The organism is Citrobacter sp. CK191 (assembly GCF_030333435.1).
Taxonomy (GTDB): domain Bacteria; phylum Pseudomonadota; class Gammaproteobacteria; order Enterobacterales; family Enterobacteriaceae; genus Citrobacter_B; species Citrobacter_B koseri.
Genome location: NZ_JAOWFX010000034.1, coordinates 232,020 through 462,705 on the forward strand (window position 1 = coordinate 232,020; position 230,686 = coordinate 462,705).

At 53.1% G+C, this 230,686-nt stretch carries 215 protein-coding genes, 7 tRNA genes, 3 pseudogenes and 1 other annotated feature (2 of these 226 only partly in view); of the genes and pseudogenes, 111 read left to right on the top strand and 114 right to left on the bottom strand.

All coding sequences use genetic code 11. The features are described 5' to 3' along the window. On the top strand, nt 1–1,346 hold the 3' portion of the coding sequence (locus tag OGV82_RS20810; protein ID WP_047459448.1) for an isovaleryl-CoA dehydrogenase. 277 nt of this gene lie to the left of the window's left edge; only the last 1,346 of its 1,623 coding nucleotides appear in the window; the start codon falls outside the window, past its left edge; the stop codon is at nt 1,344–1,346. Between the two features lie 85 nt (nt 1,347–1,431). Here the strand turns inward: OGV82_RS20810 and yjfN are convergent, their stop codons facing one another. Then, a complete protein-coding gene (gene yjfN, locus OGV82_RS20815; RefSeq protein WP_012134425.1) occupies nt 1,432–1,707 on the bottom strand; it encodes a DUF1471 family protease activator YjfN in 276 nt (91 codons plus the stop codon). A 130-nt stretch (nt 1,708–1,837) separates the two neighbouring features. Beyond that, nucleotides 1,838–2,167, bottom strand: a complete 330-nt coding sequence (bsmA, locus tag OGV82_RS20820) for a biofilm peroxide resistance protein BsmA (protein ID WP_012134424.1) — start codon at nt 2,165–2,167, stop codon at nt 1,838–1,840. Between the two features lie 178 nt (nt 2,168–2,345). Between bsmA and yjfP the strand changes: the two genes are divergently transcribed. Beyond that, the gene (yjfP, locus tag OGV82_RS20825) at nt 2,346–3,095 is read left to right on the top strand and encodes an esterase (RefSeq protein WP_047459445.1); all 750 of its coding nucleotides are present in this window, start codon (nt 2,346–2,348) and stop codon (nt 3,093–3,095) included. Here the strand turns inward: yjfP and ulaR are convergent. Then, nucleotides 3,092–3,847, bottom strand: a complete 756-nt coding sequence (gene ulaR / locus OGV82_RS20830; protein ID WP_012134422.1) for an HTH-type transcriptional regulator UlaR — start codon at nt 3,845–3,847, stop codon at nt 3,092–3,094. The two genes, yjfP and ulaR, sit on opposite strands and share 4 nt — an antisense overlap. Nucleotides 3,848–3,953: 106 nt before the next feature. Then, the gene (gene ulaG, locus OGV82_RS20835) at nt 3,954–5,018 is read right to left on the bottom strand and encodes an L-ascorbate 6-phosphate lactonase (RefSeq protein WP_047459442.1); all 1,065 of its coding nucleotides are present in this window, start codon (nt 5,016–5,018) and stop codon (nt 3,954–3,956) included. Nucleotides 5,019–5,381: 363 nt separating this feature from the next. Here ulaG and ulaA point away from each other — a divergent pair, with 363 nt between their 5' ends. Genes ulaA through OGV82_RS20865 form a run of 6 tightly spaced genes read left to right on the top strand, consistent with a single transcriptional unit; the run spans nt 5,382 to nt 9,791 of the window. Then, a complete protein-coding gene (ulaA, locus tag OGV82_RS20840; protein WP_012134419.1) occupies nt 5,382–6,779 on the top strand; it encodes a PTS ascorbate transporter subunit IIC in 1,398 nt (465 codons plus the stop codon). Nucleotides 6,780–6,794: 15 nt separating this feature from the next. After that, complete coding sequence (gene ulaB / locus OGV82_RS20845; RefSeq protein ID WP_024130790.1) at nt 6,795–7,100, top strand: PTS ascorbate transporter subunit IIB; 306 nt, start codon at nt 6,795–6,797, stop codon at nt 7,098–7,100. A 9-nt stretch (nt 7,101–7,109) separates the two neighbouring features. Then, nucleotides 7,110–7,577, top strand: coding sequence for a PTS ascorbate transporter subunit IIA (gene ulaC / locus OGV82_RS20850; RefSeq protein WP_012134416.1), 468 nt, complete (start codon nt 7,110–7,112; stop codon nt 7,575–7,577). 13 nt (nt 7,578–7,590) lie between these two features. After that, nucleotides 7,591–8,241, top strand: a complete 651-nt coding sequence (gene ulaD / locus OGV82_RS20855) for a 3-keto-L-gulonate-6-phosphate decarboxylase UlaD (RefSeq protein ID WP_024130789.1) — start codon at nt 7,591–7,593, stop codon at nt 8,239–8,241. A gap of 9 nt (nt 8,242–8,250) precedes the next feature. Next, nucleotides 8,251–9,105, top strand: coding sequence for an L-ribulose-5-phosphate 3-epimerase (locus OGV82_RS20860; RefSeq protein ID WP_012134413.1), 855 nt, complete (start codon nt 8,251–8,253; stop codon nt 9,103–9,105). Continuing rightward, nucleotides 9,105–9,791: an L-ribulose-5-phosphate 4-epimerase gene (locus OGV82_RS20865; RefSeq protein WP_012134412.1), complete on the top strand. Its 687-nt coding sequence runs from the start codon at nt 9,105–9,107 to the stop codon at nt 9,789–9,791. Before OGV82_RS20860 ends, OGV82_RS20865 begins: the two co-directional genes overlap by 1 nt. A gap of 135 nt (nt 9,792–9,926) precedes the next feature. On the opposite strand, the gene yjfY is transcribed toward OGV82_RS20865, so the two are convergent. Continuing rightward, nucleotides 9,927–10,202 (bottom strand): DUF1471 family protein YjfY, encoded by a 276-nt coding sequence (gene yjfY, locus OGV82_RS20870; RefSeq protein ID WP_024130788.1) that lies wholly within the window; start codon nt 10,200–10,202, stop codon nt 9,927–9,929. A 333-nt stretch (nt 10,203–10,535) separates the two neighbouring features. Here yjfY and rpsF point away from each other — a divergent pair, with 333 nt between their 5' ends. From rpsF to OGV82_RS20895, 5 genes are all read left to right on the top strand, one after another. Continuing rightward, nucleotides 10,536–10,931 carry a 30S ribosomal protein S6 gene (rpsF, locus tag OGV82_RS20875; RefSeq protein WP_012134408.1) on the top strand — a complete coding sequence of 132 codons (396 nt, stop codon included), beginning with the start codon at nt 10,536–10,538 and terminating at the stop codon, nt 10,929–10,931. A gap of 6 nt (nt 10,932–10,937) precedes the next feature. Beyond that, complete coding sequence (gene priB / locus OGV82_RS20880) at nt 10,938–11,252, top strand: primosomal replication protein N (RefSeq protein ID WP_012134407.1); 315 nt, start codon at nt 10,938–10,940, stop codon at nt 11,250–11,252. Nucleotides 11,253–11,256: 4 nt separating this feature from the next. Further along, nucleotides 11,257–11,484: a 30S ribosomal protein S18 gene (rpsR, locus tag OGV82_RS20885; RefSeq protein WP_000135199.1), complete on the top strand. Its 228-nt coding sequence runs from the start codon at nt 11,257–11,259 to the stop codon at nt 11,482–11,484. 41 nt (nt 11,485–11,525) lie between these two features. Then, a complete protein-coding gene (rplI, locus tag OGV82_RS20890) occupies nt 11,526–11,975 on the top strand; it encodes a 50S ribosomal protein L9 (RefSeq protein WP_012134405.1) in 450 nt (149 codons plus the stop codon). Nucleotides 11,976–12,113: 138 nt separating this feature from the next. Continuing rightward, nucleotides 12,114–13,043, top strand: coding sequence for a DMT family transporter (locus tag OGV82_RS20895; protein ID WP_012134404.1), 930 nt, complete (start codon nt 12,114–12,116; stop codon nt 13,041–13,043). An 88-nt stretch (nt 13,044–13,131) separates the two neighbouring features. Here the strand turns inward: OGV82_RS20895 and OGV82_RS20900 are convergent, their stop codons facing one another. Next, nucleotides 13,132–13,782, bottom strand: a complete 651-nt coding sequence (locus OGV82_RS20900; RefSeq protein ID WP_012134403.1) for an OapA family protein — start codon at nt 13,780–13,782, stop codon at nt 13,132–13,134. Nucleotides 13,783–14,001: 219 nt separating this feature from the next. Between OGV82_RS20900 and bamJ the strand changes: the two genes are divergently transcribed. Further along, complete coding sequence (gene bamJ / locus OGV82_RS20905) at nt 14,002–14,622, top strand: BamJ family beta-barrel-assembly machinery protein (protein ID WP_024130787.1); 621 nt, start codon at nt 14,002–14,004, stop codon at nt 14,620–14,622. A 309-nt stretch (nt 14,623–14,931) separates the two neighbouring features. Continuing rightward, entirely contained in the window at nt 14,932–16,341 is a 1,410-nt protein-coding gene (gene cycA, locus OGV82_RS20910; protein ID WP_012134401.1) for a D-serine/D-alanine/glycine transporter, read from the top strand. 79 nt (nt 16,342–16,420) lie between these two features. Here the strand turns inward: cycA and ytfE are convergent, their stop codons facing one another. Next, complete coding sequence (ytfE, locus tag OGV82_RS20915) at nt 16,421–17,083, bottom strand: iron-sulfur cluster repair protein YtfE (protein WP_012134400.1); 663 nt, start codon at nt 17,081–17,083, stop codon at nt 16,421–16,423. Nucleotides 17,084–17,327: 244 nt separating this feature from the next. Here ytfE and OGV82_RS20920 point away from each other — a divergent pair, with 244 nt between their 5' ends. After that, nucleotides 17,328–18,881, top strand: coding sequence for a methyl-accepting chemotaxis protein (locus OGV82_RS20920; RefSeq protein ID WP_012134399.1), 1,554 nt, complete (start codon nt 17,328–17,330; stop codon nt 18,879–18,881). 63 nt (nt 18,882–18,944) lie between these two features. Here OGV82_RS20920 and OGV82_RS20925 read toward each other — a convergent pair whose 3' ends face one another. The 3 genes from OGV82_RS20925 to OGV82_RS20935 all read right to left on the bottom strand — a co-directional run bounded on the left by OGV82_RS20925 (nt 18,945) and on the right by OGV82_RS20935 (nt 21,741). Beyond that, nucleotides 18,945–19,910, bottom strand: coding sequence for a DMT family transporter (locus OGV82_RS20925; RefSeq protein WP_047459435.1), 966 nt, complete (start codon nt 19,908–19,910; stop codon nt 18,945–18,947). 76 nt (nt 19,911–19,986) lie between these two features. Then, nucleotides 19,987–20,811: an AraC family transcriptional regulator gene (locus OGV82_RS20930; protein ID WP_047459432.1), complete on the bottom strand. Its 825-nt coding sequence runs from the start codon at nt 20,809–20,811 to the stop codon at nt 19,987–19,989. An 81-nt stretch (nt 20,812–20,892) separates the two neighbouring features. Continuing rightward, nucleotides 20,893–21,741 carry an SDR family oxidoreductase gene (locus tag OGV82_RS20935; protein WP_047459429.1) on the bottom strand — a complete coding sequence of 283 codons (849 nt, stop codon included), beginning with the start codon at nt 21,739–21,741 and terminating at the stop codon, nt 20,893–20,895. A gap of 89 nt (nt 21,742–21,830) precedes the next feature. Here OGV82_RS20935 and OGV82_RS20940 point away from each other — a divergent pair, with 89 nt between their 5' ends. Next, a complete protein-coding gene (locus tag OGV82_RS20940) occupies nt 21,831–22,211 on the top strand; it encodes a winged helix-turn-helix transcriptional regulator (RefSeq protein WP_012134394.1) in 381 nt (126 codons plus the stop codon). An 88-nt stretch (nt 22,212–22,299) separates the two neighbouring features. On the opposite strand, the gene OGV82_RS20945 is transcribed toward OGV82_RS20940, so the two are convergent. After that, complete coding sequence (locus tag OGV82_RS20945) at nt 22,300–24,243, bottom strand: bifunctional 2',3'-cyclic-nucleotide 2'-phosphodiesterase/3'-nucleotidase (RefSeq protein ID WP_286462834.1); 1,944 nt, start codon at nt 24,241–24,243, stop codon at nt 22,300–22,302. 190 nt (nt 24,244–24,433) lie between these two features. Between OGV82_RS20945 and cysQ the strand changes: the two genes are divergently transcribed. Next, complete coding sequence (gene cysQ / locus OGV82_RS20950; protein ID WP_047459424.1) at nt 24,434–25,174, top strand: 3'(2'),5'-bisphosphate nucleotidase CysQ; 741 nt, start codon at nt 24,434–24,436, stop codon at nt 25,172–25,174. Here the strand turns inward: cysQ and OGV82_RS20955 are convergent. Next, entirely contained in the window at nt 25,171–25,728 is a 558-nt protein-coding gene (locus OGV82_RS20955; protein WP_024130783.1) for a YtfJ family protein, read from the bottom strand. The genes cysQ and OGV82_RS20955 overlap by 4 nt on opposite strands. Nucleotides 25,729–26,053: 325 nt before the next feature. On the opposite strand from OGV82_RS20955, the gene OGV82_RS20960 reads away from it, so the two are divergent. Beyond that, complete coding sequence (locus OGV82_RS20960) at nt 26,054–26,260, top strand: DUF1107 domain-containing protein (RefSeq protein WP_004857160.1); 207 nt, start codon at nt 26,054–26,056, stop codon at nt 26,258–26,260. 81 nt (nt 26,261–26,341) lie between these two features. On the opposite strand, the gene paeA is transcribed toward OGV82_RS20960, so the two are convergent. Both paeA and msrA read right to left on the bottom strand, forming a co-directional pair. Then, entirely contained in the window at nt 26,342–27,685 is a 1,344-nt protein-coding gene (paeA, locus tag OGV82_RS20965) for a polyamine export protein PaeA (protein ID WP_012134390.1), read from the bottom strand. Nucleotides 27,686–27,836: 151 nt separating this feature from the next. Next, a complete protein-coding gene (gene msrA, locus OGV82_RS20970) occupies nt 27,837–28,475 on the bottom strand; it encodes a peptide-methionine (S)-S-oxide reductase MsrA (protein WP_024130782.1) in 639 nt (212 codons plus the stop codon). 213 nt (nt 28,476–28,688) lie between these two features. On the opposite strand from msrA, the gene tamA reads away from it, so the two are divergent. The 5 genes from tamA (at nt 28,689) to OGV82_RS20995 (ending at nt 36,161) form a co-directional block, all read left to right on the top strand. Then, nucleotides 28,689–30,422: an autotransporter assembly complex protein TamA gene (gene tamA, locus OGV82_RS20975; protein ID WP_012134388.1), complete on the top strand. Its 1,734-nt coding sequence runs from the start codon at nt 28,689–28,691 to the stop codon at nt 30,420–30,422. Next, entirely contained in the window at nt 30,419–34,198 is a 3,780-nt protein-coding gene (gene tamB, locus OGV82_RS20980) for an autotransporter assembly complex protein TamB (RefSeq protein ID WP_101744261.1), read from the top strand. The genes tamA and tamB overlap by 4 nt, the downstream gene beginning before the upstream one ends. Before the next feature lie 2 nt (nt 34,199–34,200). Further along, nucleotides 34,201–34,545: a gamma-glutamylcyclotransferase family protein gene (locus tag OGV82_RS20985; protein WP_012134386.1), complete on the top strand. Its 345-nt coding sequence runs from the start codon at nt 34,201–34,203 to the stop codon at nt 34,543–34,545. A 256-nt stretch (nt 34,546–34,801) separates the two neighbouring features. Then, complete coding sequence (tssD, locus tag OGV82_RS20990) at nt 34,802–35,878, top strand: type VI secretion system tube protein TssD (protein ID WP_080750337.1); 1,077 nt, start codon at nt 34,802–34,804, stop codon at nt 35,876–35,878. 10 nt (nt 35,879–35,888) lie between these two features. Then, nucleotides 35,889–36,161 (top strand): colicin immunity domain-containing protein, encoded by a 273-nt coding sequence (locus tag OGV82_RS20995; protein WP_047459410.1) that lies wholly within the window; start codon nt 35,889–35,891, stop codon nt 36,159–36,161. Between the two features lie 209 nt (nt 36,162–36,370). Here the strand turns inward: OGV82_RS20995 and ppa are convergent, their stop codons facing one another. Beyond that, nucleotides 36,371–36,901, bottom strand: coding sequence for an inorganic diphosphatase (gene ppa / locus OGV82_RS21000; protein WP_012134382.1), 531 nt, complete (start codon nt 36,899–36,901; stop codon nt 36,371–36,373). A 310-nt stretch (nt 36,902–37,211) separates the two neighbouring features. Here ppa and ytfQ point away from each other — a divergent pair, with 310 nt between their 5' ends. The 5 genes from ytfQ (at nt 37,212) to OGV82_RS21025 (ending at nt 43,011) form a co-directional block, all read left to right on the top strand. Continuing rightward, nucleotides 37,212–38,168 carry a galactofuranose ABC transporter substrate-binding protein YtfQ gene (gene ytfQ / locus OGV82_RS21005; RefSeq protein ID WP_012134381.1) on the top strand — a complete coding sequence of 319 codons (957 nt, stop codon included), beginning with the start codon at nt 37,212–37,214 and terminating at the stop codon, nt 38,166–38,168. A gap of 122 nt (nt 38,169–38,290) precedes the next feature. Beyond that, the gene (gene ytfR, locus OGV82_RS21010) at nt 38,291–39,793 is read left to right on the top strand and encodes a galactofuranose ABC transporter, ATP-binding protein YtfR (RefSeq protein WP_047459408.1); all 1,503 of its coding nucleotides are present in this window, start codon (nt 38,291–38,293) and stop codon (nt 39,791–39,793) included. A gap of 13 nt (nt 39,794–39,806) precedes the next feature. Then, entirely contained in the window at nt 39,807–40,829 is a 1,023-nt protein-coding gene (gene ytfT / locus OGV82_RS21015; RefSeq protein ID WP_024130780.1) for a galactofuranose ABC transporter, ATP-binding protein YtfT, read from the top strand. Then, nucleotides 40,816–41,817 (top strand): galactofuranose ABC transporter, permease protein YjfF, encoded by a 1,002-nt coding sequence (gene yjfF, locus OGV82_RS21020; RefSeq protein ID WP_024130779.1) that lies wholly within the window; start codon nt 40,816–40,818, stop codon nt 41,815–41,817. Before ytfT ends, yjfF begins: the two co-directional genes overlap by 14 nt. 81 nt (nt 41,818–41,898) lie before the next feature. Next, nucleotides 41,899–43,011, top strand: a complete 1,113-nt coding sequence (locus OGV82_RS21025) for a methyl-accepting chemotaxis protein (protein ID WP_080750335.1) — start codon at nt 41,899–41,901, stop codon at nt 43,009–43,011. A gap of 102 nt (nt 43,012–43,113) precedes the next feature. Here the strand turns inward: OGV82_RS21025 and fbp are convergent, their stop codons facing one another. Continuing rightward, nucleotides 43,114–44,112 (bottom strand): class 1 fructose-bisphosphatase, encoded by a 999-nt coding sequence (gene fbp, locus OGV82_RS21030; RefSeq protein WP_024130778.1) that lies wholly within the window; start codon nt 44,110–44,112, stop codon nt 43,114–43,116. A gap of 175 nt (nt 44,113–44,287) precedes the next feature. Between fbp and mpl the strand changes: the two genes are divergently transcribed. Next, nucleotides 44,288–45,661, top strand: a complete 1,374-nt coding sequence (gene mpl, locus OGV82_RS21035) for a UDP-N-acetylmuramate:L-alanyl-gamma-D-glutamyl-meso-diaminopimelate ligase (RefSeq protein WP_024130777.1) — start codon at nt 44,288–44,290, stop codon at nt 45,659–45,661. A gap of 32 nt (nt 45,662–45,693) precedes the next feature. On the opposite strand, the gene OGV82_RS21040 is transcribed toward mpl, so the two are convergent. Next, entirely contained in the window at nt 45,694–45,957 is a 264-nt protein-coding gene (locus tag OGV82_RS21040) for a hypothetical protein (protein ID WP_127891248.1), read from the bottom strand. Between the two features lie 25 nt (nt 45,958–45,982). Next, nucleotides 45,983–46,534, bottom strand: a complete 552-nt coding sequence (yjgA, locus tag OGV82_RS21045; RefSeq protein ID WP_012134373.1) for a ribosome biogenesis factor YjgA — start codon at nt 46,532–46,534, stop codon at nt 45,983–45,985. 95 nt (nt 46,535–46,629) lie between these two features. Here yjgA and pmbA point away from each other — a divergent pair, with 95 nt between their 5' ends. The 11 genes from pmbA to OGV82_RS21100 all read left to right on the top strand — a co-directional run bounded on the left by pmbA (nt 46,630) and on the right by OGV82_RS21100 (nt 56,161). Beyond that, nucleotides 46,630–47,982, top strand: a complete 1,353-nt coding sequence (gene pmbA, locus OGV82_RS21050) for a metalloprotease PmbA (RefSeq protein ID WP_047459405.1) — start codon at nt 46,630–46,632, stop codon at nt 47,980–47,982. A gap of 44 nt (nt 47,983–48,026) precedes the next feature. Further along, a complete protein-coding gene (gene cybC, locus OGV82_RS21055; RefSeq protein WP_047459403.1) occupies nt 48,027–48,413 on the top strand; it encodes a cytochrome b562 in 387 nt (128 codons plus the stop codon). A 312-nt stretch (nt 48,414–48,725) separates the two neighbouring features. Further along, nucleotides 48,726–49,064: a glycine dehydrogenase gene (locus tag OGV82_RS21060; protein WP_180961904.1), complete on the top strand. Its 339-nt coding sequence runs from the start codon at nt 48,726–48,728 to the stop codon at nt 49,062–49,064. 10 nt (nt 49,065–49,074) lie between these two features. Next, nucleotides 49,075–49,437, top strand: coding sequence for an SFCGS family glycine-rich protein (locus OGV82_RS21065; RefSeq protein ID WP_012134368.1), 363 nt, complete (start codon nt 49,075–49,077; stop codon nt 49,435–49,437). A gap of 2 nt (nt 49,438–49,439) precedes the next feature. Beyond that, nucleotides 49,440–49,739 carry a DUF4312 family protein gene (locus OGV82_RS21070; RefSeq protein WP_012134367.1) on the top strand — a complete coding sequence of 100 codons (300 nt, stop codon included), beginning with the start codon at nt 49,440–49,442 and terminating at the stop codon, nt 49,737–49,739. A gap of 22 nt (nt 49,740–49,761) precedes the next feature. Beyond that, entirely contained in the window at nt 49,762–50,538 is a 777-nt protein-coding gene (locus tag OGV82_RS21075) for a DUF4311 domain-containing protein (RefSeq protein ID WP_012134366.1), read from the top strand. A gap of 14 nt (nt 50,539–50,552) precedes the next feature. Beyond that, a complete protein-coding gene (locus OGV82_RS21080) occupies nt 50,553–51,197 on the top strand; it encodes a DUF4310 family protein (RefSeq protein WP_012134365.1) in 645 nt (214 codons plus the stop codon). 58 nt (nt 51,198–51,255) lie between these two features. Continuing rightward, a complete protein-coding gene (locus OGV82_RS21085; protein ID WP_047459397.1) occupies nt 51,256–52,389 on the top strand; it encodes an amidohydrolase/deacetylase family metallohydrolase in 1,134 nt (377 codons plus the stop codon). Further along, nucleotides 52,373–53,491, top strand: a complete 1,119-nt coding sequence (locus tag OGV82_RS21090) for a DgaE family pyridoxal phosphate-dependent ammonia lyase (protein ID WP_047463804.1) — start codon at nt 52,373–52,375, stop codon at nt 53,489–53,491. Before OGV82_RS21085 ends, OGV82_RS21090 begins: the two co-directional genes overlap by 17 nt. Beyond that, nucleotides 53,488–54,228 carry a 2-dehydro-3-deoxy-phosphogluconate aldolase gene (dagF, locus tag OGV82_RS21095; RefSeq protein WP_047459393.1) on the top strand — a complete coding sequence of 247 codons (741 nt, stop codon included), beginning with the start codon at nt 53,488–53,490 and terminating at the stop codon, nt 54,226–54,228. Before OGV82_RS21090 ends, dagF begins: the two co-directional genes overlap by 4 nt. A gap of 22 nt (nt 54,229–54,250) precedes the next feature. Further along, nucleotides 54,251–56,161: a BglG family transcription antiterminator gene (locus OGV82_RS21100; protein WP_047459390.1), complete on the top strand. Its 1,911-nt coding sequence runs from the start codon at nt 54,251–54,253 to the stop codon at nt 56,159–56,161. Nucleotides 56,162–56,258: 97 nt separating this feature from the next. Here the strand turns inward: OGV82_RS21100 and nrdG are convergent, their stop codons facing one another. From nrdG to OGV82_RS21130, 6 genes are all read right to left on the bottom strand, one after another. Further along, the gene (gene nrdG, locus OGV82_RS21105; RefSeq protein ID WP_047459387.1) at nt 56,259–56,723 is read right to left on the bottom strand and encodes an anaerobic ribonucleoside-triphosphate reductase-activating protein; all 465 of its coding nucleotides are present in this window, start codon (nt 56,721–56,723) and stop codon (nt 56,259–56,261) included. A gap of 217 nt (nt 56,724–56,940) precedes the next feature. Then, nucleotides 56,941–59,079 (bottom strand): anaerobic ribonucleoside-triphosphate reductase, encoded by a 2,139-nt coding sequence (gene nrdD / locus OGV82_RS21110; protein ID WP_047459384.1) that lies wholly within the window; start codon nt 59,077–59,079, stop codon nt 56,941–56,943. Nucleotides 59,080–59,483: 404 nt separating this feature from the next. After that, nucleotides 59,484–60,068 (bottom strand): fructose PTS transporter subunit IIA, encoded by a 585-nt coding sequence (locus OGV82_RS21115; RefSeq protein WP_047459382.1) that lies wholly within the window; start codon nt 60,066–60,068, stop codon nt 59,484–59,486. Between the two features lies 1 nt (nt 60,069). Next, on the bottom strand, nt 60,070–61,779 hold the full coding sequence (locus tag OGV82_RS21120; RefSeq protein WP_047459381.1) for a sugar phosphorylase: 1,710 nt from the start codon (nt 61,777–61,779) through the stop codon (nt 60,070–60,072). Further along, entirely contained in the window at nt 61,776–64,394 is a 2,619-nt protein-coding gene (locus OGV82_RS21125) for a glycoside hydrolase family 38 N-terminal domain-containing protein (RefSeq protein ID WP_101744260.1), read from the bottom strand. The genes OGV82_RS21120 and OGV82_RS21125 overlap by 4 nt, the downstream gene beginning before the upstream one ends. A gap of 14 nt (nt 64,395–64,408) precedes the next feature. Continuing rightward, entirely contained in the window at nt 64,409–65,806 is a 1,398-nt protein-coding gene (locus OGV82_RS21130) for a PTS fructose transporter subunit IIC (RefSeq protein WP_072025297.1), read from the bottom strand. A gap of 180 nt (nt 65,807–65,986) precedes the next feature. Between OGV82_RS21130 and OGV82_RS21135 the strand changes: the two genes are divergently transcribed. Continuing rightward, a complete protein-coding gene (locus tag OGV82_RS21135; protein WP_047459370.1) occupies nt 65,987–66,646 on the top strand; it encodes a MurR/RpiR family transcriptional regulator in 660 nt (219 codons plus the stop codon). A 4-nt stretch (nt 66,647–66,650) separates the two neighbouring features. Here OGV82_RS21135 and OGV82_RS21140 read toward each other — a convergent pair whose 3' ends face one another. The 4 genes from OGV82_RS21140 to treR form a co-directional block, all read right to left on the bottom strand. Continuing rightward, complete coding sequence (locus OGV82_RS21140; protein WP_047459367.1) at nt 66,651–67,397, bottom strand: oligogalacturonate-specific porin KdgM family protein; 747 nt, start codon at nt 67,395–67,397, stop codon at nt 66,651–66,653. 197 nt (nt 67,398–67,594) lie between these two features. Next, on the bottom strand, nt 67,595–69,250 hold the full coding sequence (treC, locus tag OGV82_RS21145; RefSeq protein ID WP_012134350.1) for an alpha,alpha-phosphotrehalase: 1,656 nt from the start codon (nt 69,248–69,250) through the stop codon (nt 67,595–67,597). Between the two features lie 49 nt (nt 69,251–69,299). After that, a complete protein-coding gene (gene treB / locus OGV82_RS21150) occupies nt 69,300–70,718 on the bottom strand; it encodes a PTS trehalose transporter subunit IIBC (RefSeq protein ID WP_024130770.1) in 1,419 nt (472 codons plus the stop codon). A 176-nt stretch (nt 70,719–70,894) separates the two neighbouring features. Beyond that, nucleotides 70,895–71,842: a trehalose operon repressor TreR gene (gene treR / locus OGV82_RS21155; protein ID WP_012134348.1), complete on the bottom strand. Its 948-nt coding sequence runs from the start codon at nt 71,840–71,842 to the stop codon at nt 70,895–70,897. Between the two features lie 226 nt (nt 71,843–72,068). Between treR and mgtL the strand changes: the two genes are divergently transcribed. From mgtL to OGV82_RS21170, 4 genes are all read left to right on the top strand, one after another. Further along, complete coding sequence (gene mgtL / locus OGV82_RS22915) at nt 72,069–72,122, top strand: mgtA regulatory leader peptide MgtL (protein ID WP_223849130.1); 54 nt, start codon at nt 72,069–72,071, stop codon at nt 72,120–72,122. A 143-nt stretch (nt 72,123–72,265) separates the two neighbouring features. Next, entirely contained in the window at nt 72,266–74,974 is a 2,709-nt protein-coding gene (mgtA, locus tag OGV82_RS21160) for a magnesium-translocating P-type ATPase (protein ID WP_047463800.1), read from the top strand. A 473-nt stretch (nt 74,975–75,447) separates the two neighbouring features. Beyond that, nucleotides 75,448–75,957 carry a TRAP transporter small permease gene (locus OGV82_RS21165; protein ID WP_012134344.1) on the top strand — a complete coding sequence of 170 codons (510 nt, stop codon included), beginning with the start codon at nt 75,448–75,450 and terminating at the stop codon, nt 75,955–75,957. 30 nt (nt 75,958–75,987) lie between these two features. After that, on the top strand, nt 75,988–77,274 hold the full coding sequence (locus OGV82_RS21170; protein WP_047459361.1) for a TRAP transporter large permease: 1,287 nt from the start codon (nt 75,988–75,990) through the stop codon (nt 77,272–77,274). Nucleotides 77,275–77,378: 104 nt separating this feature from the next. Here OGV82_RS21170 and ridA read toward each other — a convergent pair whose 3' ends face one another. The 4 genes from ridA to pyrL all read right to left on the bottom strand — a co-directional run bounded on the left by ridA (nt 77,379) and on the right by pyrL (nt 79,385). Next, nucleotides 77,379–77,765, bottom strand: coding sequence for a 2-iminobutanoate/2-iminopropanoate deaminase (gene ridA, locus OGV82_RS21175; RefSeq protein ID WP_012134342.1), 387 nt, complete (start codon nt 77,763–77,765; stop codon nt 77,379–77,381). 74 nt (nt 77,766–77,839) lie between these two features. Beyond that, on the bottom strand, nt 77,840–78,301 hold the full coding sequence (pyrI, locus tag OGV82_RS21180; RefSeq protein WP_012134341.1) for an aspartate carbamoyltransferase regulatory subunit: 462 nt from the start codon (nt 78,299–78,301) through the stop codon (nt 77,840–77,842). Nucleotides 78,302–78,312: 11 nt separating this feature from the next. Beyond that, nucleotides 78,313–79,248: an aspartate carbamoyltransferase gene (gene pyrB / locus OGV82_RS21185; protein WP_012134340.1), complete on the bottom strand. Its 936-nt coding sequence runs from the start codon at nt 79,246–79,248 to the stop codon at nt 78,313–78,315. Between the two features lie 2 nt (nt 79,249–79,250). Continuing rightward, on the bottom strand, nt 79,251–79,385 hold the full coding sequence (gene pyrL / locus OGV82_RS21190) for a pyr operon leader peptide (RefSeq protein ID WP_024130768.1): 135 nt from the start codon (nt 79,383–79,385) through the stop codon (nt 79,251–79,253). Here pyrL and OGV82_RS21195 point away from each other — a divergent pair. Next, nucleotides 79,365–79,484 (top strand): hypothetical protein, encoded by a 120-nt coding sequence (locus tag OGV82_RS21195; RefSeq protein ID WP_077956855.1) that lies wholly within the window; start codon nt 79,365–79,367, stop codon nt 79,482–79,484. The two genes, pyrL and OGV82_RS21195, sit on opposite strands and share 21 nt — an antisense overlap. Here the strand turns inward: OGV82_RS21195 and OGV82_RS21200 are convergent. The 5 genes from OGV82_RS21200 to arcA (OGV82_RS21220) form a co-directional block, all read right to left on the bottom strand. After that, the gene (locus OGV82_RS21200; protein WP_024130767.1) at nt 79,475–79,963 is read right to left on the bottom strand and encodes an arginine repressor; all 489 of its coding nucleotides are present in this window, start codon (nt 79,961–79,963) and stop codon (nt 79,475–79,477) included. The two genes, OGV82_RS21195 and OGV82_RS21200, sit on opposite strands and share 10 nt — an antisense overlap. 288 nt (nt 79,964–80,251) lie before the next feature. After that, complete coding sequence (locus tag OGV82_RS21205; protein ID WP_024130766.1) at nt 80,252–81,655, bottom strand: YfcC family protein; 1,404 nt, start codon at nt 81,653–81,655, stop codon at nt 80,252–80,254. Between the two features lie 57 nt (nt 81,656–81,712). After that, nucleotides 81,713–82,717 (bottom strand): ornithine carbamoyltransferase, encoded by a 1,005-nt coding sequence (gene argF, locus OGV82_RS21210; RefSeq protein WP_047459350.1) that lies wholly within the window; start codon nt 82,715–82,717, stop codon nt 81,713–81,715. Nucleotides 82,718–82,829: 112 nt separating this feature from the next. After that, the gene (gene arcC / locus OGV82_RS21215; RefSeq protein ID WP_047459348.1) at nt 82,830–83,762 is read right to left on the bottom strand and encodes a carbamate kinase; all 933 of its coding nucleotides are present in this window, start codon (nt 83,760–83,762) and stop codon (nt 82,830–82,832) included. Nucleotides 83,763–83,772: 10 nt separating this feature from the next. After that, nucleotides 83,773–84,993, bottom strand: a complete 1,221-nt coding sequence (gene arcA, locus OGV82_RS21220; protein ID WP_012134333.1) for an arginine deiminase — start codon at nt 84,991–84,993, stop codon at nt 83,773–83,775. A gap of 676 nt (nt 84,994–85,669) precedes the next feature. On the opposite strand from arcA (OGV82_RS21220), the gene OGV82_RS21225 reads away from it, so the two are divergent. Beyond that, complete coding sequence (locus OGV82_RS21225) at nt 85,670–86,122, top strand: YhcH/YjgK/YiaL family protein (protein WP_047459346.1); 453 nt, start codon at nt 85,670–85,672, stop codon at nt 86,120–86,122. Between the two features lie 80 nt (nt 86,123–86,202). On the opposite strand, the gene argF (OGV82_RS21230) is transcribed toward OGV82_RS21225, so the two are convergent. Further along, entirely contained in the window at nt 86,203–87,207 is a 1,005-nt protein-coding gene (gene argF / locus OGV82_RS21230; RefSeq protein WP_012134329.1) for an ornithine carbamoyltransferase, read from the bottom strand. Then, nucleotides 87,177–87,284: a putative translational regulatory protein ArgL gene (argL, locus tag OGV82_RS23035; RefSeq protein WP_407056785.1), complete on the bottom strand. Its 108-nt coding sequence runs from the start codon at nt 87,282–87,284 to the stop codon at nt 87,177–87,179. The genes argF (OGV82_RS21230) and argL overlap by 31 nt, the downstream gene beginning before the upstream one ends. 87 nt (nt 87,285–87,371) lie before the next feature. Between argL and rraB the strand changes: the two genes are divergently transcribed. Further along, nucleotides 87,372–87,797 carry a ribonuclease E inhibitor RraB gene (gene rraB / locus OGV82_RS21235; protein WP_047459344.1) on the top strand — a complete coding sequence of 142 codons (426 nt, stop codon included), beginning with the start codon at nt 87,372–87,374 and terminating at the stop codon, nt 87,795–87,797. A 65-nt stretch (nt 87,798–87,862) separates the two neighbouring features. On the opposite strand, the gene OGV82_RS21240 is transcribed toward rraB, so the two are convergent. Continuing rightward, entirely contained in the window at nt 87,863–88,363 is a 501-nt protein-coding gene (locus OGV82_RS21240; protein WP_012134327.1) for a GNAT family N-acetyltransferase, read from the bottom strand. 207 nt (nt 88,364–88,570) lie between these two features. Between OGV82_RS21240 and OGV82_RS21245 the strand changes: the two genes are divergently transcribed. The 4 genes from OGV82_RS21245 to OGV82_RS21260 all read left to right on the top strand — a co-directional run bounded on the left by OGV82_RS21245 (nt 88,571) and on the right by OGV82_RS21260 (nt 91,585). Continuing rightward, nucleotides 88,571–89,425: a DUF3289 family protein gene (locus OGV82_RS21245; protein WP_047459341.1), complete on the top strand. Its 855-nt coding sequence runs from the start codon at nt 88,571–88,573 to the stop codon at nt 89,423–89,425. Continuing rightward, entirely contained in the window at nt 89,422–89,946 is a 525-nt protein-coding gene (locus OGV82_RS21250) for a DUF943 family protein (protein WP_047459340.1), read from the top strand. Before OGV82_RS21245 ends, OGV82_RS21250 begins: the two co-directional genes overlap by 4 nt. A gap of 263 nt (nt 89,947–90,209) precedes the next feature. Then, complete coding sequence (locus OGV82_RS21255) at nt 90,210–91,061, top strand: DUF3289 family protein (RefSeq protein WP_012134323.1); 852 nt, start codon at nt 90,210–90,212, stop codon at nt 91,059–91,061. After that, nucleotides 91,058–91,585, top strand: a complete 528-nt coding sequence (locus tag OGV82_RS21260; protein WP_012134322.1) for a DUF943 family protein — start codon at nt 91,058–91,060, stop codon at nt 91,583–91,585. Before OGV82_RS21255 ends, OGV82_RS21260 begins: the two co-directional genes overlap by 4 nt. 39 nt (nt 91,586–91,624) lie before the next feature. On the opposite strand, the gene OGV82_RS21265 is transcribed toward OGV82_RS21260, so the two are convergent. From OGV82_RS21265 to pepA, 3 genes are all read right to left on the bottom strand, one after another. Further along, on the bottom strand, nt 91,625–94,480 hold the full coding sequence (locus tag OGV82_RS21265; RefSeq protein WP_047459339.1) for a valine--tRNA ligase: 2,856 nt from the start codon (nt 94,478–94,480) through the stop codon (nt 91,625–91,627). Then, nucleotides 94,480–94,923: a DNA polymerase III subunit chi gene (holC, locus tag OGV82_RS21270; protein WP_012134319.1), complete on the bottom strand. Its 444-nt coding sequence runs from the start codon at nt 94,921–94,923 to the stop codon at nt 94,480–94,482. Before holC ends, OGV82_RS21265 begins: the two co-directional genes overlap by 1 nt. A gap of 128 nt (nt 94,924–95,051) precedes the next feature. Beyond that, entirely contained in the window at nt 95,052–96,563 is a 1,512-nt protein-coding gene (gene pepA / locus OGV82_RS21275) for a leucyl aminopeptidase (RefSeq protein ID WP_047459338.1), read from the bottom strand. 153 nt (nt 96,564–96,716) lie between these two features. Here pepA and ytgA point away from each other — a divergent pair, with 153 nt between their 5' ends. The 3 genes from ytgA (at nt 96,717) to lptG (ending at nt 99,012) form a co-directional block, all read left to right on the top strand. Then, on the top strand, nt 96,717–96,767 hold the full coding sequence (gene ytgA / locus OGV82_RS21280; RefSeq protein WP_211180521.1) for a protein YtgA: 51 nt from the start codon (nt 96,717–96,719) through the stop codon (nt 96,765–96,767). 62 nt (nt 96,768–96,829) lie between these two features. Then, entirely contained in the window at nt 96,830–97,930 is a 1,101-nt protein-coding gene (lptF, locus tag OGV82_RS21285) for an LPS export ABC transporter permease LptF (RefSeq protein WP_012134315.1), read from the top strand. Beyond that, a complete protein-coding gene (gene lptG, locus OGV82_RS21290; RefSeq protein ID WP_012134314.1) occupies nt 97,930–99,012 on the top strand; it encodes an LPS export ABC transporter permease LptG in 1,083 nt (360 codons plus the stop codon). The genes lptF and lptG overlap by 1 nt, the downstream gene beginning before the upstream one ends. A gap of 78 nt (nt 99,013–99,090) precedes the next feature. Here lptG and OGV82_RS21295 read toward each other — a convergent pair whose 3' ends face one another. Then, complete coding sequence (locus OGV82_RS21295) at nt 99,091–100,593, bottom strand: helicase HerA-like C-terminal domain-containing protein (RefSeq protein WP_024130764.1); 1,503 nt, start codon at nt 100,591–100,593, stop codon at nt 99,091–99,093. A gap of 135 nt (nt 100,594–100,728) precedes the next feature. Then, nucleotides 100,729–101,748 (bottom strand): NADPH-dependent aldehyde reductase Ahr, encoded by a 1,020-nt coding sequence (gene ahr, locus OGV82_RS21300; RefSeq protein ID WP_047459336.1) that lies wholly within the window; start codon nt 101,746–101,748, stop codon nt 100,729–100,731. 201 nt (nt 101,749–101,949) lie between these two features. On the opposite strand from ahr, the gene OGV82_RS21305 reads away from it, so the two are divergent. The 5 genes and pseudogenes from OGV82_RS21305 (at nt 101,950) to OGV82_RS21325 (ending at nt 106,074) form a co-directional block, all read left to right on the top strand. Beyond that, nucleotides 101,950–102,034: transfer RNA gene (locus OGV82_RS21305), tRNA-Leu, on the top strand. Nucleotides 102,035–102,256: 222 nt separating this feature from the next. Then, nucleotides 102,257–103,504, top strand: a pseudogene (locus tag OGV82_RS21310) (tyrosine-type recombinase/integrase); the annotation flags it as partial. 730 nt (nt 103,505–104,234) lie between these two features. Continuing rightward, entirely contained in the window at nt 104,235–105,131 is an 897-nt protein-coding gene (locus OGV82_RS21315) for a hypothetical protein (RefSeq protein ID WP_047459334.1), read from the top strand. Next, nucleotides 105,106–105,567 (top strand): hypothetical protein, encoded by a 462-nt coding sequence (locus OGV82_RS21320; protein WP_047459333.1) that lies wholly within the window; start codon nt 105,106–105,108, stop codon nt 105,565–105,567. The genes OGV82_RS21315 and OGV82_RS21320 overlap by 26 nt, the downstream gene beginning before the upstream one ends. Nucleotides 105,568–105,918: 351 nt before the next feature. Then, nucleotides 105,919–106,074 (top strand): helix-turn-helix domain-containing protein, encoded by a 156-nt coding sequence (locus OGV82_RS21325; RefSeq protein WP_502873748.1) that lies wholly within the window; start codon nt 105,919–105,921, stop codon nt 106,072–106,074. A 19-nt stretch (nt 106,075–106,093) separates the two neighbouring features. On the opposite strand, the gene fic is transcribed toward OGV82_RS21325, so the two are convergent. Next, entirely contained in the window at nt 106,094–107,170 is a 1,077-nt protein-coding gene (gene fic, locus OGV82_RS21330; protein ID WP_047459331.1) for a protein adenylyltransferase Fic, read from the bottom strand. A 337-nt stretch (nt 107,171–107,507) separates the two neighbouring features. Here fic and OGV82_RS21335 point away from each other — a divergent pair, with 337 nt between their 5' ends. Then, nucleotides 107,508–107,774 (top strand): hypothetical protein, encoded by a 267-nt coding sequence (locus OGV82_RS21335; RefSeq protein ID WP_047459329.1) that lies wholly within the window; start codon nt 107,508–107,510, stop codon nt 107,772–107,774. A 111-nt stretch (nt 107,775–107,885) separates the two neighbouring features. Beyond that, nucleotides 107,886–108,539, top strand: coding sequence for an HNH endonuclease (locus OGV82_RS21340; protein WP_047459327.1), 654 nt, complete (start codon nt 107,886–107,888; stop codon nt 108,537–108,539). Between the two features lie 55 nt (nt 108,540–108,594). Here the strand turns inward: OGV82_RS21340 and mobH are convergent, their stop codons facing one another. From mobH to OGV82_RS21365, 5 genes are all read right to left on the bottom strand, one after another. Then, entirely contained in the window at nt 108,595–110,184 is a 1,590-nt protein-coding gene (mobH, locus tag OGV82_RS21345) for a MobH family relaxase (protein WP_047459325.1), read from the bottom strand. A gap of 226 nt (nt 110,185–110,410) precedes the next feature. After that, nucleotides 110,411–111,148 carry a hypothetical protein gene (locus OGV82_RS21350; protein ID WP_052194424.1) on the bottom strand — a complete coding sequence of 246 codons (738 nt, stop codon included), beginning with the start codon at nt 111,146–111,148 and terminating at the stop codon, nt 110,411–110,413. Between the two features lie 339 nt (nt 111,149–111,487). Continuing rightward, complete coding sequence (locus OGV82_RS21355) at nt 111,488–111,859, bottom strand: hypothetical protein (protein ID WP_047459323.1); 372 nt, start codon at nt 111,857–111,859, stop codon at nt 111,488–111,490. Nucleotides 111,860–111,923: 64 nt separating this feature from the next. Continuing rightward, nucleotides 111,924–112,829, bottom strand: coding sequence for an ArdC family protein (locus OGV82_RS21360; RefSeq protein ID WP_047459321.1), 906 nt, complete (start codon nt 112,827–112,829; stop codon nt 111,924–111,926). 64 nt (nt 112,830–112,893) lie between these two features. After that, entirely contained in the window at nt 112,894–113,184 is a 291-nt protein-coding gene (locus OGV82_RS21365) for a hypothetical protein (RefSeq protein WP_047459319.1), read from the bottom strand. Nucleotides 113,185–113,518: 334 nt separating this feature from the next. Here OGV82_RS21365 and glgS point away from each other — a divergent pair, with 334 nt between their 5' ends. Beyond that, nucleotides 113,519–113,719, top strand: a complete 201-nt coding sequence (gene glgS / locus OGV82_RS21370) for a cell surface composition regulator GlgS (protein ID WP_020845974.1) — start codon at nt 113,519–113,521, stop codon at nt 113,717–113,719. Between the two features lie 38 nt (nt 113,720–113,757). On the opposite strand, the gene OGV82_RS21375 is transcribed toward glgS, so the two are convergent. After that, nucleotides 113,758–114,630 (bottom strand): phosphorothioated DNA-binding restriction endonuclease, encoded by an 873-nt coding sequence (locus tag OGV82_RS21375; RefSeq protein WP_047459318.1) that lies wholly within the window; start codon nt 114,628–114,630, stop codon nt 113,758–113,760. Nucleotides 114,631–114,841: 211 nt separating this feature from the next. Here OGV82_RS21375 and OGV82_RS21380 point away from each other — a divergent pair, with 211 nt between their 5' ends. Next, on the top strand, nt 114,842–115,762 hold the full coding sequence (locus OGV82_RS21380; protein ID WP_047459316.1) for a COG2958 family protein: 921 nt from the start codon (nt 114,842–114,844) through the stop codon (nt 115,760–115,762). 16 nt (nt 115,763–115,778) lie between these two features. On the opposite strand, the gene OGV82_RS21385 is transcribed toward OGV82_RS21380, so the two are convergent. The 13 genes from OGV82_RS21385 to OGV82_RS21445 all read right to left on the bottom strand — a co-directional run bounded on the left by OGV82_RS21385 (nt 115,779) and on the right by OGV82_RS21445 (nt 128,354). Next, a complete protein-coding gene (locus OGV82_RS21385) occupies nt 115,779–116,495 on the bottom strand; it encodes a M48 family metallopeptidase (RefSeq protein WP_047459314.1) in 717 nt (238 codons plus the stop codon). Further along, nucleotides 116,495–119,590, bottom strand: a complete 3,096-nt coding sequence (locus OGV82_RS21390) for a type I restriction endonuclease subunit R (RefSeq protein ID WP_047459312.1) — start codon at nt 119,588–119,590, stop codon at nt 116,495–116,497. Before OGV82_RS21390 ends, OGV82_RS21385 begins: the two co-directional genes overlap by 1 nt. A gap of 20 nt (nt 119,591–119,610) precedes the next feature. Continuing rightward, a complete protein-coding gene (darG, locus tag OGV82_RS21395) occupies nt 119,611–120,678 on the bottom strand; it encodes a type II toxin-antitoxin system antitoxin DNA ADP-ribosyl glycohydrolase DarG (protein ID WP_047459310.1) in 1,068 nt (355 codons plus the stop codon). Then, nucleotides 120,675–121,331, bottom strand: coding sequence for a type II toxin-antitoxin system toxin DNA ADP-ribosyl transferase DarT (darT, locus tag OGV82_RS21400; RefSeq protein WP_047459308.1), 657 nt, complete (start codon nt 121,329–121,331; stop codon nt 120,675–120,677). Before darT ends, darG begins: the two co-directional genes overlap by 4 nt. 2 nt (nt 121,332–121,333) lie before the next feature. Beyond that, entirely contained in the window at nt 121,334–121,909 is a 576-nt protein-coding gene (locus OGV82_RS21405) for a DarT ssDNA thymidine ADP-ribosyltransferase family protein (protein ID WP_047459305.1), read from the bottom strand. Nucleotides 121,910–121,913: 4 nt separating this feature from the next. Next, on the bottom strand, nt 121,914–123,194 hold the full coding sequence (locus tag OGV82_RS21410; RefSeq protein ID WP_047459303.1) for a restriction endonuclease subunit S: 1,281 nt from the start codon (nt 123,192–123,194) through the stop codon (nt 121,914–121,916). Further along, nucleotides 123,194–123,913 (bottom strand): hypothetical protein, encoded by a 720-nt coding sequence (locus OGV82_RS21415; protein WP_233606765.1) that lies wholly within the window; start codon nt 123,911–123,913, stop codon nt 123,194–123,196. The genes OGV82_RS21410 and OGV82_RS21415 overlap by 1 nt, the downstream gene beginning before the upstream one ends. Beyond that, nucleotides 123,801–124,268, bottom strand: coding sequence for an AcaB family transcriptional regulator (locus tag OGV82_RS21420; protein WP_233606764.1), 468 nt, complete (start codon nt 124,266–124,268; stop codon nt 123,801–123,803). The genes OGV82_RS21415 and OGV82_RS21420 overlap by 113 nt, the downstream gene beginning before the upstream one ends. Before the next feature lie 159 nt (nt 124,269–124,427). Beyond that, nucleotides 124,428–125,300: an STY4528 family pathogenicity island replication protein gene (locus OGV82_RS21425; RefSeq protein ID WP_047459241.1), complete on the bottom strand. Its 873-nt coding sequence runs from the start codon at nt 125,298–125,300 to the stop codon at nt 124,428–124,430. Beyond that, entirely contained in the window at nt 125,290–125,847 is a 558-nt protein-coding gene (locus tag OGV82_RS21430) for a DUF2857 domain-containing protein (RefSeq protein WP_047459238.1), read from the bottom strand. Before OGV82_RS21430 ends, OGV82_RS21425 begins: the two co-directional genes overlap by 11 nt. Further along, on the bottom strand, nt 125,831–127,114 hold the full coding sequence (locus OGV82_RS21435) for a ParB family protein (protein ID WP_047459235.1): 1,284 nt from the start codon (nt 127,112–127,114) through the stop codon (nt 125,831–125,833). Before OGV82_RS21435 ends, OGV82_RS21430 begins: the two co-directional genes overlap by 17 nt. 16 nt (nt 127,115–127,130) lie before the next feature. Beyond that, nucleotides 127,131–127,325, bottom strand: a complete 195-nt coding sequence (locus tag OGV82_RS21440) for a helix-turn-helix transcriptional regulator (protein ID WP_001561320.1) — start codon at nt 127,323–127,325, stop codon at nt 127,131–127,133. A 138-nt stretch (nt 127,326–127,463) separates the two neighbouring features. Then, a complete protein-coding gene (locus OGV82_RS21445; protein ID WP_286462836.1) occupies nt 127,464–128,354 on the bottom strand; it encodes a hypothetical protein in 891 nt (296 codons plus the stop codon). Between the two features lie 160 nt (nt 128,355–128,514). Between OGV82_RS21445 and OGV82_RS21450 the strand changes: the two genes are divergently transcribed. The 3 genes and pseudogenes from OGV82_RS21450 (at nt 128,515) to OGV82_RS21460 (ending at nt 134,255) form a co-directional block, all read left to right on the top strand. Then, on the top strand, nt 128,515–129,294 hold the full coding sequence (locus OGV82_RS21450) for an HNH endonuclease (protein ID WP_047459216.1): 780 nt from the start codon (nt 128,515–128,517) through the stop codon (nt 129,292–129,294). A 316-nt stretch (nt 129,295–129,610) separates the two neighbouring features. Then, nucleotides 129,611–133,126 (top strand): annotated as a pseudogene (locus tag OGV82_RS21455) (AAA domain-containing protein). A 139-nt stretch (nt 133,127–133,265) separates the two neighbouring features. Next, on the top strand, nt 133,266–134,255 hold the full coding sequence (locus OGV82_RS21460) for a restriction endonuclease (RefSeq protein ID WP_080750375.1): 990 nt from the start codon (nt 133,266–133,268) through the stop codon (nt 134,253–134,255). Between the two features lie 208 nt (nt 134,256–134,463). Here the strand turns inward: OGV82_RS21460 and OGV82_RS21465 are convergent, their stop codons facing one another. The 6 genes from OGV82_RS21465 to OGV82_RS21490 form a co-directional block, all read right to left on the bottom strand. Beyond that, complete coding sequence (locus tag OGV82_RS21465) at nt 134,464–137,187, bottom strand: phospholipase D-like domain-containing anti-phage protein (RefSeq protein ID WP_047459207.1); 2,724 nt, start codon at nt 137,185–137,187, stop codon at nt 134,464–134,466. 3 nt (nt 137,188–137,190) lie between these two features. Next, nucleotides 137,191–140,028, bottom strand: a complete 2,838-nt coding sequence (locus OGV82_RS21470) for an anti-phage-associated DUF1156 domain-containing protein (RefSeq protein ID WP_047459204.1) — start codon at nt 140,026–140,028, stop codon at nt 137,191–137,193. Next, the gene (locus tag OGV82_RS21475; protein WP_047459203.1) at nt 140,028–140,615 is read right to left on the bottom strand and encodes an anti-phage-associated DUF3780 domain-containing protein; all 588 of its coding nucleotides are present in this window, start codon (nt 140,613–140,615) and stop codon (nt 140,028–140,030) included. The genes OGV82_RS21470 and OGV82_RS21475 overlap by 1 nt, the downstream gene beginning before the upstream one ends. Further along, the gene (locus tag OGV82_RS21480) at nt 140,612–143,680 is read right to left on the bottom strand and encodes an anti-phage-associated DUF499 domain-containing protein (RefSeq protein WP_000860009.1); all 3,069 of its coding nucleotides are present in this window, start codon (nt 143,678–143,680) and stop codon (nt 140,612–140,614) included. The genes OGV82_RS21475 and OGV82_RS21480 overlap by 4 nt, the downstream gene beginning before the upstream one ends. A gap of 24 nt (nt 143,681–143,704) precedes the next feature. Beyond that, on the bottom strand, nt 143,705–143,821 hold the full coding sequence (locus tag OGV82_RS23040; RefSeq protein WP_371417121.1) for an excisionase family DNA-binding protein: 117 nt from the start codon (nt 143,819–143,821) through the stop codon (nt 143,705–143,707). Between the two features lie 453 nt (nt 143,822–144,274). Beyond that, a complete protein-coding gene (locus OGV82_RS21490; protein ID WP_072025293.1) occupies nt 144,275–145,558 on the bottom strand; it encodes an ISL3 family transposase in 1,284 nt (427 codons plus the stop codon). Between the two features lie 453 nt (nt 145,559–146,011). On the opposite strand from OGV82_RS21490, the gene OGV82_RS21495 reads away from it, so the two are divergent. The 3 genes from OGV82_RS21495 to OGV82_RS21505 all read left to right on the top strand — a co-directional run bounded on the left by OGV82_RS21495 (nt 146,012) and on the right by OGV82_RS21505 (nt 150,173). Then, a complete protein-coding gene (locus OGV82_RS21495; RefSeq protein WP_000941933.1) occupies nt 146,012–146,434 on the top strand; it encodes a fosfomycin resistance glutathione transferase FosA7.5 in 423 nt (140 codons plus the stop codon). A 999-nt stretch (nt 146,435–147,433) separates the two neighbouring features. Continuing rightward, a complete protein-coding gene (locus tag OGV82_RS21500; protein WP_047459198.1) occupies nt 147,434–148,804 on the top strand; it encodes a tyrosine phenol-lyase in 1,371 nt (456 codons plus the stop codon). Nucleotides 148,805–148,910: 106 nt separating this feature from the next. Beyond that, a complete protein-coding gene (locus tag OGV82_RS21505; RefSeq protein WP_012134247.1) occupies nt 148,911–150,173 on the top strand; it encodes an aromatic amino acid transporter in 1,263 nt (420 codons plus the stop codon). Between the two features lie 407 nt (nt 150,174–150,580). Here OGV82_RS21505 and trpS read toward each other — a convergent pair whose 3' ends face one another. The 7 genes from trpS to OGV82_RS21540 form a co-directional block, all read right to left on the bottom strand. Next, a complete protein-coding gene (trpS, locus tag OGV82_RS21510) occupies nt 150,581–151,588 on the bottom strand; it encodes a tryptophan--tRNA ligase (RefSeq protein ID WP_047459166.1) in 1,008 nt (335 codons plus the stop codon). 253 nt (nt 151,589–151,841) lie between these two features. Continuing rightward, complete coding sequence (locus OGV82_RS21515) at nt 151,842–153,032, bottom strand: MFS transporter (RefSeq protein WP_047459163.1); 1,191 nt, start codon at nt 153,030–153,032, stop codon at nt 151,842–151,844. A gap of 116 nt (nt 153,033–153,148) precedes the next feature. Then, complete coding sequence (locus tag OGV82_RS21520; protein ID WP_047459160.1) at nt 153,149–153,400, bottom strand: putative Se/S carrier protein; 252 nt, start codon at nt 153,398–153,400, stop codon at nt 153,149–153,151. Next, on the bottom strand, nt 153,397–154,164 hold the full coding sequence (gene yjiL / locus OGV82_RS21525) for a putative 2-hydroxyacyl-CoA dehydratase activator YjiL (protein WP_047459158.1): 768 nt from the start codon (nt 154,162–154,164) through the stop codon (nt 153,397–153,399). The genes OGV82_RS21520 and yjiL overlap by 4 nt, the downstream gene beginning before the upstream one ends. Nucleotides 154,165–154,173: 9 nt before the next feature. Continuing rightward, a complete protein-coding gene (locus tag OGV82_RS21530) occupies nt 154,174–155,325 on the bottom strand; it encodes a double-cubane-cluster-containing anaerobic reductase (RefSeq protein ID WP_047459155.1) in 1,152 nt (383 codons plus the stop codon). Nucleotides 155,326–155,407: 82 nt separating this feature from the next. Continuing rightward, nucleotides 155,408–156,688 (bottom strand): DUF445 domain-containing protein, encoded by a 1,281-nt coding sequence (locus OGV82_RS21535; RefSeq protein ID WP_024130745.1) that lies wholly within the window; start codon nt 156,686–156,688, stop codon nt 155,408–155,410. A 41-nt stretch (nt 156,689–156,729) separates the two neighbouring features. Beyond that, nucleotides 156,730–157,656 carry a LysR family transcriptional regulator gene (locus tag OGV82_RS21540; RefSeq protein WP_012134237.1) on the bottom strand — a complete coding sequence of 309 codons (927 nt, stop codon included), beginning with the start codon at nt 157,654–157,656 and terminating at the stop codon, nt 156,730–156,732. Nucleotides 157,657–157,882: 226 nt separating this feature from the next. Here OGV82_RS21540 and OGV82_RS21545 point away from each other — a divergent pair, with 226 nt between their 5' ends. Then, nucleotides 157,883–159,133: a dicarboxylate/amino acid:cation symporter gene (locus OGV82_RS21545; protein WP_047459152.1), complete on the top strand. Its 1,251-nt coding sequence runs from the start codon at nt 157,883–157,885 to the stop codon at nt 159,131–159,133. Nucleotides 159,134–159,152: 19 nt separating this feature from the next. After that, the gene (metC, locus tag OGV82_RS21550) at nt 159,153–160,343 is read left to right on the top strand and encodes a cystathionine beta-lyase (RefSeq protein ID WP_012134235.1); all 1,191 of its coding nucleotides are present in this window, start codon (nt 159,153–159,155) and stop codon (nt 160,341–160,343) included. Nucleotides 160,344–160,410: 67 nt separating this feature from the next. Here metC and mdtM read toward each other — a convergent pair whose 3' ends face one another. Beyond that, entirely contained in the window at nt 160,411–161,652 is a 1,242-nt protein-coding gene (gene mdtM, locus OGV82_RS21555) for a multidrug efflux MFS transporter MdtM (protein ID WP_024130744.1), read from the bottom strand. Between the two features lie 166 nt (nt 161,653–161,818). On the opposite strand from mdtM, the pseudogene OGV82_RS21560 reads away from it, so the two are divergent. Beyond that, a pseudogene (locus OGV82_RS21560) lies at nt 161,819–162,253 on the top strand (Rpn family recombination-promoting nuclease/putative transposase); the annotation flags it as partial. Nucleotides 162,254–162,308: 55 nt separating this feature from the next. On the opposite strand, the gene OGV82_RS21565 reads toward OGV82_RS21560, so the two are convergent. Then, on the bottom strand, nt 162,309–163,721 hold the full coding sequence (locus tag OGV82_RS21565) for an aminotransferase-like domain-containing protein (protein WP_047459146.1): 1,413 nt from the start codon (nt 163,719–163,721) through the stop codon (nt 162,309–162,311). Nucleotides 163,722–163,898: 177 nt separating this feature from the next. On the opposite strand from OGV82_RS21565, the gene OGV82_RS21570 reads away from it, so the two are divergent. From OGV82_RS21570 to OGV82_RS21585, 4 genes are all read left to right on the top strand, one after another. Beyond that, entirely contained in the window at nt 163,899–164,063 is a 165-nt protein-coding gene (locus OGV82_RS21570) for a DUF1127 domain-containing protein (protein WP_071818873.1), read from the top strand. Between the two features lie 149 nt (nt 164,064–164,212). Then, complete coding sequence (locus tag OGV82_RS21575; RefSeq protein WP_012134229.1) at nt 164,213–164,671, top strand: MarR family winged helix-turn-helix transcriptional regulator; 459 nt, start codon at nt 164,213–164,215, stop codon at nt 164,669–164,671. Between the two features lie 12 nt (nt 164,672–164,683). Further along, nucleotides 164,684–165,751: an HlyD family secretion protein gene (locus OGV82_RS21580; protein ID WP_047459142.1), complete on the top strand. Its 1,068-nt coding sequence runs from the start codon at nt 164,684–164,686 to the stop codon at nt 165,749–165,751. After that, nucleotides 165,741–166,805 carry a DUF2955 domain-containing protein gene (locus OGV82_RS21585; protein ID WP_012134227.1) on the top strand — a complete coding sequence of 355 codons (1,065 nt, stop codon included), beginning with the start codon at nt 165,741–165,743 and terminating at the stop codon, nt 166,803–166,805. The genes OGV82_RS21580 and OGV82_RS21585 overlap by 11 nt, the downstream gene beginning before the upstream one ends. Before the next feature lie 109 nt (nt 166,806–166,914). On the opposite strand, the gene yjiA is transcribed toward OGV82_RS21585, so the two are convergent. From yjiA to btsT, 3 genes are all read right to left on the bottom strand, one after another. After that, the gene (gene yjiA, locus OGV82_RS21590) at nt 166,915–167,871 is read right to left on the bottom strand and encodes a GTPase (RefSeq protein WP_047463784.1); all 957 of its coding nucleotides are present in this window, start codon (nt 167,869–167,871) and stop codon (nt 166,915–166,917) included. Between the two features lie 11 nt (nt 167,872–167,882). Next, entirely contained in the window at nt 167,883–168,086 is a 204-nt protein-coding gene (locus tag OGV82_RS21595) for a YbdD/YjiX family protein (RefSeq protein WP_024130742.1), read from the bottom strand. Nucleotides 168,087–168,217: 131 nt separating this feature from the next. Then, on the bottom strand, nt 168,218–170,368 hold the full coding sequence (gene btsT, locus OGV82_RS21600) for a pyruvate/proton symporter BtsT (RefSeq protein ID WP_047459136.1): 2,151 nt from the start codon (nt 170,366–170,368) through the stop codon (nt 168,218–168,220). A 366-nt stretch (nt 170,369–170,734) separates the two neighbouring features. Here btsT and tsr point away from each other — a divergent pair, with 366 nt between their 5' ends. Continuing rightward, nucleotides 170,735–172,399, top strand: coding sequence for a methyl-accepting chemotaxis protein (gene tsr / locus OGV82_RS21605; RefSeq protein ID WP_012134223.1), 1,665 nt, complete (start codon nt 170,735–170,737; stop codon nt 172,397–172,399). Between the two features lie 236 nt (nt 172,400–172,635). Here tsr and OGV82_RS21610 read toward each other — a convergent pair whose 3' ends face one another. From OGV82_RS21610 to OGV82_RS21640, 7 genes are all read right to left on the bottom strand, one after another. After that, nucleotides 172,636–173,151, bottom strand: coding sequence for a GNAT family N-acetyltransferase (locus OGV82_RS21610; protein ID WP_101744255.1), 516 nt, complete (start codon nt 173,149–173,151; stop codon nt 172,636–172,638). 66 nt (nt 173,152–173,217) lie between these two features. Continuing rightward, nucleotides 173,218–175,509, bottom strand: coding sequence for a phosphatidylglycerol--membrane-oligosaccharide glycerophosphotransferase (opgB, locus tag OGV82_RS21615; protein WP_047459128.1), 2,292 nt, complete (start codon nt 175,507–175,509; stop codon nt 173,218–173,220). A gap of 240 nt (nt 175,510–175,749) precedes the next feature. Next, entirely contained in the window at nt 175,750–176,241 is a 492-nt protein-coding gene (locus OGV82_RS21620) for a YjjA family protein (RefSeq protein ID WP_058668533.1), read from the bottom strand. 63 nt (nt 176,242–176,304) lie between these two features. Then, on the bottom strand, nt 176,305–177,042 hold the full coding sequence (gene dnaC / locus OGV82_RS21625) for a replicative helicase loader DnaC (protein ID WP_047459122.1): 738 nt from the start codon (nt 177,040–177,042) through the stop codon (nt 176,305–176,307). Between the two features lie 2 nt (nt 177,043–177,044). Next, on the bottom strand, nt 177,045–177,584 hold the full coding sequence (gene dnaT / locus OGV82_RS21630) for a primosomal protein DnaT (RefSeq protein WP_047459119.1): 540 nt from the start codon (nt 177,582–177,584) through the stop codon (nt 177,045–177,047). A 124-nt stretch (nt 177,585–177,708) separates the two neighbouring features. After that, nucleotides 177,709–178,182 (bottom strand): threonine/serine exporter, encoded by a 474-nt coding sequence (locus OGV82_RS21635; protein WP_012134217.1) that lies wholly within the window; start codon nt 178,180–178,182, stop codon nt 177,709–177,711. Beyond that, a complete protein-coding gene (locus OGV82_RS21640; protein WP_047459113.1) occupies nt 178,173–178,949 on the bottom strand; it encodes a threonine/serine exporter family protein in 777 nt (258 codons plus the stop codon). Before OGV82_RS21640 ends, OGV82_RS21635 begins: the two co-directional genes overlap by 10 nt. Before the next feature lie 569 nt (nt 178,950–179,518). On the opposite strand from OGV82_RS21640, the gene OGV82_RS21645 reads away from it, so the two are divergent. Together OGV82_RS21645 and bglJ are read left to right on the top strand one after the other, a co-directional pair. After that, nucleotides 179,519–180,241, top strand: a complete 723-nt coding sequence (locus tag OGV82_RS21645) for a LuxR C-terminal-related transcriptional regulator (RefSeq protein ID WP_047459110.1) — start codon at nt 179,519–179,521, stop codon at nt 180,239–180,241. Next, nucleotides 180,202–180,870, top strand: coding sequence for a DNA-binding transcriptional activator BglJ (gene bglJ / locus OGV82_RS21650; RefSeq protein WP_052194420.1), 669 nt, complete (start codon nt 180,202–180,204; stop codon nt 180,868–180,870). Before OGV82_RS21645 ends, bglJ begins: the two co-directional genes overlap by 40 nt. A 64-nt stretch (nt 180,871–180,934) precedes the next feature. On the opposite strand, the gene OGV82_RS21655 is transcribed toward bglJ, so the two are convergent. Further along, a complete protein-coding gene (locus OGV82_RS21655) occupies nt 180,935–181,393 on the bottom strand; it encodes a YbaK/EbsC family protein (protein WP_012134213.1) in 459 nt (152 codons plus the stop codon). 363 nt (nt 181,394–181,756) lie between these two features. Here OGV82_RS21655 and OGV82_RS21660 point away from each other — a divergent pair, with 363 nt between their 5' ends. Then, on the top strand, nt 181,757–183,100 hold the full coding sequence (locus OGV82_RS21660) for a PTS sugar transporter subunit IIC (protein ID WP_024130738.1): 1,344 nt from the start codon (nt 181,757–181,759) through the stop codon (nt 183,098–183,100). A 30-nt stretch (nt 183,101–183,130) separates the two neighbouring features. On the opposite strand, the gene fhuF is transcribed toward OGV82_RS21660, so the two are convergent. Together fhuF and OGV82_RS21670 are read right to left on the bottom strand one after the other, a co-directional pair. Next, nucleotides 183,131–183,919 (bottom strand): siderophore-iron reductase FhuF, encoded by a 789-nt coding sequence (gene fhuF / locus OGV82_RS21665; protein WP_047459104.1) that lies wholly within the window; start codon nt 183,917–183,919, stop codon nt 183,131–183,133. 122 nt (nt 183,920–184,041) lie between these two features. Continuing rightward, complete coding sequence (locus OGV82_RS21670) at nt 184,042–185,109, bottom strand: GGDEF domain-containing protein (RefSeq protein WP_012134209.1); 1,068 nt, start codon at nt 185,107–185,109, stop codon at nt 184,042–184,044. 252 nt (nt 185,110–185,361) lie between these two features. On the opposite strand from OGV82_RS21670, the gene OGV82_RS21675 reads away from it, so the two are divergent. Continuing rightward, complete coding sequence (locus OGV82_RS21675) at nt 185,362–185,598, top strand: DUF1435 domain-containing protein (protein ID WP_080516675.1); 237 nt, start codon at nt 185,362–185,364, stop codon at nt 185,596–185,598. Between the two features lie 39 nt (nt 185,599–185,637). Here OGV82_RS21675 and OGV82_RS21680 read toward each other — a convergent pair. The 7 genes from OGV82_RS21680 to rsmC all read right to left on the bottom strand — a co-directional run bounded on the left by OGV82_RS21680 (nt 185,638) and on the right by rsmC (nt 187,534). Continuing rightward, a tRNA-Leu gene (locus OGV82_RS21680) sits at nt 185,638–185,724 on the bottom strand. Between the two features lie 32 nt (nt 185,725–185,756). Beyond that, a tRNA-Leu gene (locus tag OGV82_RS21685) sits at nt 185,757–185,843 on the bottom strand. A 27-nt stretch (nt 185,844–185,870) separates the two neighbouring features. Further along, nucleotides 185,871–185,957, bottom strand: a tRNA-Leu gene (locus OGV82_RS21690). 27 nt (nt 185,958–185,984) lie between these two features. After that, nucleotides 185,985–186,071 (bottom strand) — tRNA-Leu (locus OGV82_RS21695). A gap of 27 nt (nt 186,072–186,098) precedes the next feature. Beyond that, nucleotides 186,099–186,185 (bottom strand) — tRNA-Leu (locus OGV82_RS21700). Nucleotides 186,186–186,212: 27 nt separating this feature from the next. Further along, nucleotides 186,213–186,299 (bottom strand) — tRNA-Leu (locus OGV82_RS21705). 206 nt (nt 186,300–186,505) lie between these two features. Continuing rightward, the gene (rsmC, locus tag OGV82_RS21710; RefSeq protein WP_047459087.1) at nt 186,506–187,534 is read right to left on the bottom strand and encodes a 16S rRNA (guanine(1207)-N(2))-methyltransferase RsmC; all 1,029 of its coding nucleotides are present in this window, start codon (nt 187,532–187,534) and stop codon (nt 186,506–186,508) included. 103 nt (nt 187,535–187,637) lie between these two features. Here rsmC and OGV82_RS21715 point away from each other — a divergent pair, with 103 nt between their 5' ends. The 8 genes from OGV82_RS21715 (at nt 187,638) to OGV82_RS21750 (ending at nt 194,047) form a co-directional block, all read left to right on the top strand. Further along, nucleotides 187,638–188,051, top strand: a complete 414-nt coding sequence (locus tag OGV82_RS21715; protein WP_024130737.1) for a DNA polymerase III subunit psi — start codon at nt 187,638–187,640, stop codon at nt 188,049–188,051. Continuing rightward, a complete protein-coding gene (gene rimI, locus OGV82_RS21720; RefSeq protein WP_012134203.1) occupies nt 188,020–188,466 on the top strand; it encodes a ribosomal protein S18-alanine N-acetyltransferase in 447 nt (148 codons plus the stop codon). The genes OGV82_RS21715 and rimI overlap by 32 nt, the downstream gene beginning before the upstream one ends. 14 nt (nt 188,467–188,480) lie before the next feature. Beyond that, nucleotides 188,481–189,158 (top strand): pyrimidine 5'-nucleotidase, encoded by a 678-nt coding sequence (gene yjjG / locus OGV82_RS21725; protein WP_024130736.1) that lies wholly within the window; start codon nt 188,481–188,483, stop codon nt 189,156–189,158. Between the two features lie 92 nt (nt 189,159–189,250). Then, on the top strand, nt 189,251–190,840 hold the full coding sequence (gene prfC / locus OGV82_RS21730; RefSeq protein WP_012134201.1) for a peptide chain release factor 3: 1,590 nt from the start codon (nt 189,251–189,253) through the stop codon (nt 190,838–190,840). Nucleotides 190,841–191,169: 329 nt separating this feature from the next. Then, nucleotides 191,170–191,787: a molecular chaperone OsmY gene (gene osmY / locus OGV82_RS21735; protein ID WP_047459081.1), complete on the top strand. Its 618-nt coding sequence runs from the start codon at nt 191,170–191,172 to the stop codon at nt 191,785–191,787. 128 nt (nt 191,788–191,915) lie between these two features. Beyond that, on the top strand, nt 191,916–192,077 hold the full coding sequence (locus OGV82_RS21740; protein ID WP_047459078.1) for a DUF1328 domain-containing protein: 162 nt from the start codon (nt 191,916–191,918) through the stop codon (nt 192,075–192,077). A gap of 123 nt (nt 192,078–192,200) precedes the next feature. Beyond that, nucleotides 192,201–193,274, top strand: a complete 1,074-nt coding sequence (locus tag OGV82_RS21745; protein ID WP_047459075.1) for a patatin-like phospholipase family protein — start codon at nt 192,201–192,203, stop codon at nt 193,272–193,274. Continuing rightward, nucleotides 193,271–194,047 (top strand): metal-dependent hydrolase, encoded by a 777-nt coding sequence (locus OGV82_RS21750; RefSeq protein ID WP_047459072.1) that lies wholly within the window; start codon nt 193,271–193,273, stop codon nt 194,045–194,047. Before OGV82_RS21745 ends, OGV82_RS21750 begins: the two co-directional genes overlap by 4 nt. Nucleotides 194,048–194,173: 126 nt before the next feature. Here OGV82_RS21750 and OGV82_RS21755 read toward each other — a convergent pair whose 3' ends face one another. Both OGV82_RS21755 and OGV82_RS21760 read right to left on the bottom strand, forming a co-directional pair. Beyond that, nucleotides 194,174–195,028 (bottom strand): YjjW family glycine radical enzyme activase, encoded by an 855-nt coding sequence (locus tag OGV82_RS21755; RefSeq protein WP_047459070.1) that lies wholly within the window; start codon nt 195,026–195,028, stop codon nt 194,174–194,176. A gap of 70 nt (nt 195,029–195,098) precedes the next feature. Continuing rightward, nucleotides 195,099–196,685 carry a YjjI family glycine radical enzyme gene (locus OGV82_RS21760; RefSeq protein ID WP_024130734.1) on the bottom strand — a complete coding sequence of 529 codons (1,587 nt, stop codon included), beginning with the start codon at nt 196,683–196,685 and terminating at the stop codon, nt 195,099–195,101. A gap of 262 nt (nt 196,686–196,947) precedes the next feature. On the opposite strand from OGV82_RS21760, the gene deoC reads away from it, so the two are divergent. From deoC to deoD, 4 genes are all read left to right on the top strand, one after another. Beyond that, nucleotides 196,948–197,727: a deoxyribose-phosphate aldolase gene (deoC, locus tag OGV82_RS21765; RefSeq protein WP_024130733.1), complete on the top strand. Its 780-nt coding sequence runs from the start codon at nt 196,948–196,950 to the stop codon at nt 197,725–197,727. A gap of 135 nt (nt 197,728–197,862) precedes the next feature. Further along, nucleotides 197,863–199,185: a thymidine phosphorylase gene (gene deoA / locus OGV82_RS21770; protein ID WP_047459067.1), complete on the top strand. Its 1,323-nt coding sequence runs from the start codon at nt 197,863–197,865 to the stop codon at nt 199,183–199,185. A 52-nt stretch (nt 199,186–199,237) separates the two neighbouring features. Continuing rightward, entirely contained in the window at nt 199,238–200,461 is a 1,224-nt protein-coding gene (deoB, locus tag OGV82_RS21775; protein WP_024130731.1) for a phosphopentomutase, read from the top strand. 99 nt (nt 200,462–200,560) lie between these two features. Next, on the top strand, nt 200,561–201,280 hold the full coding sequence (gene deoD, locus OGV82_RS21780; RefSeq protein ID WP_012134191.1) for a purine-nucleoside phosphorylase: 720 nt from the start codon (nt 200,561–200,563) through the stop codon (nt 201,278–201,280). 193 nt (nt 201,281–201,473) lie between these two features. Here deoD and OGV82_RS21785 read toward each other — a convergent pair whose 3' ends face one another. The 6 genes from OGV82_RS21785 to OGV82_RS21810 form a co-directional block, all read right to left on the bottom strand. Then, the gene (locus OGV82_RS21785) at nt 201,474–202,040 is read right to left on the bottom strand and encodes a DUF1120 domain-containing protein (protein ID WP_047459063.1); all 567 of its coding nucleotides are present in this window, start codon (nt 202,038–202,040) and stop codon (nt 201,474–201,476) included. Continuing rightward, a complete protein-coding gene (locus OGV82_RS21790) occupies nt 202,037–204,457 on the bottom strand; it encodes a fimbrial biogenesis outer membrane usher protein (RefSeq protein WP_101744254.1) in 2,421 nt (806 codons plus the stop codon). The genes OGV82_RS21785 and OGV82_RS21790 overlap by 4 nt, the downstream gene beginning before the upstream one ends. 31 nt (nt 204,458–204,488) lie before the next feature. Beyond that, nucleotides 204,489–205,199 carry a fimbria/pilus chaperone family protein gene (locus OGV82_RS21795; protein WP_047459060.1) on the bottom strand — a complete coding sequence of 237 codons (711 nt, stop codon included), beginning with the start codon at nt 205,197–205,199 and terminating at the stop codon, nt 204,489–204,491. An 82-nt stretch (nt 205,200–205,281) separates the two neighbouring features. Further along, nucleotides 205,282–205,980: a DUF1120 domain-containing protein gene (locus tag OGV82_RS21800; RefSeq protein WP_047459057.1), complete on the bottom strand. Its 699-nt coding sequence runs from the start codon at nt 205,978–205,980 to the stop codon at nt 205,282–205,284. 398 nt (nt 205,981–206,378) lie between these two features. Continuing rightward, nucleotides 206,379–207,395: a lipoate--protein ligase gene (gene lplA / locus OGV82_RS21805; protein WP_047459054.1), complete on the bottom strand. Its 1,017-nt coding sequence runs from the start codon at nt 207,393–207,395 to the stop codon at nt 206,379–206,381. A gap of 54 nt (nt 207,396–207,449) precedes the next feature. Beyond that, nucleotides 207,450–208,097: a YtjB family periplasmic protein gene (locus OGV82_RS21810; RefSeq protein WP_012134185.1), complete on the bottom strand. Its 648-nt coding sequence runs from the start codon at nt 208,095–208,097 to the stop codon at nt 207,450–207,452. 117 nt (nt 208,098–208,214) lie between these two features. On the opposite strand from OGV82_RS21810, the gene serB reads away from it, so the two are divergent. The 3 genes from serB to nadR all read left to right on the top strand — a co-directional run bounded on the left by serB (nt 208,215) and on the right by nadR (nt 212,034). Further along, nucleotides 208,215–209,183 carry a phosphoserine phosphatase gene (gene serB, locus OGV82_RS21815; RefSeq protein WP_047459052.1) on the top strand — a complete coding sequence of 323 codons (969 nt, stop codon included), beginning with the start codon at nt 208,215–208,217 and terminating at the stop codon, nt 209,181–209,183. 97 nt (nt 209,184–209,280) lie between these two features. Further along, nucleotides 209,281–210,663, top strand: coding sequence for a DNA repair protein RadA (radA, locus tag OGV82_RS21820; RefSeq protein ID WP_024130728.1), 1,383 nt, complete (start codon nt 209,281–209,283; stop codon nt 210,661–210,663). A 138-nt stretch (nt 210,664–210,801) separates the two neighbouring features. Further along, the gene (gene nadR, locus OGV82_RS21825) at nt 210,802–212,034 is read left to right on the top strand and encodes a multifunctional transcriptional regulator/nicotinamide-nucleotide adenylyltransferase/ribosylnicotinamide kinase NadR (protein ID WP_012134180.1); all 1,233 of its coding nucleotides are present in this window, start codon (nt 210,802–210,804) and stop codon (nt 212,032–212,034) included. Between the two features lie 45 nt (nt 212,035–212,079). Here the strand turns inward: nadR and ettA are convergent, their stop codons facing one another. Beyond that, a complete protein-coding gene (ettA, locus tag OGV82_RS21830; RefSeq protein WP_024130727.1) occupies nt 212,080–213,747 on the bottom strand; it encodes an energy-dependent translational throttle protein EttA in 1,668 nt (555 codons plus the stop codon). Between the two features lie 214 nt (nt 213,748–213,961). Between ettA and sltY the strand changes: the two genes are divergently transcribed. Beyond that, nucleotides 213,962–215,899 (top strand): murein transglycosylase, encoded by a 1,938-nt coding sequence (sltY, locus tag OGV82_RS21835; protein ID WP_047459049.1) that lies wholly within the window; start codon nt 213,962–213,964, stop codon nt 215,897–215,899. Between the two features lie 90 nt (nt 215,900–215,989). Then, a complete protein-coding gene (gene trpR, locus OGV82_RS21840) occupies nt 215,990–216,319 on the top strand; it encodes a trp operon repressor (RefSeq protein WP_024130726.1) in 330 nt (109 codons plus the stop codon). Between the two features lie 93 nt (nt 216,320–216,412). Here the strand turns inward: trpR and yjjX are convergent, their stop codons facing one another. Continuing rightward, the gene (yjjX, locus tag OGV82_RS21845; RefSeq protein ID WP_012134176.1) at nt 216,413–216,928 is read right to left on the bottom strand and encodes an inosine/xanthosine triphosphatase; all 516 of its coding nucleotides are present in this window, start codon (nt 216,926–216,928) and stop codon (nt 216,413–216,415) included. Between the two features lie 51 nt (nt 216,929–216,979). Between yjjX and gpmB the strand changes: the two genes are divergently transcribed. After that, the gene (gene gpmB / locus OGV82_RS21850; RefSeq protein ID WP_012134175.1) at nt 216,980–217,627 is read left to right on the top strand and encodes a 2,3-diphosphoglycerate-dependent phosphoglycerate mutase GpmB; all 648 of its coding nucleotides are present in this window, start codon (nt 216,980–216,982) and stop codon (nt 217,625–217,627) included. On the opposite strand, the gene robA is transcribed toward gpmB, so the two are convergent. Continuing rightward, the gene (robA, locus tag OGV82_RS21855; protein WP_012134174.1) at nt 217,624–218,493 is read right to left on the bottom strand and encodes an MDR efflux pump AcrAB transcriptional activator RobA; all 870 of its coding nucleotides are present in this window, start codon (nt 218,491–218,493) and stop codon (nt 217,624–217,626) included. The two genes, gpmB and robA, sit on opposite strands and share 4 nt — an antisense overlap. 211 nt (nt 218,494–218,704) lie before the next feature. Between robA and creA the strand changes: the two genes are divergently transcribed. Then, a complete protein-coding gene (gene creA / locus OGV82_RS21860) occupies nt 218,705–219,175 on the top strand; it encodes a protein CreA (protein ID WP_024130725.1) in 471 nt (156 codons plus the stop codon). Nucleotides 219,176–219,284: 109 nt separating this feature from the next. Here creA and arcA (OGV82_RS21865) read toward each other — a convergent pair whose 3' ends face one another. After that, complete coding sequence (gene arcA / locus OGV82_RS21865; protein WP_001194359.1) at nt 219,285–220,001, bottom strand: two-component system response regulator ArcA; 717 nt, start codon at nt 219,999–220,001, stop codon at nt 219,285–219,287. Nucleotides 220,002–220,096: 95 nt separating this feature from the next. On the opposite strand from arcA (OGV82_RS21865), the gene yjjY reads away from it, so the two are divergent. From yjjY to OGV82_RS21900, 7 genes are all read left to right on the top strand, one after another. Further along, the gene (yjjY, locus tag OGV82_RS21870; protein WP_001541509.1) at nt 220,097–220,237 is read left to right on the top strand and encodes a YjjY family protein; all 141 of its coding nucleotides are present in this window, start codon (nt 220,097–220,099) and stop codon (nt 220,235–220,237) included. Between the two features lie 398 nt (nt 220,238–220,635). Then, nucleotides 220,636–221,322: a tRNA/rRNA methyltransferase gene (locus tag OGV82_RS21875; protein ID WP_047459045.1), complete on the top strand. Its 687-nt coding sequence runs from the start codon at nt 220,636–220,638 to the stop codon at nt 221,320–221,322. Nucleotides 221,323–221,534: 212 nt separating this feature from the next. Next, entirely contained in the window at nt 221,535–221,600 is a 66-nt protein-coding gene (thrL, locus tag OGV82_RS21880; RefSeq protein WP_060815970.1) for a thr operon leader peptide, read from the top strand. Next, nucleotides 221,536–221,656 (top strand) — a sequence feature (Thr leader region). Its footprint overlaps the gene before it by 65 nt. 25 nt (nt 221,657–221,681) lie before the next feature. Then, nucleotides 221,682–224,144, top strand: coding sequence for a bifunctional aspartate kinase/homoserine dehydrogenase I (thrA, locus tag OGV82_RS21885; protein WP_047459040.1), 2,463 nt, complete (start codon nt 221,682–221,684; stop codon nt 224,142–224,144). A gap of 1 nt (nt 224,145) precedes the next feature. Beyond that, nucleotides 224,146–225,075: a homoserine kinase gene (gene thrB / locus OGV82_RS21890; RefSeq protein ID WP_012134169.1), complete on the top strand. Its 930-nt coding sequence runs from the start codon at nt 224,146–224,148 to the stop codon at nt 225,073–225,075. A 3-nt stretch (nt 225,076–225,078) separates the two neighbouring features. Next, nucleotides 225,079–226,365 carry a threonine synthase gene (thrC, locus tag OGV82_RS21895; protein ID WP_049010528.1) on the top strand — a complete coding sequence of 429 codons (1,287 nt, stop codon included), beginning with the start codon at nt 225,079–225,081 and terminating at the stop codon, nt 226,363–226,365. A 237-nt stretch (nt 226,366–226,602) separates the two neighbouring features. Further along, nucleotides 226,603–226,893: a DUF2502 domain-containing protein gene (locus OGV82_RS21900; protein ID WP_012134167.1), complete on the top strand. Its 291-nt coding sequence runs from the start codon at nt 226,603–226,605 to the stop codon at nt 226,891–226,893. 98 nt (nt 226,894–226,991) lie between these two features. On the opposite strand, the gene yaaA is transcribed toward OGV82_RS21900, so the two are convergent. Further along, nucleotides 226,992–227,768, bottom strand: coding sequence for a peroxide stress protein YaaA (yaaA, locus tag OGV82_RS21905; RefSeq protein WP_047459033.1), 777 nt, complete (start codon nt 227,766–227,768; stop codon nt 226,992–226,994). 77 nt (nt 227,769–227,845) lie between these two features. Further along, complete coding sequence (locus OGV82_RS21910) at nt 227,846–229,276, bottom strand: alanine/glycine:cation symporter family protein (RefSeq protein ID WP_024130724.1); 1,431 nt, start codon at nt 229,274–229,276, stop codon at nt 227,846–227,848. A gap of 285 nt (nt 229,277–229,561) precedes the next feature. Between OGV82_RS21910 and tal the strand changes: the two genes are divergently transcribed. Both tal and mog read left to right on the top strand, forming a co-directional pair. Further along, a complete protein-coding gene (tal, locus tag OGV82_RS21915) occupies nt 229,562–230,515 on the top strand; it encodes a transaldolase (RefSeq protein ID WP_012134163.1) in 954 nt (317 codons plus the stop codon). 113 nt (nt 230,516–230,628) lie between these two features. Continuing rightward, nucleotides 230,629–230,686, top strand: partial view of a molybdopterin adenylyltransferase gene (gene mog / locus OGV82_RS21920; RefSeq protein WP_012134162.1) — the 5' end (the start) only. Its footprint extends 530 nt past the window's final position; only the first 58 of its 588 coding nucleotides appear in the window; it begins with the start codon at nt 230,629–230,631; its stop codon lies off the right edge, out of view.

The following is a 230,686-nucleotide window of genomic DNA, read 5'->3' on the forward strand; positions in this document are numbered from 1 at the left end:
AGGGCCTGTGCGCTAACCGTGTGCATAATCTGGCCTGGGAAGAGAATGCCAGACAGGGGGCCTTTGTCGCGCGGGCTGCGCGTTTTATGCTGCATGCGCAGGTGGAAGCGGGCACGTTGTGTCCAGTCACGATGACTTTTGCCGCTACGCCGCTGCTGCTACAGATGCTGCCGCCCCCCTTCCACGACTGGTTAACGCCGCTACGCAGCGATCGCTATGATTCACACCTCCTGCCCGGTGGGCAAAAACGCGGCCTGCTGATTGGCATGGGCATGACGGAAAAGCAGGGCGGCTCCGATGTGCTGAGTAACACCACCCGGGCAGAGCGACTGGACGACGGCACCTGGCGCCTGGTGGGGCACAAATGGTTTTTCTCCGTGCCGCAAAGCGACGCGCACCTGGTGCTGGCGCAGACGAAAGGCGGGTTATCCTGCTTTTTTGTCCCGCGTTTTTTGCCTGACGGGCAGCGAAACGGCGTTCGCCTTGAGCGACTGAAAGACAAACTGGGCAACCGCTCTAATGCCAGTTGTGAGGTTGAGTTTCAGGATGCGGTGGGCTGGCTACTGGGTGAGGAAGGCGAGGGGATTCGTCACATACTGAAGATGGGAGGGATGACCCGCTTTGATTGCGCGCTGGGCAGTCATAGTATGATGCGCCGGGCGTTTTCGGTGGCGATTTACCATGCGCATCAGCGGCAGGTGTTCGGCAAATCTTTGATTGATCAGCCCATGATGCGGCAGGTTTTAAGTCGTATGGCGCTCCAGCTTGAAGGCCAGACGGCGCTGCTGTTTCGTCTGGCTCGTGCGTGGGATCGTCGTGGCGACCCGAAAGAAGCGCTCCGGGCGCGTTTGTTCACGCCAGCCGCGAAGTTTGCTATTTGCAAAAGCGGCATCCCCTTTGTTGCCGAGGCGATGGAAGTGCTCGGTGGCGTTGGCTATTGCGAGGAGAGCGAGCTGCCGCGCCTGTATCGTGAGATGCCGGTCAACAGCATCTGGGAAGGGTCGGGAAACGTCATGTGTCTGGACGTGCTGCGGGTGCTGAGTAAACAGACCGGCGTCTATGAGTTGCTCAACGAGGCTTTTGCGGAGGTCAAAGGGCAGGATCGGCATTATGATCGGGCGGTACGTCAGCTGCAACAGCGCTTGCGCAAACCCGATGAAGCGCAGGGACGGGAGATAACGCAGCAGCTGTTCCTGCTCGGTTGCGGGGCGCAAATGCTGCGCTATGCTTCTCCGCCGTTGGCACAGGCCTGGTGCCAAATGATGCTGGACACGCGCGGCGTGTTACGCCTGTCTGAACAGGTGCAAAATGATCTGTTGCTGCGGGCAACGGGGGGATTGCGATAACGATTTGCCTGATGGCGGCGCGGGCGCGTCTTATCATGCCTGCGATCGGTGCAGGCCAGATAAGTTTACGCCATCAGGCAATCTGTTACGCATAAAGTATGGCTTGTACGCGCCAGTTATCGGGCTGCTGTTCTTCGTACATCTGGATAATCCGATACCACGAAGCGCCCTGCTCATCGGCTTTTAACGCAATGATACGTTCCACATCCTGCTGATTTCCCGAAATATTACTCACGGATATCAGACCAATTTCATTCAGGCCCGTTACGCAGTCCGCGCTGGCGAATTCGGCAGACTGCGCCGTCGTACTCACCAGACCGGCAGAAAGCAGCAGTGAGGATAAGGCAAGAGATCGTTTCATCGTCAGCTCCTTTTACGTGACCCCGCATTCAACAGGGCATTCCATTGCGGTCATCCCATGATTTCATTGTGCACAGGTAAACGCATAGAGGCGCAAAGCAATGTAAAGCTGACTAAATTTCAACCTTCCGCTATTTACGATACAGGATGGCTTGCGAATACCATTGGCCTGTTACGATGGTTTCATCAACCAACAAAATAACGTAATAATCTGCTTTAGCGGCGGCGGCTTTCGCTCTGATCTCTGCCACAGCATCGTCAGGAGAACCCCGAACCATTGAGCTTACCGTTCCCAGGCGCTGCAACCCTTGTGTCTGGTCACGGCGAATTTCCTGAGGATGGTCAGCGACTGGCGGTGCTGGTTGCGGCGTCCCTTGCAATACGCTACAGGCGCTTAAAAACAGTACCAGCATCAATGGGGCGAACCGTCGCATAACTCTATCTCGTTTACTGATAGCCATAGTGTAGTGCCTTATTAATTTCCTTTAGGGGGAATGTTCCCAAATTGTTATCTCTCACGCGATTTTCGAATGAAAATAGAGTGAAAGCGTAATCCACTTCTCAACATTATGAATCATTGCCGTACTCATTAACTTGAGTTATGTATTTCTCCGTGGCATATCAGAGAAAGGGGGATATATGATAAAAATAGAAACACGGTACCTGGCAGGACATTCCATACTCCACGCGTTTCCTGACGGTAAACGTGACACGCCCCTTCCATGTATTATTTTTTACCACGGTTTTACCTCTTCCAGCCTGGTCTATAGCTACTTTGCGGTTGCCCTGGCGCAGGCCGGGTTCCGGGTTATCATGCCGGATGCGCCCGAGCATGGCGCGCGGTTTAGCGGTGATGCGCAGGGGCGAATGACCCAATTCTGGCAGATTCTGCGGCAAAACATGCAGGAATTCGCTGCGTTACGTGCGGCAGTTCAACAGGAAAACTGGGTGCTGGAAGAACGTCTGGCCGTGGGGGGCGCATCAATGGGCGGTATGACGGCGCTGGGGATCATGGCCCGCCACCCGGAGGTAAAATGCGTCGCCAGCCTGATGGGGTCGGGTTATTTCACCCGACTGGCGCATACGCTTTTTCCGCCATTAATTCCTGAGACGCCGGAGCAACAGCGAGAATTTGACGACATCATTGCTCCCCTGGCTGAGTGGGAGGTGGCGCATCAGTTGCCAAAACTGGCCGACCGGCCGCTGCTGCTATGGCATGGACAGGAAGATGACGTCGTCCCTGCGGTGGAAACGTTCCGCTTACAACAGGCGCTGATTCAGGCGAACAGGGATCAGAACCTGACCTGTCTGTGGGAAGCAGGCGTACGCCACCGTATTACGCCAGAGGCGCTGGCGGCAACGGTGTCGTTTTTCCGCCAGCATCTTTAAACGCGCAGAATGCTAACGCCTTGCGCTTCAAGCTGTTGCAGAATGTCAGGGTTAGCATTTTTGCCCGTAATCAGCGTGTCGATTTGATCGGCGCGGCTGAACAACATGCCTGCGCGCTCGCCGATCTTGCTGCTATCCACCAGCACCACCAGCTTCCCGACCACGCTGAGCATTTTCTGCTCGGCCATAGCGGTGAGCATATCGGTTTTATACAGACCGTCTGCGGTCAGGCCTTTGCCGCTGGTAAACATCCAGTGCCCGGCATACAGGCTGTTTTCGCTGCCCTGGGGGCTAAGCGTGATGGACTGGCTCTTGTTGTACTGACCTCCCATGATGATCACGCTTTCATGTTCCTGATCGATCAGATAGTTCGCCAGCGGGAGATAGTTGGTGATGATCTGCACCGGCTTACCGCATATTTCTCTGCCCAGCAGAAAGGCGGTCGATCCACAGTTGATCACCACGCTTTCCCCAGGATTCACCAGTTGCGCTGCCGCTTTAGCAATGCGCACTTTTTCATCGTGGTTCTGCGCCTGATGCAGATTCATCGGCGTCCAGCGTGGACGTTGCTGAGCGATCGCTTCGGCGCCATTACGCACCTTTTTGAGCTTTCCGCTCTCATCGAGCTTGTTGATATCCCGACGCGCCGTGGCCGGGGAGATCCCCAGACGTTCGATCACATTCTCGACGGTAACAAAGCCCAATTGCGCCAGCATATCCAGCAATATTTGATGTCTTTGTGCTTCAGTCATGAGCTATTCCGATACGAATTGATTTTAAAAGATGATATTTGAAATAGCCTGAAAATACTAAAGTAAATATAGAAAAATGCCGGGAAAACCCGGCATCGGAGAACAATTACAGGAAGGATTTGAACGGTAAATCCGGTTCCATCGTGAAGCAGTCATCAAAACCACGCGGGTAGTGATATTCAAAGTTGTCTTTATCCAGTGGCCAGGTGAACTTACCGCCAACCTGCCAGATAAACGGCTTGAAGCCATACTTCAGGCGATCTTTTTTCATTTCCCACAGAACGCGGATTTCCTGCGGATCGGCCTGGAAGTTCGACCAGATATCATGGTGGAACGGAATCACAACTTTCGTGTTCAGCGCTTCCGCCATACGCAGCATGTCGGCGCTGGTCATCTTGTCGGTGATGCCACGCGGGTTCTCGCCATAGGAGCCGAGCGCCACGTCGATCTGATGCTCATTGCCGTGCTTCGCATAGTAGTTGGAGTAGTGGGAGTCGCCGCTGTGATACAGCGTACCGCCCGGCGTTTTGAACAGGTAGTTCACCGCGCGCGCATCCATGCCGTCCGGCAGTACGCCCGCCGCCTTTTGATCGGCCGGAAGCGTGATGAGCGCAGTACGATCAAACGCATCAAGCGCATGAATTTCGATGTCTTTCACTTTCACAACATCGCCCGGTTTGACCACGATGCAGCGCTCTTTCGGCACGCCCCAGCCAATCCACAGGTCAACGCAGGTTTGCGGCCCGATGAAAGGCACATCGTTAGCGCAGTTTTGCATCACCGCTGCGGCGACGTTGACGTCGATATGATCGTTATGATCGTGAGTGGCCAGCACGGCATCGATCTGGCGAATCGCGAAAGGATCGAGAACAAACGGCGTGGTGCGCAGGTTCGGCTGCAATTTCTTCACCCCTGCCATGCGCTGCATCTGATGGCCCGTTTTCATCAACGGATTGCCGTGGCTTTGTTTGCCGGTGCCGCACCAGAAATCAACGCATACGTTGGTGCCGCCTTCTGATTTCAGCCAGATGCCGGTGCAACCGAGCCACCACATAGCAAATGTGCCGGGCGCGACCTGTTCCTGTTCGATCTCTTCATTCAGCCAGCTTCCCCACTCAGGAAAGGTGCTCAGGATCCATGATTCACGCGTGATACTTTTCACTTTACTCATCGCATTTACCTTCATGTTTGTTCAAATTGAATCAGTGTGTGATTGGTTTTGATTAATCCTGACATTATTTTTTCAAGATGGCAACGGCATATTTTTGCTTGTGAAGGGCGGTCTGGAAGTAAAGGAGAACGTAATGAAGGGCGTATAACTATTGAAATTAAATATATCTATTTGATTAAAATGAGTTTTATTGATGGCTGGTTAACGTCGGGTTAATCCTTTTCTGAAGTGTGGGAATTATTTGCGTGGTGCGTCACAATTAATCAAATTCAATCTTGTTGTGATTACTTTTGAAAATTAGAGTGGTGACACAACAACCTGAGCGTACGCAGAGCTCAGCAACTTCGTCTACTGGAGATCGTTATGGAGATCCTCTACAACATCTTTACCGTTTTCTTTAACCAGGTTATGACCAATGCTCCGCTGCTACTGGGTATTGTCACCTGTCTGGGCTATATCCTCCTACGCAAAAGTGTCAGCGTTATTATCAAAGGTACGATAAAAACCATTATTGGTTTCATGTTATTACAGGCAGGGTCCGGCATCCTGACCAGTACCTTTAAGCCCGTCGTGGCGAAGATGTCTGAGGTGTATGGCATCAATGGCGCGATTTCTGATACTTACGCCTCCATGATGGCGACGATCGAACGCATGGGCGACGCCTACAGTTGGGTCGGGTATGCCGTGCTGTTAGCGCTGGCATTGAATATCGGCTACGTGCTGCTGCGCCGGATTACCGGGATTCGCACCATCATGCTTACCGGGCATATCATGTTCCAGCAGGCGGGGCTGATCGCGGTGTTCTTCTACATCTTCGGTTATCCGATGTGGACCACCATTATCTGCACGGCGGTTCTGGTGTCCCTGTATTGGGGGATCACCTCCAATATGATGTATAAGCCGACGCAGGAAGTCACAGACGGCTGTGGTTTCTCCATTGGTCACCAGCAACAGTTTGCCGCATGGCTGGCGTATAAAGTCGCGCCATATCTCGGTAAAAAAGAAGAGAGCGTTGAAGATCTCAAACTGCCCGGCTGGCTGAATATCTTCCACGACAATATCGTCTCCACGGCAATTGTCATGACCATCTTCTTCGGCGCGATCCTGCTCTCTTTTGGCCTGGATGTGGTTCAGGCGATGGCGGGTAAAACGCACTGGTCTATCTATATCCTGCAAACCGGCTTCCAGTTCGCCGTCGCTATTTTCATCATCACGCAGGGCGTGCGCATGTTTGTCGCCGAACTGTCCGAAGCATTTAACGGTATCTCTCAGCGTCTGATCCCCGGTGCTGTGCTGGCGATTGACTGTGCGGCGATTTATAGCTTCGCGCCGAACGCGGTGGTCTGGGGCTTTATGTGGGGCACGATTGGTCAGCTGATCGCCGTTGGTATTCTGGTAGGTTGCGGCTCCTCCATTCTGATCATCCCTGGCTTTATCCCAATGTTCTTCTCTAACGCCACGATTGGCGTGTTCGCTAACCACTTTGGCGGCTGGCGCGCGGCGCTCAAGATTTGCCTGGTTATGGGCATGATCGAAATCTTTGGCTGCGTCTGGGCGGTGAAACTGACCGGTATGAGCGCCTGGATGGGAATGGCTGACTGGTCGATTCTGGCGCCTCCGATGATGCAAGGCTTCGTCAGCATCGGGCTGATGTTTATGAGCGTCATGATACTGATTTCACTGGCTTATATGTTCTTCGCAGGGCGCACATTGCGCGCTGAAGAAGATGCAGAAAAACAACTGGCAGAACACTCTGCTTAATAAGGAGTTCCGATTATGACCGTACGTATTCTGGCTGTTTGTGGTTGTGGGCAAGGTAGTTCAATGATCATGAAAATGAAAGTTGACCAGTTTCTGACGCAGCAGGGCGTTGCGCACACGGTAAATAGCTGCGCAGTGGGTGAGTACAAAAGTGAGCTGAACGGCGCGGACATCATTATTGCCTCGACGCACGTCGCCAGCGAAATCACCGTCTCCGGTAATAAATATGTGGTGGGCGTGCGCAATATGCTTTCCGCCGCTGATTTTGGTCCGAAACTGATGGAAGTGATCAAAGAGCACTTTCCGAACGACCTGAAATAAGGACGCAGCATGAAATTACGTGATTCGCTGGCGGAGAATAAGTCCATTCGCCTGAATGCAGAAGCGAGCACCTGGCAGGAGGCGGTGAAAATCGGCGTAGACCTGCTGGTGGAAGCAGATGTTGTGGAGCCGCGTTACTACCAGGCCATTCTTGATGGCGTAGAGCGTTTTGGTCCGTATTTTGTGATTGCGCCAGGCCTGGCGATGCCGCATGGCCGCCCGGAAGAGGGCGTCAAAAAAACCGGCTTCGCGCTGGTGACGCTGAAAACGCCGATGGTCTTCAACCACGAAGATAATGACCCGGTCGATATCCTCATCACGCTGGCGGCAGTGGATGCCCGCGCGCATCAGGAAGACGGCATCATGCAAATCGTCAACCTGTTTGAAGATGAAGCCAACTTTGACCGTTTACGCGCCTGCCGTACCGAGCAGGATGTGCTGGATTTAATTGATAACGCCACTGCGGCGGCAGTTTAAGTAAGGAATAGAAATGTCATTACCTATGTTGCAAGTTGCGCTGGATAACCAGACGCTGTCCCACGCTTACGAAACGACCCGCCTGATCGCGGAAGAAGTCGATATTATCGAAGTTGGCACTATCCTGTGCGTGGGTGAAGGCGTACGTGCGGTACGCGATCTGAAAGCGCTCTATCCGCATAAGATCGTGCTGGCTGACGCCAAAATTGCGGACGCGGGGAAAATTCTTTCTCGTATGTGCTTTGAAGCCAACGCGGATTGGGTGACGGTTATCTGCTGCGCGGATATCAACACCGCCAAAGGCGCGCTGGAAGTGGCGCAAGAGTTTAACGGCGATGTGCAGATTGAACTGACCGGCTACTGGACCTGGGAGCAGGCGCAGGAGTGGCGCGATGCGGGGATTCAGCAGGTGGTTTATCACCGTAGCCGTGATGCCCAGGCCGCTGGAGTGGCCTGGGGCGAAGCGGATATCAGCGCGATCAAACGTCTCTCTGATATGGGCTTTAAAGTGACCGTGACCGGCGGTCTGGCGCTGGAAGATCTGCCGCTGTTTAAGGGCATTCCAATCCATGTCTTTATTGCTGGTCGCAGCATTCGCGACGCCGCCTCTCCGGTTGAAGCCGCGCGTCAGTTTAAACGTTCTATCGCCCAGTTGTGGGGATAAGGAGCGGATATGCTGTCTAAACAGACTCCGCTTGGCATCTACGAAAAAGCGCTCCCCGCCGGGGAGTGCTGGTTGGATCGCCTGCGGCTGGCGAAAGAACTGGGCTTCGATTTCGTTGAAATGTCTGTCGATGAAACCGATGCCCGCCTGGCGCGCCTCGACTGGAACCGTGAGCAGCGCCTGGCGCTGGTGAGCGCTATCGCGGAGACCGGCGTGCGGGTGCCGTCCATGTGCCTGAGCGCGCATCGTCGCTTTCCGTTGGGCAGCGAAGATGATGCTGTACGTGCGCAAGGGCTGGAGATCATGCGTAAAGCCATTCAGTTTGCGCAGGACATCGGTATTCGCGTCATCCAGCTTGCGGGTTACGACGTGTACTATCAGGAGGCCAACAATGAAACGCGCCGTCGTTTTCGTGATGGGCTGAAAGAGAGCGTCGAGATGGCAAGCCGTGCTCAGGTCACGCTGGCGATGGAGATCATGGATTACCCTCTGATGAACTCCATCAGCAAAGCGCTGGGTTATGCGCACTATCTTAATAACCCGTGGTTCCAGCTTTATCCTGATATCGGTAACCTGTCAGCCTGGGATAACGATGTGCAGATGGAGTTGCAGGCTGGAATGGGGCATATCGTCGCGGTTCATGTCAAAGATACGAAGCCAGGCGTGTTCAAGAACGTGCCGTTTGGTGAAGGTGTCGTTGATTTTGAACGCTGTTTCGCCACGCTCAAGCAGAGTGGGTATTGCGGGCCATACCTGATTGAGATGTGGAGTGAAACGTCGGACGATCCGGCGCGTGAGGTGGCGAAAGCGCGTGATTGGGTGAAAGCGCGTATGGCCAGCGCTGGTCTGGTGGAGACAGCATAATGCAAAAACTCAGGCAGCACGTTTTTGAAGCCAATATGGATTTGCCGCGTTATGGCCTGGTGACTTTCACCTGGGGCAACGTCAGCGCGATCGACAGAGAGCGCGGGCTGGTGGTCATTAAGCCTAGCGGGGTGGCTTATGAAACCATGAAAGCGGACGATATGGTGGTGGTGGATCTCCAGGGCAATGTGGTGGAAGGGCAGTGGCGGCCTTCTTCCGATACCGCCACGCATCTGGCGCTGTACCGTCGTTACCCTTCGCTGGGCGGCATCGTGCACACGCACTCTACGCATGCCACGGCGTGGGCGCAGGCAGGGCTGGCGATCCCGGCGCTGGGCACGACCCATGCGGACTACTTCTTTGGCGATATCCCCTGTACCAGGGCGTTAACCGAAGAAGAAGTGCAGGGTGAATATGAGCTGAACACCGGCCATGTGATTATCGAAACGCTGGGTGATGGTCAGCCGCTGCATACGCCTGGCGTCGTGGTGTATCAGCACGGGCCGTTTGCCTGGGGCAAAGATGCGCATGACGCCGTGCATAATGCGGTGGTGATGGAAGAGGTCGCGCGGATGGCATGGATTGCTCGCGGTATCAATCCGGCGCTCAGCCCGATCGACGATTATTTAATGAATAAACATTTTATGCGTAAGCATGGGCCTGACGCCTATTACGGACAAAAGTAAGACACGTGCCCTGGAATCATTACTTCCTTCGGGATGTTACCGGCCTGATTCCGGGGCCGCTTTTGCCGTAAAAAAAGCCCCCGGTGAAGGGGGCAAGTCAAACTATGGCAATGTTCTCGTTGGTTTTTCCTGGTGCTAGCGATAAATATCCGCGCTGGCGCGCATGTTGCCGTTACTTCCCGGTTCCCGGGTCAGGATGGCGTGGTAGTACGTTGCGCCTCGCGCATCTGTCTCTTCATTCAATGCCTGATCTGCTTCACTTTCAGTGGCGAAGTTATGGTTTATATAAATCACGCCTAAGCTCTGCACATCATCCATATTTCGTGCCTGGTGATTATCGATTTTGATGGCTGCCATCGCGTTTGCACTGAGCAAAAGCGCAGCCAGAAGGGTCATAACACGCGCTCGCATACTGTACCTCCTCGACTGCTGTGTCTGGTTAGCAATATCTCCTGTAAGTGAATTGCTTCTGATTTAATTTTAATCGCTACCAGCGAAGTCGATAGCGACCATTTCTGATGCAGTTGTTCAAAAAATTGGCGCGATGCCATGTGATTAATTTTAAATCACATGGTTAACCTGTCTTTGCGCTTCGTGTGAATTTTTGCGCAATCAACTTGTGTTTCCTCATGGGCGCAAGTATTATGACGCGTCATTTTTCAGCCGACCTTTAACACGTTCCTTGCCTCCCCGGGATTCGGCTGACCCAGACAGGAGGCTGAATAATCCGTAAGGAGCAATTCGATGCGTCATTACGAAATCGTTTTTATGGTCCATCCTGACCAGAGCGAACAGGTTCCGGGCATGATCGAGCGCTACACTGGTGCAATCACTGGTGCAGAAGGCAAGATCCACCGTCTGGAAGACTGGGGCCGCCGTCAGCTGGCTTACCCGATCAACAAACTGCACAAAGCTCACTACGTTCTGCTGAACGTTGAAGCGCCGCAGGAAGTGATCGATGAGCTGGAAACTAACTTCCGCTTCAACGATGCCGTTATCCGTAGCATGGTAATGCGTACTAAGCACGCTGTTACCGAAGCATCTCCGATGGTTAAAGCGAAAGACGAGCGCCGTGAGCGTCGCGATGATTTCGCAAACGAAACCGCAGATGATGCAGATGCTGGGGATTCTGAAGAGTAATTTCTGATGACCAACCGTCTGGCGTTGTCCGGCACCGTGTGCAGGATGCCCCTTCGAAAGGTCAGTCCATCAGGAATTCCGCACTGCCAGTTCGTGCTTGAGCATCGTTCTGTGCAGGAGGAAGCCGGGTTCCACCGGCAGGCGTGGTGTCAAATGCCCGTTATTGTTAGCGGACACGAAAACCAGGCCATTACTCACAGTATAACGGTCGGCAGCCGCATAACCGTTCAGGGGTTCATCTCTTGCCACAAGGCAAAGAACGGTCTGAGCAAAATGGTTCTGCATGCCGAGCAGATTGAATTGATAGATTCTGGAGACTAGCCATATGGCACGTTATTTCCGTCGTCGCAAGTTCTGCCGTTTCACCGCGGAAGGCGTTCAAGAGATCGACTATAAAGATATCGCTACGCTGAAAAACTACATCACCGAAAGCGGTAAGATTGTCCCAAGCCGTATCACCGGTACCCGTGCAAAATACCAGCGTCAGCTGGCTCGCGCTATCAAACGCGCTCGCTACCTGTCCCTGCTGCCGTACACTGATCGTCATCAGTAATCGGCCACGGTCCATTAATACGACTTTGAGAGGATAAGGTAATGCAAGTTATTCTGCTTGATAAAGTAGCAAACCTGGGTAGCCTGGGTGATCAGGTTAACGTTAAAGCGGGCTACGCTCGTAACTTCCTGGTACCACAGGGTAAAGCTGTTCCTGCTACCAAGAAAAACGTTGAGTTCTTCGAAGCACGTCGCGCTGAACTGGAAGCTAAACTGGCTGACGTTCTGGCTGCTGCAAATGCACGCGCAGAGAAAATCAACGCCCTGGAAACCGTAACCATCGCGTCCAAAGCTGGCGACGAAGGTAAACTGTTCGGTTCCATCGGTACTCGCGACATCGCTGACGCTGTAACAGCAGCAGGCGTTGAAGTGGCTAAGAGCGAAGTTCGTCTGCCGAACGGCGTTCTGCGTACCACTGGTGAGCACGAAGTGAACTTCCAGGTTCACAGCGAAGTATTCGCTAAACTGACTGTAAACGTAGTAGCTGAATAAGTTTTATTCTTCTATCGCGTAAAAACGCCGGCCTTGTGCTGGCGTTTTGCTTTTCTGCCCCCCTGTTTTTCGCACTGGCTATTCTTTACCCTTTTCGGGATAATAAAAAATAAAACATTATTTCAAAGTGGTGATGGAATGGAGATAACCCACCAGCAGCCCCTGTTCGCGCGTAAAAACGTTGTCTATCTGGGGGCGGCATTTTGTTGTCTGTTATGGGGAAGCGCCTACCCGGCGATAAAAAGCGGGTACGAGATCTTTCAGATTGCGACAGATGATATCCCGTCAAAAATTGTCTTTGCCGGATACCGTTTCTTGTTCGCGGGGTTATTGCTGCTGTTGCTGGCGATGGCGCAGCGTAAACCGATCGGCCGCTTAAGCCCGCGCCAGTTTGGTCAACTGACCCTGCTGGGGCTGACGCAAACCTCGCTGCAATATATCTTTTTCTATATCGGTCTGGCGTTCACCACGGGCGTGAAAGGATCGATCATGAATGCCACAGGCACTTTTTTTAGCGTGTTGCTGGCGCACTTCATCTACCAGAACGACAAACTGAGCTACAACAAAACCCTCGGCTGTATTCTTGGCTTTGCCGGGGTGATGGTGGTGAACTTCAACAGCGGGCTGATGGATTTCAGCTTTAGCCTGTTGGGTGATGGCTCCGTGGTGCTGGCTGCTTTTATTCTTTCTGCCGCGACCCTTTACGGTAAACGTATTTCGCAGACGGTTGACCCAACGGTGATGACGGGCTATCAGCTTGGCATCGGCGGCCTGGCGCTGGTGATTGGCGGCTATGCCTTCGGCGGCTCGCTCTCCGTGCACGGCCTCTCTTCTGTGGCGATTCTGGGCTATCTGACGCTGCTCTCGTCTGTTGCTTTTGCGCTGTGGAGCATTTTGCTCAAGTACAACCGCGTCGGGATGATTGCGCCGTTTAACTTCCTGATTCCGGTTTCCGGTGCGGTGCTGTCGGCGATTTTCCTCGGCGAAAATATTTTTGAATTGAAATATGCGGTTGCGTTGGTGCTGGTGTGTTCGGGGATCTGGTGGGTGAACAAGGTGAAGCGGTAACGCCTGATGGCGCTACCGCTTATCAGGCCTGCAATCGCGGGTGCCGTAGGCCGGATAAGGCGACGCCGCCATCCGGCAATTTGCGCGTTTAACGGGCGCGAATAAAGCTGCCGTTTGGCTGACGGGTAAACAGAACCTGTTGGTCATTACCGGTATCGATGGTCAATCCTGTCACCACGCCATTCGCATTCTGGCGGATCTGCACCATCTGGCCATCTTTCAGATTGCTCAGCGGCTTGCCTGCGCCTTCAACCTGCGCCATCGCGTAAACGTCCGTTGGCGGCAGGCCGTGGTCACGGAACAACTGCGCCAGCGTTTTACCTGACTCCACGCGATAGGAGCGCCACTGCTGGTCAATTCCCCCATTCTGCTGGAAAGGCTGTGTTTGCGGCTGGGATTGCTGCGTCTGCGGCGGCTCTTCCGGTTGACCTTCCTGGATGGGTTCCGGCGCTACGGGGGCAACCTGTCCCGGATCGTTTTGCGGGGCAACCAGTTGCGCCTGAAGTTCGGCTTCTGTCGGCGGTTGCGACTGTGACTGGATATCTGTCTGGACATTACGCGTGACGACGGGCGTATCGCGGGTATCATTCGAGGGAAGCAGAAAACCGACCACCAGCACGATAGCGGCAATAATAATGCCACGGCGATGCATAGGCGGCAGCGGGTCCATGATGCGAAAATTGTCCGGTGCATGCCAGATTTTCGCCAGGGTTGGTTTTAGTTCAAAGCGCCCGGGCATGGCTTTCCTCCTGCTCCGCGTCTCGTTCCTCAATCATAGAGTATAGATGCCTAACGCTATGATGTTCGTAGTTATACCCGCTTTCGTGACATCAGCATGGGTTATTCTTATTGTTTCTTTTTCCCCGCGATTTGTCATCTCTTCCCGAGACAAAGTTTTACCGGAAGAGACGTGGCTGTTATGCTGCCCGCTACTTTACCTCCGATGAAAGGAAATATGATGGCAACCCCGACTTTTGACACTATCGAAGCGCAAGCAAGCTACGGCATTGGTTTACAGGTAGGGCAGCAGCTGAGCGAATCCGGTCTGGAAGGTCTGTTGCCTGAAGCGCTGGTGGCAGGTATCGCTGATGCGCTGGAAGGCAAACACCCGGCAGTGCCTGTTGATGTGGTGCATCGCGCGCTGCGTGAAATTCACGAACGTGCGGATGCCGTACGTCGCGAACGTTTCCAGGCAATGGCGGCAGATGGCGTCAAATATCTGGAAGAAAACCGTGAGAAAGAGGGTGTAAACAGCACCGAATCCGGTCTGCAATTCCGCGTGATCACCCAGGGTGAAGGCGCGATTCCGGCGCGTACTGACCGTGTACGCGTACACTACACCGGCAAACTGATCGACGGCACCGTCTTTGACAGCTCCGTTGCGCGCGGCGAACCGGCTGAATTCCCGGTGAACGGCGTGATCCCAGGCTGGATTGAAGCGCTGACCCTGATGCCGGTTGGTTCCAAATGGGAACTGACTATCCCTCAGGAACTGGCCTACGGCGAGCGTGGCGCGGGCGCGTCCATTCCTCCGTTCAGCACTCTGGTGTTTGACGTAGAACTGCTGGAAATCCTGTAAGCAGTGACTTCTGTTCCCCTCTTTGTTGGGGGGAACAGAAAATATGCAAGAAAACCGTAAGTTAGCCAGATGTCGATATTTTATCTTGCAAATGTAGCCATTGCGTGTATTTTTGTGAGCTAATTCGCGTTGCCAGAGTGATATGACACTCACTTTAAACATATAATTAACATTATATCTAAATCTTAGTATTCATCCCGCCGATTCTTACCTAATATCGATGAGTCCTGATAACAGGATCGTCGTATCATATGACGCACTAAAGGCCGCAGAGCCTGCACAACACAGACAGGTACAGGAAGAAAAAACATGGTAGATCAGGTAAAAGTCGTTGCCGACGAACAGGCACCGGCTGAACAGTCGCTACGGCGCAATCTCACAAACCGTCATATTCAGCTTATTGCGATTGGCGGCGCCATCGGCACCGGCTTATTTATGGGTTCCGGTAAAACGATCAGCCTCGCCGGGCCGTCGATCATTTTCGTTTATATGATCATCGGTTTTATGCTCTTTTTCGTCATGCGGGCAATGGGTGAATTGCTGCTCTCGAATCTGGAATATAAATCCTTCAGTGATTTCGCTTCCGACCTGCTCGGGCCGTGGGCGGGATATTTCACCGGCTGGACTTACTGGTTCTGCTGGGTAGTCACCGGGATGGCGGACGTCGTTGCGATTACCGCCTATGCGCAGTTTTGGTTCCCCGGCCTTTCCGACTGGGTCGCCTCGCTGGCGGTCGTTGTTCTGCTGCTGAGCCTTAACCTTGCGACCGTGAAAATGTTCGGCGAGATGGAGTTCTGGTTCGCGATGATCAAGATTGTCGCCATCGTGGCGCTGATCGTCGTCGGTCTGGTGATGGTTATGATGCACTTCAAATCACCGACCGGGGTTGAAGCGTCGTTTACTCATCTGTGGAATGATGGCGGCTGGTTCCCGAAAGGGATCAGCGGCTTCTTTGCGGGCTTCCAGATAGCGGTATTCGCGTTCGTGGGGATTGAACTGGTGGGCACCACCGCCGCAGAGACCAAAGACCCGGAGAAATCCCTGCCGCGCGCGATTAACTCAATCCCGATTCGTATCATCATGTTCTACGTTTTTGCGCTGATCATCATTATGTCGGTCACGCCGTGGAGCTCGGTAGTACCAACCAAAAGCCCGTTTGTTGAGCTGTTTGTACTGGTAGGACTGCCGGCCGCCGCCAGCCTGATTAACTTCGTGGTGCTGACGTCTGCGGCCTCTTCCGCCAACAGCGGCGTGTTCTCTACCAGCCGTATGCTGTTTGGTCTGGCGCAAGAGGGCGTGGCGCCGAAAGCGTTCGCTAAATTGTCTAAGCGCGCGGTGCCGGCGAAAGGGCTGACCTTCTCCTGTATCTGTCTGCTGGGCGGCGTGGTGATGCTGTACATCAATCCGAGCGTGATTGGCGCGTTCACCATGATCACGACGGTGTCGGCTATTCTGTTCATGTTTGTCTGGACCATCATTCTCTGCTCGTACCTGGTGTACCGTAAGCAGCGTCCACACTTGCATGAGAAGTCCATCTATAAGATGCCACTTGGTAAGCTGATGTGCTGGGTGTGTATGGCGTTCTTTGTCTTTGTGCTGGTACTGCTGACGCTGGAAGATGATACCCGTCAGGCGCTGATCGTCACGCCGCTGTGGTTTATTGCGCTGGGGCTGGGCTGGCTGTTTATCGGTAAGAAACGTATGGCAGGAGTGCGTTAATCTTGATGCCCGGTGGCGTAAAGCTTACCGGGCCTACGGATTGTAGGCCGGATAAGCGTTAGCGCCATCCGGCAACACATCATTCCCCGGCCAGTGCGCGCGGGAACAAGACGTTGTTTTCCAGACTGATGTGTTCCATCAGATCGTCAATCATTTCATTAATGCCGTTGTACATCGCTTTCCAGGTGGTGCAGGCTTCTGGCGGCGGCGTGACGTTGTTGGTGGTGTGTTTGATCACTTCCAGCAATTCGCCAGCGTCATCGTGTTCGCTTTCCATGACGCTAATCGGGCCCATTGCCTGGCTTCCCATGCCTTGTTTGATCATCGGGAACAGGATCTGCTCCTCTTTCATCATGTGGCTGGAAAGTTCCTGATGCAGCATAGTCAGGTATTTCGCCAGACCTTTCGGTACGCTGGGTTTGTCTGCGTGAACGCGTTCCACTTTGGTGGCTTGCAGGATCAGCTCTGGCAGTTGCTCGCGGTGTCTGTCGTGGTAGCGCACGATAATGTGGTCGATAATTTCGGCCAACGGCGCGGTACGCCAGTCCTTCTCAATCGGTTGTTCAGCCAACTGTGCCAGTTCTGCTTCAATGGCTTCTACATCCAGCTCTTTACGTGCAGCAGCGCGCGCGAGCGTCTGCTTACCACCGCAGCAGTAATCCATATCGTACTTACGAAACAGCGCCGAGGCGCGAGGAATAGAGAGCGCCAGTTCACCTAAAGGTTGATCGCGAAAAGACATAGCCGTTACCTCATTCTCAATAATATAAGATGTATTTTAAATGCATCTTTAAGCCGAAGATATAACCCTTTCGGGTCAGAATAAAATGTGATGACCATCACAAAAAATATTTGTACCTTAACGTGCTGAATCTTATTGAAAAGGACAGGAATACGCGCGGCAAGCCGCCGGGCAAAATTAAATATGCCGGCGGCACTGCCGATAGTTAGACCTCTGACAATACCTGCATAGTAAAAGGCAACAAATGTTCAAACGAATCAAAGTTATAACCTTACTGATTATCGTATTACTCGCCCTCGGCGCGATGCAGCTTATTTCGGCGGGCGTTTTTATCAGCGCGCTCAATAACGATAAGCAAAATTTTACCGTATCGCAGCGTTCCAGCCAGAACGTCGCGGAGTTTACCGATGCCTGGATCAGCCTGAACCAGGCGCGCGTCACGCTTAACCGCGGCATGTTGCGCCTGCAAAGCAGCATGGCTAATGAGATCAACGGCGGTCAGCTAAATGAACTGGTGAAGACGGCGAATGCCCTGCTGGCTGATGCGCAGCGTCATTACGATAAATACTACGCGCTGCCAGAAACGCCGGGGCTGGATGAACACCTGGCCGACCGTCTGGAAGAGCAGTACGGCATCTACTCCGCGACGCTGGCGAAAATGAATACCTTCCTTGCCGCAGGACAACTGGAAGAGATGTTCAAACAGAATGCGGAACAAAAACAGACGGCGATGCAGGACGTGTACCTGGAATGGCGTGCCGCGCAGGCCGAACTGACGAACGCGGGCATTCAACAAAATGAACAGGACTACCAGCGCATTCTGTGGATTCTGGCGGCCGTTATGCTGGCGGTTGTCGCGGTGATCGTGATTAGCTGGCTGGCAATGCAGCGTGTCTTACTTAAACCGTTACATGATGTTATGGAACATATCCGCCATATTGCGGCAGGCGACCTGACGCGCAATATCCATACCGAAGGCAGTAATGAAATGGCGCTGCTGGCGCATAACGTACATGAGATGCAGCAGGCGCTGGCGAACACGGTCAGCGTGGTACGTGAAGGCGCTGACACGATCTATACCGGTGCGGGTGAAATTGCGACAGGCAGTAGCGATCTCTCTTCGCGTACTGAACAGCAGGCCGCATCGCTGGAAGAGACTGCCGCCAGTATGGAACAACTCACCGCAACCGTGAGACAGAACGCCGACAACGCACGTCAGGCGTCCAGCCTGGCAAAAAATGCCTCTGAGACGGCGCAGAAGGGCGGCAACGTAGTGGACGGCGTTGTGCGCACGATGGATGAAATTGCCACCAGCTCCAGCAAAATCGCGCAGATCACCAGCGTTATCGACGGTATCGCATTCCAGACCAATATCCTGGCGCTGAACGCGGCGGTGGAAGCCGCTCGCGCGGGCGAACAGGGCCGTGGCTTTGCGGTGGTCGCTGGCGAGGTGCGCACGCTGGCGCAGCGTAGCGCGCAGGCGGCGAAAGAGATCAAAACGCTGATTGATGACTCCGGTAATCGGGTCAGCGCGGGTTCCGCGCTGGTGCATGAAGCGGGGGAAACGATGGCGGAAATTGTCAGTGCGGTAACGCGCGTGACCGACATCATGGGGGAGATTGCCTCTGCATCTGATGAACAAAGTCGCGGCATTGACCAGGTTGGCCTGGCGGTGGCGGAGATGGATCGCGTGACGCAGCAGAACGCCGCGCTGGTGGAAGAGTCGGCGACTGCCGCCGTAGCGCTTGAAGAGCAGGCGGCACGTCTGACCCAGACGGTAGCAGTGTTTAAAGTTTAATCTCTGCTCCGGCCTACAGGATAATATCTTGTAGGCCGGATTAGCGCAGCGCCATCCGGCACATTATGATTGTGAAACCACGACGACGCCGGGTTTCTGCGGCCTGGCTCTGACGGCTATCACCACCCCAACAATCAGCAGCGCAATGCCGCTTACCGTCAGCAGCGGTGGAAATTCCTGGCGCAGTATAAAGGTGTACAACAGGCCAGCCAGCGTTTCGAACACGATCAAGGGCCCCAGAATCACCGTCGGCAGCTTTTGACTGGCGACGTTCCAGCATAGCGCCCCCACCCATGAACAGAGCACGGCAATGGCGACCATCAGGGCGACAAAGACATCCGGCCGGGGGCCAAAGGGGAGAGGAAAGCCGGGCATCTGCTTACCCAACCAGATGCAGGCCGCGACATAACCCAGCAGCGAAACGGGAAGCGTCACTAGCGCCTGTGCTGTTGCCCACATCATCGGATGTTTATCCGGGTTTTCCCGCAGCCAGCGGGCATTACGCAACGCGTACCATGCCCAGCACACAACGGAAACCAGCGCCAGCGCGATACCTGAACCGTAGCGCCAGCCGCTAAACTCCGGCAGCCCCTGATTCAGCTCCGCAATATTGACGCACAGCAGGCCAACGCCGATGAGCGCCAGCGCAGGCGCCAGACGCCGCCAGGATAACTTACCATCTCGCTGGCTGTAGAGCAGGTTGGCAAACACCGGGATCACCACCGGCAACGTGCCGATGATCATGGTGGAAACGGGGGCTCCCGTGCGCTGGATAGCGCTCGCCAGGCAGACGTAATAGATCAGATTGCCCATCATCGTCAGCGCGAGTGCGGTTATCCAGTCTTTGCGCGTCAACTGGCGCAGGCGCGCACGCCCCAGCCACGCCAGGGGCACAGCAATTAACCCCAGCGCCAGATAGCGCCCCATCGACTGCAATACCGCCGGATACTCCGGTACGATCAACGGTCCGACAAAAATCAGTCCCCACATTAACCCTGCCAGCAGGGCATACAACACGCCGCTAATCATCGTTGATATCCACATCGTTTCACATTGCGAAAAGTGTAGGCAGGAGAAATGCGCCAGTATTGTATGAGATTGCGCATTAGCGCGGATAAACCTGTTTTTGATAACGCACTGGCGTAATGCCGTAGCGATGGGTAAAGGCGCGCGTGAGATGAGATTGATCGGTTAGCCCGGTGGCGGCCGCCACATCCGCTGCGGGCATCCCGAGTGTGAGAAACGCCTTTGCCCGCCACAGACGGATCGCCATCAGCATTTGGTGCGGCGTAACGTGGAAATGGGCCTTGAACTGACGCTGAAAATGCCAAGGGCTTAATGAGGCGACCCGCGCCAGTTCGTCAAGCGTGACCGGATGCATGTAGTTGTCGTGCAGGTAGTCCCGCACGCGCTCAAAGCGATGCCCGCCTTCCCGCACTTCCGGCGCATGGCGCGCCAGCGGCTGGAAGGTGTCGATCAGATCGAGCAGCAGCCCTTTTTGCGCCAGCGGATCGTCGGTATGCCACAGGCCGTGGATCAGCGTGCAGATCTGGCGTGAGCGCAGCGGATCGTGGCGCGTGACCTCATGAAACCACCAGTGACGAACCCCGGTCACCTCTTCCAGCAGATCGGGATCGAGATAAATCATCCGATAGCGCCAGCCGTCGGCGGTTTCCGCTTCGCCGGTATGCAGTTCATCGGGATTCATGGTGACAACGGAGTGAACGGGGGCAACGTACTGCGTGCCGCGATAGCGAAAGCGTTCGGCGCCGGCTTCAATCGCGCCGATACCGAAGGCTTCGTGGGTGTGAGGCTCGAAAGCGTAACGCGAGATATGCGCATGATACAGCTCAACCCCCGGCACCTGCGCCAGATGGCGAAAGCGGGCGCTGTCTTTCTCATCGCTAAACTGTTCGGGTACGCCTTGCACGTTGTCTCTCCCTGAAAGCCATCTGTTCATTATCAGAGATGGCCAGCAGGGATGCCACAACAATTAACCTGTTTTTAACACTTACAGGATGCTTTTGACGCTTTCCGCCAGTGAGGTTGTCGGGCGACCGATCAGGGCGCTCAGAGTATGGCTGTCGTCAAACAGACCGCCTTTTGCGGCGCCCGCGTCAGAATCAGCCAGCATATCCGCCAGACCCGCTGGCAGGCCCACGCCTTTCAGCGCGGCGGCGAAATCGGCTTCACTCAGGTTCTGATAGACGACCTTTTTCCCGCTCTGTTTTGCCAGTTCGGCGGCTAACTGGCTCAGCGTCCAGCCTTCGTCGCCTGCCAGTTCATACACTTTACCGGCATGGCCTTCTTCGCTGATGACGCGAGCGGCTGCGGCAGCGTAATCGGCACGGGTTGCAGAGGCGATTTTGCCTTCTCCGGCCGCGCCGATAAAGACGCCGTGCTCCAGGGCCGCTGGCGCGCTCGCCAGGTAATTTTCGGTGTACCAGCCGTTGCGCAGCAGGGCGTAAGGAATGCCTGAATCCGCCAGCATTTTTTCGGTTTCCACATGTTCAACATGCAGGCCCAGCGGGGAACGGTCTGCGTGCAGCAGGCTGGTATAGGCAATGAATTTCACGTTTGCGGCTATTGCCGCGTTAATCACGTTGCGGTGCTGAGCGGCACGTTGCCCGACTTCGCTTGATGAGATCAGTAGCAATCTGTCGATGCCCTGCAACGCTGCCGTGAACGCGGCTTCGTCGCTGTAGTCCGCCTGGCGTACGGTAACGCCCAGTCGGGTTAGCGCGTCAGCTTTCGCGGGGTTACGGACAATCGCCACAATCTGGCTGGCAGGAACGGTTTTCAGTAAGGTATCGATAACGTGTTGGCCCAGTTGGCCGGTCGCGCCGGTAATTGCAATCATGGGGGATCTCCCTGTGTTCGTCTTGTGTTTCATTAAGCTAGCACTTAAACTTACTTTTAGTAAGTACGTACAAAAAGGTAAGTGTAAAGATGACGAACCCGACGCTTTCTCAGCAGCTTCGCGATGGCAATTTGTTTGCCGAGCAGTGTCCTTCTCGCGAGGTGTTAAAGCATGTCACCAGCCGCTGGGGCGTATTAATTCTCGTGGCACTGCGTGATGGAACGCACCGCTTCAGCGATTTACGCCGCAAGATGGGCGGCGTGAGTGAAAAAATGCTGGCGCAGTCATTACAGGCGCTGGAGCAGGATGGATTTATTCATCGGGTGTCGTACCCGGTGGTGCCGCCGCATGTGGAGTACAGTCTGACGACGCTGGGTGAACAGGTGAGTGAGAAGGTCGCCGCGCTGGCAGACTGGATCGAACTCAATTTGCCGCAGGTGCTGGCACAGCGGAAAGAGCGAGCGGCATAACGGCTTGCCGGATGGCGCTGCGCTTATCTGGCCTACGGCATGTCGATCGCGTAGGCCGGGTAAGGCGAAGCCGCCACCCGGCGTGGTTTTACTTACTCAAATCCAGCTGATAAATCGCAAAACCGATGTCATCGGTAGCGACTTTATTCATCGGATATTGTCCCTTCTCTTTGATAAACGCGGCAGCCTTATCGGACGGCGAGGTTTCGAAGCGGATATCCAGTTTCGTGTCGCTGTGAACTGTCGCCAGACGCCAGTTGTTGTCCGCCGCCGGGTGGATTTCCCCCGCACGCTTCGACTCCGCGCCAATCCACGCCGCCAGCACGGAGCGGTTCTCATCCGGTGATGCAAAAGCGATGTGACTGTCGCCCGTACCGGCAAATTTGCCGCCGTAGGCACGATAGTTATTGGTCGCGACCAGGAACATAGCGTTCGGATCGACAGGCTTGCCGTTGAAGGTCAGATTTTTAATACGTTCCGCTTGCGGATTTACCGTCTGGCATTCGCCGTCGTAGCGCGCAGGCTGTGACACATCAATCTGATACTCCACGCCGTCAATCACATCAAAGTTATAGGTGCGAAAACCGTCCCAGTTGATCAATGACTGCGGTTTACTGCTGTGGACATCAATCTGATTGAATTGCCCGGCGGAACATTCCAGCCACTCTTTCACCTCTTTGCCGCTGGCTTTTACGACGACCAGCGTGTTCGGATAGAGGTAAAGATCGGCGGCGTTGCGGAAGGTAAGCTGACCTTTTTCCACTTCAACAAAGCTGGCAGGATCGTTTTTACGTCCACCGACTTTAAACGGCGCAGCGGCAGAGAGCACCGGCAGTTTCGCCAGATCCGGGTCGCCCTGAATAAAGTGTTCGACATACGCTTTCTGCGCGTTGTTCACCACCTGCACGGTAGGATCGTCCTGCACCAGCGCCAGGTAGCTGTACATGTTATCGGCGGACTTACCGATCGGTTTGCTAACGAACTCGCGGGTGGCATCGTGGTCGGCTTTCAGGATTCCCACCAGTTTTTTATCTTCTGTGGCCAGCGATTTTTTCGCGGCGGCATCGTAAATGGGCCGCGCTTCGGCTTTCGCACCGGTCACCTGCCATTTGCCGCTGTCGTTGTTGAGCACCAGATCCACCACGCCCAGATGATCGCCCCACATACCCGGCATGACCGCCGGTACTCCGTTAAGCGTACCTTTTGCGATATCCGCGCCGTTGATATCGGCAAAATCTTTGGAAGGGAAGACCGCGTGCGCATGGCCGAACATGATGGCGTCAACGCCGGGGACTTCGCTCAGGTAATACACGGAGTTTTCCGCCATCGTCTGGTACGGATCGGCAGAAAGCCCGGAGTGGGCAATCACCACCACAACGTCGGCGCCGTTGGCGCGCATCTCCGGCACATACTGACGAGCGGTTTCGGTAATGTCGTTGACGGTGACTTTGCCGCTCAGGTTGGCTTTATCCCAGGTCATAATCTGCGGAGGGACAAAACCGATATAGCCAATTTTCAGCGTCTGCGTGTTGCCCTCTTTATCGACCACGTCAGTCTCTTTGATCAGATAAGGCGTAAACAGCGGCTTTTTGGTCTTAACGTCGATGATATTGGCATTCACGTAAGGGAACTTCGCGCCCGCCAGCGCCTTATGCAGATAGTCCAGACCGTAGTTAAATTCATGGTTACCGAGGTTGCCGACCGCATAATCCAGCGTATTCAACGCCTTGTAGACAGGGTGAATATCACCAGCTTTCAGCCCCTTTGCCGCCATGTAATCGCCCAGCGGACTCCCCTGAATAAGATCGCCGTTATCGACCAGCACGCTATTTTTGACTTCATTTCTGGCGGCGTTAATTAAACTTGCTGTGCGTACCAGTCCGAATTTTTCGGTCGCTGTATCTTTGTAATAATCGAAATCCATCATGTTGCTATGCAAATCAGTGGTTTCCATAATCCGAAGATCGACGGTCGCCGCATTCACGCTGGCGGCGAGCAGCGTGGCCAGGAGCGTTGCGCTAAACTTAATCATCAGGGGCATCCTTTTTTAGATCTGAAACACAAAAGAAAATGTATATAAGTCTTGTTGCTTACAGAACTGTGAATCATGACATGAATTCAGCCATTAAAACCGCAATCGCTATCACAGATGGCGGATTCATTTACGATGGGGTATAAGTAAAACAAAGAGTTAAACGCCACTGCCATAAACGAGGTGGAGAATGCTAGAACATGTATGCCAGCTTGCACGGAATGCGGGCGATGCCATTATGCAGGTCTACGATGGAATCAAACCGATTGAAATCACCAACAAGCAGGATGATTCTCCGGTTACTGCGGCGGATATTGCCGCCCACGCGGTGATACTGGAAGGGTTACAGGCGCTGACGCCGGATATCCCGGTTTTGTCGGAAGAAGATCCGCCCTCCTGGGATGTGCGCCAGCACTGGCAGCGCTACTGGCTGGTTGACCCGTTAGACGGCACCAAAGAGTTCATCAAACGTAACGGCGAGTTTACCGTCAATATTGCGCTGATTGATAAAGGCAAACCGGTTCTGGGCGTGGTCTACGCGCCCGTCATGAAAGTGATGTACAGCGCTGCGGAAGGAAAAGCCTGGAAAGAAGAGTGCGGCGTGCGTAAACGGATTCAGGTGCGCGACGCGCGACCGCCGCTGGTGGTGATTAGCCGCTCCCATGCCGACAACGAGTTGCAAGAGTACCTGCAACAGCTGGGCGAGCATCAGACGACCTCCATCGGCTCATCGCTGAAGTTTTGTCTGGTGGCGGAAGGGCAGGCGCAGCTGTATCCGCGCTTTGGGCCGACCTGCGTCTGGGACACTGCCGCAGGCCATGCCGTTGCCGCTGCGGCCGGGGCGCACGTTCACAACTGGCAGGGGAAACCCCTGGACTATACCCCGCGTGAATCGTTCCTTAACCCCGGCTTCCGGGTCTCTATATATTAATTATTCAGCAACTTATGCAGCAGGGCGATCACCTGCTGCACCTCTGCCGGGCTTAACCCGCCGTCTTTGGCATACTGAATACGCCCGTCTTTATCGAGCACCACAATGGCGGAGCTCTCTTCTTCAAGCTGCCATGCCTTACGCGCCACGCCATTGCTGTCGACAATAAATTGTGACCACGGATAGAGTTTTTTATTGCTCTCGATGCTGCTGCGCACAAACATGCTGGTGCCTGGAATCGCGTCGTCGGTATTGACGATAGTAGTCGTCTGGTAGCGGTCATGCGGGAGATTCGCGGATTTAATCGCTTCTATCAGCGCGGCGTTTTTCTCTTTCGCTGACGTTCGTCCGGCGATGTGCTGCAACACCCGAACTTTCCCGGGGAGCTGCGCGCTATTCCAGCTTTTGTAGCTAAACTTGTTGTTATCAAGAATCAGTTCGCCGCGATCGGCGATCCCAATCGGCGATACGCGCTGATGGGTTTCAAAGTTATGCGCGGAGGCCATCATCGGCAGTAACAGGCACGACAGCGCCAGCAGTTTACGTAAGGTCATGGGGTTTCCTTCTTTATTTTTTGCAGGTGATCCGACCACTTGGGTCTGAGGTTTAATCATATGTGCGAATGATGCTTTTTCCCGCAAGCGTGATGCCAGTTTGCGGACGGGCGCACAAATCCTGCGAAAAATGAAGACTTATACTGAAGACAGCGAATCGGTGAATAGATAATTCTGAATAACTGTAATGAAAAGGTAAATAAACTTATACACACTGGAAACATCGTAGAGATAGTCTATAGTCATATGGCATTAAAATTTGCGCCTTAGAACAGCTGGGCCGAATGTGGCACCGCAAAGGCGTAACGCTCAGCAGGAGATAACAATGAAAATTTTCCAACGGTACAACCCGCTACAGGTGGCGAAGTACGTGAAGATCCTGTTCCGTGGACGGTTATATATCAAGGACGTTGGCGCTTTTGAGTTTGATAAGGGCAAGATTCTTATCCCAAAAGTGAAGGATAAGCAGCATTTGTCTGTGATGTCCGAAGTTAACCGTCAGGTTCTGCGTCTGCAAACTGAGATGGCTTAACCAAAGTGCTATGCAGTAGTTTAAAGTAGTATAAAAAAACGGCTCCCAATGGGAGCCGTTGATGTTTCCAGGGCCGGGCATTTATGCCGGGCCTTCTTCTTTCTCTTTGCTATCCGGCAGTTTAGGGACCAGGATGCTGGTTTTGGTGTCGAGGCGCGTTACCAGTAGCTGATCGATACGGTAGTTGTCGATATCCACCACCTCAAATTTATAGCCCGAGAACTTCACCGAGTCGGTGCGTTTCGGGATTTTACGCAGCATAAACATCATAAAGCCGCCGATGGTCTCGTAGTTGCCGGACTGCGGGAACTCGTCGATATCCAGCACGCGCATGACGTCGTCAATCGGCGTTCCGCCGTCGATCAGCCAGGAGTTTTCATCGCGCGCCACGATTTGTTCTTCCAGACCCTGACCGACCAGGTCGCCCATCAGCGTGGTCATCACGTCGTTCAGCGTGATAATCCCGACCACCAGCGCGTATTCGTTCATGATCACCGCGAAGTCTTCCCCCGCCGTCTTAAAGCTTTCCAGCGCTTCAGAGAGGGTCAGGGTGTCCGGCACGATTAATGTGTTGCGGATCTGCACGCCGCTGTTAAGCGCCATACTCTGGTTTGCCAGAACGCGGTTGAGCAGATCTTTAGAATCAACGTAGCCGATGATGTGATCGATATCTTCATTACACACCAGGAATTTTGAGTGCGGATGCTCCGCGACTTTATTTTTCAGGCTTTGCTCATCTTCGTGCAGATCGAACCAGATGATGTTTTCACGCGATGTCATGGAAGACGGCACGGTACGCGATTCCAGCTCAAACACGTTTTCAATCAGCTCGTGTTCCTGCTTACGCAGCACGCCAGCAAGCGCCCCGGCTTCCACGACGGCGTAAATATCGTCCGAGGTGATATCGTCTTTACGCACCATCGGGATTTTAAACAGGCGGAAAATGCTGTTTGCCAGGCCGTTGAAGAACCACACTAAGGGGCGGAAAACGAACAGGCAGAAGCGCATCGGGTTGATGATACGCAAAGCCACGGCTTCTGGCGCAATCATACCGATGCGTTTCGGGGTTAAATCGGCGAACAGGATGAACATACCGGTAACTAACGAGAAGGAGAGCACGAAGCTTAACTGCTCGGAGAGTTCTGGCGACATATAGTTCGAGAACAACGAATGAAAGGCCGGAGAGAATGCGGCATCGCCGACGATACCGCCCAGAATGGCGACAGCGTTAAGGCCAATTTGCACCACGGTAAAAAACGTCCCGGGGTTTTCCTGCATTTTCAGGATGCGTTGCGCATTGATGTTGCCTTCATCAGCCAGCAACTTGAGTTTTATCTTTCGTGAAGCGGCAAGCGAGATCTCGGATATCGAGAAGAACGCACTCACAGCGATCAGGCAGAGTATAATTAAAATACTGTTTAACATATCTTATCCGACCGTTCAGGTCAGATCCTCGGAAGGGGAAGTTGATAAATCCGTGTGATATACACATTGAAAACCGGCCCGAAGGATGTGGGCCGGTAATTTCAGTCGCTAGTATAGCGTAAGGAACTGTAAAGCCGCCAGAGGCGCTGAATTAACCTTGCGGCGGTAAGCACACGCCGATCCCGCCAATGCCGCAATAGCCATACGGATTCTTGTGCAGATACTGCTGGTGATCGTCCTCGGCATAGTAAAACGGGGTGGCGGTGTTGATCTCGGTGGTGATGTGGCGATCGTCGTTTGCCGCAGTCATCGCGCTCTGGAAACGCGCCAGGCTGGCATGTGCGGCGGCGTTCTGCTCTGGCGTTAACGGATAAATCGCCGAGCGGTACTGCGTTCCGTGATCGTTGCCCTGCTGCATACCTTGCGCCGGATCGTGATTTTCCCAGAAGACCTGCAACAATTGTTCATAGCTGATAACCTGCGGATCGTAGACGACGCGTACCGCTTCGGCGTGGCCGGTTTGCCCGGAGCAGACTTCCCGGTAGGTTGGGTTTGGCGTGTAGCCGCCGGTGTATCCCGCTGCGGTGCTGTAAACGCCAGGTAATTGCCAGAACAAACGCTCGACGCCCCAGAAGCAACCCATGGCGAAGAGGGCAATTTCCATCCCTTCGGGCACGTTTGTCATTGAGTGTCCGTTTACCGCATGTAAAGTTGCCACTGGCATCGGGGTATTGCGTCCAGGTAGGGCATCTGCTTGTGAAACAAGATGCTTTTTATCAAATAAACTCATGGGCCATTCTCCCGAAATCAGTAATTGGGGTTAAGGTTGTAACGAGACGCGTCTTTGCACACAATAGTTACAGTGAATGCGTCTAGAGTAAACATAAGAAATATTTGGGTTGTCGTCTGTTTTTCAATCCCGGTTGTTGGGTTTTTGTTAAGCCGTGGAGCGGCATTGTGATTTCCTTCCAGGGGTGGGAATAAGGGATATTCAGGAGAAAACGTGCCATATATCCGTCAGTTATGCTGGGTTAGCTTACTGTGCTTAAGCGGTTCTGCCGTAGCCGCAAACGTCCGTTTACAGGTCGAGGGGTTATCGGGCGAGCTGGAAAAAAACGTTCGTGCGCAGTTGTCTACGATTCAAAGTGATGAAGTGACGCCGGACCGGCGTTTTCGCGCGCGCGTTGATGATGCCATCCGCGAAGGGTTAAAAGCGCTGGGCTACTACGAGCCGACCATTGATTTTGAGCTGCGCCCGCCGCCGGAGAAGGGGCGTCAGGTCTTGCTCGCCAAAGTGACGCCAGGCGAACCGGTTCGCATCGGCGGAACAGAAGTGATTTTACGCGGCGGCGCGCGTACCGACAGGGATTATCTGGATTTGCTGAAAACGCGTCCGGCCATCGGAACCGTGCTGAATCATGGCGACTATGACGGCTTCAAAAAGTCATTAACCAGCGTGGCGCTACGTAAAGGCTATTTCGACAGTGAATTTAATAAAAGCCAGTTAGGCGTGTCGCTCGATCGTCATCAGGCGTTCTGGGATATCGATTACAACAGCGGCGAGCGCTATCGCTTTGGCCAGGTCACTTTCGAAGGTTCGCAGATTCGCGACGAGTATCTGCAAAACCTGATCCCGTTCAAAGAGGGAGATTACTACCAGTCGAAAGACCTGGCGGAACTGAACCGCCGTCTGTCGGCCACCGGCTGGTTTAACTCGGTCGTCGTCGCGCCTGAATTTGATAAAGCGCGCGAAACTAAAGTATTACCGTTGCACGGCGTCATGTCGCCACGTACTGAAAACACCATTGAAACGGGCGTCGGCTACTCTACCGACGTCGGGCCGCGTGTGAAGGCGACGTGGAAAAAACCGTGGATGAACTCCTACGGCCACAGCCTGACCACCAGCGCCAGTATCTCCGCCCCAGAGCAGCAGGTCGATTTCAGCTATAAAATGCCGCTCTTAAAGAACCCGCTGGAACAATACTATCTGGTTCAGGGGGGGATTAAGCGCACCGATCTCAACGACACCGAAGCGGACTCCTCCACGCTTGCCGTTTCCCGCTACTGGGACCTTTCCAGCGGCTGGCAGCGCGCCATCAATCTGCGCTGGAGCCTCGATCACTTTACGCAGGGTAACGTCACCAACACCACCATGCTGCTCTATCCGGGCGTGATGATCAGCCGTACCCGATCGCGCGGCGGACTGATGCCGACGTGGGGGGATTCCCAGCGTTACTCCATTGATTACTCGAACACCGCCTGGGGTTCGGACGTGGATTTCTCGGTATTTCAGGCGCAAAACGTCTGGATTCGCTCGCTGTACGATCGCCATCGCTTCGTGATGCGCGGCAACCTGGGCTGGATTGAGACCGGCGATTTCGACAAAGTGCCGCCGGATTTGCGTTTCTTCGCCGGTGGCGATCGCAGTATTCGCGGTTATAAATACAAATCTATCTCGCCGGAAGACAGCGACGGCAACCTGAAAGGGGCGTCGAAGCTGGTGACGGGCTCGCTGGAATACCAGTACAACGTGACCGGAAAATGGTGGGGGGCGATGTTCGTCGACAGCGGCGAAGCCGTCAGCGATATCCGTAAGAGCGACTTTAAAACCGGCGCCGGGGTTGGCGTGCGTTGGCAGTCTCCGGTCGGGCCGATCAAGCTCGATTTTGCCGTGCCGGTTGGTGACAAAGACGAACACGGTTTACAGTTTTACATCGGTCTGGGGCCTGAATTATGAGTTTATGGAAGAAAATAAGCCTCGGCGTACTGATTTTTATTCTGCTGCTGCTGGGAACCGTGGCGTTCCTGGTGGGCACCACGACGGGGCTGCATCTGGTCTTTAACGCGGCGAACCGCTGGGTGCCGGGGCTGGAGATCGGTCAGGTAACTGGCGGCTGGCGTGACCTGTCGCTGAAAAATATTCGTTACGATCAGCCCGGCGTGGCGGTGAATGCCGGTGAAATCCACCTGGCGGTGAAACTCGGCTGCCTGTGGGACAGCAGCCTGTGTGTTAACGATCTGTCGTTGAAGGACATCAACGTCGCCATCGACAGCAAAAAAATGCCGCCTTCCGAACCGGTGGAGGAAGAAGAGGACAGCGGGCCGCTGAATCTTTCCACGCCGTATCCCATCACGCTTTCACGCGTGGCGCTCAGCAATATCAATCTCAAAATTGATGATACGACCGTCTCGGTGATGGATTTCACCTCTGGCCTTAACTGGCAGGAGAAAACCCTGACTCTGAAGCCCACTTCGCTACAGGGGCTGCTAATCGCGCTGCCAAAAGTGGCGGAAGTGGCGCAGGAAGAGGTGGTTGAACCGAAGATTGACCATCCCCAACCGGATGAAAAGCCGCTTGGCGAGACGCTGAAGGATCTGTTCTCAAAGCCCGTGTTGCCGGAGATGGCCGATGTGCATCTGCCGCTCAACCTTAATATTGAGGAGTTTAAGGGCGAACAGCTGCGCGTGACGGGCGATACTGACCTGACGGTGCGCAACATGCTGCTGAAAGTCAGCAGCATCGACGGCAATATGAAACTGGATGCGCTGGATATCGACGCCAACCAGGGCACCGTCAATGCGACCGGAACGGCGCAGTTGACCAACTCGTGGCCGGTGGATATTACCCTCAACAGTACGCTGAATATCGATCCGCTGAAAGGCGAAAAGGTGAAGCTGAAGGTAGGCGGCGCGCTACGTGAACAGCTGGAGATCGGCGTTAACCTCTCCGGGCCGGTGGATATGGATCTGCGCGCCCAGACGCGCCTCGCCGAGGCTGGGTTGCCGCTGAACGTTGAAGTGGCAAGCCGCCAGGTTTACTGGCCGTTTACCGGCGACAAGCAGTTCCAGGCCGACGATATCAAACTCAAACTTACCGGCAAGATGACCGACTACACGTTGTCGATGCGCACGGCGGTGAAGGGGCAGGACATTCCGCCCGCCACCATTACCCTGGATGCGAAAGGCAACGAACAGCAGATCAATCTCGATAAGCTCACCGTGGCGGCGCTGGAAGGGAAAACCGAGCTGAAAGCGCTGGTTGACTGGCAGCAGGCGATCAGCTGGCGCGGCGAACTGACGCTGGACGGCATCAACACGGCGAAAGAGATCCCGGACTGGCCTTCTACGCTTAATGGCCTGATCAAAACCCGGGGAAGCCTCTATGGCGGCAGCTGGCAGATGGATGTGCCTGAGCTGAAACTGATCGGTAACGTGAAGCAGAACAAGGTCAATGTTAACGGCTCTCTGAAGGGTAACAGCTACATGCAGTGGGTCATTCCGGGTCTGCATCTGGAGCTGGGACGCAATAGCGCTGATGTGAAAGGCGAGCTGGGCATTAAGGATCTCAATCTCGATGCCACAATTGATGCGCCGAATCTGGATAACGCGCTGCCGGGGCTGGGCGGTACCGCCAAAGGGCTGGTGAAAGTCCGTGGTACGGTCGATGCGCCGCAGCTGCTGGCGGATATCAACGCGCGCGGATTACGCTGGCAGGAGCTGTCGGTGGCGCAGGTGCGTGTGGAAGGGGACATCAAATCCACCGACCAGATCGCCGGGAATCTTGACGTTCGCGTTGAGCGGATTACGCAGCCGGACGTCAATATCAACCTCGTCACCCTGAATGCCAAAGGCAGCGAAAAGCAGCATGAACTGCAACTGCGGATTCAGGGCGAGCCGGTCTCCGGGCAGCTTGCGCTTGCGGGCAGTTTTGACCGTAAAGAAGCGCGCTGGAAAGGCACGCTCAGCAATACGCGCTTCCAGACGCCGGTGGGGCCGTGGTCGCTGACGCGCGCCATTGCGCTGGATTACCGTAACCAGGAACAGAAAATCAGCATCGGGCCGCACTGCTGGACGAACCCGAATGCGGAGCTGTGCGTACCGCAAACAATCGATGCCGGGGCAGAAGGACGGGCGGTGGTGAATCTCAACCGTTTCGATCTGGCGATGCTGAAGCCGTTTATGCCGGACGCCACGCAGGCCAGCGGCGTCTTTAGCGGGAAAGCGGATGTCGCGTGGGACACCACCAAAGAGGGGCTGCCGCAAGGGCAGGTCACGCTGTCGGGTCGTAACGTGAAGGTAACGCAACGGGTCAATGACGCGCCGTTACCGGTGGCTTTCGACACGCTGAACCTGAATGCCGATCTGCACAATAACCGGGCGCAGTTAGGCTGGATGATCCGTCTGACCAATAACGGTCAGTTCGACGGGCAGGTACAGATAACCGATCCGCAAGGGCGGCGTAATATTGGCGGTAACGTCAATATCCGCAACTTCAACCTGGCGATGGTCAACCCTGTCTTCTCGCGCGGCGAAAAAGCGGCGGGCATGTTGAACGCAAACCTGCGTCTGGGGGGCGACGTGCAAAGCCCACAGATGTTTGGTCAGCTACAGCTGAGCGGCCTGGATGTGGATGGCAACTTTATGCCGTTTGATATGCAGCCAAGCCAACTGGCGATGAATTTCAACGGTACGCGCTCAACTCTGCAAGGCGTGGTGCGCACACAGCAGGGGCAAATTAATCTGAGCGGCGACGCCGACTGGAGCCAGATAGATAACTGGCGCGCCCGCGTGGCGGCGAAAGGCAGTCGCGTGCGTATCACCGTGCCGCCGATGGTGCGGCTGGATGTTTCCCCGGATGTGGTCTTTGAGGCGACGCCGAGCCTGTTCACGCTGGATGGACGCGTGGATGTGCCGTGGGCGCGTATCGTGGTGCATGAACTGCCGGAAAGCGCGGTAGGCGTCTCCAGTGATGAAGTCATGCTCAATAACGATCTACAGCCTGAAAATCCGCAGAGCGCGTCGATTCCGATCAACAGCAACCTGATTGTCCACGTAGGGAACAACGTCCGCATGGATGCGTTTGGCCTGAAAGCGCGTCTGACCGGCGACCTGAAAGTTGCGCAGGATAAACAGGGACTGGGGCTTAACGGGCAGATCAATATTCCTGACGGGCGCTTCCATGCGTATGGGCAGGATCTGATCGTGCGTAAGGGGGAACTGCTGTTCTCTGGCCCGCCGGATCAGCCGCTGCTCAACATCGAGGCGATTCGTAATCCTGAATCGACGGAGAACGACGTCATTGCCGGGGTGCGCGTGACCGGCACTGCGGATGAGCCGAAAGCGGAAATCTTCTCCGACCCGGCGATGTCCCAGCAGGAGGCGCTGTCTTACCTGCTGCGCGGCCAGGGGCTGGAGAGCGATCAGAGCGACAGTGCGGCGATGACCTCAATGCTTGTTGGTCTGGGGGTTGCACAAAGTGGTCAGGTTGTGGGTAAAATCGGGGAGACATTTGGCGTAAGCAATCTGGCGCTGGACACGCAAGGGGTGGGCGACTCATCCCAGGTTGTGGTCAGCGGATATGTGCTGCCAGGTCTGCAAGTGAAATATGGTGTGGGTATATTTGACTCTTTGGCGACGCTCACGTTACGTTATCGCCTGATGCCTAAGCTATATCTGGAAGCAGTGTCTGGCGTAGATCAGGCACTTGATTTGCTCTATCAGTTCGAGTTTTAGCAATGCGAATATTTGTTTACGGCAGTTTACGACGCAAACAGGGCAACAGCCACTGGATGACCAACGCCCAGTTGCTGGGCGATTACAGTATCGATAACTACCAGTTGTATAGCCTGGGCCACTATCCAGGCGCAGTTCCGGGAAACGGATCGGTACACGGTGAAGTTTATCGTATTGATAACGCCACGCTGGCCGAACTTGATGCCTTGCGCACCAGGGGCGGCGAATATGCACGCCAGTTAATCCAGACACCGTACGGAAGCGCATGGATGTATGTGTACCAACGTCCGGTCGAAGGGTTAACGCTGATTGAAAGCGGTAACTGGTTAGACAGAGACCAGTGCTGATAAAAAACACGCCACCTTCGGGTGGCGTTGTTTTATGTGGTGCCAACTGTCGTCCTGGATTATCAGGACGTACTCATCTTTTTGTTCATCACGCAAAATGCTTATTAAATGAAACACTAATTAGTGTGAATTATTATTCTTCTTAAAATATTATTTTGTATTATTATAGCGTAATATGATCCCGCTAGCGGAAATAATTTTATTTCAGTCGCATTCTCGTTCTACAAAATAATTATCCAGGTAAGGATAGTAATGGATGAGTGATATTGTTTATCTTAAACTCATTGGTGAGCAACAAGGTGATATTTCTGATGGATGTGGCACAACTGATTCAGTCGGTAATCGTTGGCAACGAAATCATGTGAATGAAATATTTGTATTTTCTTTGAGTTCGGGGGTAACGAATACAGGTAAAGGTGCGAATCTACAGAGCTTAACATTCAGCAAGCAAATAGATAAAAGTTCACCGCTGTTAGCTAATGCGATTAATAACAATGAAAACCTGTTTCTGGCGTTTTGGTTTTACCGCATAAATAGATATGGTCAATGGGAGAAGTATTATTATATTCAGCTCAGAGGTGCTTCAATATCAAGGATTCAGCTTCGCATTATAAAAGACGAGATAGATACAGAAACAATATCTGTTGATTATGATTATATTCTCAGTAAACATCTGATAAGCAATACCGAGTGTAGTTATCTTGCCCTGCCAGCGGAATACAATAAGCTGTTTGTTCCAACGCCGAAAGCCCAGACTCATACCCTTAACAGCGCTGGCGTAGGGCGACTGCTGGCGGCCGGGGGGATTTATAATGGTAATGTCGGGGGATTCAGGGACACCGCCGAGAAACTGGGTGGCGATGCTGTTGAGGGTTACGATCAGATTCTTAACGAGAAAACAGTCGGTGTTGCCATAACGGCAGCCTCAATTGCCGCAGTGTATGGGTTGGGGAGGGTGGGGTTAGAATCAGAGGTTCGAGCACTTGAGGAATCGAGGCGAATTGAAACCAGGACTGCTGTAAGATTTAATGATTTTAAATTTTCTACAAAGCAGTTACAGAAAAAATTTAAACATGCTATAGACTTTGGCATTTCTGGTACAACTAATAAGCAAAATCTGGTGTCGTTTGAAAATGCAGTGAGGAAACATATGGATATGGTTGATACTATTAAAATAAAGGGGAAGTATCGATGGGATTCTGATGTCTGTCACTATTTTAATCCATCAACTAATCTTAATGTTATGACAGATTTTGATGGAAATTTTATCTCAGGTTGGAAGCTGTCTGAAAGACAACGGCATGATTTACTGGCGTTAGGGAATGTGTTCTAAGGGGGATGTTATGAATTTACTCAGGTTAATAGATAGTTTCCTTTCTGGAGACTTATCAGCATTAGCATTTGAGATTGAATATATGGATGCCTGGAGAAGCTACAGGGACTCCAGTGATATCATCAAAGTTGATGAAAAAACGCAATTGTATATCGATCGTGTATTTACAGCTTTAGATACTTATTGCGCTGATCCTGAGTTAAGGGATGATGGCGATCTGGATGAGAATGAACTATTGAGTGAAGTCATTCGTTTGAACAAGCAGTGGCGAGACGTCGATTGACTTATTTTTCTGGTTACAAGTTTAGACATGCAGAAACATTTTCTGGTGCAGAAAATAAAGATATTACATTTTACTGAAAGAAAAACTCGACGTTCCTGCAAACAAGGTTTGTCGATAATCTCTCTTAGGCAGTTTTACCCGGCATAAAAAAAGCCCTCGCAAATACGAGGGCTTTTGAAAAATTACGTTGAGCTCAAGCGAAAACGAACTTATTTCTTCGCTGCGCGCTCGAAGGAAGCAACGATTTCAGCTTTAGCCGCTTCAGCGTTGTCCCAGCCGTCAACTTTCACCCATTTGCCTTTTTCGAGGTCTTTGTAGTGCTCGAAGAAGTGCGTGATCTGCGCTTTCAGCAGTTCCGGCAGGTCGTTCACGTCGTTGATGTGATCGTATTCTTTGCTCAGTTTGGTGTGCGGTACGGCAACCAGCTTCGCATCTTCACCGGATTCGTCGGTCATTTTCAGAACGCCAACCGGACGGCAACGGATCACAGCACCCGGTTGCAGCGGATACGGCGTCGGGACCAGAACATCTACCGGATCGCCATCCAGAGACAGGGTGTTGTTGATGTAGCCGTAGTTGCACGGATAGAACATCGCGGTGGACATGAAGCGGTCAACGAACAGTGCGCCGCTCTCTTTGTCAACTTCGTATTTGATCGGATCTGCGTTAGCCGGGATCTCAATAACAACGTAGATATCTTCCGGCAGATCTTTACCCGCAGGGACGTTGAGTAAGCTCATGTCTGTTTCCTTTAAATATATATGGCAAACAAGTGGCGAGTATTATAGCCAACTCGCGCTGAAAGTCTCCGCTTGTTTTCGTCTTCTTTCCCCTCCGGCTGCGATTTTCAGACGGTTTACGTGACAGGAAAATCCATAACAACAGCTGCTTTTTTCATAGGCGAATGAAAGCGATTACAAAGTTGTGATTAACCTTTTATTTACTTTTTTGAAGTGTGATGTAACGCAATCCGTTACATCACCTATTGTCTATAGTTTTCCTCGCGAATGCTTTTCACCCAACAATAACCTGGGCTACGAGGACATCATTATGTGGAAGCGCTTACTTTTAGTCACAGCAGTTTCGGCAGCCATGTCGTCTATGGCAATGGCCGCCCCCTTAACCGTAGGATTTTCGCAGGTCGGCTCTGAGTCCGGCTGGCGCGCCGCCGAAACCAACGTGGCGAAGAGCGAGGCCGAAAAACGCGGCATCACGCTGAAAATTGCCGACGGTCAGCAAAAACAGGAAAACCAGATTAAAGCCGTACGCTCATTTGTCGCTCAGGGCGTGGACGCCATCTTTATTGCGCCAGTGGTCGCGACAGGCTGGGAACCGGTCTTAAAAGAAGCCAAAGATGCGGAAATTCCGGTCTTTCTGCTCGACCGCTCCATTGATGTTAAAGACAAATCGCTCTATATGACCACCGTCACCGCCGACAACGTGCTGGAAGGCAGATTGATCGGCGACTGGCTGGTAAAAGAGGTGGATGGCAAGCCGTGTAACGTTGTTGAGCTGCAAGGCACCGTTGGGGCCAGCGTGGCGATCGACCGTAAGAAAGGGTTTGCCGAAGCCATCGCCAAAGCGCCAAACATCAAAATCATCCGCTCTCAGTCTGGCGACTTTACCCGTAGTAAAGGGAAAGAGGTGATGGAGAGCTTTATCAAAGCGGAAAACAACGGCAAAAACATCTGCATGGTTTACGCCCATAACGACGACATGGTGATCGGCGCGATCCAGGCGATTAAAGAAGCGGGCCTGAAGCCGGGCAAAGATATTCTGACGGGCTCTATCGACGGCGTGCCGGATATCTATAAAGCGATGATTGATGGCGAAGCCAATGCCAGCGTTGAACTGACGCCGAACATGGCCGGGCCCGCTTTCGATGCGCTGGAGAAATACAAAAAAGACGGCACGATGCCTGAGAAGCTGACCATCACCAAATCGACGCTGTACCTGCCTGACACCGCAAAAGAAGAGTTAGAGAAGAAGAAAAACATGGGCTACTGATTTTGCTGTTGGTCTTCTGTAGGCCGGATAAGGCGTTACGCCGCCATCCGGCATTTATTGCCTGATGGCGCTGCGCTTATCGGGCCTACGGAAAGGCCGTGCTTTCGAACCGGAGGAATGCCATGACCATCGACCAAAATCAGGAAATCCTCCGTACCGAGGGACTCAGTAAATTCTTTCCCGGCGTTAAGGCGCTGGATAACGTCGATTTTAGCCTGCGCCGGGGCGAAATCATGGCGCTGCTCGGGGAAAACGGGGCGGGAAAATCAACGCTGATTAAAGCATTAACCGGCGTATACCATGCCGATCGCGGCACTATCTGGCTGGAAGGCCAGGCGATTTCACCGAAGAATACCGCGCATGCCCAGCAACTGGGGATCGGAACCGTCTACCAGGAGGTTAACCTTCTGCCCAATATGTCGGTGGCGGATAACCTGTTTATCGGTCGTGAGCCCCGGCGTTTTGGCCTGCTGCGGCGCAAAGAAATGGAGAAACGCGCCACAGAATTGATGGCCTCTTACGGCTTTTCGCTGGATGTGCGTGAGCCGCTCAATCGCTTTTCCGTTGCAATGCAGCAGATTGTCGCTATCTGCCGGGCCATCGATCTCTCCGCGAAAGTCCTGATCCTCGACGAACCCACCGCCAGCCTCGACACCCAGGAAGTTGAGATGCTGTTTGGCCTGATGCGCCATCTGCGCGATCGCGGCGTCAGCCTGATCTTTGTTACGCACTTTCTCGATCAGGTTTATCAGGTGAGCGATCGGATCACCGTGTTACGCAACGGCAGCTTTGTCGGCTGCCGCGAAACCCGCGAGCTTCCACAGATCGAACTGGTGAAAATGATGCTGGGGCGCGAACTGGAGACCCATGCGCTACAGCGGGCGGGGCGCACCTTGCTGAGCGATAAACCGGTGGCTGCCTTTAAAGATTACGGCAGGAAAGACACCATCTCGCCGTTCAGCCTGGAAGTCCGCCCCGGCGAGATCGTCGGTCTGGCAGGGCTGTTGGGATCGGGGCGTACCGAAACCGCAGAGGTGATCTTCGGCATTAAACCGGCCGACAGCGGCAGTGCGATGATCAAAGGTAAGCCGCAAACCCTGCGATCGCCGCATCAGGCTTCATGCCTTGGGATCGGCTTTTGCCCGGAAGACAGGAAAACGGACGGCATTATTGCCGCCGCATCGGTACGGGAAAATATCATTCTGGCGCTACAGGCGCAGCGAGGCTGGCTGCGACCGATTTCCCGCAGAGAACAGCAGGAGATTGCCGAGCGTTTTATCCGCCAGTTGGGCATTCGTACCCCCAGTGCGGAACAGCCGATTGAATTTCTCTCCGGCGGCAATCAGCAAAAAGTGTTGCTGTCGCGCTGGTTGCTGACCAAACCGCAGTTCCTGATCCTGGATGAGCCGACACGCGGCATCGACGTTGGGGCGCATGCGGAGATCATCCGACTGATTGAAACGCTGTGTGCGGACGGGCTGGCGCTGCTGGTCATCTCCTCTGAACTGGAGGAACTGGTGGGCTATGCCGATCGGGTGATCATCATGCGCGATCGTAAACAGGTGGCGGAGATCCCGCTGGCGGAACTGTCCGTTCCGGCGATCATGAACGCCATTGCGGCGTAAGGAGAATAGTGTGATGCCTCAGTCTCTCCCGCAAACCACACCGCCGAAGCGACGTTTTCGCTGGCCGACAGGTATGCCGCAGATCGTGGCATTGCTGCTGGTGCTGTTGGTGGACAGCCTGGTGGCGCCGCATTTCTGGCAGGTGATTTTGCAGGATGGTCGCCTGTTCGGCAGCCCGATTGACATTCTTAACCGCGCGGCTCCCGTTGCGCTGCTGGCGATTGGGATGACGCTGGTGATCGCCACTGGCGGTATCGATCTCTCCGTCGGGGCGGTAATGGCGATTGCCGGGGCGACCACTGCCGCCATGACGGTGGCCGGGCACAGCTTACCGGTGGTGCTGCTCGCGGCGCTGGGAACAGGCGTACTGGCGGGCTTGTGGAATGGCATTCTGGTGGCGATCCTTAAAATTCAGCCGTTTGTCGCCACGCTCATTCTGATGGTGGCCGGACGTGGCGTGGCGCAACTCATCACCTCCGGGCAGATCGTCACCTTTAACTCACCCAACTTATCGTGGTTCGGCAGCGGTTCGCTGTTGCTGTTTCCGACGCCCGTGATTATCGCGCTGCTTACCCTGGTGGTGTTCTGGCTGCTGACCCGTAAAACGGCGCTGGGGATGTTCATTGAAGCGGTGGGAATCAACATTCGGGCGGCGAAAAATGCCGGGGTGAACACCCGCATTATCGTCATGCTCACCTATGTTCTGAGTGGCCTGTGCGCGGCGATTGCGGGCATCATCATCACGGCGGATATTCGCGGAGCGGACGCCAACAACGCCGGACTCTGGTTGGAGCTGGACGCCATTCTGGCCGTGGTTATTGGCGGCGGCTCGCTGATGGGCGGGCGCTTTAACCTGCTGCTGTCGGTCGTGGGCGCATTGATTATCCAGGGGATGAATACCGGCATCCTGCTGTCAGGCTTTCCGCCGGAGATGAACCAGGTCGTCAAAGCCATCGTGGTGTTATGCGTGCTGATTGTGCAGTCGCAGCGCTTTATCAGTCTGATAAAAGGAGTGCGTGGTCGTGATAAAACGTAACTTACCGTTGATGATCACCCTCGGGGTTTTTGTGCTGGGCTACCTCTATTGCCTGACGCAGTTCCCCGGTTTCGCCTCAACCCGGGTTATCTGTAACATCCTGACCGATAACGCTTTCCTCGGAATTATTGCGGTTGGCATGACCTTCGTGATCCTCTCCGGCGGCATCGATCTGTCCGTGGGATCGGTGATCGCGTTTACCGGCGTTTTTCTGGCGAAGGCCATTGGCTACTGGGGGATCTCGCCGCTGCTGGCCTTCCCGCTGGTACTGGCGATGGGCTGTGCGTTCGGGGCATTTATGGGGCTGCTGATTGATGCGCTGAAGATTCCGGCGTTTATCATTACGCTGGCGGGGATGTTCTTCCTGCGTGGCGTCAGCTACCTGGTGTCTGAGGAGTCGATTCCGATTAACCACCCGATTTACGATACGCTTTCCAGCCTGGCGTGGAAAATCCCCGGCGGCGGGCGTCTGAGCGCAATGGGGCTGCTGATGCTGGCGGTGGTGGTGATCGGCATTTTCCTCGCCCACCGTACGCGGTTTGGTAATCAGGTTTACGCCATTGGCGGAAATGCGGCGTCGGCGAACCTGATGGGGATTTCGACGCGTAGCACCACCATCCGTATTTATATGCTCTCTACCGGGCTTGCGACGCTGGCAGGTATTGTTTTCTCCATTTATACCCAGGCCGGCTATGCGCTGGCGGGCGTTGGCGTTGAGCTGGATGCCATCGCATCGGTGGTGATTGGCGGTACGTTGCTGAGCGGAGGCGTGGGGACGGTGTTAGGTACGCTGTTCGGCGTGGCGATCCAGGGGCTGATCCAGACCTATATTAACTTCGATGGCACGCTGAGTTCCTGGTGGACGAAGATCGCTATCGGGATTTTGTTGTTTATTTTTATTGCCTTGCAGCGTGGTCTGACGGTGCTGTGGGAGAATCGCCAGAGTTCTCCGGTTACGCGTGTCAACACAGCCGCAACACCGAAGTAACATATTGAATTTCCTGAAACGTATAAACTTTTTCCGGTTGTAGTCGATAGATTCTATATCCCTACAACCGGAAAGATAACGATGCCAAAATCCCTCTCTATTCGTACAAGTTTACTGGTTTTACTGTCTTTACTTACCCTGCTCCTGTTGCTGACGGGCGGTATGGGGCTCTACGCCTCCACCCGTATTATCACTTCCTGGGTCTATTATGGGGTGATGACGGGGGCGACGCTGGCCGCCATCGGCCTGCTGGCGCTGGTATGGCTGATGTTGCGTAATAAGCTCCTGAAACCTCTTGATAATGTTGTTGAGCAACTGGAGCGTCTGGCGACAGGGGATTTATCGCCGACGGTAAGCCGTTTTGCCAGCTCTGAATTTAACCGTCTGAATACCGCCCTTGAAGAGATGCGTGCGGCGCTGAGTGAATCCGTGGTACGCGTTCGTGACGCCAGCACGCAAATTGATACCGGCAGCCGTGAACTGACGGCGGGCAACCTGCATCTGGCGCAACGCACGGAGTCTACGGCCACCTCGCTGGAACAGACAGCCGCCAGCATGGAAGAGCTGACTGCGACGGTGAAACTGAACGCTGAAAATGCCGATCAGGCGCACCAACTGGCGAAATCAGTCTCGGACACCGCCGATCGCGGCAGCGAGATGGTGTGCTATGTCATTGAGAAAATGCGTGATATTTCCGGCAGCTCTGACCGTATCGCCGATATTCTCGGCGTAATTGACGGCATCGCTTTCCAGACCAATATTCTGGCGCTGAATGCCTCCGTTGAAGCGGCGCGCGCTGGTGAACAGGGGCGCGGTTTTGCGGTGGTTGCCGGTGAGGTGCGTAATCTCGCCAGCCGCAGCGCCGATGCTGCGAAAGAGATCCGCGCGCTCATCAGCGACTCGCAAACGCATGTCGGAGAGGGCAGCGATCTGGCGATGCAGGCCGGTGAAACGATGGATGAGATTGCGACAGAAGTGATGCGCATGACCAAACTGATGCGTGAGATTGCCAGTGCTTCTCAGGAACAGAGCCGGGGCATTGAGCAGGTGAATATCGCGGTCAGTCAGATGGATGAAACCGCACAGCAGAACGCGGCGCTGGTACAGCAATCTTCCGCAGCCACCCGTTCGCTGGAAGAGCAGTCCCATGCGCTGCTGGAGGCGATGGCCGTATTTAAGCTACAGGCAGCGTAACCGAACGTAGGCCGGATAAGGCGAAGCCGCCACCAGGCAATAAATTGCCGGATGGCAACGCTGCGCATTTTATCCGGCCTACATCCGTGCGATTAATGATAATTATGCGTCCGGGAACTCGCGGATGAAGCGTTCTACGTCTTCCACCATATGATCGGTGCCGACGAAGAACGGACGGCGCTGGTGCAGGCTTTCCGGCGTAATATCCAGAATGCGCTCTTTACCGTCGCTCGCTTTGCCGCCCGCCTGCTCAGCCAGGAAGGCCATCGGGTTGCATTCGTACAGCAGACGCAGTTTCCCTTCCGGGTGGCTGGCGGTGCTCGGGTAGAGGTAGATCCCGCCTTTCAGCAGGTTGCGGTGGAAATCCGCCACCAGGGAGCCAATATAGCGCGAGGTGTACGGGCGATTCGTGGACTTGTCCTCTTCCTGGCAGAACTTAATGTACTTCTTCACGCCATTCGGGAATTTGATGTAGTTGCCTTCGTTAATGGAGTAGGTGTTACCCTTCTCCGGGAAGCGCATACGCTCCTGGCACAGGCAGAAAACGCCCAGCGACGGATCGTAGGTGAAGGCGTGTACGCCGCAGCCGGTGGTGTAAACCAGCATGGTTGAAGAGCCGTAGACCACATAACCCGCAGCCACCTGCTTGTTGCCCGGTTGCAGGAAATCTTCTTCCGTCACCGGCGTGCCGACAGGCGTTACGCGGCGGTAGATAGAGAAAATAGTACCGACAGAGACGTTAACATCGATGTTGGACGAGCCATCCAGTGGGTCCATCAGCACCACGTATTTCGCGTGTTCGCAGCCTTCAAAGACGACAATTTCATCTTCTTCTTCAGAAGCGATGCCCGCCACAATATCGCGCGCCTTCAGTGCAGCTTTCAGTTTTTCGTTCGCGAACAGGTCGAGTTTCTGCTGAACCTCGCCCTGCACGTTCTCAGCACCGCTGGCACCCAGGATATCGACCAGACCGGCCTTGTTGATATCGCGGTGGATGATCTTGGCGCCCAGCTTTATTGCCGACAACAAAGCAGTGAGCTCACCGGTAGCATGAGAGAACTCGTGCTGCTTTTCGACAATAAATTCACCTAACGTTTTCATAACACTTTCCCTGCAATTGATATGGAGTAAAGCGACCGTAACAATCTTAACAAATATTTCAGCGGCCGCGCTCAGGTGAATCGCGCCAGCAAAGTACGGAATATCCTGAAATGCGTTTCTCACTTGCCTGACATGTGCGTAAAATGGCCCCCAGATTAAAAAAGGGTAGTGACGTATGCGCATTCATATTTTGGGAATTTGTGGCACTTTCATGGGCGGTCTGGCGATGCTGGCGCGCTCGCTCGGTCATGAAGTAACGGGTTCGGACGCCAATGTGTATCCGCCGATGAGCACCCTGCTTGAGAAGCAGGGCATTGATTTAATTCAGGGTTACGACGCCAGCCAGCTCGACCCACAGCCAGACCTGGTGATCATCGGCAACGCCATGACCCGTGGAAATCCGTGTGTTGAAGCGGTGCTGGAAAAGAACATTCCGTATATGTCCGGCCCGCAGTGGCTGCATGACTTTGTTCTGCGCGATCGCTGGGTGCTGGCCGTAGCCGGTACGCACGGTAAAACCACCACGGCAGGCATGGCGACCTGGATTCTGGAAGCCTGCGGTTATCAGCCGGGCTTCGTGATTGGCGGCGTTCCGGGCAATTTCGACGTTTCCGCCCGTCTGGGTGAAAGTCACTTCTTCGTCATTGAGGCGGATGAGTACGACTGCGCGTTCTTCGATAAGCGTTCCAAGTTTGTGCACTACTGCCCGCGCACGCTGATCCTCAACAACCTTGAGTTCGACCATGCGGACATCTTTGACGATCTGAAAGCGATTCAGAAGCAGTTCCACCACCTGGTGCGCATCGTGCCGGGGCAAGGGCGCATTATTTTCCCGGAACACGACATCAACCTGAAGCAGACGATCGCGATGGGCTGCTGGAGCGAGCAGGAGCTGGTGGGCGAGCAGGGGCACTGGCAGGCGAAGAAACTGAACGCGGATGCATCCGTTTGGGAAGTGTGGCTGGACGGTGAAAAAGCCGGTGAAGTGAAGTGGTCGCTGGTCGGTGAACACAATATGAATAACGGGCTGATGGCGATTGCCGCAGCTCGTCATGTTGGCGTAATGCCTGCGGATGCGGCTAACGCGTTGGGATCGTTTATCAACGCCCGTCGTCGTCTGGAGCTGCGCGGTGAAGCCAACGGTGTGACGGTGTATGACGATTTCGCTCACCACCCGACGGCGATTCTGGCGACGCTTGCGGCGTTGCGCAGTAAAGTGGGCGGTACGGCGCGTATTCTTGCGGTGCTGGAACCGCGCTCCAACACCATGAAGATGGGTCTTTGCAAAGACGATCTGGCTCCATCGTTAGGGCGTGCGGATGAAGTGTTCTTGTTGCAACCGCAGCATATTCCGTGGCAGGTGGCGGAAGTCGCGGATGCCTGTGTTCAGCCTGCGCACTGGAGCGGAGATGTGGACGCGCTGGCCGACATGGTGGTGAAAACCGCGCAGCCTGGCGATCATATTCTGGTGATGAGCAACGGCGGGTTCGGCGGCATCCATCAAAAACTGTTGGATGGCCTGGCGAAAAAGGCGGAGGCGGCGGAGTAATCATATGCCCGGTGGCGCTGCGCTTACCGGGCCTACAATCTGTAGGCCGGATAAGACGCGTTGCGTCGCCATCCGGCAATACCAAATGCACCAGGCTGTAGGCCGGATAAGACGCGTTGTGTCGCCATCCGGCAATACCAAATGCACCAGGCTGTAGGCCGGATAAGACGCATTGCGTCGCCATCCGGCAAATACCAATGCACCAGGCTGTAGGCCGGATAAGACGTTTTGCGTCGCCATCCGGCAATACCAAATGCACCAGGCTGTAGGCCGGATAAAACGCGTTGCGTCGCCATCCGGCACACTTAACTCACGTACGCATTACTCTTCGTTTTCCGCCAGCTCACGCAGATACTGGAAGATCTGCCGCGCCGACTTCGGCGGCTTGTTGCCTTCTTTCTCTTTCTTCGCGTTGCGGATCAGCGAGCGAAGCTGCTGACGGTCGGCATTCGGCCACAGGCTCAGCACTTCTTCCACCGCATCATCACCTTCAACGATCAGGCGATCGCGCAGTTGCTCAAGCTTATGGAACAGCACCACCTGCTGGTTGTGGCGGTTTTTCAGCTTATCCAGCGCCTGACGAATAGGTTCAACGTCGCGTTGACGCAGCATCTTACCGATCAGCTGCAACTGACGGCGGCGGCCTTCCATCTTAATACGCTGGGCCAGCTCAATGGCGGCGCGCAGATCCGCATCAAGCGGGATCTTATCCAGCGCGTTTTTCCCCAGATCCACAATTTCCGCGCCCAGGCGTTTTAACTCCTCGGCATCGCGTTTAATTTCACTTTTGCTGACCCAGATAATTTCATCGTCTTCGTCTTCGATGTCATCACCGGGAACGTCGTCGAGCCAGTCTTCGGGCTGCTTTGTCATGTCAGGCTCCTTAAAAAAAGAGGCTAATGTTACCAGTTAAGATGCGCACTGAAAAACGGTTCTCTGTTAGACTTCAGAGAAACTCTCTCTACAGTATGGCATTTGCGATGAAAGTAATCTCACAAGTTGAAGCGCAGCGTAAGATTCTGGAAGAAGCGGTCTCGACAGCCCTGGAGCTCGCCTCAGGCAAATCAGACGGCGCGGAAGTCTCTGTCAGCAAGACCACCGGCATCAGCGTCAGCACCCGTTATGGTGAAGTGGAGAACGTAGAATTTAATAGTGACGGCGCGCTGGGGATCACCGTTTATCACCAGAACCGTAAAGGCAGCGCGTCATCCACCGATTTAAGCCCGCAGGCGATTGCCCGTACCGTACAGGCGGCGCTGGATATTGCTCGCTATACCTCGCCGGACCCGTGCGCGGGCGTGGCAGATAAAGATCTGCTGGCCTTTGAGGCGCCGGATCTCGATCTGTTCCACCCGGCGGAAGTAACCCCGGATGAGGCCATTGATCTGGCTGCTCGCGCGGAACAGGCGTCGTTACAGGCGGATAAACGTATTACCAACACCGAAGGCGGCAGCTTTAACAGCCATTACGGCATCAAAGTGTTCGGCAACAGCCACGGCATGTTGCAGGGGTACTGCTCCACGCGCCATTCGCTCTCAAGCTGTGTCATCGCCGAAGAAAAGGGCGACATGGAGCGTGATTACGCCTACACCATTGGCCGCGCGTTAGGCGATCTGCAAACGCCGGAATGGGTGGGCGCCGAGTGCGCGCGCCGCACGTTATCTCGCCTGGCGCCGCGCAAACTCTCGACCATGAAAGCGCCGGTGATTTTCGCGAATGAAGTGGCGACCGGGTTGTTTGGCCATCTGGTCGGCGCGATTGCGGGCGGCTCGGTATACCGTAAATCGACCTTCCTGCTCGACTCGCTGGGCAAACAAATTCTGCCGGAATGGCTGACCATCGAAGAACACCCGCATCTGCTGAAAGGGCTGGCCTCTTCGCCATTCGACAGCGAAGGTGTGCGCACAGAGCGTCGCGACATTGTGAAAGACGGCGTGCTGACCCAGTGGCTGCTGACCAACTATTCCGCGCGCAAACTGGGGCTGAAAAGCACCGGGCACGCGGGCGGCATCCATAACTGGCGCATTGCCGGGCAGGGGCTGAGCTTTGAACAACTGCTCAAAGAGATGGGCACCGGTCTGGTCGTCACCGAACTCATGGGCCAGGGGGTGAGCGGCATTACTGGCGACTACTCCCGTGGCGCGGCCGGTTTCTGGGTTGAGAACGGCGAGATCCAGTATCCGGTCAGCGAGATCACCATCGCCGGGAATTTAAAAGAGATGTGGCGCAATATCGTCACCGTGGGTAACGATATTGAAACGCGTAGCAATATACAGTGTGGTTCCGTACTGTTACCGGAGATGAAAATCGCCGGGCAGTAGCACTCGTTTGTTTTCTTTTCATAATAAAAATGAGGAAGTGAGCAATGCGTAAAAACCTGTTAGCTGTTCTTGCCATATCATCCCTGGCGTTCAGTTCGGCGGTGTTTTCTGCCGATCTTGAAGACAATATGGACACGCTTAACGACAATCTGAAGGTGGTGGAAAAAACGGATAACGCGACCGAACTGAAAGACGCGTTAAGCAAAATGCGCGTCGCTGCGCTGGATGCGCAAAAAGGCACGCCGCCTAAGCTGGAAGATAAAGCCCCGGATAGCCCGGAGATGAAGGATTTTCGCCACGGTTTAGATACGCTGGTCGGTCAGATTGACGGCGCATTAAAACTGGCGAATGAAGGAAAAATCAAAGAGGCGCAAGCGGCGGCGGAAACGTTTAAAACCACCCGCAACGCGTACCATAAGAAGTATCGTTAATAACGTATGTAGGCCGGATAAGACGCATCGCGTCGCCATCCGGCATTTCCCCTGGGCCATAAGTAATCCCTATTCCCGTCACACTTTTTCACATTAGGCGATCGCGCGAATGTGCTTTTTCTCATCGGTTTTTCCGCTTTTCCTTGCGACGTATGTCACAGTTTTTCAGCGATAAATCGCCAAATCCCCCTTTTCTGTGGAACAGATCACTGTCGCCACTCGCCTTTCCACTTCGAAGTGGAAAACAACTCGCTACAAACTTTTAACCCCCGCCGTTAGTTTTAACCCAGAGCCATTAACGGGGTAAGACGAGTGAATAACGGAGCAGTAATGAACGACATGGGGGAGCAGGTGACGGAGATCGGTGAACTGGCCGATCGCATGCTGGCGCAGGTGTATGCCTTACTCAGCGAACATCACATCATTCCCAACGCCGTACAGGAACAAATGCTGACGTCTCATGTTCGCGCCATGGCGCACCGGTCAGTGACCGGCGAGCCTTTGCCGGAAGTGGATGCCAGTTTATTTGATGAAATTTCAGCCGAATCAATGGTACTTGCCCGCGACATCGTGGCGGCGTTTGGCAACCTTCCAGAGGAAGAAGCCTGGCTGCTGTCAGTACATTTCGAAGTCGCGAAAGACAACCTTTAAGGAGCAAAAAATGGAACAGATTACAGTCGTAATTGGCGATCGTCTGGGTAAGGGCCAGAAAGTGGCGGCAGGTGTGGAAAAAGCCGGTGGTCGTGCGGTGGTGGTGCCGGGCGTGGCGGCGGATATGAAGCTGGGCGACGTGATGAAAGCGGAAAACGCTACCTTTGGCATCTCTTTTTGCGGTAGCGGCGGCGCGGGTGCCATCACGGCGCAAAACAAGTATGGCTACAAAGCCAAATACGGGATGCGCTCTGTGGATGAAGGCGTCACGGCTATCAACGAAGGCTGCAACGTGCTGGGGTTCGGCTTTATGGATAAAGAAGAACTTGGCGAGCGTCTGGTTCAGGCGTGGCAGAAGAAATACGGCGCTTAAGTATGAAAGAACAATTCACCACTACGGTGAGAGTCACCGGTAAAGGCGAAGCCAAAGCGCGCGCCTTTGCCGATGCCCTGAACCACGTTCAGGGCGCGGTGATGAAAGCATCGCCGCATATTTTATTGCGTATTGAGCCACAGGATGTGCAGGTTGTTCAAGCGCGTGAAACGGTGCGCAAAGAAGCGTTTTTATTTGTCTTTTTGCGCCGGGAAAGACGCACCTACAGCGTGGAGCTGGAAGTGACCGTCAACGTGACTGCCATCAATCTCGACAAGGTGGACTTCGTCGCGCAACGCTGATTCTTTATTAAAAGGCATAAATATGTTCCTGATAATATTAATAAAATCGCTCATCATTGGTGGCCTGGTCGGCGTCGGTGTGGGCGCCGGGGCTGCACGCATGTTTCATGCGCCGACTACACAGGGTATGGGCGCGTTTCGTACATTGGGGGAACTGAACTCCTGTGAAGGGGACCCGGCTTCTCACTTCTCCTTCGGTCTGGGCTTCTTCTTCAACGCCTGGGCCTCATCCGTTGCGGCAGGTTCATTCACGCAGGATGTCGATCACCGCATCATCCCGAACTGGGGCGCGGCAGCGCTGATGATCAAAAACCGCAATGTCGGCGAGACGCTGCACGATCCGAAGAAAATGGCGATTGCCTGCGGCATCATCGGCATGATCGTCGTGACCTTCCTCAACCTTACCGCCTCTTCCGTACCGGAAGCGTTGCAGGTTACTGCCGTTAAGGTATTGGTGCCTGCGGCTAACCTGCTGGTGAATACCGTGATGCCGGTTATCTTCTGGCTGGCGGCGATCGACGCCGGGAAAAAATCAGGCTTCTGGGCCACCGTGTTTGGCGGCGCGGCGCAGCTGATCATGGGTAACGCCGTTCCGGGTCTGGTGCTGGGTATTCTGATCGGCAAAGGTGTTGAAGAGAGCGGCTGGAACCACGTCACCAAAGTGATGATGGTCGCCATTGTGGCGCTGTTTGTCCTGAGCGGCTTCTTCCGCGGCTTCGACATGAAGATGATCGAATCCTTCAATATGACCGTGCCGAACTGGCTCGAACTGATCCACGGCTCGCTCAGCGGCAAATAACGGAGGCCATCATAATGGAACAGAATAAAGGTTTTTGGTATGCCGACTGGTCGTTCCCGATCTTTGTAGGCTTGCTCTCATCCGGCGTTTTTGCCGGGACGCATATGTACTACCTGTACGGTATCGGCGCGTTTAACGAAGTGGCCTTTGTGGCAATGCTGAAAGCGGGGATGGACACCGGCGTTTACGGCGCGGTGGCCGCGTTTGGCGCAAGCTTCCTGTTTGCCCGCATTATCGAAGGGTCGCTGGTGGGGATTCTGGACATCGGCGGGGCGATCCAGACCGGCGTCGGTCTTGGGGTTCCGGCGCTGCTGCTGGGCGCAGGGATCGTTTTCCCGGTCGCTAACTTTGTCGCCTCGTTAATCACCGGTCTGGTGATTGGTCTGGCAATTGGCTACGTCATCATTCTGGCGCGTAAGTTCACCATCAATCAGAGCGACTCCACCTACGGGGCGGACGTGATGATGGGGGCGGGTAATGCGTCAGGCCGCTTCCTGGGGCCACTGATCATCCTCAGCGCGATGACCGCCTCGATTCCAATCGGCGTGGGTTCTTTGCTGGGGGCGTTGCTGTTCTATCTCTGGCAGAAGCCGATCACCGGCGGCGCGATCCTCGGCGCCATGATTTTAGGTTCGATCTTCCCGATTGCCATTAGCTAACTGTTGATTTGTAGGCCGGATAAGGCGGTTACGCCGCCATCCGGCAAAGGAGAGAGCGATGTATGATTTACTCCTGCGCCGTGCGCGTCTGGTTGACGATACGGTGAGCGATATCGCCCTGAAGGACGGCAAAATTGCCGCGCTGGGCAATATCCAGCAACCGGCGGCGAAAACCGTCGATCTGCGCGGCGAGTATTACGTTAGCGCAGGGTGGATTGATTCCCACGTCCACTGCTATCCGAAATCCCCGATTTATCACGATGAGCCGGACAGCGTCGGTATTGCGACAGGCGTCACCACCGTTGTTGATGCGGGCAGTACCGGCGCAGACGACATTGATGATTTCTACACGCTGACCCGTGAAGCAGCCACTGAAGTTTATGCGTTGCTGAATATCTCCCGCGTAGGACTGATCGCACAAAACGAACTGGCGAATATGGCCAATGTCGATGCGGACGCCGTGAAACAGGCGGTGAAACGCCATCCGAATTTCATTGTGGGCCTGAAGGCGCGAATGAGCAGCAGCGTAGTGGGTGAAAACGGCATTACGCCGCTGGAATGCGCCAAAGCGATGCAGAAAGAGAACGGCGATCTGCCGTTGATGGTACACATCGGCAACAATCCGCCGGATCTGGATGAGATCGCTGAGCGTCTGACGGCGGGCGATATCATCACTCACTGCTATAACGGCAAACCTAATCGCATTCTGACGCCGGGCGGCGAGCTGCGCGCGTCAATCACCCGGGCGCTACAGCGCGGCGTGCGCCTGGACGTTGGTCACGGCACTGCCAGCCTGAGCTTTGCGGTCGCGCAGCGCGCGATTAGCTTAGGCATTTTGCCGCACACCATCAGCTCGGATATCTACTGTCGTAACCGCATCAATGGCCCGGTTTATTCGCTTGCCAATGTGATGTCGAAATTCCTCGCCATCGGCATGACGCTGCCACAGGTCATCGACTGTGTGACGGCAAATGCCGCTGATGGCCTGAACCTGAAAAGCAAAGGCCGCCTTGAGCCAGGTCTGGACGCCGACTTGACCCTCTTTACGCTCAGGCGCCAGCCAACCGTGCTGGTGGACGCTGAAAACGACAGCTTACAGGCTGAAAAATTGCTGGTGCCGCTTGCCGCCATCCGTGCGGGTAAGGGCTATGTAACCGAACAAGGGAGTGCTGAACGTGACTTCGATTTATGAAAAATACAATCTGAAACAAGTGATTAATACATCAGGGCGCATGACCGCGCTCGGTGTTTCCACCCCGCGCCCGGAAGTGGTGCAGGCGGCAATGGATGGCATGAACCAGTACTTTGAGATGAAAGATCTGGTCAATAAAACCGGGGAGTACATTGCAAAACTGCTGGATGTGGAAGGGGCGACGGTCGTCTCCTGCGCCTCGGCGGGGATTGCCCAGTCGGTAGCGGCGGTACTGGTTCAGGACAGCGACTGGCTGCTGGAAAACCTGCATGTTACCCCGATCGAGAATAACGAAATTGTATTGCCGAAAGGGCACAACGTTAACTTTGGCGCGCCGGTTGGCACGATGGTGGCGCTGGGCGGCGGTAAGCTGGTTGAAGCCGGTTATGCCAACGAATGTTCCGCAGCGCAGCTTGCGGCGGCGATCACTCCGCGCACGGCGGCGATCCTCTATATCAAATCTCACCACTGCGTGCAGAAAAGCATGCTCAGCGTAGAGCAGGCGGCGGTAGTCGCGCGCACGCACAATTTACCATTGATTGTGGATGCGGCGGCAGAAGAGGATTTGCAGTGTTACTACCGCGTCGGCGCGGATCTGGTGATCTACAGCGGCGCGAAAGCGATTGAAGGGCCGACCAGCGGTCTGGTGATCGGTAAAACTCAGTACGTCGAGTGGGTGAAACGCCAGACGGCGGGCATTGGCCGCGCCATGAAAGTCGGTAAAGAGGGCATCCTCGGGCTGACCTGCGCCATCGAGCTCTACCTGAACGCGCAGAAAGAGAGCGGCGCGGAGATGGTCGAAAAAATGACGCCGTTCATTGATGCGCTGAATGCGCTTAATGGCGTGAGCGCCCGCGTGGTGTGGGACAGCGCCGGACGCGATATCGCGCGAACGGAAATTAAATTCGATGAGGCCGTGACCGGCATTGCCACCGGCGATCTGGTGGAAGCCCTCAAACAGGGTGAGTACGCCATCTATTTCCGTGGCTACAAAGCTAACGAAGGCATTATTGAGGCGGATGTCCGCAGCGTAAATCAGGCGCAACTGGAGATTGTGGCACGCCGTATTCGCGACGTGATTAATCAGGAGAAAAAAGCATGAAACTGACCCCTAACTTTTACCGTGACCGCGTTTGTCTGAACGTTCTGGCGGGTTCCAAAGAGAACGCCCGTGAGATTTATGCGGCGGCGGAAGGCCATGTGCTGGTCGGCGTGCTCTCCAAAAATTACCCGGATGTCGATAGCGCGGTGGCGGATATGCGCGAATATGCGGCGCTTATCGACAATGCCCTCTCTGTTGGCCTGGGGGCTGGCGATCCGAACCAGTCGGCGATGGTGAGCGAAATCTCTCGTCAGGTGCAGCCGCAGCACGTTAATCAGGTCTTTACCGGCGTGGCGACCAGCCGCGCGCTGCTGGGGCAGAGTGAAACGGTCGTTAACGGTCTGGTCTCCCCGACGGGGACGCCGGGCAGAGTGAAAATTTCTACCGGCCCGCTGAGCAGCAAAACGCCGGACGGCATTGTTCCCGTTGAGACGGCGATTGCCCTGCTGAAAGACATGGGCGGCAGCTCGATTAAATACTTCCCGATGGGCGGCCTGAAATGCCGTGATGAGTACAAAGCGGTAGCGGAAGCCTGCGCCCGTCACGACTTCTGGCTGGAGCCGACTGGCGGTATCGATCTGGAAAACTTTGGCGAGATTTTGCAGATTGCGCTTGATGCCGGCGTCAGCAAAATCATTCCTCACATTTATAGTTCGATTATTGATAAGGTGAGTGGCAACACCCGTCCAGACGATGTGCGCCAGCTGTTGGCCATTACCCGGACGTGCGTAGGTTAATAGCAAGAGTGAGGTAAGTGACGTGCGATTCCCCAACCAACGTTTGGCACAGCTGTTTGATATGTTGCAAAACGAGACGCTGCCGCAGGATGAGCTGGCGCAGCGGTTGTCGGTTTCCACGCGCACCGTGCGGGCGGACATTACTGCGTTGAATGCGTTGCTGACGCAGTATGGCGCGCAGTTTGTTCTGAGCCGGGGCAACGGTTATCAGCTCCGAATTGACGATCCGGCCCGCTATCAAACCCTGCGGGAGCAGCAGCCGAGTACGCTGCGCATCCCGCGAACCAGCCAGGAACGGGTGCACTATCTGGTGGTTCGTTTCCTGACGTCCGCTTTCTCGCTCAAACTGGAAGATCTGGCGGATGAGTGGTTCGTCAGCCGCGCGACGCTGCAAAATGATATGGCGGAAGTTCGCGAGTGGCTGCGCCGCTATCATCTGACGCTGGAAACCCGCCCGCGCCACGGCATGAAATTGTTCGGCAGCGAGATGGCGATCCGCGCGTGTCTGACCGATCTTCTGTGGACGCTGGCGCAGCAGGACCCGGCGAACCCGCTGATTGTGGAAGAAGCGCTTAACGCGGGCGTGCCGGAGCAATTGCAGCCGATTTTGCAGGAAATATTTACCCGTTTTCGTATTCGTCTGACAGATGAAGGCGAGCTGTTTTTACGCCTGTATTGCGCCGTCGCGGTACGGCGCATCAGCGAAGGGTATCCGCTGTCGGAATTTACCACGGAAGAGGTGGAGGACAACGTCTGCTTCGCGGCGCGGGATATTGCGGCGGTGCTGCAACACCTGGCGGATAAACCGCTGTCGGCGTCTGAAGAGAACTGGCTGAAGGTACACATTGCCGCACGGCAGGTGCAGGAGATTGCTCCCAGCGCCATCAATGCCGATGACGATGAAGCGCTGGTTAACTATATCCTCCGTTTTATCAACACGCAGTACAACTATAACCTGTTGAATGACAAACAGTTACATGCCGACCTGCTCACCCACATCAAAACGATGATCACGCGAGTGCGCTATCAGATCATGATCCCCAATCCGCTACTGGAAAACATTAAGCAGCACTACCCTATGGCGTGGGATATGACGCTGGCGGCCGTGTCGGGTTGGGGAAAATACACGCCGTATACCATCAGCGAAAACGAGATTGGTTTTCTGGTATTGCATATTGGTGTTGGGCTGGAGCGTAGTTACAACATCGGTTACCAACGGCAGCCTAAAATCCTGCTGGTATGTGACGCGGGAAATGCGATGGTACGCATGATCGAAGCGGTGCTGGCGCGGAAATATCCGCAGATTGAGATCGTGAGAACCCTGACTCTGCGTGACTATGAGCAGCGGGACAGCATTGCCGAAGATTTTGTCATCTCTACCGCGCGCGTCAGCGAAAAAGATAAGCCGGTGGTCATGATTGCGCCATTCCCTACCGACTACCAGCTGGAGCAGATCGGCAAGCTGGTGCTGGTGGACAGAACCCGCCCGTGGATGCTGAACAAATACTTCGACGCCGCTCACTTTCGCATTATCGACAGTGCAATGGATCAGCAGACGCTGTTTAAGACATTGTGCGATCAGCTGCAAAGCGAGGGGTTTGTGGATGCGGAGTTTCTCGACTCGGTGGTTGAGCGTGAAGCCATTGTCAGCACAATGTTAGGCGACAGCATCGCCCTGCCGCACGCCCTGGGATTGCTGGCGAAGAAAACGGTGGTCTATACCGTGCTCGCGCCGCAGGGCATCGTCTGGGGAGATGAGACGGCGCACGTCATCTTTTTACTCGCCATCAGTAAAAGCGAGTACGAAGAAGCAATGGCGATCTACGATATTTTTGTCACTTTCTTGCGTGAGCGCGCCATGACGCGACTCTGCGCCAGCCAGAATTTTGCCGAGTTCAAAGCGGTAGCGATGGAGTGCGTGAGCCGTTTTTGAGAGGCGTTTTTCAGAAATGAATGTTAATGCAAATGTAATGCTATAACGCATTACATTTGTTTATCCTGAAGCAGAGAAACGGCGTTAAAGAGTGCGCTCAACGTAAATGATGGACGACCTGGTTACTGCTGCCGCGCCAGATCAGCATCGGGTCTTTAAGATCCTGTACGAATTTACCGTCGACCAGCACGTTAATCAGATCCACAACCTGCATTTGCGCGGCGTTGAGCTCATCCAGCTTATAACCCGTCCATACCCAGATGTCTTTGCCGGGGCACTCTTCGCGAATGCGTCGCACCAGTTTCAGAATGTCCGGTACGTTTTGGGGATGCAGCGGATCGCCGCCAGACAGTGAGATCCCCTGGCGTTTAATCCGCGCGTCGTTCAGATCGTTAATGATCTGGTCTTCCATCTCTTTCGTAAACGGTTTACCCGAATTGAGCCGCCAGGTGCTTTTGTTGTAACACCCGGGGCATTCATGCACGCACCCGGAAACAAACAGGGTACAGCGCGTGCCGGGGCCGTTGACGATGTCGACGGGGTAGTACTGGTGAAAGTTCATTGTTTCCTCGTTGCATTTGGCGCTGTAGCGGCGTTGGCCGCTCTCACTTACCCAGGTCACTTACTTATGTAAGCTCCCTGGGATTCGTTCGTTTGCCGCCTTGCTACAACACCAACTGCTTAGAGGAAACTCATGAAATTGGAACTATAGCCAGCGGTTGTAGGCCGGATAAGGTGTTTACACCGCCATCCGGCATTTACGTATTGCAAACGGAGGATTAACCGATCTGCCCATTGCCTAAATGCTTAACGCGGCGCTTCACTTCTTCCTGCTTACCGGCGTTAAACGGACGCGCATCCGGGCTGCCTAAATAACCGCATACGCGGCGGGTGACTGAAACACGCGCGGCGTCGTGGTTACCGCATTTCGGGCAGGTAAACCCTTTGCTGGTGCATTCGAACTCGCCGGTAAAGCCGCACTCGTAACACTCATCGATTGGCGTGTTGGTTCCGTAATACGGCACGTGCTGATAGCTGTAATCCCAGACGTCTTCCAGCGCTTTCAGGTTGTGCTGAATGTTCGGGTATTCGCCGTAGCAAATGAAGCCACCGCTCGCCAGCGGCGGATACGGCGCTTCGAAATCGATTTTATCGTACGGGTTCACCTTCTTCTCCACGTCGAGGTGGAAGCTGTTGGTGTAGTAGCCTTTATCGGTCACGCCCGGCACGACGCCAAACTCAGCGGTATCCAGACGGCAGAAGCGGTCGCACAGGTTCTCGCTCGGTGTGCTGTACAGGCTGAAGCCATAGCCGGTTTCGTCTTTCCACTGATCCACCGCCTGACGCAGGCGCTCGACAATGGCGATACCTTTAGCGCGCAGCGCTTCGCTGTCGTACAGATGTTTGTCGCCAAACAGCGCGTTGATGGTTTCGTGAATACCGATATAGCCCAGCGAAATGGACGCGCGGCCATTTTTGAAAATCTCGGAAACGTCATCGTCAGCTTTCAGGCGGACACCACAGGCGCCTTCCATATAAAGGATTGGCGCAACGCGGGCTTTCACGCCTTCCAGACGGGCGATACGGGTCATCAGCGCCTTACGCGCCAGCACCAGGCGATCGTCCAGTAGCTTCCAGAACGTTGCTTCATTGCCACCGGCTTCCAGCGCGATACGCGGCAGGTTGAGGCTGATGACGCCCAGGTTGTTGCGGCCATCGTGAACCTGTTCGCCGTTCTCATTTTCCCAGACGCCGAGGAAGCTGCGACAGCCCATTGGCGTTTTGAACGAACCGGTCACTTTCACCACCTGATCGTAGTTCAGGATGTCTGGATACATGCGTTTGCTTGCGCACTCCAGCGCCAGCTGTTTGATGTCGTAGTTTGGATCGCCAAACTTGTGGTTCAGACCGTCGCGAATCGCAAACACCAGCTTCGGGAACACGGCGGTTTTACGGTTCTTACCCAGACCTGCGATACGGTTACGCAGGATGGATTGCTGAATCAGGCGCGATTCCCAGCTGGTGCCGAGGCCAAAACCAAAGGTGACGAACGGCGTCTGTCCGTTGGCGGTGTGCAGCGTATTCACTTCGTATTCCAGAGACTGGAAAGCGTCGTAGCACTCTTTCTCGGTACGGGCGTGCGCGTAGCCGTCAGCGTCCGGGATCTGCCACTCTTCGGCGGTCTTACGGTGTTTATTGAAGCTGGCGGTAACAAACGGCGCCAGCACTTCATCAATACGGTTGATGGTGGTGCCGCCATAAATATGGCTGGCAACCTGTGCAATGATTTGCGCGGTTACGGCCGTGGCGGTGGAGATGGATTTCGGCGGCTCGATTTCCGCATTCCCCATCTTAAAGCCCTGCGTCAGCATGCCTTTCAGATCGATCAGCATACAGTTGAACATCGGGAAGAACGGAGAATAGTCGAGATCGTGATAGTGAATGTCGCCGCGCTCGTGCGCCTGCACCACATCACGCGGCAGCAGATGCTGACGGGCGTAGTGTTTCGCCACGATACCGGCCAGCAGATCGCGCTGGGTCGGGATCACTTTACTGTCTTTGTTGGCGTTTTCGTTCAGCAGCGCGGAGTTGGTTTGCTCAACCAGACCACGAATTTCCTGGTTCAGACGGCCACGTTTTTCACGTTGAATATCACGGTCATGGCGGTATTCAATGTAAGCGCGAGCGAGTTGTTTGTACGGCCCGGACATCAGCTGGTTCTCAACGGCTGTCTGGATCTCGTTGATATCAACCTGGCTGCGCTCATTCATCTGGTTACTAACGACTTCTGCGACGGTGGCGCAGTAATCTGCGTCATCGACTCCCGCTGCTTTAGCTGCACGCAGAATGGCTTCCTTGATGCGCTCTGATTTAAACGGCACTTTACAGCCATCTCGTTTCATCACATGCGGTGTCATGATCACTCCATATTTATAAGAACAGGTTATCCACAGAGGCTGAGGAAGTCTGCGTGGGTTTATTCATCTCTCTATCCAACGACTTCCCGCAATCCCGACCCACGTTATCCACAACATCACCGTTATGGCGTCGTGTTGTGTTTGTAGCAATTGTAGTCGATTAATACAACATATTGGGTCGGGTTGCATTTTAAGTTCTATATGTAGTGATTTGCATCAAAGATGTTTACGATTTTATTGATTCAGAACAAAGTAAAAATTTAAGAGTACGAATGGCGGGCGCTTGCGCTTAATGTAAATTTTTGGACTTAAAAATTGCGTAAAAATTCAACAAAATTCGGGCGTTAAGCCAGGCGTTCGTCAAACCGGCGCGAAAAGAAACAACCGGTTTGACGCAGGAGGGGTTATTGCGCTGTTGCGTTCATCCAGTGAATACCCGCATTGATAAATGCAGCAACAGCGACGATCCCCAAAGCCAGGGGGACAAGCCGGGTGTTTTTCACCGCAATGGCGGGTTCTGGCGAAACCGAAGGCGCATCTGGCGAGAGCAGCGCAAGCACCTCTTCGGCAGAGGAAGCGTTGATGAGTGATTCACGCACTTTATCGTCCACCAGAGATGAGGTCAGCCGGGTTAATAATTGCATATGCGTACTGCCTGCTTCTTCTGGGGGAATTGCCAGCAGAAACACCAGTTGAACCTCCTCGCCCCCCTCAAGACCCGGCCACATGACGGGCTGGCGAAACAGGGCGACGCTAAATGCGGCCTGGACAACCGAGCCGCATTTCCCATGTGGGACAGCCAGCGACTCTCCCAACGCCGTGGGCCCTTCGCTTTCACGGCGCAGGACGCTATCAATAAACATCGCCTTGTCGTTGATCAGGCCCTGCCTGAACAGAGCGGCGGACATCTCCCCGATCACTGCTTCAGGAGTGCGGTGCGGCGGATCGATAAAAATCAGTTCAGAATGCGTAAGCGCGGACAACTCCATGTTATGCCTCCGGTTGCGTATCAGCGAGAATCCATACCGTTTGCCAGCCGGAAAGCTCGCAAGCGCCGTTGAATGCTGCGCCTGTCAGCAGATCTGTTCCTGTGACAGGCAGTGAAAGTGATTGTGGTATTCCTGTGACGTTCACGACGCAGTACAGCGTTTCGCCTTCTGTAGGATGCTGGCGAACGACGCCAAAGAGCGCGTCAGGCAATTCAGGAACGCGCTGCGAGGCGAACGGAGAAAATGCGGGATGCTGCTGACGTATACGCGCTAACTTCGCCAGAGACGCGTAGATTCGGGATTGTCTCGTTTCCGGCGAGAGCAACTGCTCATGGAGCGTGGCAGCGTCCAGTTTTTCCCGGTTAATGCGGCGATTTATGCCCGATTCGAGCAGCCCGGCGTTGTCATTTTCACTGCCGAAGAGGCTGTGATAATAGATCGCAGGCACGCCCCGCAGCATAAAGAGGATGGCGTGCGCGGCGGTGAATCTGGCGAGCTGGTCGTCGGGACTTTCCCCTGGCTCGCTCAATGCGCTCAGAAAGTTGATGTTAAGTTCATACGGCGACTGGCTGCCGTCAGGGTTGGTTTTCCATGAAATACGCCCCTGCTTGCGTTCTACCTCGCTTATCAGAAACTGCCGCTCTTCTGCGCAAAGGAGATTTTCCACGGGACGCAGCCCGATGCCGTCGTGGCTGGCGAGGAAATTAAAAAAGGTCGTCTTGTCGGGAAACGCATCCTGTTCCAGACGTTGCGCCCACTGGCGTAACCAGCGTGCGTTACCGCGTAAAAAGGCATGGAGCGTCAGCGGCGGCAAGGGGAACTGATACACCATGTGAGCTTCATCGCCGTTGCCGAAGTAGCTGATATTTTCCTGATGCGGGACGTTGGTTTCCGTAATCAACAGGCAGTCAGGCCAGGTCGTATCCAGAATGGCGCGCCAGAGTTTAACGATCAGATGCGTCTGCGGCAGGTGAATACAGGTACTGTTTCGCTCTTTCCACAAAAAACCGATCGCATCGAGTCTGATTGCGCGCGCGCCGCGCGCTGCGTATTCCAGCAGGATGTCGATACTTTCCAGTAACACGTCAGGTTCCCGGAAATTCAGATCGATCTGATCGGCGCTGAATGTCGTCCAGATATGTACAGTTTCCCCCGTTTTGCGCTTGAATGGCGTAAGCAGGGGAAGGGCGCGTGGACGTGTGACAAGATGGTAGTCATCGTCAGGGTCGGCGCTAATAAAGTAGTGCTGATAACGCGGTTCGCCGTGTAAATAGCCCTGGAACCAGCGGCTTTGCTGAGAGATATGGTTAATCACGAAATCAAACATCAGATTAAAATCGCCTGCCAGCGCTGCAATGTCTGACCACTGGCCTAACTCTGGCGCAATGTGGCGATAATCTTTAACGCTGAAGCCATCATCAGATGTCCACGGGAACATGGGCAGCAGGTGAATGTCGCTGATGACGCCCTTAAGCCAGCGTGTCGAAAACTGATGCAGGCAGGCAAGAGCGTTTGCGTCCCCGCTATGGATACTGTCGCCATAAGCAATCATCCACACCCGGCTCTGATCCAAAGGCGCGGTGATTTGCTCTCGTAGCTTCCAGCGTTGACAGAGTTGCTCGATTTTCGCCGCCAGCGCGTACCGATCCGCATGGGGATAAAGCTGAGCTAACGTGTTTTTGATGAAGGTATGATGGGCGTTCTGGCTCATACTTTTTCGTTACGCTCCTGATGAGTAAAAAGAAAATCACACGTACTGCAAGGCAAAATGGTGGTGCAATCTGCGACAGGTTCTTCCAGATAATTGATCTGCGGAATATTTCTTAGCGAAGGCGGGAGCGGCACCGGGTGCTCTCCGGCATTGAAAATACGAATGATTGTTCCGTCTACCGTATGGGCATGGGGTATTGCGGAAAGCATCAGCGGTTCGGGAAGCGTCAGAAGGCTGAATGTTTCCGGCAGCGAGCGCGAAACAAAATTGAGCGTAAAACGCTCCAGGCGGTTGTCCAGCGTGTTCAACGTCTGATTTTGCCAGGTGAATGGCTGGCGCGTCACGCGGGTTTCAAGATGCCTTAACGTCACAGGGTCGGCCCGATCGGCAAGCGCCAACGTCAGGCTGAAATGCAGCGGTTTAAGCAGCTGCGCGTCGGGCGTGTTGACGACGGTATTATTAATGCCGGAAGCGCGTCCGGGTCGCCAGTCAAGATCGTCACGTCCCAGGACTCCCGTTGATTTAAACAACGTTAACGCTATCTGCGCCGTCCCGTTCTGGCATATCTGAAACTCTTTCATGCCCAGGCTATTGATGATGAGCGAGCGGTTGTTTTCCTCGATGGCGATAATGCCCTCGCTGGTTTCAATATCGACCGGCTTTTCCCGATAGTGCTGACGCCAGTCGGCTGGCGCATCGGCAACAGGACGCCGGATGACGGCAAAGGGCTGAGAGGCGATGGATTCCGTGGTGCGAATATCGCTGTTGATGAGTAAGCGCAGGCGGTGATCGCAGACGGTGTTTTCCAGCGAAACGGCGATAAAAAGCTGAGTGTCATGCTGGCGAAGCTCGCAGACAAGGCGTACAGGGTAGGGCTGAACATCCTGCGCCGCTCGCGCCGTCAGCGAAGGGGGCAGCATCAGCGTGGCGCTTAGCGTCATCCGTTCAATGTGCGGGCCTTTCTCGCAGTCAATAAGCGTAAATGTGTGGCAGTGCTGCGGAACATCGCCCTCCAGCGGCGAAAAGTCATAGCTATCGCCCGCATCCGCACAGTCTTCAAAGGTCAGCAGGTCGGATATTACCCGGCCGTTGCGCTTATCATGAAGCGACAGCGAACCGGCATGCAGCGCCAGCCGGTAATCGTTGTTTTCAATGGCGCTTTCAGCGCAGTTGCGCATTGCAGGCGCGGTGCGTGACGATTCCTGCACCTGAATGTGGGTATAACCCAGCGGCGGTAACACTGGCGCGTCAATAGCGACCTGCCAGCGGTAATAAGGCGGAAGTTCGACCTCTTTTTCGCCCTGCACAGTGACCTGAACCGTGCGCCCGCCGGAGACCTGCGTGCGTTCGAGAACGCTGAACGGAAGAGGACGCGCATGATGGCTGAGTTCAATACCGGCCGTACGGCTATATAATGTGGCTTTGATAATGCCCGACCAGGCGGTGGCGCTGGGGTTGATGACGAAAAGATCGCCCTCTTCACAACTGGCGGTCGCCAGTTCTTTTACGACCAGATTCCACAGGCTATGGCTAAGTTGTTCCGTTTGCTCAAGGCGATGGAGAATATCGCGATTGGTGGCATCGCTGTTACACCCGCCGATGGAGTCATGCGCATGATTACGCAGAAGGTTTTTCCATATCTGGTCAACCCACTGCACGTTGACCTCAATGCCCTGATAACGCGCCAGCGCAATGGTGGGTTCGAGCTTGCCTAACAGGAACTGTTCAACATCATAATTCTTCTTTTTGATGTCGTAACGTACTGAACCGATTGTTTTATGAATGCGGGTATAGCGGGGAGATTTTAATTCTCCTTGCCAGCGATCATATCCCGATGCCTGTTGTCGAAGGCGGTCAATGTACGCTTCCAGAGAGGAGATCTGAAAACGATCGCCTTCAGGGGAACATGCGCTGGCGATACGCAGTATCTCCGGCAGATGGGGATCAATATTGACCTGGTCGCCGCCGCAGGGCAGGAGCAGATCGTTCAGACCGGAGCGTTGGCGGATGTGGTTAACGATTGGGAATATTTTGTCGTGCAGATGCGCGTCGTCTGCACGAATATTTTTTGCCGCGCCATAGCCGAAGGGCATGGTGCAAGCGATAACCTGCGCGCCGGACGGCGCTTGCCAGATGAACTGACTCTTTTCGACCTGCGTATCATGGTTGATGCCCCGCCAGAAAACGATGTTATCAAGGTTACACCCGCGAAGCAGGGTCGGGAGCTGGCTGTTATGGCCGAACGTATCGGGTAAATAGCCGACCATCATGGCATGGCCAAGTTTACGCGCGGAAAGTATCCCGTATTTCAGGTTGCGAATGATGGATTCGCCATGAACATTATACGTATCCGTCTGGGTGTACCACGGGCCGATAAAAAGCCGTCTGTCGGCGACCAGCTGTTTCAGCCGCTCGCAGTATTGAGGATTGACGGCCAGGAAATCTTCCACGACAGCCGTTTGGCCGTCGAAGTGGTAACAGGTATACGCAGGGTTCTGTTCCAGGGTTCGGATCACATCCGCAAAATTCCAGGACGCGAGAATATTGCTATCCTGCAAGGTGAAATACCATTCCTGATCCCAGTGCGTATGGGCGATGACGTGAATGTTGCTCATTTCTACTTCCTGAATTATTTGGCGATCTTAGGGCTGGCGAAGAGCACGCCCAGCGCGCATACAAGAGAACCGGCAAACACGCTGATCAGATACCCTGTGACATTTGTCGCCAGCGGCCATCCCCAGATGGCAGGCAACGGCAGCGATTGCTTCACGCCGAGTGCGATAGCAATAAGCGCGCCGGACATCGCGCCGACCATAAAGACCGGAATCAGGCGTGGATTTTTCAGGATGAAAGGAATGGCGCCTTCTGAAATACCAATGAATCCCAGCAGTAAAGACGTACCGCCGACGGTTTTTTCTTCGCTGCTAAACACGTTGGGCAGGCCAAAACGGTTATTCAGCAACGCCGCCAGGCCGACGCCGATAGATGGAATGACGATCGCCAGCTCTCTGGCGGTTAAATCGAAGGTTTCGCTGACGCCGTTGAGCCCCAGCGCCACCGAACCAGCGGCTTTATTGATGGGGCCGCCGAGGTCGAAGGCCGTCCCTGCGGCGATCATCATGGCGTAAAAACCGCGCCCGGTGTCGCCAGCGGAGGTGAAAAACTCGACCATCGCCTGGTTGATTGCGCCAAAGAAGGGGTTGATCAGGTACTGCATAACGATGACGAGCGTAATGCCGGTACACAGCGGCACGATAAGCATCGTTTTAATGGTGGTAAGTTGGGCGCGAACGTTAATGGTATTGTTGAGCCACTGCACCAGATGACCGACAAAAAAGCCGATGGCGATGGCGCCGAAGAAGCCTGAGGGCATAAAACCGTCGAGATCAAAAAAGCGTTTATAGACCTCGTCGGACATAATGCCGCCGATAAGTCCGGGGATCAGCGCAGGTTTACCGGCAATAGAGAACGCGAGGTACATGGCAAAAACCGGGTACATGAACTTGATCACCATAAAGCCCAGTTTATCCAGCACCTCGAACGGCGTACCGGCAATTGGAATAAACTGCCCGGTTATTTTGGCGACCGCCATCAGTAATCCACCGAGGACGACGACCGGGAGCATATAGCTGATCGCCGCCATAATATGGCCGATGAAGGTCTGCCAGGCGGAGCGAGCTTCTTCCTGTTCTTCACACGCTACCGTTACGGTTTTATCCATCGCCAGCGCCTGACGCAGGTAACGATCGGTATTTTTGATCAGTTCCTGAGTGCGTATTTTGAGATGAGGAACGTTATCGAATCGTTCAGCGTCCTGGATGGGAACATCGATTGCCAGAATGACGGCATCTGCGCTGGCAATATCTTGTCGGGAAAGCTTGTTTTTGACGCCATCGCTTCCTTGTGTTTCCACTTTGACGATGACGTTATTTTCTTCTCCCCACGCTGCAATTTTGTTGGCAGCCATAAAGGTATGAGCGATGCCGGTCGGGCATGCCGTTATCGCGACGACTTTTTGCCTTGTCATTGTAAAACCCCTAACAATAGAATTGCAGAAATTATAAAGAGAAATAAAAAAGGCAATAAAAGGTTTGATGGTACTAATTGCGTATCACCATACCTGTTGAATAGAGTGTGATTCGCATTCCAGTGTTATAAATACGATATTGATAGAATATATTATATTCGTAGGTTAAGGGTGGGTTTTATGAATTCCTTTCAGGGTAGTGAAAGATTAATATTTGAGTATATTCAGTGTCATGCTCATGAAATATCGGGTATTTCAGCTAAGGTGATTGCGAGCGAAACATTCACCACTACAACATCCGTTAATCGGGTGTGTAAAAAAATGGGATACCGGAGCTATACCGAGCTACGGTATCAGTTTTCTCGCGACAGGTTAATAGCCGAACCCGTAAGATATGTTGTTGGTGATGAAAAAGAAGAGACCGTTACACAACTGTGCAACATACTGGTTAATTCCAGCCATATCTTCTTATATGCGCGCGGCGCGTCATTGACCAGCCTGAATTATTTGTCGCGTTTTTTGTCGCTGGCGAGCTTGCCGCACCTCATTCTCAATGATGTTCATCAGCTGACGCGAGTCTCTAAAGGTACGCTGGTGTTGATCAGCAAATCGGGTGAAACGGCGTCGTTAGTCGAAATGGCGCGAAACGCGTTACGTAAGGGATTAAAAATCATTGCGATTACAAAACGAGAATCCACGTTAGCGACGATTTCAACATTATGCTGGCCTCTGGATATTGATATTGACGCAATCTCGTTATATCAACGAGAAGGCCAGCTGGAACTGCTGACGGTAGTAGACCGCATCGGATGTTATCTGCTGCAATACGATGCGGCATAGCGCGTTAAAGCTGTTTTACGATACCAAGACGTACGGCGTAATCATTTTCATGATGACCGTCGTCATTGATATAGGTTTTATCAAGAGAGACCAGCTCGACGTACGGCGTCCAGCCATCGTCCAGTTTGTAGTTGAACGCGAGGGTATGTTCCCAGTAAGTATCGTCGCCCGTCCCCTGATCGACGCCATCCTGATAGCGGAAACGGGGGTTATAAGACATGCCAAAGTTACCAATATTGTAGGCAAACCATATATCAAACTGATGAGATTCACGACGTGTATAACCGCTGCCGTCTAATTCTCTGTCGCTGTGCGCATCGTTCACCGTGTTGTAACGATAACGGGCGGAAAGGTTAAGGCCATTATCGAAGGATTTCCAGCCCTGAATAAAAGGGCGATAATGGGTATTACTGGACGTAAATACGGTGACCATCCCCGGTGCGACCGAGTAACCGTCACCTAAATCAAAGCGCCAGCGAGTTTCTATTTCCTGGGCCGCTTCGGTCACGCCTTTATCATCGGAACTGTAGCGATCGGTATCGCCAAAAAACGTATCGTTATGGTTTTGCGCAGCTTCAACGGAGAAATAAAAACCATTGTCGGCCTGGTGCATGACTTTAATTCTGGAATCATTAGCTTCTGAATTGGTATTATGACCAAAACGCAAATCAACAGAGGTATTACCGCACCATCCCTGGCTGCTAATGAGTAAAGCTGAAAGTAAACTTAACTTAATAAGAGGTTTATTCATGATATCCTGCCGGTTATATGATAAGTGTCAGTGGCAGGTCTATTTTTGTTTTATTCTTTAGCGCGTGTAAATTTTATGATGGTACATTCTAAGTATCACTATACGCGGCATTTTTTTACGCTGTCAGAAAGACGGAGAAAATATCTGTGGGCTGAATAATCCGGGATACAGACAGGTCTGTCCGTATCCCGTTGTGATTACTTCTGCAACCACCAGACGGCCTCAAACGGGCGTAACGTCATGGCGGCTGGGCGGGTGGCAACCTCGTCGTAGTTGTGCATCAGCGCCTGCCAGTTTCCTTCGTGATGCTCTGGCAGCCAGGCCTGACAGGCGTTGCTCAGGTTGGCGACCACCAGTAACCGCTGCCCCTGCCATTCGCGGCGATAGCACCATACATGCGGGCTGTCCGGCAGCAGATCCTGATAATTCCCCCAGGTTAAGACCGGCTCTGTTTTGCGCAAGGCAATCAGTCTTTGATAGGTGTAGAACACCGAGTCTTCATCATTTAGCGCCGCCGCCACGTTGATGTCCGCATAGTTATCGCAGAGGTTGATCCACGGCTCGCCTTGCGTAAACCCTGCATTCGCGCTGCTATCCCACTGCATGGGCGTGCGGCTGTTATCGCGGGATTTGCTGGCAAGAATAGCCAGTAGATCATTGGCTTCCCGGCCCTGGGCGCGCAGCCCGGCAAACATGTTGTGGCTTTCCACGTCACGGTAATCGGTGATGTGGGAGAAATGCGGGTTTGTCATGCCAATTTCTTCGCCCTGGTAGATATAGGGCGTACCCTGCATACCGTGCAGCACCATCGCCAGCATCTTCGCCGCCGGAACCCGCAGTTCGCCTTCGTCGCCAAAGCGCGACACGATACGCGGCTGATCGTGGTTACACCAGAACAGGGCATTCCAGGCAACGTTATGCATCCCCTGCTGCCAGTGGCGAAACAACGCTTTTAGCGCCACGTAATCCGGCTTTGCCAGCGTCCATTTCTCGCCGCCGGGATAATCGACTTTCAGATGATGGAAGTTAAAGGTCATCGACAGTTCGCTGCCATCGAGAGCGGCATACCGCTGACAGTTTTCCAGGGTGGTGGATGACATTTCGCCCACCGTCATCAGGTTACGCGGAGTAAAAACGTCACGGTTCATCTCGTGCAAGAACTCATGCGCGCGCGGCCCGTCGGTGTAAAAGCGGCGACCATCGCCGTCCAGATCGTTCGGGAAACGCTGATCTTTGGAGATGAGGTTCACGACATCCAGGCGCAGCCCGTCCACGCCGCGATCGGCCCAGAATTCACACACTTTTTTCAGCTCAGCGCGTACCGCCGGATTTTCCCAGTTCAGGTCGGCCTGTTCCGGGGCGAAAAGGTGCAGGTAATACTGTTCGCTCTGGGCATGCCAGCGCCAGGCGCTACCGCCAAATTTGGAGCGCCAGTTATTGGGCGGCGCATCCGGCGTACCGTCGCGCCAGATATAAAACTCCCGGTGCGGACTCTCTTTATTCAGCGCGTTATGGAACCAGGCATGCTGCGTGGAGGTGTGGTTAAACACCATATCCAGAATAATGCGGATGCCGCGCGCTTTGGCCTGCGCCGCCAGTTCGTCAAAATCATCCAGCGTGCCGTAGGCCGGGTCGATGGCGGTGTAGTTCGCGACGTCGTAGCCGTTATCAATCTGCGGTGAAACATAGAATGGCGTCAGCCAGATAGCATCCACCCCCAGTTTTTGCAGGTAATCAAGACGCTGCGTAACGCCGCGTAAATCGCCGGTTCCGCTGCCGGTCGTGTCCTGAAAACTTTTGGGATAGATCTGGTAAATAACGCCGTTTTGCCACCAGTGGGGAAGGGTATTCATGCTTGTAACCTACATATGCGATGGGGCGCAACTGCGCCCCGAAGAAGAATCAGACAATCTGCAACGTGCCCTGACGGTATTTACGCTGATAGATAACGGAAGTCAGCACGATTGGGATGACGACCGCGATCGCCATCGCCATGCTAAACACCTGCCAGTAGCTCGGCTGGATAGAAAGGATGCCCGGCAAGCCGCCGACGCCGATCCCGTTCGCCATGACGCCGTTCAGGCCGCATAACAACCCGGCGAGGCCAGAGCCGATCATGGCGCACAGCATCGGGAAGCGGTATTTCAGGTTGATGCCGTACATCGCCGGTTCGGTCACGCCGAGGTAGGCGGAGATGGCGGCCGGAACGGAAATTTCGCGTTCGTTGTGCTTACGGCTGGAGATAATAATGCCCACCACAGCGGAAGCCTGGGCGATATTCGACAGCGCAATCAACGGCCATACCGGCGTACCGCCCATGCTCTGAATCATCTGCATATCGATAGCCAGCGTAGTCTGATGTACGCCGGTAATGACCAACGGAGCATACAGGAAGCCGAATAGCGCCGCGCCGACAGGGGCGAAACTCCCGGTCATCAGATGGCGCACCGCAAAGGCCACGCCATCGCCAATCATGCGGCCAAACGGGCCGATAAAGGCGTGTGCGAGAAAGACCGCGAGGATCAACGAGCATACCGGCACTACCACCAGATAGAGGTAATCCGGCACGATGCGCTTCATGCGCGTTTCAATAAAGCCGAGCGCCAGACCCGCCAGCAATGCCGGGATGACCTGCGCCTGATAGCCGACTTTCGCAATGCTGAACATGCCGAAGTCCCACACTTCAGGAGCCTGCTGGCCCAGCAGATAGGCGTTCATCAACTGCGGCGACACCAGCGTTACGCCGAGTACGATACCGAGGATCGGCGTGCCGCCCATTTTCTTCACCGCAGACCAGCAGATCCCGACCGGCAGGTAGAAGAAGATCGCTTCGCCGATCAGCCACAGGAAGTCGTAGATCGTTTTCAGCGCGGGATGCATCTGCGCCAGCGTCTGGCCGTTGCTCATCGGCAGATCGCCGATCACGTTGCGAAAACCTAAGATCAGACCGCCGCTGATCAGCGCAGGCAGCAGCGGGAAGAAGATCTCAGCGAAGTGGGAGATCAACTGCTCGTGCCATTTCATATTCTGCCGCGCGGCTTTTTTAGCCTGCTCTTTGTCGGCGTGCGCCTGACCGGTGGTCGCCAGCAGCGCGTTGTAGTAGTCGCCAACGTCAGTGCCAATCACCACCTGGAACTGCCCGGCGTTGGTGAAGCAGCCTTTAACCATCGGTAATTGTTCAATTTCTTTCGGTCTGGCATTTGCTGGCTGGTTCAGCACAAAGCGCAGGCGAGTAATGCAGTGGCTCACCGTGGCGATATTGTCTCGCCCGCCGACCAGTTCAATCAGCTGGTCTATATCAGCTTGTTTTACTTTGCTCATCATAAAGCCCCGTGGCAGATGAAATGTGTCCCTGTAAGCCGGATGATAAGACGCTTTAGCGTCGCCATCCGGCAGCTCTTACGTTGTTGGCGCAAGAGTATATCTTCGGTGAATATTAAAAAATGGGAACGTTCCCGAAACGCAGCGAAGATCACAAATTACCGTTCAGAAAAGAATCAGGAGAGGGTAGACGGAATGACGATCTGGCGGGGATCGCTGCGGCCGTTGATTTGCTCGATCAGCTGTAAGGCCGCTTGTTTCCCGGCTTCAGCGTAACCGGGATCAACCGTGATAATCTCCGGGTGGAGAAATTTCATCAGCGGCGTGTTCCCGACGCTCGCCAGTTGCAGAGAATCGATACGCTGTTCCTGCAAATATTTACTGGCGCCCAGCGCCAGCGTATCGGTCGCGCAGACCAGCGCGCTGGTGTCTGGCGTAATGACATCCGCAGCGTGCTCATAGCCTTGTTTCATCGCCAGGCCAGGCAGAGCGGCGACAGGGTGCAGTTTATTTTTTTTGCAGAAACTCAGATAGGCTTCGTGACGGCGCTTACCGGTCGTGACGTCGCTGTGAGGCACGCCGAGAAAGCTGATCGCCCGATGTCCCTGGTCATACAGACGCTGCATTAAGGTATGGATAGCGCCTTCGTCGTCATAGCACACCGACGCAAAACCGCTGGCGTCCCGTGCCAGCAGCACCAGCGAGGCCTGCCAGGGCGCAAGCATCTCCTCGCAAATACCGGTAAAACCGAACAGCACCACGCCGTCAATATTACGCCGTCTGAGCATCCCCAGGTGTTCTTCTACCAGTTCTGGCGAGAACTGACTCTCCATCATGATGGGATCGTAACCCTGCTCGTAAAATGCGGGCAGCATGGTCTGGACGGCGAGGTTTTCTGACAGGGAATCCAGACGGGTAACGATAATGGCGACCACTTTATCACTTTGCCCGCGCATGGCGCGTGCGGAACGGGAAGGGGAAAAACCATGTTGATTCATTACGGCTTCCACACGTTCACGAGTCCGTTCACTTACCCCGCTTTCGTTGTTGAGCACGCGGGAAACGGTGGATTTCCCTACGCCGCTTAAGCGGGCAATGTCTTTAATGGTCAGCCGATTCTGCATCCTGTTTTCCCGTGGTGCGCATCAAGTTGTGTCAAAAAGAGTAACTTTACTCAAGCCAGGGGCAATGGGTAAAGTCTGGTTTATACGCTTCATCCTTCAAGCTAAATGTTTTTGTGTATACGTTTGGTTTAATTACACGGCGGTATCATACCGCCATAATTGCCACAAACCTTATGGTTTTCTGCGTATAATGCGCGGCGCCAATCATTCACTTACCGGAGGCTGCATGGATCCCGAACCCACCCCTCTCCCGCGATGGAGAAATAGCCCTTTCCGGTAAGCCTGTTTTTCACTGTCTTACCGGATACGTAAGGCAGTGACGTTCCCGACGTCCCTGTTATCGCTTTAAATTATCGTCAGGTAAGGCTTTGCCGCGCCTGAGAGATGTTTCTGCGCCGCTTTTTCGGCGCGGAGGGACTGCTTATGCTGAAAAATATCACCCGCGAGCTGTTTGCCCGCCTTAACCGTCATTTACCTCATCGTCTGGTGCATCGTGACCCCCTGCCCAGTGCGCAGAGCGTTGCGAATACTCCGATTCCCCCGTCATTGAGCGATCGCTGCCTGAAAATGGCGGTGATGGAAGAGGCGGCGCTCTGGCGCGCATTCGATGCGCATCCTGAGGGGCTGAATGTCGCAGAGGTGGAGGATGCGCGCGAGAAATACGGTGAAAATCAGCTGCCCACACAGAAGCCGACTCCGTGGTGGAGACACCTGTGGGTCTGCTATCGCAACCCTTTCAATATCTTGCTGACCATTCTCGGCGTCATCTCCTATGCCACGGAAGATCTGTTTGCCGCAGGCGTTATTGCGCTGATGGTCGGGATTTCGACGCTGCTGAATTTTGTGCAGGAAGCACGTTCGACCAAAGCGGCAGATGCGTTGAAGGCGATGGTCAGCAATACCGCTACGGTGCTGCGCGTTATCAATGAAAAAGGCGAGAACAGCTGGGTTGAGCTGCCCATCGACCAACTGGTGCCGGGCGATATTATCAAGCTGGCGGCGGGCGATATGATCCCGGCGGATTTACGCGTTATTCAGGCGCGCGATCTGTTTGTCGCGCAGGCTTCGCTCACGGGCGAATCTCTGCCGGTAGAAAAAGTGGCGACAACCCGCGACCCTAAGCAAAGCAATCCGCTGGAATGCGACACGCTGTGCTTTATGGGCACCAACGTGGTGAGCGGAACGGCGCAGGCGATTGTCATTGCAACGGGCGGCGAGACCTGGTTTGGTCAACTGGCTGGCCGCGTGAGCGAGCAGGAAAGCGAGCAAAATGCGTTTCAGAAAGGCATCAGCCGCGTCAGTATGCTGTTGATCCGCTTTATGTTGGTCATGGCGCCTATCGTGTTGATCATTAACGGCTATACCAAAGGCGACTGGTGGGAAGCGGCGCTGTTTGCGCTCTCGGTCGCGGTAGGGCTGACGCCGGAAATGTTGCCGATGATTGTCACCTCCACGCTGGCGCGCGGGGCGGTGAAACTGTCGAAGCAAAAAGTCATTGTTAAGCACCTGGACGCCATTCAGAACTTCGGCGCGATGGATATTCTCTGCACCGACAAAACCGGCACGCTGACTCAGGATAAAATTGTGCTGGAGAACCATACGGATGTCTCCGGCAAGCCCAGCGAACGCGTGCTGCATTCCGCCTGGCTGAACAGCCACTACCAGACCGGGTTGAAAAATCTGCTGGATACCGCAGTGCTGGAAGGCGTGGATGAAGAGTCTGCGCGTCAGCTCTCCGGGCGCTGGCAGAAAATCGATGAGATCCCGTTTGATTTTGAGCGTCGCCGGATGTCCGTAGTGGTGGCGGAAGAAGCCGATGTGCATCAACTGGTGTGCAAAGGCGCGTTGCAGGAGATCCTCAGCGTCTGCACCCAGGTGCGTCACAATGGCGACATTGTGCCGATGGATGACAACATGCTGCGCCGGGTGAAGCGCGTAACGGATACGCTGAACCGCCAGGGGCTGCGCGTGGTGGCCGTTGCCACGAAGTATCTGCCTGCGCGAGAAGGGGATTATCAACGCATTGATGAGTCTGACCTGATCCTCGAAGGCTACATTGCGTTTCTCGACCCGCCGAAAGAGACGACCGCTCCGGCGCTGAAGGCGCTGAAAGAGAGCGGCATCACCGTGAAGATCCTCACTGGCGACAGCGAACTGGTGGCGGCGAAAGTATGCCATGAAGTCGGGCTTGATGCGGGCGATGTGGTGACTGGCAGTGATATCGAAGGGCTGAGCGATGATGAACTGGCGGAACTTGCCGCGCGCACCACGCTGTTTGCCCGCCTGACGCCGATGCACAAAGAGCGCATCGTCACGTTGCTGAAACGCGAAGGGCATGTGGTTGGCTTTATGGGCGATGGCATCAATGATGCTCCGGCATTGCGTGCGGCGGATATCGGCATTTCCGTTGATGGCGCCGTGGATATTGCCCGCGAAGCTGCGGATATTATCCTGTTGGAAAAGAGCCTGATGGTGCTGGAAGAGGGCGTTATCGAAGGGCGTCGCACGTTCTCCAACATGCTGAAATACATCAAAATGACTGCGAGTTCTAACTTTGGTAACGTCTTTAGCGTGCTGGTGGCGAGCGCATTCTTGCCCTTCCTGCCAATGCTGCCGCTGCACTTACTGATTCAGAACCTGCTGTACGATGTATCCCAGGTGGCGATCCCGTTTGATAACGTGGATGACGAGCAGATCCAGAAGCCGCAACGCTGGAATCCCGCCGATCTGGGGCGTTTTATGATCTTCTTCGGGCCAATCAGTTCGATTTTCGACATCCTGACCTTCTGCCTGATGTGGTGGGTATTCCACGCGAATGTGCCGGAAGCGCAAACCCTGTTCCAGTCGGGTTGGTTTGTCGTCGGGCTGTTATCGCAAACATTGATTGTGCATATGATTCGCACGCGCCGCGTACCGTTTATTCAGAGCCGCGCCGCATGGCCGCTGATGCTGATGACGCTGGTGGTGATGGTGGTGGGTATCGCGCTGCCGTTCTCGCCGTTGGCGGGCTATCTGCAATTACAGGCGCTGCCGCTGAGCTACTTCCCGTGGCTGATCGCTATTCTCGCGGGTTATATGACATTGACACAATTAGTGAAAGGTTTTTATAGCCGTCGTTACGGCTGGCAATAATCCAGAATAATGGCTGCTGCGGCAGCCATTACGCTTTTCTGTACTCCGTAAATATATCCTCACGAAAGTTCCTGTTTTATTTTTTTTGAAATACTAAAGAGTGTGACGGATCACAATTTTACTCCTCTTTCAGACATCTTTTTATCAGGAAAAAGACCTTCATTGCAAAAATGAAACAGCGTGCTAAAAATATTTCCATTCAGTCATATTTTATGAACATAATTATCGTAATACTTTCTTACATGCGTTGGCCTGCGCAGGCTACGCTGTAAAAGGTCATATATAACTGTAAGTTAAGCCCGGCACTCTTTTATCCTGTCAGTTAGCGCTATTCATGGCATTTTTTAAACTGCCAGCGAACCCTATAAAGATCGCCAGGATTTGATTAAACGGATTCAGGATATGAAGTAATACCTCTGGCGGGGTAAGGACTTTATCCGCCTGAACCTAAAGATTAATTCAAGGGGACGACCATGGGTGAATTTTATTCGTCGGTAATGGATTTGTTTTACCGAATCTCAATGTGGGTTGCCGGATTGGCGCTGTTGATTATGGTGGCCGTTATTCCCGTCGGGATATTTGCGCGCTATGTGATGAACAGCGCGCTGTCATGGCCGGAACCGGTCGCCATTCTTTGCATGGTGACATTCACCTTTGTTGGCGCAGCGGTGAGCTATCGCGCGGGTTCCCATATCGCTGTCAGCATGGTGACCGACCGCCTGAGCGAGGGCGCGCAGCGAATCTGTTTCATCGTGGCGGATCTGATGCTGATGGCCGTCAGCCTGTTTATCCTCTGGTACGGCTCCCTGCTGTGCTATGACCTGTGGGAACAGCCGGTGGCAGAATTTCCTCTGTTATCAGCGGGTGAGAACTACCTGCCGTTGCCTGTCGGCTCTGCCATCACGCTGCTTTTCATTATCGAGAAAATTTTCCGTGGTTCGCAGTATCAACGTCCTGTCGTCATGCTGGGCTCAACCCATTAATGCGCGACCCCATTTCATAAAGGAAAGCAGATGGATGCATTTATTCTCGTCTTTACGCTCGGCATTATGCTGGCGATTGGGGTGCCGGTAGCATACGCGGTGGGCATTAGCGCGATCATTGGCGCCTGGTATATCGACATTCCCCTGGAAGCGGTCATGATCCAGCTCACCAGCGGCGTGAACAAATTTTCGCTGCTGGCGATCCCATTTTTTATTCTGGCGGGGGCGATTATGGCGGAGGGCGGTATTGCGCGTCGCCTGGTGAACTTCGCCTACATCTTTGTCGGCTTTATACGCGGCGGGCTGTCGCTGGTGAACATTGTGGCGTCTACCTTTTTTGGCGCGATTTCCGGCTCGTCCGTCGCGGATACGGCGTCTATCGGCTCGGTGATGATCCCGGAGATGGATAAAAAAGGCTATCCGCGTGACTTCGCGGCGGCGGTCACCGCTAGCGGCTCCGTACAGGCGATCCTGACGCCGCCCAGCCACAACTCGGTGATTTATTCGCTGGCGACGGGCGGTACGGTGTCGATTGCCGCGCTGTTTATCGCCGGCATTCTGCCGGGGCTGCTGTTAAGTTTTACCCTGATGGTGATGTGCGTCGGTTTTGCCCATAAGCGCGGTTATCCGAAAGGCGAGCGGGTGCCGTTTCGCCAGGCGTTGAAGATTTTTGTCGATACGCTGTGGGGGCTGATGACGGTTGTCATCATCATGGGCGGGATCCTCTCTGGCATCTTCACCGCGACGGAATCGGCGGCGATCGCCTGTCTGTGGGCCTTCTTCGTCACTATGTTTATCTACCGCGACTACAAATGGTCTGAACTGCCGAAGCTGATGTACCGCACGGTAAAAACGGTCACCATTGTGATGATCCTGATCGGGTTCGCCGCCGCATTTGGCGCCATCATGACCTACATGCAGTTGCCGATGCGCATTACCGAGGCGTTCACCAGTATTTCAGATAACAAATACGTCATCCTGATGTGCATTAACATTATGCTGCTGCTGATCGGGACACTGATGGACATGGCGCCGCTGATCCTGATCCTGACGCCTGTTCTGCTGCCGGTCACTACGGCATTGGGTATTGATCCGGTGCATTTCGGCATGATCATGCTGGTGAATCTTGGGATCGGCCTGATTACGCCGCCGGTGGGATCGGTGCTGTTTGTTGCCAGTGCGGTGAGTAAGCAGAAAATAGAGCAGGTGGTGAAGGCGATGCTGCCGTTCTACGCGGTACTCTTCCTGGTGTTGATGTTAGTGACCTATATTCCGGCGATCTCGCTGTTCCTGCCGAAACTGTTTGGGGTGATGTGATAAATGCCCGGTGGCGCTGGCGCTTACCGGGCCTACAAACGGCACTTTCCGTAGGCCGGATAAGGCGGAGCCGCCATCCGGCGCAGACATATTTTTAAGGAGACTTAGCGGCGAACAGCGATCGCTTCGATCTCGATTTTTACGTCTTTCGGCAGACGCGCAACTTCAACGCATGAACGTGCCGGGAAGGTCGCATTATGCTCGGTGAAGAATGCTTCATAGGTCGCATTCACGGTCGCGAAGTCGTTCAGGTCTTTAACAAACACGGTTGTTTTCACGATGTCGCCCACTTTCAGGCCTGCGGCTTCGACGATAGCTTTTACGTTTTCCAGCGACTGGCGCGCCTGAGCGGACACGTCATCCGGTACGCTGCCGGTTTTTGGATCAACCGGGATCTGACCGGAAGTGATGATCATGCTGCCCAGGTCAACGCCCTGAACGTATGGGCCGATAGCTGCGGGTGCATTTTCCGTCGCGATAGTTTTGCTCATGATTTCTCCTGAATTACAGCGGTAAATTAGGTACAGGCCATTATAGGGAGCCGGATACCCATTACCAACCTCAATTAGTTGGCCAGCACCACATAATGCGAAAACTCTTTTTCGCAGTATTTACATTTGAGCGCAATGTCATCTGTGCGTTTTTTCACTGCAAAACTGGATGAAACCGGCTCAGCATGACTGATGCAGTTGCTGTTCGGGCAGACCAGCACGTTGTCGATGCGATCCGGCAGGCTCGGGCGCGATTTGCCCACCACATCATAGTTGTCGATGCGGTTTACCGTTGCCTGCGGCGCGTACAGGGAGAGCTGGTTAACCTGTTCTTCGGTCAGGAAGGTGTTCTCGATTTTAATCAGGTCTTTACGCCCCATCTCGCCGGACGGCAGGTTAAGGCCGATGGTGATGCGCTGATCGGTCTCGGTCAGTTTGAACAGCGTCAGTAACTTAAAGCCAACCTGCGCGGGAATGTGGTCGATTACGGTGCCACGTTTGATCGCTTCAACCTGTAGTTTATTGTCGTGTGTCATCTCTTTTCCCCTTACAGTGCCAGATCGCTATTCAGAACCAGTGCCAGTAACGCCTGGCGAGCGAAAATACCGTTTCCTGCCTGCTGGAAGTACCAGGCGTGCGGCGTTTTATCTACGTCGGTGGTGATCTCATCAATACGCGGCAGCGGATGCAGAACCTTCATGTTTTCACGCGCGCCGTTCAGGTCGCTGGCGCGCAGGACAAACTGCGCTTTGACGTTGGCGTATTCGGACGGGTCCAGACGCTCTTTCTGCACGCGGGTCATATACAGAATATCCACTTCCGCCATCACCTCTTCGATGGCGCTGTGCAGACTCCAGGCAATGCCTTTCTCATCCAGCATATCCAGAATGTATTGCGGCATCGCCAGCGCGTCCGGCGCGATAAAGTAGAAGCGGTTGCCGTCAAACTTCGCCAGCGCCTGCGTCAGTGAGTGTACGGTTCGGCCATATTTCAGGTCGCCGACCATGGCGATGTTCAGATTGTCCAGGCGGCCCTGGGTCTCCTGAATGGTAAACAGATCCAGCAGCGTCTGGGTCGGATGCTGGTTTGCGCCGTCGCCGGCGTTCAGTACCGGCACGTTGCCGGAGAACTCGGTCGCCAGACGCGCTGCGCCTTCCTGTGGGTGACGCATCACAATCGCGTCCACATAAGTGCTGATAACGGAGATGGTATCCGCCAGCGTCTCGCCTTTTTTGCCCAGCGACGTGTTAGCGCTGTCGGAGAAGCCCACCACGCTGGCGCCGAGGCGGTGCATCGAGGTTTCAAACGACAGGCGGGTGCGTGTGGATGCCTCGAAGAAGCAGCTGGCGATCACTTTATGCTTCAGCAGCTCCGGCTGTGGATTGGCTTTTAATTTCGCCGCCGTCGCCAGAACCAGATTGAGGTCATCGCGGCTGAGGTCGTTTATGGAAATGATGTGTTTTTGGTATAGCGGGTTAGCCATGTTTATCTCCTGACGCCTGGGCAAAAAAAAAGCCCCTCAATGAGGGGCCTGGAATAGGTGAGCAACGGGAAGAAAAACGGCAGTCCAGCGTCTGTTTTCAGACGCGGTAAGACAGAATGTCGTACACACTGAACCATACTTCCTCCCGGCAAATTGTCCGCGATTATACTCAGCTATGTTATGGGATCAAGCGATTAATGCACATTTTATTCATCGCAAACGGTTCTCATGAATAAGAATTCATTTTTAATAAATAATTAATTTGCTTGTGAACAAGCCCGGTGCGCTGTACGACCCGTGGCGCGACCCAGACGATACTGCTGCCCGCGATCACACCTAAAATTTCTGGCAGGGCGTGATAATCCAGGATTCTGGCAACGGCGCGGCCATAACCGGCCACCGTGTGGATAAGGATAAATTCGCTATTGTGTTCCACGCTGACCACCATCTCGGATATCGATCGCGCAGCGTCAGGAGCGGGGCGCAATTGCGGATTTACGGAATAAATTTTTTGTCCCTTTGTATTTCTTATTTTTATGACGCCGAGCAGTTTCAACAGACGTGAAACGGTCGACTGGCTGATGCCTTCGAAGCCGTGGTTTTGCAGATCGCGACGTATTTCCTCCTGGGATAAGTAACTTTTTTCTGTAATCAGGCGCTGACATACCGCCAGTTGCTGCTGTTCTTTGGCGGAGCAATCATTGTATTCCTTCATATATGCACCTTGCTTTGTCATTGATATCAATGGACTAGCGAAATTCATCCTGTTTGTCACATTGATAACGAATCAACCGGTCGGTTTTGCAGGAAAGTGAGAAGCCAGTCAAAAAAGAAAGCGTATTGGCTGCGTTCGTTTGCCGGATGGCGGCGCTAAAGCGCCTTATCCGGCCCACGAAATGCGCAACCTGTTGGCCTGTGCCGGATGGCGGCGCTAAAGCGCCTTATCCGGCCTACGAAATGCGTAACCTGTAGGCCGGATAAGCGAAGCGCCATCCGGCGGGAGTTACAGCATTGCGCCAACGCTCAAAACAGCCATATTCAGTAGCGTCAGGATCAGCAGCAGCGGCGCGACCCACTTCAGATACCGCACATACGGCACGCGCGCAATCGCCAGACCTCCCATTACGACCGCCGACGTCGGCGTAATCAGGTTCACAATCCCGGACGCCGATTGATACGCCGTCACCACCAGATCCCGTTGCACATGGGCGAAGTCTGCTAACGGCGCCATGATCGGCATGGTCAACACCGCCAGACCAGAGGAAGAGGGCACCAGGAATGAGAGCAATACTTCCAGCCAGTAAGTGACATTGATAAAAATGGTGGTGGACAAGCCAGATACCAGATTTTCCGCGCTGTGCAAAATGGTATGCGTAATCATGCCATTATCCATCACCACCACAATGCCGCGTGCAATACCGATAATCAGCGCTACGCCAAGCAGATCCCGCGCGCCGTCGATAAACGTACTGGTGAACGCCTCTTCGCTCATCCGGGCGATAACGCCGACGATAATCGCGGACGCCAGGAAAACGCCGGAAATTTCCGCCATCCACCAGCCGAGAACCGCGACGCCGTAAATCATCACGGCAAAGGCGGCGGCGAAAATCAGCAAGATCCATTTGCGGGTTGCGGTGAACTCCAGCAGCGTGCTGGAACGGTTGCCAAGAAAGTGAGCGCGGTTCTCCTCCATCTTATCTGCCACGATAGATAACTCCGGGTTGCTGCGCACTTTGCGGGCATAGCGCATCACCCAGACCACGCAAATGACATAGCCAACGACCAGCAGAATGATGCGTAACAGCATACCCTGAGTGAACGGGATTCCGGCAGCGTTGGCGGCAATCACCGTGGCAAAAGGGTTGATGGTCGAACCGAGTGTGCCAATACCTGCGCCGAGCAGCACGGTGGCGGCCGCGACCAGCGGATCGAAGCGGGCGGCCATCATCACCGGAACCAGCAGCGTGTAGAAGGGGAGTGACTCTTCCGCCATCCCGTAAATCGTCCCGCCTGCGGCAAAGAGTCCCATCAGTATGGGGATCATCCACTCCTCTTTGCCGTTGAGCCGTACCGTGACGCGTTCAATACCCGCATCGATTGCACCGGTTTTGTTCACCACGCCGAGAAAGCCGCCGATGATTAGTACAAACAGCGCCACATCGATTGCGCCTGCGGTATAGGTTTCGTGGTTGTAGAGGCCGTCAATGGGGGCCAACAGTACGGCGGTAATCCCTTGCGGATGCGACTCGGCAGGAGCATAGGTGCCCGCGACCGGAACCTCTTTACCCAACGTGGGGTTCATCGCCATCTGGTATTTGCCCGCCGGGACAATCCAGGTCATCACAGCGACCAGTGCGATAAGAATAAACAGGATGGTATACGCGCTGGGAAATTTAAATTTGCCCATGGTGTTCTCTCCAGATAACACGGGCATGCGTCGTCAGGCGGCACATGCCCGGAGGGGTTAGTCGCCGAGCGTCGCCACCATGACCGCTTTAATGGTGTGCATACGGTTTTCTGCTTCGTCAAACACGATGGAGTGGGCTGACTCGAACACCTCTTCCGTCACCTCCAGTCCTTTCAGGCCATAGGCGGCCTCGATTTCGCGGCCCACTTTGGTGTGCTCGTTGTGGAAGGCGGGCAGGCAGTGCATAAACTTCACGTTGGGGTTGCCGGTGGCGTTGATGACCTGCTGGTTGATCTGGTATGGCTTCATCAGGCTGACGCGCTCCGCCCACGCCTCTTTTGGTTCGCCCATCGACACCCAGACATCGGTATAGAGGAAATCCACGTCATAAACGCCTTCCTCCACGTCCTCGGTTAGCGTAATGCGCGCGCCGGTGACGCTGGCGATGTCACGGCACTGCGTCACCAGTGCGTCGTCCGGCCAGAAGGATTTCGGCGCGACCAGGCGGATGTCCATCCCCATTTTTGCCGCGCCGACCATCAGCGAATTGCCCATGTTATTGCGGGCGTCGCCGAGGTAAGCGAAGCTGAGTTCAGGCAGCGTTTTGCCCGGCGCATGTTCCAGCATGGTCATCAGGTCAGCGAGGATCTGCGTAGGGTGAAATTCATCGGTCAGGCCGTTCCACACCGGTACGCCCGCGTACTGCCCCAGTTCTTCAACGATCTGCTGACCAAAACCGCGATACTCAATGCCGTCATACATCCGGCCCAGCACGCGGGCGGTATCTTTCATGGATTCTTTATGCCCAATCTGCGAGCCGCTTGGCCCGAGATAGGTCACCTGTGCGCCCTGATCGAATGCGCCGACCTCAAACGCGCAGCGGGTGCGGGTGGAGGTTTTTTCGAAAATTAGCGCGATGTTTTTACCGACCAGCGTTTGCTTCTCGCACCCGGCTTTTTTTGCCGCTTTCAGCTCGATGGCCAGATCGATCAGGTACTGGATCTCCGTCGGAGTGAAGTCGAGCAGTTTAAGAAAGTTGCGATTTTTCAGTGAAGTAGCCATTACAGTGTCCTTGTTAAAATGAATTACCTGATGGCGCTGCGCTTATCAGGCCTACGGTTATGCGCGTGCTGTAGGCTGGATAAGGCGCCGCCGCCATCCGGCAGAAATTGCCTTATGCGTCGTAATCGACGGTTTCGGGTCGAATCAGGGTGCCTTTGTCACCGCTGAGAATGGCCGGGCCGTCGGCCAGTGAACCGATGCCGGCAATCCCCTGGCAGTGGCTGACAAACTCGGCGCAGGCGGTGACTTTCGGCCCCATTGAACCGGCATCGAACTGCATTTCGCTGAGCAGTTCCGGCGTTACCTGAGCCAGCGGGCGTTGGGTTGGCTTGCCCCAGTCGAGGTACACCGCGTCGGCATCGGTCAGGATCAGCAGCGCGTCCGCGTGGATTTGACTGGCGAGCAGAGCGGCAGAGAGGTCTTTGTCGATCACCGCTTCAATGCCATGAAAACCATCGGCTTTTTCCACTACCGGCACGCCGCCGCCGCCGTTGCAGATCACGAGATGGTCGCGGGCGATCAGGGCGCGGATCGCGTCGCTCTCAACGATGCGTTTGGGCTGTGGCGAAGGCACTACGCGGCGAAACGCTTTTCCGTCGGCTTTGAAAATCCAGCCTTTTTCCGCCTGTAGCGCGTTGGCCTGGGCGCTGTCATAAACCGGGCCGATATATTTGGTTGGGTTGCGGAATGCCGGATCGTCGGCGTCCACCTCCACCTGAGTGAGCAGGACGCTGATTTCACGCTGCGGAAGCTGGTTTTTCAGCGACTGTTGCAGCATGTAGCCGATCATCCCCTGGCTTTCCGCGCCGAGAATATCGAGCGGGTAGGGGGTGACGCGGTCATAGGCGCTGTTCTGCAACGCCAGCAGGCCAACCTGCGGGCCGTTGCCGTGTACCAGCACCACGCGCCACTGTTGCGTCAGTTGGGCGATGGTTTTTGCCGCCAGATCGATGTTTTTGCGCTGGATATCCGCTTCCAGCGGTTCGCCGCGTTTGAGCAGCGCATTGCCGCCCAGTGCGACAACCAGAGTGGGTTTGTTGTCCATAATCGCTTCCTTAAATGCCGTCGCGTTCCAGCGGGCAGCTCATGCAGCGCGCGCCGCCGCGTCCGCGTCCCAGTTCATCGCCAGGAATGGGCAGAACGGTAATGCCCGCTTTGTCGTATTTTTCGTTGGTCCAGATGTTGCGCTCGTAGCCGACCACCACACCGGGGCGCAGGGTGAGAACGTTATTGGCGTCATTCCACTGCTCACGTTCGGCTTCGAAGGCATCGCCGCCAGTGGTGATCAAACGCACCTGATCAATGCCGAGGGCTTTTTCGATGGCGTGTACCAGCGTGCTTTCCTGGGTACGCTTCAGCCCGCCGCGCCCGTCCGGTGTTAAGGTCCAGCACTGGACGTCCGGGCGAACCACTTCCGGGTAGACGGAGAAGGTGTCGATGTCGATATGGGTCATGACGGTATCGAGGTGCATGCAGGAACGGTGTTTTGGCAACTCAACGGCGATGACGCGCTCGGCCTGGCGATGTTTAAACAGCGACTGGGCGAGGAACTCGATCCCCTGCGGGGTGGTACGTTCAGACATGCCAATCAGCACGGCGCCGCGACCAATAACCAGCACGTCTCCGCCTTCTAACGTGGCATGGTCGTAATTAATGTTTTCGTCGCCGAAATATTTAATAAATTCGCCATCTGCAAATTGTGGATGCCAGCGATAAATTGCCCGCAGATTATTGGTCTCACGCTGGCGCGCTGTTTTTGCCATTGGGTTGATCGACACGCCGTTATATATCCAGCATGAGGTATCGCGGGTAAATAAGTGATTGGGTAATGGCTTCATAATAAAGTCATTAATATCGTGTGTATCAACCACCATATTTTTAATCGAGGCGGGGATTTCGCCATATGTCAGCCCACCGCTTAAATGGCGCGCTAATTCCCGATGCGGCATATCCGCCAGCCAGGCGCGAATATCCGCCGCGAAAGTCGGGCCCAGGCGATAGTCGGAGATTTGTGTTTCCAGCAGCCAGGTCTTGGCTTCGATAACATCCAGTGTTTGCGTCAGCAGGTCGGTTAGCAGCAACACCTCTATGCCTTGTTGGCGTAACGTATTAGCGAAAATATCGTGCTCTTCGCCTGCGCGTTCCACCGACAGAACGTCATCAAAAAGCAGCTCCTGGCAATTTGACGGCGTCAGTCTTTTCAGACTGAGATTAGGGCGGTGTAACATCACACTACGTAATTGACCGATTTCAGAACCGACATAATGTTTTTCCATCACGATACCTTTTACTCAATTTTCAGGAATAAAGAAGTGGTGGCTGCAAATAATTAAATTGTTTGCAGTCATTACTGTTCAGCTAATTTTCGGAAATCATCATTGATTCTAATTCGGTCTGATAATGTGATGTGTTTCACATCGGAAGGGATATTTAATTTTTCTTATTTAATATATGAGCAAGGTCAGAGAAATTGAAAAATAAAGAGAGTAATAACTGAATTACTACGCAATAAAATGTCTTGTTATTCTTTCTTGTTAATTATTTGTAGATAATCTAAATTTATTATTTAATTATATCTTGTTGATTTTATGGTGTTTTATTTTTGTCTGTGCATAGGTATGCGGGAGGGTTATTTTATTATTTTTACCTTAACGTAAATCATAAAATAACTATGGTGATAAATGCAGGTTATGCAGGGGAAAGGAAGTGTGATCAACAAGGTGTTTTTCTAATAAACCTTTTTATAACAGCATATTACGGTTTTTACTGTAAAGTGGAGGGGGAAAGTTATGCAAAGGATATGCATAATCTTCGATGACGATTAACAGTCGGACAACATCTTCAGCGATAAACATGCGCTGACGCAAAACATCGTGAAATAGAAGTGGTATGGCAGCGGTTTTTTTCGTATAACCATAAAAATGAAACGTCGTTTTATTTAAGGAGTCTGTGATGATCGTTGGCAATATCCACAATCTGCAACCCTGGCTGCCGGACGCGCTGCGTCAGGCCATTGAACATATTAAAGCGCATGTGACGGATGAAACGGCAAAGGGTAAGCATGATATCGACGGCAATCGCCTGTTTTATCTGGTTTCGGAAGACATGACCGAGCCGTTTGAAAAGCGTCGTGCGGAGTATCACGCGCGCTATCTCGATATTCAGATCGTATTAAAGGGGCAGGAAGGAATGACCTTCAGCACCCAGCCTGCGGGCGCGCCGGAAACTGACTGGCTGGCGGATAAAGACATCGCGTTTTTGCCTGAAGGGGCAGAGGAGAAAACGGTGATCCTTAATGAAGGCGATTTTGTGGTCTTTTACCCGGGGGAAGTCCATAAGCCGCTGTGCGCAGTAGGGGCACCAGCTCAGGTACGCAAAGCGGTCGTTAAGCTGCTGGTCGAGTAAGTTGTATTGCCGGGTGGCGACGCAAAACGTCTTACCCGGCCTACGGGAGCACGATCTGTAGGCCGGATAAGACGTAATCGTTATTTCGCCAGCGTCGCCACCATCACCGCTTTGATGGTGTGCATCCGGTTTTCCGCCTGGTCAAACACGATGCTGGCCGGAGATTCAAACACCGCATCGGTCACTTCCATCCCGCCGTGCAAACCGAACTCTTCGGCCATTTTCTTGCCAAGCGTGGTCTGATCATCGTGGAATGCGGGCAGGCAGTGCAGAAACTTCACCTGAGGATTACCGGTCTGCGCCATCATTGCGCTGTTTACCTGATACTGACGCAGCAGTGCGATACGCTCCGCCCATTTCTCTTTTGCTTCACCCATCGACACCCATACGTCGGTATAGATAAAGTCCGCGCCTTTCACACCCGCTGCGATATCTTCAGTCAGCGTAATATCGCCGCCGTTCTTTTGCGCCAGCGCTTTGCACTCTGCGACCAGGCTCGCTTCCGGCCAGCAGGCCTGCGGAGCCACCAGACGTAAATCCAGCCCTGTCAGCGCGGCGGCTTCCAGCATGGAATTTCCCATGTTGTTACGCGCATCGCCAGCGTAAACCAGCGTCATCTCATTGAAGGCTTTGCCCGGCAGATGTTCCTGCATGGTCAGCAAATCCGCCAGCAGCTGCGTGGGGTGAAACTCGTTGGTCAACCCGTTCCACACGGGAACGCCTGCATATTCCGCCAGCGTTTCTACCACTTCCTGGCCGTGGCCGCGGTACTGAATACCGTCATACATGCGTCCCAGCACGCGGGCGGTGTCTTTAATTGACTCTTTATGCCCAATCTGGCTGCCGCTTGGCCCAAGGTACGTTACGCGAGCGCCCTGATCGTATGCGGCAACTTCGAAAGAGCATCGGGTGCGGGTCGAGTCTTTTTCGAAGATGAGCGCGATGTTTTTGCCGGTCAGTCTGGCGACTTCTACGCCGTTTTTCTTGTCGGCTTTCAGTTTGGCGGCGAGTTGCAGCAGAGCGGTGAGTTCAGCGGAGGTGAAATCGAGTAATTTCAAAAAATGTTTCTGATAAAACGTAGACATGGTTCCCTCACATGGCAAAGGCCATTTGTTGAATTAAAATTCAATTTATATGGATGATTATTCATTTGCAACCCCATTTAACAAATCTTTCCTGGAAAGGTGGAGGCAATGACAGCGGTGTGTGACAATAAGAGTATCGGCAGGACATTTATGAGGAACGAGCCATGGCAAACCCGGAACTACTGGAAGAGCAGCGTGAAGAGACGCGGCTGATTATTGAAGAATTACTTGAAGATGGCAGCGATCCAGATGCGCTGTACACTATCGAGCATCACTTTTCCGCTGACGACTTCGAAACGCTGGAAAAAGCAGCCGTAGAAGCGTTCAAACTCGGTTATGAAGTGACCGAGCCGGAAGAGCTGGAAGTGGAAGAAGGCGATACGGTGATTTGTTGCGATATCCTCAGCGAATGTGCGCTGAATGCCGATCTGATTGATGCTCAGGTTGAACAACTGATGAACCTGGCTGAGAAATTTGACGTGGAATATGACGGCTGGGGTACGTACTTCGAAGATCCGAACGGCGAAGAGGGTGAAGACGGCGACGATGAAGATTACGTCGACGAAGACGATGACGGCGTACGCCACTAACTCAGAAGCAGAATGTTTGCATAAATTGCCGGATATGGCGTCGCCTTATCCGGCCTGTGGGTGACTTACAGCGTTTTCAGCATGCGGACTTCGCAGTCAACATGCCCGGTGCAGCCCAGCGGTTCGCTGATATGCTCAAATCCCAGATGTTCATACAGGCCAATTGCTTCGCGTAAGGATGCGGTGGTTTCCAGGTAGCAGCGTTTAAACCCCTGCTCACGCGCGTGCTCCAGCGCCATCAGCGCCAGTTTCTTCGCCAGCCCCTGGCCGCGCACCGTCGGCAAAAAGTACATTTTTTGCAGTTCGCAGATATCCGGTTCGCTACAGCCTAACGGCGCCACGCCACCGCCGCCCACCACCTGACCGTTCTGCTCGACGACCCAATAGGCCGCGCCTGGCTGACTGTAAACCTGGAACAATTCATCCAGATTAGGATCGGCAACCGTATAACCTTTATCAGCGGTCAGGCCGTATTCAGCGGAAACCTGGCGGATGACGTGGGCGATAGCAGCGTTATCGTCAGCGGTAAGACGGCGTAGCGTAAGGGGAAATAGCGTAGAACTCATTTTATTACTCAATCAAATGATAAATTATCATAGTTATATTTGATACCACCCTCTTTTCGAACATGCAAGACTGTTATTCTCTCTGAGAAAAATTTTTATCATTAACCTGCTGTTTTCGTTGCATTGCTCAAGTTTTATTATTTGAGTTTATCTTAATTTTTCTCCCGGAGTAAAACGCGATTATATTATTTATCTGGATGATGAATTATGATTAATGATATGTATTTATTAATGTCTCTGCCCCGTGAGATATTTTCTACATCCCATCGCTTTGAAGATTATCATATTGATGATATGCAGTATGGCGATTTGGACGACTGGGATTTTTACTCTCTGGGGTTGAAGGATATCTCTGCTCGGGTTGACCCGTTCAGGTGTTTGCAATTTGATATGATGACTACTTTTAATTCGCAGGCTTTGGATTTCGGCCATCAGCAACCACAAGGTAGGCCGATTAGTCGCCAGCATTGTGCAGATATTCTGTTTGATGAGATGAAAGAACTGTCAGTACAATTCGCTAAAGGGTTATATTCCCCTATTATTGGGGAATTGATTGATCATTTCCATTACGGTAACGGGCAGCCATGGTTTGGAGAACTTCTAAATCGCGCGTATGCAGATGTCATTAGGGGAGCTGGAACAAATGATGTGTTGATGAAAGTCCAAAAGGCGATAAATGGTCGTTTATATTCGGAACGACAGGTGATCCTGGACTATAATTTTTTTATGGAACTCAAAACAGCGATAAAAAGAGACTCGAGGCTGCCAAAGTTCAACCGCTTTATCGACAGATTTAATGGTTTGGGGGTAAGCGTACATGATATTTATGCACAACAAATCAAACTGGTGCGTTTCCAGCGCTATGCCATGTCATGGGAGGGATTACTTTCTTTTAAAGGGCAGGATCATTTTGGTCTGGGCAAAGAGGATATTACCAATACGTTATATAAAAACTTTCGCTTCTTCCGCATCTGGTTTTTTCTACAGCGTCATCGTGACTATGCGTACAGGCCGTTTCTGACAAACTTTAGTGCCCATGTTTGTATTGAGGGTAACGCATGAAGTCAAAACGCGAAGTCGTCATTGTTAGCCTGGTACTGCTGATATGTGGTTATCTGCTTTGGACTCAGCGACCGGTGACTATATTTCGGGCTGAAGTCGGACTCGAAGATGACCCTATGTATTTACATGGACTTTATACCAGCAGTAAACGAGGGTTTATTGACAAGGAGTGGTATGATATTGCGGTTGACCACCTGGCATTAACCGAATGGGGGCGGATTCACTGGTATTTGGAGCACAAAGCTGAACTTAAGAGAAAATACCGTATACCAACGAGTACCTCATACAGTATTGCTTTTTTGGGTATTGGTAGCGGATTTATCGATATTGATAAGTCAGGCGATAGCGATCTGTATTGTTTCTCCCCAAAAAAAGATACAAAAGAAAATTGTATCGAAAAAAATATGCTCCTGGAGGTGGATTTCGATGCAGGAAGTTATGAGCGATTTTCTTTCGGTGACAGTGAGTATTACTGGATAACCATGCCGGACGGGAAGCTTGTTAGAATAAAAAACGCATAAAATAAAACGCCGGAGAGTAACTCCGGCGCAGTGTAGAAGGGAATAGTGTGGAACTCATTTTGTTACTCAATCAAAGAAATTCATCATGGTTATATTTGATACCACCCTCTTTTCAATCATGCAAGACAGAGATAACGGCAGGGGAGAATTTTCATCATTAATTTTATTTTTATGTCGGATTGCTCAAGTTTTATTTTTTGAAATTATCTTATTTTTTCTCTTGTAGTTAAACTTTATTATATTATTTGTCAGGATGATACATTATGAATATAGATACGTTTTTAGTAATGTCTCTTCCGTATGAGATTTTTTCCACATCTCGTCGCTTTGAAAATTATTATATTGATGATATGCAGTGTGGTGATTTGAGCGATTGGGATTTTGAGATGCTTGGGGTGATGGATATCTCGGCTCGTGTTGATCCGTTCAGGTGTTTGCAATTTGATATGATGACCACCTTTAATATTCATCCTATGAATTTTGACCATCAACAATTGCAAGGAACTCCGATTAGTCGCCAGTATTGCGCAGATATTTTGTTTGATGAGATGAAAGTGCTGTCTACGCAATTTGCCAGTGGGCAGTATGCCTTCCTTATTGGAGAGTTGATTGATCATTTTCATTATGGTAATGGACGGCCCTGGTCAAGCGAGCGTCTGAATCATGCGTACGCAGAAGTCATTAGGGGGGCTGGAACGAATGATGTGTTGATAAAAATTCAGAAAGCAATAGATTATCATTTGTATTTGAACCGAGAAGCAAGTCTGGATTACAATTTTTTTACGAGTCTTAACCTAGCAATAAGGCATTTGAAGCTACCAAAATTCAACCGTTTTAACGACAGATTTAATGGCTTGGGGATAAGCGTACATGATATTTATGTACAACAAATCAAACTGGTGCGTTTTCAGCGCTATGCCATGTCATGGGAGGGATTACTTTCTTTTAAAGGGCAGGATCATTTTGGCCTCGGCAGAGAGGATATTGCTAACGAACTCTATAAAAATTTCTGCTTCTTCCGCATCTGGTTTTTCCTGCAACGACATAGTGACTATGCGTACAGACCATTTCTGACAAATTTAAATGCCCATGCGCATATTAAGGGAAGCGTATGAAGCCGAAACGTAACGTCATTATCGGCAGCTTGGTGTTGCTGATATGCGGTTATCTCCTCTGGGCTCAACGACCTGTGACAATCCTTCGGGCTGGCGAGAGATTTGAGTATGATCCTACGCTTTTTCATGGGCTTTATGTTAGCAGTGAACGTGGTTTTATGGATTTTGAGGCTTATGATATTGCAGTTAACCACTTTGCATTAACCGAGTGGGGACGGATACACTGGTATCTGCAGCACAAAAATGAGCTGAAGGCAAAATACCATATACCAACAAGTGCCTCTTACTATATTGTTTTTTGGGATATTGGCGGCGGGTTTATCGATGGAGAGAAATCAGGCGATGGTGATCTGTTTTGTTTTCCGCCACAAAAAAACACAAAAGAAAATTGTATTGAAAAAAATGTGCTGCTAATCGTGGAATTCGACGCGGGATCTTACGAAAGATTTTCTTTCAGCAACATAGAGTATTACTGGATCACCATGCCGGACGGGAAGCTGGTACGAATAAAAAATGCCTTATAAAAGAAAACGCCGAAGAGGGTCTCCGGCGTTTCCATCAAGTTACAGCGCGGCGATAACTGCCTGCTGTTCAATCAGCTTCGCTTTCGCTTCCGCGTAGTTTTCCAGCTTCTCACGCTCTTTGGCGATCACCGCTTCCGGTGCGCGGGCGACAAAACCTTCGTTCGCCAGCTTGCCTTCAATGCGGCCAATTTCAGCTTCGACCTTCGCCACTTCTTTCGCCAGACGCGCCAGCTCGGCTTCTTTGTCAATCAGCCCCGCCATCGGGATCAGCAGTTCGGTGCCATCGATAATCTTCGTCACGGAAACCGGACCTTTGTCATCGGCTGGCAGCACGGTGATGCTTTCCAGACGCGCCAGGTTCAGCAGGAAGCTGCGGTTGTCGTTCACGCGGCGAATCGCTTCTTCGCTGCAACCACGCAGCAGCAGTTCCAGTGGTTTGCCCGGCGCGATGTTCATTTCCGCACGGATGTTACGTACAGCAACGATCGCCTGCTTCAGCCATTCGGTATCGGCCAGCGCGGCTTCATCCACCTGGGAGGCATCGTACTGCGGGAACGGTTGCAGCATGATGGTGTCGGCGGTAATGCCGGAAATCACTTTCACACGCTGCCAGATGGTCTCGGTGATAAACGGGATGATCGGATGCGCCAGGCGCAGCAGACCTTCCAGCACGGTGACCAGCGTGTTGCGGGTGCCGCGCAGTTCTGCTTCAGAGCCGCCGTTCATGACCGGCTTGGTCAGCTCCAGATACCAGTCGCAGAACTGGTTCCAGGTAAACTCGTACAGAATGCCCGCTGCGATATCGAAGCGGAAGCTGTCCAGCGCTTCGCGGTACGCTTTGATGGTCTGGTTGAATTCCGCCAGGATCCAGCGGTCTGCCAGTGACAGGGTCATCTCGCCGCCGTTGAAGCCGCAATCCTGATCTTCGGTATTCATCAGCACAAAGCGGCTGGCGTTCCACAGCTTGTTACAGAAGTTACGGTAGCCTTCCAGACGCTTCATATCCCAGTTGATGTCGCGGCCGGTAGAGGCCAGCGCCGCCAGGGTGAAACGCAGGGCGTCAGTACCGTGCGGCTCAATGCCGTCCGGGAATTGTTTCTCGGTACGTTTGGCGATCTTCTCAGCCAACTGCGGCTGCATCATGTTGCCGGTACGTTTTTCCAGCAGATTCGGCAGGGAAATGCCGTCAACCATATCCAGCGGGTCGATAACGTTACCCTTGGATTTGGACATCTTCTGGCCTTCGTCATCGCGAATCAGACCGGTCATATAGACGGTCTTGAACGGTACCTGCGGCTTGCCGTTTTCATCTTTGATGAAGTGCATGGTCATCATGATCATGCGGGCAATCCAGAAGAAGATGATGTCGAAACCGGAGACCATCACGCTGGTCGGGTGGAACTGACGCAGCGCGTCGGTGTTTTCCGGCCAGCCGAGAGTAGAGAAGGTCCATAGCGCGGAGGAGAACCAGGTGTCCAGTACGTCGTCGTCCTGACGCAGCGCAACGTCGGCGCTCAGGTTGTTTTCCTGACGCACTTCGTCTTCGCTACGGCCAACGTAGACGTTGCCCGCGTCGTCGTACCATGCCGGGATGCGGTGACCCCACCACAGCTGACGGGAGATACACCAGTCCTGAATGTCACGCATCCAGGAGAAGTACATGTTTTCGTACTGTTTTGGCACGAACTGGATATCGCCGTTCTCTACCGCTTCCACCGCCGGTTTTGCCAGCACGTCGGCACGGACGTACCACTGGTCGGTCAGCATTGGTTCGATAACCACGCCGCCACGGTCGCCGTAAGGAACGGTCAGGTCGTGCGGTTTAATCTCTTCCAGCAGGCCGAGGGCATCGATAGCGGCAACCACCGCTTTACGCGCGGCAAAACGTTCCAGCTTCTGGAACTCAGCCGGGATTTCGTTGGAGTAAACGTCGGACTCTTCGCCTTTGGTGTCATACACTTCCGCACTTTCACGGATATCGCCGTCAAAGGTCAGAATATTGATCATCGGAAGCTGATGACGACGGCCCACTTCATAGTCGTTAAAGTCGTGCGCCGGGGTGATCTTCACGCAGCCGGTGCCTTTTTCCATGTCGGCATGCTCGTCGCTCACGATCGGAATACGACGGTTCACCAGCGGCAGCACCACGAATTTGCCAATCAGATCTTTATAACGCGGATCTTCCGGGTTGACGGCTACGCCGGTATCGCCCAGCAGGGTTTCCGGGCGGGTGGTGGCGACCACCAGGTAATCTTTACCGTCTGCGGTTTTCGCACCGTCAGCCAGCGGATAGCGGATGTGCCACATAGAGCCTTTGGACTCGCGGTTTTCCACTTCCAGGTCAGAGATAGCGGTGCGCAGTTTCGGGTCCCAGTTGACCAGGCGCTTGCCACGGTAAATCAGATCTTCTTTGTACAGGCGGACAAACACTTCTTTCACGGCATTGGAAAGACCTTCGTCCATGGTGAAGCGTTCGCGCTCCCAGTCCACGGAGTTGCCCAGACGGCGCATCTGACGGGTAATGGTGCCGCCGGATTCCGCTTTCCACTGCCAGATTTTGTCGATGAAGGCATCGCGGCCATAGTCGTGGCGGGTTTTACCCTCTTCTGCGGCAATCTTGCGCTCAACCACCATCTGGGTAGCGATCCCGGCGTGGTCAGTACCGACCTGCCACAGGGTGTTTTTACCCTGCATGCGCTGATAACGGATCAGGGTATCCATGATGGTTTGCTGGAAGGCGTGACCCATATGCAAACTGCCGGTGACGTTTGGCGGCGGGATCATGATGCAGAAGCTTTCCTGGCTTTCATCGCCATTCGGCTTAAAGTAGCCCTGCTGCTCCCAGTGCTCGTAAAGCGGCTGTTCGATATCTTGTGGGTTATATGTCTTTTCCATTATTTCCAGGTTGCCGTATTCAGGTTAAAACCAGCCACGCGGTAGGCTTTGTAGCGTTCGCGCGCCAGTTGTTTCAAAGTTTCTTCGTAAGGGACAAAGTCTATCACTTCTGTGAAAGCGGTGGCAAAATCTGCAAAGCCAGTACGCAGGCTGATCAGAATATCACGCGGGCTGCTGTTGCGTTTTTGCGGCCAGGCGATTTCCACCGGTGCGCCGCCGCGCGGACCTTCTCCCGCCAGATTATGCGGGACAAAACTCTCCGGCGGTCTTGCCCACAGCGCTTCATCCAGACGGATGGCCTGTTTTTCGTCTTCACAGGCAATCAGCACGCGTTTACCACTGCGCCAACGTTCTGCGGCAATGTCGCACACCAGTTGTTCAACGGCGCTCAGGCCATCAATGGTGGTGTCATTGTCCAGAATATAGAACGTTGCATTCTTCATATATGGGGCTTCTTGTGGTGAATTTAAATGCGAAGCCGGATGGCGCTACGCTTATCCGGCCTACGGTTAAATACTCCATGTAGGCCGGATAAGGCGCATATGCGTCGCCATCCGGCAATCATGCAAACTTACTCTTCGCCGTTAAAACCCGCGCGATTGAGCAGGAACTGCGACAGCAACGCCACCGGACGACCGGTTGCGCCTTTCGCTTTACCGGAACGCCATGCGGTGCCAGCGATGTCCAGGTGCGCCCAGTTGTACTTACGGGTAAAGCGCGACAGGAAGCAACCGGCGGTGATTGCGCCGCCAGGACGGCCGCCGATGTTCGCCATATCCGCAAAGTTAGACTCCAGCTGTTCCTGGAACTCATCGCCCAACGGCAAGCGCCATGCGCGGTCGCCCGCCTGTTCGGACGCGCTAATCAGCTCATGCGCCAGCGGATTGTGGTTCGACATCAGACCAGTGATGTGATGGCCCAGCGCAATCACGCAGGCGCCCGTCAGGGTCGCGACGTCAATCACCGCTTCCGGCTCAAAACGCTCAACGTAGGTTAACACGTCGCACAGTACCAGGCGGCCTTCGGCATCGGTGTTCAGCACTTCGACCGTCTGGCCGGACATGGTGGTCAGCACGTCGCCCGGACGATACGCTCGCCCGCCAGGCATGTTTTCGCAGCCTGCCAGCACGCCGATGACGTTAATCGGCAACTGAAGTTCCGCGACCATGCGCATCACGCCGTACACTGCCGCCGCGCCGCACATATCGTACTTCATCTCGTCCATGCCTTCGGCAGGCTTGATGGAGATGCCGCCGGAGTCAAAGGTCAGCCCTTTGCCGACCAGCACAACCGGACGCGCGTCTTCGGACGGGTTGCCTTTGTATTCGATAACCGACATCAGCGATTCGTTCTGCGAACCGTGACCGACCGCCAGATAAGAGTGCATACCCAGCTCTTTCATCTGCTGTTCGCCGATGACGCGGGTGATGACGTTCTTGCTGTAGCTGTCGGCCAACTGGCGCGCCTGAGAGGCCAGGTAGGCGGCATTACAGATATTCGGCGGCATATTGCCGAGATCTTTCGCTGCTTTAATCCCGGCGGCAATCGCCAGACCGTGTTGGATCGCACGCTCGCCGCTGGTTAGCTCACGGCGGGTCGGCACGTTGAAGACCATTTTACGCAGCGGGCGACGCGGCTCGCTCTTGTTGGTCTTCAGTTGATCAAAGCTGTACAGCGTCTCTTTAGCCGTTTCGACAGCCTGACGTACTTTCCAGTAGTTGTTGCGGCCTTTGACGTGCAGTTCGGTCAGGAAGCAGACCGCTTCCATTGAGCCGGTGTCATTCAGCGTATTGATGGTTTTCTGAATGACCTGCTTGTACTGGCGCTCATCGAGCTCGCGCTCTTTACCACAACCAATGAGGAGGATTCGCTCGGAAAGAACGTTAGGAACATGGTGCAGCAACAGGGTCTGCCCCGGTTTTCCTTCCAGTTCACCACGACGCAGCAGGGCGCTGATGTACCCGTCGCTGATTTTATCGAGCTGTTCTGCAATCGGAGAAAGGCGGCGTGGTTCAAAGACGCCCACGACGATGCAGGCACTCCGCTGTTTCTCCGGGCTACCGCTTTTTACACTGAACTCCATGCACTACGCTCCTGAATCTTAAAGACAACGGCGGCGGCTACAGTTAGAATTGCAAGCTTTCGTAACTCATGTCCGCAGTTGCGGTGACTTCGTGTTAATCTTAACGTTATTACGGCATTGGCACGTCAGAACGCGTTCTGAGTGGCGAATCCGCTGAGTATAATAATTTTAGCGACGATTTCGACGACTCAAGAGAATAAATGACGTTTAAGCCATGAAACAAGCTAAATTCCTGCAAAAGACGAGTTTTTACGGGCGTATTTAAAGTGATAATCATAAGATATCTGGTGCGGGAGACGCTCAAAAGCCAACTGGCGATTCTTTTCATCCTGCTTTTGATCTTCTTTTGTCAAAAGCTAGTGAGGATCCTCGGGGCGGCGGTTGACGGTGACATTCCGGCAAATCTGGTGCTCTCGCTACTGGGGCTGGGCGTGCCGGAAATGGCGCAGCTCATCCTGCCATTAAGCCTGTTCCTCGGGCTGTTGATGACGCTGGGCAAACTGTATACCGAAAGTGAAATAACGGTCATGCACGCCTGTGGTCTGAGCCGGGCTGTGCTGGTGAAAGCCGCGATGGTGCTGGCGCTGTTTACCGGCGTCGTCGCCGCTGTCAACGTCATGTGGGCGGGGCCCTGGTCATCCAGACACCAGGATGAGGTACTGGCGGAAGCAAAAGCCAATCCTGGCATGGCCGCGCTGGCGCAAGGGCAGTTCCAGCAGGCGACCAATGGCAGCGCCGTGCTGTTTATTGAAAGCGTTGACGGCAGCGATTTTAAAGATGTGTTCCTTGCGCAAATCCGCCCGAAAGGCAACGCCCGTCCTTCTGTGGTGGTGGCCGATTCTGGACATTTGACGCAATTGCGCGACGGCTCCCAGGTTGTGACGTTGAACAAAGGGACGCGCTTTGAAGGCACTGCCCTGTTGCGTGACTTCCGCATCACCGATTTCCAGAACTATCAGGCGATTATTGGTCATCAGGCCGTTGCGCTGGACCCGAACGATACCGATCAGATGGATATGCGCACGCTGTGGCAGACCGATACCAATCGCGCCCGTGCGGAACTGCACTGGCGTATTACGCTGGTATTCACCGTATTTATGATGGCGCTGATGGTTGTACCGCTGAGCGTGGTTAACCCGCGACAGGGGCGCGTGCTGTCGATGCTGCCGGCTATGCTGCTGTATCTGCTGTTCTTCCTCCTGCAAACCTCCCTGAAATCGAACGGCGGTAAGGGCAAACTGGACCCGGTTATCTGGATGTGGGCGGTCAACCTGATCTATCTGGCGTTGGCGGTTGGTCTGAACCTTTGGGATACGGTGCCGGTACGCCGCCTGCGCGCCCGTCTTCTGCGTAAAGGAGCGGTATAATGCAGCCGTTTGGTGTACTTGACCGCTATATCGGTAAAACCATTTTCACCACCATCATGATGACGTTGTTCATGCTGGTGTCGCTCTCCGGTATCATCAAGTTTGTTGACCAGCTCAAAAAAGCCGGGCAGGGGAGCTACGATGCGCTGGGCGCGGGGATGTATACCCTGCTCAGCGTGCCGAAAGATGTGCAGATTTTCTTCCCGATGGCGGCGCTGCTTGGCGCGCTGCTGGGGCTGGGGATGCTGGCGCAGCGCAGTGAACTGGTGGTGATGCAGGCTTCGGGTTTCACCCGGATGCAGGTGGCGCTGTCGGTGATGAAAACCGCTATTCCACTGGTGCTGCTGACAATGGCCATCGGTGAATGGGTTGCTCCGCAGGGCGAACAGATGGCGCGTAACTACCGTGCGCAGGCAATGTACGGCGGTTCGTTGCTCTCTACTCAGCAAGGCCTGTGGGCGAAAGATGGCAACAATTTCGTCTATATCGAGCGGGTGAAGGGCGACGAAGAGCTGGCGGGCATTAGCATCTACGCCTTTAACGATCAGCGTCGCTTACAGTCAGTGCGTTATGCCGCGTCTGCGAAGTTCGACGCAGACAACAAGGTCTGGCGTCTGTCGCAGGTGGACGAGTCTGACCTGAAAGACCCGAAACAGATCACCGGTTCGCAGACCGTGAGCGGCACCTGGAAAACCAACCTCACGCCGGACAAACTGGGCGTGGTGGCGCTGGACCCGGATGCGCTCTCCATCAGCGGTTTGCATAACTATGTGAAGTATCTGAAGTCGAGCGGCCAGGACGCCGGACGTTATCAGCTCAATATGTGGAGTAAAATCTTCCAGCCGCTTTCCGTGGCGGTAATGATGTTGATGGCGCTGTCGTTCATTTTTGGCCCGCTGCGTAGCGTGCCAATGGGCGTGCGTGTGGTGACCGGGATCAGCTTTGGTTTTGTCTTCTACGTTCTGGACCAGATTTTCGGCCCGCTGACGCTGGTTTATGGCATTCCGCCGATTATCGGCGCGCTGCTGCCAAGCGCCTCGTTCTTCCTGATTAGCCTCTGGCTGATGATGCGTAAGTCGTAAAATCGATCTCTCTCATTGTTGGCCAGATACGGCGCAGCGCCATTAGGCGCTGCGCTTAGCAAACCAGGATTCCTTCTGCTAGCGTTTTCTACCGCCCATCAGGCTACCTAACATCCCCCGGATAATTTGGTTCGTTACCTGACGCGCTGCGCTTTTGGCGACGCTCTGCACCACACCATCCCGTTTGCCGCCGCGTGGCCCGGTACTGCCAAACAATATCTCTTTCAGCCCGCCAAGAATTCCGTCATCAACGGTGACTTCTTTGCCTTTTGCTGGCGGATTGTTTTGCTGCTCGGTGGTGGCCTGAACGCCTTTTTGCAGCATTTCATACGCCGATTCGCGATCGACTTCGTCTTCATATTTGCCGTACAGCGAGGAGTGATTGATAAGCCCGTTACGCTCATCGTCCGTCACCGGCCCCATGCGTGAGCACGGTGCGATGACCATCGCTCGTTCAACCACTGACGGGCTGCCTTTGGCATCCAGGAAGGAGATCAGCGCCTCGCCGGTGCCCAGTTCCTGAATCGCTTTCTCGGTATCAAACGCCGGATTCGCCCGCATGGTTTGCGCGGCGGCTTTCACCGCTTTCTGATCTTTGGGGGTGAAGGCGCGCAGGGCGTGCTGTACGCGGTTGCCTAGCTGACCGAGCACGTTGTCCGGGATATCGGAAGGGTTCTGTGAGACGAACCAGACGCCCACGCCTTTGGAGCGGATCAGGCGAATGACCTGTTCGATTTTATCCAGCAGCACCTGCGGAGCGTCGTTGAACAGCAGGTGAGCTTCGTCGAAGAAGAACACCAGCTTCGGTTTCTCCAGATCGCCCGCTTCCGGCAGTTGCTCATACAGTTCGGAGAGCATCCACAGCAGGCTGGCAGCATACAGTTTGGGCATCTGGTAGAGTTTTTCGGCGCTAAGGATGTTGATAATACCTTTGCCGTTGGCATCGGTACGCATCCAGTCTTTGATGTCCAGCATCGGTTCGCCGAAGAAGTGCGCCGCGCCTTGCTGTTCCAGCGACAGCAGCCCGCGCTGGATCGCCCCGACCGATGCGCTGCTGATATTGCCATACTGGTTCTGGAAGGATTTGGCATTATCACCGATATACTGCGTGATCGCCCGCAGGTCTTTAAAGTCCAGCAGCAACAGCCCCTGGTCATCGGCGATGCGGAAGATAATATCCAGCACGCCGGACTGCACCTCGTTCAGGTTCAGCAGGCGAGCCAGCAATAGCGGCCCAAGATCGGAGACGGTCGCCCGTAGTGGATGACCTTTTTCGCCAAAAATATCCCACAGCACCACCGGATTAGCGTGCGGTTGCCAGTCGGTGATGCCGATATTTTTCAGCCGTGCGAGCAGTTTTTCAGAAGGTTCGCCTTCCTGCGCGACGCCGGTTAAGTCACCTTTCACATCCGCCATAAATACCGGAACGCCGATGTCTGATAGGGACTCAGCCAGTTTTTGCAGGGTAACCGTTTTGCCGGTTCCGGTTGCGCCGGTAATCAGCCCGTGACGGTTGGTCATGCCCGGCAACAGGAACAGTTCGCTTTCCAGCGTGCGGGCAATTAACAGGGGTGCACTCATGAGATTTTCTCCATTTATCCTGCCTGGAGTATAGGCAACTGCGGCGTACTCTTCACCGCTAAATTGCGGAGATTGCGTGAAGAATTCCAAAAGGGGGAGCAAAACCGGGCAGCGAATGCCGCCCGGTGAAGGCAATCAAAAGTCGGCTTGCAGTACCACACGGTAGCGAGCTTTACCGTCACGAACGTGCTGGATGGCCTCGTTGATTTGCGACATCGGGAACAGCTCGGTCGTCGGCGAGACCTTGCTGCGCCCGGCAAATTTCATCAACTTGCGCAGTTCATACGGCGTACCGGTTGCCGAACCGGAGATGCTGCGATCGCCTGCAATCAGGGTAAACGCCGGAACCGGTAGCGGCTTCAGCACCGCGCCAACGGTGTGGAAGTTGCCGCCATAGGCCAGCGCTTCGAAGTAAGGCTGCCAGTCGAGATCGACATTGACGGTGTTGATGATGAGATCAAATTGACCTGCCAGCGCTTCCAACGCCTCTGGATCGCGGCTGTTGACCACTTTATCGGCGCCCATCGCCAGCACTTCCTGTTCTTTGGCCGGACTGGAGCTGAACGCGGTAACCTCGCAGCCCATCGCGTGTAGCAGCTTAATGGCGATATGACCGAGGCCGCCGATGCCGATCACCCCAACGCGACTGGTGGCGGTAACGTGGTGCATCAGCAGCGGTTTGAAGACGGTGATGCCGCCGCACAGCAGAGGGCCTGCGGATTCAATATCGATGCTTTCTGGAAGCGGGATCACCCATTGCCAGTCTGCTCGCAGCTTCTCGGCAAAGCCGCCGCGATTGAGGATGGTTGGCACCGATCCTTCCAGACAGTTAATCTGATTGCCGCTGATACAGGCATCGCAGTGCCCGCAGCTGCGCGCCGTCCAGCCAATCCCGACGCGTTGACCTACCTTCAGACCTTTATCCTGCGCGGCGCTGCCGAGTGCCACGACGCGGCCAATCACCTCATGCCCGGCAACCAGCGGATATTGAGAGAAGCCCCATTCGTTGTCGATCATCGACAGATCGGAGTGGCAGATACCGCAGTAATCTACCTGTACCTCAACATCTTCCGGCTTGAGTTCACCCGCATCATATTCATAGAGTTCAAGTTCGCTGCCCGCCTCTTTTGCGGCATAGCTTTTTATAATAGACATCGTGTTTCCCTCAGTGTGGTGTTGAACTGGAAGTGTAGAGCATGGGACACGGAGTCGCTTCGCAGAAGGAGGGGTTAAGGAGGTGCCCGCCGTGGGGTTGTGCTGATTTTTTCAACACTTAGCGAGCCGGGCATATGCTACCGCTTGCATGGTGGCGTGTGACAGGTATAATCCACAACGTTTTCCGCATACCTCTTCAGTGCCGAAGTGGCGAAATCGGTAGACGCAGTTGATTCAAAATCAACCGTAGAAATACGTGCCGGTTCGAGTCCGGCCTTCGGCACCAAGTGATGCAATAATTAGCTGTCTAAGGGTGGCTTTTTTTGTGTCCATTTTCGTCCAAATTCATCCATATCCGTCTGTAATTAAAAGATAATTTATTTTTCGGTAATAACCATATTTGTTTTGTGGTATTTCCGTGTTGGTCATTTTTCATCCATTGACATCCACACGATTTGGGGGCCAAATTGGGGGCTTAGACGTAGTTCGATAATAGTGAGGCCCCCAAATGGCACTAACAGATCGCGCTATAGTCCACGCCAAGCCTTGTGGCAAGCCGTATAAGCTCAGTGACTCGCATGGACTTTACCTGCTGGTTAACCCTAACGGTTCAAAACGCTGGTACATCAAGTACCGCTTTGTAAACAAAGAGAAAAAGCTCGCTTTAGGACCTTATCCGCTTTTGACGCTTGCACAGGCAAGACGCATGCGTGAAGAGGCCCAATTACTGCTGATTTCCGGCATCGATCCGAGTGCACACCGAAAGGCTGAACGCCTTGCTGTAACGCCGGAACATACGTTTGAGTCCGTAGCACGCGAATGGGTCACCAGTAACGTGAACTGGTCGGCGGAACATAAGAAGCGGGTGCTGCGTTATTTCGAGCTTTACGTATTCCCCACGAACGGCAGTTGCGACATCACCAAAATGAAGGTTAAAGACCTGCTGGTACCCATCAAGGAGGTGGAGAAAGCGGGCAAACTGGATGTTGCTTCCCGGCTTCAGCAGCGCACTGCCTGCGTGATGCGCTACGCCGTCCAGAACGGTATTATCGATCATAACCCCGCATCAGATTTAACCGGGGCGGTCTCTACGCCCAAAGTACGCCATCATCCTGCATTGGATTTGAATCTTATCCCTGATTTCCTGGAAAGGATCGACGATTACAAAGGCCGTCAACTGACTCAACTGGCGGTAAAGCTGGCGCTACTGCTATTCATCCGCTCCAGCGAACTGCGCTTCGCCCGCTGGGATGAAATAGACCTGCATAACGCCATGTGGACCATCCCAGCTGAGCGTGAGCCGATCCCCGGCGTTAAGTACTCTGCGCGTGGTGCGAAGATGCGATCTCCACACCTGGTGCCTCTATCACATCAGGCCATCGAACTGCTGCACGAGGTGCGGCAGCATTGCCGACCGGGAACTGAACTGGTGTTCCCCGGCGATCACAATTACCGCAAACCAATGAGCGAAAACACCATCAACAAAGCGCTGCGGGTGATGGGCTACGACACCCAGAAAGACGTCTGCGGCCACGGTTTTCGCACTATGGCCTGTAGCGCGCTGGTGGAGTCAGGCCTGTGGTCAAGCGACGCGGTAGAGCGCCAGATGAGCCATCAGGAGCGCAAGCGCGTGCGGGCGGCGTATATCCATAAGGCGCAGCATCTCGAAGAACGCCGGGAAATGATGCAGTGGTGGGCGGATTATCTGGATTCGAACCGCTTCAGGCATGTGGTGCCGTATGGCTTCAAAAAATCGCCGGGAGGCGCACTCGACCATATGAGCTTCCAGGAGCGCAATGACCGGCAACTGGAGGAGCTGAAAGCCAGAATACTCGCTGACTCGGAATGGCTGACGGCGTCTGAGTTATCGGCAAAAGCGGGTTTCCGTTCTGCCGATCCTGAGGCAGGCCCGAAAGGCTGGAAAGCCGCCGGGAAGGTATTCTCGCTGAAGGTCGACGGGGAGGATTTGTACCCGGATTATGTTCTGGATGAGAAAATGCGGCCTCTTAAGGTTGTGAGGTTGATACTCTCGCTGTTCAAGGAACGCAAAACGCCGTGGGGACTGGCTATCTGGTTTGGTTCAGCAAACCGCAGGTTGAGAGGTGGGAAGCCGAAAGATTTGCTGGTGTCAAAGTCCGAGCTGGTTCTGCTGGCGGCGCAGGATGAGGTGGCGTCGGAGGAGTAGGTTACGGGATAAGGTAGAGATTAAGTTGGGGGATGATGCTCCAGTGGCATTACGAACAAGGTTCTTTAGCAGCATTTACGAAGCAAAAGGTATTGATGTCCATATACTTTTAGGGCATTAATCGCCTAGTTAGACAGCTCTGCACTGTGATGGCAATGCTAAAAACTGAGTGAAAATCAAAGTTTGAATTTTATCTCATCCAGTGATACTGTGTATTTATACAGTAATGAAAAAATTTAACCTCTTGTAGGTCCTTGGTTTTATGGAATAATAAAATCAATTAATTTACAGGAGTTTTCTTATGCAATTGTTCGCCTTACGTGTGTTAATGAGACCACGCGACCCTGATCTTTTTTCAAAGGGATCTGTTCAAAAAGACATTGAGCATTTTGAAAATGCCATAGTATTCAGCGCGCAAAAGTTACATCTGACATCATCAACACCATCCGTTCATAAGAAAACCAGCTACACCCTGAAGCTGAGTATAAAACCCACTGAAGGCGTCATGGCAGGGGTCATATCAAAACAGCAAAAAATTAAAGGACATGATAAGGATTTTCGCGAGTTCGATGTAGACAATTATCCACCTATCGTATGGATCTGGGATAGAGAAGAGCAAGTGTTATTGGTTGAGAAGAAAACAGCGGTATTTAAGGATGCGCATCAAGTTGCTAAGGCATTTGAAGATCTTGCCAACAACGACTATTTGGCTCAATTGGGACTAAGAGTATTTATCGAAGCTTGCCTTGAAATGGAAGATTTTTGGTCTGAATATCATAGACTTCAGTTTATTGATAAAGTTAGTTTTACGTTGATTACTCCGAATATTTTCGGAAGTAGCAAGCAGGCCTTAACTGACGATTTGCGAAAGCTTGAGGCAGATACTAATGCAAACGCTGTAACCACAACATTTGAAAACACAGATGGTAATTTAAAGCTTAAAGGTTCTCATTGGGCATCTGTTTTTGTTGATTGGGTAAAAGATGGTGGTGGTTCTTGGTTAATTAAAGGTCGAAAAACACTCAAATCAAAACCTACAACTGTATCCAGTAATCAAACGGCCAAGATAGTCCTTATCGAAGGTGAGATTTCAGAAATTCAGTTAGATGGTTACTCACCGAGTGATATCAAAGAAATCATAGCATTACATCAAAACAGGTACACATACAAAAATGAAGAATCTAGGCGTCTGGATTAAAGCTATAGCGCTATTCATATTATGCTTAGCGTTATCGTCAACCGATAAACAGGTTTATACCCTGCTTGAGCAGGCATCGGCAGGGGTGATCGGCTCAATTCTTGGAGGGATTACTGCAGGGATCTCTGTAATTTTTGGCATTCTGGCGGTCATCAATAAGGGGCAAAAACGCTCAAGTTTTACAAGTTACTTGGGAAGTTTAGAAGCTGATCTGAAATTACTTGTGATCTGTTTAGGCGCAACAATTTTTTTGCCGTACCTTCGAAATTATGACTTACCTCTAATAAATTATCCCAAGCATGAGTTGATTCCTTCTAAGGATAAGTTATTTACTGCGGCAGAGCTGTTTGCCGTAGTGCTGTCTCTCAATCTCATTGTTGAAGTGATAAGTTGCATGATTTTAGTAGTTAAACAAAGTCTAAAAACGGAAGATTGATAAGATTTCTTTAATGATTTTATTTGTAATTACTTGAATTTTAATGATAAAAATATGGTTGATTTATCACTAACTACGATTTTTGTGGTCGATCATGATTTTATACAATGCCTTTAACAATGTCTTTTGCGTGTATATATAAGTATATGGATACGAAAATAGAGTTTCATAAGACTTCAAATTATATCCCCTTTTAAGAACATATAGTTATCCCCTAAAGCGTATATACTTAAAATATCTGTCATGGGGGATAAAATGAACGTTACTTCACCCAAAATGCTGGCTCAGACAGTGAGGAATGCTCGCAAGCAACGTAAGCTGACTCAACGCGAAACTGCAGAAAGTATAGGCATGAAACAATCAACGGTTTCAGAGTTTGAGAATCATCCTGAGGGGACCCGCATAGGTACGCTCTTTAAGTTGCTTGTCGCTCTGGACCTTAAGCTTCAGGCCGTAAGCCGTAGGGGCAAACATAAATCGTCTGATAGCTGGGACCAGGAGTGGTGAACTGTGGAACCAATAAGCTTTACTGATTCAATTCCTGCACCAACCTGGTATTGATATACAGCTTTTCGCGACCAACGCTCATTTCTTCCAGCACGCCTATATCTACCAACTGTTTGAGATACGCTGATGCCGTCTGTCGTTTAGCGATACCTCGTTCAACAAGGTTATCGATCCGGCAATACGGTTGCGCATAGAGCACCTGGATGAGTTCATAGGTATAAATTTTTGGTAGTTTCTCACGTACATACTCGGTCGTTTCTGCCATCAATGCCCGAACAACCGCAATCTTGTCAGTCGTCCATCGGGACGTGTTTTCTACGGCCTCCAGCATAAATAATATCCACGATTCCCAGTCTCCTTCCTCTGTTACCCTACGCAAGAGCGTGTAGTAATCACCACGTCTCTCCAGAATAAAGCGGGACAGGTACAGGATAGGCAGTGAAAGTAATTCATTTTGAATCAAGTAAAGAATATTCAGGATACGACCTGTTCGCCCATTCCCGTCCGGAAAAGGGTGGATGCACTCAAACTGATAGTGTGCAATAGCCATTTTCACCAATGGATCTAAATCATCATCGCCATGTATGAACTGCTCCCAGTTCGCCAATAAGTTACGGATAGTATCTTCACCCACCGGGGGCGTATACACCACGCTGTTATTCTGATCGCGCAGTACCGTGCCCGGTGTTTTTCTTATATCGGTCTGAACTGCGCGTAATTTGGTACAGATAGCGATTGCGGTGTTTGTGCAAAGTGGATAGACCTCAAGATGGGTATAACCATCATAAAGCGCCGTACGATAGCGCAATGCTTCTTTGGTTGCTGGATCTGCTCCGTCTGCACGATCAGCATACTGAAAGAGCTGATCGCTGGTCGTTACGATGTTCTCAATGCGTGAGGAATCTTTCGCTTCCAGCATTGGGAGAATGTTAATCAACAATCCCTGATCGGGGATCAACTCACCCGCCGTTTTCAGCTCTGCAATTGCCGCGCGCGCATTTATACACGCTTTTAGTACATTACGTGTTTCTATCTGCTGCAGATCAGGCGGCAGTTTTGGCAGATCATTGTAAGGGGCTTCGGGATTCCAGTTCATATGTTTATAAAAACCGATTTTATCGACATATAGACATCATATGTCGATGCTATAAGCATGTCACGGCATCATGTTTAAAAAATCGTGTTTTATCGACATATCGCCGCAACGTGTCGATGGCATAAACATGTTTTGGCTATATGTTTAAAAAAATGCTTTTTATCGACATATCCTCAGACGCTTGGCGCAGACTATCTGGATTTGCCTGGGAAGAGACTTCACTACCTGAGATGTATCGACCTTTAAATGAGGTCTCTCGGCAACCTTGCAACTGTAAAAAATGCCCCTATTTCATGGCTAATTAACCGCGAAATTCTAGCCATGGAGGATACTACCGATGTCATCCCGGACACACCGCCAGCTCGTAAGCGTTGAAGTGATGTGGCCTGCTCAGACGCTACCGCTTCCCCTGCAACAGGTAGTCGAAGCATTGAATCAGGGCGAAACGCCCGATCAGATTATTACCCGCATGAACCAACAGGGCCTGCTGGCATGGCGTGAGGATGCATCCGTGCAGGATACACACGATATCTTTCAGGTACGGCTGGACAATCAGCATGAGGCGCGGTTTCTCTGCCGCTACGTTACTCTGCCGCTGCACTGATGCCCGTATCCCGGTAATGCGAAATTGAAGAGTGCTGTTTATCACCGGATAAATTAATATGCTATAAAATAAAGAGTTAGCAAATGTCGTTTCAGGGATGATGAGTTGTAAATGAAGAAGAAACTGCCAGACCAGCTTTCCAGGGAATGCATTATTGCGGCTATGCGCGCCTATGATGAAGGTGTACGCCACCAGTTCAGCGAGTCCCGGCTGTATGATGTGGTCTTTGAAGGGCGCAGTTATCCACCTAAAGCTATAGTCGGTATTGCTGCTTCAAATATGACAGGCGTTGAGTTTTCCCCTGAAGATTTTAGTGGTGGTATCAAGTCGAAATGCGTCAAGTTGCTTACCGATCAAGGGTTTCAGATCGTTGAGAAAAATTTAGGTAACGAGCAGCCTGCCATCAGTATTTTTCCTGATGAACTGCCGCCGCAGAGCGTATTTAATGAAGGTGCAGCTACGCAGGTAACGGTTAACCGCTATGAACGCGACCGTAAGGCCCGACAGGCCGCATTAGCTTGGCATGGTTGTCTGTGCAGAGTATGTGGTATTGATATGATGAAGGTGTATGGTGAGATAGCAAAAGGTTTTATCCATATACATCACCTGATTCCGCTATCAGACATCAAAGAGAATTACTCTCTGGATCCCAAAAAAGATCTTATTCCCGTCTGCCCTAATTGCCACGCCATGTTGCATCGGCGTAATCCGCCTTTTTCGCCTGAAGAATTGAAATCAATTATTGAATATCATGCGGCTCTTTAGGTATTAAAGCCCATTCGCTGTAGCTCGGTGGAAGAGAGTATTTTGATATAAATTGCTATTCGCGCAGCAACTTCAGCCACGGATTATTCACCGGCACTTTCTCCCCTAACACCTGCTTCGGATCTTCCATCAGAAAACCTTTCAACTGACTACTTTTCTTTTGTGGAACCCGAACCTCGCAGGTCCAGATAAAACTGTCATCATTACAGCGCAGGGCCAGCCCTGACTCCTGAAACATTCGCTGTGCCAGCTTCCAGCCGTCGCCGGTGTCTCCAGTGGTTTCTGATGCGTATATCTTAAAGATCCCCGGTGAAATCAAGAAAAGATGGTTTTCCACCACATGTACCTTGCCGTTCCGGGTATTCACCGTGGCTGAAGGGCTGGTGTGGTTCTTCAGCCACTGCAGGAAATTATTATTGTCACCAAGTCTTGGGTCGTCTGCTATCTCCGGTAGCGGTTGAGTGGGGGCGCTAAGTTCAGGGGCGGGTTCAGCTTCGCTTACCGGCGTCACATCACCGACAAAACAGGCGGGACGTTGTTCGCCTGGCTCCCATATTGCAGACGGTGTCAGGCGCAGCAGCGTCAGCGGTTCAACGGGCGACCAGCCCTTATCCGATCGGATAATGCAGCGCCAGATCGCTTTATCCTCATTGGCAACGATAAGCTGATGCGTCAGCAGTTCGTCAAACAGGCGGTTATTGTTTTCCGGTACGCTAGATACGCCATGCTGGAGCAGCCAGGCGCGTACCCGGTCGGCGGTGGTTTTGCTGATCAGCCACAGCGCATCCTCCGTCAGCCAGCCATCAGATCCGCATTCGGGATTATTGAGTCGGTACTCGTTCTGTACCAGCGACCGCAAGGCGGAAAGAAGCTGCTGGGGGAAGGACGAGGGCTTTTGTGCCAGCGCGGTTTTGATATCGCCACCGAGGTATCGGGCGACAGAAGCTTTATCGGCCTGTTGCACCAGTTCCGCCAGTGCGCCAGCCCGTTCGTAGTGTCCGGTAAGCTGATAAATCAGGGACACAAAAGTCGTGGGGTATCCGGCCAGCCAGTCCAGTAATAGCGCGGGTATCAACTGATTAATCAGCATTGCGGCGGCAGCAGGATGCAGATGATAGTCGCGACCATGGCTCTGGTACTGCCAGCGATAAGGCTGCGCCAGATTACCCTGCCACGGATGCCAGCGGGTGCCATCACGTTGATGAATCTCCATATCCACGGCGATTTTTCCCGTATCGTGCAGTAATGCCGCGCAGACTACCGCGACCGTCCATGCGCTGGCCTGCCGGGCCTGTTCTTCCGCACCCGCTTCCGGTGGCAGCAGATAACCCTGGCGCAGCCGGATGGCGTTGCAGGCAACTTCCAGCGAATGATCCAGCAACCCGCCGGGAGTGGAATGGTGATGACTTTGTGAGGCGGGTAGCAGCTGTACCAGTGCGGCGAAGCGATGAATCGCCGTGAGGATCCAGCTATCAAACAGGGTATCCGGCAGTGGGGTCAGTTGTCGTAACTGGTGCAAACAGGACTGGCGTAACGGTGTCGCCAACAATCGCTCTGCGGATTGTGGCGCAAACCAACCCTCCGGCAGCGTAGCGTCCGGCGCAGGTAGCTGACTCTGGGATGGTCTTTGTAGCCACTTCAGCATATTTCCCCTTTCCGGGCAGGCCCCTTTGCCCTTGTCGCCCTTCCTTTGCAGTTTCTCCCTTTGGGCCTTTTGAGCACATCAGTCTATTTTTGTCAGCCTGGAACAGTTGAAGGTTACATCTCATTTAACGGATAAATTCTCTGCGATGTGATGTTCATGAGCTAAACCACCCGACCTTATGGAGATGTTTATGGTGCAAAGATTCTTCAAGTACAAAATCTTTATTTCAAAGTTTAGTTAACAGTGCTCCTGCAGCAGCTCCAATAATTGATGCTACGGTATTATTTTCCAGAATTTTTTGAATAAGAGATTTAGCATCTTTATCATTACTCTTTGCTACCTGTTCTACAAGTTGCTGCAAGGTTATCTGCATCACTTGATTGTTATCATGCCCTATCTGAATCTGTGCGTTGGCATGCCCCGAAATGTGCACTGTAGGCTGCAAGTTACCTTGCATGTTTCTGGCTTTAAGCATCACAATTTTTGATTCAGCATCAACATATGCAGACATAGCAGCGATACGGGAAGTCACGTCTCTTTTCTCAGGGAAAGTGAAACCGTCTCCACGTAGTGTCTGATCAACATCGGCCATCTTGGAATATACTCTGCGAACCATCACATGTAACAGCATCCGTGCTTCATCAATAACAATGTCATGTGAGAGTTGGCAATCGGTGGCAAGTTGTCCCGCAGCTTCCAGTATCTTTACGCTTTCATGTTCTATATAAGGCTCAATAAACCCAGACCAAAAAACATCAACCACAGTTCCCTTAAAAGCAACGCCGCCGAGGCGGATTTCCTCCCCATCAAATCGCTTGATCTCAATCTGGGGTACTGATTTAAGAAATGTCCATTTTGTAACCAGAGAAATTAAGTGCTTGTCAGCTTCCTCCACAAGCTTTTTAGTTCTTGGATAAACATCAGAGGGGCATCTCCCAGGGAGACCTAAAATTTCCTGCGACATATGTGAAATCTCCAGTCGTGTAAAAAATAAACTCAGGCTAGACAATCTTCTGATAATAATTAAATTTAATAACTTTATCATCGTAAATAAATGTTAAATTTTTGGCACCCATTGGCCTGATAGATGCAGGAGAAGGAAAAATAAGGAATTAACTTAATGATTATCTCGGATAATTTATGACTGTTATGATGGTAAAAGCGGGAACCAAGCTATGCAATATAAGATAATATCTCTATATGATATATCAACATCCGTGTAATAACGAATATGGTGTAGCGACATGCTTGGATACTCTTTGATGGATAAAGTGGCCGATCAAAATCGGCCACTCCGTTCCACTTACCACCAGGCATAAAACATCAACCTGTCTCGCTCAAAATCAAACGTCTCCAGCGTCTCTTTCACCCAGTGGGTGACGGCGCGGACATCTTTCCAGTAGTATTCTCCATAATCGGTATAACCATAGAAAAAGCCGTCAATCGTGGGATAAACTGCGCCGCAGTTATCCGGCGTCAGGCTCTGTAGGTCACTCAGAAGCGCCTGCAAATGTGCTTTGGTGACTTCTAACAGCACCTGGTTGCGCACCAGCCCAACGTGTTTATCCACCCATTTGAGTAACGGGTTCACCTTGCGGAAATAACCCACTCTGGTGTACTGGCTTTCATCGGACGCGTTTTTTGTCCGTTCGAAAAAGAAGATGTCGAGTCCCATATATCACTCCAAAAAAAAGGGGAGCAACTCCCCGACGGGGAAGGCTTCCCGTGCGGGTGGGCTGTCAGGCGCTAAGCTGACAGGGTTGTGGTACAGCGTTGAGTAGCCATTCATTGGCGTGGCGAGCCATACCGCTGGCGCGGATCACTGCCCGTTTGTCCTGGCGCAGGATATCCAGCCAGTAGCCGATATAGCTGGCGTGCTGGAGCCTGCCCTGAATGCCGCAATGGGCGCACAGGAAGGCGCTGCCCATCTCCGCCACTAACTCTTCAGCGGTGTAGAGCGCTTCAGTGCGTTCCGCTCCGACGATACCGGGGCGGTTGAGGCGTGAAGCGTGACCGGTGGCGTGCGTCAGTTCATGCAGTAGCGTGGCGTAGTACGCCTCGCTGCTTTCAAACTGTTGCGGGTGCGGCATCATCACCAGGTCGGTCGCGGGTTTGTAATACGCTTTCGACTGGCGGCGATGGCGCAGCGTCACGCCGCTATTCTTCGCAATGGTTTCGGCCATCTCCACAGGCTTTGCGGGCCGGGTAAACGGCTCGGACAGCGTCTGCGGCAGGCCGTCGCACTGCGACAGATTAAACAGCCGGAACTCGCGGACGATCCCGAAATGCCGCACCTTCGGCTCACCGTCTTGATCCAGCAACGGCTGACCGAGGGCGTCGGTTTCCTCCTGCGTGCGCGGCAGGTACAACACCGCCAGAGAGGATTTCTCGCCCCGACGCACCTGCCCGCCGAGCGCGCTGACCTGATGGAATGTCAGCCAGCGGTCGCTGGCGAAACTCTGCTTGTCGGCGCTGTTCCACAGCAGCGGCACGTTGATGCCGTGATACGGTCGACCGGATAACGCATTGATCGGGAACGGCGGCTCGCCATCGCGCCACGGGCGGATCCACGGCACATTGCCGTTTTCCAGCTCAGCAATAATCTGGTCGGTGACTTTCTGGTAGATATCGCTGCTTCTGTCCATTGTGCGATCCTCATGGAAGAAGCCGGAGCTACCTCCGTCCGGAAGCGACTCCGGCGGGGAGAGGTTATGCCTGTTCAGCCATCGAGACCTGCACATAGTGGCCGTGATAGTTGAGCGATAGCGGTAATGCGACAGGGACTTTTATATCGCCCTGCGGCGGCTGGCAGTAGATCGTAAAGGTGACTTTCTTGCGAGATGCTCCGGCGGTGCGCAGGGTCAGCAGTACGGCGAGCAACAGATTGCCCAGCCGTTCTTCCACCTGCTGCGGGTCGGTGGGAAATTCCACAACGGATTGCCAGACATCAGGGGCGATAACCACCGGCATTAACGACGGTTTTTTATCGAAAAGCGACATGGTGTTTCTCCTGTAAGTGAGCAGGGAACACCCTTCGCAGGGCGTTTCCCTGCGGGATGGAATGGTACGGGTATCCTGCGCATCTGCGCCGTTCACGCCTTCCGGATACATGGCGAACTTACTGCATGGCTGGCGGTAGTGTTTTCTGTGCGGGTGATAAAAGGGAGTGGAAAATCATTACTGGGGCTGAATAGTTTTATCGTTCCTGAAATGTGAACGCAGGCAGATTGATACGCACACATCGCTCAAAAAAATGATCTTTTTCAGGCGAATACTGAAATCAGAAAAGCATATGACCTTGAACAGTAAACACAATGACTGGAGGGATATGCTAATGAACCAACAAGATATAAATGCATTGAAGAATTTTGATTTTCTGGCACGCAGTTTTGCCCGTATGCACGCCCTGGGCCAGCCAGTGGATATCGATGCCGTGACCGGCAATATGAGTGATGAACAGCAAGCATGGTTCCGGGAGCGATACGACCACTACCGAAAGCAGGCTGAGCGGGCGCGAGTGATAGAACTGCGGTGATGTAACGAACAACGGGCTTAACGGCCCGTTGCGTATTTTCAGGCTTTGAAAATCTGTTTACGGTGCCAGCCGACATACTGTTCAGCAGGCCACTGCGTTTTGTCATAAGGAAGGAATAACTGCTGGCCGTCCCGGTGCCAGAACAGATGGTCAACTATCGGACTACGGCTGACGCCGCCGGAGATGCGGATGGTCATACTCTCATCCAGCCCGAATGCCCCCATATCAAACGCATCGTGGTGCAAAGTACAGAGCGCCAGGCCATTGTTTACCACGCACGGGCCACCATACGCTTTCCAGTGAATATGCGCCGCTTCAATACCAACCAGCGCGCCATCCAGCCTGAGATCGTAACCACAGAACGCGCACCGTGAGTGGTAAGCGCGAAGAACGATATCCCTGAAGCGTGGATCGCGGTTCCTGGAACGATCGATAAAATCGAATCCCAGTTGGTTGGCCAGGATCCGCTGAATACTTTCCGGGAAGCGATCGGTGAGGATCTTCTGGGCCAACAGGTCGATCATCTCAGGGTGTGCCAGCAATTGTTGGTAAGCCGCTTCATCGAAGCCGCCCGCCACCTGGTTATCAATCAGTTCTTTCTTGGTCGGCTGAGTATTGCCCTTACGCGGTTTGCAGCCTTCTGCGTGAGCGATCTCCCAGAAGCCGTCAGTTCGCAACCGCCAGAACGGCATATTTGGGTAATCGGTGCGTCGCTTGGGGCCAAACTCTTTCAGCAGGCGGGTGAGCGGTTCGTGGATCTCCTGGCCGTAGTTAAACAGGCGCGGATGGCCTGCTTTGTACTGCGATAGCACATACAACAGCAGCAGCGGTTTATGCGGCGCGCATACGTCACCCTGACGCCAGACAGAGACGTTAGCGATGGCGGATTGCAGCTTTTCAGGAGAGATCATAAGAATGAACCGGGTAACAGGCTGATGTTATTGCGATCATGCTCGCAAAAGCGGTGAAATTCAATTGCGGTTCGTCACGTTGGTGAGAGAGAAATCGATGCTTTATGTCTGTAACACTGAAAGGTAAACTGAGCTCATCCACAGGAGTTGTAAATCACGCATCGCTTAAAAGCTGATACGCAAAGCCGTGCGTACAAACGCAGGAAGGCATATGACCAGTCGTCCCCAGATGATAATCAACGTGTTACAGGCTAATCCTGGCCAGCAGTTCACTGCCCGCCAACTGGCGCAGAAAATTATCGATCACTACAGCGCAGAACTGGCTGAAAAGCGCAAAAATCCGCGTTTTGCTAGCGACGAAGATTTTTTAAGTCAGATAACCGCAGAGGTGGGCGGTAGCCGGACTGTTAAAGCGAAGGCGATGTGTCCGCAGGTGATGACTCGTGATAAGCCAAGGCCGCGCCTGTTTTACTGGGGGGAATCTGTGGTTGAAAAGACAGATTCCAATGTGGCACCCGAGCCAACAGTTGAAACTGTCAGCCTTACCGAGCACTTGTTATATCCGATCCTGATTGATTACCTTTCACAGGAAGAAGGGCTGTTGTGCCGTCGTATTGATGAAAAGCGCTCCAGCAATAACAAAGGGTTGGGTGGCAACCATTGGCTTTATCCCGATATTGTCGCACTGGAGCCTCTGGATAAAGAATGGGACGATGTGGTGCAAAACTGCGTTCGTCATAGTGAAGGACGTTTAACACGCCTGTGGTCTTTTGAGGTGAAAAAGCAGCTAAACCGTAGCAACGTGCGTGAATGTTTCTTCCAGGCGGTCAGCAACTCCAGTTGGGCACATTTCGGCTATTTGGTGGCGACTGAAATTAACGAAGATAAGCAACGTAGTGTGGAGCGTGAGTTGCAGATGCTCTGTGCGCTGCATGGTATTGGTGTGATCCTCCTCGATCCACATGACTTCAGTAACAGCCAGACGTTGATCCCTGCGCGGGAACGTACCAGTGTCGACTGGCAGTCAGTAAACCGTCTGGTGGAAGAGAATCGGGATTTTAAAGATTTTATTGAGCTGGTGGGGGAATACCATCAGACAGGAAAAATTCATAAGACATTGTGGAATAGATAATTACGGGGGAGTACTTTTAGTACTCCCATGCCTCAAACGCCAGCGGCATCTTATTGAGCAAATCCCGGCGCTCGCGCCAGTTAGGGATCAAGCGGTCCATATGCAGCCGGAAGCGCTCGTTATGATGACGCTCCAGCAGGTGAACCAGTTCATGCACCAGAATATACTCCAGACACTCCGGTGGCTTCTTGACCAGCTCCAGATTGAGCCAGATTCGCTTTGTGGTGGTATTACAGGTACCCCAAAAGGTTTTCATCTTTTTGATGCCCCAGAACGTTGGGGGGACACCGGTTCTGGCCTGCCATTCGGGCAGCAATTTGGCAACCTGCCGCTTCAGTTCATGCCGATAAAAGTCGGTTAATACCAGCTCCTTATTTTCATTACTGGTTCCCGGCTGAATATAAAGCTGGAGTTTATTGTTTCCCGCGACCTTTACTTCATGGCGTCCCTGGCGCTCGATCACAAACAGACGAAACTTGCGGCCCCAAAGATAGTGGCACTCTCCGCTGACCATCTCCCGCTCGGATTGGCGGGGCTGTTTGGCAAAATCCTGCTGCTGCTTTCTGATCCAGCGAAAGCGGGAAGCGACCGCCATTCGTATCGCCGTTTCCGTCATGTGTTCCGGGGCCGAAACGCGGACTTTGCCGTCGGGCGGCAGGACGCTGATATGCAAGTTCTTAATCGCTTTACGATTGATCTGTAAGCGCAGCGTGCCTATCTGCATGAGCGGCATCAGTGGTATTCCTTTTGCTTGCGGGCAAGCTCAAGAATGTCATCAATATTTACGTTATAACTGGCGGTTTCTTCGCGCAGTGCACGGGCAAGCTCTCGTTCCTTAAAACGATCGCCAATCCACTCCGCTTTTTTGGTATAGCGGATTGTCGTATCAATACGGGTTGCCAGCACCTCGTCATGACCGAAGTTATCATAAAACGCGCGCTTTGCCTGCGTATCCATTGTTTCAGGATAGGATGCTCCGTTGGTTTGTTCTGGGCGTATGACCTGCTTGCTCAAATCCCGGATACGTTCCAGATACTGCTGATAATCAAGCGCATTCTGGCGGCGAAGGGTAATCAGTTCATCCAGCAAAAGCGACATGCGTCCGTAGTATTTTGGGTTCACCGGGTTTTCATCCACGATGGTTTTACGCACGTTGTTTTCGATGGTTTCCGCCATCGCATCCTGATTGTTGCGGATCTCGTCTGGCAGAGCAGCGGTTGCTGCTGCTCCTTTTTCAACAATCAGCTCAATCAGGCTTAACTCTTCGAAATCCATAAGCACTTCGCTACCGTCGGCGCGAACGTACATATCCAGCAGGTGGCGCATGGCGGGCTCAAAGCGCTTCATGTCCAGTAGATCGCCGCTGGTCAGTTTAATGTCGTAGCGCAGTCTCTCGAATTTAGCGACTTCGGCGCGAATGCTTTCCACTTCCTCATCGGTATAGCCCGCTTCCTGCATTTCATTCGCCAGGCTGGCGTATGCGCGCAGCAGGCGGGCGACATTCTGATAGAACGAAAGGCGCAGCGCCTCTTTTTCGCCTAATATCGTCTGGTTTTCCCCCGACTGACCACAGAAATAGTGCTGATAGTCCTGCAATTCGCGCGGAGCCTTGACAGGTTCACATAGGCTGCGAACTACCTCTAGAGCGCTGTCGAGATCCAGCTTTGCCTGCTCCAGACGATTTTTTAACAGCCCATCAACATCATCGCGATCGTAATCGTCAAACGCGCCCGTGGTGTAATCGGTTATCGCTTTATCCAGTGAGCGGAACAGATCTTTATAATCGATAATATAGCCGTATTCTTTATCTTCCCCGTCCAGCCGGTTTACCCGACAAATCGCCTGAAACAGCGTATGGTCTGTCATGGTTTTATCAATATAAAGATAGGTCGCAGACGGTGCATCAAAGCCGGTTAGCAGCTTATCCACCACGATAAGCAAACGCATTTGCCCCGGTTCATTTATAAAGCGTTGCTTAACGTCTCGCTCGAATTCGGCTATACGACCAGCAATCTTCTCTTCGCTTTGTTCAAAATAGTCAGCCAGCATTTTGCGATAGGTCGAGAATTTGTAAAGTTTCTCGGTCAGGCCCGCGCCGGTTTCTTCACCTTTGATACTGGCAGCATCGGGACGGAAGCTGGTTACAATAGCCACTTTTCCAGCCAGATCTGTCTGGCTAAACATCTCGTAAACCTTACAAGCCTGATACACACTACTGCATACCAGCATGGCGTTGCCGTGCCCGTCCATCAGCCGCGGGCGGGTATCCATATCCAACAGAATATCATTAACGATCTGCTCCAGCCGTGACTTGCTGGAAAGCAGTTTCTGCATTGAGCCCCACTTCTGTTTAAGCTGGGTTTTGGCTAAGTTCGACAGGCCACGCGTTTTGGCTTCAAACCAGTCATCGACCTTTTTCTCAGACGTCAGATACTGGTCAATATCGCGTGCCTCATAGCGCAGATCCAGCACCACCCCGTCGGCCACAGCCTCATCAAACTTGTAGGTGTGGATATAAGGGCCGAACACCTCCACTGATTTCTTTTTATCTTTCTTCATCAGTGGCGTACCGGTAAAACCGATGAACAAAGCTTCCGGAAGAATGGCGGTCATCGCGTTATGCAACTTGCCGGACTGCGTGCGGTGGCACTCATCCACGAAGACAAACAAGTCGCCTTTGGCCCGGAACGTTTTCGTCAGAGATTGTTGCAACTCGGTGATGAAGTCGTCAGTTGCAGCAGCGTCTTCCGCCTCGCTACGACGACCAAACTTATGCACCAAAGAGCAGATGAGCCACGGGTTCGGATGGTTAAGCGTCGCGATTAGGTCGTTGCCGCTGGAGGTGCGATAAATCTCTTCATCCACGCCCATAAACACGCTTTCGATCTGTTCATCCAGCTCGGTGCGGTCGGTCACAATCAGCACGCGTGAATTGGGTACGTTTTCACGGATCCACTTCGCCAGCCAGACCATCGTCAGGCTTTTACCCGATCCCTGCGTGTGCCAGATAATCCCGCCTTCACGACGAGCAATATGCTGTTTAGCTGCCTCGACGCCAAAGAACTGATTATGGCGACAGAGTTTTTTCACTCCAGCGTCAAAGGCCATGTAGTTATGGACGATATCCAGCAGCCTTGATTTGCTGCAAAGGCGGCTTAAATGAAAGTCGAGTTTATGCGTGTATGTGCCGGTATTCTCTTCTTTCCACTCCAGATAATATTTTTCCGGCGTTTCGATGGTGCCGTAGCGCAGTCCCTGCGTATCGTTACCTGCCATCACCAGTTGCATGGTGGTAAAGAAATTGCGGATAAAGGTTTTCTTTTGATTATCGAGATTCTGCCGGATGCCTTCGCTAACGTGGACAGACGAGCGTTTAAGCTCAATCACGCCCAGCGCGATGCCGTTAACGTACAGCACCAGATCCGGGCGCTTGCTGTATTCACCTTTGACCGTCACCTCGTCGGCGATGGCGAAATCATTGGCTTCAGGATTTGCCCAGTCAATCAGCCACACGGTCTGATTCTGCTCGCCCGCGCCTTCCTTTTCCTTTACGCCGTAACGCAGCAGGCGATAGACCTCTTTATTGGCGTAATACAGCTTCTTACCTTCGCCCAGCGCGGCGGCGGAATCCAGTTGCCGAAGCACGCGGGTAATCAGCGTATCACTGACGCCGCGCCGCTTCAGCCACGCGCTCAGTATGTCCGTGTCGATATTGCTGTCACCGGCATATCCTGCGCTCCGCCCCAGATAGCGGTATCCTAAATCCTTCACAAAAAACTGAATCAGACGCTGCTGTGTGGCGCGTTCGCGCTGGCCGATGGTGCTCAAAGGGCGCTCCCCCTAAATGTTCAGCAATGGAACTCCATCACGCGGTTTATGGCAAATTGCAGATTCTTGTCGTCAAAGAGCTTTATCTTACGGCTGGCCCAGCGTTCACCGGCAGGCCACTGGTGCAGGCCCTCTTTCACTGAATCCAGCGTGGGCTGGCATTCTCCTCGGGTCAGCAGCCAGTCAACGGTCGTCAGCAGCTCCAGACCAAACGGCGATTCAAAGCCGTCAATCAACTGGCTGACCTGCTCAAGCGCCGGTAGCCACGCTTTGGCCTCGTTATTCAGCCAGAGGTTGATGTGTTCTTTTTCCCGATCGTTAAACCAGATCACGTCCAGCGGCTGGCTGTCCGGGATGCGTTTCTCGGCTTTCAGGTAAGTGCCGTCCAGCGCGTTAAGCAGATGGTTCAGGTTGGGGGCATACGGGCCGTAATAGTGCGCCTCAAACCGCAGTTTTAGCACATCTTCCTGCCGGTGCTGTTCAATGGCGCGTTGTAACAGCCATGCCAGCTTCTGGATTTCCAGCAGGCTGCACTCCATCCCCAGTACCCAGTAGCGGCGCACCAGTTCAGCAATCATCGCTCTGGCGGGCGTGAGCTTTTTTACGCCGGTGCTCTTGGCGACGTTCTGGTATTTTTCGGTGGGCTCATAAATCAGGATTTCCGTGTCCTGAAGGTCGCCCAGCGCAGATTCAATCCGCGCCCGGACGTCCGGCCAGTTCAGTCCGCCGTTGCCCGCGCCCAGCGGGGGAATGGCGATGGACTGCACTTTCTCTTCGATCAAAAAGCGGCGCAGGTCCTGCAAGCCGTCTTCAATCCACTCCATGCGGGAGTCGGCGCGCCAGTGCTGTTTGGTGGGGAAGTTGACGATCCAGCGCGGCCCCATCAGCTCGCCTGTTTCGGTGATAAACATTTTGCCGGTCGTCAGTTGCTTCTGTTTGCAGGCGAGGGCATAGGCTTTCATATTATCGGGAAAGCGCTCTTTGAACATCAGTGCGATGCCTTTACCCATGACACCGACGGTATTCACCGTATTCACCAGTGCTTCCACGGGCGCGTCCAGTAAATTGCCTTGTGTATATGTCATCATGAGAAGTACCACCCGGCCCGTGCGTGAACGGGCATTGTCAGATTGCGTTGCGACAGCCAGTCTTCTAATTGTACCTTGACGTCGTTATTGTAACAAACCATCCCATCCAGCAGTGTGATGGGGCAGTGCTGCCAGATCAACGCCTCGGCCTGATAGCGTTCAAACTTGGCCGGATCGTCCGGATCTCGACGAAAATCTCGCGCCTGTAGCATCGGCCAGTCAATCTGGTTCAGGTCTTCCAGACAGGTGTAGTAGTTGACCCAGTTATAGTAGGCGTGGCTGTCGGTAAACACGAAGGGGACGTTTTGCGACGCCACGCTTCGCAGGCTGCTGACCAGAATGACGATTTCTTCGTTGGGGCGCTGCGTAATGCCGCCGCGCCCGCTGTGGATATTCATCAGCATCGGCGAAAAGGGGGTAAAGTAAAACGGCACATAGTCATGCAGCGTCCCGCCCGTCCCGGCAGGCACCTGATGCCCGGCGCGTTTGACGATAAGCTCCGGGTTGCCGATATTGATCCAGTTAGCGGCCTGTACTGGGCTGTTGCCGCAGTGCAGGCCGTTATCCAGTATCCACGGGATATTGTCCCGATGGACAATACGCCAGATCAGGGCTTTTTCCGGGTTGAGGCTGGCGCTGTAGTCATAGGCCACAATCAGGCTCCCGGGAACATACGAGAATTGATGTTGACATACATATCGAGTCTATACTTTTGCTTCAAGGCGTTAACAACTGTTTCTGTTACTGCATCTGGAACATAGATGCTATGAAAATTGTTTGCGGTTACAGTGGCTGGAGACAGGCACTCAGCCATACAAACACACTTGCAATTGTCATCCCCATATTCACGGCGGTTCATGGTTTCCCAGTCAATGGTAGCCATACCCGTTTCATAATCAAGCAAAGTAATCGCTGAACCAGATAACGGATGTCTGGGAATGACTGACCAGCTATTTGTCTGCGCATAGCTTCGACGAACAGCAATGAGGACGAACGTCTTATCTGGATTATTACGATGAACCCTGCCATCAAAAGGGTTTCGGGCAAAAAAATGGAAAGGAACGTACTCTTGCAAACGTAACGCACTGCGCGAAGCTATGATTTCAGGATCGGCAATATCTGAAAAACCACGCAAGAGGCTGCGAGATTTTAGCCCTTCGGAGAAAATATCTTCCAGATTGTCAAGATCCGTTAAGTGATAAAGAAATTGCTGTGTGCGAATATCTGACATAGGTCTAGTTCCTTTCTATGAGCCGAGTCTTTCCTGTTAACAGTTCCTGCATCATCCCCTGTTTAAGCTGGCGGGTTTTGTCCAGACGCTGTTGCAGGGTCTGAATGTCCTTATCCATATCGGAGAGGATGGCGGCAATGGCGGTTTGTTCTTCTTTTGGTGGAAATGCAAGATGTAATTTCCTGATAATAGTAAGATTCAACCCGCCACGCCCCCCATCGCCAGTAGATAAACTTCTCAGTTCCTCATAACGATTGTCGAGGTTGTAGAACAAAAATTCTGTGGAATGATGTTCGCTGGGGAAAATCGCGGCAATAGACTGATTAGTACATAATTCAATGCGATTAATTGCTACAGTCCCACGAGTCTTTCCTTGTCCTGCCAATCCGACTAACACTGAATTTTTAGGCACATACTTTGTACTGGAGTTAGCAAGCCCTTCATCTGTTATATTATCAGCTACTGTATAGACTTGTTTTAAGTGTAATTCACCTGAACTCATCCAGGGGTGAGTGCCTCCCCAATATACTGAAACTTTAGTACTTGGAGTTCCGCCAGCACAGCAGTCAGTAAATTGTCCAATGTTTGTGATTATCCAATCCTCAGGAATCATCCCTAACTCACTTTTTTTATATCCCTTGATAGATCCATCTTTACGTAACACAAACTGTGGCAAACGGGTTTTACCTGTTAGTAATTGCTGCATGGTTGCAGTTTTTATAGATTGTTTTTTTACAATCAAAGTTTTCAATTCATAAATAAAATTACTAATGTCCGAGATGGTATTGGAAATTATCTGTTGTTCTTGTTCGGGTGGAGTAATAATGTTTAAAACATTTAGTTTTTCCGCTGAAAGTCCCGGCTGAGCTGATGATTCCGAATATTGGTTAAGATTCATTTTCTCAAGATAGATGGATAACCATCTTGCATTGACTCCTGATTGCATAGTTGCCACTAGGGCGTGCTCAGAAGCAAAAAAATCCCCTTCTACATATTGAATGTTTCCACACAATGCGCCTTGCCTTCCGATCAAGGCATATTCACCTCGATGCGTAAAGCTATTAGTAAAGCCACGTATTCCATTTCCTCCGTAGCATGGGTAATTTCCGAAATCATCTATGTATTTCGATGTAATACCTAAGCCACTTTTTAGCTGACATAGTTCTTTTAAAGGTTTTACATCCCAATCCTGCGGAATAACCCCCACTTCCGTCATCTTAAACCCCGCAGGCACGCCTTTATCCGCTGCACCCGACTGCTGCTCACCCACCATTAAATCCACCATCACCACACCAGCCCCATTGCCCGCAAATGCCCAGCCACTTTCTCGCTCAATGCTTCAACAGACGCTTCAAGCACCGGTAACGGCTCGGCATAGCGCTCTTCCAGCTCCTTCACGCGCTCCGCCAGTTGCTGGGTGATGCGCTCAATCTCCGCCTTAATTCCGGCCTGCATCGTCGCCAGCCATTTGTCCTGCACCACCAGCGCTTTGATCGCCGTTTCATCCAGCGAGGGATAATGTTTAAACACCGCGCGATCCAGCGCTTCCTGTGCGGCTTTCAGCGCTTTTTTCGCATTAGCCTCTGCTTTAATCAGCGCCAGGCAGCGGGTCAGCGCCGCCAGCTCATCCGGGTCGGCAGTGGTTTTCTTCAGTTGAGTCAGGCGGGCATTGACCAGTTTTTGCGTCACCTTATCCTTGTCGTTCTTGGCCTCAGCCAGCAGATCGTCTTCCCCGGCCTGCTCTTCGATAAACTCGGCTAACTGACGGCTGGCTTCTTCACTGCGTTCCTGTGCGCGGTTCAGCGCATCCAGCAGCTCCGGGAAACAGCGAATTTCTACCAGTGAACGGGGCAGCACATCAGCCTTGTAGCGCCGCTTGTCAAACTCAAAATCATGCGCTTCTTTCCAGACGTTTTTGCCGTCCTTGCCTTTTACCGGCTGGAGTTCGCGAATTTGCGCGGCGGCTGGCAAGCAGGGTGCGGCGGACCAGCAGATCGTAATCAATCAACTGTTGCAGCAGGCGCGAACCGGGCGGTGAGAACAGCGCCAGCGGCAGGATGAATTCGGTCGGGGATGGGTTACTGACCTGCGTGGTGTGGATAGCGCCCGGCAGGCTGGCGAAGGCATGGTCCAGCCGGATGTTTTTTTGCTTCAGCAGGTGGGCTATCAGGTTCAGGCGGATGCGCAGTTGCTTCAGCCAGTGGGCGGCCCACGGATCGTCGGCCTCTTCGGCGCGCAGCAGACGCCTGAGTAACGCCAGACAGAGCAGCATGCCAGTGGGATGCGCCTGCCACAGCCGGGCGGCGACGCGGGTGTGCAGGGTGATGCGGATATCGCTGAACAGGGTTGTGCCAGGCATCGGAAATTCTCCATGGATTCAGATGCCCGCAGTGTCGGTCCGTGCAAGGAGTCAGGCGACGGGAAACCCATCTGGTTCACAGAAAGTTAATTTCGCCGATGAATGAGGTTTGATTGATAGCTGGTACACCGGCTTTATGCGGTGCGCATAAAATCAGGGCTATCTGCGCCTGCGCCGAAGCTGATTGAACTCGCCCCGCCTGGCTTTCTCCAGCGTTGCCAGCAGATAGGCGAGGGGGCGGTGGATATCGTGGGCGGCGATCCGCCACAGGCAGTCGTCCAGCACCTGCTGGCAGAGAGCGGGATCCAGATTGCGCATCGCGCGTTCGGCGGCGCGGCGCTCGCTGGCGCTGAAGGGATTATCCACAGGCCAGTGCAGCAGTTGCGTACGCTTTTGATGTTTATTGTTTAAATCTGTACCAGTATGTACGCAATGCGGCTCCGGCTGCCCGCCAGCCACCGCCACATCACTGAGTCTTAATTGAAGACTCGGACATTTTTTACTGAGTCTTCGATTAAGACCAGGGGCGGTCTTCAATGGAGACTCAGTGCAGGTTCGTCCACTGTCCACAGGTTGTTGCAGAGAGAGCAGTAACCCGATGGCGATGTTGCGGATTCGCCGGTTGCAGTGGCGGGAGCAGGCGGTGAGCAGCGCCAGATATTCGCTGTCCATCCGGCAGGCATCGGCATGAGTCAGTGGCGCATCATGCAGGGCGTAGAGGTTGCCGGTGATCCTGCCGTTTTGCTCGTCGCGCAGCCGCTGGCACAGGCTCAGCCAGCGGGTGATACGCAGCATCATCAGCGCGTTGCTGACCGTACTGCGCGAGGCCTTCTCGCCCTCAGGCTGGTCGGAGAGCCAGCCCTGTAGTTCGTTGTAGGAGGGAAAGACGCCGCTGCCGTCGTCGCGGGCGTGCAGGCGCAGCAGTTGCCACGCGAACTTGTCGCGCGGGGAGAGGTTGCGCGCCAGAAGCAGGCGCTTCGGCACGCTCTGCTGCGGGTTGCCGAGAAACAGCAGCCGATCGTCACTCTTCATGCAGCAGCTTCTCCTGAGTCCACTGGCGCAGCAGGTTCCAGATAACCGTCAGCGACAGATCGTTTTCACGGGCCATCGCCATCATGGCGGTCAGCGCTTCGGGTGAGTCGAGCTTGTTCACGCCCGTCTTCTGCCACTCGTTCCACACCAGCGTCTCCACCTGCTCATCCGGGGCATTGTTGCGCCCTTGCCGGACAAACAGGCCAATCAACCGCCGCCGGGCGCAGACTTCCGGCGTAGAAAGGCCAAAGTAGTGGTTGATGAATTCGATGGATGCGCCGAGCGACAGGGCTTGCTCCAGACGCTGCTGGAACAGCCGCTCCTGCTCCATCCTCGCCAGCATCCGGCCCAGCATCTCGTGGTCAATGTGGGTGGTGATGAACTGTACCGCGCTGTTGCTGAGAAACAGGATGTCGTCGGCGGTAAGACGCGTCAGCTCGCACAGCTCCTGCGGGCTGAAGCCGAGCGATTCGCAGTAGCGGATCTGTCCCTCCTTCAGCGCCTGGACGATGTGGGTGAGCACTGCCTGGTTAACTGAGGGCGTCATGGCGAGCCTCCCGCAGCCGCCGCTGGCGGCACAGGCTGATAAGCTGCATCAGTTGCTGGATCTGAACGTTGTCGTAGTCCGGCGACAACAGCAATTCGAGGGCGGGCATCGGCGTGCTGGTGTCGCCATTCAGGGCAGCCAGCACCTGATAGCAGCGCTGTGCTGCCGGGTGGGGAAAATCGTGGCAGGGCGCGAGGGTGAAACCGGCCGGAGCGCTGTCGTCCGGCTGGATACAGGCATCCAGTCCCCAGCTGGCAAACAGCGACCGTGCCGTATGCACCAGCGGTGAGGGCCTTGGCTCATCGGGCACGGCGGATTCAGTCGGTGGTTCAGGCTCTGGTAGTGGGGCTTTTTCCGCTTCCTGCGGTGGCGGCCAGAGCACCTTTTCGGCTGGGGGACCCAGCAGCACCTGCCGCTTGCTCTGGCCGTCGGTCAGTTCCGCCAGCAGCGTATTCCAGCTCATGCCGCTGCGACAGCTCATCTCGCCGAGCAGTTCGTCCTGCACCAGTTGCGGTACCACGGCTTCCGGCTCGCCGTTGAAGGTGGCGAGGGCGGTGCTGAACAGGTCGGCAAATTCGGACTGGCGTTCAGGCGACATCAGCTTTGCCCACACCTGTTCCGCCGCGCTACGCAGCGCCAGCAGGCGATCGATAATCTTTCGGGTCAGGCCACCATACAGCGCGTTGGGGATGCAGGGCAGCAGCCAGTCCACTGTCTGTAGCATCCGGCTGATTTGCGACTGGCTGACGGGATAGCCGTCGCGGGTGAGTTGCTCCGCCAGCGCCAGTTGCGTCGGGCATTCAATGCCTGCTTCGAGGTAAAGATCGCGCAGGTGCAGAATGCCTTCCGCGCGTTCGATAAACATCAATCCGTTATGCAGGTCGCTTTCGGCAAGATGACCTATCAGGCACTGGACTTCGCCTTGCTGCGGTGACAGCGTTTCCGGCCACGGTCTGAACGGCCAGCAGACGCGGTGGTAACGCTCATCTTGCGTCTCCTGCCACAGTTCATTGAGGATGGCGAGGCGCGTATTCCCGCCGCTGGCGAGCATATATTTTTCATCACAGGGGCGACGGGTCAATACCGGCGGGTTATCCAGCCCACGGGCAAGAATTGACGCTTTCAGTGCGTCATAGCCGGGGTTGCGGGTGACGCGGGGATTGAGAGAGAACGGCTGGATTTGCTCCAGACTGACCTGGACCATCTCCTGTTCTCCGCTATTGCTGGCACCGTGAAGCCAGCGGTTGAGCAGGTGTGAAGCGCACATAATCTTCCTCCGGCATTCAGACATCGCGGGTAAGCCGGATGCGCTGGTGGATCCAGGCATCCACCTCGCTTTCCAGCCAGGCGACGTGGCGGCTGTTGAGTCGAATGGACGGCGGAAACTGTTGCAGCTGGATTTGCCGATAAATCCACGATTTACCGAAGCCGATTTTGTCTTCCACTTGGCGTAAGCGTAAAAATCTGTCGCTATTCATAACCATTCCTCCTGTGTCCAGATTCGTTCACATCAGCACAATGGGTGTGGTTATCAAAGCAGCAGCGTCCCTGCCAGGCAGTAAAAATCCTTATCCGGGGTAGTGAGAGTTGTTAGTTGAAAGGGTTAGTTGATCACGTTACGGCGGTGCGCCGCGCTGGAGTGCGGTTTTCAATGTTTCACCGCTCAGCGGCAGGTGCATACCTTCCTCACGCGCCCAGCATTCGAAAATGTTCAGCAGTTTGTAGGGATGCTCCAGCATTTCATCGTCCAGTTGCGGGTTGTGCTTGCAGGCCAGCCACAGTAAACGGGAAAGCGCGGAGGTGATCCGCTCCTTTGATTCCGGCTGATGACGGGTCAGGAAGGCTTCGAGATGCGTGCGGCGGATGACGAACAGTGCGTCAGGAGGCAATGTATCCTGCAGGTAGCAGACGGACAGATTGAGCCGGGATTTAAGGTCATTGCGACCATTACCATATAACTGACCAATCAGCAGATGTAGCTCTTCCTGAAGGTTGTTTTGCGTGGCGAGCAGTTCCAGTAAAAGCTCCCGCAACGATTTGCGGCAACAGAGTTGGTAGTAGCTGTCGTTCTCATCGCAGACCACAATGCCAATTTGATTGCAGCAATGGGTATCATTGGGGCAAGGACGATTCAACGTTTTCGCCAGTTGCTGGTGGAGCAGCAGGCGCTCAAGGCCGATTAACGGCAAATTCCACAGATGGCTGGTGGTCAGTTGCAGAGTCGGGTCGCGTCTGCACGGCGGAGAGTTTGCCATCACTTTGCGGTTGCCGGATTTGTTGCACTGCGAAGGCGGAAAGGGCGGCTTGCTGAATCGGCAGGCAAAGCGGCAAGGGGGATTGAGTGGTCTCAGAAGTACGGGAGAAGGGAAGTAGACCGAGAGTGGCAGATCGCCATGCAGGGCATGGCGGATCAGGTCGGCGGGCAGCAACGTGATGTTGTGCTGCTGGATGACTTCTGCGGCCTCATCCAGCGTCAGCCACTCCTGGCTGATTTTGTGTGGGGGCATGGGGCGTTCCTTTTTGTGTTGTGGGTTGCGTGTAGTGCTTGTTGATGGTGAAAACCGGTGTGAGATGTTTTTGCTAAAACAACTAACCTGATCAGTTTAGTTAACGATCTTTTCAGACATAATCTGGTGATGAATTACGCTGGAAAAACAGGATGTAACATTGAATAGCTCGGAAGACGATTTGCTTGAAGTGGCGTGGTATTTGTCGAAGTACGGTAAATCTCAACCACCCGTGGGACTGGGTGTTCAGAAATGGAAAGAGGCTTTTGCCTTGTTTTATCCTCGCTTTGGAGCGGGTAAAACCGCCAGCGAGTTTCACAATAGTCTGAAAAATAGTCGTGACCGTTTTGATTCTTGGCTTAGTGATGTGCGTGTCGGCTGGCTTGACGAGCAGGGCGCTCCTGCTGCGCTTTCTCATTCAGCGCAGCGTGTGCATCAGCGATTGAGTTTGCTTTCAGAGAGTGTGATTGAGCAGCGCGTTCTTTCGTTAATATCTTCTGATGGAGATGAACAGGCGCAGCGTGACTGTCTTATTATTCAGCAGGATAAAAGTATTGAAGATACCGTACGCGAGCAGTTGATTGCGGCACGGCTGGGGCAGGGTACCTTTCGGAAAAATTGTCTCATGTTGTATCCGGCATGCCCTGTTACGGGAACGACGTTTGCGCCGTTACTCCGTGCCAGCCATATAAAGCCGTGGGCTGCCTGCGAGAATGGGAATGAGCGCCTTGATCCTTTTAATGGAATTATACTGGCTGCTCATATTGATATTTTATTCGATCAGGGGTGGATTTCGTTTGAGAACGATGGGCATTTATTAATTAGTAAGGAGCTGGATATTAGTGTTAAAGAGCAATTTTTGTTGCCAGAGAAAATAAAGACGTTTTCTGTTGAATCGTATTGTTATCTGGAATGGCATCGGGAGAATTTACTGAGATAGTTAAGCTATAAACTATCTTCGACAGCGCTATTTTCTGAACTTACAGGTTCCAATATTGCATTGAATGCTGTCCAGTAGGGCTCACCGGCTTCTGGATCGTGCTACGCAACCGGTAATCCTCTGCTGCTTCAGTTATAAAGCTTTTATGTGCCATGCAGCATGATATGGTCGTTTTCTGAACTCCGTATAACCGGAGTATTTGTATCGAAGCGTGAACAAAACATTGCAGCCAGCCTTTCAACGTGGACAATAGTTATCCATACGGTGATTTTATATTCGATAAATCAATGGGTTTTATTGAGTCATAGGACTGGTAATGGATGAAAATGCTTTAGGGTTTGCCTCATACTGGCGCAACTCGCTGGCAGATGCTGAGTCAGGAAAGGGCAGTTTTGAACGCAAAGACGCCAAAAATTTCACTCACAGGCATGAGATAGCGGCGGGACGTCTTGACGAAGCGATCGTCGGTAAATTTTTTGAGGGAGAAAAAGACGACGTCGAAACAGTCGATGTCATCCTGCGGCCAAAGGTTTATTTCCGGTTACTGCAGCATGGAAAGGACCGTTCCGCTGGTGCGCCTGATATTGTTACCCCGATAGTGACGCCAGCCCTGTTGAGCCGTGAAGGTTTTTTATATCCGACTCCAGCGACTTCCATTCCCAGAGACCTGCTTGAACCTTTGCCAAAAGGGGCATTTTCGATTGGTGAGATTGAGCAGTATGACAAATACAAAACGACACATACGTCATTCTCTATCAACTTTGATGACAGTGTTGATAAGACCGCCGAAACGGATGAAGAACGAGAAGCACGATATGCAGCCTGGCAGCAGGATTGGCGTCAATATCTGGATGATTCAGAGAGGTTACTGAAGAACGTTGTCGGCGACTGGATTAAAAATCCCGAGCAATATGAACTTGCTGAGCACGGTTATATTGTTAAAACGGCGCAATCTGTCGGCGCCAGTTTCCATATCCTTTCGCTTTATGATCACCTGCTTGTTTGCAAAAAGGATGTGCCGCTTTTCAACCGCTTTTCCTCGCGGGAGATCCAGGTAGCAGAGTCTTTACTCGCCCCGGAAGCAAAATTCAGCGACAGGCTTGGACACTCCGGGGATAAGTTCCCGCTGGCAAAGGCTCAGCGCGATGCCTTAAGCCATTTTCTTGATGCGAAGCATGGCGATATCCTTGCCGTTAACGGCCCTCCCGGAACCGGGAAAACCACGCTGGTGCTTTCTATTATCGCCACGCAGTGGGCCAGAGCGGCTCTCGAAAAAGCGGAGCCTCCGGTTATTATCGCGACTTCAACGAATAACCAGGCTGTAACGAACATTATCGAGACGTTCGGGAAAGACTTTTCCCAGGGTACTGGTGCAATGGCCGGACGATGGTTGCCAGAGCTGAAAAGCTTCGGCGCTTATTTCCCCTCAAGCACTCGTAAAGCCGAGGCAGCCAAAAAATACCAAACTGAAGATTTCTTCAACCAGGTTGAGTCAAAAGAGTATGTAGAGAATGCACTGCTGTTTTATCTGGAGAAAGCTAAGGCAGCCTTCCCTGAAAAAGATTGTTCAACCCCTGAAAAGGTCATTGAACTCCTGCATGGTCAGTTGGCAGCAAAATACGAACAACTGGTAAGACTAAACGCAACATGGCAAACGTTAAGCCAGGTTCGGGCTGCGCGTGAGCTTATTGCTAACGACATTGAGCAATATCTCGATAATTTAAATAAATTACTCTCCGGGCAAGAACAAAAAGTCACTCAACTAAAGAGTGCTAAAGCGGAATGGAAAAAATATCGCGCCGGTGAATCACTGATCTATTCATTATTTTCCTGGCTACCAGCGGTTCGCAGTAAGCGGCAGTACCAAATACAATTGTTTCTCGAAGATAAATTAGGTGCGCTGATTGCGGGGAATCAGTGGTCTGATCCTGAAACCATCGAACGTAATATAGATGGACTGCTCAACTCCGCTGAGCGCGAGCAAACAACCTACCGGCAGCAGATTGACTCCGCCCATGAAATTGTTCTTAAAGAACAGCAGGCGGCTTAGGAATGGCAGAGGCTGGCACTTGATTTAGGGCATGAGGGCAACGAGGAGCTGAGTTTCTCACAGGCAGATGAACTGGCTGATACGCAGATTCGCTTCCCTGCATTCTTACTGACGACCCACTACTGGGAAGGTCGTTGGTTGATGGATATGGCGAAGATCGATGATCTGCAAAAAGAGAAGGGCAAGAAAGGAGCTAAAGGGGTAACCGCCCGCTGGCAACGCCGAATGAAACTCACTCCATGTGTGGTCATGACCTGCTATATGTTGCCCGGCAACATGCAGATAAGTGAACACAAAGGTCAGCGTAGATTCGAGAAAAGCTATTTATATGACTTCGCCGATTTACTCATTGTCGATGAAGCCGGGCAGGTGCTTCCTGAAGTGGCTGCTGCCTCGTTTGCCTTAGCTAAAAAGGCATTAGTGATTGGTGATACGGAACAGATCCCGCCAATATGGAGTATTGCTCCCGCTATTGATATAGGTAACATGCTGGCGGAAAAAATTCTGTCAGGCAGTACACAAGAAGAGATTACTGAGAAATATACGGCAATCGCAGAGCTTGGTAAAAGCGCCGCATCTGGCAGCGTCATGAAAATAGCGCAGTGTGCTTCACGCTATCAATATGATCCCGAACTGGCTCGTGGAATGTACTTATATGAACACCGCCGGTGCTTCGATAATATTATTGGATACTGCAATACGCTCTGCTATCACGGTAAGTTGTTGCCTAAAAGAGGGGGGGAAGAGAGCAATTTAATGCCCGCAATGGGTTATCTCCATATTGATGGTAAAGGAGAGCTGGCAAGTAGCGGAAGTCGATATAATTTGCTTGAAGCTGAAACGATAGCGGCCTGGCTGACAGATAACCAGCAGGATATTGAAGCGCATTACGGCAAATCGCTTCATGAGGTTGTCGGTATCGTGACGCCTTTTAGCGCGCAGGTATCGACCATCAAACAGGCGCTGGGTAAACAAGGCATCAGTACAGGCACGAATGAAACGTCGCTCACGGTGGGCACCGTGCATTCTCTTCAGGGGGCGGAAAGAGCGATTGTTATATTCTCGCCAGTCTATTCAAAGCATGAGGATGGCGGGTTTATTGATAGTGATAACAGCATGCTGAACGTTGCTGTCTCCCGTGCGAAGGACAGTTTCCTGGTTTTCGGCGATATGGACCTGTTTGAGATCCAGCCAGCCTCATCTCCGCGGGGATTGCTGGCAAAATATCTCTTTGAGTCAGAGAAGAATGCGCTCACTTTTGATTATAAAGAGCGTAAGGATTTAAAAACTTCCGAGACCAAAATCTACACACTCCATGGTGTGGAGCAGCATGATAATTTCCTGAATCAGACGTTTGAAAATACCGGTAAACACATCACGATTGTTTCTCCATGGCTGACCTGGCAAAAACTGGAGCAAACCGGTTTTCTTGATTCCATGATTGCGGCGTGTTCACGTGGTATTAATGTCACGATAGTCACTGACAGAAGCTACAACACTGAACATAATGATTTTGAGAAGCGAAAAGAGAGGCAGCAGAACCTCAAAGCGGCGCTGGAGAAACTGAACGCCCTTGGTATTGCGACAAAACTGGTCAATCGTGTTCATAGCAAAATTGTTATTGGTGATGATGGTTTGCTGTGCGTGGGATCGTTCAACTGGTTTAGTGCGACACGTGAAGCGCGATATGAACGATACGATACATCGATGGTTTATTGCGGTGATAACCTGAAGGGCGAGATTGAGGCAATTTATAATAGCCTTGAGAGGCGTCAGGTTTAGGGTAGGAATTTGATTGGCCATCTTATCGACTGTTTTCCAGCGTAAGATGGCTGAGTGGAATGACCATATCCCGGTAGACAGTTTCTGCCCGTACGGTGAGGCATTTTCAGAAGGAATTATTGTGGCGACTAAAATGTGGATGATCCGCGGCGATGGCGGAAAATTGTACGATGACTTTAGGGACAAACAGGTTGTTGCAATCGGCTGGTCGCAGCTCGCTCCCTATGTGAAACCGGGATGTTCAAGAGAGCAGTTGTTTACCCGGTATCAGGAGCTTGAGCCACAGACTAAGCCTGGCACAGTTCGTTCCGGTGCTTCCCAGGTCTGGCGCTTTGTGAATGAGATGCAGAAAGGCGACTGGGCTATCACTTATTCACCTTCTAATCGGACCTATTTAATAGGGAAAATCGCCTCAGATTTTGAGTTTCATGCTGAGTGGCTTGAAGATGGCATGGGCATTGCGCGTAAAGTGAAGTGGAACGCGGAAGAGATTAAGCGCGATAGTCTGAGTGATGCAACCAGAAACACCCTTGGCTCAACGCTGACGGTTTTTCAGGTGCCTGATTTTGCCGTGAATGAATTAGTGCAGGGCAAAAAGCCTGTCTCAGATGTCGTGCCGGAAGTATCTGTCTCAGATGAAGAGGATGAGGTCGTTTCTAATCCTCTGCGCGACATGGAGATGATCGCTTTTGAAGGTATCAAGGATCGTATCAATCGTCTCGACTGGGATGAGATGCAAAATCTGGTCGCTGGCGTATTACGCAGCATGGGATATAAAACTCAGGTATCGCCTGCGGGTGCTGACCGTGGGAAAGATATTATTGCTTCGCCTGACGGTTTTGGCTTCGAAAATCCGCGCATTATTGTGGAGGTGAAACACCGGCGGGAGCAGATGAGCAGCCAGCAAATTCGTAGCTTTATAGGTGGCCGTCATAAAGACGATCGCGGGCTGTATGTCAGCACAGGCGGATTCAGCAAGGATGCGCGCTATGAGGCCGATCGTTCTACAATCCCGTTGACGCTATGGACACTTGACGATTTGGTCCGTGCGTTAGTGGAAAACTATGAGCAAGTGGATATTGAAACTAAGCTGTTGGTTCCACTAAAGAAAACGTACTTGCCTGCCTGAAAAATTTGCTACGCCTGTATATACAGGCGTAGTTGTAGCTTGTGGTAAGGTACTAAATATTCACTCGAAATGGATACCCTGAGAGACAGATTTACTCAGATTTGTACCAATAACTTTGATCGAATTCATGATGTAGCCCTCTAAAAAAGAGCATCCAACATAGTTGTGCAGGACCTTGGCTGAGCGGGGCATCCACATCACAACATAATTAGCTTCCCCATGGTTCGCTGAGCTTACTTACAATGTCCCTACGTGACAGTACTGTAGCGCAACGTTCCCAGAGATGAGCATCAGGATCGAGAGTACCTCGATACTTAACGGAGAACGCATCTTGAGCTTTCTTTCGTTCATGCATGTATTCATCCATGCGAGTGTTGAGTTCTTCCTCGTTGTCGATCCATTCATCATCAATCGTATCGGGAAGGCTGCCGAAAATGTCGTATGTATCGCGTAAGCGTTCCGACAGCACGTTATAAACTTTCTCGTCTTGTGTTTCGCTGTACACAAGATTGAGCATATCCACAAACTTACGTGTCTGACCAAAACGTTTGATTCGCCCGAGGCGCTGCTCTAAACGGGATGGGTTCCAGGGAAGGTCGACATTGATGAGTGTTCCCAAGGTTTGCAGGTTTAAGCCTTCACAGGCGGCATCCGTAGCAACCACTAATAGAATCTCGCGCGTCTTCACTGCGGATTTAATCAATTCGCGTTCAACGTTATTAAACTGTTCGCCCCTGAATAAGCCGCTTTTACCAACGCCAGCATAAACGGCTACCACTTCGCCTTTTAAGGACTTGGCCAGTTCTTTCGCTATCCACTCCGCCGTGTCGTAATACTGGCTGAAAATAATACAGCCGTGTTCCAGCCAAGTTTTTCCATCGGTACGGAATTCCGTTAAGAACCATTTCACTGTGTTCAGTTTTGAGTCAACGGCTTCGGGGCGTGACAGTTGTGTTTCAATCTCTCTTAAACAAGCGACCTCCGCAGGAGTCATTTCTGAAAGTAAGTGCTCAACATCTTCAACTAGATCCTCGTCTTCGTCAGAAACCGTATGTTTCAACATCTTTTGAGCAGTTTTTAAGCCTGATGCGAAACTTGAGCAGATCCGTTGCAACATCAAAGATTTCATGAAGCCTGCGGCTCGAGTGCGTGACTGAAGCAACTTACTGAACTCTTCCGCTTTTTCGTAAGCGACCTGGAATGGTGTATTGGTCGGAATGCCAAGCCCCACAAACCGCGACTGATACTGAGCTAGGTTGCGCGTAATGGGATGTGTATTCACCCCAACACGCTCTAACAGACCGTCATCTTCCAGCTGTTTACGCTTACGCAGCACTGTATGGCGTAGGATAGGGTTGTTCTCTTTAAAGAAGCTAGGTGTCATGCATTCGGAGAGCCAAAGACTCTGAATCATATAGTCGAGATCTTCGAAACGATGAGAATATCCAAAGGACTTATTATCAATGGACAGGTAGTCACGAATTTGCTGAACAGTATGGTGCTCATTGCTTGGCGGCAGGGGGTTGCTTAACCAATGCCAAACTTCAGCCTCAGATGTCACCTGAGTCTGGCCGGTTATCAACGGAATCGCTTGTTCATGGTCATGCCATGGCGACAGAGCATCGCCTAGTACAAATTCAGCACCAGAGTTCAAAATACCCAATAAATCCCATAACTCACGTACGTTGGTTTGAATAGGTGTCGCAGTACCCAGTACCAGATGCCGTGTACGCCTGCCGATCTGCAGCATGAAGGCCATGAGATTATTAGGTTCTGAAGCTTGATCTCCTAATCCTCCACGAATACGGGCTTTATGCGCCTCATCCAGAATAACGGTACCGAAACGATTCTTCAGAAGCATTCCAGCTTCTTTAACAAAGTCAGTCTTCTCCCGCTGATGCATAATCAGTCCGGTAGAGATAATGGCAATTCGATAAGGGCATTTTTTGATAGAGGAGGCATCACCTCGAGGTGAGAGTATTTGCCCCTCTACACCCAGCCAAACTTTCTTCTGCGAGGACCAAACCGCAGCAGGCACACCGAGCTTGTCCATCATCTCAATTTGCCACTGAATCGTGAGTGTAGAAGGTGCCAGAATCAAAACAGGTCCATCGTCTAGTAAAGCACTGACTAATGCACTGGTTGCCATTGATAGCGTTTTACCAACACCCACCTCGTCAGCCAATAGTAGGCGAGCCTTGCCATAGATCTCCCTATGTTCCAGAAACATAGTCACAAACGAGCGTTGCCAGGGCTGTAACTGCTCCCCTCCACGGTAGATAGGTGCTTCTGCCATGGCCGCCGCTGGGACTTCCTCTGGTTTCAATACATCAACGGTTACTTCCCGGCGATTAGATACACGGTGGATTTCAGCTAAGATCGCATCAGGCAGCGGGACGCCTTCAGTCCAGAGTGCCCAAAATTCTCTTTCTACCCAGTCCGCACTTTCTTCATCATCGTCTTGCCAAACAAGCTCATAATTGTGAGCGAATGCGCTTTTAGATTCATTCACTGAGCCAATAAAAGATTTACGGCTGCCATCTGCATAATGAATTGAGCCTGCTTTGCCGTGAAGGAATAACCGCTCCCTAGGGACTACGCGAATCTCAACATTACCCGAATGTAATAGCTGATCCAAAATCTGGTAGCGCTCCTTTTTCAGTAGCGCTTCAGCTTCTACATCCACTTCATTCCAGCGCTCTTTGAGTGCTGTATTCCGGCCAGTAGCTACCTGGAAGTCAGCCAGATCAAGCTCGGAATTACAGATGATCTTAACTTCTGGAATCTTTGCAATCTCTTCGCCTACAAGCTCAAAGATGGAGCTCCTGAAATAACCCGCAATCCGGAAATACTTAGCAGCCCCTTTCAACGATTCAGCGAGGAATTCCGTATCTAATCTTTCTGTGCGGGATGAAAAGCGCTTAATCGCCATAGATTACAACCTCTGGTTTCGAATGGCTTCCGCAAGGACACGCGCGCTGCTTGCTTCCTGCTCAGGGTTGAACGTTTTGGTACCTTTTAGACCTTCACGCTTTTCAGCCAGGTAATCCGCCATTTTGGCAAGCAGTTGCTTATTGGGCAGGTAATTCGGGCAGTTTTCCATGAGATGCAAAAGAACATCGTCTACTTCAACTTCTTTCGATATCTCAAATAAGGCATAAAGAAGGGCTCGCAGAGGAGTGCCAGTCATTTCGGCATCACCTGACATCATGGTACTTCTGAACTCGGTAGAAAGCTTTAGCCGAGCAGAGTTAGCCTTTGAGGCATCACTCATCAATTGATCAAAATGGTGAACCTTGAACGCCTTGGCGAAGTTCTGATAGTTATCCAAGGTTTTTGCACCCTGGTGTTCCATTTCGGCCATTTTCAGATAGAAGCGTTCAACCGCTTGAAGCTTCTGCCATTCGCTTTTCTCGAAGCCAACCGGCACCAAAAACTGAACTGCCGTTTGCACGGCGAAATCAATTAACTCATCAACAAAAGTTTTTTTGCCTTTTTGGCGTGGTGTCTCGGCTTCAGTCACCATGTCTTTACCGTCGATACGGGAATAAGCTGTCAGTACTTTCAACGCGGCTGCGTAACCAGCCATTTGCAGGTCAGCGTCGGTGTAGAGGCCTTCCGCGCCTTGGGAACGAACCTTCTTATCCAATCCGATTAACGATTCGACTTGCTCTTTAACGGCTTCTTCGATTTCCCAACCTAAATCATCGCGGAAGGTCTCTAATGCCTGATGGCGCTTGCGTAAAATGAGGATGATGGTGCCTTTTACGTTAGAACCACCACGTAATGCAGAGTCAGTTTCAGTAACTACGTACCATGCGGCAGTAACTTGAAGGCCGCTCGCCCAAATGATATTAGCCATGTCTGCCCAGATAGCGCCACTTTGATGGGTAAACATTAGCACCTGTAAACCATTGTCTGGCATCTTCTGCGCCATCTTGCGATAAGCAGCAACCATGCCTGTACGGAAACCCTCATCTTCTCCTTTTACCGCAAGAGATCGGCGACTATCCCAAGTCCAGTGGGCAAATTCCTTCGGCGGATTTTTCCTCAGCCAGGCAATAAAGAACTCTGTGATTTCTTCATACTTGACAGCATCGCCATATGGGGGATCAGTAATATAAATGTCGTTTTCCACATCTAACTCTGGCGCTGGATGTGAATTAACCACAAAGGAAACATTCTCGCTGATTCCACAGTGGTTGTGCTGAGCAGCCAAGATATTTTCGATAGATCCTGTTGCTCTAACTGGGTAGTTGTACAGAGTATTGAGTGCCTGATTATCAAATGTAGCCGCAGAACCACCACCACCACCGGCCTGGGGTCGCCAGCGAGTTAGCTTGGACAAGTGATTCATGCACTGCAAGAAGTTAAATTTTCCTTCTGCGAGTGAATATTTGTTCACCAAGCTCAAAAATAGCAACTGCCTTGGATGGAATAAATGGTGCCAATGAGTCCAGCCTCGCGTCCTGATTGGCTCATCCGTTTTATCGCCCGCTTCAATAACCATATCAGGAACAAGACCTTGCTTCTGCCAGTCATCTAATTTGGATGCGACATGTTCTATTACCTTTTTTTCGCGTTTTAAGTCGTCATTGGTTACAGTACGAAATTCGTAGTAATACTGCGATCCTTTAGGTTTTTTTTTCATCCATTGAACGCAAAATAATCTATCCTGAAAAATATCGTCAGGACGAGGAGCAAAGTCTGTTTTCTCCCACATTCGCAGCTTGTTTAGGTTCTCCTTGCCTTCTTTATAGTCACCGCGAATTGTTTTGATATTAACGCGATACTGAGTTTTTCCATCTGGCGAGTGAATTACCTCGCCATCTTGTATGGTGCCTGATTTATAGAACTCCAGTTCCTCATCAGTCGATACTTCACGGATACTAATATCATATCGCCTCTCAGCAGGAACGGGCTTAAGCTCAGCAACAACTCGAAAACTATTGCTGATAATCAAACTTGGAATTAAAGGCACACGCCAACCGGATTCAGGGCAGGTCACCTCAACGCAGTATAGGAATACCTTTGCTCGCCATCCTCGGCCATCGGACTCAATGTCAAGCTCATCAATCTCTTTTTGAACTTTCTTAACGATATCCCGTTGGGCTTTGTCTATTTCTACTCTTTTTTGCGCGCTCGCACCAACAACGTTCAAAGCGCCCCAAGTAAGCATGCAGGAGATCGGGTTTAAGTCAGAGGCATAGACATCGCAACCTAAGCGAGCAGCCTCAAACGGAATTTGACCCGAACCAGAAAATACATCTGCCACTCTTGGCCTATGGCCAAACCGTGCAACACCTAGTTCCTCAACTAGTTGCGCAAAAGTGTGAGCAGAAGTACCAAGATGATTGTTGACCCGCTTCCAAATATGGACGAAAAGAGATTCATCAATTTCTTCCGGGCGCTTAGCAATCCTGATTTGTTCGGCATAGGGTAAGACCAAGTAATCGCCGATTGTTTCTTGTTTTGATGCTGGTAGTGAAGCCTCAATTCTCTTTTGCATTGACTCAGAGTCGATGCCCATTAACAGCTCAAATACCTCTAAATCTTCAAGCGGGTTGTCAGTTGCTGGTAACAATGAGCCCAGAATGCACGCTTTGTTTAAGATGAGAGGTTTTCTGCCTTTCCAAAAAGCACCCAACGACACCAGCAACTGACCGTGGCTTGCCATTCGTTCTTTAAAGGTCTCGGCAGATATTTTTTGTACCGGGAACAGGTGCTCAATAAGAGACGGTTTGTCTCTCCATTCAAACGGTTGCAAGGCCATCAAAACTCTCCCTTTTCCATAAACCCAAACAGATCCTGGGTCTCATCTTCAACTTGTAGCTTTTTAGACTTGGGCTTCTTTTTGGTTTCCAATTTGATATTGGCTCCATCCGATAGCGCGCAATAGAGCGCTTTACGCCAGCCTCGTTGTGTTTGATCATCACGACCTGCTTCAGCTGCGGTTTTACTGTAAAGCCACCATCTTTCTTCTGGGCGTAAAGCCAGCCACTTTTGGCAAATAACCAGACATTCATCGGGTGAGGCATGTTCTGCTGCCCAGCCAAGAACGCACAACTCACGTCCAAGAAAGCGGTCAAGCTTCACTTTACCGGTAGACCAAGTACCGGAGCCTTGTTTCTTAATCTTTAGGCGAGCGTTAAAGTCACGGCGAACGTCATCGCGGATCTTAGTCCAGAGCTCTCTGGCTAATATCAGGCGACACTCTACTGTTTCTCGGCGAGAATCTTCACCGTCAAAGCCATAGTCTTCATAGATCACAACAGCGTCACGGGGCGCTGCGGGAATCTCCACATAGAAGTGATGCATACCGAATTCTGGCGGTGCCCCAAAATCAACGGTTTTATTCATCGTTGTTCCACCTCGCCATTACCGATTTCAATGCCAAGCTGCTTAACAAATTGCTCAAGATCATGCCCAGTCTGTGTGTAGGCTTTTTTGAAGGTCATGACCACAGGGGCTTCTGGACTTAACACGGTTTGCAAGTGCGTTAATACGGTTTCAATGAATTCGGCGCTGATTTTCATCTCACCTAGCGATATATGAATCACCTTTGGTGCAGATCCAACCATTAAGCTAATCTGCTCGAACTCAATGCCTTTCTCTTTGGCGATTTTCAAACCCTCGTAGGTTTTTGCCGAGCTATCCATACGTTTGGGTGAGGGGCTGACCAGAGTGGCGGGCTTATCTTTTATGATCGGTATTTCTTTAGAACCTGCTGCCGCAAAGGTGAAATTTCGCTTCTCTTCTAAGCCATCACATTCAGCAAAGACATAGATAGTGGCTTCCTGATCAGCGAGCTGGATTGGCACGGTGTAGGTTTCACCATTACGTGCTTCTGAACCATCTAGGGTGTACTTGATTGTGCCACGGGGGGCAACGAACAATTCGACTGTTCTCGCCACTTCGTCAAAGCGATTGCGTAATGTCAGTCGATTTTTCCAGGTGGTTGGGTTTCCAGTAAGGTTTTTACCGGTAGGGTCTACTGCCAAAAACTGCACTCGCAATGCTTTGGTTGCTAGCGTGTTATCACTAAGTACTGGGCTGCTTTCGGTAACTTCGTCATCTTCAGCATAATGAATGCGTGGGCTGTTACCTGCATTAGCCACGCCGATTTTAAGACGAACGGTGCCGGCATCATCCGGTGATGAGTCCTCGCTGATGATTACCTCAGTGGTTTTTGGCTTGGGCTTTTTCGTAATATAGCCATTGCCTAAATCCTCCCATACACCTCGCTGGTATGCCTCGATAGCGAGTTGATCGAAGCCACGGCTTGGCAACCAAGGCATCTGTGTTTTTTGCTTCATCTTATCGAGCAAATCTGTCTTTCTTGCCTCATCCAAAGTACCGAACAGCAATGACTCTGCTCGGGCTCTCAGTGCGTCGAAATTTTCGTTAATCTGGGTGTAAAGCTTGATGGGGTCGGACGTGAGAGTCTTCACGACTTGGCGTTCACCGTTGTATGGTTCGTTGGATGGATAGGTGCTATCCAGCGCTTTAGGCCGTAAAACGTCTTCACCTCGATTGTTACCGGGGAACAGGAGCTTATCGAATACAGAGAGCACTGTAGTTTGGAAGTCCTGCTCATACTGTGCTTTCTTCTCATCCAACTCTTTGCGCTGCGGATGTGATGCTGTAATTTCGTTGTCTGCCTTGGTAACAGCATAAACATGGCGTGCAGCCTTTTCTATACTGGCAATAGAGGATTTATCGCCCGTTAATACCAGAATGTTGTTTTTGTTTACCAAGCCCTTAAAGAAGTTGCCGACTACACCAGGTGGTGTTTTGCCATCTGGGCTGATTATTAACAGGGCACGACCACTCCTCAGTGTGGCCTGTGCTTCATCCATTTCAGGGAGTGGTAGTACTTTTTCGTATGCTTCTTTCGTGACTGGTCTATACATTTCCTCTAGTCGGTGACGAATTAATTCATCAACCTTATTTTGAGGTGCTTTGTCGGCATATCCCTGAAGCTTTTTGGTGAGATTTTCTTGGTGACTGAAGTAATTGCGCCCTTCTTGTGTTTGATGCAAATACCAAGCTGATTTAGCAAGTTCAGTGAATGCGTTTCGGTAGTCACTACCCTGATGGTTAGGATCAATCAAACATTCCAGCATTTCGCTCTCGGTTAAGCCCTTAACTGAGTTCACTGCGGTGGAGAGGCTGGCTGTTAGCAATAGCGTACCAACCTGTTGTGCATAGTGGTTGCCGTTATTGAGGTCAATGATCTGAGCATGAGCGCTGTCGGTGGAGTCCCAAAGATCTCTTGCGATAACATCGCGCATTTCTGAAATTTCAGCCAGCTTCTCACGAACATCGTGTATCGAAAGATCAAAGTGTTGGGCACCGATCAAATACACCTCTTCATCGCTTTCCCACACCGATTTAAGCAGTCTAGAAACCAACTCCATCAAACCACGGGTTTGTTTGAACTTTTCGTTTTCTTTGAACAAAGCAACGATGCTTTTAAAGCTTGGGTGGAATGGGTAAGTAGATTCGATGTCATTTGCCAATGCTTCTGCACTGCGCTCTACGGTCTTGGCTTTAGCGGCTTCCGCAAGTCTTGATGCATAGATCGACGCAATTTCAGAGACCTCATTTTTGTCTGGCAGAGACAAAAACAAACGTTTACGCAGAATCTCGTAGATTTCATTGGATTCGAGGTTTACCGGCGTAATGGATACCTCGGCGCGCCCGAGTTCTTGCGTAGCATCATCCAATGCACGCTGAATCAGTTTGCCTCCTGTATCGTAAGCTGCCTCAAGATCGGAAACTACAATACATACATTCTTTTTCTTCTGCGCTGCGGTCAACATATTGGAAAAAGCCCGTGTCACTACATCAGCTATAGTTCCTTGCCCAAGGACTTGGGTGCTGTAGTAGTGGAAGTATGGTGGCATTTCATCCAACAAGATTAGGATGGGTTCCTCACCATCAAAAATATTTATCCATGCTTGTTCATCGGGAGCTTTGGCTCCGGATTCCCAGTACTCCCTGAATACACCCTCTCGACCTAGCTGCCGAGCGATCTCTCCCCAGAAATAGGAATGAGGATTATTGCGTCCATTGAATGCTGCTATTTTGGCTGAGCCAAAATCTGATTGGTATGGCATTGATCCTAAGTGGCTATTTCGAAGGGCAGCATCTTTTGCTAATAAACCAAAGCCGACCATCAAGTGGGTTTTACCACCACCCATAGCTTGCTTCAGGTGGAAAACAGTATCGTTTGATTTACCGGCTAAGCGTGCCATACCCTTGGAGAGCAAAGTTTTAAAACCGTCAGTGATGAAGGTCTTTTTAAAGTACTCTTGGCCATTGGTGTCGTTGATGATTTGATCAAGCTGTTCAATCTGGTCGCCGACATTGATTTCCAAGGCCTTCGGTTGCAACTGGCATGCACTACGTACGGTTTTCATTAAACTGCTCCTAAATTTGCTTTTTTATTCTTGATTACTGTTTTCGCCAGCTTTGCCATCGCGTATCCAGCCATCTACTTCATCCTTTTTAAATTTCCAAAGGCGTCCAATCATGTGTGCAGGTATACCTTTCTTTGCGATCTACTTGTATACCGTGTCTCGCTTAATCGCGAGGTAATCTGCAATCTCATCAACGGATAACCATCTGTTTTCCACTTTGGACTTCATTGGGCATTTTTTGGGCAAAAAAGGTTGAGGAACCACATAGTTATAGGGTTACATCGTAACAAACGAGGCTTAAAATTGTCAGGATAGAATAGTAATAGTTATTGTAAGCGTAAAGCCACTGCCGCCTGTGATTCTGGTCCCAATATCGTTAGATTGGAACTCTTTCTAAACCAGATGGAGTTATATTCATGGAAAACGCTGCAGTCTGGCGAACTGAATCACGCACGGTCTACTCCATACGCATCCGCCCACAGTATACCTCGGAAGCTGGCCAGATGTGGCAGTGGATGGACGCCTTTTCTGTCCGGGCTGTACGCTGTTACTAACTGTGCGAAAGTGGGGCTTCCGCAACTTGGGTGGAACCTTTCAAGCCAAAGGACTCATCACCCGTTGCCTCAGTAACTCGAACCCGGCACGCCCGTACATCTGCCGCTTCAACATTTTCAGCTGATTTACATGCCCTTCAACTACACCGTTACTCCATCTGCTGATAATGGCTGCACATATTGCTGCTGCATCAGCTTCCATCCCGCCTGCAACGCGCTGAAGCTCAACAGAGCCGCTTTCGCTGACATGAGTGAACCACCTACTTAGCATTGGCTTGTTTTTGGTTTTCAGGATCCGGTAGAAGTCCAACGCCAGTTGCTGTGCTATTTTCAGTTGCGGCTCTTTTTCACACATCAGCCCGATGAAGCGGGAGGCATAATTTTCTTCGCCCCTTATTATTCGCCAGGGCATCAACCAATGGCTCACGCGTGAAGCTGATGGAAGACGGGCTGGCGCACTAACCAGGGCAGCCCTATCGTTATGCCATTTGGCAACCTCATCCCTGACGGTTGTTTCGCTACCCGTGAAGCCATTTGCCGCCATTTCTCTCCATATCTGGCTGGCATTATGATCGCCACTTTCGCGCCGTTCTTCCAGCCACTCACGCCAGGGATCCAGAAGGCCAGGTTTCGGAGGCCGGGTCGACATTTCAGGGAATGTACCGGACTGGAGCCAGCGATCTGCCACCAGTCTGGCCTGAGGAGCACCTTCACGTGCCGCTGTAGCATAGATACCACCTCGATCGCGTGAGACAACCTGTATTTCTGGATATTTTCTAAACCAGGCAGCCAGCGTACGCTGATCGCGGCTAGGGAGCAGGACGAGGGGACGGTGAGTATCAAGATTGACTATTAACGTGCCGTCACGATGGCCTCGATGCCATGCCCACTCATCGATACCGACATGAGGCGTGCCAGGCAGTTTCGTCTCCGGAGTATTGACCACCCTGCGAAGAAGAGTATCTGCGCTGGTCCGGAGATCCGCTGCCGTTGCAGCCCGTCTTCCAGCCTCACCACCGGTGCTTAATCCCAGTTGGCGCTGTAAATTTTGCAACGCCTGCGAAGACTGCTGCCGGGAACCGGCGAAGGGTGCCAGCGACTCGGCAAAAATTTTACGTGAACAGGATGGGTTATGGCAGTACCAGTGGCGGACGGCAAATGCCAGCCAGAGCGTGCGCCCTGAACAGGGTAGATGCTGTATCCGACGACGTCGGCAGCTGTGAACGGAACTGCTGCGTTTAAGGCATTCAGGACAATGAGCTGTCTTCCGGGAGGAGCGTAGATTGATGGTCACTCCAACAGGATCAACGGATTGTTGGGTCAACCCCCATCAACAGGGCAGTTGAAAAAGCTTCTTAAGTGAGGGCATTGTGTTATCCATAACTTCAAGCAGCTTAGATCCTTGTTAACTAAAAAGTTTCATCAATATTTTTCCACCCAAGTTGCGGAAGCCCCACTTTCGCACCGTTAGTAACAGCTTGCTACGACGGTAGCTCTCTTTTGTGGTATAACTCCATCCTCATTATTTTGTGATAACGGTTTCCCCTTGGCTCACTTAGGTGGCAATGGGTTAATCTTGGTTCGCGCGAATTTGTACTCGTTGCGCAGTTTCTGCAGTGCCTTGGTTGCTCGTCATTCAGCTCATAGCTCATGTATAGCCGAGTTATAAGTTTAGATTAGGTATAAAGCAACGCAGTCCATGTATCAAATATCTCAATTTACCTTTTTTTGAGATAGAGTGTTCCCTGTTAATACCTAATAATTTATAGGTATCCCTATGCTTCAATCTCTGAACCACTTAACGCTTGCTGTCAGTAATTTGCAAAGTAGCCTGACATTCTGGCGCGATTTGCTGGGGTTGCAGTTACATGCTGAGTGGGGTACAGGTGCTTACCTTACCTGTGGTGACCTTTGGCTCTGTCTTTCTTATGACGTATCCCGTAGCTACGTGGCCCCACAGAAAAGTGACTATACCCATTACGCATTCAGCATTGCGCCAGAAGATTTTGAGCCGTTCTCATATAAGTTGAAACAGTCGGGAGTGACGGTCTGGAAAGACAATAAAAGCGAAGGGCAATCTTTCTATTTTCTTGACCCGGATGGCCACAAGCTGGAGCTGCATGTGGGAGATTTAGCATCTCGACTGGCGCAGTGCCGGGAGAGGCCTTACTCTGGAATGCGTTTCGGTCCTGGAAAATAATCACGCAACTTTGTGATCTCCCACGCAGTATTCAATTTTATGTCCCATTCTGGGGGCAAATCCCCAAAGTAAAACCTCACAACTCATTTATTTTCAACAAATTAAACCAAAAGGCGAGTCCGGCCTTCGCACTTATCCCCTTAACACCTCTCTCATGTACCATTCTACAAGCCCTTCCTGTTCATAATTCTTTCACACTTACGGCACGTCAATCAGCTTGTCGGCAGAACACAGAACAGCCTGTCGATAATCCTGCCTCCATTCATCATCTTCGACATCTGTATGTGCATAGTCTCGTCTGGTCCAATCGTTCCTTTATCAAAACTTTTATGATGGGCCACATTGTTTACGTGTCTGTTGGATAGCGAATCCTACCTCGTCAGCAGAGAGTCATGTTCTTCATCAAAACCACTGGCAACGTTGTGTTCGACGGTCTCTTTTTATTCTCAAACTACGTGAACTTTGCTGCTTATCTACTCTCCCCAAATCCATGCCAAAAAATGTGAACCTCATCCCTGAAGCAAATCGTAATCTCTGAAATCGATCTGTATCGTAAACTTTACTTTACACTTTTAGTGATGTAAGTCACAAAATTAAGCACGGAGGGTGATCGCAATCTCACAATAGCCTGGTATACAAAATCGACAATGTGAGCGGAAAAGAGGCTGGAAAGTTAAGTTTTCACTGCTTTCTCTCTTTTACCGCGTCTGGAGGGAAACTGCAATTCAAAAGATAAAAAATAACTTGTTGAAATTGAGTCAGTAAAAAAATGGTATGTGATTTAAATCACGCGTATTTACAGATTTTATGATTTACGCCAATGGCGAATATTGACGGAGCTATTTTCTTCATGAATTAAATCTTGCATAGTGCCCTCACATTATTTCTCCCCCTGAATCAGGAGGCGGATAGTTATATTCCATCAATCTTTATTGATGGACCAGGTATGCTTTACTTCACATTAATACGAACATGACCACTGTTAACTGGAGAAACAAAATGAATTATCCGGCAGAACCCTTCCGTATTAAAAGCGTTGAAACTGTATCTATGATCTCGCGTGATGAGCGCATCCAAAAAATGCAGGAAGCGGGCTACAATACCTTCCTGTTGAACTCGAAAGATATCTATATCGACCTGCTGACGGACAGTGGTACGAACGCCATGAGTGATAAGCAGTGGGCCGGGATGATGATTGGTGATGAGGCCTACGCAGGCAGTGAAAACTTTTATCATCTGGAAAGAACGGTTCAGGAGCTGTTTGGCTTTAAACATATTGTTCCTACGCACCAGGGGCGCGGGGCGGAAAACCTGCTATCGCAGCTGGCGATTAAACCGGGGCAATATGTTGCGGGGAATATGTATTTCACCACCACGCGTTATCATCAGGAAAAAAATGGCGCCACCTTTGTGGATATCGTCCGTGATGAGGCGCATGACGCCGGTCTGAATATCGCCTTTAAAGGCGATATCGATCTTAAAAAGCTGCAAAAACTGATTGACGAAAAGGGCGCCGAAAATATTGCCTATATCTGCCTGGCGGTGACGGTGAACCTTGCGGGCGGTCAGCCGGTCTCGATGACGAATATGCGTGCCGTCAGGGAGTTGACGCAGGCGCATGGCATTAAAGTCTTCTACGATGCAACCCGCTGCGTAGAGAACGCCTATTTCATCAAAGAGCAGGAAAAAGGCTTTGAGAACAAGAGCATCAAAGAGATCGTCCATGAGATGTTCAGCTACGCCGATGGGTGTACCATGAGCGGGAAAAAAGACTGCCTGGTGAATATCGGTGGGTTCCTGTGCATGAACGATGATGAGATGTTCTCGGCGGCTAAAGAGCTGGTGGTGGTATATGAAGGGATGCCATCCTACGGCGGTCTGGCCGGGCGCGACATGGAAGCAATGGCCATTGGTCTGCGTGAATCCATGCAGTTTGAGTACATTGAGCACCGCGTGAAGCAGGTTCGTTATCTGGGCGATAAGCTGAAGGCGGCAGGTGTGCCGATTGTTGAACCGGTAGGCGGCCATGCGGTATTCCTCGATGCTCGTCGCTTCTGCGAACACCTGACCCAGGACCAGTTCCCGGCGCAGAGTCTGGCGGCAAGCATTTATATGGAAACGGGCGTGCGCAGCATGGAGCGTGGCATCATCTCCGCAGGGCGTAATAAAGAGACGGGCGATCACCACCGGCCAAAACTGGAAACGGTACGCCTGACTATTCCACGCCGCGTTTATACTTATGCGCATATGGATGTGGTGGCCGATGGCATTATTAAACTCTATAAGCATAAAGAGGATATTCGCGGGCTGAAGTTTATTTATGAGCCTAAGCAGTTGCGCTTCTTTACTGCACGTTTTGATTATATTTAATGATATTGATAGCCCCATTTTTAAATGGGGCTTTTTGTTTTTTATTATCCGAAGATGTACAAATGACAGCCGTAATTATAATTAATAGTCAACAGGAACATTTATCATGGATATTAATGCCATTGAACGACAGAGTTCCCCCGGACTTATTAGCGGGACGATGCTTGTCATCGCAACGGTAGTCGGCGGGGGCATGTTCTCCCTGCCTATTGCGATGGCGGGAGTCTGGTTTCCCGGCGCCTCTGTTATTCTGATCGTTATTGCCATCATGATGTTATTAACCGGCCTGATGCTGGTGGAAGTGAACCTTCACTATGGTGCCGGAGCCAGTTTTAACACCTTTACTCAGGATCTATTAGGGCGAAAGTGGAATATCGTGGTTGGCATCGCCTTTGGTTTTGTACTCTATATTTTAACCTATGCGTATATCTCCGGGTCATCGGCGGTGATGGCGCAGACGGTGTTTAAATATAGCGGTTTTCGTTTCCCGGCAAACATCTCCGTTATTGTCGTCAGTATGCTGGTTGGCGTAATCGCCTGGTATAGCTCGCTGCTGGTCGGGCGGATCACCACCATTCTGATCGTCGGTAAGTTTGTGGCGTTCTTTGCCACGTTCTCCGGGCTAATCGGCCATATTGAGGTGGCGAAACTGGTCGATAGCGTCGCCATCGCACTGCCGAATACGCAATATCTGCCCTATATTCTGATGACGCTGCCGTTCTGCATTATCTCCTTTGGTTTTCACGGCAATGTGCCGAGTCTGGTGAAACTGTATGGCACCCACGGCGTATCCCATATTACGCGTTCCATCGTGATTGGCACCCTGTTTGCCGTGCTGCTCTATATCTTCTGGCTGGCGGTGACGATGGGCAATATCAGCCGCGCCGAGTTTTCGCCGATCATTGCCAAAGGCGGCAATATTGATGTGTTTGTGGAAGCCATCAGTGGGCTGTTTACCAGTCGCTATATGGATTTAATCCTGACCTTTTTCGGTAACTTTGCCGTTGCCAGTTCGCTGCTGGCCGCTACGCTGGGTCTGTTTGATTATATTGCCGATCTGTTCCACTTCCCGGATAACGGCATCGGCAGGCTGAAAACCGCGCTGGTGACCTATTTCCCGCCCGCTGCCGTCTGTTTCTTTTTCCCGAATGGTTTTGTCCACGCGATTGGCTATGCGGGACTGGCGTTTACCATCTGGAGCGTGATCCTGCCGCCATTTCTGGTGAAAGCGTCCCGTAAGCGTTTTGCCACGGCGCGTTATACCGCCCCCTGTAACAATACGGTGCTGAATCTGGTGATTGTCGGCGGAGGGATTGTGTATCTGACGGTGGTGCTGGATGTGTTTGGTTTACTGCCGACGTTCCGTTAGCGGGAGGCGCTATGTTTCTGACATTACTCAGGTTACAGCATCCGCTGGTTTATCGTTACGCCTGGCTGAGGGTGTGGGTGGTGGTGTTAAGAAAATGCGGACTGCGCAAGAATAAAACTCATAAAAGCAATCAGGCCTGTCGCTGACAGGCCTGCCTGGATTTACACCCGGAAGTAGCGTGGTGGAATCAACGTTGAGAACGCGTCGATCTTCTTCACCATCTTTTTCCAGAACAACATAACAACAATCCTCTGTTTAAAATGCAGGCGCTATTTTAGTCAGCGCAGGCATTGCGTAAAAGATCGCCGCGTCGTTCTTATCGTGTGCGCGGTGTAAAGCTTTTTGTTCACTCTGCAAAATGTGGAGGAGTAACACGATCGGCAACCCTGCCGCCGGGTTGACAAGCGTTAAAATAGTACGGGCAATCCCAGCCCGCGTTTCACTTCCCGTAGTGTTGTCTGTGTGACCTCATGCGCCCGTTCACTGCCTTGTTGCAGTATCTGCATCAGCATGCCTTTATCCTGAATATAGGTTGCCCGCCGCTCGCGCATTGGGGCAATCAACTCCTGCAAACAGGCTTCCAGTTCGTTTTTACAGGTGCGATCGCCAAGCCCGCCCTGCTGATAATGCGCTTTCATCGCCGCGACTTTCGTTTTGTCCGGGTGAAAGGCATCCAGCCAGGTGAATACGACATTTCCTTCGATCTGACCCGGATCGCTGACGTTAAGGTGGTGAGGATCGGTGTACATGGCGCTAACCGCTTTGTGGATCGTCTCTTCACTGGCGGAGAGTTGCAGGGTATTGCCGAGAGATTTTGACATTTTAGCGCCGCCATCGATGCCGGGCAGGCGGCCGGTGTCGCTCAGAATCGCCTGACAGTGGCGTAGCAGCGGGGCAGGCAGCAGGCTGTTCATCTTGTGTACGATTTCGTTAGTCTGCTCGATCATCGGCAACTGATCGTCTCCTACGGGCACATATTCCGCTTTAAACGCGGTGATATCCGCCGCCTGGCTGATGGGGTAGACCATAAATCCGACCGGTAACGAGCGGGTAAAGCCTTTCTGCGCAATTTCATTTTTCACCGTCGGATTACGCTCTACGCGGGCGACAGTGACGACATTCATATACAGCATGGTCAGTTCCGCCAGTGCAGGTAAGGCGGATTGCAGGCAGAGCGTGGTGAGTTCAGGGTCGATTCCGGCAGCCAGATAATCCGCCAGCACTTCCGGGGTGTTGTCGCGGATCTTTTGCGGGTTCGTACCGTTATCGGTCAGCCCTTGCAGATCAGCAATCAGCACAAATTGTTGATGGGTATGCTGCAAGGCAACGCGCTGGCGCAGTGAGCCAACGTAGTGCCCGAGGTGCAGGGTGCCCGTAGGGCGATCGCCGGTCAGAATGGTGGGTTTTGTGTTCATCAAAGACTCCTTTACGTGAAAAAACCGAAAGACGTCTCTGGAACGCAATAGCCGCCTTTCGGCGGCTATTAATACGGGGATAAAACAGAACCGTGCCGCCTTTAGTCAGGCAGCCACCAGCGGTTATGGCGTTGGGGAATCGCAGTCTGTTTGTTCATAAAAATGACCGTATCACGGTTAAGCGCAGGGGTAAACCTGCTATGTCAGGGTTGTTAATGGGCAACCTGTTCACTCTGCTTGCCATCAGCGCTCTTCAGCATTCTCTTTTTTGCGTAAACTGCCGCTGCTTAACAAGTTGAATCATGCTGATGACGGCGCCGAAAAATAAAGCCGCAGCGCCGCAAAGCGTTGCGCTGGCGATCGCCTCCGTGCCGCTGCCTAACAGGCTGGTTAACAGTGGGCCGACGATCTGACCGATGCCGTAGGTGAGCGTGACAAGACCCAACAGATTGATATTCCCCGGCACGCTCAGTTGCCGCGCCAGCGGCATCACCAGCGAGGTTGTCCCCATGAACGTCGCGCCAAAACCAATGCTGCTGATAATAAGAAGCGGCAGTGCGTCGCTGGCGAGCGTGAGTATGACGCAGACTCCCTGAATCAGCAGATTCGCCGTCAGGCATTGTAATACGCCCCAGCGCTTTGCCGCCCACAGCCAGCCAAAACAACCGGGAACGATCGCCAGTCCCACCAGTGACCAGAGATGGGCGGTGAGTAGCGGCGAGCCCGCGTTTTTCGCCATCAGCGGCAGATAGGTGGCGACGATGATGTAGCCAAATCCGGCGAAGCCATACAGCAGCGCCAGTTGCCACCAGCGCATCAGCGGATTATGCGTCGGCGCCGGAGGAGCGGGCGGCAACGCGTGGGCGCGGGCAGGGATGAGGAACGCCAGGAGCAGCAGTAACACGGCGGAGATAACGGCTGCGCCTGACCACAGCGCATGGGAAGAAAGCGTATAGCGTAAACCGGCGATAACATACTCGTTGCCCAGCAAGATACCGGCGCCAACGCCGGAGAAAAGCGACGCAATCACAAACGGGTGACGGGTATGTTGCAGGACGATCATCGAGCCAAAAATCATCATTCCGGCGCTGGCGACCCCGGCCAGAAAACGGATCAGCATCACGATGGCAGGTTGCGTAAATATCGCCATCGCAAGGATTAATCCTCCGGTTGCTACCGCCGATGTCAACAGCATTGGCCGTAAGCGAGAAGGGAGGTGAAAGGCGCCGAAGGAGAACAACAGGCTGCCCGCCAGATACCCCGCGTAGTTGGCGCTGGCAATCCAGGAAAGCGCCGCGAAGGTAAACTGACCTTCAGACAGCAGGACTGGTAGCATAGGGGTATACAGAAAACGTCCGATCCCCATTCCCAGCGTTAGTACCATTAAGCCGAAGAGTGCCGTACTGATGGCATGACGGTTTGAATCGGCATTGCCCTGAACCATACTTGCTCTCACTTAGCGCGTTAATTTGTGTTTGTTATATTACATGTGTAAATGATAATAAAAAGTAAAAAATAGAGGGTGTGTGAGAGCCTGGCAAGGCATACGCGTTGGGAAATTCAGCAGGCGTCGATCGTTTTTACGCAGTGCCAGCCATCATCCATGCAGCGATAGATGGATTCGGTATGACCGGGGATAATCCACTGCGTTTCTTCGCCGGGGGCGCAGCGCAGGTAAATACATAACCCGCAGCCGCCGCGTAGCTGGCGTGGAATATCCGCCACCCGAAAGGTCATTCCCGCAGCCTGAAGCGCTTTGCGGGTCTGAATGACGCCCACCGTCGAATGAAATAAAAACAGATATTCCGTCATCCGCGTTTTCTCTGGCGTTGACCAATCAGCGCCGCACCAATGGCCCCGGCAAACTGCGCGTCAGGATGGGTGTAAACCGGCATCGCAACGTGGCTTTCCAGCATACGCGCGAATGCCGCACAGTGGCTGACGCCGCCGGTAAACAGCAAAGGTCCCCCGGCAGACAGTCGGCCGATAAAATTAGCGCTACGTCTGGCCATCGCGTTGATCACGCCGGAAAGAATGGCTTCTGGCGCAACGCCCGCAGAGCGCAGGCTGATCACTTCAGACTCGGCAAAAACCGTGCACATGCTGGTGATGGCATGAGGCTCAACGCCGTCGGTGATCGTATCCAGTTGATCCACGCTGGCGCCGAGGGTGCGCGAAATCACCTCCAGAAAACGCCCGGTTCCGGCGGCACATTTATCATTCATCAGAAAGTCGGTGAGATTACCGTCGTTATCTAGTTGAATAACCTTGCTGTCTTGGCCGCCAATGTCGATGACCGTGCGGGTTTCAGGAGCCAGAAAGCGCGCCCCCAGCCCGTGGCAGGAGATTTCCGTCACCTGTTTATCGGCAAAATCAACCAACTGGCGTCCGTAGCCGGTTAGCGTCAGAAACGGGCGCGTGTCCAGCCCTGCGCTTAGCGCTTCCCACGCCTGGTGGATAGCATCGGCGGGGCGAAACGGCGTGGGGCAGAGGAAACGGCGTGTGATAACACCCTCCGCCAGCAAAACGCCTTTTGTCGCCGTGGAGCCGGAATCAATGCCAATCGAATACGTCACGGGCGCTCCTTACAGCATTTCGATAAAGGCCGCGACGCGGGTGCTGAGTTGCCCGATATCCGAAGTGGAGTAGTCCGTTTCGATGGCGATATAAGGGATGTTGTGCTGCTGGCGTACGTGGCGCTTAATCGCCATAGACTCAACGGCATAGGTATGACAGGCCTGCAAAATCACATCCACGACGCCGTCCGCCTGATACTCCTCTACCATCTGGCTGAGCAACGTCAGCCGCTGGTCGTTGGGCGAAATGCAGGAACAGCCAATTGCGAGGTATTTGTCGGTCAGCGCGTCATAGGCATCGCCCGTCTCTTCAACGCACTGTTCGGTGGCTTTTGCCCCCGTGCAGTTTTCAAATCCGACGACCCAACCGCCGTTTTCTTCAATGGCGCGTACCACTTTTTCTGCCGCGCCGCCAATCGGGCAGCCGGTGATCAGAATACGCGGGCGGGCGTCCAGCCGCTTGCCGTCCTGCCACTCCTGGCGCACGCGGTCAGCCATGCCGTTGAGCTCGTCGATAAGCGCTTCTTTATCAAAACGAAACGTCGCGCCGTACACCACTTTCAGGATATCGCTGCCGCTAAGAGCAGGAGGATTAAGCTGGCCGACGCGGTAGAAATTGGCCAGCGCGCGGCGTTCGCGGTTTTTCAATACGATCGCATCGCGCAGGGCGGCTTCGCTGATGGGGCGGCCAAAATGCGTTTCCACAGCCTGTTGCAGACGCAGGATCTCTGCTTTCCATAACGCACGGGAGGCGGCGTCATTGGCGCTGTTGGGCAGTTGCATGACGTGTACGGCCTTAAATTCGGCCATGTATTCGTACATTTTCTTTTTGCCGTCGCAGGTGGTTTCGCCCACCACCAGATCGGAAAAATAAAAGTAGGGGCATTTGTCCGTTTTGCCGAAGCCGTAGCTGCTTTTGATCAGCGGACACAGGTTGCGCGGCAGATCCTTTTCGGCTTCTTCGATGGTTTCGTCCGACGTTGAACACAGGGAAACGACAACCGCACCCGCCGCCATTGGGATCTCCTGCGGCATAAACGTGCAGTAGGTGCCGACCAGCGGGGTCCCCTGTTCTTTAAGATCCATGACGGTGAGAAAGCCTTTCTGACGGGCGTCGGAGAACTGGTTAAAAATGGCGGGTAGATCGGTGATAAGCGACATGGTTTTCCTTCCCCGTAACACGGGAGACAATGAAAAGACCACGCATTATAACCCTGTAAAAACCAGGTGTTTATTGATCTGCTTAAAAGTTGGGTAACGTCAGCAGGGACGGTATTTGCGACAGCAGATACAAGACCAGCCCGATGGAGCCGCCGACCAGCGTGCCGTTGACGCGGATAAACTGCAAATCTTTGCCGATGTTCAGCTCTATCTGGCGTGACATATCGCGGGCATCCCAGCTCTTTACCGTGTCGCTGATGTGGCGCGTCAGAAACGCGGCGAACTCCGGCGCGACCCGGTGCGCAGCCTGTTCCAGATGGCCGTTGAGCGAAGCGCGAAGGGCATCATCCGCCACCAGCGTCTCGCCGAACCATTGCCCGGCATGGGCGATCCGCTGCTTCACGCGGGAACCCTCTGCGTTAATATCTGCCTTCAGCCACTGGCGTAAATCAGCCCAGAGTTCACCAAGATAATGGTTAAACGCCTCATCTTCTTTCAGGTACGCTTTGATGCTTTCCGCCCGGGAGGCCATCTCTGGATCGTTTTTGAGTTTGTCGATCAGCTTAAAGGTGGCGCGATCGAAGGCGTGGCGGATCTGGTGCGCCTGGTCGTGGCTGATATCATCCAGCAGCGAATTCACTGCGTCGGAAACCAGTTCTGCGCTGTGTTCCCCCAGCCATTCGGTCGGTAAAATTTTTGCTTTTAGCGGATGTTCCGTCTCCAGCCAGCGCACGATTTGCTGTGCGATAAACGCGCGTGAGCTGTCGCGCTGAAGCAGGGCGATCAACTGCGCGATCAGGGTGTCCAGCAGTACCTGATGACGATCGTTTTTGGTCATGCTCTCCAGCATTAACGCGCTGGTGCCAGAGAAGTCCACTTTATCGATCGCTTTGTGTACCGCCCGCTTGAGCAGGCGCTGAATACGGGCGTCGTCCGTCAGTTCGAGAAAACCGCTCATGATTTGCAGCAAATGCATCCCAACCCGCCGGGCGTTATCCGGCTGACTGAACCAGTTGCCGATCAGCAAGGCCGGTTCATGACGGCGAATGAGCGCGACCAGCGACTGGGTATCAAGAAATTTCTCCTGCACGAACTGGCCAAGATTTTCGCCGATTCGATCCTTATTACGCGGGATAATGGCGGTATGCTGCGCGATAAACGGGATCGGCACCCGACGAAACAGCGCCACGACGGCGAACCAGTCCGCCAGTGCGCCCACCATTGCCGCTTCCGCAATGGCTTTAATGCCGAGTACCCAAAAATTTGGCGGCAGGAAAAGCGTCGTGATGAACGTGGCGGCGGCAATCAGCAGCAGCGAGAGCGCCAGTTGTTTGGCGCGTTTGAGTTCAGCAATTTTATTCATAGCGTTAAGGATAGAGCCAGACGGGGGGATCGTGCAAAAGATCATCCCGGGATCCAGTTATCCCATGCAGGCAATGTCCCCAGTTCCGCCACCAGAAAATCGATAAACGAACGCACCTTCGGGTTGCTGTATTTACTCGGGAAATAGAGCGCATAAAGGGCGTGCGTTTCGCAGGTGATGGTGCCGTCGAGCATCAGCGGCGTGATCTCCTCCTTCTGGATGTGATCGCCAATCAGGTAGGTCGGCAGATAAGCCACGCCCTGGTCTTCCAGCACCGATTTTAGCAATACCAGACTGCTGTTGGCCTGGATCGGCATATGCAGCTTTAACTGGTGCAGGCGCTCCTGCTCGTCCGCCACTTTAAGCACCGGGGTGAGTCCGGGATAGACCAGGCAATCATGGTTCACCAGCTCGACGCGACGCTGCGGCATCCCTTTTTTCGCCAGATAGCCGGGGGAGGCGCACCACGCCCAGCGGATCGGCACCAGCTTGCGCATGGCATAGTTTTGCGGCGGCGCGGTGGAGATGCGCAGAGCGATGTCGAAATCCGTTTCGTTCAGATTCACAAAATTATCGTTGAGGTCGATGTAGAGATTCACGTCTGGATATTGAGTACGGTATTTATCCACCAGATTAACTAATCGGGAATATCCAAAGGCAATTGAACAGGTTATGCGTAATTCACCTTGCGGGCTGTGATAATAACCGGAAGTGGTATTTAAGGTTTCATCAAACTCGTTGAGTAATTTAGTCGCACGGTTAAATAAATATTGCCCGGCATCGGTCAGGGTAATACTGCGGGTGGTACGTTTAATTAACGTTGTACCCAGCGTATCTTCCATTGCTGCCAGACTTTTACTTACCGCTGAAGGTGACACGTTAAGCTGGGCAGCGGCTTCAGATAATCCACCGCAATCCACAATCTTGATAAAAAACTCTAAATGCTTCAGGGAAATGGATGTGTTCATTGTTTCCTTTTATTCACAAGTGATTTGCAAAAACGGTACGAATAGGCCGTTACATTCGCGTTTGAAACATGCAACTATTGAATCACAGGAAATAACTTGCTGACAAAATGAAAAAATAACAACTTAAGTGAGTTATGTCACAAATTAAACAGGAGGCAAAAGAAAGAACGCGAAAAATTGTGAATTTAATCTCATTTAATATAATTTAAATTAAAAGGTGCCTGTTATGTGGTCACGACTCGAACCCTACAGATCTTCACTTATTTTATTACTCGCTCTGGTTGTCGGCGGCTTATTAGGTATTTATGCTCCGACGTTTGCAAGTCAACTCCAGCCGATAGGTCAGATTTTCCTGAACCTGTTATTTATGATTATCGTTCCGCTGGTGGGGATCAGCGTAATGTCTTCTATCGCCAGCATGACCGACCTGAAACGTCTGGGACGCATTATGGCGATTATCTTTATCGTCTCTATCGCGATGGCTTTTATTCCGGCCGCCGGAATTGTGGCGCTCGCGCTCTGGTATAACCCGGCGCAGGGGGTGACTATCGATCTTTCGCAATCCGTGCAGGCGGGCAGCGGCAAGATGGATTTTGTCAGTATGATCACCACCAGCGACTTTATCGGACTGTTTTCTAAATCGAATATTCTGGCGCTGATCGTGATGGCGATTATCGCCGGGATCGCCATTGGGCAGTCAGAACAGGCGGGCAAACGCATCGCCTCACTGCTGGAAGACGCCAACACGGTGATCATGAAGATTGTGGCGATCATCATGAAGGTGGCTCCCATCGGCCTCGGCTGTTACTTCGCCGCGACGATGGCCAGTCAGGACTCCGGCCTGTTGCTGACCTTTGCCCGGGCTATCGGCCTGTTCATGGTTGCTACGCTGGTTTACTACATCTTCGGTTCTGTTCTTTACTCCTACATTGGCGGCGGGCTACCTGCGGTGAAGGCCTTCTGGCGTAACGCCATTGAACCTTCGGTGACCGCGCTGGGGACGTGTTCCTCGCTCGGCACGCTGCCGGTGACTCTGCGTGCGGGTAAGGCGATGGGCATTAACCCGGAAATCGTTGATGTCTCCATCCCGCTGCTGGTTAACCTCAATAAGGGCGGCGTGGCGATGATTGCCGCACTGAAGATTGTTTTTATCTATTCCGTTTTAGGCATGGAGTTCACCACCGAAACGTTCTTCCTGACGATGCTGATTGCCGTACTTTCGGCGATTATCGTCGGCGGCGTCCCTGGCGGCGCATTCCTCGGTGAGATCTTTATTGTCACCACGCTGGGGTTGCCGATGGAGGCCATTCCAATGCTGGTGGTGCTGGGCACGATTACGGATGCGCCAGCAACGCTTATCAACGTAATTCATGATTTGAACGCGGCGCAGATTGTGGAGCGCTTCGCCGGAAAGAAACCGGTGAACGCTGATATCAACACCACGGACGCAGTAGTCCCGGCTTTCCGCATGGATTAAGGATGTAACAGGAGACGTTATGAAAGATTCAGTTAAGCTCGACACGCAGTTAATTATCGCCGGACGCGACAAACGTTATACCCAGGGAGCGGTGAACCCGGTGATCCAGCGCGCTTCTTCACTGGTGTTTGATACCGTGAAGGACAAAAAATTTGCGACGGCCAATCGTGCGAACGGCGAGCTGTTCTATGGTCGCCGTGGTACTTATACCCACTTCGCGTTTCAGAAGGCGATGAGTGAGCTGGAAGGCGGCGTTGGCTGTGCGCTCTATCCTTGCGGCGCAGCGGCGGTGACGAATGCGATTCTCGCCTTTGTGCAGGGCGGCGATCATCTCCTGATGACCGGTGCGGCCTATGAACCCACGCAGGACTTTTGCAATAAGATTCTGAGCAAGTTTGATGTATCAACGACGTATTACGATCCGCTGATTGGCGCGGGCATTGTCGATTTGATCCGCCCGGAGACCAAAGTGGTGTTCCTCGAATCACCCAGTTCCATCACTATGGAAGTTCAGGATGTACCGGGCATGGTGAAGGCGATCCGTGCGGTGAACCCGGAGATTGTCATTATGATCGACAATACCTGGGCGGCCGGCGTGCTGTTTAAGGCGCTCGACTACGGTGTGGACATTTCAATTCAGGCGGGTACTAAATACACCATCGGCCATTCCGACGGTATGCTGGGAACAGCGGTGTCTAACGCCCGCTGCTGGGATCGTCTGCGGGAGAACTCTTATCTGATGGGGCAGACGCTGGATGCTGATACTGCTTATAACGGCAGCCGCGGTTTACGCACGCTGTCAGTTCGCCTGAAGCAGCACCAGGAGAGCAGTATTCAGATTGCCCGCTGGCTGTCGGCTCGCCCGGAAGTGGCGCGAGTGAACCACCCGGCGCTGCCGGAGTGCCCTGGACATGAGTACTTCCGGCGTGACTTTTCCGGTAGCTCCGGCCTGTTTTCATTTGTGCTGAAAAAGCGGTTGACCGATGAGCAGATGGCAAATTTCCTCGATAACTTCTCGCTGTTCCATATGGCCTACTCATGGGGCGGATTTGAGTCGTTGATTCTGGCGAACCAACCGGAAGAGCTGAACAGTATCCGTCCTGCTGGCGATGTGGATTTCAGCGGCACGCTGGTCAGGGTGCATATCGGGCTGGAAGATGTGGGCGACCTTATCGCAGACCTGGACGCCGGGTTTGCGCGTATCGCTTAAAAAAGCAGGCCCCGTATAGCGGGGCCTGCTGTCGGCGCAGATAAGCGTAGCGCCATCAGGCATGAGTTTATTTCTCAGTTGCCAGTTTTGTTACCTCATACTGACGCACGCGCTGTAATAGCCCTTTCAATGTGAACACCGCCGCAATTCCTGCCACCACCGCCAGCAGATGAAACGGAATCTTGCCGCCGTTAAACCACAGCCCGCGTCCGACTTCGATAGCGACGGCCATGACTGTCAGGATGACGATATTCAGCGATGCTGAGACGGTGCCTTTAGGCAGAGTGTTGGAAAACAGCGTAAAGCGGAACAACGTCGAGAAAATCATCCCGATCCCGAAAGCGTACAGACTGGTGCCCAGCACTGACCACAGCCAGACATGAGGCCACAACAGATTTCCTGCGATCAGGATGGCCAGACCGACAAGCTGTATCGGCGGTGCGCGCCAGATAAAACGCGGATCGCCAGGATCTTTCACCACCCGAGCGACCATCATATTGGCGATGATTACCGCGCCAAACACCGGCACCTGCGCCCAGGCGAACTGCGCGGTAGTCATGCCGCCCGCGTCGATTAAGATTACTGGCGAGACCGCCACCCAACTCATTAGCGGGATGTAGCTCAGCGAAAGCGTTGCGGCGCCGAAGAGGAAAATCCGGTTGTGAAAGACATGGCGAAAATCACGGAGGACAGCGGGAATGCTAAACGGCGCCGCGCCGCGTTGTACCGTCTCTGGCATCGCCAGCGCCAGGCCGCACAGGGCGATCAGCCCCATCAGCGCAATAATGCCGAACAGGGCTTTCCAGTGAACAAAGTGCATTAGCGCAGCGCCTGAGAGCGGGCCGATAACCGGCGCAACCAGAACTATTGAGGTGATGATCGCCATCAGTTTTATGGCTTTGGTCTGGCCGAAGGCTTCCTGCACGGTGACGTAACCGACCGTGGCGATAAAACAGATGCTGGTGCCCTGAATGAAACGCGCGACCAGAAACTGCGTCATTGACGTTGTAAGGAGCGTGGCGGCGCAGGCAACGGTGAAAATAAGCGCGCCCGTAATCAGCACTGGTCGGCGGCCAATCCGGTCGGAAAGCGGGCCGAGCAACCACTGCAATGCCATCCCTCCGGCCAGATAGAGACTGACGGATGCCGGAGCCAGGCTGACATCGGCATTGAAATCATGCACGACATGGATGATGCCCGGCTGAATCAAATCCGTCGACAGGTAGGCGGCAAAGTCGTACAGAATCAGCGCCATCGGGAAAAATAGCGTTGTCGCGCGCCGGGAGAAGAATTGACGTATCCGTTGCATATAAATCGCACTCCATGTCGGAGAAAACCCTGAACGGGTACAGTGAAATATTTCTGCGTGGCGTATTCAGAAAAAATGTATGCCTTGCAGAAAGGTGAATTTATCGTTGATAGCGCCTCGCAGCAACGCATAATACCGAATGTCGTTGGCATCCTGACAAGGTAAGGTGACGCCGGATAGTGAGATCATGCAACATCGGCGTATTGCCTTGCTGGAGTTGATACAAAAATATATTCGCCAGCGTGACCTGATGGGGCTGGTGGAGCAACTGGCCTCACTTTTGGTGATGGGATACACTACCGACAGCCAGCTTAAAGTGCTGTTTAATTATATGATGCAGTGCGGCGATGCATCTCGTTTTAGCCAGTTTATTCACGAGGTGGCCGAACGTTCCCCCCAACACAAGGAAAGTCTGATGACGATAGCTGAACGATTACATGAAGCGGGTCGCCAGGAGGGTATGCAGCAAGGCTTACAGCAAGGCCAACGGGCTGAGGCGCAGCGTATCGCGCGTACAATGCTGGAAGACGGCATCGATCGCGATACGGTTTTACGTATCACCGGACTTGCTGTTGAAGAGGTTATCGCGCTGAACCACTAAACACATATCCACCAGCGCATCACTGGCCCGGTAAACGCCGTTCTGCCGGGCGGGCTTATTCCATCGCCACTTTCACCGCCTCTCCAAGTTTTTGCATCACTTCACGATGTTTCTCGTTCGGCGGTAACGCACAGTTGATGCGCACGCAGTTGCGATACTTCCCGGAGGCGGAAAACAGTGACCCCGGCGCGACCTGGATTTTCAGGCGGCATAGCTGTCTGGCGACGCAGACCATATCGATATGCTCCGGCAGCTCGACCCATAGCATAAAGCCGCCTTTTGGTCGGGTGACGCAGATCCCGCAGGGAAAATATTCGCGTACCCAGCAGGTATAGATCTCCATGTTGCGCTGGTAGATTTGGCGCATTCGCCGGACATGACGGTGATAGTGGCCCTCGCGGACGAAGGTGGCCGCCGCCAGCTGCGTGGCGGGAACGTTGGTGCCGATGACGGCGTATTTCATATGCAGCAGGCGATCGTGGTAACGACCCGGAGCGACCCAGCCTACGCGCAGGCCCGGCGCGACGGATTTGGTAAACGAACTGCACAATAGCACCCGACCATCGATATCCCAGGAGTGGATGGTGCGGGGGCGCGGGTAATCCGTCGCCAGCTCGCCATACACGTCATCTTCAAAAATCACAATATCGTGGCGCTGCGCGAGGCTGAGCACTGCCCGTTTGCGTGCGTCCGGCATAATAAACCCGAGGGGATTATTGCAGTTTGGTACGAGGATAACCCCTTTAATCGGCCACTGATCCAGCGCCAGTTCCAGTGCTTCAATACTGATACCGGTATCCGGGTCGGTCGGGATTTCAATGACTTTTATTCCTAAGCCGCGCAGGAGCTGCATGGTGCCGTAATAGGCGGGGGATTCGACGGCGACAATATCACCCGCCTGGCAGACGGTCAGCAGCGCCAGCGACAAACCGCTCTGGCTACCGTTGGTGATAACGATATCATCAGCGCTGACGACCGAACCGCTGTCAAGCATCAGGCGGGCGATCTGTTCCCGCAGTTCGCGGTATCCGGCCAGTTCATCGTAGCCCAGCACCGCCCCCAGGTTATGTTGCGCCACGCGGCTTAGCTCGCGCCAGAGCGGTTTCAGGCTGGGTTGGTGGATATCGGGGACGCCGCTGCTGAAAGGAATAATTGATTTGTCGTTGTGCCCTTCCAGCATGTCCAGCACCTGATCCCACTGGGTGATCTCTACCGGTCGCTGTACCGGGCGTGACATCAGCGGCACCGGCGGTTGCGCCTTGCGCGGGGCGACAAAGTAGCCGGAACGCGGCTGTGGAGTGATAAGCTGCAACGTCTCCAGCGTCTGATATGCCTGCTGTACGGTACTGATGCTCACCCCATGCTCCTGACTCAGGCTACGCACCGAGGGCAATTTTTCCCCGTGGCGATACAGCCCTTGCTCAATACGCTCGGCCAGCAGATTAGCCAGATGTTGGTAACGCGTCATGCTGTATCCCTCACTCTTGCCATACAGATGGAAAAACCAGTACAGAACGGTGGTCGAAATCGCGTTCAGATACCGTTTTAGCCAATCTGTATGGCAAAGAAAAGTATTTTTTGAATCTGTATTGTGGTGGTGAAGATCCGGGAAGATAAAGCCTCTGACCAGGTGGGGAGGTGGAGTATGGAATTTCACGAGAATCGCGCAAAACAGCCGTTTATTGGTTTTGTTCAGGTCTGGCGGGCAATAAAAAGATGGCGACTGCGGGCGCAGACGCAGCGCGTATTGCAACGCATGAACGATGAACAGTTAAAGGATGTGGGGCTGCGACGGGATCAGATTGAGTGATCCACCGTAACATCACAGAGGCTGGGCTGTATTCAGTCCGGCCTTTTTTACATTCACGTAATTTATCAATTGATGCTTCCTTATCAGCTGTTTCTTGATACTTATCCTGATAAGTATTATTTTCCCATCTGCTAAGAGGGGAAAGAGAGATGACTGAAGATGAGCTGTTTGCCCGCCGTCCGATGGGGATGCGCATGGCAATGGTGGTACGCCAGTGGCGTGCAATTATTGATGCTGCCATCACCGATACCGGCCTGACGCAGTCAAGCTGGACGGTGCTGATGCAACTGCATCAGTTGGGTGATAACGTCTCGGTCAGCGAACTGGCGGAGGTGCAGGGCATTGAGCTGCCACCGCTGATGCGTACCCTCACGCAACTGGAAAAACAGGGCTATCTGGTGCGTTCAACATCGCCATATGACAAACGCATCCGCCTGCTGACGCTGACAGCGCAAGGCCGTTCAAGGCTGGAAGAACTGAACCGGGTGATTGAGACCTATCAGCAACGCGTCACCCGCACTATCCCGGAAGCGGAACTTGCCGCCTTCAGCGCCACATTAAATCAAATCGCCTGCAATCTGCGGTTAATCCGCGAAGAAGATAATTAACTCTAAAAAACTATGATGACCCCAGAACAAAAATTTGCCCGTTGGGTAAGGGTGAGTATTGCCGCTTTCCTTGCAATATTCGCCTGGTTTATTGTTGCCGATATCTGGATCCCGCTGACGCCGGATTCCACCGTGATGCGTGTGGTGACGCCGGTCTCCTCGCGCGTCTCCGGCTATGTCTCACACGTCTACGTACGCAACAATAGCCAGGTGAAAAAGGGCGACCTGTTGTATGAACTGGACCCAACGCCGTTTATCAATAAAGTTGAAGCCGCACAGATTGCCTTTGAGCAGGCGAAGCTGAGCAACCAACAGTTGGATGCGCAGATCGCCTCTGCGCGCGCCAACCTGCGCACCGCGCAATACACCGCCCGCAACGATAAGCTCACGCTTGACCGCTATCAGCGGCTGAGTGCGATGCAGAATGTTTCGCAGTCGGATCTGGATAAAGTGCGCACCACCTGGCAGACCAGCGAGCAGTCGGTGGCGGCGCTGAATGCCAGTATCCAGAACCTGCTGATCCAGCGTGGTGAACGTGACGACAGTCGCAATGTGACGCTGCAAAAATACCGCAATGCGCTGGAGGAGGCGCAACTGAACCTGGGCTGGACGAAGGTGCGGGCGGAAACCGACGGGACGGTGAGCAATCTCCAGCTCAACCCTGGGCTTTACGCCACCGCTGCCACGCCTTTGATGGCACTGGTCAGTAACCAGACCGATATTGTGGCCGATTTTCGTGAGAAAAGTCTGCGTCACACCCGCGTAAATACCGATGCCGCAGTGGTGTTTGACGCCATGCCGGGCAAAGTGTTTCCTGCGCATGTGACCAGCAGCGATGCCGGGATTCTGGCCGGGCAGGAAGCGGTTAACGGACAGCTGTCGCAGCCGGAACAGTCGACGCGCTGGGTGCGCGATGCCCAGCGTATGCGCATTCACGTTGCGTTGGATACCCCGCTGGAGAACCCCCTGCCGACCGGCGCTCGCGCTACGGTGCAGTTGTATAACAGCGAGGGGATGTTTGCCCGCACCTTTGCAGGGGCGCAGATCCACCTGGTAAGCTGGCTTCACTATGTCTATTAACACCCTGGCCCACGTCTTTACGCCGCACGGGAATATTGTCTACACCGCCAATGATTTTCGCCAGACTGTGCGTATTTCCGTTGCCGGGACGATAGCGTTGAGTATCTCGACCTTTTACAACGTGCAGTACGGCGTGTTTTTTGTGGTTTATCCGCTGATGCTGTTGTCGCTGGTGCCGGTGTTTAACCGCCATGTGGCTCGTCAGTTTGTATTCAGCGCAGCGGTGAACTGCGTTGAAATGGTGTTGATTGTCGGCTATCTCTCACAGTGGCCGGTAATTATGACGCTGGTGGTGTTTGGCCTGTACGTGATGCGCTTTCGTTTTATGAGCAAGGGGCCGCTGTTTTTGCTGGGGTCGATGGGCGTGGTGTGCCAGAGCACGATGCTCAACTTTATGAGTTACCCTGGCACCAACTGGCACACGCTGATGTTCTCCAATATGGAGGCCTGCGTGATGGCGGTAGCCCTGAGCGCGCTGCTGCACTATCTGATCCCGGATGTCGAACCGCGTCAGCCGCCGCCGCGTATTGAGAAAGATGATGCCCGTATTCGCCATGAGTCGCTGCTTTCCGGCACCGTGGCGACGATGATCTTTGTGATTTTCCAGATCTGCGATTTGAGCGATTCGCTGTCGGCGCTGATGGCGGGAATTTTGATTTTGTTTCCGATGCATTATCGTGGTGCGGTGATCAGCTCTATCTGGCGTGTCGTCGGCGTGGTGCTGGCCTGCCTGTATATTCTGCTGGTGCAACTGCTCATTTATGACTTCAGCAACCATATGCTACTGATGATGCCGCTGATCGGCCTCGGGCTAGGCTTCAGCGCTCGTCTGCATGTGATGGAAAAGGTTGGCGCGGGCGTCGGTTTTGCCAGTATCACCACCATCGGCATTATGTTCGGCCAGAACCTGCACCCGGACAGCGATCTGGTGTTCAGCGATCTGTACCGCATCACCTCAGTCACCGTCGCGCTGGTAGCGACGCTGACGATGGTGTTTCTGGTCCACCGCATCCTCAACTGCTTTGCAGCGACACGGTTTGTGATTACTGAGTGAGTGGGGGGAGGGGGAGTGAGTGCCGGATGGCGGCTGCGCCTTATCCGGCCTACGTAGTTGATTTGTAGGCCCGGTAAGCGCAGCGCCACCGGGCAATCCAGAATGAGGGTTACTTCTTCAGCCCCGCAAACGCGGCTCTGATCTCATCTTCCGGCAGTTGAATGCCGATAAACACCAGCGTGCTGTGCGGCTGTTCGTCGCCCCACGGGCGGTCCCAGTCGGCGCTGTATAGACGCTGGACGCCCTGGAACAGCAGGCGGTTCGGTTCGCCTTCAATCCATAGCATTCCTTTGTAGCGCAACAGTTTCTCGGCGGACTCCAGCAGCAGGTTTTCCATGACGCGGGAAACGTCGCTGATGTCTACCGGATAATCCAGCTCCACCACAATTGATGAGATATCGTTTTGTTTGTCGGCGATAAAGTGGAAGCGCGGTGTGGCGCTGACCACGTTCTCCTCCAGCATAAAGCCGTTGGTGTCGAACAACAGGGAGAGGTCGATATCGCCGTGCGTGACGGTGTAAACCGGGGCGCGGGCGTTGATGCGCGCTAAGCGTTCACGCAGTTTTTCGCTAACTCCCGCCACGTCGGTTTTGGTCAACAGGATGCGGTCGGCATAACCGACCTGCGACTGGGCGATGGTGAACTGGTTCATCTGCTCGTTGGCGTGTACCGCATCGACCAGCGAAATCACGCCGTCCAGCAGGTAGCGCTGGCAAATCACGTCATGGGAGAAAAAGGTCTGAATAATCGGGCCGGGGTCGGCCATGCCGGTACACTCAATCACCAGACGGTCGAAATGGATGTTGCCCTGGTCGAGATTGTCGAGCAGGTCTAACAGCGCGTCTTCCAGTTCACTGGAGCGGGTGCAGCAAATGCAGCCGTTAGTCAGGGTTTTGATCTGGGTGGCGCGATCGCCAATCAGCTGATCGTCAACGGAAACTTCGCCGAATTCGTTTTCGATAACGGCAATCTTGTAGCCGTGCTTTTCGTTAAGAATGTGGCGCAGCAGGGTGGTTTTACCCGCGCCGAGAAAACCGGTGAGTAGGGTAACTGCAATCGGGGTCATCAGTGCCTCCATTAACAGCAGCGCATGCCGCCTTTTCCGTCGCCGCCGTAACGTGCCTGCTGGCGCTCGCGGAAGAATTCTTCATAGCTCATGTACGGCTTGTCTGGATGGTTGGTTTGCATATGCTCGACATAGTTGTCGTAGTCTGGAATGCCAATCAACATCTTCGCCGCCTGGCCGAGATATTTTTTTGCCTGACCTAAGTTACCAAACATTTTCTCATCCAGATATGAATAAAGCCCAGCGAACCGGGCGTTGGTTTTGCCGGATGGCGGCTTGCGCCTTATCCGGCCTACGTTAACTGCATTTTGTAGGCCGGGTAAGCGTAGCGCCACCCGGCATCCGATTAATGGTGTGAAGAGGTCTTCACGCCGCCTTCCGGCACCGGTACATACGGCGTCTCTTTATCGGTACGACCGTTGATGGTGCGGGCTTTCTGCCAGGTACGGAACCCATAGAAGATGATGCTGTACACTACCACCAGGAACAGAATACTCAGGCCTGCGTTGGTGTAGTTGTTCACGACGATGTGGTTCATATTGGCAATTTGCTGCGCGGTCAGTTCGCTGCCGTTGGCAATCTTCTCTTTGTACTGGTTAGCCATGTAGAAGAAGCCTTCCATCTGCGGGTTGGTGCTGAACAGTTTCAGACCCAGCGCCCAGGTGGTGCAGATCAGCAGCCATACTGCCGGGATAACGGTAACCCAGATGTATTTGGTGCGCTGCATTTTAACCAGTACCACGGTGCCCAGAACCAGCGCCACGGCGGCCAGCATCTGGTTGGAGATACCGAACAGCGGCCACAGGCTCTTAACGCCGCCCAGCGGATCAACCACGCCCTGATACAGCAGGTAGCCCCACAGACCGACGCAACCCGCAGTACCGATGACGCCAGCAACCAGAGAGTCGGTTTTCTTCAGGAACGGGACGAAGTTACCCAGCAGATCCTGCAACATAAAGCGGCCGGAGCGGGTGCCCGCATCCAGCGCGGTCAGGATGAACAGCGCTTCGAACAGAATACCGAAGTGATACCAGAAGCCCATGTCAGCCATCGGCAACACTTTGTGGAATACGTGAGCGATACCGACCGCCAGCGTCGGTGCGCCACCTGCGCGGTTCAGTACCGACGGTTCGCCGATGTCTTTTGCGGTTTGCAGGATCTGCTCAGGCGAAATCACAAAGCCCCAGGAGCTGACGGTTGCCGCCGCGTGTGCGGTGACGTCTTTCAGCTGCGCCATAATCAGCGGCGCGTTCTCGCCACCCATTTCGTGCAGGTTCGGCATGGTGATACCGAGGCCCGCTGGCGGGGTGTTCATCGCGAAGTAGAGACCCGGTTCGATGATAGACGCCGCAACCAGCGCCATGATCGCCACGAAAGACTCCATCAGCATTGCGCCATAGCCGATGAAACGCGCGTCGGTTTCACAAGCCAGCAGTTTCGGCGTCGTACCGGAAGAGATCAGCGCGTGGAAGCCAGATACCGCGCCACAGGCGATGGTGATGAACAGGAACGGGAACAGCGCGCCTTTCCACAGCGGGCCGGTACCGTCGATGTACTGGGTCATTGCCGGCATTTTCAGCTCTGGGTTGAGGATCAGAATCCCCAGCGCCAGACCGACGATAACGCCGATTTTCAGGAAGGTTGCCAGATAGTCGCGCGGGGCGAGGATCAGCCATACCGGCAGCAGTGCGGAAATAAACGCGTAACCGATCAGCGCGAAGGTAATGGTGGTGTCTTTAAAGGTCAGCGCCGGGCCCCAATACGGGTCGTGCGCAATCACGCCGCCGAAGTAAATAGAGGCAACCAGCAGCACGATGCCAATAACGGAGACTTCACCCACACGTCCCGGACGCAGGAAGCGCATGTAGATCCCCATAAACAGCGCGATAGGTACGGTTGAGCAAACGGTGAAGACGCCCCACGGGCTTTCGGCCAGCGCTTTTACCACGATCAGCGCCAGTACCGCGAGGATGATGATCATGATTAAGAAGCAGCCAAACAGGGCGATGGTGCCCGGCACCGGGCCCATCTCTTCTTTGATCATCTCACCGAGAGACGCGCCGTTACGGCGGGAAGAGATAAACAGCACCATGAAGTCCTGTACCGCACCGGCCAGCACTACGCCCGCCAGCAGCCACAGCGTACCCGGCAGGTAGCCCATTTGCGCGGCCAGAACCGGGCCGACCAGCGGGCCAGCGCCAGCGATAGCGGCAAAGTGGTGACCAAACAGTACGTAACGGTTTGTCGGGACGTAGTTCAGGCCGTCGTTATTAATGACCGCAGGCGTAGCACGCGTTGGGTCGAGTTTCATCACCTTCTGGGCGATGTACAGGCTGTAGTAGCGATAAGCCACCAGATAAACAGAGACGGAAGCGACCACGATCCACAGGGCGCTGACGTGCTCACCTCTGCGTAAGGCGACGACCGAGAGGCAGAATGCACCGATGATTCCAAGAATCACCCAGGGTATGTGCTTGAATATCTTTTTCGTATCCATAGTAAAACCTGGTTTTTAAGATTAATAATTGGCCGAAGCCGTTGGGTTTGAGTCTGTGTTTGAGGAGGTAAATTGACTGCTATGCTGAGGTGATCCTGCCAGAGATACGCGCGCGTAAAGTAAGGTAAATAAGTGAGTGGTTATATGTGGGCTTAAGCGGTCAGGAGTGTCAGTGAGTGGTTTTTCCGACGGAGGGATGCGGCCATTTATGTGATTGAGATCACTAATTAAAATCCAGCATTTCTTTTTCGTCGATCGTGAACGGCGAATCATTCGTGCTGATATCGTCCCAACCAGTACGAATTCGGTAAAGTTTTCCCTTTCCAGGCCGAAAATTCTGGTATCTGTCTAGCGGAAAGAGAAAACATGTTAAAACGAATCAAGATTGTGACCAGCTTGCTGCTGGTCCTGGCAATATTTGGCCTTTTACAACTCACCTCAGGCGGTTTGTTCTTTAACTCATTGAAGAATGACAAAGAGAACTTCACCGTTCTGCAAACCATTCGTCAGCAACAGTCCACGCTGAACGCCAGCTGGGTTGCGCTGCTGCAAACGCGAAACACCCTGAACCGGGCGGGTATCCGTTACATGATGGATCAGAACAATATTGGCAGCGGCGCGACCGTTACCGATCTGATGCAAATTGCGACGACCTCTCTGAAACTGGCGGAAAAACACTGGGCTGAGTACGAGGCGTTGCCTCGCGATCCGCGCCAGAGTGAAACGGCGGCAGTGGAGATCAAGCGTAACTACGATATCTACCACAATGCGCTGGCGGAGCTGATCCAGCTGTTGGGCGCAGGTAAGATCAACGACTTCTTCGATCAGCCCACTCAGGGTTATCAGGACGGTTTTGAGAAGCAGTATGTTAACTACATGCAGCAGAACGATCGTCTGTATGACATTGCGGTAGAAGATAATAACCGTTCATACAGCCAGGCAATGTGGGTACTGGCGAGCGTGTTAATTGTTGTACTGCTGGTGATCGTCGCCGTCTGGTTCGGTATTAAGCTCTCTCTGATCGCGCCGATGAACCGTCTGATCGAAAGTATTCGTCATATTGCGAACGGCGATCTGGTGAAACGCATTGATGTGGAAGGCTCTAACGAAATGGGACAACTGGCGCAGAGCCTGCGTCATATGCAGGGCGAGCTGGTTCGTACCGTCGGTGATGTGCGTAACGGCGCGAATGCGATTTACAGCGGTGCCAGCGAAATCGCGATGGGCAACAACGATCTCTCTTCCCGTACTGAACAGCAGGCCGCCTCTCTGGAAGAGACCGCCGCCAGCATGGAAGAGCTGACCGCCACGGTGAAACAGAACGCCGAGAACGCGCGCCAGGCCAGCCATCTGGCATTGAGCGCGTCTGAAACCGCGCAGAAAGGCGGTAAAGTGGTGGATAACGTCGTGCAAACGATGCGTGATATTGCTTCCAGTTCGCAGAAAATTGCCGACATCATCAGTGTGATCGACGGTATTGCTTTCCAGACCAATATCCTGGCGCTGAACGCGGCGGTAGAAGCGGCGCGTGCGGGTGAACAGGGTCGTGGTTTTGCCGTGGTAGCGGGTGAAGTTCGCAACCTGGCGCAACGCAGTGCGCAGGCGGCGCGTGAGATCAAGAGCCTGATAGAAGACTCCGTCAGCCGTGTGGATGTGGGCTCAACGCTGGTCGAAAGCGCCGGTGAAACGATGGATGAAATCGTGAACGCGGTGACGCGTGTGACCGATATCATGGGGGAAATCGCCTCGGCATCTGATGAGCAAAGCCGTGGTATCGACCAGGTTGGCCTGGCGGTAGCGGAGATGGATCGCGTTACCCAGCAGAACGCCTCGCTGGTGGAAGAGTCTGCCGCCGCCGCTGCCGCGCTGGAAGAGCAGGCCAGCCGCTTGACGCAGGCCGTTGCCGTATTCCGCATTCAGCAGGAACAGCAGCGTGCGCGTGATGCCGCAGCGGTGAAACCGGCTTCTGCGTCTGTACTGCCGCGTAAAGCAGCCGTCGCGGATAGCGGCGATAACTGGGAAACCTTCTAAGCCGTCATGCCGGATGGCGCTGGCGCTTATCCGGCCTACGGGCAGAGAGCTGCTGTGATGCCGGATGGCGCTAACGCTTATCCGGCCTACGGGCAGGGAGTTGCTGTGATGCCGGATGGCGCTAACGCTTATCCGGCCTACGGGCAGGGCGCTGCTGTGATGCCGGATGAATCCGGCCTACGGTATGGATGCGGTGCTATGTAGGCCCGATAAGGCGACAGCCGCCATCGGGCGCTTCAGACCAGCCTCAGGCGCATGGCGCAGCGTGATTCATACGCCAGACCGTGCGCCGCTTCTTCCTCTCGCTTTTGACGTAACCCTGGCGACAGGTTCTCATCATCCAGCACCACAAATCCCATTCGCGCATAGAGCGGCGCATTCCACGCCACGTCCCGAAAGGTGGTAAGCGTCAGCGCATCAAAACCGCTGCTGCGCGCCTGCTCCGCGACGTACGCAATCAGTTGACGGCCAATGCCTTTTCCCTGCCATTCACACAGCAGAGACACCTCGGCGATAAACAGCGATGAATCCAGCGCTTCGGCCAGTAAAAAACCGACAGGACGCTCATCGGCCAGCGCCAGCCAGCTCAATCCTTTTGCGGTGTGTTCCCGGTGTTGTTCAACTGAAATAACAGGGCCGTCGGCTATCCATGCCAGCGCAGGCACGTCCCGAAAGCGTTGACCCGCAGAGCGTTCAATGGCGGGCATGACGGTGATATCAGCCAGCGTGGTAGGGCGAAAAGTCATCTTCATGCGCGGGAGTATAGCGTGGATTGCTCAGACCCGATAAACGTTGTGTTATCGGGCCTGTACTAAGGATTAGCCTTCGGCATTCACCACTTTAATCTCAACCATCCCGATACCGAGCTTACGCGGGGAGTGGCCGAGAATATTGCCTTCATTGGTCGATACCGGGTCGGGCGGCACAATCACCAGCGTACTGGCATTTGACGGGTTATCAAAATGCAGCGTTGTTGTGGTGACTTCGTTCTCTAACACCAGCGTCTGCTCTTCCTTGCCTACGCGAACAGGAATAGGGCGATTAGCATTCGCGCCAAAGGCTTTGGCGGTGATCACCAGATCGAATTTCTTCGGTAACGGCGTGTTGTATTCAATCTTCACTTCATCACCCAGTTGCGCATTAGACCAGCGCCCCCACGATTCCGGTCGTGAAATCCCGCTGAACTGCTTCACCTCTTCCGGCGCGCCAGCCACGTTAAAGATAAAACTGTCGGCTTTATAACGAATGTCGTTATCGACGATCTTCAACGTATCAACGTTGCCTTTGTAACGTTCCATATCGATAACCGTATCTTTAAACGCCGTTTTGCCTTTCCACTGTGCTTTATCGACGTGCTGGACGCTTTGTTGCCCGCCCAGTTGCCCTTGTGAAACGCACCAGTCGGTGGAGAGCGCCAGCTCCGGCGCCCACAGTTGCGCCATTTTGTAGCAGCGATCGACCCAGACGAAGTTATCGCGTGGGGCAAAATTAGCCAGCTGGAAACGCAGCGGGGCGGAGTATTCACTTTCCGGCAGCGGTTCGACGCGCTTATCCGACACTCGCAACAGCAGCGGCAGGCGGAAGTGGCTCCCTGAGAAAGCGATCATGTCTTTATCCCGATCGACGGTAAAATCCTTCATCTCTTTCGGGAAGTTCCACAGGCGAATAATGTCCGGCTTCATCGCCAGGATCTTCTCTTTGCTGTTCAGGAAGACTTCCGACAGCGACTGGCCGGAGAGGCTGCTGCGCCCCAGGCCGATAAAGTTATCCCCGCCCAGAATATCCAGCACGGTCGCGCCGTTATCCATCGTGTTGCGTTTCACCGCCAGCGTATCCTGCTGAGGCTGGTCGCCGCGCAGCACGAAAAACAGGTTGTTGCGATCCTGTTTGTTCAGGTACTTCCACGCGGTGTTGTTCATCGCCAGATGGTCGGAGGAAACCACGATGACGGTATTTTTAAACCACGGCGACGCTTTGATTTTATTGATAAATTCGGCAATGTTCTCCTGGCTGCAACTGACGGCGCTAAAGGACTGGTTCGGCTTACCGTCGAAGTCGTAACGCTTGCGGTTACAGGTGCGTGAGATAAACCCGTCCGGGTGGTGAGTATCCACCGTCAGCGTAAACAGCGAGAAACGCTGGCCGGAGCGAGAGAGTTCTTCAAACTTTTTCCATGCCTCGTCGAGCACCGTATCGTCGTAAAAGCCCCAGTCGTTACGATAGCTCGGGTCTGCCACCACGGTTTTTAACTCTTCCGCACCATACAGGTGGTCGAAGCCGTGGGATTTGAGGAACACGTCTTTTCCGGCGAAACGCAGATTTGCGCCCTGCACAAAATAGTTCTGATAGCCGGAGTTTTTCAGGATATCGCCCAGACAGATATTCTGCGGGAAGAAGCTGGATACGGAAGCCGACGCGTTGCCTTCAAACGGCGCAAACAGCGGGATGCCGCACTGCGAGGCGACCATTCCGGCGATGGTGTAATCTGTGCCCGGCAATTGCATGGTGTGGCTGAAATCCAGCCCTTCGTTTTTCAGCGCGCCGAGTTCCGGCGTGAGATCTGGGAAGGCATCGTTATCAAAATAGGTGCGCTCCAGGCTTTCACCGTAGATATAGACCAGGTTGAGCTGCGGATTCGGGATCGTTTTCGACGGTTCTTTGTAATAAGCCGGGAAGTCCGGGTCGCCATCGCGCGACTGGGATTTGACCAGTTCGGAGATCTGGCGAAATGCCGGGCTGGCATCCACCGATCCCAGCGCCAGTAAGAGCGCCAGCAGGCTGTAGCCAAAATGGTGAGGATGGTGGCGACGCCTGCGCAGAACCCAGCCTAACGCGCCAAATACGGTGGCCAGCGCAAGTACGATGCCGGCGCCGGGCAGAATATATTTGCTGACGCCGGCACCCGTCAGGCTGTTGGTCAGCGTGTAGAGAACCGCATCGTTAATGCCGTCACCGGTAAAGTAATCACTGGCATAGAGCGTAATATTTAAGACAACAAAAAGCCCAAGTACCGCTAAAATGGCGGCAAACCACCAGGTGTTGCGACCCGCTTTCCACGCATAAATCAGCACGGACGCGAGAAACAGGGCGATGGAAAGTAACTCAGACAACTGATGATCCTCAATAAACCCGCATTCGGCAGGCGGCGTAATCTCTTTTCAGGACATACAATGTAATGGCGATGTCATATTGCTGCAATTATGGTGACATTAAAATGTGCAGTGATTAAGAATTGGTTTAGAACCTGGCTTTTTTGATCGTCGTCACTTCCCGTGATACGGGGAAGGCGAGACAGAGAGAAGTCAGGCCGCGCTCAACGCTAAACGGTTGAAACGCGGCATGTTGGCGTATCAGGAAATGAAGTTCATCCCCTGTTTTAACACCAGGTCGCAGGCTTTGGTTTTCACTTTTTCCGCCAGCGGCGTGCTGCCAATGTTATCCAGGCTAAGCTGTTCGCCGTTTTGGGTATTCAGCAGACCCTGAATGCCATCCAGATAATTGGTGTCCTGCTTCTGTTCGGCGGCGCCAAGTCCCAGTTTATCCAGCACCTGGTTTTTAACGTTTTCCGCATCGGTGACGGAAGTCAGTTTCTGTTTCGCGCAATACTGCAAAATACCTGCCGCGTTGTTCATGTTATCAGCGCTTAATGCCTGATTGCCGCCATTCAGCAGGCTGGTCAGAGAAGACAGCGACATGCCGCCCTGCTGTGAAGAACTGCTTTGTTTGCTCAGTTCGCTGGCGGCGCTGGAGAGAGAATCCTGCCAGGACGCGGCGAAGGCGCTGGTGGCGATAAACGCGCTGGCGGCAACCGCGCAGCACAGAAGACGTTTTGTGGTTTTCATCGTTATGACTCGTGTGTGTGTACCTTTCGTCGCAGTATAGCGCTTGCCTGGGTCGGAATGGTCTTAATACTCTTTGCCGGTGACGCGGCTACGGTAGCTTTCCCAGTTGAAGATCACCCATAGGCTGTTGCCCAGACGCATACGATCCATTACGCGTTCGCCAAGGAGTTTGGTCATCTCATCCATATTGCTGTTGGTTAACATCCCGGTAGGGCGTTTGGATGATGAGCGGCGATCGACGATCTGGTTGATGATCACTTTTTCATAGCGGGATTCGGTCTGCATACCGATCTCGTCGATCACCAGCAGATCCACATTGCTGAGATCGTTGAGCAACTGCTCTTCGCTGGTTTCGCGATTGCTAAAGGTGCCTTTCATCGCGGACATAATATCGGCGACGGTAATGATCAAAACCGATTTTCCGCGCAGCAGCAGTTCATTGCAGATTGCCGCCGCGAGATGGTTTTTCCCGGTGCCGGGTTTGCCCGAAAAGATAAAGCTGGCGATGTTGCCGTCGAATTCTTCGACGTACTGCCGCGCTTTGCTCAGCGCGTTCATCTGCCCGTCGTTCTCAACACGATAGTTATCAAACGAGCAGTTTTGATGCAGCGGACGGATGCCGGAACGGTTGAACGTGCGCTGCATTTTCATCGCCCGGTTTTCACGCGTCAGCGCTGCCGCACGCATTTCGCCTTGCTCTTTCTGCCATGCCAGCAGTTCTTCGCCCGTTTTGAATGCAGGCTCAACATTTGCTGGCATCATTTTTTGCAGACGTTTCATCAGGTCGCCAACGTTTTTCATCGTTACCCTCGAAAACCAGGTGGAATATGGTCGTCAGGTTCGCTGACGTTGTTCACATCACGTTTCGGCATACCGCCGTTACTGGCCCGGCTGATTTGCACGCTGCGCGCCAGCTTTTGCTGCCACTGGATGTGGTGAAAAATCTTACCTTCCGCTTGCCAGTAAGCCACAAACGAGGTCAGCTCTTCGGCGGTGACGGGTTCCCTTAGCGCGACGCCCCACAGCGCGGCCTGCCGCTGGAAGTCAGCATCCGGCTGCCAGTCTGCGTACATGGCGAATTTCCCCAGCGGAACGGCCACAGGCGCGGCCTGGGAGTCTTCGTAGAGTTGAGCATCCAGTGTGACATCGCTTCCCGGGCGCGATAACTTTTCCTCCAGTGCCAGCAGTTCCGCCAGACGTGCCGGCGTCACGGCATAAAACGCGGGCGCGTTATTGGCGAAGACCGCCACCGCGCCGCTTGCCGATTTTGCCAGCACCGCGTTGTGATCGTGTAATAAGGCGTCAATACCGATGACGTCCGGGGTCAAAATTCTGGAAGACATAATGTTTCTCAACAGGGAACCACAACCGAGAAGGAATACTGTTTTTATAGTAACACACAGACGGGAGATATCGGCAGGGTGAGGGAAAGCAGCCTCACCCTGCCTGAGCGCAGGGAGAAAAGCATCATACCCGTGGGCGTTTGCGATACAGCCACAGACCGGGAACGGAAAGCCCGATGGAAAGCGCGCCGACAATAGAGGAGGCTTTCAGGAAATTGGTCAGCAATGTGATCATCAACGGTTCGCTGTAGCCAAAGTGGCTGATTTTAACGGCGGATATCATTGCCGTATAGGCGGATATCCCCGGAAACATCGGGATGACTGCCGCGACGGTAAAGACTTTGGGGTGCGCCAGATACCAGCGCGACCACTGAATGCCGATGCTCCCTACCAGCAGCGAGGCCATAAATGTCGACCATTCGATATTAAACCCGGCGGTCATCATCACCATGCGTGAGCCGTGGCCCAGCGCGCCGAGCAACGCACACCAGGGGAGCGCCCGGTGCGGCACGTTGAACACCATCGCAAAGCCCACTGCCGGGATTGCGGAGAGAATCATGTCCTGCATCAGCGCCAGAAGAAAATCGATTACACCCATCCGCGTAGCCCCCACAGCGTCATCGACATCACCACGCCGACGCACGTCGCCAGCGTTAACAGACTGGCAATCGCCCAGCGCGCCAGACCGGTATTAATGTGGCCCTTAAACATATCCGCGACGGAATTAATCAGCGGAAACCCCGGCACCAGCAGTAAGACGCTGGCGGCCATGGCGATGGTCGGGGTATGGCTGAAAGTGGGCAAGCGAAGCAAAAGGCCGGAAATGGTAGTGGCGACAAAAGCGGTGACGCAAAAGTTGATTTGTGGGTGTAAATGCCGGTGCGCCAGCATCTGGCGAATATACATCGCCACCATGCTGGCGAAAAAGGTGATCACCGCGCCATCCCATCCGCCGTTATTCAGTTTGCAGAAGCAGGCGCAGGAAAGCCCGACCATCAGCGATACCAGCCACCGCGGGTAGCGCAACGGTCTGAGCTGGCTAAAGCGCTTCTCTACGCCTTTTATATCCAGCAAATTATGTTCGGCCAGGATGACAATATGCTGCACCTCCGTGACAACGTGCATATTAATGCCGCGATCCTGGTTCTTACGTGTCGATGTCAGACACTGCCCATCTTTAATGGTGGTGAGAACGATAGCGTTGGAGGAGATGGCGCTTTCCACGCTGTCCATCCCTAACGCCAGCCCCAGGCGGGTGGAGAGTTCATCAACCAGCGCGCTCTCCGCGCCGTGTTGCAGTAAAAAAAGCCCGCATTGAATACATAACCGTGTAACCGTTCGCTGTAACGACTGCTCTGTTTGCATGACTCGCCCTGACTGAAAAGACGCGTTGCGTACCATCTGAATGACGAAAGTCTTCTTTGTATCATGAAGCCCGACCCTTTTGGCTCTGGCTAAGATCAATTTTGTGATGAAAAAAGAGGCAGGATGCCAGACAATCAGTCGCTGAATGTCATAATTGCAGTATATTGAATGCCTTACGTCGGACGTGAATGACAGGGAATGAAGTATCGTCTGTAACCTCTGAAATTAATGAGACGATATTCTTTTCTTGTGCTTCCTGAAAGCATAACTATCTGATGCGAAACATAGCGTGAGTTTATTAAATTCCCCTTGCATATGTTAGAAATGCTAATGATCTAATTTAGTTAATTTAATTGTACCGCAATTATTTTTAGCGGTAATTATGCAATAATAGTTTGGTGATTTTATACTATGCGGATCATTGTATAGAGTCGTTATTGCTATAACATTTCAAATAAAAGCCAAGGATAAACAATTCACTTCGTCTATTACCACGTCTGTTTTTCTCATTAATTATATTATTTATTAATGAGTGAACAGGAGGGGAGACCTGTGGATATGGAGGAGATATGTTGCCAGGATGCCGCAAAAACATAATTATTATCAGTAAAATACCTGTTATACAGACGGGGTTAAAAGAGGTGGTGCTGGGCCATTTCCCTGCTTATGAACTGATGTACTGCCGTTCCGTAGAAGAACTGACATTAATGCAGTTGCGCCGCTCCGATGTAGTGATTACGGATTTAACGGGAGAATGTAAACATCCCCGCGCTGTCTGCGAGCAATTTTACGCTTTATTATCTCAATACCATGATATTCACTGGATATTTCTTGTTTCCCGTGCGTTTTACTCACAGGCGATTGAGCTTCTGATGAGCCCCTTCAGTACGTTGCTGTCTGACGTTGAACCGGTTGAGAATCTGGTAAACGTGATTGAAGCAGGCAATGCCCATACGGACAGGATCAGTAAGACGCTGCTATCTCCCGCTCTGCCAGACGTCTCGAGTTTTGGCCATCGTCCGGTTGTTCTTACGCTGTCGGAACGGAAAGTGTTACGGCTTCTGGGTAAGGGTTGGGGGATTAATCAGATAGCGATGTTGCTTAAGAAGAGTAATAAAACGATTAGCGCGCAGAAAAACAGTGCGATGCGGCGTCTGTCAATACACAGCAATGCTGAGATGTATGCCTGGATAAACAGTTCTCAGGGAGCAAGAGAATTGAATTTACCTTCAGTTTATGGAGATGCTACTGAATGGAAAACAGAATTGCCAAGGGAAATGTCGCACTCATAGAGAAGTGCGTAATGAGCAGTATTGGAATGAAAAGTTTATTTGACGCGTTTCCTGATTGCCAATATAAACTTCATATTTTTCCAACTCAATCTGCTTTCCAGAAAGCGATGTTAAGTACTCCCTTTTCCGTCGTTATTTTTTCACTTTCTGCGATGCGGGAAGATCGCCGGTTGGGGCTGGCTTATCTGGCGGAACTGGCTGTGAATTTTCCTCGTGTGCGCCGACTGGTCATCGCGGATGATGATGCGGAAGCCCGGTTAATTGATTCGCTGTCGCCTTCGCCGTTAGATGGGGTCTTAAGTAAAGCGTCGTCACTGGCCAGTTTGCAGGAAAAGCTCTTTTTATTATTGAACAGTAAGCGAGAGGTGACGGAACATACTCTGAACCTCTGGTATCTCAATCAGAGCCGAATGATAAGCCCCACTGAGCGTGAAATTCTGCGTTTTATGTCGAATGGTTATTCGATGCCACAGATAGCCGTCCAGCTGGAACGCAATATCAAGACGATTCGCGCCCATAAATTTAATGTGATGTCTAAACTGGGCGTCAGCTCAGATGCTGGATTGCTTGATGCGGCGGATATCCTGCTGTCTCTGCGCGCCGAAAAGCCAGGTCGCTTATCCGCGTAATTCTGTAGTCGCTCTGTATTTACAGGTTGCTTGTGCCGGGTTTATCGCCCGGGCACAAATAGCATCACTGGCACACATCAATCCAGGTTGCTGAAGTGAGTTCTGCCATTCTGTCGGGGGAGATTCGGACTGCGCTGTGCGTTGCCCCTGCTGCTGGTAAGACTTCAGCATAATGTTTTAATGAGACGTCGCAATAGACGGGCAGAGGCGTTTCCAGCCCGAAAGGGCAGACACCGCCGACCGGGTGCCCTGTGGCGATCACGACTTCATCGCTGCTGAGCATTCGCGCTTTCGCGCCAAACGTGCTCTTGAGTTTCTTATTGTCCAGGCGAGCATCGCCTTTGGCGACAACCAGAATAATGTCGTCTTTCACCTTAAGCGAAAGCGTTTTCGCTATCTGTCCTGGCGCGACATTGTGCGCTTTCGCTGCCAGTTCCACCGTCGCCGTACTCTGATTTAATTCGATGATTTCAATATCCGGGGCACGTTCGGCCAGAAACTGCCGTACCGATTGCAGACTCATTCTTTTCTCCTGACGCTGTATTAGCAGTCCTGTTTTTCAGAAAACCGCGTGGCGTAATTTGTCATAAGGAAAGCGGCACTGTAAATAATTTATGTAATAAACCAGCAGCATGAACGATTTTTCGATCGTCTTCACATTCACGGAAACCGGTTACAGTAACCGGTTGCAGTCCGGCGGGCGGGGATTAATACTGAACCTGTCACTTCCTCTGTATCACATAATAAGAGCCATTTATGAAACTTCATTCTCTCTGCTGTATCGCTGGTGTTCTCCCCGGCGCGGTCGCGAAAAGTAGTAATGGACCCTTACACGGCGGTGCTGCTGCCAGCACGTCTATGTTGTTTTGACTGACAGGAGAACGCTATGTCTACCAACCATGCTGTGTTTAATGTGATTTTTCGGTTTGTCGAAAACTACGTAAGTCCCGTTGCCGGACGTATTTCCTCACAACGTCATGTTATGGCGATTCGTGATGGCTTCATTTCGGCAATGCCGTTTATGATTGTCGGCTCCTTCCTGCTGGTTTTCGCCTATCCTCCTTTCTCACCGGACACCACCTGGGGATTTGCCCGTGGCTGGCTGGCGCTGGCGAAACAGTTTGAAAGCCAGATTTTGACGCCGTTTGATATGACGATGGGGATCATGTCCATCTATATCTGTGCGGCCATTGCCTATAACCTGGGCAAACACTATGTTAAATCGCATCAGTTAGATCCGTTTATGTGCGCCATGCTCTCGATCATGGCCTTCTTGCTGGTTGCCGCGCCGAAAACAAACGGCACTATGCCAGTTGACAGCCTGGGCGGAACGGGGATTTTTACCGCGATTCTGGTGGCGATTTACTGTGTTGAAATGATGCGCTTCCTGAAGGCGCATAACATTGGCATTCGCCTGCCCGACCAGGTGCCGCCGATGATCAAGAACTCCTTTGATCTGCTGATCCCGGTGCTGGTGGTGGTTCTGACCTTGTATCCGCTGAGCCTGGCGATCCAGTCGCAGTTCGATATGCTGATCCCACAGGCGATCATGGCGATCTTTAAACCGCTGGTTTCCGCTGCGGATTCGTTGCCCGCTATTTTGCTGGCGGTGCTGATTGGGCATCTGCTGTGGTTTGCGGGGATTCACGGAGCGGCGATTGTCTCCGGGATGCTGCAAATGTTCTGGCTGACCAATCTCGGTATGAACCAGACCGCGCTGGCGCAGGGGGCGCCGTTGCCGCACATTTTCATGGAAGCCTTCTGGACTTTCTTCATCGTCATTGGCGGTTCTGGCGCTACGATGGGGCTGGTGATTTGTTATTTACGCAGCCGTTCCGTACATTTGCGCTCTATTGGCCGCTTAAGCGTCGTGCCGAGTATCTTTAATATCAACGAACCGGTTATTTTCGGGACGCCGATTGTGATGAACCCGGTGTTCTTTATCCCGTTCCTGCTGGCGCCAATGGTGAATGCCGTGCTGGCGTGGGCGGCGATGAAACTGGATCTGATTGGGCGGGTGATTTCCGTGGTGCCGTGGACTGCGCCGGCACCGGTTGGCGCTGCGTGGGCACTGGGCTGGGACTATCGTGCGGCGATCCTGGTGGTCATACTGGCGCTGGTGTCCGCCATCATATACTTCCCGTTCTTTAAGGTTTATGAGAAGCAGCTTCTGGCGCAAGAGGCAGAAGAGGCCGGGCGTGCAGAAGAGGAGAGTCAGCAGATGGCCTGACGTGTTGAACAAGGCGCTGCGGCGCCTTGTTTATTTCAGCGTACAGTCACCGCATTGCTGAACGTCTGGCAACCGGTAGCGTTGACAGCAGGTTCGGCGCACCAGCAGACCTTCGCGAGGGACGACGGTACGCCACAGCGGGTTATCCTGACCGCTGGAAAGTTGCTTTTCGAAGAAGCAGCTCTGGCGCAGCGTTGCCAGCAAGGCTTCGCCAAGTAGCGGTTTCATTTCGGTCAGATACCAGTTGATCAGATACCCGGTGTTACTCCAGATAAGCTTACCGTTAATATCGCCGGTTGATTCCAGTGCCTGAACGACCGGCATCAGCGCAGAGACGATCAGCGTTTCCATTCTCTTTTGAGGAGAATGCGCGGTTGCCCGCTCGTCCTGATGCACATCAACCCAAAAACAGGCTGCGCGTCCGGTTTCGTGGAACTCAACGTGCATGTGCTCGGGCGAAACGTCAATGGCCCTTTCTTGGGTGAGCAGGGCAAGCATCAGAGGCGGTACCATCAGACCGATATACCATTGCGCCCAAAGCGAAATGAGCGGCTTATTTTCGCGTGGTTGCGTCGGTTGATGACGATAAATATGGTCGGAATAGATAGCCAGCAGGGAGCGCATCGTACCCGGTCGAGCCCACTGCGCCAGCGTCATGGCGCCCGTTGGGTGCGGTTCGTCCAGCCGAATAAAATCAAGCAGATGTTCGCGCGTCCGGGTTATCGTTTCACGCACGGCTTCAGCCAGCGAGGGTATCTCAGGCTGGAGATGGGCTTGCCAGGTGATATCTTCAATGATCGGTGCGGAACGGTAAGGCATAGCGCTGTATATAAGGATAGTAATCTAAATGATAATGATTGCTAATCCTAATGATAGCGATAGTCGATGGCAAGCGCTTTGTCGTGATGCTGTGCGCGGTAGCACGATGATATCGCCCTGTGTCAGACCGTACGCAGTTCGTCACTCGCAAGAATGTTGTTGCGCCCCAGGTTTTTGGCTTCATACAGCGCTTTATCCGCCTTGACGATTGCAGCCTCCATGTCCTGACCCAGTAGCGGCGCGATGCCAACGCTGATGGTGACATTGGTCGCCACGCTGACATTAAACATATGTGGGATTTTGAGATCGTAGACCTTCTGGCGAATACGTTCGGCGGTCGTGCGCGCCTCCTGTGGATCGGTCGCGGTCAGCAGGACCATAAACTCTTCGCCGCCAAAACGGGTGACAATATCCCGGGAACGGACAGCGTCACGAATCGCGGCTGAAACGCGAATGAGAGCCTGGTCGCCCATCATGTGCCCATAGTGATCGTTATAAGCTTTGAAGTGATCGATATCCAGCAGCAATACGTAGTGTTCTTCGTGCGTTTCCAGAGCAAGGAGCGTATTCAGCTTATTTTGCAGGCCGCGGCGATTATACAGGCCAGTCAAAGGATCGAGCATACTCAGCCCGTTCAGCGTTTCTCTCTCTTCCAGCAGTTTGTACATCAGTTGTTGAGCGAAATCGTCATAGCGTTTTTGAATAACATGCTGGATGGCAATGCCCGCCATCGGGAGCGCCATGAGATAAATAATCCGTATGCCGTGTTCGCTGCCATTAAGCCACAGGCAGGCCAGAACGGAAGGCAATGAATGGAACGTAAACGCAATGATATTATTAGCAAAGGCGATGGAGCCAATAAATAACACGCAGAGAAGGGCGATGAGTAGAAAAGTATAATCGCTATGGTTCATAGCATTATATTTCAGTGTGATATGCCAGGCCCACAATATGCCTGATATAACAGAAATAAAGGGGATATTAATCTTTTTATGCGTATATTTTCCGTGCCATATCAGAAGTAACGTACTTGCAACAAAGAGCAGTATTGCCGGGACTGAGACAGCCCTGACCTCATAAAGAGGAAAGACAAGCGTAAACAGCCCGGACACCGCATTGAGAAACAGAAAAAGGCGTAAAGAGAATTGATATTTTTTGGTGCGTAGTGCGCGCCAGGATTGAGCTGTCATATCTGAATGTCGTTATTTATCTATGAATTACGCTGGTTGGGGCCAAAATGAAAAATAACGTGCGGGAAAAAGCCCGCATAAATAAACGTTTTTATTGTTTGTAAGTTAACCACCGCCCAATCTATCACCTTGCTGAATTCATGTCATCAATTGTTAAGACAATCTCATACAAGGAAGTGTGACGAACTGCTGACAAATGAGAAATTTTATCATATGCTATTGGTTATCATTATCGGTATCAGAGGTAAAGCCATGTTGCAGCGTACACTGGGCAGTGGATGGGGGATATTGTTGCCGGGTATTTTTATTACCGGACTGGCGTTTGCCGGCCTCTCCATTGACGCATGGAAGGTACTGATTGTATTAGGATTACTGCTGACTTCGTTGATGCTGTATCACAAACGCTTACGGCATTTCGTCCTGCTGCCGTCATGTGTCGCGCTGATCAGCGGCATGGTGCTGGTTATGATGAATTTGAATCAGGGATGAATAAACAAGACGTAAAACAGAGAAGGGAAATAAGATAATTGGTGCGAGGGGGGGGACTTGAACCCCCACGTCCGTAAGGACACTAACACCTGAAGCTAGCGCGTCTACCAATTCCGCCACCTTCGCACAGTCATCTTACTTTTTTGATATCGCCTCGTTGGTGCGAGGGGGGGGACTTGAACCCCCACGTCCGTAAGAACACTAACACCTGAAGCTAGCGCGTCTACCAATTCCGCCACCTTCGCCCAGTGCGAGCAATATCAACGTGGTTTTGGTGCGAGGGGGGGGACTTGAACCCCCACGTCCGTAAGAACACTAACACCTGAAGCTAGCGCGTCTACCAATTCCGCCACCTTCGCCCAGTGCGAGCAATATCAACGTGGTTTTGGTGCGAGGGGGGGGACTTGAACCCCCACGTCCGTAAGAACACTAACACCTGAAGCTAGCGCGTCTACCAATTCCGCCACCTTCGCCCAGTGCGAGCAATATCAACGTGGTTTTGGTGCGAGGGGGGGGACTTGAACCCCCACGTCCGTAAGAACACTAACACCTGAAGCTAGCGCGTCTACCAATTCCGCCACCTTCGCCCAGTGCGAGCAATATCAACGTGGTTTTGGTGCGAGGGGGGGGACTTGAACCCCCACGTCCGTAAGAACACTAACACCTGAAGCTAGCGCGTCTACCAATTCCGCCACCTTCGCATACCATCGATTCTTAAAAAGAATCGCTACCACGGAGGCGCATTCTAGTGGTTTTCAGCTTTTCGTCAATAGTTAATTACGCAGGATGGATTGATTGCTGCAAAAATGGGCGCTAACCGTAGGCCGGATAAGCGAAGTGCCATCCGGCATCCGCAAACCATGCCGGATGGCGGTGCAGGCACCTTATCCGGCCTACGATGACCACTCTACTTCTTCGCTTGGCGCGTCATCACCGTGCGGTAAACTTTAAAGCGCCCGGTTTGCGCAATCACTTCGTGGAAGCCAAACGTTTCATCCAGCACTTTCGGGTAGGGCAGGAAGGCGTTAGCCACGATACGTAACTCACCGCCGCTGTTGAGGTGGCGAACCGCGCCGCGAATCAGCGTTTGCGCGGCATCCAGGCTGGTTTGTATTCCATCGTGGAACGGCGGGTTAGAGATGATCATATCAAAACGCCCTTTTACGTCAGAAAAGACGTTACTGGCGAACACCTCACCCTCAACGCCGTTTGCCGCAAGCGTTGCGCGACTGGCCTCAACGGCAGGCGCGGAAACATCACACAGGGTTAAACGCACTTTTGGCGAGTGGCTGGCTAAGGCCGCAGAGAGTACGCCTGCGCCGCAACCGACATCCAGCACTTTGCCTTTGGTATGTGGCGTCAGCGTGGAAAGCAGCAACTGGCTGCCGACATCCAGACCGTCGCGGCTGAAAACGCCGGGCAGCGTTTTGATGGTCAGATCGTTAATGCGGTACTCGCCCCAGTATTTTTCCGCATCAAAGACAGGCTGTTTTTCCAGACGGCCATGATACAGCCCGCAGCGGCGCGCGCTGTCGATTTTGTTCAGCGGCGCGTAGTCGGCCAGCATTTGCTCTGCGCTGCGAACACCGCTACGGTTTTCGCCCACCACGAAGATGTCGGTGCCGAGCGGCAGCAGCGACAGGATATTCATCAACTGGAACTGGGCTTCAGGTTTATTTTTCGGCCAGTAGTAGATCAGCGTGTCGCAGTCCGCGACGTCGTCAGCGTGGGCGACCAGGCTAAAGCGCGCCTTCTCGCCCATCAGCTGGCTTAACAGCTGCCAGTGGTGGAATTGTTGCGTATGCACGCGGCTGGCGGCGCTTTCGAAGCGGGCTGGCAGGTCATCCTGCAAATCTCCGGCAAACAGAATACGGCTTTGTTCGAAATCATCACTGTGGCGCAGCAAGACTTCACTTGCCGGGGTAAAAGCAGACATGAAAGGTTCCTCTATTGTTCCTGGCGGCGATTATAGTTGTTTGTTGGCGCAGTTTCGACGAATTTGCTATATTTGCGCCCCTGACAGACAGGAGCGTTTCGCTATGACATCCCGACGAGACTGGCAATTACAGCAACTGGGCATTACCCAGTGGTCGCTGCGTCGCCCTGGCGCGCTACAGGGGGAAATCGCGATTTCCCTTCCGGCGCACGTTCGTCTGGTGGTCGTGGCGGAAGAATTACCGGCGCTGACCGAACCCTTGATGAGCGATATTTTGCGCGCATTGACCGTCAGTCCCGACCAGGTATTACCGTTGACGCCTGACCGCGTCGCCATGCTGCCGGAAGGCAGCCGGTGCAACAGCTGGCGGCTGGGTACTGAAGAGCCTTTGCTGCTGGAAGGCGCTCAGGTGACAAGTCCTGCGTTTAATGAATTACGGGCAAACCCAACGGCACGCGCCGCACTATGGCAACAAATTTGCGCATATGAACACGATTTCTTCCCTCAATCCGACTGATTTACCTGCTGCGTTTCTGATTGAAAAACGCGCCCATGCGTTTCCGTGGAGTGAAAAAACCTTTGCCAGCAATCAGGGCGAACGTTACCTCAACTATCAACTGACGGTCGGCGGAAAGATGGCTGCGTTCGCGATTACGCAGGTGGTGCTGGATGAGGCGACGCTGTTCAATATTGCGGTCGACCCGGATTTTCAGCGTCGGGGGCTGGGGCGAGAACTGCTGGAACATCTGATTGATGAACTGGAAAAACGCGGCGTCCTGACGTTATGGCTGGAGGTGCGCGCCTCAAATGCCGCCGCCATCGCACTCTATGAAAGTTTAGGTTTTAATGAGGCAACGGTGCGCCGTAATTACTACCCGACGGCTGACGGGCGTGAGGACGCGATAATCATGGCATTGCCAATCAGTATGTAAGACAAGGTGGAATGATGAAGTGGGACTGGATTTTCTTTGATGCCGACGAAACGCTGTTTACATTTGACTCGTTTACCGGCTTACAGCGGATGTTTCTCGACTATAGCGTCACCTTTACCGCTGAAGATTTTCAGGACTACCAGGCCGTCAATAAACCGCTGTGGGTGGATTATCAGAACGGCGCTATCACTTCGCTTCAGCTTCAGCGCCAGCGCTTTGTCGGCTGGGGTGAGCAGCTGAACGTCCCGCCTGAAGAGTTAAATGATGCGTTTATGAATGCTATGGCGGAGATTTGCGCACCGCTGCCGGGTGCGGTTTCGCTGGTTAACGCCCTGCACGGTAAGGTGAAGATGGGCATCATCACCAACGGATTCACCTCATTGCAGCAAATTCGCCTTGAACGAACAGGGCTTCGCGATCGTTTTGATCTGCTGGTTATTTCTGAAGAAGTGGGCGTGGCGAAGCCCGATCCGCGCATCTTTGATTACGCGCTGGAGCAGGCAGGCAGCCCTGACCGCTCTCGCGTGTTAATGGTCGGCGATACCGCAGAGTCTGATATTCTCGGCGGCATTAACGCCGGGCTTTCCACCTGCTGGCTGAATGCGCACCATCGCGAGCAGCCTGCGGGCATTGAACCGACCTGGACCGTGGCGTCATTAAGCGAACTGGAGCAACTCCTGTGTAAACACTGATTGCCTCCCCCCCGTTGATGGGTAAAATAGCCGCAATTTTTCGTATTCAACATGCGTGGTCAGACGCCGCGCTTACTCAAGAAGATTGAACTATGACGTTGTCTCCTTATTTGCAAGAGGTGGCTAAGCGCCGCACTTTTGCCATTATTTCTCACCCGGATGCCGGTAAAACCACTATCACTGAGAAGGTATTGTTGTTCGGACAGGCTATCCAGACTGCCGGGACGGTAAAAGGCCGTGGCTCCAGCCAGCATGCAAAATCTGACTGGATGGAAATGGAAAAGCAGCGTGGTATTTCTATTACCACGTCGGTAATGCAGTTCCCGTATCATGATTGCCTGGTCAACCTGCTGGACACCCCCGGGCACGAAGACTTCTCGGAAGATACCTACCGCACGCTGACGGCGGTGGACTGCTGTCTGATGGTGATTGACGCGGCAAAAGGTGTCGAAGATCGTACCCGTAAGCTGATGGAAGTAACCCGCCTGCGCGATACGCCGATCCTCACCTTTATGAACAAACTCGACCGTGACATCCGCGACCCGATGGAGCTGCTGGATGAAGTTGAGAACGAGCTGAAAATCGGCTGTGCGCCGATCACCTGGCCGATTGGCTGCGGGAAGTTGTTCAAAGGCGTCTATCACCTTTATAAAGACGAAACTTACCTGTACCAGACCGGTAAAGGCCACACTATCCAGGAAGTGCGCATTGTAAAAGGTCTGGATAACCCGGAACTTGACGCTGCCGTAGGGGAAGACCTGGCGCAGCAGCTGCGAGACGAGCTGGAGCTGGTGCAGGGCGCGTCCAACGAGTTCGACCATGAGCTGTTCCTCGCGGGCGAAATCACCCCGGTCTTCTTTGGTACAGCGCTGGGTAACTTCGGCGTTGACCATATGCTGGATGGCCTGGTGGAGTGGGCGCCTGCGCCGATGCCGCGCCAGACCGATACCCGTACGGTAGAAGCGAAAGAAGAGAAGTTCACCGGCTTCGTGTTTAAGATTCAGGCCAATATGGACCCAAAACACCGCGATCGCGTGGCGTTTATGCGTGTGGTCTCCGGTAAGTACGAGAAAGGCATGAAAATGCGTCAGGTACGTATCGGCAAAGACGTGGTGATTTCTGATGCGCTGACCTTTATGGCGGGCGACCGTTCTCACGTGGAAGAGGCGTATCCGGGCGATATTCTGGGCCTGCACAACCACGGCACCATTCAGATCGGCGACACCTTCACTCAGGGCGAAATGATGAAGTTCACCGGTATACCGAACTTCGCGCCGGAGCTGTTCCGTCGTATCCGCCTGAAAGATCCGCTGAAGCAAAAACAGCTGCTGAAAGGGCTGGTTCAGCTGTCTGAAGAAGGCGCGGTACAGGTGTTCCGTCCGATCGCCAACAACGATCTGATCGTGGGCGCCGTCGGCGTGTTGCAGTTCGACGTGGTGGTTGCCCGTCTGAAGAGCGAATACAACGTTGAGGCTATCTATGAGTCCGTCAACGTCGCCACCGCACGCTGGGTTGAATGTACTGACGCGAAGAAATTCGAAGAGTTCAAGCGTAAGAACGAAGTACAACTGGCGCTGGATGGCGGTGATAACCTCACCTATATCGCACCGACAATGGTTAACCTGAATTTGACGCAGGAACGCTATCCTGACGTTCAGTTCCGTAAAACGCGCGAGCACTAATTGTCCCTCCAGGGCGCGTCATCCGGCGCGCCCTGTTACTTTCCCTGCCTTTTTAACCGCTTGCGGAATGTTCTTAAATCCCTCAGTTTTTCTTATGGTTGCTTGTTTTTTAAGCGTATCAGCAAGCGATTTTGCGATTGTGATCTATATTTAACAAAGTGATGACATAAATGACGACTTTTAACACTGTTCAATGCGTGAATACTGGTTGTTAAGGCCGTCATTTATCTTGTCTGCGATATTAATAACTGAATAAAGATGGGATTAGCGCCGCGATTCTGCATAAGTATGTTGATTGTGACGGCTGCCATCCATACAGGAATGAATCGATGACGACGACAAGACTGAAGATTTCTAAAACTCTCCTGGCCGTAATGTTGACCTCCGCTGTCGCGACCGGTTCTGCATTTGCGGAAACCTCTACGCTGGATAAGGCACAGTCCAGCGCAGAAAGCGCGGGACAGAAAGTCGATAGCTCTATGAATAAAGTCGGTAACTTCATGGATGACAGCGCCATCACCGCAAAAGTGAAAGCGGCGTTGGTGGATCATGAAAGTATTAAGAGCACCGATATCTCGGTCAAAACCGATAACAAAGTGGTGACATTAAGCGGCTTTGTTGAAAGCCAGGCTCAGGCTGAAGAAGCCGTGAAAGTGGCGGAAGGCGTTGAGGGTGTGACCTCCGTCAGCGACAAACTGCATGTTCGCGACAGCAAGTCCGGCACGATGAAAGGCTATGCCGGGGATACGGCCACTACCAGCGAGATCAAAGCGAAACTGTTGGCGGATGACATTGTGCCTTCCCGCAAAGTGAAAGTCGAAACCACCGACGGCGTGGTGCAGCTCTCAGGAACCGTAGATTCTCAGGCGCAAATCGACCGTGCTGAGAGTATCGCAAAAGCGGTTGATGGTGTGAAAAGCGTCAAAAATGACCTGAAAACTCAGTAATTCGTCTTAATTCGCCCTCCCGACGTTTGTCGGGAGGCGCAATGTACACCACACTAAAAATATCGCGAATGAGCAACCTAAACGCTCATATCAAGCGGTCGACATTAACTATGGTAAAGGAGAAGCTTATGTTTCGTTGGGGCATTATATTTCTGGTTATCGCGTTAATTGCCGCCGCTCTGGGTTTTGGTGGACTGGCAGGCACCGCGGCTAGCGCAGCGAAAATTGTCTTCGTCGTCGGGATTGTCCTGTTCCTGATCAGCCTGTTTATGGGCCGTAAACGACCCTAGCACGTCACCCGTAATACCCATGATTCATGCTAAGCCAGTCCATCGGACTGGCTTTTACGGTTTTAGCTATCGCGAATTTGCGTTACTTTGTCATTCTATAAAATAAAACACAGGAAGGCAGAGGTGGGGCAGCGAATACCCGTCACGCTCGGCAATATTGCGCCATTATCATTAAACGCGTTCCGACCAGGCCGAATGGCTCTGGTGTGCGAGGGCGGAGGGCAGCGGGGAATCTTTACCGCTGGCGTGCTGGATGAGTTTATGCGCGCGAAGTTCAATCCGTTCGACCTCTACCTCGGCACCTCTGCCGGGGCGCAAAACCTTTCTGCCTATCTCTGTAACCAGCCCGGCTATGGGCGCAAAGTTATTATGCGTTACACCACGAAGCGGGAGTTCTTCGATCCGGTGCGTTTTGTTCGCGGGGGGAACCTGATCGATCTCGACTGGCTGGTGGACGCGACATCCGGGCAGATGCCGCTGGCGATGGACACCGCCGCGCGTCTGTTCGATAGCGGAAAATCCTTCTATATGTGCGCCTGTCGTGGGGATGACTACACGGCGAACTATTTCTCGCCAACGAAGCAAAACTGGCTCGATATTATTCGTGCGACCAGCGCGATTCCAGGGTTCTACCGTACAGGCGTGGCGCTGGATGGCATCAATTATCTGGACGGCGGGATCAGCGATGCGATCCCGGTACAGGAGGCGGCAAAGCGTGGCGCGAAAACGATTGTGGTGATCCGCACGGTGCCTTCGCAAATGTACTATACGCCGCAGTGGTTTAAGCGCATGGAGCGCTGGCTGGGGGAGAGCAGTTTGCAGCCGCTGGTGAATCTGGTACAGCACCACGAAACCAGCTATAGCGCCATTCAGCGTTTTATTGAGAAGCCGCCGGGTAAGCTGCGTATCATTGAAATCTACCCGCCGAAACCGCTGCAAAGCATGGCGTTGGGCAGCCGTCTTCCTGCGCTGCGCGAAGATTACAAAATCGGACGTCTGTGCGGGCGCTATTTTCTGGCGACGGTGGGGAAACTGCTGACGGAGAAACCGCCGCTCTCCCGCCACACGCCGAAGATTGTCATTCCTGGCCCGGTGGTGGTGCCTCCGGCGGCGGTGGCCAACGATATGCACGTAGCAACGGTCAGCGGCGCGGCGCAGGCCAACGACACTACCTTCAATAATGAGGATCTGGCGTGAGTTGCCGATTTATCGACACGCATTGTCATTTTGATTTTCCGCCTTTCACCGGTGATGAAGCGGCCAGCATCCAGCGTGCCGCTGATGCGGGGGTTGGCAAAATCATTGTTCCGGCGACGGCTGCGGCCTGTTTTTCACGCGTGCTGGCGCTGGCGGAACGCTTCCCGTCGCTGTTTGCGGCGCTGGGGCTGCACCCTGTGTTTATTGAGCAGCACGCAGATGACAGTCTGGATCGCCTGCAACAGGCGCTGGATCAACGCCCGCAGAAAGTCGTGGCGGTAGGGGAGATCGGGCTGGATCTTTACCGCGATAATCCTCAGTTTGATGAGCAAGAACGGCTCCTGGAGGCGCAGCTTAAACTGGCGAAACGCTACGATCTGCCGGTGATCCTTCACTCGCGTCGCACCCATGACAAGCTGGCAATGCATCTCAAACGCCACGCCCTGGCGCGAACCGGGGTGGTACACGGTTTTTCCGGCAGTCTGCAACAGGCGGAACGCTTTGTTCAGTTAGGCTACAAAATTGGCGTTGGCGGCACGATTACTTATCCGCGCGCCAGTAAAACGCGTGATGTGATGGCGCAACTGCCGCTGGACGCATTGCTGCTGGAGACCGACGCGCCGGATATGCCGCTAAATGGTTTTCAGGGGCAGCCAAACCGCCCGGAACAGGCGGCACGGGTATTCAGCGAGCTGTGCGCGCTACGCGATGAACCCTCTGAGGTGATAGCCGAAACGCTGTATCGCAATACGACGGCGCTATTTCGTCTCTGATTGCCGGATGCGACGCAAAAGCGTCTTATCCGGCCTACGGGCCGACATCATTTGTGGGCCGGATAAGGCGGCCAACGGGTCGACATCATTTGTAGGCCGGATAAGGCGCAGCCGCCATCCGGCGATTCATAAATATAAAGCAGGGAAAATCAGGTTATGCACCCCGTGCGCCCATAATGCGTTTGCCAGCTGTTGCACGTCGTCAGGCGTTGCGCCCGGCCACGCTTTTGCTTCGCCATACACCCCATGCGCATGGAAAGCGTTTAACCGGACGGGAATATCGCCCAGACGGGAGATAAACGCGGCCAGCGGCGCTATCTGTTGCAGGTAATCCACCTGACCAGGAATCACCAGTAGCCGTAGCTCGGCCAGCTTGCCATGCTCCGCCAATATCCTGATGCTGTGCTTGATCTGCGTGTTATCCCGCCCGGTAAGACGCTGATGGCAGGCGCTATCCCAGGCTTTTAGATCGAGCATCGCGCCATCACAAACGGGCAGCAGTTTCTGCCAGCCGGTTTCGCTCAACAGGCCGTTGCTGTCGACCAGACACGTCAGCGTACACAGCTGCGGATCGGCCTTGATCGCGGCAAACAGCGCGCAAATAAACGGTAGCTGGGTGGTGGCTTCGCCCCCGCTGACGGTGATGCCTTCAATAAATGGCGATGCCTTACGGATATGGCCCAGCACTTCATCGACGCTCATCGTCTGCGCCATCGGCGTGGCCTGCTGCGGGCACATCCGCAAACAGGTATCGCACTGCTTGCAGACGTCAGCCTGCCATACCACTTTCCCCGCGCTGAAGCCCAGCGCCTGATGAGGGCACTGGGGAACGCACTCACCGCAGTCGTTGCAGCGCCCGATCGTCCACGGATTATGGCAATTCTTACAGCGTAGATTGCACCCTTGTAAGAACAGGGCCAGACGACTGCCGGGGCCGTCCACGCAGGAGAACGGTATGATTTTACTGACTAAACACTTCATCCTTCGAACTGCCTCTTTGTTGGCTGCACTTATTCACCCCAGTCACGTACTACGTGTACGCTCCTGGGGGTCATTCGCTTGCTGCCTCGATGCCTCTCGAATGATTTTGCGTTAGGAAGCGCATCTGCTGTTCATGACTTATTACGCGTGCTTGTCGTTCCAGAATGCGCGTATTGCGCGCGGCTTCTTCCCCCAGCCAGGTGGTGTTTGTTCGCGATCCTTCGGCGCGATATTTTTCCAGATCCGACAGGCGCACCATATACCCGGTAACGCGCACCAGATCGTTGCCGCTGACGTTGGCGGTAAATTCCCGCATGCCGGCCTTGAACGCGCCCAGACAAAGCTGCACCAGCGCCTGAGGATTCCGCTTGATGGTTTCGTCCAGCGTCAGGATGTCGCTGATCCCGGCATGGTAGTGCGCATGATGGGGGGCGACGGTTTGCAGGTGGGTAATGGGATCGGGTTCATCGCCGTACGGTAAACGCGCGCCCGGCGTCGTACCGATATCGGAGCTGATGCCTGACTGGGCATGCAGCATCGCCCGCTGTTTCCAGCCATGCTTAACGGGCGTGTTTGCGACGAAATCGGCCAACTGCGCGCTGATGCGATAGCCCAGCGCATTGGCCGCGTCGTCTTTCCCGTAGCGCGCGTTCATCCCCGCGTTTTCACACAGCAGGTTTACCGCTTCGGCCAGGCCATACATCCCAAACATCGGTACAAAACGTCCGGGATCAAGCAACCCTTCCTGCACCAGGAAGCTATTCTCAAAGAAATGTGATTGTTCATAGAGGAAGTCACATCGGGCATCAATGATGGCGATTTGCTGCTGGCAGTAGTGCGGTAGCGTGCGCGTAAAGAAGTCATCGACAGAGGTGCTGCGCTCTGCAACGGCTTTCAGATTGATCCTGACCAGCGTGCTGCCGCCGCCCGCAAGCGGCAGAGAGTTGTAACAACTGACGACGCCATATTGACCTTTTGTGAAAATTTTATCATTTACCGGGCCATTAGAAATATGCGGTTTGCTGCATTCACAAATGTTTTTAGCAACATCAAGCAGTAAATCATCCGGCGTGATATCGGGATCGTAGATAAACGTCAGGTTAGGTGAAACCTGCTTTAACTCAGCATCGGCACGTAAAATAGCGCGGGTGACAGGCGTGTCGGCCGGGCCAATATTGGCATGCATAAAGGCGTCCGGCAGCGTTCTGTCGAGATAGCGCCAGAAACGTTTTATTCGAATATCGATCTCGTCTTGTGTTAGAATTTTAACATACGGCTGCAACAGCGCATCCAGTTGCCCCAGATAGACCGGCATCGATGTTACGGAAGGAACGTGATGGTAGAGGATGGTCAGCAAAGATAGTGCGTCATCCAGATCTTTTGCGCCTTCCAGCTCCAGCCACTGTGAGCCATTAGCCAGAAAACGGGCGTAATCGGGCAAAACATAACGAGGTTTGAACGGGGCATGACCTTCGAACATATCGCAGATAACCCCGTCGTCCAGCGCCTGGCGAGCCTCTGCGGGCAAGGCCGGATAAGGCAAAGCGTTCTCAGCTTCCAGCGCCAGAAAATGACGTTTTTGTTCGGGGCTGAGCACCGGACTGGTCACAATTTGCTGGCAACGATGTTGCAGCGCGGTTTCGCATGAAGTGGGCATCTTCGTTTCCTTTTTGTGCCGAAGGTTAAGCGCCATTGTAGGAAGTTGCGTGATGATGGCTTTTGATCAGGATGCGCCTGTTGCCCACTCGCGAGGCCGGGAAAGGTCATTTATTTGAAGTAGATCTCGTTACAGTAATGCAAATTTGTACGTAGTTTTCATTAACTGTGATGTATATCGAAGTGTAATGGCGAGCGGATGTTAGAATACTAACAAACTCGCAAGGTGAAATTTTATACCGGCGATGAGCCAGGAGAATGTAATGACTGATTTAACCGCAAGCAGCCTGCGTGCGCTGAAACTGATGGACCTGACCACCCTGAATGACGACGACACCAATGAAAAAGTGATCGCGCTGTGTCATCAGGCGAAAACCCCGGTTGGGAATACTGCCGCTATCTGTATCTACCCGCGTTTTATTCCGATTGCGCGTAAAACTCTGAAAGAGCAGGGCACGCCGGATATCCGCATTGCGACCGTCACCAACTTCCCGCACGGTAATGACGACATTGACATCGCGCTGGCAGAAACCCGCGCAGCCATCGCGTACGGCGCGGACGAAGTTGACGTGGTATTCCCGTACCGCGCGCTGATTGCCGGTAACGAGCAGGTGGGCTTCGATCTGGTGAAAGCCTGTAAAGACGCCTGTGCGGCGGCAAACGTGCTGCTGAAAGTGATCATTGAAACCGGTGAGCTGAAAGAAGAAGCGTTAATCCGTAAAGCGTCTGAAATTTCCATCAAAGCCGGTGCGGATTTTATCAAAACCTCTACCGGTAAGGTTCCGGTTAACGCAACGCCGGAAAGCGCACGCATCATGATGGAAGTGATCCGCGATATGGGTGTTTCCAAAACCGTTGGTTTCAAACCGGCTGGCGGCGTGCGTACCGCTGAAGATGCACAGCAGTTCCTGGCCATTGCTGACGAACTGTTTGGCGCTGACTGGGCGGATTCCCGTCACTACCGTTTCGGCGCATCCAGCCTGCTGGCAAGCCTGCTGAAAGCGCTGGGTCACGGGGACGGCAAGAGCGCAAGCAGCTACTAAGCCTTATATTGCCGGAGTTGTAGTGACGTAGGCCGGATAAGGCGCAGCCGCCATCCGGCATCAATACGACTGCCGGGTGGCGCGTTGCTTACCCGGCCTACAATGGCCTTCTACTCTTTTCCCCTGGGGGTTACCGTGTTTCTCGCACAAGAAATTATTCGTAAAAAACGTGATGGTCATCCGTTAAGCGACGAAGAGATCCGCTTCTTTATCAATGGTATTCGTGATAACACCATCTCTGAGGGGCAGATTGCCGCTCTGGCGATGACCATTTTCTTCCACGATATGTCGATGCCTGAGCGTGTGTCGCTGACCATGGCGATGCGAGATTCAGGAACCGTTCTGGACTGGAAGAGTCTCAACCTTAACGGCCCCATCGTTGACAAACACTCCACCGGCGGCGTGGGTGATGTGACTTCGCTGATGCTTGGCCCTATGGTGGCGGCCTGCGGCGGCTACATTCCGATGATCTCCGGGCGCGGCCTCGGTCATACCGGCGGTACGCTCGACAAACTGGAAGCAATCCCGGGATTTGATATTTTCCCGGACGACAACCGTTTCCGCGAAATCATTAAAGACGTGGGTGTGGCGATTATTGGGCAGACCAGTTCGCTCGCACCGGCGGATAAACGTTTTTACGCCACCCGCGACATTACCGCGACGGTGGACTCCATCCCGTTGATCACCGCTTCAATCCTCGCGAAAAAACTGGCGGAAGGGCTGGATGCGCTGGTGATGGACGTGAAAGTAGGCAGCGGCGCCTTTATGCCAACCTATGAACTTTCTGCGGCGCTGGCTGAAGCCATCGTTGGCGTTTCCAACGGTGCAGGCGTGCGCACAACTGCGCTGCTCACCGACATGAACCAGGTGCTGGCCTCCAGCGCCGGTAACGCCGTCGAAGTGCGCGAAGCGGTGCAGTTCCTGACAGGTGAATACCGCAACCCGCGTCTGTTCGACGTCACGATGGCGCTGTGCGTGGAGATGCTGATCTCCGGCAAGCTGGCGAAAGATGACGCTGATGCGCGAGTGAAACTACAGGCGGTGCTGGATAACGGCAAAGCGGCGGAAATCTTTGGTCGCATGGTAGCGGCACAGAAAGGGCCGAGCGATTTCGTGGAAAACTACGCGAAATACCTGCCGACGGCGATGCTCAGCAAAGCTGTCTATGCCGATACTGAAGGTTTTGTATCCGCGATGGACACTCGCGCGTTGGGCATGGCGGTGGTCTCAATGGGCGGCGGTCGTCGCCAGGCGTCGGACACCATTGATTACAGCGTCGGCTTTACCGACATGGCGCGTCTGGGCGACAGCGTTGACGGGCAGCGTCCGTTGGCTGTTATCCACGCCAAAGACGAAGCCAGCTGGCAGGAAGCGGCGAAAGCCGTCAAAGCGGCAATCAGCCTTGACGACAAAGCGCCTGAAATTACATCGACAGTCTATCGTCGTATTACCGAATAGCTGTATACTGATCTGATCGCTTTTTTGCAGCGCAAGATGTATGGAGAACAAGATGAAACGTGCATTTATTATGGTGCTGGACTCCTTTGGTATTGGTGCAACTGAAGATGCGGATCGCTTTGGCGACGTAGGTTCAGATACCCTGGGCCATATTGCAGAAGCCTGCGCCAGGGGCGAGGCCGACAATGGCCGTAAAGGCCCACTGAATTTGCCTAACCTGACCCGCCTGGGTCTGGTGAAAGCGCATGAAGGTTCTACCGGTAAAATTGCTGCGGGTATGGACGGCAATGCGGAAGTGATTGGCGCGTACGCGTGGGCGCACGAGCTCTCTTCCGGTAAAGATACCCCGTCTGGCCACTGGGAAATCGCGGGTGTTCCGGTTCTGTTTGACTGGGGCTACTTCAGCGACCACGAAAACAGCTTCCCGCAGGAACTGCTGGATAAGCTGGTAAAACGTGCCAACCTGCCGGGTTATCTCGGTAACTGTCACTCTTCCGGTACGGTCATTCTGGATCAATTGGGCGAAGAGCATATGAAAACCGGTAAACCGATTTTCTATACCTCCGCTGACTCCGTATTCCAGATCGCCTGCCATGAAGAGACCTTTGGGCTGGATAAACTGTACGAGCTGTGCGAAATCGCCCGTGAAGAGCTGACCGAAGGCGGCTACAACATTGGCCGCGTTATCGCGCGTCCGTTTATCGGCGATAAGGCCGGTAACTTCCAGCGTACCGGCAACCGTCACGATCTGGCCGTTGAACCGCCAGCGCCGACCATCTTGCAGAAACTGGTCGACGAGAAAAAAGGGCATGTGGTTTCCGTCGGTAAGATTGCGGATATCTACGCCAACTGCGGCATCACCAAAAAAGTGAAAGCCACCGGCCTGGACGCGCTGTTCGACGCCACCCTTAAAGAGATGAAAGAAGCGGGCGACGAGACGATCGTCTTTACCAACTTTGTTGATTTCGACTCATCCTGGGGGCATCGCCGCGACGTAGCGGGCTATGCTGCGGGTCTGGAGCTGTTTGACCGTCGTCTGCCGGAACTGATGGAACTGGTCGGTGAAGATGACATTCTGATCCTGACCGCCGACCACGGTTGCGACCCGACCTGGACCGGTACGGACCATACTCGCGAGCACATTCCGGTGCTGATTTATGGCCCGAAAGTGAAAGCGGGCTCGCTCGGTCACCGTGAAACCTTCGCGGATATCGGTCAGACGCTGGCAACGTACTTCGGTACGTCGCCGATGGACTACGGCAAAAACATGCTGTGATGCAATTGCCCGGTGGCGCAAGCTTACCGGGCCTACGGTTTTGTAGGCCTGATAAGGCGTAGCCGCCATCAGGCAATAACAACGAGATAAGGATAAAAGATGGCAACTCCACATATTAACGCAGAAATGGGTGATTTCGCTGACGTCGTTTTGATGCCGGGCGACCCGCTGCGTGCGAAGCACATTGCTGAAACTTTCCTTGAAGACGTGCGTGAAGTGAACAACGTTCGCGGCATGTTAGGTTTCACCGGGACGTACAAAGGCCGTAAGATCTCAGTCATGGGTCACGGTATGGGTATCCCGTCCTGCTCCATCTATACCAAAGAGCTGATCACCGATTTCGGCGTGAAGAAAATCATTCGTGTCGGTTCCTGCGGTGCGGTACGCAACGATGTGAAACTGCGCGATGTGGTGATTGGTATGGGTGCCTGCACCGATTCCAAAGTTAACCGTATCCGCTTCAAGGATCATGATTTTGCGGCGATCGCTGACTTTGACATGGTGCGCAACGCGGTAGACGCGGCGAAAGCGCTGGGAGTTGACGCACGCGTGGGCAACCTGTTCTCCGCCGATCTGTTCTATTCTCCTGACGGCGAAATGTTCGACGTGATGGAAAAATACGGCATCCTGGGCGTGGAAATGGAAGCGGCGGGTATCTACGGCGTAGCGGCTGAGTTTGGTGCGAAAGCGCTGACCATCTGCACCGTGTCTGACCATATCCGTACTCACGAGCAGACCACTGCCGCTGAACGTCAGACGACCTTCAACGACATGATCAAAATCGCGCTGGAATCTGTTCTGCTGGGCGATAAAGCGTAAAAAAGAAGGGGGCAGTTTGCCCCTTACGCCTGATGGCGCTTCGCTTATCAGGCCTACAAAATATTTTACGTGATTTGTAGGTCGGGTAAGGCCTGACCGCCACCCGACATAAATGCTGCACAATCCTTTGTCAGCACTCTGAAGGGGCAGTTTGCCCCTTTTCCCTGCCTGTTTATTTACCGCCCTTTGGCGATTAATGCGTTAGCAACTCCCAGCTTAAATTACTCTCCATCTCAGTATTGTCGCTGACGTTACGGAACTGCTTTTCGTTCAGCACTGGCGTTAGCGTTAACGTAAAGTTCAACTGCTGCCCGCGCGCGGCTTCATTGTTCTCGATAGCGATAATGGCTTCGTTATTGTGCAGCAGCTGTGTATCGGCATGGCCGTCTGCGGGAATGAACTCATTGCGATCGGTTGTTTTCCCGATCATATAGCTGCGACCATCCAGTATCATTTGGCTGGCTTTCAACGCCAGCCCCCCGCCGTTACCGAAAAGAAATCGCCCTTGTGGGCCTGCGGCGCCATGTACAAATAGCGCCATCACCTGTGGTTGCGGGCAATAGATGCTGACATTGATATCGCGCGAGGGCATTTTAAACCAGTTTTGCTGTGAGCCGACGTTGTCATTTCGCTGCATCGGGGGAAAGGCCACGGTAGCGCGAGAGAGCGATACCTGGCAGTTCTCGTCTGCCCATGCCATGCGTGATCCCAGCGCTGCTAACGTACATAATGCAATGATCCACTTTCCGTATGACTTCATTGGCAAATACCCTCCGCCGTTTCGTAAAACGCCTCTTTATTCTGCACATTGCTTAATGTGTAAGTGATTTTGCAGATACGGTTCATATTGTCATCAACGCTATAGAGCGTTGGCGTTTCGTCAATATTGCTAATAAAGACGCGGCCGCTGTCCACTGCGCTGACCAGGTAGTTTCCTTTTTCATCAACAACAGACGTGCCTTTAGGAAGCCAGGAGCCATCCTGCTGTTTTATCTTCAGCATGACGCGACGGGTGTTTAGCACGTTAAAATCCAGGTCGCTGACGGTGGCATGAGCGGGCACCAGTAGCTTTGTTCCATTAGCCAGATCCATATTTTTGGGCAGCGTATTTGCATTCACCTCAATACGTGACTTACGCCACTCCGTCAGTCCAGGCACCACGGCCTGCCCCCAGAAATCTGTCCAGACCGGGCCTTGCGGCGTTGCGATTTCGATGCCGCTTTCCGGTTCGCTCAGGTGGGCAATACCAAAGGTATCTTTAATGGTATAGGGGGAGAAGGTTACCCCCTGGCGATGCAGGGCAATGCCGCCCGACAGCATTGCGCTGTAGGTACGCTGATCGTCATTGTTGGTTGTTGCGCCAACGCTCATCTGCGTGTAGTGCAGGTTGCTGTTGATGTTGCCGTTGAGGGTGTTGAGATCGTTTCCGATATCGCGATCCGCCGAAACGGAATAGCTGGTATTGTCGCTGAGAGGGCCACTGCTGCGTAAGCCATATGTCGTTCGGTCGCCCTGATTACGCATATATGCGTTAATCGACTGCGACTGGAAAGGAATGTTGAGGTTGATGTAAAACACATCATCGTCATAGTTGTCATCGTTGATGTCGTCATTATCGTTATCGTTGCTAACAGAGTGCTGCCAGTTCACGTTTATTGACGCGTATTTAAATGTTTTTCCCCATGAAAGACTCACGTAACTGGAGTCTTCATAATCATCCGTGGCCTGATTATAGCTATAGGCTAACGAGAAGCTTCCTGCTGTTCTGCCGCTCCAGTTCACATTGGCGCTATAGCTGCTTTGATAGCTTGCGCTGTCGTCGTCCATCGCCTCGGACAACTCACGATAGTCGTCAGAATAACGTGCGGTGCTGACCCCAACAGAGACATGGCCGGGAAGCGTCAGCTGGTTTTGAATTTCCGCCTTTATACCGCTGCGCGTATCACCGAAGGATTCGCGGCTGCCCAGCAGACTGGCAAATACTTGCCATTTCTCGTTTGAACTCCACTCCAGCATTGCACCGCTTGCCTGATAATCCTCGGCAAGAACCCCTACCGCCAGTAAACTTGTTTGTGGGGTAAGGCGCCAGCCGTCTGAAATGTTATATACCCAGGGGGCGCTGTAATCGCTGTCGACGTTGCGCACCTGGCCTACTGACATCATAAGCCCTTGTGGTCGCGGAAGGCCGTTCAGGTTGATTGAGGAGGCAGGTACGATGAAACTGGTTGTGACGTTGTCGGTTTCGACGATGCTGACCTGAAGATCGGCGTTATTTAACAGGATGGGGACATTGTCCAGCCTGAATGCCCCCGCGTTTACCAGCGTGGAATAAACAAGCTGCCCCGCCTGGCGGACTTCTACTCGCGCCTGGTTCGTGCGGGCAATCCCCGTCACGGTGACGCCTGAATTATCAGAGGTCATGCTGGACTCGGGGAGTAACTGAATGCCGCTGAGGGATGTTCCAGAAAACAGCGCCGATCTGGAGCTGATCTGCCCAACCTGGACACGCATCTGTTGCGCTTCAAAAACGTGTTCGCCATAAGTGAATAAATTTTTAGCGCTGCGATCGCCGTCAGAGTCCAGCAGAAAATAGCGGCTGCGCAATGCCCAGTTGGCCAGATTGGCGCCCGCTTCGAGATCGCCCTGCGTGTAGTTATGGCTGTCGCCACCGTTGTATTCATTTCGCGTGGAAAACAGGCTGTAGTTGAGCAGCCCGGCGCTGCCGCCGTGGCTATAGTTTTTCTCCCGGGACGCGCTATTTTCCAGTGCGTCGGGCGGGACAGTTAACTCCAGCATCTCCTTACCGGGAAGGGACTTTATGACGGCGGAGGGATAATCTTTTTGCAGGTCATGACAGTGTTCTTGCAGGGAAATCCCCAGAGGACGTAGCCCGATCGCTGTCAGAAAATCGTCATCTACGCAGAGTTGCCCTTGTTCGTCAAATTTGGCGCCCAGCGAACCTTTTTCTGACCCGTTTACGTTGATTAGAACGCTATGTACACCGGGCAAAAAACGCGGCTCTTCTGCGAAGTAATTTGCGATATTTTTACTGATGCCCCGCGTATTGAGTATATCGGTACTGAACGTTACCTCACGGGCTAACGCCGTTGAGGTTAATAACGTACATGAATATAACGCGATCTGAATATGGCGAGACAGCAGGTTGATTCCTTTCATATACACTTACTTTGTCCCCGTTTTTTATTGATTATGGTGTTAACGGCGCAGTGAAATTGGGTATGTCGATGCCGTAGCGGCTGGCTGGGAAGAAGCGTACAGATTGATCGGAAATGATGGATTTCTTGACGGTTACATCCAGAACTTCTCCGGGTAAAATATAGGTTTTTGCAATTTCCCCGGCCGTTTGCGAAGGTAAAAAAATCACCTGTTGCGCCAGGCGCACCACATAGGCGGAAGGGTTGCTGACTTTAATATGCTGCCCGGAGCCGGACCATTTCAGCAGCTTCCACGCATCGGTGACGACCGGTAAATTTTTGGGGCGAATTAATACCGGCAGATCCTGACGCAGATTGAAGTTAACTTTCATTGCGCCTTTAGACACGCCTGATGGCGGGATGCCTTCAAAGGTGACGCGTTTATAGTGCTCTTTGGTTAGCGGGGCGCTACTTTCCATAATAAAGCGGACCTGCTGTTCCTGACCGGGTTCCACGCGTACGACGGGCTGGGTGACGTTGACGGTGATGCCACTGTCATCTTTTACATCTTCTATTGTGGTGTACAGCAACATCGGAACCGTATCGCTGTTTTTGACATTTATCGTTCCGCCATTATGGCTTTCTTCAATAACCAGTAGCGTGGAGGCGGGAACCATTCCTGCCGCATAAGCCTGAGATAAAGGTAAACAGAGAAGCGTGGCGGCAAATATATACGCTTTAACGGTACAAGATTTGTCAGACATTATTGTAATTCCTTCTATTGGAAAAACTCCCCACCCATCCATGTAGGGAGTTGTTGTACAGATATGATTAATAACGATGTGATTAGATATATCTCAGGGTAATGGTGGCGGAACCTGAAATATCGGTATCATCGCTAATGGCCAGTTTGGTGGTATTATCTACAGCCAGAGAAACCTTAAGCGGATAAGTTGCATTGCTATAGGCTGTTGGTTCCAGCGTGCCTTTGGCGCCGACGGTGATGATATCCTGCGTCCCTTCCTGGTTCCGAAAAGAAGTTGCCGTTGTCGCCTTAGCCCACGAACCCATACTTGCGGCGGCGCCTATAATATAGTCAACGTCAAAGGTGTCTTCGCCATTGACGGCTTGCGCGTTTGCTGCCTTGGCAGAATCGATGGATACGGCATAGGCGCCAATGTTGACATTGCCTGCTGTTTTACCTACGCCGAATGAGACTCCTTTACCTTTAATGATGCCGGTTATCCAGATCTCTGCGTTGCTATCCGCTTTGTTATCGGTCAGCGTCCAGCCTACTTTTGTGGCGCTGGGGCACTCGATGACCAGATCGGTGTCTTTCGTGGCGATATCGTTGACGGCCGTTGAGCTAAGGTCGCTGATCAGATGCGAGCCGAAATCAAGTGCGTTGCCGCCGTTGACAGTCGCGGTACAGCCACCGACCAGCAGTTTCCCCGTTACGCGCAGTTCAGTAGTGGAGCCATCGGCCGCCCATGCGTTAGACATGGTCAGTGCCGCGATTGCGGTGGCAAGAAGTGCTTTTTTCATTTGTTGATCCTTAACTTGAATTGTGTGATGGTACGAAAAGGCATGTTACTTGCCTTCTGAATACGTTTTATATCAACCAGATAGCTATGGAATATGGTTGGGATAGAGTTATATTTCAGAAATAATATATTATCTGGACACAGCAGACAGTGGTTTTAGTTTTATTTAAAATTGATTTCTGGTGATCTTTGTTATTTTTTGTTTTAGAGTTGCTGCTATTTTGTATGCGGTTGGAATGTGGCGAGAGTGTATGTTTATATATTCACGCGGTGAATATTATTGATAAATAATATGCCAGCCTGAGCGTTAATCGGCAGGCTTTTAATGTATTGCTGATGGTTATTGAGAAAATAACGTGCCGCCCTTGTTAAGGGGAAACGGGCACGTCCTGGAGAGGGTTAACGCACCGCCCGCGCAATCCACGCCGACAATTCCCGTAGCTCTTTTTCCTGCTCTGGAAAATCGACTAACAGCGCATCACACTCCTGTTGCAGCATATCCGCACGGTACAGACACCCCTGTAAACGGCCTGCCAGCGCTTCCAGCGGCGCAGGGTTAAGGCTGTCGGTAAAAACCTGAGTGCGCGTGATGTGCCCTTTTTCAACGTCGAAGTGCAGTTCAACGCCGCCCCAGATAAAGCGTTCGTCCAGAAGATGCGTAAAGGCTGGCGCCTGGCCGAAGTTCCATTCCCAACTGCTCTGGCGAGCGAATGTTTCGGCAAAATTGGGCAGATCCGGCGTTTTATCTGGAGAGATTATTTCGGCTTCCACGCGTTCGCCGTAGTGGCTGAAGAACGCCTCGGTAATGGCGTCGCAGATGTGTTCATGGGTAATGCCAGGCAGCAGTTCGACCAGATTGGCGACGCGCCCGCGTACGGAAGCGATCCCTTTGGCCTGTAATTTTTTCTTATCAGGATTGAGGTAGTTCGCCAGACGGCTGAGATCGGCATTCAACAGCAATGTGCCGTGGTGGAAGCCGCGATCTTTGGTTTCCCGATAGGCGGAGCCGGAAACCTTGCGGTCGCCTTCCGGCGTTTTCACCACCAGATCGTTACGACCGGAAGCCTCTGCGCTAACGCCCAGCGCGTTCAGCGCATTGAGCACTATCGCGGTGGAGATCGTTTTGTCGTACTCCGGCTTCCCGGCCATAAATGTAAAACAGGTATTGCCGAGATCGTGGAACACCGCGCCGCCGCCGCTGCTGCGACGCGCCAGCCGGACATTGTCTTCTTCCATGCGCCGGGTGTTGCACTCTTTCCACGGGTTTTGCGCCCGCCCGATGACGACCGTATCAGCGTTGCGCCACAGGAACAAAACGCGCTGTGTCGCGGGCATCTGGCGAAAAATACATTCTTCAACCGCCAGGTTGAACCAGGGATCGTAAGAGTCAGAGATAAGCAGACGTAATGTCGTCATGGCAGCATTCCTTTTCGTGGTCTCAACTATATTAACGACAAAGCGGCGGCTATCCTATGGTTCTTTCTTCTCGCTCTCTTCCTCTTCCGGTACGGATTTACTGGCGGTGAGCAGGAAAGGCGATTGCTGCCAGCGCGTGCGTTTGCCCTGTAGCAAGGTGCGCGTGAGCACCACGCCAATTGCCAGTGACAGAAGCAGCATCAGGCGTAAAATGTTGGTGGTGTTATCGACCTGTTTCGCTTCGGTCGCCAGCGTATGCGTATCCAGCGTCAGGCGCAGGTAGCCCAGCGGGCCATTTTTACCCTGAATAGGTTCGACAATCTGCTGATTAAAATAGCCGCCCGCTTTTTTACCGTCCAGCGCCAGCCTGTCGCGCACATTGACGCTTTCGCCTGCGCGCGTAATGAGATCGCCTTGCTCGTCGTAGACGCCGGCATCCAGAATGCGGCTCTCTTCCGTTAGCTGGCGGAGTACGACGGCGATCCGCTTCTCATCCGGCGTTTCGGTGCGCATCAGCGGCGCGATATTTAAGGTCACCTGGCGCGCCAGCGTGCGGGCCAGTTCTTCGAGCTGCGGATTGCGCTGCCGTTGATGGTTTTGACTGAACCAGGACGCCCCCTGCATCAGCCCGACGAGCAGTGCGAGACAGAACAATACAATCACTGCACGATGAAGCCGGAATTTCAGTTTTGCGCGAGCCATATTCCACCTGCTGAAAATTTGAGGCTTAATGTTGCCAGAAGCGATGGTTACAGGGTAGCCTCATGCGTTATTTTCCCCAGGATGATTCCCGACCCGAACGATTTTACAGGAGCTTTAATGCCTAACATTACCTGGTGCGATCTGCCTGAAGATGTTTCTTTGTGGCCTGGTTTACCCCTTTCATTAAGTGGTGACGAGGTGATGCCACTGGATTACCACGCAGGCCGTAGCGGCTGGCTGCTGTACGGTCGCGGGTTGGATAAGCAGCGCTTAACGCAGTACCAGAGCAAGCTGGGCGCGGCGATGGTGATCGTGGCGGCCTGGTGCGTTGAAGATTATCAGGTGATTCGTCTGGCGGGTTCCTTAACGCCGCGTGCGACGAAGCTGGCGCACGGCGCCGGGCTGGACGTCGCGCCGCTGGGCAAAATTCCGCATCTGCGTACGCCAGGCCTGCTGGTTATGGATATGGATTCGACGGCGATTCAGATCGAATGCATCGATGAAATCGCGAAGCTGGCCGGGACGGGCGAAATGGTTGCGGAAGTCACGGAACGCGCGATGCGCGGCGAACTGGATTTTACCGCCAGCTTACGCAGCCGTGTGGCGACGCTGAAAGGCGCGGATGCCGATATTCTGCGCCAGGTGCGCGAGAATTTGCCGTTGATGCCGGGTCTGACGCAACTGGTGCTGAAGCTGGAAACGCTCGGCTGGAAAGTGGCGATCGCCTCCGGCGGGTTTACCTTTTTTGCGGAATACCTGCGTGAAAAGCTGCGTTTAACCACGGTGGTGGCGAACGAGCTGGAGATCATCGACGGGAAATTTACCGGCAATGTCATTGGCGATATCGTCGATGCCCAGTACAAAGCTAACACGCTGACCCGCCTGGCGCAGGAGTATGAAATTCCCGTGGCGCAGACGGTGGCGATTGGCGATGGCGCTAACGATCTGCCGATGATTAAAGCGGCCGGGCTGGGGATTGCGTACCACGCCAAACCGAAAGTGAATGAAAAGACGGAAATCACGATTCGTCACGCTGACCTGATGGGGGTGTTCTGCATTCTCTCCGGCAGTATGAATCAAAAATGATTGAATTGCCCGATGGCGCAGGGCCTACGGGAAAGTGACTGTAGGCCGGATAAGCGCCAGCGCCATCCGGCAACTGCATGAAATAAAGAGGTAAACCGTGGCAAAAGCTCCAAAACGCGCCTTTGTTTGTAATGAATGCGGGGCCGATTATCCGCGCTGGCAGGGGCAATGCAGCGCCTGTCATGCCTGGAACACCATCACCGAGGTGCGTCTTGCCGCGTCGCCAACGGTGGCGCGTAATGAGCGACTCAGCGGCTATGCCGGTAACGCAGGCGTGGCAAAGGTGCAGAAATTGTCTGACATCAGCCTTGAGGAGCTGCCGCGTTTTTCCACCGGGTTTAAAGAGTTCGACCGTGTGCTGGGCGGCGGTGTCGTGCCCGGCAGCGCCATCCTGATCGGCGGCAACCCCGGTGCGGGGAAATCTACGCTGCTGCTGCAAACGCTTTGCAAACTGGCCGAGCAGATGAAAACCCTGTACGTCACGGGCGAAGAATCCCTGCAACAGGTAGCGATGCGCGCGCATCGGCTGGGATTGCCGACGGCTAACATGAATATGCTGTCAGAAACCAGTATTGAACAGATCTGCCTGATTGCGGAAGAAGAACAACCGAAGCTGATGGTGATCGACTCCATCCAGGTGATGCATATGGCGGATATCCAGTCCTCGCCGGGCAGCGTGGCCCAGGTGCGTGAGACGGCCGCTTACCTGACGCGCTTTGCCAAAACGCGCGGCGTGGCTATCGTGATGGTTGGTCATGTAACCAAAGACGGCTCGCTGGCAGGCCCGAAGGTGCTGGAGCACTGCATTGACTGCTCGGTGCTATTGGATGGCGACGCTGACTCCCGTTTTCGCACGCTGCGTAGCCATAAAAACCGTTTTGGCGCGGTAAACGAGCTGGGCGTTTTTGCGATGACGGAGCAGGGGCTGCGTGAAGTCAGCAACCCGTCCGCAATTTTCTTAAGCCGTGGCGATGAGGTGACTTCCGGCAGTTCGGTCATGGTGGTGTGGGAAGGGACGCGCCCGCTGCTGGTAGAGATTCAGGCGCTGGTCGATCACTCGATGATGGCGAATCCGCGTCGCGTGGCGGTCGGTCTGGAACAAAACCGTCTGGCGATCCTGCTGGCGGTGCTGCACCGTCATGGCGGATTGCAGATGGCCGATCAGGATGTATTCGTCAATGTCGTGGGCGGCGTGAAGGTCACGGAGACCAGCGCGGATCTCGCGCTATTGCTGGCGATGGTCTCCAGCCTGCGTGACAGGCCGCTGCCGCAGGATCTGGTGGTGTTTGGCGAAGTGGGGCTGGCAGGGGAAATTCGCCCGGTGCCCAGCGGTCAGGAACGTATTTCTGAAGCGGCTAAACACGGTTTCCGCCGCGCTATCGTACCGGCTGCCAACGTGCCGAAAAAGCCGCCGGAAGGGATGCAGGTTTTTGGCGTTAAAAAGCTTGCGGATGCGTTAAGTGTGTTTGACGACTTATAATCATCTGTATGCACTGATGTTGTATAATTTGCCGGATAGCGACGCAGTGCGTCTTATCCGGCCTACGGATTGATGTTGTAGGCCTGATAAGCGAAGCGCCATCAGGCATTGTTACGCGTTTTTTAGCAGGAGGCTCTTGTGTCATCGTTCGACTATCTCAAAACCGCGATCAAGCAAAAGGGGTGTACCCTGCAACAGGTGGCGGATGCCAGCGGCATGACCAAAGGGTATTTGAGCCAACTTCTGAACGCGAAGATTAAAAGCCCCAGTGCGCAAAAGCTGGAGGCGCTGCATCGTTTTTTGGGGCTGGAGTTTCCCCGGCAGCGGAAAAACATCGGCGTGGTGTTTGGCAAGTTCTACCCCCTGCATACCGGGCATATCTATTTGATTCAGCGCGCCTGTAGCCAGGTGGATGAACTGCATATCATTATGGGTTATGACGATACCCGCGACCGTGAACTGTTTGAAGACAGCGCCATGTCGCAACAGCCTACCGTGTCGGATCGTCTGCGTTGGCTACTACAGACCTTTAAATATCAGAAGAATATTCGTATTCATGCCTTCAATGAGGAAGGGATGGAGCCGTACCCGCACGGCTGGGATGTGTGGAGCAACGGCATCAAAGCCTTTATGGAAGAGAAGGGGATTCAGCCCAACTGGATCTACACGTCCGAGGAAGCCGATGCGCCGCAGTATCTCGAACACCTGGCTATTGAAACGGTGCTGGTCGATCCGAAACGAACCTTTATGAGTATCAGCGGGGCGCAGATCCGTGAAAACCCGTTCCGCTACTGGGAATACATTCCGACGGAAGTGAAGCCCTTTTTCGTGCGCACCGTGGCGATATTAGGCGGGGAGTCGAGCGGGAAATCCACGCTGGTGAACAAGCTCGCCAATATTTTTAATACCACCAGCGCGTGGGAGTACGGGCGCGACTATGTCTTCTCGCATCTGGGCGGTGACGAGATGGCGTTACAGTATTCTGATTACGATAAGATCGCGCTGGGCCATGCACAATATATTGATTTTGCGGTGAAATACGCCAATAAAGTGGCCTTTATCGATACCGATTTCGTTACCACGCAGGCCTTTTGTAAAAAATACGAAGGGCGCGAGCATCCGTTTGTACAGGCGTTGATCGATGAATACCGCTTTGATCTGGTGATCCTGCTGGAGAACAATACGCCCTGGGTCGCGGATGGGTTACGGAGTCTGGGCAGTTCGGTGGATCGTAAAGAGTTCCAGAATCTGCTGGTGGATATGCTGCGGGAGAACAACATCAATTTCGTCCACGTAGAAGAGGCCGATTACGATGGTCGATTTTTGCGCTGCGTGGAGTTAGTGAAAGAGATGATGGGCGAGCAGGGTTAAGCCTGAAGTGCCGGATAAGCGTAGCGCCATCCGGCATCTGATACATTACTTGGCGATACGTTTGTACTTGATACGCTTCGGCTCCAGCGCGTCGGCGCCCAGCGTGCGTTTCTTGTACTCTTCGTACTCGGTAAAGTTACCCTCGAAGAACTCCACCTTGCCTTCATCCTGGTAATCCAGAATGTGCGTGGCGATACGGTCGAGGAACCAACGGTCGTGCGAGATAACCATTGCACAGCCTGGGAACTCCAGCAGGGCGTTTTCCAGCGCACGCAGGGTTTCGATATCCAGGTCGTTGGTCGGTTCATCGAGCAGCAGCATATTGCCGCCAACCTGCAACAGCTTCGCCAGATGCAGACGACCGCGCTCACCGCCGGACAGTTCGCCCACGCGTTTACCCTGATCGACGCCTTTGAAGTTAAAGCGGCCCACATAGGCGCGGCTTGGCATTTCGGTGTTGCCAATCTTCATGATATCCAGCCCGCCGGAAACTTCTTCCCACACGGTTTTGCTGTTATCCATCGCGTCACGGAACTGGTCAACGGAAGCCAGTTTTACGGTTTCCCCCAGCGTGATGGTGCCGCTATCCGGCTGTTCCTGACCGGACATCATGCGGAACAGGGTGGATTTACCCGCGCCGTTCGGACCGATGATGCCGACAATCGCGCCTTTCGGTACTGAGAAGCTGAGATCGTCGATCAACAGGCGATCGCCGTAGGATTTACGCAGGTTGCTGACTTCAACGACCTTGTCGCCCAGACGTGGTCCAGGTGGAATAAACAGTTCGTTGGTTTCGTTACGTTTCTGGTATTCGGTGCTGTTCAGCTCTTCAAAGCGCGCCAGACGGGCTTTGCCTTTAGACTGACGGCCTTTAGTACCCTGACGCACCCACTCCAGCTCTTTCTCAATGGATTTACGGCGGGCCGCTTCCTGAGAGGCTTCCTGCGCCAGACGCTGATCTTTCTGTTCCAGCCAGGAGGAGTAGTTGCCTTCCCACGGAATCCCTTCGCCACGGTCAAGTTCGAGGATCCAGCCCGCCACGTTGTCGAGAAAGTAACGGTCGTGGGTAATCGCCACAACGGTGCCTTCGAAGTCGTGCAGGAAGCGTTCCAGCCACGCGACGGATTCCGCATCCAGGTGGTTGGTCGGTTCGTCGAGCAGCAGCATGTCCGGTTTTTCCAGCAGCAGACGGCACAGCGCGACGCGGCGGCGCTCACCACCGGAAAGATTCGCGATTTTGGCATCCCAGTCCGGCAGACGCAGGGCGTCAGCGGCGCGCTCCAGCTGTACGTTCAGGTTGTGGCCGTCATGCGCCTGGATGATCTCTTCCAGCTTGCCCTGTTCGGCGGCCAGCTTGTCAAAGTCCGCATCTGGATCGGCGTACAGCGCGTACACTTCATCCAGACGTTTCAGGGCACCGACCACTTCGGCCACCGCCTCTTCGATCGATTCGCGAACGGTGTGTTCAGGGGTGAGCTGAGGTTCCTGCGGCAGGTAGCCAATTTTGATGCCTGGCTGTGGGCGAGCTTCGCCCTCAATATCTGTATCGATGCCAGCCATAATGCGCAGCAGGGTAGACTTACCGGCGCCGTTCAGACCCAGTACGCCGATTTTCGCCCCAGGGAAGAAGCTCAGCGAGATGTTTTTCAAAATATGACGTTTCGGCGGAACCACTTTGCCGACACGATGCATGGTATAAACGAATTGAGCCACGTTGGACTTCGCCTCTATAGGTTTATCGTGATGAAGAATAATTTTCAAAGGCGAAGTGTAGCCTTTTTCCCGGGCTAATCCCAGCCAGCAACTCTCACTCGCAATAAAAGTAAAAAAGTGTCCGTAACATGGCGCATTTAGCAATGTCTGGTTAGCATAAATTCATTACGCGGCATGATGCTGCATTGATGTATTACGACAAGAGGAAGAGCTTGTGGACAAAGCCAAACCATTTACCTGGCGTCTTATCGCCGCCAGCGTATGCCTGCTGACGGTAAGTCAGGCGGCGCGAGCGGATTCTCTGGATGAGCAGCGCAATCGCTATGCGCAAATCAAACAGGCCTGGGATAACCGACAGATGGATGTCGTTGAGCAGATGATGCCTGGCCTGAAAAATTACCCGCTGTATCCCTATCTTGAGTATCGCCAGATCACCGACGATCTGATGAACCAGCCTGCGGTCACCGTTACCCAGTTTGTGCGCGCCAACCCTACGCTTCCTCCTGCGCGTACGCTGCAATCGCGTTTCGTTAATGAGCTGGCGCGTCGTGAAGACTGGCGTGGACTGCTAGCGTTCAGCCCCGAGAAGCCGGGCACCACCGAAGCGCAATGTAATTACTACTACGCGAAATGGAATACCGGGCAGACGGAAGAGGCCTGGCAGGGGGCGAAAGCGCTTTGGCTGACCGGGAAAAGCCAGCCGAACGCCTGTGACAAACTGTTCAGCGTCTGGCGCGCTTCCGGCACCCAGGACCCGCTGGCCTGGCTGGAGCGCATCCGCCTGGCGATGAAAGCAGGCAACACGGGGCTGGTAACGGTGCTGGCCGGGCAGATGCCTGCGCAGTACCAGACCATTGCTTCGGCGATCATCACGCTGGCGAACGATCCCAATAGCGTGATGACTTTTGCGCGTACGACCGGCGCGACCGATTTTACCCGCCAGATGGCGGCAGTGGCCTTTGCCAGCGTGGCGCGTCAGGACGCAGAGAATGCGCGTTTGATGATCCCGTCACTGGTGCAGGCCCAGCAGCTTAATGAGGAGCAAACTCAGGAACTGCGCGATATCGTCGCCTGGCGGCTGATGGGGAACGATGTGACCGATGCGCAGGCGAAGTGGCGCGATGATGCGATTATGCGCTCGCAATCCACCACGCTGGTGGAACGCCGCGTGCGGATGGCGCTGGGCACCGGCGATCGGCGTGGGCTGAATACCTGGCTTGCCCGACTGCCGATGGAAGCGAAGGAGAAGGATGAATGGCGCTACTGGCAGGCGGATTTGTTGCTTGAGCGCGGGCGTGAGGCTGAGGCAAAAGAGATCCTCCATGCGCTGATGCAACAGCGTGGTTTCTACCCGATGGTCGCCGCACAAAAGCTGGGTGAAGCGTATGTACTGAAGATCGATAAAGCGCCGACGACAGTGGACGCTTCGCTTACGCAGGGCGCGGAAATGGCGCGAGTCCGCGAACTGATGTACTGGAATCTGGATAATACGGCGCGCAGCGAGTGGGCGAATCTGGTCTCCAGCAGGACGAAGTCGGAGCAGGCGCAGCTGGCGCGTTATGCCTTCAATAACCACTGGTGGGATCTGAGCGTGCAGGCGACGATCGCAGGGAAACTGTGGGATCATCTGGAAGAGCGTTTCCCGCTGGCGTACAAGGATCTTTTCGCCCGTTACACCGGCGGCAAAGCGATCTCGCAAAGTTACGCTATGGCGATTGCGCGTCAGGAGAGCGCCTGGAATCCGAAAGTGAAATCCCCGGTAGGAGCCAGCGGTCTGATGCAAGTTATGCCGGGCACGGCGACGCATACGGTGAAAATGTTCTCGATACCGGGCTACAGCAGCCCCAGCCAGCTGCTTGACCCGGAGACGAACATCAACATTGGCACCAGTTACCTGCAATACGTTTATCAACAGTTTGGTAATAACCGTATTTTCTCTTCAGCGGCTTACAATGCCGGGCCGGGGCGCGTTCGTACCTGGCTTGGCAATAGCGCAGGGCGCATCGACGCCGTCGCGTTTGTTGAAAGTATTCCGTTCTCAGAAACGCGGGGCTACGTGAAGAACGTGCTGGCTTATGATGCCTACTATCGCTACTTCATGGGCGATAAACCAACGTTGATGAATGACGCAGAATGGCAGCGCCGTTACTGATCGCATCGGTTATGTTATGCTATCGTACTCGTTAAAGAGTACAATCGGGGGAGGCAGATACGTTTCCCCCTGCAACGATGGCGACATTCTATGACTCAGCAATCACCCTATTCAGCAGCGATGGCAGAACAGCGTCACCAGGAGTGGTTACGCTTTGTTGAGCTGCTCAAGCACGCTTGTGCGGAAGACCTGCATCTTCCCTTACTCAATTTGATGCTGACGCCGGATGAGCGTGAGGCGCTGGGAACGCGCGTGCGTATCATTGAAGAGTTGTTACGCGGTGAAATGAGCCAGCGCGAGCTTAAAAATGAGCTGGGGGCGGGCATCGCCACCATTACGCGCGGTTCCAACAGCCTGAAATCCGCACCGGTAGAGTTACGCCAGTGGCTGGAGCAGGTGTTGCTCAAGAGCGAAAGGTAATTTCGCCTGATGGCGCTACGCTTATCAGGCCTACAGGAATGGTGAACGTAGGCCGGATAAGGCGAAGCCGCCATCCGGCGTGGATCGCGAGCCCTACCGATACACCGCATTATGAAACGGACTGAGCGCCAGAATCACCGCCTGGTGATAAACGCTGGAGCGGGTCAGTTTTCCGGCGGTAAACACCCCGATAGCCCCCTCTTTACGGCCAATCTCATCAATACCGGTATACTGCGACATCACCGGGCCGAGCGCTTCGCCCTGACGAACTTTTTCAAGGATAACAGCAGGAAGCGGCAGCGTTGCCGAGCGCGCCTCGCCTCGCTGGGCGGCATTCTCTATCACCACCCAACTGAACGTACTGTCATCATCAATCCCCGCTTCGATAGCCACCCAAAAATCGGCCTGAGGACGCAGACAGCGCGCATTTTCTACCCGATTCCGTGCGCCAGCGCGCGTTTCCTGACTTCCAAAAGGTTGTTCCGGCACGCCGCTCTCGACGGAGACGGACTCAATATGGCAGGATCCTTCACCGAAAATCTCGTTAAATGCTTGCAGAATTGCCTGAATTTTAGCGGGATTGGTGGTTGCTGAGACAACATGGTGCATAATCAGAATTACTCAGAAATGAATGTCATCGCAGTATAACGGATAAAAAGCATGTTACAGGTATACCTTGTTCGCCACGGTGAAACGCAGTGGAACGCCGAGCGACGTATTCAAGGCCAGTCTGACAGTCCGCTGACCGCTAAAGGTGAGCAACAAGCTATGCAAGTGGGAGAACGCGCCAGAACGCTCGGCATCACCCATATCGTCAGTAGCGATCTCGGTCGCACCCGCCGCACGGCTGAAATCATCGCCCAGGCATGCGGTTGCGATATCACTTTCGACGCCCGCCTGCGTGAGCTGGACATGGGCGTGCTGGAAAAACGACACATCGACACCCTCACCGAAGAAGAAGAGAACTGGCGTCGCCAGTTAGTGAACGGCACGGTTGACGGGCGCATTCCTGATGGCGAATCCATGCAGGAACTGAGCGATCGCGTCAATGCCGCTCTCGCGTCCTGTCTGGAACTGCCGCAGGGCAGCCGCCCGCTGCTGGTCAGTCACGGTATCGCGCTGGGTTGCCTGGTTAGCACCATTCTGGGATTACCGGCCTGGGCGGAGCGTCGGTTACGTCTGCGTAACTGCTCTATTTCCCGCGTCGATTATCAGGAAAGTTTGTGGCTGGCGCCTGGTTGGGTCGTTGAAACGGCAGGGGACGTCTCGCATCTCGATGCCCCTGCGTTAGATGAGCTACAGCGTTAACGGCGAACGGGGATCAGGAATTCGCAACGCAGGTTAATAGGGCGACCGCCTGTTTTGGCATCTTCTGCCGGGTAGTATCGCTCTATATCCTGCCCTTTGCGGCGGGTCAGGTTCAGCATCGGCATACAGGTGCCGTATACCGTCAGGATAAACTCCTGTACCCCGGTTCCTAAACCTTCGTAGGTGAACATCACATATTCGCCGCCCTGTAGGGTAACAGGCTGCGCTGACGGCACATACCCGTTGGCATGTTCTTGCGGTAGCGCGGTGGTGTAGAACACCTCCTGTTCGTCATCTTTCTCCAGGCTGGGGCGCGTTTCGTTAAGGCCGTAGAGCAGTGGAGGAATCGTTGGCGCCTGGCTGAGAAAGTCTTGCCAGAACTGTACGCGCATTTCGTGTCGAAAATCGGAGATTTGCTCCAGCGAACAGGAATAGCTCTGGGTGGTGCCGAGCAGTTGCGTATCTTCCAGGGTGACAAACTGATGCTCAGGCATGGCGAACTCACCCAGACGCATCGGCGGACGAATGCCAAAGGCGCTCCATTCTGGAGAACGGCGATATAACGCCGGCGTCTGAGAGAACTGCTTTTTAAACGCGCGGGTAAAGGTTTGCTGAGAATCGAAGCGGTACTGCAACGCGATATCCAGAATCGGACGCGCCGTCAGGCGCAGGGCCACGGCGGATTTAGATAAGCGGCGAGCGCGGATGTAAGCGCCAATAGCATGGCCCGTCACGTCCTTAAACATTCTTTGCAGGTGCCACTTGGAATAACCTGCTTTTGCCGCCACATTGTCAAGCGACAGAGGCTGATCCAGATGGCCTTCCAGCCAGGTTAAGAGGTCGCGAATAATGCCAGCCTGATCCATAAAATATCCTCATCCTTTCCACAACGAGCACCTGACATCAGGTAAGTGGATAATAGCATTTTTTGCTGTTTTAGCATTCGGTGTTTTTTTTGCTCATCTGTGCTTTTTTGGGGCACACTAAAGCATGATTATTCTAATCCTGTGATCTGTAAACAGTTTATCCAGACGTGTCGAATAATTGCGCAGTGTAACTTTTATGAATGGTAACAATATGAAATACAAGAGCTTAATACTTTCCTCAATTCTGTTGATGCTGGGGCAGTTTGCGCATGCAGAACAGGTAGGTTCCGTCGATACCGTATTTAAAATGTTTGGGCCTGACCATAAAATCGTCGTCGAAGCGTTTGACGATCCCGACGTCAAAAATGTGACGTGCTATGTAAGTCGGGCGAAAACGGGGGGGATTAAAGGCGGTCTGGGACTGGCCGAAGATACCTCCGACGCGGCGATCTCCTGTCAGCAGGTAGGGCCGATTGAGCTGAGCGATAAAATTAAGAACGGGAAAGCGCAAGGGGATGTCGTTTTCCAGAAACGCACGTCGCTGGTGTTTAAAAAATTACAGGTCGTGCGTTTTTATGATGCCAAACGCAATACGCTGGCGTATCTGGCCTATTCTGACAAGGTCGTTGAAGGGTCGCCAAAAAATGCCATAAGCGCGGTGCCCGTTATGCCGTGGCGGTAACGTTCCTGACGCGTCATCTGGAAGTGATTCCCGTTCAGGTCGGATAAGCCATTGACAGACAATAAAAAACGGCGCATTTTGCGCCGTTTTTGCTGCCGGTGGTAACCGATTAGTCCTGTAGATCACCGCAGAAACGGTAACCTTCACCGTGAATGGTCGCGATGATTTCCGGGGTATCCGGCGTGGATTCGAAATGCTTACGAATACGACGGATAGTCACGTCAACAGTACGGTCATGCGGCTTCAGCTCGCGACCGGTCATTTTCTTCAGCAGTTCTGCACGAGACTGGATCTTGCCCGGGTTCTCGCAGAAGTGAAGCATGGCGCGGAATTCGCTGCGTGGCAGTTTGTACTGCTCACCATCTGGGCCGATCAAAGAACGGCTGTTGATGTCGAGTTCCCAACCGTTGAACTTGTAGCTTTCGACGCTACGGCGCTCTTCACTGACCGTACCCAGATTCATAGTACGGGACAGCAGGTTGCGCGCACGGATAGTCAGTTCGCGTGGGTTAAACGGCTTGGTGATGTAATCGTCTGCGCCGATTTCGAGGCCGAGGATTTTATCGACTTCGTTATCGCGGCCAGTCAGGAACATCAACGCAACGTTAGCCTGTTCGCGCAGTTCACGCGCTAACAGAAGACCGTTTTTCCCTGGCAGGTTGATATCCATGATCACCAGGTTGATGTCATATTCAGAGAGGATCTGATGCATTTCCGCGCCATCTGTCGCTTCGAATACATCATAGCCTTCCGCTTCGAAAATACTTTTCAACGTGTTGCGTGTTACCAACTCGTCTTCAACGATAAGAATGTGCGGGGTCTGCATGTTTGCTACCTAAATTGCCAACTAAATCGAAACAGGAAGTACAAAAGTCCCTGACCTGCCTGATGCATGTCGCAAATTAACATGATCGGCGTAACATGACTAAAGTACGTAATTGCGTTCTTGATGCACTTTCCATCAACGTCAACAACATCATTAGCTTGGTCGTGGGTACTTTCCCTTTGGACCCGACAGTGTCAAAAACGGCTGTCATCCTAACCATTTTAACAGCAACATAACAGGCTAAGACGTACCGGACACCCAATAAAACTACGCTTCGTTGACATATATCAAGTTCAATTGTAGCACGTTAACAGTTTGATGAAATCATCGTATCCAAATGCTAGCGTTCATCACAAATTTGCAATAATCCAACTAGTTGCGCATGCCAACTAATAAATGTAATGAATCCAATAGGTGTGATTCATTCTAAATTAAATTATCCTAAATAAACAGAAGGATATGTAGTATTTCTTAACATAAAACGCAATAGTAAAGATAAGAAATAGTTTAGTGCCTTTTACTGAATGTGAAATGGTTTTTCAACGATTTTCGTTAAAAAATTGTAAATTCGTGCTGCGTAATATGTTGACATTGGTCACATTATTGCCAGCGGCTGGTCAAAAAGAGAATCGAAATGCGTGTAACAATTATTCTGGTCGCGCCTGCCAGAGCGGAAAATATTGGCGCGGCGGCACGGGCAATGAAGACGATGGGGTTTGGCGATATGCGTATTGTCGACAGCCAGGCGCACCTGGAGCCGGCGACCCGTTGGGTCGCACATGGTTCCACTGATGTTATTGATAATATTAGTGTTTATCCAACGCTGGCGGAAGCGCTGCACGATGTTGATTTCACTGTCGCCACCACGGCCCGCAGTCGCGCGAAGTTCCACTACTACGCAACGCCCGCAGAACTGCTGCCGCTGTTACAGGAAAAATCGCAGTGGATGAACCATGCGGCGCTGGTTTTTGGCCGGGAAGATTCGGGCCTGACGAATGAAGAACTGGCGCTGGCAGACGTTTTAACCGGCGTGCCAATGGTTGCTGATTATCCTTCACTCAATTTAGGGCAGGCGGTAATGGTGTATTGCTATCAATTAGCAGGCTTAATGCAACAACCGGCGAAACAAACAGAGGTGACTGACGCACCTCAATTGCAGGCGTTACGCACACGCGTTTCGCAGTTACTGGCGACGCTGGATGTTGCTGATGACATCAAACTGGCGGACTGGCTGCAACAACGACTGGGGCTGTCAGGGCAGCGCGACACGGCCATGCTGCACCGTTTATTGCATGATATTGAGAAAAATATAACAAAATAAAATCTTGTTGAATTGCTTGATGTGAGATTTTAAATCTGGTTTCAAGAGGTTGCTTCATTCCGTATTGGTTGAAAATAAATGCGCAAGCAGCAGCTCGTGAACATGTTGCGGAATGTGATCAAATTAAAAATTTATTGACTTAGGTCACGAGATACTTTAACCCTTTAAAGATACAAGACAGACAGATAATAATTACAGAGTACACAACATCCATGAATCGCATCAGCACCACCATTACCACAACCATCACCATTACCACAGGTAACGGTGCGGGCTGACGCGTACAGGAAACACAGAAAAAAGCCCGCACCTGAACAGTGCGGGCTTTTTTTTCGACCAAAGGTAACGAGGTAACAACCATGCGAGTGTTGAAGTTCGGCGGTACATCAGTGGCAAATGCAGAGCGCTTTCTGCGTGTTGCCGATATTCTGGAAAGCAATGCCAGGCAGGGGCAGGTAGCGACTGTTCTCTCTGCCCCCGCCAAAATTACTAACCATCTGGTGGCGATGATTGAAAAGACCATCAGCGGTCAGGATGCTTTACCGAATATCAGCGATGCCGAACGTATTTTTTCCGAACTTCTTACGGGTCTTGCAGCCGCTCAGCCGGGGTTCCCGCTGGCGCAGTTGAAAGTTTTCGTTGAGCAAGAATTTGCGCAAATCAAACATATCCTGCACGGAATCAGCCTGCTGGGCCAGTGCCCGGATAGCATCAATGCTGCGCTGATCTGCCGTGGCGAGAAGATGTCGATCGCGATCATGGCTGGCCTGCTGGAAGCGCGCGGTCATGGCGTGACGGTTATCGATCCGGTCGAAAAATTATTGGCGGTCGGGCATTACCTCGAATCGACCGTTGATATCGCCGAATCTACGCGCCGTATCGCGGCGGGCCGCATTCCGGCTGACCACATGGTGCTGATGGCAGGTTTCACCGCCGGTAACGAAAAAGGCGAGCTGGTCGTGCTGGGCCGCAACGGTTCTGATTACTCCGCTGCGGTGTTGGCTGCCTGCTTACGCGCCGACTGTTGTGAGATCTGGACTGACGTTGACGGCGTGTATACCTGTGACCCGCGCCAGGTGCCGGACGCCAGGTTGCTGAAGTCGATGTCCTATCAGGAGGCGATGGAGCTTTCTTACTTCGGCGCCAAAGTCCTTCATCCTCGCACCATCACCCCCATTGCTCAGTTCCAAATCCCATGCCTGATTAAAAACACCGGAAACCCGCAAGCCCCTGGTACGCTGATCGGCGCCAGCGTGGATGAAGACGAACTGCCGGTGAAAGGGATCTCGAACCTGAACAATATGGCGATGTTCAGCGTTTCCGGCCCTGGAATGAAAGGGATGATCGGGATGGCGGCGCGCGTCTTCGCGGCAATGTCCCGCGCGGGGATCTCCGTGGTGCTGATCACGCAATCCTCTTCTGAATACAGCATCAGTTTCTGCGTACCGCAGGGCGACTGCGCGCGGGCCCAGCGTGCAATGCAGGATGAGTTCTACCTGGAACTGAAAGAAGGGTTGCTGGAGCCGCTGGCGGTGACTGAACGTCTGGCGATCATCTCGGTGGTTGGCGACGGTATGCGCACGCTGCGCGGCATCTCGGCGAAGTTCTTTGCGGCGCTGGCGCGCGCGAATATCAATATTGTCGCGATTGCGCAGGGCTCGTCCGAACGATCGATTTCGGTGGTCGTGAATAACGATGATGTCACAACGGGCGTGCGTGTTACCCACCAGATGCTGTTCAATACCGATCAGGTGATTGAAGTGTTCGTTATCGGCGTTGGCGGCGTTGGCGGCGCGTTACTTGAGCAGCTTAAACGCCAGCAGTCCTGGCTGAAAAACAAGCATATCGACCTGCGCGTCTGCGGCGTGGCGAATTCGAAAGCGCTGTTGACCAATGTGCATGGCCTGAACCTGGATAACTGGCAGGCGGAACTGGTGGAAGCGAAAGAACCGTTTAATTTAGGGCGCTTAATTCGCCTGGTGAAAGAGTATCACCTGCTTAACCCGGTTATTGTTGACTGTACCTCCAGCCAGGCGGTGGCGGATCAATACGCCGACTTCCTGCGTGAAGGCTTCCATGTGGTAACGCCGAACAAAAAAGCCAACACGTCGTCGATGGATTACTACCATCAACTGCGTTTTGCCGCGGCGAAATCCCGACGTAAGTTCCTGTACGACACCAACGTAGGCGCGGGCTTACCGGTTATCGAGAACCTGCAAAACCTGCTGAACGCGGGTGACGAACTGCAACACTTCTCCGGTATCCTGTCTGGATCGCTCTCTTTTATTTTCGGCAAGCTGGATGAAGGCATGAGCCTTTCGGCCGCGACCACGATGGCGCGCGAGTTGGGCTATACCGAACCCGATCCGCGTGACGATCTTTCCGGGATGGATGTGGCGCGCAAATTGCTGATCCTCGCCCGTGAAACGGGACGTGAGCTGGAACTGTCCGATATCGTGATTGAGCCGGTGCTGCCGGAAGGTTTCGACGATTCCGGCGATGTCGCCACGTTTATGACCAATCTGTCGCAGCTTGACGACGCGTTTGCCGCCCGCGTGGCGAAAGCCCGTGATGAAGGCAAAGTATTGCGCTATGTTGGCAACATTGAAGACGACGGCGTGTGTCGCGTGAAGATCGCCGAGGTTGACGGCAACGATCCGCTGTTTAAAGTGAAAAACGGGGAGAATGCGCTGGCGTTTTACAGTCACTATTATCAACCGCTGCCGCTGGTTCTGCGCGGTTACGGTGCGGGGAATGATGTGACGGCGGCGGGTGTTTTTGCCGATCTGCTGCGCACCCTTTCATGGAAGTTAGGAGTCTAAAATGGTGAAAGTCTATGCTCCGGCTTCCAGTGCCAATATGAGCGTCGGATTTGATGTGCTTGGGGCGGCTGTCACGCCGGTTGATGGCTCACTGCTGGGCGATGTGGTCTCGGTGGATGCGGCAGAAAGCTTCACGCTGAATAATTTAGGGCGTTTTGCCGACAAGTTGCCGTCAGCGCCGCGTGAAAATATCGTTTATCAGTGCTGGGAGCGTTTTTGCCAGGAGTTGGGTAAACAGATTCCGGTGGCGATGACGCTGGAAAAGAACATGCCGATTGGCTCCGGGTTAGGGTCCAGCGCCTGTTCCGTGGTCGCCGCGCTGGTGGCGATGAATGAGTTCTGTGGCAAACCGCTGAACGACACGCGTCTGCTGGCGATCATGGGGGAACTGGAAGGGCGTATCTCTGGCAGCATTCATTACGATAACGTCGCGCCGTGCTTTCTCGGCGGCATGCAGTTGATGATCGAAGAAAACGGCATTATCAGCCAGCAGGTGCCAGGATTTGATGAGTGGCTGTGGGTACTGGCCTATCCGGGGATTAACGTTTCGACGGCTGAAGCGCGGGCGATTTTACCCGCGCAGTATCGCCGTCAGGACTGTATCGCCCACGGGCGGCATCTGGCCGGGTTTATTCATGCCTGCTATTCCCGTCAGCCGCAGCTTGCTGCGAAGCTGATGAAGGATGTGATTGCCGAACCGTACCGCGCTCGTCTGCTGCCGGGCTTCAGCCAGGCGCGTCAGGCGGTGGCGGAAATTGGCGCGCTGGCCAGCGGTATTTCCGGGTCCGGGCCGACGCTTTTCGCGCTCTGTGATAAGCCGGATACGGCGCAGCGTGTAGCAGACTGGCTGGGTAAAAATTACCTGCAAAATCAGGAAGGCTTTGTTCATATTTGTCAGCTGGATACGGCGGGCGCACGAGTACTGGGATAAACAATGAAACTCTACAATCTGAAAGATCATAATGAGCAGGTCAGCTTTGCGCAGGCCGTTACGCAGGGGCTTGGCAAGAATCAGGGGCTCTTTTTCCCGCACGACCTGCCGGAATTTAGCCTGACTGAAGTTGATGAGATGCTGAATCAGGACTTTGTGAGTCGTAGCGCAAAGATCCTTTCCGCGTTTATCGGGGATGAGATCCCGCAGGAAATCTTAGAAGAGCGCGTCCGTAAGGCATTCGCTTTTCCGGCGCCGGTGCGTCAGGTGGAAGGCGATGTCGGGTGCCTGGAGTTGTTCCACGGCCCGACGCTGGCCTTTAAGGATTTTGGCGGTCGCTTTATGGCGCAAATGCTGACGCACATCAGCGGCGACAAACCGGTGACTATCCTGACGGCGACCTCTGGCGATACCGGCGCGGCAGTTGCTCACGCATTCTACGGTTTGAAAAATGTACGCGTCGTGATCCTCTACCCACGCGGCAAGATCAGCCCGTTGCAGGAAAAACTGTTCTGTACGCTGGGCGGCAACATCGAAACGGTTGCGATTGACGGTGATTTCGATGCCTGCCAGGCGCTGGTAAAACAGGCGTTTGATGATGAAGAACTGAAGGCGGCGCTGGGGCTGAATTCGGCGAACTCCATCAACATCAGCCGTCTGCTGGCGCAGATTTGCTATTACTTTGAAGCGGTCGCTCAACTGCCGCAGGACGCGCGTAATCAGTTAGTGATTTCCGTGCCCAGCGGTAACTTTGGCGACCTGACGGCGGGGCTGCTGGCGAAGTCGCTCGGCCTGCCGGTGAAACGCTTTATCGCCGCTACTAACGTCAACGATACGGTGCCGCGCTTCCTGAAAGAGGGGCAGTGGTCGCCAAAAGCGACGCAGGCTACCTTGTCGAACGCGATGGATGTCAGCCAGCCCAATAACTGGCCGCGTGTGGAAGAGCTGTTCCGCCGTAAAATATGGCGTCTGACGGAGTTGGGCTACGCTGCGGTTGACGATGAGACGACGCAGGAGACCATGCGCGAACTGAAAGCGGCAGGTTATACCTCTGAACCGCACGCTGCCGTGGCGTACCGCGCGCTGCGTGATCAGCTGCATCCGGGGGAGTATGGCTTGTTCCTCGGGACTGCGCATCCGGCGAAATTCAAAGAGAGTGTGGAGGCGATTCTTGGTGAAACATTGGATCTGCCAAAAGAGCTGGCGGATCGTGCCGATCTGCCGCTGCTCTCGCATAATCTGCCTGCCGATTTTGCCGAATTGCGTAAGCTGATGATGACACGCGGCTAACAGTTGTGCCCGGTGGCGCTTCGGGGCTATTGTAGCTAATGTAGGCCGGATAAGGCGTTAGCCGCCATCCGGCTTTTTTATGGAGAAAATAAGGAGAAATTTAGCAGGTAAAAAGGAGTAATTCTCAATAAATGCGGTAACTTAGAGATTAGGATTGCAGAGAATAACAACCCGCGTTCTCATCAAGTAATCTCCTTTCATCGACCCAAATCGGGCAATGGTAAAAAGGAGTACCTCATGAACAAGTTGAAACCCGTGCTTCTTGCACTTTCCATGATGCTGGTGGCTCCCCTCGCAGCACAGGCTGCCGAAATTACTCTCGTACCGGCAGTTAAACTTCAGATTGGCGATCGCGATAACCACGGTAACTACTGGGATGGCGGTCACTGGCGCGACCACGGCTGGTGGCAGAAGCATTATGAGTGGCGAGAAAACCGCTGGCAGCCGCATGGACCACGTCCGCAACCGCATCATAATAAGCATGACGAGCATCGTCATGATGATCGCCGCGACGACCACCGCCATTAAGTACGCAAGCCTGATAAGCGTAGCGCTATCAGGCAATTATGCGGTTTTAGCGCCGGATAGCGACAAAAGGCGTCTTATCCGGCCTGCGCTTCAGGGCATCAGTTTTGCTCGTGGCGTTTAAACACCAGTTCGCCTTTTCCTGACGCTTGCTCATCATAGAAATAGCCTTCGCTGTTAAATGCGGTGAGCTGTTCCGGCTTCGTCAGCCGGTTTTCAATGATGTAACGGCTCATCAGGCCGCGCGCTTTTTTGGCGTAGAAGCTGATAACTTTGAATTTGCCGTTTTTCTCGTCAAGGAACACGGGCTTGATAACCTCCGCATTCAGCTGCTTCGGCTTCACGGATTTATAATATTCATCCGAGGCCAGGTTGATGACGATTTTATCGCCTTGCGCAGCCAGCGCTTCGTTCAGCTTATCGGTAATCACATCGCCCCAGAACTGATAAAGGTCTTTCCCTTTGGCGTTCTCAAGGCGAATGCCCATCTCCAGACGGTAAGGCTGCATCAGATCCAGCGGACGCAGGACGCCGTACAACCCGGAAAGCATACGCAAATGCTGCTGCGCGAAATCAAAATCGGCTTCGCTGAACGTTTCCGCCTGTAGTCCGGTATAGACGTCGCCTTTAAACGCCAGAATCGCCTGGCGGGCGTTTTCAGGGGAGAAGTCAGGCTGCCAGTCATGAAAACGGGTGGCATTCAGATCGGCCAGTTTGTCGCTAATGCCCATTAGCTTGCCAATCTGCGGCGCCGAGAGCTTGCGCGCCTCGCGGATCAACTGCTGGGAGTAATCCAGCAGTTCAGGCCGCGTATAGCGCGTCGTGGCCAGCGGGCTTTGGTAATCGAGCGTTTTTGCAGGTGAAATCAGAATCAGCATATCCAGTCCTTGCAGGAGATTTACTGCGACTTTAGCAAAAAAACCGACCGATTTGATCGATGGTTGTGATTGCCACGCTAGTGACGCGGCAACTCATCCCATGTATCCGGCGCCAGTTGCTGCTCAATTTCAGGGTAGCGGAACGGGTCGAACACGGGTTGTACGCCGAGCTTACGCTGTCGCAGATAGTCGCTGGCGATCGTATGCACCACCGGCGAGAGCAGCAGAATCGCCGTCAGGTTGGTGATGGCCATACAGGCCATAATAATGTCGGCCAACTGCCAGACGAGCGGAAAGCTGAGTAACGTGCCCGCCACGACCATCCCGACGGTGACAATACGCAGCGCCCAGCGCATTCGCAGACTGTCCAGACGCAGAAAAATCAGGTTATTTTCGGCGTAAACGTAGTTGGCGACAATCGAGCTGAAGGCGAACAACACCACAATAAACGCGACAAGGCTTGCGCCCCATTCGCCGGTCAGTGAAATCATTGCCTGTTGCACCAGCTGGATGCCTTCCGTTGGCATATGCGAGGCGCCATTGCCTGCCAGCAGAATAATCATCGCGCTGGCGGTGCAGATAATAATGGTATCGGTAAAGACGCCGATCATCTGCACAATTCCCTGCGCGGCAGGGTGCGGCGGCCAGGATGAAGCGGCGGCCGCAATGTTAGGCGCAGAACCCATTCCCGCTTCGTTGGAGAACATGCCGCGCTGGAAACCGCTGGTAATCGCCTGGCTGAGCGTATACCCGGCCGCCCCGGCAGTGGCTTCCTGCCAGCCGAATGCGCTTTTCACAATCGACGCGATAATGTCGGGCAACTGTTCAATGTGCCAGAGGCAAATCACTAAACCGGTGAGCGTCCACAGAAGGGCCATTGCAGGGACGAACCATTGCATGAGTTTTGCGACATCTTTAATGCCGCGAACGATGACAAAAAAGGCCGCCAGCGCCAGCACGATACCGGAGATAATGGGCGGTATGTCAAAGGCAAAAGCGAGCGCCCGCGAGACGGAGTTCGCCTGTACGCTATTAAAAATCAGACCATACGCAATGAGTAAGAAAATCGCGAAGAGAACGCCCATCCAGCGCATACCCAGGCCGCGCGCCATATACCATGCCGGGCCGCCGCGATACTGTCCTGTGCTGTCGCGCTCTTTGTAGAGCTGGGCCAGAGAGCATTCGGCAAACGAGGTCGCCATGCCGATAAGCGCAGATACCCACATCCAGAATACGGCGCCGGGCCCGCCTGCGGCGATAGCCAACGCAACGCCTGCCAGGTTGCCGCTGCCAATACGCGCGGCAAGGCTGGTACACAGCGCCTGAAATGATGTAAGCCCGCCCGGCTGGGGATGTATGCTGTTTTTAAGACTTTTGCCAAACTGGCGGATATAGCGAAACTGAACGAATCCGGTACGGTAAGTAAACCAAAACCCTGCGCCAAGCAGGAGGTAGATCATTACCGATCCCCAGAGTATTTCATTAATAAAGGCGAAGAAATCAGGCATTAACATCCCTCTTGTTGATGCCGGTACGCTTTTGGGTTCCAGTGTAAGCGTTACCAATTCACGAACAGTATAGACCCTGTCAGGCTATTGAATGGGGGGAGTCTACCATACTATATGGCAATATCCTTTAATTGCGCGCAGCCCTGTCGAGGGGCCGAAAAGAGGCAAACAAAGAGGGGAGTGGGATAACCGCATTGTCTGCGGTTGCGCTGTGAGTGCGTCGTGTTATCATCAAGGCAGACCGGTTACATCCCCCTAACAAGCTGTTTAAAGAGAAACACTATCATGACGGACAAATTGACCTCCCTTCGTCAGTTCACCACCGTGGTGGCCGACACCGGAGACATCGCGGCAATGAAGCTGTACCAGCCGCAGGATGCCACAACCAACCCTTCTCTCATTCTTAACGCAGCACAGATCCCGGAATACCGTAAGCTGATTGACGATGCCGTTGCCTGGGCGAAACAGCAGAGCAGCGATCGCGCGCAGCAGATTGTTGACGCGGCCGACAAGCTGGCGGTGAACATTGGTCTGGAGATCCTGAAACTGGTTCCGGGCCGTATCTCCACCGAAGTTGACGCTCGTCTGTCCTACGACACCGACGCGTCTATCGCCAAAGCAAAACGCATCATCAAGCTCTACAACGACGCGGGCATCAGCAACGATCGCATCCTGATCAAACTGGCGTCTACCTGGCAGGGGATTCGTGCTGCTGAACAGCTGGAAAAGGAAGGTATCAACTGTAACCTGACTCTGCTGTTCTCCTTCGCGCAGGCGCGTGCTTGTGCGGAAGCGGGCGTATACCTGATCTCTCCGTTCGTGGGTCGTATTCTTGACTGGTACAAAGCCAATACCGACAAGAAAGAGTACGCTCCGGCAGAAGATCCGGGCGTGGTTTCCGTTACGGAAATCTACGAATACTACAAACAGCACGGTTATGAGACAGTGGTGATGGGTGCGAGCTTCCGCAACGTCGGTGAAATTCTGGAGCTGGCGGGTTGCGATCGTCTGACCATCGCTCCGGCGCTGCTGAAAGAGCTGGCGGAAAGCGAAGGCGCTATCGAACGTAAACTGTCCTTCTCTGGCGAAGTGAAAGCGCGTCCAGAACGCATCACCGAGTCTGAGTTCCTGTGGCAGCACAACCAGGACCCGATGGCGGTAGACAAGCTGGCGGACGGTATCCGTAAGTTTGCTATTGACCAGGAAAAACTGGAAAAAATGATCGGCGATCTGCTGTAATCATTCGGCGTGACCAGACAGGTTTCTGGTCACGCTACCTCTTCTGAAACCTGTCTGTCCTTCCCTTTGCAGTGTATCATTCTGTTTAACGAGACTGTTTAGACGGAATAATCATGAACACCTTACGTATTGGTTTAGTTTCCATTTCTGACCGCGCGTCCAGCGGCGTAT

Coding starts and splice junctions, on each gene's coding strand:
- OGV82_RS21545 (WP_047459152.1), top strand. CDS start 157,883: ATGTGGTCACGACTCGAACCCTACAGATCTTCACTTATTTTATTACTC.
- OGV82_RS21295 (WP_024130764.1), bottom strand. CDS start 100,593: ATGAGTGCACCCCTGTTAATTGCCCGCACGCTGGAAAGCGAACTGTTC.
- bamJ (WP_024130787.1), top strand. CDS start 14,002: ATGGCAACCCCGACTTTTGACACTATCGAAGCGCAAGCAAGCTACGGC.
- ytfR (WP_047459408.1), top strand. CDS start 38,291: ATGACCATCGACCAAAATCAGGAAATCCTCCGTACCGAGGGACTCAGT.
- OGV82_RS21435 (WP_047459235.1), bottom strand. CDS start 127,114: ATGTGCGCTTCACACCTGCTCAACCGCTGGCTTCACGGTGCCAGCAAT.
- OGV82_RS21785 (WP_047459063.1), bottom strand. CDS start 202,040: ATGAAGTCATACGGAAAGTGGATCATTGCATTATGTACGTTAGCAGCG.
- OGV82_RS21540 (WP_012134237.1), bottom strand. CDS start 157,656: ATGAACACATCCATTTCCCTGAAGCATTTAGAGTTTTTTATCAAGATT.
- fhuF (WP_047459104.1), bottom strand. CDS start 183,919: ATGCCTTACCGTTCCGCACCGATCATTGAAGATATCACCTGGCAAGCC.
- OGV82_RS20920 (WP_012134399.1), top strand. CDS start 17,328: ATGTTCAAACGAATCAAAGTTATAACCTTACTGATTATCGTATTACTC.
- OGV82_RS21265 (WP_047459339.1), bottom strand. CDS start 94,480: ATGGAAAAGACATATAACCCACAAGATATCGAACAGCCGCTTTACGAG.
- OGV82_RS21580 (WP_047459142.1), top strand. CDS start 164,684: ATGATGACCCCAGAACAAAAATTTGCCCGTTGGGTAAGGGTGAGTATT.
- argF (WP_012134329.1), bottom strand. CDS start 87,207: ATGTCTACGTTTTATCAGAAACATTTTTTGAAATTACTCGATTTCACC.
- deoC (WP_024130733.1), top strand. CDS start 196,948: ATGACTGATTTAACCGCAAGCAGCCTGCGTGCGCTGAAACTGATGGAC.
- OGV82_RS21800 (WP_047459057.1), bottom strand. CDS start 205,980: ATGAAAAAAGCACTTCTTGCCACCGCAATCGCGGCACTGACCATGTCT.
- glgS (WP_020845974.1), top strand. CDS start 113,519: ATGAACCAACAAGATATAAATGCATTGAAGAATTTTGATTTTCTGGCA.
- OGV82_RS21365 (WP_047459319.1), bottom strand. CDS start 113,184: ATGTCGCTTTTCGATAAAAAACCGTCGTTAATGCCGGTGGTTATCGCC.
- dnaT (WP_047459119.1), bottom strand. CDS start 177,584: ATGTCTTCCAGAATTTTGACCCCGGACGTCATCGGTATTGACGCCTTA.
- OGV82_RS21470 (WP_047459204.1), bottom strand. CDS start 140,028: ATGGCCTTGCAACCGTTTGAATGGAGAGACAAACCGTCTCTTATTGAG.
- mpl (WP_024130777.1), top strand. CDS start 44,288: ATGCGCATTCATATTTTGGGAATTTGTGGCACTTTCATGGGCGGTCTG.
- OGV82_RS21355 (WP_047459323.1), bottom strand. CDS start 111,859: ATGGGACTCGACATCTTCTTTTTCGAACGGACAAAAAACGCGTCCGAT.
- OGV82_RS21595 (WP_024130742.1), bottom strand. CDS start 168,086: ATGTTTGGTAACTTAGGTCAGGCAAAAAAATATCTCGGCCAGGCGGCG.
- ridA (WP_012134342.1), bottom strand. CDS start 77,765: ATGAGCAAAACTATCGCGACGGAAAATGCACCCGCAGCTATCGGCCCA.
- arcA (WP_012134333.1), bottom strand. CDS start 84,993: ATGGAAAAACATTATGTCGGTTCTGAAATCGGTCAATTACGTAGTGTG.
- OGV82_RS21475 (WP_047459203.1), bottom strand. CDS start 140,615: ATGAATAAAACCGTTGATTTTGGGGCACCGCCAGAATTCGGTATGCAT.
- yjiA (WP_047463784.1), bottom strand. CDS start 167,871: ATGACCCCGATTGCAGTTACCCTACTCACCGGTTTTCTCGGCGCGGGT.
- paeA (WP_012134390.1), bottom strand. CDS start 27,685: ATGTTAAACAGTATTTTAATTATACTCTGCCTGATCGCTGTGAGTGCG.
- OGV82_RS21385 (WP_047459314.1), bottom strand. CDS start 116,495: ATGCCGCTCATGCAGATAGGCACGCTGCGCTTACAGATCAATCGTAAA.
- OGV82_RS21325 (WP_502873748.1), top strand. CDS start 105,919: ATGAAACAATCAACGGTTTCAGAGTTTGAGAATCATCCTGAGGGGACC.
- mobH (WP_047459325.1), bottom strand. CDS start 110,184: ATGCTGAAGTGGCTACAAAGACCATCCCAGAGTCAGCTACCTGCGCCG.
- robA (WP_012134174.1), bottom strand. CDS start 218,493: ATGGATCAGGCTGGCATTATTCGCGACCTCTTAACCTGGCTGGAAGGC.
- cysQ (WP_047459424.1), top strand. CDS start 24,434: ATGCTAGAACATGTATGCCAGCTTGCACGGAATGCGGGCGATGCCATT.
- OGV82_RS21225 (WP_047459346.1), top strand. CDS start 85,670: ATGATCGTTGGCAATATCCACAATCTGCAACCCTGGCTGCCGGACGCG.
- treB (WP_024130770.1), bottom strand. CDS start 70,718: ATGAGCAAAGTAAAACAAGCTGATATAGACCAGCTGATTGAACTGGTC.
- lplA (WP_047459054.1), bottom strand. CDS start 207,395: ATGACGACATTACGTCTGCTTATCTCTGACTCTTACGATCCCTGGTTC.
- OGV82_RS21715 (WP_024130737.1), top strand. CDS start 187,638: ATGACATCCCGACGAGACTGGCAATTACAGCAACTGGGCATTACCCAG.
- OGV82_RS21080 (WP_012134365.1), top strand. CDS start 50,553: ATGGAACAGAATAAAGGTTTTTGGTATGCCGACTGGTCGTTCCCGATC.
- ppa (WP_012134382.1), bottom strand. CDS start 36,901: ATGAGCTTACTCAACGTCCCTGCGGGTAAAGATCTGCCGGAAGATATC.
- OGV82_RS21570 (WP_071818873.1), top strand. CDS start 163,899: ATGGAATTTCACGAGAATCGCGCAAAACAGCCGTTTATTGGTTTTGTT.
- OGV82_RS21165 (WP_012134344.1), top strand. CDS start 75,448: ATGGGTGAATTTTATTCGTCGGTAATGGATTTGTTTTACCGAATCTCA.
- rpsF (WP_012134408.1), top strand. CDS start 10,536: ATGCGTCATTACGAAATCGTTTTTATGGTCCATCCTGACCAGAGCGAA.
- OGV82_RS21810 (WP_012134185.1), bottom strand. CDS start 208,097: ATGGCTCGCGCAAAACTGAAATTCCGGCTTCATCGTGCAGTGATTGTA.
- tsr (WP_012134223.1), top strand. CDS start 170,735: ATGTTAAAACGAATCAAGATTGTGACCAGCTTGCTGCTGGTCCTGGCA.
- bglJ (WP_052194420.1), top strand. CDS start 180,202: ATGGAAAACAGAATTGCCAAGGGAAATGTCGCACTCATAGAGAAGTGC.
- OGV82_RS21875 (WP_047459045.1), top strand. CDS start 220,636: ATGCGTGTAACAATTATTCTGGTCGCGCCTGCCAGAGCGGAAAATATT.
- thrA (WP_047459040.1), top strand. CDS start 221,682: ATGCGAGTGTTGAAGTTCGGCGGTACATCAGTGGCAAATGCAGAGCGC.
- OGV82_RS21065 (WP_012134368.1), top strand. CDS start 49,075: ATGGAACAGATTACAGTCGTAATTGGCGATCGTCTGGGTAAGGGCCAG.
- thrB (WP_012134169.1), top strand. CDS start 224,146: ATGGTGAAAGTCTATGCTCCGGCTTCCAGTGCCAATATGAGCGTCGGA.
- yjfN (WP_012134425.1), bottom strand. CDS start 1,707: ATGAAACGATCTCTTGCCTTATCCTCACTGCTGCTTTCTGCCGGTCTG.
- OGV82_RS21635 (WP_012134217.1), bottom strand. CDS start 178,182: ATGGGTGTAATCGATTTTCTTCTGGCGCTGATGCAGGACATGATTCTC.
- argL (WP_407056785.1), bottom strand. CDS start 87,284: ATGGGGTTGCAAATGAATAATCATCCATATAAATTGAATTTTAATTCA.
- gpmB (WP_012134175.1), top strand. CDS start 216,980: ATGTTACAGGTATACCTTGTTCGCCACGGTGAAACGCAGTGGAACGCC.
- rraB (WP_047459344.1), top strand. CDS start 87,372: ATGGCAAACCCGGAACTACTGGAAGAGCAGCGTGAAGAGACGCGGCTG.
- OGV82_RS21130 (WP_072025297.1), bottom strand. CDS start 65,806: ATGACAAGGCAAAAAGTCGTCGCGATAACGGCATGCCCGACCGGCATC.
- priB (WP_012134407.1), top strand. CDS start 10,938: ATGACCAACCGTCTGGCGTTGTCCGGCACCGTGTGCAGGATGCCCCTT.
- OGV82_RS20865 (WP_012134412.1), top strand. CDS start 9,105: ATGCAAAAACTCAGGCAGCACGTTTTTGAAGCCAATATGGATTTGCCG.
- OGV82_RS21500 (WP_047459198.1), top strand. CDS start 147,434: ATGAATTATCCGGCAGAACCCTTCCGTATTAAAAGCGTTGAAACTGTA.
- nrdG (WP_047459387.1), bottom strand. CDS start 56,723: ATGAACTTTCACCAGTACTACCCCGTCGACATCGTCAACGGCCCCGGC.
- OGV82_RS21660 (WP_024130738.1), top strand. CDS start 181,757: ATGTCTACCAACCATGCTGTGTTTAATGTGATTTTTCGGTTTGTCGAA.
- rplI (WP_012134405.1), top strand. CDS start 11,526: ATGCAAGTTATTCTGCTTGATAAAGTAGCAAACCTGGGTAGCCTGGGT.
- OGV82_RS20935 (WP_047459429.1), bottom strand. CDS start 21,741: ATGATTGCAATTACCGGCGCGACCGGCCAACTGGGCCAACACGTTATC.
- OGV82_RS20925 (WP_047459435.1), bottom strand. CDS start 19,910: ATGATTAGCGGCGTGTTGTATGCCCTGCTGGCAGGGTTAATGTGGGGA.
- pmbA (WP_047459405.1), top strand. CDS start 46,630: ATGGCATTTGCGATGAAAGTAATCTCACAAGTTGAAGCGCAGCGTAAG.
- OGV82_RS21460 (WP_080750375.1), top strand. CDS start 133,266: ATGATCCGCGGCGATGGCGGAAAATTGTACGATGACTTTAGGGACAAA.
- mdtM (WP_024130744.1), bottom strand. CDS start 161,652: ATGCAACGGATACGTCAATTCTTCTCCCGGCGCGCGACAACGCTATTT.
- OGV82_RS20955 (WP_024130783.1), bottom strand. CDS start 25,728: ATGACCTTACGTAAACTGCTGGCGCTGTCGTGCCTGTTACTGCCGATG.
- OGV82_RS21315 (WP_047459334.1), top strand. CDS start 104,235: ATGCAATTGTTCGCCTTACGTGTGTTAATGAGACCACGCGACCCTGAT.
- thrC (WP_049010528.1), top strand. CDS start 225,079: ATGAAACTCTACAATCTGAAAGATCATAATGAGCAGGTCAGCTTTGCG.
- metC (WP_012134235.1), top strand. CDS start 159,153: ATGAAAGATTCAGTTAAGCTCGACACGCAGTTAATTATCGCCGGACGC.
- OGV82_RS21085 (WP_047459397.1), top strand. CDS start 51,256: ATGTATGATTTACTCCTGCGCCGTGCGCGTCTGGTTGACGATACGGTG.
- OGV82_RS21140 (WP_047459367.1), bottom strand. CDS start 67,397: ATGAATAAACCTCTTATTAAGTTAAGTTTACTTTCAGCTTTACTCATT.
- OGV82_RS21040 (WP_127891248.1), bottom strand. CDS start 45,957: ATGGCGACGCAACGCGTTTTATCCGGCCTACAGCCTGGTGCATTTGGT.
- yjjX (WP_012134176.1), bottom strand. CDS start 216,928: ATGCACCATGTTGTCTCAGCAACCACCAATCCCGCTAAAATTCAGGCA.
- darG (WP_047459310.1), bottom strand. CDS start 120,678: ATGATGACATATACACAAGGCAATTTACTGGACGCGCCCGTGGAAGCA.
- trpR (WP_024130726.1), top strand. CDS start 215,990: ATGACTCAGCAATCACCCTATTCAGCAGCGATGGCAGAACAGCGTCAC.
- OGV82_RS21245 (WP_047459341.1), top strand. CDS start 88,571: ATGATTAATGATATGTATTTATTAATGTCTCTGCCCCGTGAGATATTT.
- OGV82_RS21505 (WP_012134247.1), top strand. CDS start 148,911: ATGGATATTAATGCCATTGAACGACAGAGTTCCCCCGGACTTATTAGC.
- fic (WP_047459331.1), bottom strand. CDS start 107,170: ATGAACTGGAATCCCGAAGCCCCTTACAATGATCTGCCAAAACTGCCG.
- fbp (WP_024130778.1), bottom strand. CDS start 44,112: ATGAAAACGTTAGGTGAATTTATTGTCGAAAAGCAGCACGAGTTCTCT.
- yjgA (WP_012134373.1), bottom strand. CDS start 46,534: ATGACAAAGCAGCCCGAAGACTGGCTCGACGACGTTCCCGGTGATGAC.
- btsT (WP_047459136.1), bottom strand. CDS start 170,368: ATGGATACGAAAAAGATATTCAAGCACATACCCTGGGTGATTCTTGGA.
- nrdD (WP_047459384.1), bottom strand. CDS start 59,079: ATGACACCGCATGTGATGAAACGAGATGGCTGTAAAGTGCCGTTTAAA.
- ahr (WP_047459336.1), bottom strand. CDS start 101,748: ATGTCTATTATAAAAAGCTATGCCGCAAAAGAGGCGGGCAGCGAACTT.
- dagF (WP_047459393.1), top strand. CDS start 53,488: ATGAAACTGACCCCTAACTTTTACCGTGACCGCGTTTGTCTGAACGTT.
- msrA (WP_024130782.1), bottom strand. CDS start 28,475: ATGAGTTTATTTGATAAAAAGCATCTTGTTTCACAAGCAGATGCCCTA.
- OGV82_RS21410 (WP_047459303.1), bottom strand. CDS start 123,194: ATGGTGGATTTAATGGTGGGTGAGCAGCAGTCGGGTGCAGCGGATAAA.
- serB (WP_047459052.1), top strand. CDS start 208,215: ATGCCTAACATTACCTGGTGCGATCTGCCTGAAGATGTTTCTTTGTGG.
- OGV82_RS21795 (WP_047459060.1), bottom strand. CDS start 205,199: ATGTCTGACAAATCTTGTACCGTTAAAGCGTATATATTTGCCGCCACG.
- pyrI (WP_012134341.1), bottom strand. CDS start 78,301: ATGACACACGACAATAAACTACAGGTTGAAGCGATCAAACGTGGCACC.
- OGV82_RS20860 (WP_012134413.1), top strand. CDS start 8,251: ATGCTGTCTAAACAGACTCCGCTTGGCATCTACGAAAAAGCGCTCCCC.
- OGV82_RS21910 (WP_024130724.1), bottom strand. CDS start 229,276: ATGCCTGATTTCTTCGCCTTTATTAATGAAATACTCTGGGGATCGGTA.
- lptG (WP_012134314.1), top strand. CDS start 97,930: ATGCAGCCGTTTGGTGTACTTGACCGCTATATCGGTAAAACCATTTTC.
- ytfE (WP_012134400.1), bottom strand. CDS start 17,083: ATGTCTTTTCGCGATCAACCTTTAGGTGAACTGGCGCTCTCTATTCCT.
- tamB (WP_101744261.1), top strand. CDS start 30,419: ATGAGTTTATGGAAGAAAATAAGCCTCGGCGTACTGATTTTTATTCTG.
- ulaG (WP_047459442.1), bottom strand. CDS start 5,018: ATGAGTAAAGTGAAAAGTATCACGCGTGAATCATGGATCCTGAGCACC.
- OGV82_RS21320 (WP_047459333.1), top strand. CDS start 105,106: ATGAAGAATCTAGGCGTCTGGATTAAAGCTATAGCGCTATTCATATTA.
- OGV82_RS21350 (WP_052194424.1), bottom strand. CDS start 111,148: ATGTCGCAGGAAATTTTAGGTCTCCCTGGGAGATGCCCCTCTGATGTT.
- trpS (WP_047459166.1), bottom strand. CDS start 151,588: ATGAACACAAAACCCACCATTCTGACCGGCGATCGCCCTACGGGCACC.
- OGV82_RS21115 (WP_047459382.1), bottom strand. CDS start 60,068: ATGGAGTTGTCCGCGCTTACGCATTCTGAACTGATTTTTATCGATCCG.
- argF (WP_047459350.1), bottom strand. CDS start 82,717: ATGGCTACTTCACTGAAAAATCGCAACTTTCTTAAACTGCTCGACTTC.
- bsmA (WP_012134424.1), bottom strand. CDS start 2,167: ATGGCTATCAGTAAACGAGATAGAGTTATGCGACGGTTCGCCCCATTG.
- OGV82_RS21530 (WP_047459155.1), bottom strand. CDS start 155,325: ATGTCGCTTATCACCGATCTACCCGCCATTTTTAACCAGTTCTCCGAC.
- OGV82_RS21520 (WP_047459160.1), bottom strand. CDS start 153,400: ATGACGGAATATCTGTTTTTATTTCATTCGACGGTGGGCGTCATTCAG.
- OGV82_RS20895 (WP_012134404.1), top strand. CDS start 12,114: ATGGAGATAACCCACCAGCAGCCCCTGTTCGCGCGTAAAAACGTTGTC.
- OGV82_RS21760 (WP_024130734.1), bottom strand. CDS start 196,685: ATGCCCACTTCATGCGAAACCGCGCTGCAACATCGTTGCCAGCAAATT.
- OGV82_RS21335 (WP_047459329.1), top strand. CDS start 107,508: ATGTCATCCCGGACACACCGCCAGCTCGTAAGCGTTGAAGTGATGTGG.
- ulaA (WP_012134419.1), top strand. CDS start 5,382: ATGGAGATCCTCTACAACATCTTTACCGTTTTCTTTAACCAGGTTATG.
- OGV82_RS21205 (WP_024130766.1), bottom strand. CDS start 81,655: ATGGGCAAATTTAAATTTCCCAGCGCGTATACCATCCTGTTTATTCTT.
- OGV82_RS21120 (WP_047459381.1), bottom strand. CDS start 61,779: ATGAGCCAGAACGCCCATCATACCTTCATCAAAAACACGTTAGCTCAG.
- deoD (WP_012134191.1), top strand. CDS start 200,561: ATGGCAACTCCACATATTAACGCAGAAATGGGTGATTTCGCTGACGTC.
- OGV82_RS21740 (WP_047459078.1), top strand. CDS start 191,916: ATGTTTCGTTGGGGCATTATATTTCTGGTTATCGCGTTAATTGCCGCC.
- creA (WP_024130725.1), top strand. CDS start 218,705: ATGAAATACAAGAGCTTAATACTTTCCTCAATTCTGTTGATGCTGGGG.
- prfC (WP_012134201.1), top strand. CDS start 189,251: ATGACGTTGTCTCCTTATTTGCAAGAGGTGGCTAAGCGCCGCACTTTT.
- OGV82_RS21585 (WP_012134227.1), top strand. CDS start 165,741: ATGTCTATTAACACCCTGGCCCACGTCTTTACGCCGCACGGGAATATT.
- holC (WP_012134319.1), bottom strand. CDS start 94,923: ATGAAGAATGCAACGTTCTATATTCTGGACAATGACACCACCATTGAT.
- ulaB (WP_024130790.1), top strand. CDS start 6,795: ATGACCGTACGTATTCTGGCTGTTTGTGGTTGTGGGCAAGGTAGTTCA.
- OGV82_RS20960 (WP_004857160.1), top strand. CDS start 26,054: ATGAAAATTTTCCAACGGTACAACCCGCTACAGGTGGCGAAGTACGTG.
- OGV82_RS21430 (WP_047459238.1), bottom strand. CDS start 125,847: ATGACGCCCTCAGTTAACCAGGCAGTGCTCACCCACATCGTCCAGGCG.
- arcA (WP_001194359.1), bottom strand. CDS start 220,001: ATGCAGACCCCGCACATTCTTATCGTTGAAGACGAGTTGGTAACACGC.
- OGV82_RS21655 (WP_012134213.1), bottom strand. CDS start 181,393: ATGAGTCTGCAATCGGTACGGCAGTTTCTGGCCGAACGTGCCCCGGAT.
- tal (WP_012134163.1), top strand. CDS start 229,562: ATGACGGACAAATTGACCTCCCTTCGTCAGTTCACCACCGTGGTGGCC.
- ulaD (WP_024130789.1), top strand. CDS start 7,591: ATGTCATTACCTATGTTGCAAGTTGCGCTGGATAACCAGACGCTGTCC.
- ytfT (WP_024130780.1), top strand. CDS start 39,807: ATGCCTCAGTCTCTCCCGCAAACCACACCGCCGAAGCGACGTTTTCGC.
- yjfP (WP_047459445.1), top strand. CDS start 2,346: ATGATAAAAATAGAAACACGGTACCTGGCAGGACATTCCATACTCCAC.
- OGV82_RS21375 (WP_047459318.1), bottom strand. CDS start 114,630: ATGATCTCTCCTGAAAAGCTGCAATCCGCCATCGCTAACGTCTCTGTC.
- OGV82_RS21240 (WP_012134327.1), bottom strand. CDS start 88,363: ATGAGTTCTACGCTATTTCCCCTTACGCTACGCCGTCTTACCGCTGAC.
- OGV82_RS21465 (WP_047459207.1), bottom strand. CDS start 137,187: ATGGCGATTAAGCGCTTTTCATCCCGCACAGAAAGATTAGATACGGAA.
- treC (WP_012134350.1), bottom strand. CDS start 69,250: ATGAATACCCTTCCCCACTGGTGGCAAAACGGCGTTATTTACCAGATC.
- tssD (WP_080750337.1), top strand. CDS start 34,802: ATGAGTGATATTGTTTATCTTAAACTCATTGGTGAGCAACAAGGTGAT.
- OGV82_RS21200 (WP_024130767.1), bottom strand. CDS start 79,963: ATGAAGGAATACAATGATTGCTCCGCCAAAGAACAGCAGCAACTGGCG.
- OGV82_RS21405 (WP_047459305.1), bottom strand. CDS start 121,909: ATGTCAGATATTCGCACACAGCAATTTCTTTATCACTTAACGGATCTT.
- yjfY (WP_024130788.1), bottom strand. CDS start 10,202: ATGCGAGCGCGTGTTATGACCCTTCTGGCTGCGCTTTTGCTCAGTGCA.
- OGV82_RS21495 (WP_000941933.1), top strand. CDS start 146,012: ATGCTTCAATCTCTGAACCACTTAACGCTTGCTGTCAGTAATTTGCAA.
- OGV82_RS21360 (WP_047459321.1), bottom strand. CDS start 112,829: ATGGACAGAAGCAGCGATATCTACCAGAAAGTCACCGACCAGATTATT.
- yjjY (WP_001541509.1), top strand. CDS start 220,097: ATGACTAAAGTACGTAATTGCGTTCTTGATGCACTTTCCATCAACGTC.
- rimI (WP_012134203.1), top strand. CDS start 188,020: ATGAACACGATTTCTTCCCTCAATCCGACTGATTTACCTGCTGCGTTT.
- cybC (WP_047459403.1), top strand. CDS start 48,027: ATGCGTAAAAACCTGTTAGCTGTTCTTGCCATATCATCCCTGGCGTTC.
- OGV82_RS21255 (WP_012134323.1), top strand. CDS start 90,210: ATGAATATAGATACGTTTTTAGTAATGTCTCTTCCGTATGAGATTTTT.
- OGV82_RS21515 (WP_047459163.1), bottom strand. CDS start 153,032: ATGGTTCAGGGCAATGCCGATTCAAACCGTCATGCCATCAGTACGGCA.
- OGV82_RS21025 (WP_080750335.1), top strand. CDS start 41,899: ATGCCAAAATCCCTCTCTATTCGTACAAGTTTACTGGTTTTACTGTCT.
- ulaC (WP_012134416.1), top strand. CDS start 7,110: ATGAAATTACGTGATTCGCTGGCGGAGAATAAGTCCATTCGCCTGAAT.
- OGV82_RS20945 (WP_286462834.1), bottom strand. CDS start 24,243: ATGATTAAGTTTAGCGCAACGCTCCTGGCCACGCTGCTCGCCGCCAGC.
- OGV82_RS21565 (WP_047459146.1), bottom strand. CDS start 163,721: ATGACGCGTTACCAACATCTGGCTAATCTGCTGGCCGAGCGTATTGAG.
- OGV82_RS21670 (WP_012134209.1), bottom strand. CDS start 185,109: ATGACAGCTCAATCCTGGCGCGCACTACGCACCAAAAAATATCAATTC.
- pepA (WP_047459338.1), bottom strand. CDS start 96,563: ATGGAGTTCAGTGTAAAAAGCGGTAGCCCGGAGAAACAGCGGAGTGCC.
- OGV82_RS21620 (WP_058668533.1), bottom strand. CDS start 176,241: ATGAAAACCACAAAACGTCTTCTGTGCTGCGCGGTTGCCGCCAGCGCG.
- yjjG (WP_024130736.1), top strand. CDS start 188,481: ATGAAGTGGGACTGGATTTTCTTTGATGCCGACGAAACGCTGTTTACA.
- OGV82_RS20900 (WP_012134403.1), bottom strand. CDS start 13,782: ATGCCCGGGCGCTTTGAACTAAAACCAACCCTGGCGAAAATCTGGCAT.
- OGV82_RS21440 (WP_001561320.1), bottom strand. CDS start 127,325: ATGAATAGCGACAGATTTTTACGCTTACGCCAAGTGGAAGACAAAATC.
- mgtA (WP_047463800.1), top strand. CDS start 72,266: ATGCTGAAAAATATCACCCGCGAGCTGTTTGCCCGCCTTAACCGTCAT.
- OGV82_RS21075 (WP_012134366.1), top strand. CDS start 49,762: ATGTTCCTGATAATATTAATAAAATCGCTCATCATTGGTGGCCTGGTC.
- OGV82_RS21610 (WP_101744255.1), bottom strand. CDS start 173,151: ATGAAGATGACTTTTCGCCCTACCACGCTGGCTGATATCACCGTCATG.
- rsmC (WP_047459087.1), bottom strand. CDS start 187,534: ATGTCTGCTTTTACCCCGGCAAGTGAAGTCTTGCTGCGCCACAGTGAT.
- OGV82_RS21420 (WP_233606764.1), bottom strand. CDS start 124,268: ATGCCTGGCACAACCCTGTTCAGCGATATCCGCATCACCCTGCACACC.
- OGV82_RS21170 (WP_047459361.1), top strand. CDS start 75,988: ATGGATGCATTTATTCTCGTCTTTACGCTCGGCATTATGCTGGCGATT.
- OGV82_RS20995 (WP_047459410.1), top strand. CDS start 35,889: ATGAATTTACTCAGGTTAATAGATAGTTTCCTTTCTGGAGACTTATCA.
- yaaA (WP_047459033.1), bottom strand. CDS start 227,768: ATGCTGATTCTGATTTCACCTGCAAAAACGCTCGATTACCAAAGCCCG.
- arcC (WP_047459348.1), bottom strand. CDS start 83,762: ATGGACAACAAACCCACTCTGGTTGTCGCACTGGGCGGCAATGCGCTG.
- OGV82_RS21900 (WP_012134167.1), top strand. CDS start 226,603: ATGAACAAGTTGAAACCCGTGCTTCTTGCACTTTCCATGATGCTGGTG.
- OGV82_RS21425 (WP_047459241.1), bottom strand. CDS start 125,300: ATGAAGAGTGACGATCGGCTGCTGTTTCTCGGCAACCCGCAGCAGAGC.
- OGV82_RS21260 (WP_012134322.1), top strand. CDS start 91,058: ATGAAGCCGAAACGTAACGTCATTATCGGCAGCTTGGTGTTGCTGATA.
- pyrL (WP_024130768.1), bottom strand. CDS start 79,385: ATGGTTCAGTGTGTACGACATTCTGTCTTACCGCGTCTGAAAACAGAC.
- OGV82_RS21790 (WP_101744254.1), bottom strand. CDS start 204,457: ATGAAAGGAATCAACCTGCTGTCTCGCCATATTCAGATCGCGTTATAT.
- OGV82_RS20940 (WP_012134394.1), top strand. CDS start 21,831: ATGACGAACCCGACGCTTTCTCAGCAGCTTCGCGATGGCAATTTGTTT.
- OGV82_RS21380 (WP_047459316.1), top strand. CDS start 114,842: ATGACCAGTCGTCCCCAGATGATAATCAACGTGTTACAGGCTAATCCT.
- pyrB (WP_012134340.1), bottom strand. CDS start 79,248: ATGGCTAACCCGCTATACCAAAAACACATCATTTCCATAAACGACCTC.
- rpsR (WP_000135199.1), top strand. CDS start 11,257: ATGGCACGTTATTTCCGTCGTCGCAAGTTCTGCCGTTTCACCGCGGAA.
- OGV82_RS21340 (WP_047459327.1), top strand. CDS start 107,886: ATGAAGAAGAAACTGCCAGACCAGCTTTCCAGGGAATGCATTATTGCG.
- OGV82_RS21195 (WP_077956855.1), top strand. CDS start 79,365: ATGTCGTACACACTGAACCATACTTCCTCCCGGCAAATTGTCCGCGAT.
- OGV82_RS20985 (WP_012134386.1), top strand. CDS start 34,201: ATGCGAATATTTGTTTACGGCAGTTTACGACGCAAACAGGGCAACAGC.
- OGV82_RS21645 (WP_047459110.1), top strand. CDS start 179,519: ATGTTGCCAGGATGCCGCAAAAACATAATTATTATCAGTAAAATACCT.
- OGV82_RS21125 (WP_101744260.1), bottom strand. CDS start 64,394: ATGAGCAACATTCACGTCATCGCCCATACGCACTGGGATCAGGAATGG.
- OGV82_RS21575 (WP_012134229.1), top strand. CDS start 164,213: ATGACTGAAGATGAGCTGTTTGCCCGCCGTCCGATGGGGATGCGCATG.
- OGV82_RS21250 (WP_047459340.1), top strand. CDS start 89,422: ATGAAGTCAAAACGCGAAGTCGTCATTGTTAGCCTGGTACTGCTGATA.
- OGV82_RS21640 (WP_047459113.1), bottom strand. CDS start 178,949: ATGCAAACAGAGCAGTCGTTACAGCGAACGGTTACACGGTTATGTATT.
- deoB (WP_024130731.1), top strand. CDS start 199,238: ATGAAACGTGCATTTATTATGGTGCTGGACTCCTTTGGTATTGGTGCA.
- osmY (WP_047459081.1), top strand. CDS start 191,170: ATGACGACGACAAGACTGAAGATTTCTAAAACTCTCCTGGCCGTAATG.
- ytfQ (WP_012134381.1), top strand. CDS start 37,212: ATGTGGAAGCGCTTACTTTTAGTCACAGCAGTTTCGGCAGCCATGTCG.
- OGV82_RS21070 (WP_012134367.1), top strand. CDS start 49,440: ATGAAAGAACAATTCACCACTACGGTGAGAGTCACCGGTAAAGGCGAA.
- OGV82_RS21675 (WP_080516675.1), top strand. CDS start 185,362: ATGTTGCAGCGTACACTGGGCAGTGGATGGGGGATATTGTTGCCGGGT.
- OGV82_RS21445 (WP_286462836.1), bottom strand. CDS start 128,354: ATGCCCCCACACAAAATCAGCCAGGAGTGGCTGACGCTGGATGAGGCC.
- treR (WP_012134348.1), bottom strand. CDS start 71,842: ATGCAGAATCGGCTGACCATTAAAGACATTGCCCGCTTAAGCGGCGTA.
- OGV82_RS21755 (WP_047459070.1), bottom strand. CDS start 195,028: ATGAAGTGTTTAGTCAGTAAAATCATACCGTTCTCCTGCGTGGACGGC.
- OGV82_RS21135 (WP_047459370.1), top strand. CDS start 65,987: ATGAATTCCTTTCAGGGTAGTGAAAGATTAATATTTGAGTATATTCAG.
- OGV82_RS21480 (WP_000860009.1), bottom strand. CDS start 143,680: ATGAAAACCGTACGTAGTGCATGCCAGTTGCAACCGAAGGCCTTGGAA.
- cycA (WP_012134401.1), top strand. CDS start 14,932: ATGGTAGATCAGGTAAAAGTCGTTGCCGACGAACAGGCACCGGCTGAA.
- OGV82_RS21535 (WP_024130745.1), bottom strand. CDS start 156,688: ATGAATAAAATTGCTGAACTCAAACGCGCCAAACAACTGGCGCTCTCG.
- dnaC (WP_047459122.1), bottom strand. CDS start 177,042: ATGAAAAACGTTGGCGACCTGATGAAACGTCTGCAAAAAATGATGCCA.
- ulaR (WP_012134422.1), bottom strand. CDS start 3,847: ATGACTGAAGCACAAAGACATCAAATATTGCTGGATATGCTGGCGCAA.